Annotated in this window: 137 protein-coding genes and 4 pseudogenes; 76 read left to right on the forward strand and 65 right to left on the reverse strand. The window is 66.8% G+C overall.

The window, feature by feature from the left end; all coding sequences use genetic code 11:
- The 5 genes and pseudogenes from AC2YHT_RS13045 to AC2YHT_RS13065 all read left to right on the forward strand — a co-directional run.
- A pseudogene (locus tag AC2YHT_RS13045) lies at positions 1 to 319 on the forward strand (hypothetical protein); the annotation flags it as partial.
- 1 nt (position 320) lies between these two features.
- Positions 321 to 1,007 (forward strand): conjugal transfer protein TrbF, encoded by a 687-nt coding sequence (gene trbF / locus AC2YHT_RS13050; protein WP_487290221.1) that lies wholly within the window; start codon positions 321 to 323, stop codon positions 1,005 to 1,007.
- Between the two features lie 26 nt (positions 1,008 to 1,033).
- Positions 1,034 to 1,816 carry a P-type conjugative transfer protein TrbG gene (gene trbG, locus AC2YHT_RS13055; protein WP_487290222.1) on the forward strand — a complete coding sequence of 261 codons (783 nt, stop codon included), beginning with the start codon at positions 1,034 to 1,036 and terminating at the stop codon, positions 1,814 to 1,816.
- A complete protein-coding gene (locus AC2YHT_RS13060; RefSeq protein WP_487290223.1) occupies positions 1,813 to 2,997 on the forward strand; it encodes a TraB/TrbI/VirB10 family type IV secretion system protein in 1,185 nt (394 codons plus the stop codon). The genes trbG and AC2YHT_RS13060 overlap by 4 nt, the downstream gene beginning before the upstream one ends.
- Positions 2,994 to 3,221, forward strand: coding sequence for a DUF2274 domain-containing protein (locus tag AC2YHT_RS13065; protein WP_487290224.1), 228 nt, complete (start codon positions 2,994 to 2,996; stop codon positions 3,219 to 3,221). Before AC2YHT_RS13060 ends, AC2YHT_RS13065 begins: the two co-directional genes overlap by 4 nt.
- Here the strand turns inward: AC2YHT_RS13065 and AC2YHT_RS13070 are convergent.
- Entirely contained in the window at positions 3,218 to 3,682 is a 465-nt protein-coding gene (locus AC2YHT_RS13070) for a helix-turn-helix domain-containing protein (RefSeq protein ID WP_487290225.1), read from the reverse strand. The two genes, AC2YHT_RS13065 and AC2YHT_RS13070, sit on opposite strands and share 4 nt — an antisense overlap.
- A gap of 136 nt (positions 3,683 to 3,818) precedes the next feature.
- Here AC2YHT_RS13070 and AC2YHT_RS13075 point away from each other — a divergent pair, with 136 nt between their 5' ends.
- Entirely contained in the window at positions 3,819 to 4,025 is a 207-nt protein-coding gene (locus tag AC2YHT_RS13075; RefSeq protein ID WP_487290226.1) for a hypothetical protein, read from the forward strand.
- On the opposite strand, the gene AC2YHT_RS13080 is transcribed toward AC2YHT_RS13075, so the two are convergent.
- Both AC2YHT_RS13080 and AC2YHT_RS13085 read right to left on the reverse strand, forming a co-directional pair.
- Positions 4,022 to 5,389, reverse strand: coding sequence for a restriction endonuclease (locus AC2YHT_RS13080; protein ID WP_487290227.1), 1,368 nt, complete (start codon positions 5,387 to 5,389; stop codon positions 4,022 to 4,024). The genes AC2YHT_RS13075 and AC2YHT_RS13080 overlap by 4 nt on opposite strands.
- Before the next feature lie 199 nt (positions 5,390 to 5,588).
- Complete coding sequence (locus AC2YHT_RS13085) at positions 5,589 to 5,867, reverse strand: HU family DNA-binding protein (protein WP_487290228.1); 279 nt, start codon at positions 5,865 to 5,867, stop codon at positions 5,589 to 5,591.
- A 200-nt stretch (positions 5,868 to 6,067) separates the two neighbouring features.
- Here AC2YHT_RS13085 and AC2YHT_RS13090 point away from each other — a divergent pair, with 200 nt between their 5' ends.
- Together AC2YHT_RS13090 and AC2YHT_RS13095 are read left to right on the forward strand one after the other, a co-directional pair.
- Positions 6,068 to 6,634, forward strand: a complete 567-nt coding sequence (locus AC2YHT_RS13090) for a hypothetical protein (RefSeq protein WP_487290229.1) — start codon at positions 6,068 to 6,070, stop codon at positions 6,632 to 6,634.
- A gap of 79 nt (positions 6,635 to 6,713) precedes the next feature.
- The gene (locus tag AC2YHT_RS13095) at positions 6,714 to 7,514 is read left to right on the forward strand and encodes a hypothetical protein (RefSeq protein WP_487290230.1); all 801 of its coding nucleotides are present in this window, start codon (positions 6,714 to 6,716) and stop codon (positions 7,512 to 7,514) included.
- A 123-nt stretch (positions 7,515 to 7,637) separates the two neighbouring features.
- Here the strand turns inward: AC2YHT_RS13095 and AC2YHT_RS13100 are convergent, their stop codons facing one another.
- Complete coding sequence (locus AC2YHT_RS13100; protein ID WP_487290231.1) at positions 7,638 to 8,693, reverse strand: restriction endonuclease; 1,056 nt, start codon at positions 8,691 to 8,693, stop codon at positions 7,638 to 7,640.
- 276 nt (positions 8,694 to 8,969) lie between these two features.
- Between AC2YHT_RS13100 and AC2YHT_RS13105 the strand changes: the two genes are divergently transcribed.
- Genes AC2YHT_RS13105 through AC2YHT_RS13115 form a run of 3 tightly spaced genes read left to right on the forward strand, consistent with a single transcriptional unit; the run spans position 8,970 to position 11,968 of the window.
- Positions 8,970 to 9,920, forward strand: coding sequence for a hypothetical protein (locus AC2YHT_RS13105; protein WP_487290232.1), 951 nt, complete (start codon positions 8,970 to 8,972; stop codon positions 9,918 to 9,920).
- Positions 9,917 to 10,900 (forward strand): hypothetical protein, encoded by a 984-nt coding sequence (locus tag AC2YHT_RS13110; RefSeq protein ID WP_487290233.1) that lies wholly within the window; start codon positions 9,917 to 9,919, stop codon positions 10,898 to 10,900. The genes AC2YHT_RS13105 and AC2YHT_RS13110 overlap by 4 nt, the downstream gene beginning before the upstream one ends.
- A gap of 12 nt (positions 10,901 to 10,912) precedes the next feature.
- Positions 10,913 to 11,968: a potassium channel family protein gene (locus tag AC2YHT_RS13115; protein ID WP_487290234.1), complete on the forward strand. Its 1,056-nt coding sequence runs from the start codon at positions 10,913 to 10,915 to the stop codon at positions 11,966 to 11,968.
- A 433-nt stretch (positions 11,969 to 12,401) separates the two neighbouring features.
- Here AC2YHT_RS13115 and AC2YHT_RS13120 read toward each other — a convergent pair whose 3' ends face one another.
- Positions 12,402 to 13,529 carry a hypothetical protein gene (locus AC2YHT_RS13120; RefSeq protein WP_487290235.1) on the reverse strand — a complete coding sequence of 376 codons (1,128 nt, stop codon included), beginning with the start codon at positions 13,527 to 13,529 and terminating at the stop codon, positions 12,402 to 12,404.
- Positions 13,530 to 13,556: 27 nt separating this feature from the next.
- Positions 13,557 to 14,849 (reverse strand): response regulator, encoded by a 1,293-nt coding sequence (locus tag AC2YHT_RS13125; RefSeq protein ID WP_487290236.1) that lies wholly within the window; start codon positions 14,847 to 14,849, stop codon positions 13,557 to 13,559.
- A gap of 150 nt (positions 14,850 to 14,999) precedes the next feature.
- Here AC2YHT_RS13125 and AC2YHT_RS13130 point away from each other — a divergent pair, with 150 nt between their 5' ends.
- Both AC2YHT_RS13130 and AC2YHT_RS13135 read left to right on the forward strand, forming a co-directional pair.
- The gene (locus AC2YHT_RS13130) at positions 15,000 to 15,176 is read left to right on the forward strand and encodes a hypothetical protein (RefSeq protein ID WP_487290237.1); all 177 of its coding nucleotides are present in this window, start codon (positions 15,000 to 15,002) and stop codon (positions 15,174 to 15,176) included.
- Positions 15,177 to 15,421: 245 nt separating this feature from the next.
- On the forward strand, positions 15,422 to 15,952 hold the full coding sequence (locus AC2YHT_RS13135; protein WP_487290238.1) for an antirestriction protein ArdA: 531 nt from the start codon (positions 15,422 to 15,424) through the stop codon (positions 15,950 to 15,952).
- A 10-nt stretch (positions 15,953 to 15,962) separates the two neighbouring features.
- On the opposite strand, the gene AC2YHT_RS13140 is transcribed toward AC2YHT_RS13135, so the two are convergent.
- Both AC2YHT_RS13140 and AC2YHT_RS13145 read right to left on the reverse strand, forming a co-directional pair.
- On the reverse strand, positions 15,963 to 16,088 hold the full coding sequence (locus AC2YHT_RS13140) for a hypothetical protein (RefSeq protein WP_487290239.1): 126 nt from the start codon (positions 16,086 to 16,088) through the stop codon (positions 15,963 to 15,965).
- A 185-nt stretch (positions 16,089 to 16,273) separates the two neighbouring features.
- A complete protein-coding gene (locus AC2YHT_RS13145; RefSeq protein ID WP_487290240.1) occupies positions 16,274 to 16,648 on the reverse strand; it encodes a winged helix-turn-helix transcriptional regulator in 375 nt (124 codons plus the stop codon).
- Positions 16,649 to 16,744: 96 nt separating this feature from the next.
- On the opposite strand from AC2YHT_RS13145, the gene AC2YHT_RS13150 reads away from it, so the two are divergent.
- Positions 16,745 to 17,464: an SDR family NAD(P)-dependent oxidoreductase gene (locus AC2YHT_RS13150; RefSeq protein ID WP_487290241.1), complete on the forward strand. Its 720-nt coding sequence runs from the start codon at positions 16,745 to 16,747 to the stop codon at positions 17,462 to 17,464.
- A 230-nt stretch (positions 17,465 to 17,694) separates the two neighbouring features.
- Here AC2YHT_RS13150 and AC2YHT_RS13155 read toward each other — a convergent pair.
- Positions 17,695 to 17,793 (reverse strand): annotated as a pseudogene (locus AC2YHT_RS13155) (transposase domain-containing protein); the annotation flags it as partial.
- A 182-nt stretch (positions 17,794 to 17,975) separates the two neighbouring features.
- Here AC2YHT_RS13155 and AC2YHT_RS13160 point away from each other — a divergent pair.
- Positions 17,976 to 18,920 carry a LysR family transcriptional regulator gene (locus AC2YHT_RS13160; RefSeq protein WP_487290242.1) on the forward strand — a complete coding sequence of 315 codons (945 nt, stop codon included), beginning with the start codon at positions 17,976 to 17,978 and terminating at the stop codon, positions 18,918 to 18,920.
- Between the two features lie 9 nt (positions 18,921 to 18,929).
- Here the strand turns inward: AC2YHT_RS13160 and AC2YHT_RS13165 are convergent, their stop codons facing one another.
- Positions 18,930 to 21,239 (reverse strand): beta-glucosidase, encoded by a 2,310-nt coding sequence (locus AC2YHT_RS13165; protein ID WP_487290243.1) that lies wholly within the window; start codon positions 21,237 to 21,239, stop codon positions 18,930 to 18,932.
- 308 nt (positions 21,240 to 21,547) lie between these two features.
- On the opposite strand from AC2YHT_RS13165, the gene AC2YHT_RS13170 reads away from it, so the two are divergent.
- From AC2YHT_RS13170 to AC2YHT_RS13180, 3 genes are all read left to right on the forward strand, one after another.
- A complete protein-coding gene (locus tag AC2YHT_RS13170; RefSeq protein ID WP_487290244.1) occupies positions 21,548 to 23,896 on the forward strand; it encodes a TonB-dependent receptor in 2,349 nt (782 codons plus the stop codon).
- Between the two features lie 70 nt (positions 23,897 to 23,966).
- Positions 23,967 to 24,926, forward strand: a complete 960-nt coding sequence (locus AC2YHT_RS13175; RefSeq protein ID WP_487290245.1) for an alpha/beta hydrolase — start codon at positions 23,967 to 23,969, stop codon at positions 24,924 to 24,926.
- A 37-nt stretch (positions 24,927 to 24,963) separates the two neighbouring features.
- Complete coding sequence (locus tag AC2YHT_RS13180; RefSeq protein ID WP_487290246.1) at positions 24,964 to 26,331, forward strand: glycoside hydrolase family 1 protein; 1,368 nt, start codon at positions 24,964 to 24,966, stop codon at positions 26,329 to 26,331.
- Between the two features lie 128 nt (positions 26,332 to 26,459).
- On the opposite strand, the gene AC2YHT_RS13185 is transcribed toward AC2YHT_RS13180, so the two are convergent.
- Entirely contained in the window at positions 26,460 to 27,494 is a 1,035-nt protein-coding gene (locus AC2YHT_RS13185) for a Rieske 2Fe-2S domain-containing protein (RefSeq protein ID WP_487290247.1), read from the reverse strand.
- Positions 27,495 to 27,623: 129 nt separating this feature from the next.
- Between AC2YHT_RS13185 and AC2YHT_RS13190 the strand changes: the two genes are divergently transcribed.
- The 5 genes from AC2YHT_RS13190 to AC2YHT_RS13210 all read left to right on the forward strand — a co-directional run bounded on the left by AC2YHT_RS13190 (position 27,624) and on the right by AC2YHT_RS13210 (position 34,344).
- The gene (locus AC2YHT_RS13190; RefSeq protein ID WP_487290248.1) at positions 27,624 to 28,535 is read left to right on the forward strand and encodes a LysR family transcriptional regulator; all 912 of its coding nucleotides are present in this window, start codon (positions 27,624 to 27,626) and stop codon (positions 28,533 to 28,535) included.
- Positions 28,536 to 29,026: 491 nt separating this feature from the next.
- The gene (locus AC2YHT_RS13195; protein ID WP_487290249.1) at positions 29,027 to 29,719 is read left to right on the forward strand and encodes a FadR/GntR family transcriptional regulator; all 693 of its coding nucleotides are present in this window, start codon (positions 29,027 to 29,029) and stop codon (positions 29,717 to 29,719) included.
- Between the two features lie 834 nt (positions 29,720 to 30,553).
- A complete protein-coding gene (locus AC2YHT_RS13200; protein WP_487290250.1) occupies positions 30,554 to 32,155 on the forward strand; it encodes an FAD-dependent monooxygenase in 1,602 nt (533 codons plus the stop codon).
- The gene (locus tag AC2YHT_RS13205) at positions 32,152 to 33,540 is read left to right on the forward strand and encodes an amidohydrolase family protein (protein ID WP_487290251.1); all 1,389 of its coding nucleotides are present in this window, start codon (positions 32,152 to 32,154) and stop codon (positions 33,538 to 33,540) included. Before AC2YHT_RS13200 ends, AC2YHT_RS13205 begins: the two co-directional genes overlap by 4 nt.
- A gap of 177 nt (positions 33,541 to 33,717) precedes the next feature.
- Complete coding sequence (locus AC2YHT_RS13210) at positions 33,718 to 34,344, forward strand: TetR/AcrR family transcriptional regulator (RefSeq protein WP_487290356.1); 627 nt, start codon at positions 33,718 to 33,720, stop codon at positions 34,342 to 34,344.
- A 188-nt stretch (positions 34,345 to 34,532) separates the two neighbouring features.
- Here AC2YHT_RS13210 and AC2YHT_RS13215 read toward each other — a convergent pair whose 3' ends face one another.
- Entirely contained in the window at positions 34,533 to 34,826 is a 294-nt protein-coding gene (locus AC2YHT_RS13215) for a hypothetical protein (protein WP_487290252.1), read from the reverse strand.
- A gap of 58 nt (positions 34,827 to 34,884) precedes the next feature.
- Positions 34,885 to 35,691, reverse strand: coding sequence for an amidohydrolase family protein (locus AC2YHT_RS13220; RefSeq protein ID WP_487290253.1), 807 nt, complete (start codon positions 35,689 to 35,691; stop codon positions 34,885 to 34,887).
- A 140-nt stretch (positions 35,692 to 35,831) separates the two neighbouring features.
- Here AC2YHT_RS13220 and AC2YHT_RS13225 point away from each other — a divergent pair, with 140 nt between their 5' ends.
- Positions 35,832 to 36,527 (forward strand): FadR/GntR family transcriptional regulator, encoded by a 696-nt coding sequence (locus AC2YHT_RS13225; protein WP_487290254.1) that lies wholly within the window; start codon positions 35,832 to 35,834, stop codon positions 36,525 to 36,527.
- A gap of 65 nt (positions 36,528 to 36,592) precedes the next feature.
- On the opposite strand, the gene AC2YHT_RS13230 is transcribed toward AC2YHT_RS13225, so the two are convergent.
- Both AC2YHT_RS13230 and AC2YHT_RS13235 read right to left on the reverse strand, forming a co-directional pair.
- Positions 36,593 to 36,973, reverse strand: coding sequence for an FAD-dependent monooxygenase (locus AC2YHT_RS13230; protein ID WP_487290255.1), 381 nt, complete (start codon positions 36,971 to 36,973; stop codon positions 36,593 to 36,595).
- Positions 36,970 to 38,124: an alpha/beta hydrolase gene (locus AC2YHT_RS13235; RefSeq protein WP_487290256.1), complete on the reverse strand. Its 1,155-nt coding sequence runs from the start codon at positions 38,122 to 38,124 to the stop codon at positions 36,970 to 36,972. Before AC2YHT_RS13235 ends, AC2YHT_RS13230 begins: the two co-directional genes overlap by 4 nt.
- 596 nt (positions 38,125 to 38,720) lie before the next feature.
- Here AC2YHT_RS13235 and AC2YHT_RS13240 point away from each other — a divergent pair.
- Positions 38,721 to 40,136 carry an MFS transporter gene (locus AC2YHT_RS13240; RefSeq protein WP_487290257.1) on the forward strand — a complete coding sequence of 472 codons (1,416 nt, stop codon included), beginning with the start codon at positions 38,721 to 38,723 and terminating at the stop codon, positions 40,134 to 40,136.
- A 339-nt stretch (positions 40,137 to 40,475) separates the two neighbouring features.
- A complete protein-coding gene (locus tag AC2YHT_RS13245) occupies positions 40,476 to 42,707 on the forward strand; it encodes a TonB-dependent receptor (protein ID WP_487290258.1) in 2,232 nt (743 codons plus the stop codon).
- A gap of 119 nt (positions 42,708 to 42,826) precedes the next feature.
- Here AC2YHT_RS13245 and AC2YHT_RS13250 read toward each other — a convergent pair whose 3' ends face one another.
- From AC2YHT_RS13250 to AC2YHT_RS13280, 7 genes are all read right to left on the reverse strand, one after another.
- Positions 42,827 to 44,971, reverse strand: a complete 2,145-nt coding sequence (locus AC2YHT_RS13250; protein WP_487290259.1) for a malate synthase G — start codon at positions 44,969 to 44,971, stop codon at positions 42,827 to 42,829.
- A complete protein-coding gene (locus AC2YHT_RS13255) occupies positions 44,971 to 45,684 on the reverse strand; it encodes a fumarylacetoacetate hydrolase family protein (RefSeq protein WP_487290260.1) in 714 nt (237 codons plus the stop codon). The genes AC2YHT_RS13250 and AC2YHT_RS13255 overlap by 1 nt, the downstream gene beginning before the upstream one ends.
- Entirely contained in the window at positions 45,681 to 46,580 is a 900-nt protein-coding gene (locus tag AC2YHT_RS13260; RefSeq protein ID WP_487290261.1) for a dihydrodipicolinate synthase family protein, read from the reverse strand. The genes AC2YHT_RS13255 and AC2YHT_RS13260 overlap by 4 nt, the downstream gene beginning before the upstream one ends.
- Before the next feature lie 17 nt (positions 46,581 to 46,597).
- Complete coding sequence (locus AC2YHT_RS13265) at positions 46,598 to 47,068, reverse strand: cupin domain-containing protein (protein ID WP_487290262.1); 471 nt, start codon at positions 47,066 to 47,068, stop codon at positions 46,598 to 46,600.
- Between the two features lie 20 nt (positions 47,069 to 47,088).
- Entirely contained in the window at positions 47,089 to 48,201 is a 1,113-nt protein-coding gene (locus AC2YHT_RS13270) for a zinc-dependent alcohol dehydrogenase (protein ID WP_487290263.1), read from the reverse strand.
- Positions 48,202 to 48,683: 482 nt separating this feature from the next.
- Positions 48,684 to 49,112: a GlcG/HbpS family heme-binding protein gene (locus AC2YHT_RS13275; RefSeq protein WP_487290264.1), complete on the reverse strand. Its 429-nt coding sequence runs from the start codon at positions 49,110 to 49,112 to the stop codon at positions 48,684 to 48,686.
- 264 nt (positions 49,113 to 49,376) lie between these two features.
- Positions 49,377 to 50,276, reverse strand: coding sequence for an SDR family oxidoreductase (locus AC2YHT_RS13280; protein ID WP_487290265.1), 900 nt, complete (start codon positions 50,274 to 50,276; stop codon positions 49,377 to 49,379).
- Between the two features lie 361 nt (positions 50,277 to 50,637).
- On the opposite strand from AC2YHT_RS13280, the gene AC2YHT_RS13285 reads away from it, so the two are divergent.
- Positions 50,638 to 51,084: a DUF2147 domain-containing protein gene (locus tag AC2YHT_RS13285; RefSeq protein WP_487290266.1), complete on the forward strand. Its 447-nt coding sequence runs from the start codon at positions 50,638 to 50,640 to the stop codon at positions 51,082 to 51,084.
- 408 nt (positions 51,085 to 51,492) lie between these two features.
- Here the strand turns inward: AC2YHT_RS13285 and AC2YHT_RS13290 are convergent, their stop codons facing one another.
- Both AC2YHT_RS13290 and AC2YHT_RS13295 read right to left on the reverse strand, forming a co-directional pair.
- A complete protein-coding gene (locus AC2YHT_RS13290) occupies positions 51,493 to 51,852 on the reverse strand; it encodes a hypothetical protein (protein WP_487290267.1) in 360 nt (119 codons plus the stop codon).
- A gap of 213 nt (positions 51,853 to 52,065) precedes the next feature.
- Complete coding sequence (locus AC2YHT_RS13295) at positions 52,066 to 53,532, reverse strand: aldehyde dehydrogenase family protein (protein WP_487290268.1); 1,467 nt, start codon at positions 53,530 to 53,532, stop codon at positions 52,066 to 52,068.
- An 811-nt stretch (positions 53,533 to 54,343) separates the two neighbouring features.
- Between AC2YHT_RS13295 and AC2YHT_RS13300 the strand changes: the two genes are divergently transcribed.
- Entirely contained in the window at positions 54,344 to 54,838 is a 495-nt protein-coding gene (locus tag AC2YHT_RS13300; RefSeq protein WP_487290269.1) for a MerR family transcriptional regulator, read from the forward strand.
- A 102-nt stretch (positions 54,839 to 54,940) separates the two neighbouring features.
- Here the strand turns inward: AC2YHT_RS13300 and AC2YHT_RS13305 are convergent, their stop codons facing one another.
- Positions 54,941 to 56,218, reverse strand: a complete 1,278-nt coding sequence (locus AC2YHT_RS13305; RefSeq protein WP_487290270.1) for a HAMP domain-containing sensor histidine kinase — start codon at positions 56,216 to 56,218, stop codon at positions 54,941 to 54,943.
- Entirely contained in the window at positions 56,215 to 56,925 is a 711-nt protein-coding gene (locus AC2YHT_RS13310; RefSeq protein ID WP_487290271.1) for a response regulator, read from the reverse strand. Before AC2YHT_RS13310 ends, AC2YHT_RS13305 begins: the two co-directional genes overlap by 4 nt.
- Before the next feature lie 152 nt (positions 56,926 to 57,077).
- Between AC2YHT_RS13310 and AC2YHT_RS13315 the strand changes: the two genes are divergently transcribed.
- Genes AC2YHT_RS13315 through AC2YHT_RS13325 form a run of 3 tightly spaced genes read left to right on the forward strand, consistent with a single transcriptional unit; the run spans position 57,078 to position 62,661 of the window.
- Entirely contained in the window at positions 57,078 to 58,490 is a 1,413-nt protein-coding gene (locus tag AC2YHT_RS13315) for an efflux transporter outer membrane subunit (protein WP_487290272.1), read from the forward strand.
- A gap of 26 nt (positions 58,491 to 58,516) precedes the next feature.
- A complete protein-coding gene (locus AC2YHT_RS13320) occupies positions 58,517 to 59,566 on the forward strand; it encodes an efflux RND transporter periplasmic adaptor subunit (RefSeq protein WP_487290273.1) in 1,050 nt (349 codons plus the stop codon).
- Entirely contained in the window at positions 59,563 to 62,661 is a 3,099-nt protein-coding gene (locus AC2YHT_RS13325) for an efflux RND transporter permease subunit (protein WP_487290274.1), read from the forward strand. Before AC2YHT_RS13320 ends, AC2YHT_RS13325 begins: the two co-directional genes overlap by 4 nt.
- On the opposite strand, the gene AC2YHT_RS13330 is transcribed toward AC2YHT_RS13325, so the two are convergent.
- On the reverse strand, positions 62,616 to 64,682 hold the full coding sequence (locus AC2YHT_RS13330) for a putative bifunctional diguanylate cyclase/phosphodiesterase (RefSeq protein ID WP_487290275.1): 2,067 nt from the start codon (positions 64,680 to 64,682) through the stop codon (positions 62,616 to 62,618). The genes AC2YHT_RS13325 and AC2YHT_RS13330 overlap by 46 nt on opposite strands.
- Positions 64,683 to 64,806: 124 nt before the next feature.
- Positions 64,807 to 65,553, reverse strand: a complete 747-nt coding sequence (locus AC2YHT_RS13335) for an NAD(P)-dependent oxidoreductase (protein WP_487290276.1) — start codon at positions 65,551 to 65,553, stop codon at positions 64,807 to 64,809.
- Between the two features lie 474 nt (positions 65,554 to 66,027).
- Here AC2YHT_RS13335 and AC2YHT_RS13340 point away from each other — a divergent pair, with 474 nt between their 5' ends.
- The 6 genes from AC2YHT_RS13340 (at position 66,028) to AC2YHT_RS13365 (ending at position 74,048) form a co-directional block, all read left to right on the forward strand.
- On the forward strand, positions 66,028 to 68,286 hold the full coding sequence (locus AC2YHT_RS13340; RefSeq protein WP_487290277.1) for a TonB-dependent receptor: 2,259 nt from the start codon (positions 66,028 to 66,030) through the stop codon (positions 68,284 to 68,286).
- A gap of 285 nt (positions 68,287 to 68,571) precedes the next feature.
- Positions 68,572 to 69,195 (forward strand): VOC family protein, encoded by a 624-nt coding sequence (locus tag AC2YHT_RS13345; protein ID WP_487290278.1) that lies wholly within the window; start codon positions 68,572 to 68,574, stop codon positions 69,193 to 69,195.
- Positions 69,192 to 70,856 carry an FAD-dependent monooxygenase gene (locus AC2YHT_RS13350; RefSeq protein ID WP_487290279.1) on the forward strand — a complete coding sequence of 555 codons (1,665 nt, stop codon included), beginning with the start codon at positions 69,192 to 69,194 and terminating at the stop codon, positions 70,854 to 70,856. The genes AC2YHT_RS13345 and AC2YHT_RS13350 overlap by 4 nt, the downstream gene beginning before the upstream one ends.
- A gap of 47 nt (positions 70,857 to 70,903) precedes the next feature.
- A complete protein-coding gene (locus AC2YHT_RS13355; protein WP_487290280.1) occupies positions 70,904 to 71,779 on the forward strand; it encodes a fumarylacetoacetate hydrolase family protein in 876 nt (291 codons plus the stop codon).
- Between the two features lie 129 nt (positions 71,780 to 71,908).
- On the forward strand, positions 71,909 to 72,562 hold the full coding sequence (locus AC2YHT_RS13360; protein ID WP_487290281.1) for a glutathione S-transferase family protein: 654 nt from the start codon (positions 71,909 to 71,911) through the stop codon (positions 72,560 to 72,562).
- Positions 72,563 to 72,812: 250 nt separating this feature from the next.
- The gene (locus AC2YHT_RS13365; RefSeq protein WP_487290282.1) at positions 72,813 to 74,048 is read left to right on the forward strand and encodes an MFS transporter; all 1,236 of its coding nucleotides are present in this window, start codon (positions 72,813 to 72,815) and stop codon (positions 74,046 to 74,048) included.
- Positions 74,049 to 74,161: 113 nt separating this feature from the next.
- Here the strand turns inward: AC2YHT_RS13365 and AC2YHT_RS13370 are convergent, their stop codons facing one another.
- Positions 74,162 to 75,124, reverse strand: coding sequence for a PDR/VanB family oxidoreductase (locus AC2YHT_RS13370; RefSeq protein ID WP_487290283.1), 963 nt, complete (start codon positions 75,122 to 75,124; stop codon positions 74,162 to 74,164).
- A gap of 225 nt (positions 75,125 to 75,349) precedes the next feature.
- On the opposite strand from AC2YHT_RS13370, the gene AC2YHT_RS13375 reads away from it, so the two are divergent.
- The 5 genes from AC2YHT_RS13375 to AC2YHT_RS13395 all read left to right on the forward strand — a co-directional run bounded on the left by AC2YHT_RS13375 (position 75,350) and on the right by AC2YHT_RS13395 (position 80,691).
- The gene (locus AC2YHT_RS13375) at positions 75,350 to 76,321 is read left to right on the forward strand and encodes an alpha/beta hydrolase fold domain-containing protein (RefSeq protein WP_487290284.1); all 972 of its coding nucleotides are present in this window, start codon (positions 75,350 to 75,352) and stop codon (positions 76,319 to 76,321) included.
- 3 nt (positions 76,322 to 76,324) lie between these two features.
- The gene (locus tag AC2YHT_RS13380) at positions 76,325 to 77,578 is read left to right on the forward strand and encodes a M24 family metallopeptidase (protein ID WP_487290285.1); all 1,254 of its coding nucleotides are present in this window, start codon (positions 76,325 to 76,327) and stop codon (positions 77,576 to 77,578) included.
- A 75-nt stretch (positions 77,579 to 77,653) separates the two neighbouring features.
- Positions 77,654 to 79,054 carry a Rieske 2Fe-2S domain-containing protein gene (locus AC2YHT_RS13385; protein ID WP_487290286.1) on the forward strand — a complete coding sequence of 467 codons (1,401 nt, stop codon included), beginning with the start codon at positions 77,654 to 77,656 and terminating at the stop codon, positions 79,052 to 79,054.
- Positions 79,055 to 79,147: 93 nt separating this feature from the next.
- Complete coding sequence (locus AC2YHT_RS13390) at positions 79,148 to 80,347, forward strand: aromatic ring-hydroxylating oxygenase subunit alpha (protein ID WP_487290287.1); 1,200 nt, start codon at positions 79,148 to 79,150, stop codon at positions 80,345 to 80,347.
- Positions 80,347 to 80,691, forward strand: a complete 345-nt coding sequence (locus tag AC2YHT_RS13395; RefSeq protein ID WP_487290288.1) for a hypothetical protein — start codon at positions 80,347 to 80,349, stop codon at positions 80,689 to 80,691. Before AC2YHT_RS13390 ends, AC2YHT_RS13395 begins: the two co-directional genes overlap by 1 nt.
- A 492-nt stretch (positions 80,692 to 81,183) precedes the next feature.
- Here AC2YHT_RS13395 and AC2YHT_RS13400 read toward each other — a convergent pair whose 3' ends face one another.
- On the reverse strand, positions 81,184 to 83,826 hold the full coding sequence (locus AC2YHT_RS13400; protein ID WP_487290289.1) for a TonB-dependent receptor: 2,643 nt from the start codon (positions 83,824 to 83,826) through the stop codon (positions 81,184 to 81,186).
- Between the two features lie 301 nt (positions 83,827 to 84,127).
- Here AC2YHT_RS13400 and AC2YHT_RS13405 point away from each other — a divergent pair, with 301 nt between their 5' ends.
- Positions 84,128 to 87,052, forward strand: a complete 2,925-nt coding sequence (locus AC2YHT_RS13405) for a glycosyl hydrolase 115 family protein (RefSeq protein WP_487290290.1) — start codon at positions 84,128 to 84,130, stop codon at positions 87,050 to 87,052.
- Between the two features lie 454 nt (positions 87,053 to 87,506).
- Here AC2YHT_RS13405 and AC2YHT_RS13410 read toward each other — a convergent pair whose 3' ends face one another.
- Positions 87,507 to 87,863, reverse strand: a complete 357-nt coding sequence (locus AC2YHT_RS13410; RefSeq protein ID WP_487290291.1) for a MarR family winged helix-turn-helix transcriptional regulator — start codon at positions 87,861 to 87,863, stop codon at positions 87,507 to 87,509.
- Positions 87,864 to 88,716: 853 nt separating this feature from the next.
- Between AC2YHT_RS13410 and AC2YHT_RS13415 the strand changes: the two genes are divergently transcribed.
- The 3 genes from AC2YHT_RS13415 (at position 88,717) to AC2YHT_RS13425 (ending at position 92,048) form a co-directional block, all read left to right on the forward strand.
- A complete protein-coding gene (locus tag AC2YHT_RS13415) occupies positions 88,717 to 89,817 on the forward strand; it encodes an NAD(P)-dependent alcohol dehydrogenase (RefSeq protein ID WP_487290292.1) in 1,101 nt (366 codons plus the stop codon).
- Between the two features lie 71 nt (positions 89,818 to 89,888).
- On the forward strand, positions 89,889 to 91,109 hold the full coding sequence (locus AC2YHT_RS13420; RefSeq protein WP_487290293.1) for an MFS transporter: 1,221 nt from the start codon (positions 89,889 to 89,891) through the stop codon (positions 91,107 to 91,109).
- Between the two features lie 423 nt (positions 91,110 to 91,532).
- Positions 91,533 to 92,048 carry a MarR family winged helix-turn-helix transcriptional regulator gene (locus tag AC2YHT_RS13425; RefSeq protein WP_487290294.1) on the forward strand — a complete coding sequence of 172 codons (516 nt, stop codon included), beginning with the start codon at positions 91,533 to 91,535 and terminating at the stop codon, positions 92,046 to 92,048.
- A 4-nt stretch (positions 92,049 to 92,052) separates the two neighbouring features.
- On the opposite strand, the gene AC2YHT_RS13430 is transcribed toward AC2YHT_RS13425, so the two are convergent.
- Positions 92,053 to 92,367 carry a hypothetical protein gene (locus tag AC2YHT_RS13430; RefSeq protein WP_487290295.1) on the reverse strand — a complete coding sequence of 105 codons (315 nt, stop codon included), beginning with the start codon at positions 92,365 to 92,367 and terminating at the stop codon, positions 92,053 to 92,055.
- A 282-nt stretch (positions 92,368 to 92,649) separates the two neighbouring features.
- Between AC2YHT_RS13430 and AC2YHT_RS13435 the strand changes: the two genes are divergently transcribed.
- Positions 92,650 to 93,180, forward strand: coding sequence for a MarR family winged helix-turn-helix transcriptional regulator (locus AC2YHT_RS13435; protein ID WP_487290296.1), 531 nt, complete (start codon positions 92,650 to 92,652; stop codon positions 93,178 to 93,180).
- Between the two features lie 68 nt (positions 93,181 to 93,248).
- Here the strand turns inward: AC2YHT_RS13435 and AC2YHT_RS13440 are convergent, their stop codons facing one another.
- Positions 93,249 to 94,613 carry a carotenoid oxygenase family protein gene (locus AC2YHT_RS13440; protein ID WP_487290297.1) on the reverse strand — a complete coding sequence of 455 codons (1,365 nt, stop codon included), beginning with the start codon at positions 94,611 to 94,613 and terminating at the stop codon, positions 93,249 to 93,251.
- A gap of 200 nt (positions 94,614 to 94,813) precedes the next feature.
- Entirely contained in the window at positions 94,814 to 95,413 is a 600-nt protein-coding gene (locus tag AC2YHT_RS13445; RefSeq protein ID WP_487290298.1) for a TetR/AcrR family transcriptional regulator, read from the reverse strand.
- Between the two features lie 313 nt (positions 95,414 to 95,726).
- Here AC2YHT_RS13445 and AC2YHT_RS13450 point away from each other — a divergent pair, with 313 nt between their 5' ends.
- From AC2YHT_RS13450 to AC2YHT_RS13460, 3 genes are read left to right on the forward strand one after another with little or no spacing between them, the layout of a single operon-like run.
- A complete protein-coding gene (locus tag AC2YHT_RS13450) occupies positions 95,727 to 96,584 on the forward strand; it encodes a VOC family protein (protein WP_487290299.1) in 858 nt (285 codons plus the stop codon).
- Between the two features lie 32 nt (positions 96,585 to 96,616).
- Positions 96,617 to 97,465: a fumarylacetoacetate hydrolase family protein gene (locus AC2YHT_RS13455; RefSeq protein WP_487290300.1), complete on the forward strand. Its 849-nt coding sequence runs from the start codon at positions 96,617 to 96,619 to the stop codon at positions 97,463 to 97,465.
- 1 nt (position 97,466) lies between these two features.
- Positions 97,467 to 99,152, forward strand: a complete 1,686-nt coding sequence (locus AC2YHT_RS13460) for a bifunctional 3-(3-hydroxy-phenyl)propionate/3-hydroxycinnamic acid hydroxylase (RefSeq protein ID WP_487290301.1) — start codon at positions 97,467 to 97,469, stop codon at positions 99,150 to 99,152.
- Here the strand turns inward: AC2YHT_RS13460 and AC2YHT_RS13465 are convergent.
- A complete protein-coding gene (locus AC2YHT_RS13465) occupies positions 99,073 to 99,891 on the reverse strand; it encodes an IclR family transcriptional regulator (protein WP_487290302.1) in 819 nt (272 codons plus the stop codon). The two genes, AC2YHT_RS13460 and AC2YHT_RS13465, sit on opposite strands and share 80 nt — an antisense overlap.
- A 311-nt stretch (positions 99,892 to 100,202) precedes the next feature.
- Here AC2YHT_RS13465 and AC2YHT_RS13470 point away from each other — a divergent pair, with 311 nt between their 5' ends.
- Positions 100,203 to 100,442 carry a hypothetical protein gene (locus tag AC2YHT_RS13470; protein WP_487290303.1) on the forward strand — a complete coding sequence of 80 codons (240 nt, stop codon included), beginning with the start codon at positions 100,203 to 100,205 and terminating at the stop codon, positions 100,440 to 100,442.
- A gap of 47 nt (positions 100,443 to 100,489) precedes the next feature.
- On the opposite strand, the gene AC2YHT_RS13475 is transcribed toward AC2YHT_RS13470, so the two are convergent.
- The 4 genes from AC2YHT_RS13475 to AC2YHT_RS13490 form a co-directional block, all read right to left on the reverse strand.
- The gene (locus AC2YHT_RS13475; protein ID WP_487290304.1) at positions 100,490 to 101,884 is read right to left on the reverse strand and encodes a PIN domain-containing protein; all 1,395 of its coding nucleotides are present in this window, start codon (positions 101,882 to 101,884) and stop codon (positions 100,490 to 100,492) included.
- Positions 101,885 to 101,886: 2 nt separating this feature from the next.
- Positions 101,887 to 102,213 carry a hypothetical protein gene (locus tag AC2YHT_RS13480; protein WP_487290305.1) on the reverse strand — a complete coding sequence of 109 codons (327 nt, stop codon included), beginning with the start codon at positions 102,211 to 102,213 and terminating at the stop codon, positions 101,887 to 101,889.
- A 1,020-nt stretch (positions 102,214 to 103,233) separates the two neighbouring features.
- Complete coding sequence (locus AC2YHT_RS13485; protein ID WP_487290306.1) at positions 103,234 to 104,568, reverse strand: HAMP domain-containing sensor histidine kinase; 1,335 nt, start codon at positions 104,566 to 104,568, stop codon at positions 103,234 to 103,236.
- Entirely contained in the window at positions 104,568 to 105,287 is a 720-nt protein-coding gene (locus AC2YHT_RS13490) for a response regulator (RefSeq protein ID WP_487290357.1), read from the reverse strand. The genes AC2YHT_RS13485 and AC2YHT_RS13490 overlap by 1 nt, the downstream gene beginning before the upstream one ends.
- A gap of 155 nt (positions 105,288 to 105,442) precedes the next feature.
- Between AC2YHT_RS13490 and AC2YHT_RS13495 the strand changes: the two genes are divergently transcribed.
- The 3 genes from AC2YHT_RS13495 (at position 105,443) to AC2YHT_RS13505 (ending at position 107,534) form a co-directional block, all read left to right on the forward strand.
- The gene (locus AC2YHT_RS13495; RefSeq protein ID WP_487290307.1) at positions 105,443 to 105,844 is read left to right on the forward strand and encodes a hypothetical protein; all 402 of its coding nucleotides are present in this window, start codon (positions 105,443 to 105,445) and stop codon (positions 105,842 to 105,844) included.
- A gap of 62 nt (positions 105,845 to 105,906) precedes the next feature.
- Positions 105,907 to 106,830 (forward strand): alpha/beta hydrolase, encoded by a 924-nt coding sequence (locus AC2YHT_RS13500; RefSeq protein WP_487290308.1) that lies wholly within the window; start codon positions 105,907 to 105,909, stop codon positions 106,828 to 106,830.
- A 260-nt stretch (positions 106,831 to 107,090) separates the two neighbouring features.
- The gene (locus AC2YHT_RS13505) at positions 107,091 to 107,534 is read left to right on the forward strand and encodes a VOC family protein (RefSeq protein WP_487290309.1); all 444 of its coding nucleotides are present in this window, start codon (positions 107,091 to 107,093) and stop codon (positions 107,532 to 107,534) included.
- A gap of 3 nt (positions 107,535 to 107,537) precedes the next feature.
- Here AC2YHT_RS13505 and AC2YHT_RS13510 read toward each other — a convergent pair whose 3' ends face one another.
- Positions 107,538 to 107,852 (reverse strand): helix-turn-helix domain-containing protein, encoded by a 315-nt coding sequence (locus AC2YHT_RS13510; RefSeq protein ID WP_487290310.1) that lies wholly within the window; start codon positions 107,850 to 107,852, stop codon positions 107,538 to 107,540.
- Positions 107,853 to 107,917: 65 nt separating this feature from the next.
- Here AC2YHT_RS13510 and AC2YHT_RS13515 point away from each other — a divergent pair, with 65 nt between their 5' ends.
- The 3 genes from AC2YHT_RS13515 to nhaA (AC2YHT_RS13525) all read left to right on the forward strand — a co-directional run bounded on the left by AC2YHT_RS13515 (position 107,918) and on the right by nhaA (AC2YHT_RS13525) (position 111,724).
- On the forward strand, positions 107,918 to 108,277 hold the full coding sequence (locus AC2YHT_RS13515) for a VOC family protein (protein WP_487290311.1): 360 nt from the start codon (positions 107,918 to 107,920) through the stop codon (positions 108,275 to 108,277).
- Positions 108,278 to 108,509: 232 nt separating this feature from the next.
- A complete protein-coding gene (locus tag AC2YHT_RS13520; RefSeq protein WP_487290312.1) occupies positions 108,510 to 110,294 on the forward strand; it encodes an SLC13 family permease in 1,785 nt (594 codons plus the stop codon).
- A 221-nt stretch (positions 110,295 to 110,515) separates the two neighbouring features.
- Positions 110,516 to 111,724, forward strand: a complete 1,209-nt coding sequence (gene nhaA / locus AC2YHT_RS13525; RefSeq protein ID WP_487290313.1) for a Na+/H+ antiporter NhaA — start codon at positions 110,516 to 110,518, stop codon at positions 111,722 to 111,724.
- 21 nt (positions 111,725 to 111,745) lie between these two features.
- On the opposite strand, the gene AC2YHT_RS13530 is transcribed toward nhaA (AC2YHT_RS13525), so the two are convergent.
- Positions 111,746 to 112,225 carry a MarR family winged helix-turn-helix transcriptional regulator gene (locus AC2YHT_RS13530; RefSeq protein ID WP_487290314.1) on the reverse strand — a complete coding sequence of 160 codons (480 nt, stop codon included), beginning with the start codon at positions 112,223 to 112,225 and terminating at the stop codon, positions 111,746 to 111,748.
- A gap of 204 nt (positions 112,226 to 112,429) precedes the next feature.
- Here AC2YHT_RS13530 and AC2YHT_RS13535 point away from each other — a divergent pair, with 204 nt between their 5' ends.
- Positions 112,430 to 113,791 (forward strand): chloride channel protein, encoded by a 1,362-nt coding sequence (locus AC2YHT_RS13535; protein WP_487290315.1) that lies wholly within the window; start codon positions 112,430 to 112,432, stop codon positions 113,789 to 113,791.
- Positions 113,788 to 114,030, forward strand: a complete 243-nt coding sequence (locus AC2YHT_RS13540; protein WP_487290316.1) for a hypothetical protein — start codon at positions 113,788 to 113,790, stop codon at positions 114,028 to 114,030. The genes AC2YHT_RS13535 and AC2YHT_RS13540 overlap by 4 nt, the downstream gene beginning before the upstream one ends.
- 158 nt (positions 114,031 to 114,188) lie before the next feature.
- On the opposite strand, the gene AC2YHT_RS13545 is transcribed toward AC2YHT_RS13540, so the two are convergent.
- From AC2YHT_RS13545 to AC2YHT_RS13575, 7 genes are all read right to left on the reverse strand, one after another.
- Complete coding sequence (locus AC2YHT_RS13545; RefSeq protein WP_487290317.1) at positions 114,189 to 114,482, reverse strand: YciI family protein; 294 nt, start codon at positions 114,480 to 114,482, stop codon at positions 114,189 to 114,191.
- An 8-nt stretch (positions 114,483 to 114,490) separates the two neighbouring features.
- Positions 114,491 to 115,087 carry a TetR/AcrR family transcriptional regulator gene (locus AC2YHT_RS13550; protein ID WP_487290318.1) on the reverse strand — a complete coding sequence of 199 codons (597 nt, stop codon included), beginning with the start codon at positions 115,085 to 115,087 and terminating at the stop codon, positions 114,491 to 114,493.
- A 153-nt stretch (positions 115,088 to 115,240) separates the two neighbouring features.
- Positions 115,241 to 116,008: an HvfC/BufC N-terminal domain-containing protein gene (locus tag AC2YHT_RS13555; RefSeq protein WP_487290319.1), complete on the reverse strand. Its 768-nt coding sequence runs from the start codon at positions 116,006 to 116,008 to the stop codon at positions 115,241 to 115,243.
- Positions 116,005 to 116,838 (reverse strand): MNIO family bufferin maturase, encoded by an 834-nt coding sequence (bufB, locus tag AC2YHT_RS13560; RefSeq protein WP_487290320.1) that lies wholly within the window; start codon positions 116,836 to 116,838, stop codon positions 116,005 to 116,007. The genes AC2YHT_RS13555 and bufB overlap by 4 nt, the downstream gene beginning before the upstream one ends.
- Before the next feature lie 57 nt (positions 116,839 to 116,895).
- On the reverse strand, positions 116,896 to 117,165 hold the full coding sequence (gene bufA2 / locus AC2YHT_RS13565; RefSeq protein WP_487290321.1) for a BufA2 family periplasmic bufferin-type metallophore: 270 nt from the start codon (positions 117,163 to 117,165) through the stop codon (positions 116,896 to 116,898).
- A gap of 82 nt (positions 117,166 to 117,247) precedes the next feature.
- Positions 117,248 to 117,889, reverse strand: a complete 642-nt coding sequence (locus AC2YHT_RS13570; RefSeq protein ID WP_487290322.1) for a DUF1109 domain-containing protein — start codon at positions 117,887 to 117,889, stop codon at positions 117,248 to 117,250.
- A complete protein-coding gene (locus AC2YHT_RS13575) occupies positions 117,886 to 118,425 on the reverse strand; it encodes a sigma-70 family RNA polymerase sigma factor (protein WP_487290323.1) in 540 nt (179 codons plus the stop codon). Before AC2YHT_RS13575 ends, AC2YHT_RS13570 begins: the two co-directional genes overlap by 4 nt.
- Before the next feature lie 206 nt (positions 118,426 to 118,631).
- Here AC2YHT_RS13575 and AC2YHT_RS13580 point away from each other — a divergent pair, with 206 nt between their 5' ends.
- Complete coding sequence (locus tag AC2YHT_RS13580) at positions 118,632 to 118,901, forward strand: BufA1 family periplasmic bufferin-type metallophore (protein ID WP_487290324.1); 270 nt, start codon at positions 118,632 to 118,634, stop codon at positions 118,899 to 118,901.
- 81 nt (positions 118,902 to 118,982) lie between these two features.
- The gene (locus AC2YHT_RS13585; protein ID WP_487290325.1) at positions 118,983 to 119,447 is read left to right on the forward strand and encodes a DoxX family protein; all 465 of its coding nucleotides are present in this window, start codon (positions 118,983 to 118,985) and stop codon (positions 119,445 to 119,447) included.
- Positions 119,448 to 119,545: 98 nt separating this feature from the next.
- On the opposite strand, the gene AC2YHT_RS13590 is transcribed toward AC2YHT_RS13585, so the two are convergent.
- From AC2YHT_RS13590 to AC2YHT_RS13600, 3 genes are read right to left on the reverse strand one after another with little or no spacing between them, the layout of a single operon-like run.
- Positions 119,546 to 121,300 (reverse strand): sensor histidine kinase, encoded by a 1,755-nt coding sequence (locus AC2YHT_RS13590; protein ID WP_487290326.1) that lies wholly within the window; start codon positions 121,298 to 121,300, stop codon positions 119,546 to 119,548.
- Positions 121,300 to 122,184, reverse strand: a complete 885-nt coding sequence (locus AC2YHT_RS13595; RefSeq protein ID WP_487290327.1) for a response regulator — start codon at positions 122,182 to 122,184, stop codon at positions 121,300 to 121,302. Before AC2YHT_RS13595 ends, AC2YHT_RS13590 begins: the two co-directional genes overlap by 1 nt.
- 28 nt (positions 122,185 to 122,212) lie before the next feature.
- Positions 122,213 to 123,412, reverse strand: coding sequence for an EAL domain-containing response regulator (locus AC2YHT_RS13600; protein ID WP_487290328.1), 1,200 nt, complete (start codon positions 123,410 to 123,412; stop codon positions 122,213 to 122,215).
- Between the two features lie 153 nt (positions 123,413 to 123,565).
- Between AC2YHT_RS13600 and AC2YHT_RS13605 the strand changes: the two genes are divergently transcribed.
- The 5 genes and pseudogenes from AC2YHT_RS13605 to nhaA (AC2YHT_RS13625) form a co-directional block, all read left to right on the forward strand.
- Positions 123,566 to 124,384 carry a CsgG/HfaB family protein gene (locus AC2YHT_RS13605; protein WP_487290329.1) on the forward strand — a complete coding sequence of 273 codons (819 nt, stop codon included), beginning with the start codon at positions 123,566 to 123,568 and terminating at the stop codon, positions 124,382 to 124,384.
- Complete coding sequence (locus AC2YHT_RS13610; protein WP_487290330.1) at positions 124,381 to 125,223, forward strand: hypothetical protein; 843 nt, start codon at positions 124,381 to 124,383, stop codon at positions 125,221 to 125,223. The genes AC2YHT_RS13605 and AC2YHT_RS13610 overlap by 4 nt, the downstream gene beginning before the upstream one ends.
- Before the next feature lie 61 nt (positions 125,224 to 125,284).
- The gene (locus AC2YHT_RS13615; RefSeq protein ID WP_487290331.1) at positions 125,285 to 125,701 is read left to right on the forward strand and encodes a hypothetical protein; all 417 of its coding nucleotides are present in this window, start codon (positions 125,285 to 125,287) and stop codon (positions 125,699 to 125,701) included.
- Between the two features lie 25 nt (positions 125,702 to 125,726).
- Entirely contained in the window at positions 125,727 to 126,647 is a 921-nt protein-coding gene (locus AC2YHT_RS13620) for a sensor histidine kinase (RefSeq protein ID WP_487290332.1), read from the forward strand.
- A gap of 177 nt (positions 126,648 to 126,824) precedes the next feature.
- Positions 126,825 to 127,514: pseudogene (gene nhaA, locus AC2YHT_RS13625) on the forward strand (Na+/H+ antiporter NhaA); the annotation flags it as partial.
- On the opposite strand, the gene AC2YHT_RS13630 reads toward nhaA (AC2YHT_RS13625), so the two are convergent.
- From AC2YHT_RS13630 to AC2YHT_RS13675, 10 genes are all read right to left on the reverse strand, one after another.
- Positions 127,411 to 129,075 carry a recombinase family protein gene (locus AC2YHT_RS13630; protein ID WP_487290333.1) on the reverse strand — a complete coding sequence of 555 codons (1,665 nt, stop codon included), beginning with the start codon at positions 129,073 to 129,075 and terminating at the stop codon, positions 127,411 to 127,413. The pseudogene nhaA (AC2YHT_RS13625) and the gene AC2YHT_RS13630 overlap by 104 nt on opposite strands.
- Positions 129,076 to 129,567: 492 nt before the next feature.
- Entirely contained in the window at positions 129,568 to 133,038 is a 3,471-nt protein-coding gene (locus AC2YHT_RS13635; protein ID WP_487290334.1) for a TonB-dependent receptor domain-containing protein, read from the reverse strand.
- Between the two features lie 102 nt (positions 133,039 to 133,140).
- Complete coding sequence (locus tag AC2YHT_RS13640) at positions 133,141 to 134,082, reverse strand: FecR family protein (RefSeq protein ID WP_487290335.1); 942 nt, start codon at positions 134,080 to 134,082, stop codon at positions 133,141 to 133,143.
- A gap of 80 nt (positions 134,083 to 134,162) precedes the next feature.
- Positions 134,163 to 134,666 (reverse strand): RNA polymerase sigma factor, encoded by a 504-nt coding sequence (locus AC2YHT_RS13645; protein ID WP_487290336.1) that lies wholly within the window; start codon positions 134,664 to 134,666, stop codon positions 134,163 to 134,165.
- A gap of 106 nt (positions 134,667 to 134,772) precedes the next feature.
- Complete coding sequence (locus AC2YHT_RS13650) at positions 134,773 to 135,534, reverse strand: energy transducer TonB family protein (RefSeq protein WP_487290337.1); 762 nt, start codon at positions 135,532 to 135,534, stop codon at positions 134,773 to 134,775.
- A complete protein-coding gene (locus AC2YHT_RS13655; protein WP_487290338.1) occupies positions 135,531 to 135,941 on the reverse strand; it encodes a YbaN family protein in 411 nt (136 codons plus the stop codon). The genes AC2YHT_RS13650 and AC2YHT_RS13655 overlap by 4 nt, the downstream gene beginning before the upstream one ends.
- The gene (locus AC2YHT_RS13660) at positions 135,925 to 136,521 is read right to left on the reverse strand and encodes a biliverdin-producing heme oxygenase (RefSeq protein WP_487290339.1); all 597 of its coding nucleotides are present in this window, start codon (positions 136,519 to 136,521) and stop codon (positions 135,925 to 135,927) included. Before AC2YHT_RS13660 ends, AC2YHT_RS13655 begins: the two co-directional genes overlap by 17 nt.
- A gap of 212 nt (positions 136,522 to 136,733) precedes the next feature.
- Complete coding sequence (locus AC2YHT_RS13665) at positions 136,734 to 137,363, reverse strand: pyridoxamine 5'-phosphate oxidase family protein (RefSeq protein ID WP_487290340.1); 630 nt, start codon at positions 137,361 to 137,363, stop codon at positions 136,734 to 136,736.
- A gap of 43 nt (positions 137,364 to 137,406) precedes the next feature.
- Complete coding sequence (locus AC2YHT_RS13670) at positions 137,407 to 137,838, reverse strand: OsmC family protein (protein ID WP_487290341.1); 432 nt, start codon at positions 137,836 to 137,838, stop codon at positions 137,407 to 137,409.
- A gap of 75 nt (positions 137,839 to 137,913) precedes the next feature.
- Complete coding sequence (locus tag AC2YHT_RS13675; protein WP_487290342.1) at positions 137,914 to 138,990, reverse strand: AraC-like ligand-binding domain-containing protein; 1,077 nt, start codon at positions 138,988 to 138,990, stop codon at positions 137,914 to 137,916.
- 319 nt (positions 138,991 to 139,309) lie between these two features.
- Between AC2YHT_RS13675 and AC2YHT_RS13680 the strand changes: the two genes are divergently transcribed.
- Both AC2YHT_RS13680 and AC2YHT_RS13685 read left to right on the forward strand, forming a co-directional pair.
- Positions 139,310 to 145,390 (forward strand): putative Ig domain-containing protein, encoded by a 6,081-nt coding sequence (locus AC2YHT_RS13680; protein WP_487290343.1) that lies wholly within the window; start codon positions 139,310 to 139,312, stop codon positions 145,388 to 145,390.
- A 560-nt stretch (positions 145,391 to 145,950) separates the two neighbouring features.
- On the forward strand, positions 145,951 to 150,618 hold the full coding sequence (locus AC2YHT_RS13685; protein ID WP_487290344.1) for an autotransporter domain-containing protein: 4,668 nt from the start codon (positions 145,951 to 145,953) through the stop codon (positions 150,616 to 150,618).
- Positions 150,619 to 150,740: 122 nt separating this feature from the next.
- On the opposite strand, the gene AC2YHT_RS13690 is transcribed toward AC2YHT_RS13685, so the two are convergent.
- Positions 150,741 to 153,530: a TonB-dependent receptor gene (locus AC2YHT_RS13690; protein ID WP_487290345.1), complete on the reverse strand. Its 2,790-nt coding sequence runs from the start codon at positions 153,528 to 153,530 to the stop codon at positions 150,741 to 150,743.
- 337 nt (positions 153,531 to 153,867) lie between these two features.
- Between AC2YHT_RS13690 and AC2YHT_RS13695 the strand changes: the two genes are divergently transcribed.
- Both AC2YHT_RS13695 and AC2YHT_RS13700 read left to right on the forward strand, forming a co-directional pair.
- Positions 153,868 to 155,184 carry an MFS transporter gene (locus AC2YHT_RS13695; RefSeq protein WP_487290346.1) on the forward strand — a complete coding sequence of 439 codons (1,317 nt, stop codon included), beginning with the start codon at positions 153,868 to 153,870 and terminating at the stop codon, positions 155,182 to 155,184.
- Positions 155,185 to 155,187: 3 nt separating this feature from the next.
- Positions 155,188 to 157,035 carry a DUF8034 domain-containing protein gene (locus tag AC2YHT_RS13700; RefSeq protein WP_487290347.1) on the forward strand — a complete coding sequence of 616 codons (1,848 nt, stop codon included), beginning with the start codon at positions 155,188 to 155,190 and terminating at the stop codon, positions 157,033 to 157,035.
- A gap of 21 nt (positions 157,036 to 157,056) precedes the next feature.
- On the opposite strand, the gene AC2YHT_RS13705 is transcribed toward AC2YHT_RS13700, so the two are convergent.
- The 3 genes from AC2YHT_RS13705 to kdgD form a co-directional block, all read right to left on the reverse strand.
- Complete coding sequence (locus AC2YHT_RS13705; protein WP_487290348.1) at positions 157,057 to 158,646, reverse strand: carboxylesterase/lipase family protein; 1,590 nt, start codon at positions 158,644 to 158,646, stop codon at positions 157,057 to 157,059.
- Between the two features lie 60 nt (positions 158,647 to 158,706).
- Complete coding sequence (locus AC2YHT_RS13710) at positions 158,707 to 159,615, reverse strand: LysR substrate-binding domain-containing protein (protein ID WP_487290349.1); 909 nt, start codon at positions 159,613 to 159,615, stop codon at positions 158,707 to 158,709.
- A gap of 123 nt (positions 159,616 to 159,738) precedes the next feature.
- A complete protein-coding gene (gene kdgD / locus AC2YHT_RS13715) occupies positions 159,739 to 160,656 on the reverse strand; it encodes a 5-dehydro-4-deoxyglucarate dehydratase (protein WP_487290350.1) in 918 nt (305 codons plus the stop codon).
- A gap of 276 nt (positions 160,657 to 160,932) precedes the next feature.
- Between kdgD and AC2YHT_RS13720 the strand changes: the two genes are divergently transcribed.
- The 6 genes and pseudogenes from AC2YHT_RS13720 to AC2YHT_RS13745 form a co-directional block, all read left to right on the forward strand.
- On the forward strand, positions 160,933 to 161,478 hold the full coding sequence (locus AC2YHT_RS13720) for an RNA polymerase sigma factor (RefSeq protein ID WP_487290351.1): 546 nt from the start codon (positions 160,933 to 160,935) through the stop codon (positions 161,476 to 161,478).
- 64 nt (positions 161,479 to 161,542) lie between these two features.
- Complete coding sequence (locus AC2YHT_RS13725) at positions 161,543 to 162,520, forward strand: FecR family protein (RefSeq protein WP_487290352.1); 978 nt, start codon at positions 161,543 to 161,545, stop codon at positions 162,518 to 162,520.
- Between the two features lie 138 nt (positions 162,521 to 162,658).
- Positions 162,659 to 165,649: a TonB-dependent receptor gene (locus tag AC2YHT_RS13730; RefSeq protein WP_487290353.1), complete on the forward strand. Its 2,991-nt coding sequence runs from the start codon at positions 162,659 to 162,661 to the stop codon at positions 165,647 to 165,649.
- Between the two features lie 112 nt (positions 165,650 to 165,761).
- Entirely contained in the window at positions 165,762 to 166,529 is a 768-nt protein-coding gene (locus AC2YHT_RS13735) for a Slam-dependent surface lipoprotein (RefSeq protein WP_487290354.1), read from the forward strand.
- 66 nt (positions 166,530 to 166,595) lie between these two features.
- A complete protein-coding gene (locus AC2YHT_RS13740; RefSeq protein WP_487290355.1) occupies positions 166,596 to 168,086 on the forward strand; it encodes a surface lipoprotein assembly modifier in 1,491 nt (496 codons plus the stop codon).
- A pseudogene (locus tag AC2YHT_RS13745) lies at positions 168,086 to 168,479 on the forward strand (hypothetical protein); the annotation flags it as partial. The gene AC2YHT_RS13740 and the pseudogene AC2YHT_RS13745, both read left to right, overlap by 1 nt.

Raw genomic sequence — 168,479 nt, forward strand, 5'->3', positions numbered from 1 at the left:
CTTGCCGCCGCCTTCTGGCCCGCCGAGCCTGCCGCCGTCTGGCGATCATCCCAGGCTCCCGCCGCCCGATGATGGCGGTGGTCCCGGAGGAGCCGGCCTTGGGGGCGGGGGCGCAGCCCTGGGCCAGATGCCGCCACTGAAGACCGACGATGATGACGAGGGCGGCGGTTCGGGCGGCGGCGCCCCGGCCGCCCCGGGCTGGGCGCGGGCGCTGCAAGGCCGCCACGCCCTGACCCGCGGGGCCGAGCTGGCCCTGCACGCCGCTGGCCATGGCGGCGATCCCGACGGCGACGCCGCGCCCAACCTGAAGGAAGATTGAGATGAACCCCTTGAAGGGATCGGCGCGCTTTGGCGCAACGCCGCAGCCCGAAACCCCCTACCAGCGGGCCGGTCAGGCCTGGGACGAGCGGATCGGCTCCGCGCGCGTCCAGGCGTCCAACTGGCGCCTGGCGGCCCTGGGTCTGCTGCTGGCCAATACCGCCCTTTGCGGCAGTCTGGCCTGGCTGGCGACCCGGGGTTCGGTGACGCCCTGGGTTGTCCAGGTCGACCGCCTGGGCGAGCCGCGCGTCGTGGCCCCGGCCGTTCAGGGCGCCCGGCCCACCGACCCGATGATCGCCTGGACCCTGGCGCGGTTCATCAGCGACGTTCGGTCGGTCTCCACCGACCCCGTCGTCATGCGCCAGGCCTGGCTGCGGGCCTACGACTTCACCGACCAGGTCGGGGCGGCGGCCCTGTCGGACTATGCGCGCCGCAACGATCCCTTCGCCCAGGTCGGTCGCGCCCAGGTGGTGGTCACCGTCTCCAGCGTCGTGCGGGCCACGCCATCAAGCTTCCGCGTGGCCTGGACCGAGCAGCGCTACGCCGACGGCCAGCTGGCGGCGACCGAGCGCTGGAGCGCCATCCTCACCCTGACGATCAAGCCGCCGCACACCCCCGAGGGGCTTCGGGCCAACCCTCTGGGCGTCTTCATCACCGGCCTGTCGTGGTCCAAGGAGTTTGGCGCATGACCCGCTTGGGTTTGAGGAGCGGCGGCTTGGCTGTCGCCGTTTGGCTTCCGGCTGTGGCGATGGCCGCGCCGGCCGGGCTGCAGGTTCCGGGCGGCGCCAAGTCCTACGACTATCAGGACGAGGCGGTCTATCCGGTGATCGCCACCCCAGGCCGCATCACCGACATCGTCCTTCAACCCGGCGAAGCCCTGGTCGGCCAGGGGCCGGTGGCGGCCGGCGACACCGCCCGATGGGTGATCGGCGACACCATCAGCGGGGCAGGGCCGGATCGTCGGGTGCATGTGATGGTCAAGCCGACCGCCGCGAACCTGGCCACAAACCTGATCATCAACACCGACCGGCGCACCTATCACCTGGAACTGCGCGCCTCGACACGCACGTGGCTGTCCCAGGTCTCCTGGCGTTACGGGGCAGACCCGATCGCGGCCACGCCGGTGCGGGTCCCGGCGCCATCGGCGCCGAAGTCGGCCGCGAACCCGGTTGAAGCGCGGTCGGCCGCGCCGCCGGTGATCAACCGAGCCTATCGGATCGATGGGCCGCATCCGGCCTGGCGACCGGTCGAGGTCTATGACGATGGCCGCAGGGTCTTCGTGGTGTTCGGCCCGGGGATCGACATGGCCGACCTGCCGCCGCTCTACCGGCTGGGGCCCGACGGCAAGACCGCCGAGCTGATCAACTTCCGCGTCGAGGGCCGGGCGCTGGTCGCCGAGCGCCTGTTCGACCGCGCCGAGCTGCGTCTGGGCGCCAAACGCCGCGCCCAGGCCGTGCGCCTGGTCCGCCTGACCCCGATCGCGGAGGCTGTGCGATGAGCCAGGAACCCGAAGACGTCGAGAAGACTATCGCCAAGACCCTGCGCCTGCGCGGCGCCGCCGCCCCGGTGGCGCGGGTCTCGAGAAAGGCCCTGGTCATCGTCGGGGCGGTCCTGATCACCGGCGTGGCCGGCGCGGTCGGCTGGTCGTTGATGGAAAAGCGCCGGCAAGCGCCGCCCGAGGCCGACGTCAAACCCGCGCCGCCGCCCGAGACCGTCACCGCCCAGCCGCGCGGCTATGTCGGACCGGCCAGCGTCCCGGTCCTGGGGGCCCCGTTGCCGGGAGATCTGGGCCGGCCGATCCTGTCGGCGGCCCGGGCCAAGGCCGGAGAAGGGCTTGCGACCGACGCCGCCCCGGCCCCTGCGGCGAGCGCTGCGCCCGTAGGGACAGGGAGGATCGCCGAGCCTGAGCCCCAGGTCCTGGCCTTGCGCGAGGCGCGGCGGGCGGCCACGGTCAGCGGCCTGTTCGTGGCCGCCTCGTCGCGGCGCGAAACAGCGGCCCCGGGATCCGATCTCGATGCGGCGGGTCCCGTCGCCATGGGCGGGGCCAAGCCAAGCCTGGATCCGCGCGTCACCAGCGTCGAGCGCCTCCAGGCGCCGGTCTCGCCCTACATTCTCCAGGCCGGCGCGGTCATTCCCGCCGCCCTGGTGACGGGCCTGCGCTCCGACGCCCCGGGCCTGGCCGTCGCCATGGTCACCCAGGATGTGTTCGACAGCCTGGGCGGCGGCTATCTCCTCATCCCCAAGGGCTCGCGCCTGGTCGGAGACTACGAGACGGGCGCGCAGAACGGCCAAAGCCGCCTTCGCGTCGCCTGGACGCGCCTGCTGCTGCCGTCGGGAAAATCCATCGTGCTCGACAAGCTGCCCGGCGCCGATGAGCAAGGCATGGCCGGTCTGCAAGACAGCGTCGATCGCCACGGGAGCCGCGTTCTGGCCGCCGCGGGCCTGAGCACGCTCTTGGCCATCGGCGCCGAGGCCGGATCGTCCAGCGATGAATCCGATCTCGTCCGCGCCCTGCGCCGGGGCGGGTCCGATACCGCCAGCAGCGTCGGCCAGCAGATGGTCGGCAAGAGCCTGGACCTGGCGCCGACCCTGACCATCCGTCCCGGCGCGCCGCTGCGGGTGCTTCTGACCCGCGACCTCGTTCTCGAGCCCTATGTCGACGAAAGGAAGGCGCCATGAGCGGCAAGCTGAAACTGGGCGCGCTGGAGGACGAAACGCCGGTCAAGCTGACGCTCGACCTGCCGGCCGCGATCCACCGCGACCTCGTCGCCTATGCCCAGGCCCATGCGGCCGAGAATGGCGGCAAGGCCGCCGAGCCGGCGCGGCTGGTGGCGCCGATGCTGGCCAGGTTCATGGCCACCGACCGGGCCTTTGTCCGCGGACGGCGAGGCAAGGGCGCCTAGCCGACGTCTCGCGTCGCTTCGGGCGGCTCGGCCAGGACGCCCATCAGGTCGAGCACGCCACGCCGGCGTCGCGGCTCCAAGCCCGACAGCCATCGCGCCAGGGCCAGGCCATCGGGCGTCGACAGCAGCGCCTGCACCGCCGCGACCGCATAGACCGCCTCAAGGTCGGTCTTGGTCGCCGCATCCGTCGGCGGCAGGCCTTCGAAGAACCACGCGGTCGGGGTCTGCAACAGCCGCGCCATGGCGTAGAGCGTGGAGGCGCTGATGCGATTGGTCCCGCGCTCGTATTTTTGCACCTGTTGGAACGTCAGGTTCAGGTCGTCCGCGAGCTGCGCCTGACTAAGGCCCAGGAGCTTTCGACGCAGGCGAAGACGGGCGCCGACATGGACATCGACGGGATGAGGCGAACAGGCGGATGGCAAGGCGCTGGCTCCGTGAGCGTTGAGACCTTGCCGAGACACGCCAGCCCGTCAGAACCGGTAGCGACCCCTGGAGATTTTTTCGGCGCTGCCGACGCCTTCGCCAGATCGAGAAATCCCTGGCGGCTGGCGGCAGGCCCCTTTGACGCCACAACGGGCGGATGGGTAGGCTCGCGCCATGGACAGGCCGCGAAAATCACTGGACGAGGTGGACTGGGCCGAGGCCTCGCGGCACCTGATCGGCATGTTTCCGGGCGCGCCCCTGCCGGAAGTCTTGGCGCGCGCCGAGGCCGCGGCGGTCACGCTGGATCTGATGGGCAAGGCTCGCGAGGCGGAGTCGATGCGGCGCGCCGCCCAACACATCCGCACCAAGATGATGAACTAGGCGATGTTGTCCGAGGCCGCCGGCGGTGAGGCGTCGTCCTGTCGCCGCAGCGGGCCGGCGTTGAAGCGCGCGATCTCGGCGGCCTTTTCGGCCAGGCGCACCTTGGCGTCATCGCACCGAAACGCGGAGACCTTGGTCAGCGTCGCCAAGATCTCGCTGACATTATCCAAGGTGATGTCGGCGCCGAACAACGGACAGGTGACCTCGTCGTTCAAGGCGAAGCCGACCTTGCAGGGCGCCCGGGTGTTCTCCAGGTGCAGGTTGGACCTGGGATCCTCAAGGTGTGGCCGCCCCTTGGGCTCGAGCCGCCACCAATAGTTCTCGATCTCGTCGCCATCCTCCGTGCGCAGCGTACGGCGTGTGCTGTAGAAGCGATGGCAGTCGGACGAGCAGACGTCGCGCATCTCGTCCAGGAGCTGGGCGATGATCGGCAGCAGCAACATCTCCCGCACGGTGTCAGGATAGGGATTGTCCGCGTCGCCGCTCGTCAGAAGATGTAGCAGGGCGGCCACCGCGTCGGGCTCATGCGCCTGCAAGATCGCCAACACCAGATAGGCTCTCGCCCGGGTCAGCGACGCCGTGGCCTGGCCGGCCAGCTGGGCGCGGCGCATCAGGTAGGGGATGTTGAGCACCGCCATCTGAAGCGTCTCGCTCAACGCGGCGGTGTCCAGGCCCGCGGCCCAGGGCCGCTCGGCGATCGAGCCGATGGCGAACTCACTGGCGATCAGCGCAAAGCGCGCCAGACCGCCGATCTCGACCTCATCGCGCTTGGCCCAGAACGCCGCGAGCGTCTTGGGGCTGACGAACTCCAGCTTCCCCCAGAAGCGCTCCTCGGCGGCCTTGATCCGGCCTTCCAGACTCAAGGCCTGGGCGAACAGACGCAGCACCACCTGCGGCTGGCGCGACAGCAGGCGTTCCAGAGTCGGCCTGTCCCAGAGCTGCACCTTGGGGCGCGGATGGGTGACCTGCCAGCGGGCGACCCAGTCTCGGGTCGGATTGGTGAAGGTGGTGTTGGTGGCGATGACGATGTGGTCGAGATCAGCCTCGGCCAGGGCGTTGTTCAACGCCGCCTTCACCTGACCGGCTTCCAAGGTCTTGGAGCGGCCCTTGCACTCGACCCACCAGCGTTGGCGCGTCATGTCGCCATCGGCCGAGGGGGCGTAGAACACCGCTTCGAGATCGCGCCCGCCATCGGCCGCGCCGCCGCCCGTGCCGCCGACACGCCACTCCAGATCCTTGGCCCCCATGGCGTCCAGCAGCCAGTAGACGCATTCCTCCAGATCCTTGCCCAGCAAGGTGTCGAAGGGGATTTCCGCCGGAAGCACCCAAGGTGCGCCGTCTTCGGCCGTCGTGGCGTCGGTCATGGCGGGTCTCGCGGCGGGCCGAGCCGTTCTCGGCGGTCGCCTCAGCATGTCGGAGCCGGCGGCGGGCATCAACGCCGCGTTGGCGCCCCCGGCGAACCGGGGAGCCTAGCCCCAGCCTCCGAGTGAGGGGAGGCGCCGGCGCCAAAGGCGATCTGAACAGCCGCCTTCGACCGCCCGCCTCGACGACGGCCTCGCGGGCCTAGCCGTTGACGGCGTCCTTCAGCTGCTTGGCCGGCGAGAAGGCCACCTTCTTGGTCGCGGCGATCTCGATGGCGGCGCCGGTCGAAGGGTTGCGGCCGGTACGGGCCGGCTTGGCCTGAACCTTGAACTTGCCAAAGCCCGGGATCGAGACTTCCTCGCCCTTCACCGCCGCCTCGGTCAGGGCTTTGAAGACGCCGTCGATGATCGACTTGGCCTGGGTCTTGGTCAGCTTGGGCTCGGCCGCCACGGCGGCGTCGACGAGATCCGAAACGTTCATGGCAAAAGCCTCCAGAGGGAATCGAAGGGCCGAGCCTGCGGCGTGCGCGAGGTCTTGTCACCTGATCCCGGCTCGGCGGCGAGGAAGCGGCCCCAGCCAGGCCGCGACTTGACAGGACATCAAACGCTATTCAGACTACGACGTACTGCGACTAAATCGTACTATGAGTACGATCATCCAAGTGATGGAGCTTCAACGTCATGGCGGACAAGACCGTCGTTTCCAGGGTCAAGCGTCAGCGCGAGCTGCGCGTCGCCGAAGGCTGGCAAGAGGTCACGGTCTGGGTTCCGACACGCCAGGACGCCGACGACATCAAAAACCTGGCCAGCGAGCGACGGGCCAAGGCCGAAGCGCTCTACGGCCTCAGCCAAGAGGTCAAATCCGTGTCCCCTTCCACCGAAGCCAGGATCGCCGCGGCGATCGCTGAACGCGGTTCAGCCGCCTATATTCACTACAACGGCCCCGTGCTGGAGCTTCTGAGCGACCTTGCCGGAGAAGACGATCTGGAAGGGTTTTCCCGCGCTTTCGTCATTCTGGCGCGCTCCAGCCCGATGCACGCGCCTTCCGTCGCCAGCTTCGTGCCGGCGAAAATCACCAACTTCCTCGCCAAGCATCGCGGCGTCGACGTCGCTTCGTTCCAGCGATGGACAGAGGCGAACCCGGGCTGGGCCGATGCGCTCCAGGCCGCGGTCCGTCACCCGACGCAATTTGCGCGGCTCGTCGAAACCATGGCCATCGAGATCAAAGGGATGCGGCGCGCGCAATAGAGTCGCCTCTGGGCCAAGCCCAGGCCCGCTGGGCAGCGCGTGTGGCCGCCTAAGCGTTCACGAGATCGTCGGAGACCTCATGGCCGAGCATGATCATCAACCCGCCGCGCCGGGGATCGAGACGTTCGACGCGCTCATCGCAGCGCTGAACGCGCCTGGGCAACGTTTGATCTTTTACGACGACACCAGCCTGCAAGGTCGCGTGTCCGAGCACATGGAGCCCGACATCGAACTGATGTGCGCGGTGTGCCTGCCGTCCGACGCCTATCCGAGCGTGGTGCAGATCCTCGCCAAGCGGTTGGAAGCCCTGGGCGTTGGCGAGTTTCACGCCAAGGAAGTCGTCAACCCCAACAGCTCCAGCGCCTGGGTCAAGGTCTCCCTCCAGGATCGCATCGAAACCTTCAGGTTCATGAGCCAAATGCTCAGGGATCACGTCGATCAAGCCGGCTACCTCTTCATCGCCAAATCGGATTTCGAGCAGATGAAGGTGGTGGCTGGCGGTCCTGTGGCGCTGGGCATTGGCCAGAAGTCCGGCTTGCGGAAGGTGACATTGCGCTGCATCGCAGAGCAGTTGGCCAGCGCCCAGCTTCCGACCCTGCTTGTGGTCGATCAGGCCAAAGCCGCCAGCAAGCCGCAGCTGATCATGCCCCACGCGAGCCTGGTGGGCGGGGGCGCCGTCGTCGCGGACTCAGCCAAGATCGCCGGTCTGCAGCTGGCCGACATGGCGGCCTACTGTATTGGCCGATACCAGCGAAAGCGCGCCGCCCTGCAAGCTGGGCAAGGCGGGCCGTTCGATCAGATCGCCTTGGAAACCATGGCCGATTTTCACGGGCGCCTGCGGTTTCTTCTGGAGCCGGATGGCGCCTCGCTGGCGTCCTAGGGCGAACACGCGGCGCATCGCGCGCCTGGCTTCAGGCAAGGCGACGAGGCGTGGGTGTCGCTCGCGCTCGACGGCGTAAGCCGTAGCTTCTCACGCTTCCGGTTTTAGGGCTGGGCCCAGGTCTCATCGCGCGATGTCCAAGAGCATGTCGTCCAGCCGGTTGGTCAGAAGCCTGGTCGGATCATCGCCCAGCTCCGACTTCCGGAGCAGGTCGGTGAGATCTTCCAGCGACAGACAGAGGATCAGCTTTCCTTGTTCGCGCAGCGCGCCCTTCATGGCGCGCTCGGCGCTGTCGCTCGCGCCGTTTCGCGCCACGATGATCGCGATCGAGCGCAAGGCGGCCGTATAGAGGTATTTCTCGGTCGAATAGATCTGATCCTGAGTGATCGGCGCGGTGTAATTCTTGAACTCGAACACAACGTAGCGGGATCGAAAATCCGTCGCCATCGTCGCCCAGAAGCCGGCCGTCGGCGTCAATCGGGCCACACAGTCGAGGCGATGGAAGCCCTCCTCAATGCGCCATTGAGAGCGCCACCCGCCAAAAGCCTCGCCGTAAAGGTGCTTGATCGCCCGCTCGCACGCCGCCTCGAAGCTGGTCGCGTCCGTCCGGCCTGATTCAAGCCCGGCCAGGACGCGCAAGATCTCCTCGGTCTCCGAGACCGGCGTGGGCGGCGCGAGGGCCTCGAGGAGAGCGGCCAGACCCGGCGGTATGACCCCGCCGCCCAAGGATCCGACCTGGGTTTGGCGCAATAGATCCGCGAGGTCCGCGCTCAGATCGGCGTAGGGGCGTGTTTCCTGGACCAACCGATGGACGTCCCAAATCTCGATCTGATCGGGGAGGGGCATCTGCGCGACGCGCGCGGGCAGCTCGCAAGTGACGACGATGACGCCGCGCTCGGCGTTCGCATGCGTCAACGCCCGGGCGACATAGTCCACCGCGCGACGGAAGAGTTCCGGCGGCGCGTGATCGTAGTCGTAGAGCTTGAGTTCGACGAGAACCTCGCCGGCGCCGCCAGGGCTGTCCAAAAGCAGATCCGGCTCGAACGGGCGGCCCCGGGCCCGCGCGTTTGACGGGTCGACAGGCGCAAACCCCATGCGCTGAAACAGCTCGCCCAGAAACCCGATGAACTCGGATTCGAGATTGAGCCTGTCGATCGCCAGGTCGCCCATCCGGCTCATCGAACCCTCCCTTTGCCGCTTGAAGCGCGACCGTACCGGCTGCTCCGACGGCTGTCAGGCGCGAACGCCGACCAAGTTCCCGGTCTTGCCGATCGTCGACCATCGACGACCTGCCGATCGCCGTGGCCGCGCCGATATAGACCGGTCGGGGCGCGTCCAAGGCCGATCGGGCGCGCCCTAATCTACGCCCGTGTGCCGAAAGCTCAGGCCAAGGCGCCGCTTGTGGTTGAACCGGGCCGCGACCTGGTGAAGGTTGGGGCGAGCGAGGGGACGAACATGCCGACGACGGTGGTCAAGCCGATCCATTTCGAGGACTTCGGCGGCGAGGACTTCGAACGCCTGGTCTTTGCCTATCTGTTGCGGGCTGGCTGGGAAGACCTGGCTTGTTATGGCCAGACCGGCAGTGACCTTGGCCGTGACATCATCGGCCTCCAGCCGATCGAGGGGCGGCCGGCGCGGCGTACGATCGTCCAATGCGTGAACCGGGGCAGCCTCACCAAGGCCAAGGTCGAACGCGACATGGGCCGCGCGGCCCAGGCGCCGTCCGGCAGACCCGATGCGATGCGCTTCATCTGCCGGTCCAAGCTGTCCTCGGACCGTCGTGATCATGTCCTGAAAACCGGCAAGACGCTGGGCATCGCCCATGCCGACGTCTGGTCCGGCGTAGAGTTCGAGGAGCATCTGCGCCGAGACGCGGAGTTGTTGCTGCGCCGGTTCGTCGAAGGCGAGACCTTCCCCGATAGCGTCGAGGGCTTGCGCCGGTTTGTCGATGATTTCCCCAGTCTGAAGGACGAGGACGCGCTGCAATTGATGGCGGCGGTGTTCGATCGTCCCGCCTTCAGCACGCCCTTCCAGGGCGAGAGCCAGCTACCGGCCTTCCAACAGGCGATCGAAGACACGATCAAGGCGCTGAACACCGGGCTGTGGCGCACCAGGGACGACGAAGAGATCCTCCGCATCCCCTCGCGGCATCACCTGCGTTCGCCGTCGGCCAGGGCGGTGCTGGGCAAGGTCGTCGAGCAACTCGACCTCACCCGGGCGATCTTCAAGGCCCGGCTCGCCGATGGCGGCGTGCGCCATTGCCCATGCGGCGAAGCCGACTGCCCGGTGTTCATCGTGACGCCTCAGGCCGCGCAAGAGTTGGATGACGCCCGATCGAGGGCTCTGAGGCTGTTTGGATCGTTGGTCACGGACTTCGGCGTCGGCCTCCGGGAGGCGCTTTCATGAGCCCGTCGCTCTACGCGCGGATGCGCGCGCACGGGACCCTGACCGAGACGTCGCAGGAGATCCCCGACGCGGTCTTCGCTCTGCCATCGACGCTCAACTGGATGAAGGCTGAAGCGATCCTGGTAACGGCGCTCGGTGTCAACTTCCAGAGCGCTCGGGCGTTCTACAAGCGGGTCCAAAAGCGCGACCTGACCGAGCCGCAGGTCAACTCGGTCTGCGAACAGCTGCTGTTCTCCCTCAACCAGATCGCCGCTTTGCGCGGACTGGCGAGCGTTCCCAACAAGGCCGACGTCGCCCGCGTCGGCATCGTGACCTGGTACTACGGCGTCTACGGCGGCGCCTCGGCAATGATCGCCGCCGCCGACGGGTCGTTCCCGGAAACCCACGCCACGACGGCGCTCCAGTGGGACCGGCAGTTCGCCGTCCCCAAACTGGCCATGGATCCGTTCGCCGACCGGATCGGGGCGCTCACCAAGGCCGAGATGGACCTGGCGCTTGAAGCGCCTAGGGCGCGCGGCAAGCATTCGCTGACCTCCACGCCGTCGTCTGTGGAGGAGGCCTGGGGCTGTCACGCCGAATACCTGTCGGGAACCGCGGGATGGGAACGCTGGAACCTCGAGCAACGGGTGCGCGGCTCCTCGGAGTTCAAGGCCCTGGGCGTGGACAGCTTCCGCACCAAGGAGGCGCGGGCGCTGCGCGACGCGGCCTTCGCCAGGAAGAGTCTCGCCTTCCTTCACGAGGCCTCGCGCTATCGCGGCAAGGCCAACTACCGGGACGCCATCTACCTGGCCTACGGCAAAGCCGTGCCCAAGCTGGCTGAAGGCTTCATCGACGATCTGCTTGTCGTCCTGACCGGCTTTTCGGCCATGGCCGGCGCCTACTGTTCGATGCGCATGGGCAAGGACCGCTGGAAGGCCTTCGTCGATGATCTCGAAGCGGGGCGCGCCATTTCGGTCTCGCCGCTCGAAGTTTGGTCGTAGGGGGAGGGCGTGTTGAGCACAGCCGCCGAGCGTCGCTTGCACAAGATCGAGACGTCCGTGCTGACCGCGCTGCAGGACGCGGTTCTAGAAAAGCCGTTCGCGCTGATCGTGCTGGCTTGGCTGCTGATCTATGGGGCGATCGGCGCTGGGTTCTTCGTCTTCTATTTCTTCCTGCCAGGCGGCGTTCAGCTGGGCGACGGCGACAAGCCGCCGTGGGATCAGGTGCTCAGCTTCTCCTTCATCACCCAGGCGACGATCGGCTATGGCGATGTCACGCCGCGCGGCTTGGCCCAGTTGCTGGCTAACCTGCAGGCCGTGATCGGGACGGGGCTAAACGGGGCGGCCATCGGCGTGATCACGTTGCGGATTCTGAAGCGGAAGCCGCCGTTGAGAATTCCGCGGCGGATTTCGTTCTCCCAGGTCGGCGAAGGCGAGTTCGCCTTCAAGTTTCGCTATCTCAATATCGACAGCCGCAACCTCGTCGATACCTATGTCAGCGTCTTCTTCTCAGCAGATGGGGGGCGGTCCAATCGGTTCTACGACTCGGTGGGCGGCGATGTCGGCAGCATGCAGATGGAGACGGTTCCGCCGCTGCTTTTGGTGGCCCTCGTCGTTCCCTCAAAGCCGACTGTCGTTTCCCTCCGCGATCCCAGCAGTCCAGCGATGCTCAACGACGCCAAGATCGCCCTGAACCCGGAGATGTTCGTCACCGCCGACGGCGAAGTCGACCCGTCCGCCAAGCTCCTTCTGCGCATTCGCGGCTTTCATGCCGCGACGGGCGAGCTGTTTTCGCTGTCCCACGAATACCGCGCCGCCGACATCGTCTGCGCGCCGTTCGAAGGGATAGACAACAATCCGCTGCAATACCTGAAGGAAGACCAGCGCAGGGATGCGATCAGCGAGAAATTCGAGCGCTTCAAGGCCCCGGCCCCCTTGCGCTGCCAAGCCTGTCTTAGACTTTCGCGATGCCCGTTCACCGCCGGTCCGCGCCTCGAACCCCAGGCTGGTTCGCCCGTAGCTGACGGATCGAGCGCAGCAGGCGCCGCCGCCGACCTTCCGCGAGCCTGACCGGGCGGCAAGGCCTTTCCACGATCCCGCGTAAAGACCCGCTGAACGGAAGGCGGCCGCAGACGGGCGAGGCCGCTGCGTCGCCAAGCCTGAACCGAACGGGCCCGGTCGATTGTGAAGGCGGCCAATTTTTGCTATAGTCTGGTCAAGCCCGGGAGCGCTGGGCGCCCACTCCTCTTCGGAGGGTCACCTGCCACATGGAGTCTGTTGCTCTTTCACAGCTTAAAACACGGCCTCATCCACACTGTTCTGCATAAACTTCTCAAAGCCGGATGGAGAATGGCCATGAAAGCACTGAAAACCTTCAAACCCCAATTCCGTAGCGCTCGCGAAATCCTCGGAGAGGTGATCCTCTTCACAACGATCTCGGCGGTGACGACCTAGAAAACGGCCTCGGCGAAACGCTGAGGCCGTTTTGCGTTTGAGGGCCTGTCTAGCCCGCCAGCTTTCGGCGGTGACGGGCGAGATCGTCTTCTTCGGCCTGCGAGATGGGGGCCGGCGCCGCTTCGAGCGCCTCGCGGCGCAGAGCATCGAAAATCGACCAGGGCAGCGTCGATAGAATTCCGTCTTCCGTCTCCAGGTGTCGACGGAGCAGGGCCTCTTGCCGGGGTTGGGGGATCGCCTGCCAAACCGACGGACGAATGAACCAATGGTCCGTGCCGTTGATCATCCAGGCCTCGACCTGGTCGAGCAGGGACAACCAGGTTTGGCGCGGGCGCGCATAGGCGTCGAACGCCGCCTGATGCGCTGCCGCGCCCATCATGAAGACCACCGTCTCGCCCGGCTCGGGGATCACGCCCAAAAGGCAATCGACGAAATCATGGTAAAAACCAAAGCCGGCCAGGCCCGACAGCGCCACCGGCAATTCGAACGGTATGCGAAAGGCAAAGCCGCCCAAGGGCGGGCCGCCGGACAGCGCCGCGAAGGCGGGCGCGTAGAGGTCTTCCAACCGCTCCAAGCTCTCGCGGCGCTCGGCCAAGGTGGTCTTCATCAGCCCAAAAATCGTGCCGGGAAGTTCCAGCCCGCTGACATTGAGGCCCAAGGCGCGCGCCTTGGCGCTGACGGCGCCTTCGAGGCGGGCCCAGGTGGCGCGGGTCTTGGCCTCGAAGGTCTCGACCTCATGGCGTTTGCGCACGATCTCGCGGCACAGCGTCCTGAACACCTGCAAGGCAAGAGCCTGGTCGCTCAGGGTCTTGGTGCGCTCGAACGCCCCGAACATCGCTTCGTGCGCCTGGCAGAATCCCGCAAAGGTCGAGGCGTGGCGCAGGCCCTCTCGACGCATATTGAAGACCCCGTCGCGATGGCGCGGCGTCAGCACTTCCCCCGCCTCGGCGATCCGAGCCAGAGGGCCGGCCCTCTGCAGGGTGTGAGACAGCGAGATGCTGGGAGCGTCACATCCGGCGCAGGCGCACGTGCGCGGCGCGGTCCATGCCCGCTGATCGTCGCGCAAACCCTCGAAGAAGATCCGGTTCTGCTCCGCGCGCGAGGCAAAGAGCTTGGATGGCGCGATCACCCGCGCCTGGATGAAATCCATCAGGTCGGCCAGGGCGTCCTCGTTCACCCGGCTTGGCTCTGGCATCAAGCGTTCCTACCCGCCCAGGGCTTCGCCCGTAACCCGGGCGAACTCCGATGCATTTGCCGGCTTGGCCAGGACCGCGAACGCGTCGGAAAATCCCGCCAAGTCGGGGTAGGCCGAAAGGATGGCGATTTTCGTGCTGGGAGAGACGCGCTTGAAGGCGCGCAGAACCTCAAAGCTCATGATGCCGGCCATGTTGATGTCCGCCCAGATCAGATCAATTCGCCAGTTCACCAGAAAGGTGAAGGCTTCAGCGGTGCTGTTGGCCACCAGGATCTTCATGTCGATATCCAGGTCGGACAACATGTCTTCGACCATCAGGGCGACCAGGAGCTCGTCTTCGATGACGAGAACGATCTTTGTTCGCCCCGGTTTTGACGACCAGATACTGTCTGGATGGGGCAGTTGCTTGATTTGCGCGTCGACGTCGACGACGTCGCCATCCACATAATGCCGGTCCGGGACGTAGTTCAGCAGTGTCTTGTGAGCGCGCGACAGCAAGAGCTCGATCACCGGCGTGAGCAGGCCGTACTCGGCGGCGGCCAGATAGTGTTGGGCCTCTTCCAGCAATCCGGACAGATAGCCGACGTCGATGGTCTCGCCGAAGTGTTGGCCGTAGGCTTGCCCATAGGCGATCAAGGCCAAGGCCAAGCGCTCGTGATGGCGCACGGCGGCGGCGAAGGCCGCTTCGCCGGCGGCGCGGGGATCGCGGCGATAGCCCAGATTGCTGCCCAGGCGGTAAAGCGACAGCGCCGACGACCACAGGGTGGCCCGCTCCGATCCGGCTTCCGGGATAAGCCGCTCGATGAGCAGTTTGCGGCCGGTTAGCGTGGCCACGACCACCCGTCGGCGAAAGCTGAACGGCAGGGACGCGAAGTCGCTTGCGAAGATTTGAGGATGATTTCGCAATTCCTCCTGCAAGAATTTCGAAATGTCCTTTTTGCCGATCTTAGACGCGGTCAAATCGATTTCGCATCGCGGGGAGAACTCGATCGAAACGGTCTCTTCGCGAGGCGGCAGCGCTTTCGATCGGGCGTAGGCTTCGCGCAACGCTTGCAACGCCGCGCTCCAGGCTTTGTTGTCGCCGAAGAGAACGCGTTCGATCGCCGCCAGGTCGTTGGGCAGATGCTCGCCGGCGCGCCAACCGCGCACGCTTCGGCCCTCGTCGGTCGCGCCCAACGCCGCGGCGAACGCCTTGTTGGACCATGTGTGACCGGGGCGATCGGGAAGACCTTCGGGGCGGACGCCGCCGATCAGATACCGGCTCAGGAGTTCGCCAAAGCCGGGCAACGCCGCCTCGTTCATTTCCGACCTCTTTCCGCCCGCTCGCTCGCCGGTTTCCGGCCGGTCTCCAAGCCCGCGGTCGGTCAAGCTCCGTTTATCACCGCCAGTGGCGCCTGATCGTCTCTCGGTTCTCGCGTCTCCTCAAGCTCCCAAAGCCGAAGGAGACTAGACATGCTGGATATTCAAACGATCGACAACGTCGAACTCACGCTCAACCTCGTTCTCGCCATGACCTGTATTCTGTCTGCGGTCTTCGTGCGCGCCGCGCACCATTCTCGGCTCACCTTTTGCTATGGAGGGGCCGCTTTCGTTCACCTGCTGATCGCCTTGGTCCACGCGCTGTCGTAACGCGGGCGCCGATTGCGCGGCCGTGCCGCTTTGGTTTTCGTTGGCGACCTCTCTTTTCTGGCGCTCCGCGCCGGGGCTTGGGGCGCCGCCCCCAGCGCGCTTCGAGCCGGCTTCCGCCCAGCTTCGGACGGCCCATGGCCGTCCTGCAGCCGGGTCCCCGCGAAGCCGGCTGCTCCGCTTGCACCCCCGGTCTCGCCGACGGGCAAGGGTTCGATTGATCGAACCCTGCCTTGAGGATGAGGACCATGGGACAAGCCGCTGACGATCTGGAGCCGCGCATCTACGTCGCCTGTCTGGCCGCCTACAACGGCGGGCGCCTGCATGGCGCCTGGATCGAGGTGGAAGACGACGCCGACGCCGTGCGCGAGGCGATCGCCGCGATGTTGCAGGCCTCGCCCGATCCCTTGGCCGAGGAATGGGCGATCCATGACTATGAGGGGTTCGGGGGCGTGGAGATCGCCGAATATGCCGGGATCGACCGGGTGGTGGCGATCGCCGCTTTCCTGCGCGAGCGCGGGCGGCTCGCCGCTCTGGTGCTGGAGTATTTCGGCGGCGATCTTGATCGGGCGCTGGCGGCCTTGGACGAGGGCTATCGCGGGCTCTTCGCCAGCTTGGCGGACTGCATGGAGGCGACGTGCGAGGACTTGCCGGACGTGCCCGAGGCCCTGCGCCGCTATATCGACTGGGAGGCCATGGCCCGTGACGCCGAAATCAATGGCGAGCTCTTCGCCATCGAGACCGCCTGTAACGAGGTTCACGTGTTCTGGACGCGCTAGGGGGGGGGCCTCAGCTCGGGGCGCGCGCCAGCACCGCAGCGGCGGTCGCGCCGCCCGCGACCACGGCCAGGACCAGCAGCCCCACCCAGCCGGCGGGGGTCAACAGACGGGCGGTCGGGCGAAGGCGAGGGGGCATCGGAAGAGATTAAGGCGCCGCTCGCGGCGAGGCTAGGCGTCGTCTTGCTCGGCGTATCCGTTCGCGTAAGGCGTCGTGCGCGAGAGGCAGCGGGTCAGGTCGGGCGCGCCGTCGGGCCACCACACCGGGGCCCGCTCGCCCAGCCCGACCTTGGCGGCTTAGCGGACGTTCTGCGAGGGACGTTTTTACCCTCGGTCGACCTCGGCGTCATAACGAAGACGGGCGCCTTCGATTCTATGGAGGTTGTCGAGAACCCACGCACCAAGCGCCCTGACCGGCACGACCAGTTCCCGGCCGAGGTCAGTCAACGCATATTCGACGCTAGGCGGCTTGGTCGGATGCACAGTGCGCGTGATGAAGCCGTCTCGCTCGAGGTTGCGGAGCGTAAGCGCCAGCATCTTGTGCGAGATTCCACCGATGGCGCGACGCAACTCGCTGAAGCGCCTGGCCTCCGCGTCCAGCTGCATGACGATCAGGACCGACCATTTGTCGCCGACCCGAGCCAGCGCGCCGGTCGCGCGGCGGCAGTCCTCGGTTCCATGAAGGTGACCTTGTTCCAAAAAAGTGCCTCCTTGGCACGTCGCATTGGTCTCCAATATGGAGAAGGTAACCAAAGGGAACCATCTCTTCTTGGAGCAAAGGGCTAAAGCGCGCATATGGAACAGGTGGTCCTCATCACTGGCGGCGCCTCGGGTATTGGCCTGGGCCTGGCCGAAGCCTTCATAAGGCAGGGCGCTTGCGTGGCGGTTTGCGCTCGATCAGAGGCGGCTCTTGAGCGCTTCTCCCGCGCTCATCCGCACGCCTTGGTCATCCAGGCCGACGTAACAAGCGGCGAGGCCAGGCGCGCCATGCTGCAAGCGGTCGCCGATCGGTTCGGCCGGCTCGATATCCTGGTAAACAACGCCGGCCTCTTGGTTGAACGAAATTTCGCGGCGGACGCGGACGCCACGCAGAACCTTGAACAGGAAGTCGCTCTGAATCTGACGGCGCCCATCCAGCTAACGGGTGAAGTGCTCAAGCGCTGGCCTTTGATGACCGCGATCGTTTTTGTCACGTCAGGCTACGCCCTGGTTTCTCCCACCCGCGCGCCGACCTACGGCGCTGTGAAAGCAGGGCTGCACGGCTTTGCCGAAGCGCTGCGCCGGCAGCTTGCTCCCAAAGGGACGCACGTCCTCGAAGTCCTTCCCCCCCTTGTCGATACGCCCGCCACGGCGAAGGAAACGGCGAAAAAGATCTCGCCCGCGGAAGTGGCGGCGGTCACGCTCAAGGCGCTGGCGCTCCGTCGACCGATGGCTCTGCCAGGCCAGACCAGGCTGCTCCCGATCTTGCTGCGGATCGCGCCGAACACCATCAAGCGCATGGTCGCCAAGACCTGACGATCGCGCGTCAGCCAGCTGCCAGGGTTCCAGCCGCAAGTCCCCGTGGCGATGACGACGGCGCGATCCTTTGGCGGCCAATGCGGCGCCCCTCGTGCATTTGCTCGTTTGCCAGAGGGCGCTCGAAGCGGACATTCCCGTCGTCAGCTCAGGGGCGACACGAACCAAGGTCCCCGCCGACATCCAGACCTTCTCTGCGGAGCGTCAGGCCGGCTGCGTCGGTGCGGGCCGGCCCGCCAATTCCACGTTAGGAGCGCGTCGATCCGTTGAGCGCGATGCCCAGCGATGCGCGCGAGGACGTCGGCGAGCCAGGCTTGAGCGGCGACGTCTTGGCGGGGACCTTTAGGCGACCGTTCGCGCCACCGAAGTACTGGATCTTGAAGCTCTCGCGAAAAGAGCCATGGCTCCGGGGGGCGCCGTATATTTAGGCGCTTCGTAGCCGATCGCGATTGATCTTGGGCGCGCGCTTGGTCCCGGCTAAACTGTAGAGAAACCCCGCGATAGGACAACTATGAAGCGCGACGGGCTCGATCTCAATCTCCTAATTGTTCTGGATCACCTGGCGGTCGAGGGAACCGTCAGTCAGGCAGCCGTCAAGCTTGGTGTCACTCAATCGGCCGTGAGCAATGCTCTGCGACGACTACGAACACATTTTGGCGACAGCCTGTTCATCCCCGTGGCCGGGCGCATGGAGCCCACGGCGCTGGCCGCAACTCTTATTGATCGCATACACGCCGTACAGGGCGAGCTCACGGAAATCGCCGAGTTGCGGGCCACCTTTGATCCAGCGCGGTCGGATCGCTCGTTTACCGTGGTGACATCCGACTACGTCTATCTCGTCCTTCTGGCCGAGGCGGTTCGACGGCTGCGAAGGGTCGCGCCGGGCTTGTCGCTGAAGGCGCTCTTGGTCAGCGAGCATACGCCCGAACTCCTGCGGCAGGGCCGGGCGGACTTCGTGATCATGCCTGGCCAGCTCCTCGTCGACGACCATCCCTCCGAGCCTCTGTTCGACGATGGCTACGTCTGTGTCGTCTGGTCGGAAAACAGCAAGGTGGGTGAGGTCCTGTCCCTCGCCGACTACCTGTTGCTTGGTCATGTCGGCTCCTCGATGGGCAACCCGCATTTGGTTCACCTGGGCGAAGAAGTGGTCGAGCGCGCGGGCTTCGAGCGGAAGATCGCCGCCTACGCGCCAACCTTCACCCTTGTGGCGGATACGGTGGTGGGGACGGATCTGGTGGCGACGATGCACAGGCGAGCCGCCGAGATTCAGGCCCAGCGCCTGCCGTTGCGGATCTTGCCCACCCCCACGAAATTCAAGCGCTTCACCGAGATGCTGCAATGGCACCGTCGCAAGAACGATGATCCGGCGATCACTTGGATGCGCGGCTTTCTGCGCGAAACAGCCGCGGCGCTGGATACGCCGCAGCTGTCCCACAGTTCGCCTCAGGAGACCTGAGTTCGTCGATTACGGCTGAAGACGTCGCGCCTCGATCCGTGTTGCGCCGACCAGGCCAAGATCTTCGGATGAGGCGCCGGCGGCGATCTTGTAGACGCCGCCCGGCACCGTCCACCCCCGGGCCTTGGTGTCGTAGTCGGCCAGCAAGCGAGGGTCGACCTTGATCGTCACCGTCTTGGTCTGGCCCGGCGACAATTCGATCTTGGAGAACCCCAGCAGGCGCTTGCGCTTGGGCTGACCCGGCGCGCCGACCAGATAAAGCTGCGCGACCTCCTTGCCGGCGCGGCGCCCGCTGTTCTTGACCGTGAAGGTCGCCGTCACCGTCTTGCCGCCCTGCAGCTTCAGGGCGCCATAGGCGTAGCGGGTGTAGGACAGGCCATAGCCGAACGGGAACAGCGCCTTGGCGTCCGAGCGCGCCAGCCAGCGATAGCCGATATCGGACCCTTCGATATCGTAGTCGATGGTGAACGGCGCCGGCGGCGGGCCGCCAAAGCCCGTCTCCTTGGTCGGGGTGCGCGACATGACTGGGCGCGGCAGCTGCGCCTCCGAGCGCGGGAAGGTGATCGGGGTCTTGCCCGACGGATTGACCTTGCCCGACAGGATGGCGGCGATCGCCGCGCCGCCGCGCTGACCCGGATACCAGGCCTGGACCACGGCGCCGACCTGATCGAGCCAGGGCATGGCGACGGGATTGTCGGTCTGCAAGACCACGATCGTCCCTGGACGCGCCGAAGCGACCGCCGAGATCAACCCGTCCTGGTCGTCGGGGAGGTTCATGGTGTCATGGTCCATTCCCTCGCTGGCGTGACGGACGCCAAACACGATGGCCACGTCCGCGGCCTTGGCGGCGGCGGCGGCGGCGGCGTGATCGGTCCCGTCCAGATAGGTGATCCTCGCCCCTGGCAGGTCCGCGCGCAGCGCCTTGAGCGGCGAGGACGGGTGATAGATCTGGCGATCGATGACGCCGGTCCCGAACACGATCGATCCGCCATAGGGGATCACCTGCGAGGAGCCGCCGCCCGACAACACGCCCACGTCGGCGTGCCCGCCGATCACGACGATCGACTTGGCCGAGGCCTTGAGGGGCAGGGCGCTCTTCTGGTTTCGCAGCAGGACAATGCCTTCCTCGGCGATCCGCTGGGTGGTCTCCGCGTGGGCTTGGCGGTCGATCGCGCCGCCCGGCTGGACCGGATCATCGACCAGACCGTTGGCGAACATCGCGCGGACGATGCGGCGGGCCATGTCGTCGAGACGCGCTTGGGGCACCTGGCCGCGCGCCACGGCGTCCCGCAGGGGCGCGCCGAACCAGTCGCCGCCCTTGTCGAAGGTGTAGGCCGAATCCTGGTCGAGGCCGGCGTTGGCCGACGGCGCGGTGCTGTGAACCGCGCCCCAGTCGGACATGATGAAGCCCTTCCAGCCCCATTCGCCCTTGAGGATCTTGTTCTGCAGCAGGTCGCTTTCGCAGGCCGGCTGACCGTTGACCTTGTTGTAGGCGCACATCACCGAGCCCGGGTCGCCCTGTTCGATGGCGATCTGGAAGGCCAGCAGGTCCGATTCCCGCATGGTCTTCTCGGAGGCCTTGGCGTTCATCGCCTCGGCCGCGTGGCTCTGGTCGTACATCAGGTAGTGCTTGGCGGTGGCGATGATCTTGGCGCTCTGAAGGCCCTTGATCGCCGCGCCCGCCAGCACGCCCGCCAGCCAGGGATCCTCGCCGCCGAGATATTCGAAGTTACGGCCGCTGCGCGGGTCGCGGGCCAGGTTGAAGCCTGGCCCCAGCAAGACGTTGAAGCCGTGAGCGCGGGTCTCCTGGCCCACCAGCGCGCCAGCCGCTTCCACCAGGGCTGGATTCCAGGTCGAGCTCTGGGTCGGGCCGGAGGGGAGGGCGGTGGCCTCGTCTCCGGGGCGGACGGCCAGGCCCGCGAAGCCATTGGTCACGCCGAGGCTGGCGTCGGTCTCATGCAGGTCGGGAATGCCAAGGCGCGGCGCGCCGCGCACGAAGCCCGACGTGCCGCGGAGGAATTCATCGATCTCCGGATCGATCTTCTGATCGCCAAACTGCAGTTCCTTGGGAAGCATGCGCGGGGAGACGCCCGAATAGCCGCGCACCAGCTTCAGCTTTTCGTCCTGCGTCATGGCCTGAACCACCAGGCTCGCGCGCGCGTCAGCGGAAAGCTTGGTGTTCATCCACGGCGCGGCCCCCGAAGCCTCCGCCCCGGGCGCCGCCGCCAGGACCTGTAAGGGCGCGGCGGCCAGGATCATCGGACTGGCCAGCCCCAACAGAATCGTTCGCAGGCATGTCCTCTTGGCGGCCTTTTGCATCTTTCAGATCTCCCTAATGGCGCAGCGTCCAGCGCGGCCGATTGTTCGGCCAGCTTCCGGTCGGCGCGGCCGAAAGCGCGCCGCGCCGATCTACGCCATAGCGGCAAACGGGGCCCTGACCACGGCGTGCGCGGAAATAAGCGCAATTTCGCTCTCAAATAGCCTTTAAAAAACAATGAGTTAGTTGCGCGTCGGTTCTTGGCCTTGCGTTGACCCCGCCCAAGCTCGGCCCCTAAGCACCTCCTCAGGTCCCAGGACCCAAGAATGCAGTCGTAAGCGTCGCAAAGACGCGATCGGGGAGGCTCTACATGTCGTCGAAGTCAAATCTCGTCCTTTGGCTGGCCAGCAGCGCGCTGATCGCCGTGGCCAATCCTGCCGCCGCCCAGACCACGGGCCAGACCCCGGGCCAGAGCACGGGCGCGAGCGCCGCGGCGCCGGCGGACAATGCGGACATGACCGTGGCCGAGGTGGTGGTCACCGCCACCCGCCGCTCCGAACGTCTGCAGGATGTGCCTCTGGCGGTTTCGGTGCTGACCGCCGACAAACTGGCGGCGACGGGCTTCAAGAACCTCAACGACATCCAGTATCAGGCGCCGGGCATCACGATCACCCCAGCCTCATCGACCACCGACAACGGTATCCGTCTACGCGGCGTCGGCACCGCCGCCTCGTTCGCTAGCTCCTCGGAGCAGAATGTCGGCCTCGTCGTGGACAGCGTCGTCGTGCCGTTCGGCAATCCGGTCGGGAGCCTGGGCGATGTGGACCGCATCGAGACGCTCAAAGGCCCCCAAGGCACCCAGTTCGGCAAGAACGCCTCCAGCGGCGTGGTCTCGATCACCACCTCCAAGCCCAAGATCGGCGAGTTCTCCGGCAGCGGTTTTGCCTCCTACGCGTCGCTCAACGAGTACGACGTCAACGGCTCGGTCAATGTCCCGCTCGGCGACACGCTCGCCGCCCAGGTCTTCGCTTTCGAGCGCGGCTATGATGGCCTCATCTACAACAAGGTGCAAAAGCGCGACTGGGGCGGCAACAAGACGTCCGGCGCGCGCGGCAAGCTGCTGTGGAAGCCGACGGATCGGTTCAGCGCCTACTTGATCGCCGACTACACCCACGCCGACACCAAGGGGACCAATCCCTGGACGCTCAACAGCCTGCCGGCCTCGGGCGGTTTCGCCGCCAGCAGCGCGGCGCTGTCGGGCCTGACGCCGGGTCCCGACAATGACGTCTCGATCGAGAACTACGGCGGCGACACCATCACCGCCAACTACGGGGTTTCGCTCGAGCTGAACTACGAACTGGGCGACTACACCCTGACCTCCGTCAGCGCCTGGCGCGAATATCGCGTCAGCGCCTCGGACTACTCGATCGACGCCAGCGATCTCAACACCTTCACCGCCCAGACGGCGGCCAACAAGGACCGGTTCTATTCGCAGGAACTGCGCCTGACCTCGCCATCGGGCGAGCGGTTGCAGTACGTCGCGGGCGTCTTCGCCTCGCGGCTGGAGGTCGGGCTGGGATCGGCGTCCAGCGCCCAATATCGCCCGCTGATCACGGTCTCACCCGACCTCATCGTTTCGATCAGCAACGGCATTGGCTCGGTGGAAACCACCAGCGAGAGCCAGGCGGCGTTCGTCGATGGTTCGTTCCGGCTCAACGACAAACTGCGCCTGTTGGGCGGCCTGCGGGTCAACCATGACAAGGTCAGCGCCTTTTCCTACTCCAAGCTCGATCCGGCCTATCCGGGCGGCGCCAGCGCCGCCGGCTTCGTTGTGCCCTACACGGCCAACGCCCTGGCGTCCTCCACCGTAAGCGGCACGGATTGGTCGGGCCGCACGGGGCTGGAATACAAGCCCACCAGCGACGCGATGATCTACGCGACGGTCGCGCGCGGCTATCTGGGTCCGACGACGACCTTTTCGATCCTGTCGAACACCAAGAGCGAGGTGAAGCCCCAGACCGTCAACGACGTGACGCTCGGCGCCAAGACGCAGTTCTTCGATCGCCGCCTGACCCTGAACGGCAATGTCTTCTATGATAAGTACAAGAACCTGCAGACCTCGGTTTTCAAGAACGCGGAGTTCATCACCGGCAACGCCGGAGGTTTGAAGACGCGCGGCTTCGAGGTCGAGGCCAACCTGCGCGCCACCCGCAATCTCGGCTTCAATCTCGGCTACAGCTACGTCAAGGCGACCTACACCGACTACCTGACCGACTGTCCGATCAGCATCCTGCTGGGCGCGGCGGGCGCTGCCGATCCGCGCTGCACCAAAGGTCCCGCCGGTTCGCAATATCAGGCCAAAGGCGATGATCTGGTCGGCGCGCCGCGCAACACCTTCAACGCCGGCGCCGACTTCCGCCGCCCGATGGGCGGATTCGTGATCGACGGCGCGGTCAGCTACTACTATCGCGACAAAACCTACAGCACCGCCGGCGACGAGGCCACGCGGCTGCCGTCCTACCAGATCGTCAACGTCAATCTCGGCCTCGGCAAGGCCGACGGCGACTGGCGCGCCTCGATCTTCGCCCGCAACCTGTTCGACGAACACTTCAATCTGAGCATGCTCGGCGCGGCGTTCGCGCCGACCGGAACGCTGTTGAACGTGGTCAACCGCGATGGTCGCCGCACGGTCGGCGTCGCGCTGTCGGCGCGGTTCTGACACGGCGCGAGGCGCGGCCCCGGCGCCGCGCCTCGCACTCAAGGGGCGATGGCCTGCGAGGATGACCAAGATGAAGTTGAAGATGCTCGGCCTGGCGTTCGCCGCGATCGCGTTGAGCGCCACCGCCACCGCCCACGCCCAGTCACCGCCTGGGCCGCCGCCAGGTTTCTACATCAAGCCGGTCGCGTCGCGCGAGACCGCCGATGCGCTTGCGCTCTATGCCGGCGTCGCTCCCGGTTCCGAGGGCGTCGTCGTCCAAGAGCAATGGAACGACCTGATGGGCCAGGTGATCGTGCGCAACGTCACGCGTCCGACCCTGACGCCCTACCTGCCAGCCAAGGGCAAGGCCACGGGCGCGGCGGTCATCGTCGCGCCCGGCGGCGCCTATGTCATGCTGTCGATGCAGAACGAGGGCGTCCCGGTCGCTCAGTGGCTCGCCGACCACGGCGTGGCCGCTTTCGTGCTAAAGTATCGCACCGACCTGACGCCGGCCGAGGATCAAGGTTTCGTCGAGGTCATGGGCGCGCGTTTCGGCGCGGCCGCCAAGGCCGGGGCAGGGCGGGCGCCGCCGATATCCCAGCCGCTCGCCGTGGCCGATGGCGCCCAGGCCCTGCGCCTGGTTCGCCAGAACGCCGCCCGATGGGGCGTCGACCCGCATCGCGTCGGCATGGTTGGCTTCTCGGCCGGGGCGATGACGGCGTTGCAGGTCACCTTGAATGATGCGCCTGACGCGCGGCCAGATTTCGTCGGGCTGATCTACGGGCCGATGAACGCTGTGAGCCCGCCGCCGACGCCGCCGCCGCTGTTCGTGGCGCTCGCCGCCGACGACAGCCTGTTTGGCGGGGCCGGATCGGCGATCGTCGACAGTTGGCAGGCGGCCAAGGCGCCCGTGGAGTTCCACCTCTACGAAAAGGGCGGGCATGGCTTTGGGATGCTCGGCCCGCGGGGCACGAGCAAGCACTGGATCGACGAATTCTACTGGTGGCTCGAGGGACGCGGGCTCCTGCAACCGGGCGGCAAGACGCCCTGATCGCCCCGCGCGTCCGCCTTTTTCGATTGGGTATTCCATGATGACGAAATCCAACCCTGGCCTATCGCGCCGTGACCTGATCGCGGTGGCGGGCCTGGCCCCCGCCTCGGCCCTAGCCGCCCCAAAGCACGCCGCCCCAGAGGCCGCTGGTCAAGCCAAGCCCGCCGCCCAAGCCAAGGCGAACGGTGGCCAAGGCGGGTTTCTATGGGGCGTGGCGACCGCGGGCCACCAGGTGGAGGGCGGCAACCTCAACAGCGACATGTGGCTGCTCGAGCACCTGGCTCACAGCCCATTTTCGGAAAAGTCGGGCGATGCGCTGGATCACTACCATCGTTACGCCGAGGACATCGCCCTGGCCGCAAAGCTCGGCTTCAACACCTATCGCTTCTCGATCGAGTGGTCGCGCGTCGAGCCCGAGCCCGGCGAGTTCTCGGCCGCCGAGATCGACCATTATCGGCGCATGTGCGCGGCCTGCCGAGAGCATGGGCTGATCCCGGCCCTGACCTACAATCATTTCAGCGCCCCGCGCTGGTTCGCCGCACAAGGGGGCTGGGAGAATCCCGAGGCGCCGGCGCTGTTTGCGCGCTACTGCGAGAAGGTGACCGCCAGGCTCGGCGAGTTCGCCGGTCTGGCCAGCACGCTGAACGAACCGAACATGGGTCTTCTGCTGCAGTGGATCCTGCCCGCGCCGGTTCTTCAGCAGATGCGCGCAGCGATGGTCGAGGCGGCCAAGGCCGCGGCCTCGGACCGCTTCTCGGCGATTATGTTCGGTCGTCAGGAGCTGATGCTGCCAAACCTCCTGGCCGCTCACCGCCAAGGCTACGCGGCGATCAAGGCTGGTCCGGGCGATTTCCCCGTCGGGGTCAGCTTGTCCTTGATTGACGATCAACCCCTTGGGCCCAACAGCCGCGTCGCCGACAAGCGTCGCCAATGTTACGAGCCTTGGCTGGCGGCCGCGGCCGCCGACGGCGACTTCATCGGCGTGCAGACCTATGGCCGCGCGCGGATCGATGACAAGGGCCAAGTGGAGCCGCCCCCGGGCGCCGAACTCACCCAAATGGGCGAGGAGTTCTACCCGCAGGCGCTTGAGCAGACGATCCGCTACGCCTACGCGGCCACCCAAAAGCCCGTCTATGTGACCGAGAACGGTATCGCCACCGAAGATGACGACCGACGTGTCGTCTACATCAACGAGGCGCTCAAAGGCGTGGGGGCTTGCCTCGCCGACGGCCTGCCGGTTCGCGGTTACATCCACTGGTCGCTGATGGACAATTTCGAATGGGTCTTCGGCTACCGGCCAAAATTTGGCCTCGTGGCCGTCGATCGCGCGACGCAGAAACGAGCCCCGAAGCGCAGCGGCCGCCTCCTGGGCGAGATCGCGAAGTCTGGACGCGCGCCCAGCTGATAGCCTTGGGGGGCTCACGTGACCCCCCCCCCGGAAGGTCTTGACGCCCGATTTGCGAGAAAGCCGGGTAGGCTGACGAGGTCGCTCGACGACACCGCCTTTCGGCTGGCCTACACGGACAACACCGTTCAGGCGGCCGGCGAAGGGTCAACGCGCTCGGACCGCATCAAGGCCTCGAGCTGTCTGCGGGCGATGTTGCCGCCCACGTCCGTGCCGATGTCCACGAGCGGGGCCATCGGGTTCTCGTCGATGCGCAGTTGCTGCTGTTCGAGCACCGCCTGATCCTCCTTGAAGGTTCGGGCCGTCTGCTCGAACACGAGGTCGACGACGCTCGAGGTGAGGATGTTGGTGGCCATCGACCAGAAATAGTGCGTGGTCTTTTCGGTCTCGGGCGTGATCCCGTGGAAGCCGAGCATCGAGAACCCGTGCTCGCGGCGACCTTCGTAGGCGCCCGTTCCGGCATCGCACGCGCCCGTATGGATGCGCAGCATCACCGGCATGAACTCGATCTCCTGCCAGCGATCGACCAGGCCTGTGAAGCCCTTGGCCGCGACATAGGTCGGCGGAGCAGGGGAGCTTGGCATGTGTCGCCGCACGACAACGCCGTTGGCGGAGCGCTCGGCCACCGTCTTGGCGCGGAAATGGGTGTCCGGATCGCCGCCGATCGTGTGGGGGTGGATATAGGGCAGGTGGGACAGGTCCATCAGGTTGTCGATCAGCAACTGCCAGTTGCCGGCCACCATGAAGTGCTCGCTACGCCAGGCCCATGCGGGGTCATTGTGCATGAGGTGGCGGGGAATTTCGGCCGGATCGGCGCGCTCGGCGTCACCCATCCAGATCCAGATCGCCGCGTCCTGCTCTTGGACCGGATAGCTGCGCACACGGGCCTTGGCGGGAATGCGGTCCTGAGAAGGGATGCGTGTGCAGAGCCCCGCGCGATCATATTCCAGCCCATGATAGGCGCACCGGATCCTCTCGCCGGTCAGATGGCCTTGGCTGAGCGGCATGGCGCGATGGCTGCACCGATCTTCCAGCGCGCCTAGGGCGCCGCTCTGAGTTCGGAACAGGACGACCGACTGGCCCAGGAACTTGCGGCCGATCGTCTGGCCAGGCTGCAGCTCGCTCGCCCAGCCGGCGACGTACCATGCGTTGTTCAAGAACATGCCGATCCTCCCGTGCGCCCATCTTGGCGATTGCTGGAAGGCTAACCTTGGCTCCCATCATTGCTGAACGTAATTGGTTGAATTATCACTATTACGATTATGGATTTACGTCGGCTCGATCTGAACCTGTTGCTGGTGCTGGACGCGCTGTTCGACGAGCAGAGCGTCACCGGCGCGGCCCGACGCCTGAAGTTGAGCCAACCCACGGTCAGCGTGTCGCTCGCCAAACTGCGCGTCGCCCTCGACGACGAACTGTTCATTCGCAGCGCCAATGGCATGGCGCCGACGCCCAGGGCCCTTCGCCTGCGCGAGCCGGTGCGGCGCATCATCGAGACGGTCATCGGCGAAATCTTGCCCGCGGAGCGCTTTGATCCGCTGACAGTCCAGAGACCGTTCACGCTCTGCCTCTCCGACATCGGGGAAATGATCTTCCTGCCCAAGCTGATCAACCATCTGCGCCGGGTCAGTCCGCGCGCCCAGGTCGCCTCGGTGTCCCTGCGCCCAGAGGAGCTGGGCCAGGCGCTGGAAGCCGGCCAGGTGGATCTGGCGCTGGGATATTTCCCCGACCTAAAGGCTGGCATCCACCAGCAGGGCCTGTTCGACCACGCCTTCACCTGCCTGGTGCGGCGCGATCATCCGCGCATCCAGGACGGCCGGCTCGATTGGCGGACATTCCTGGGGCTGGACCACATGGTGGTCAGCGCCGAGGGGCGCAGCCAGGAGATTTTCGAGCGGGCCATGCAGGCCCAGAACGCCACGCGCCGCATCGCCTTGCGTACGCCCCATTTCATGAGCGCGCCTCTGATCATCGCCAAGAGCGAGATGGTGATCACCGTGCCCAAGGCCGTCGGCCTGGTCTGGGCTGAACGTGCGGATCTGCAGTTGCTTGAGCCGCCGATAGCGATCCCGTCGATCCCGCTCAAACAGTTCTGGCACCGCCGCTTCAATGAAGACGGCCGCCTGACTTGGCTGCGCGCCGCGATCGCCGAACTCTTCCTGGGCCGCGATCCCTCGACCGAGCCTGGTTTCGCGCGCTTCTGACCTTCGCGCCGCGGTTGGCCCGTAGGCGCCATTTCGACCGCTTCCATGCCCGCGTCCCGCTCCGGGCGAACAGGGGTCTGACGTCCGAGTCGCCGGGTCAAGCGCGCCGAGCAGGCGGTCAGTTGCGCCTCGATATGATCGCCTTGCGGCGCGCTGCAGGCCAGCGCCCTCGGTGCAGCCCTCCCATAGGGGGCTTTGCAGGCCAGGACGTCCCGGTCCGGTAGAAAGCCAAAACCGGCGCGCCTGCGCCGATCGCGAGCAGGCGTGCGAGCGCAACGCCGGCCAAGCGTGGTGATGTCAACACCACGGTCTCTCGACCCTGGGCGCTATGAGATCGTTCGCAGCGGTCAACCAATCTGTAATTGGTCTGCCTTCCCTCTCCGCCTGGCGGCTGAAGAGCCGCTTCGATGCCCGTTCTGGCGGGTTTTCGCCGCGAGCCTTGTGGTCTCTAGGTCAAACCAATATGGTTGGTATCGGTTTTAGGAACGGGCATGAGCGACACGGACAAGCTGCTTGCGACGGTAAAAGCCTGGATGGATGCGGCGCGGCTTGGACCGGACTGGCGCTTGCCGCCAGAGCGGGAGCTGGCAGCGGTCTTTTCGGTGGGACGTAGCGAGCTGCGGCGGGTCCTGGCGGTCTTGGAAGCCGAGGGCGTCATCTGGCGACGCGTCGGCAAGGGAACATTCCTGACGCGCAGCGAGACGGCTCAAGACTTGGCCGTCGAGGGCATCGCCGCCCGCACCAGCCCCATTGCGGCCATGCAGGCCCGCATCGCGGTGGAGCCGGAACTGGCGCGGCTGGCCGCGCTCAACGTCACCTCAGAACAGATCGGCCAGTTGCGCCGACTGTGCGACGAGATGCGTATCGCCGACTCCTGGGACGCCTATGCCGAGCTCGATTGGCGTTTTCACAATCTGATCGCCGAGGCGACGGGCAATGTCCTGCTGGTCCAGATCCAGCGGCTGCTCAACGGCGTGCGGCGGTTCGTGGTCTGGGGCAATCTGATCAAGCGTCCGTTGCGGCCGCCCAACGACTATCACTCGTTCGCCGAACACACCGAGATCATCGACGCCCTGGAGGCGCGTGACGCTGAGCGGGCCGTCTTGGCGATGCGAGGGCATCTGGGCGAAACCAACGCCCACCTGGCGGATCTGCGAGCCGCTCACGGCGCGGCGGGAGTCTGAGGGCCGGCGGCGGGATCGCCACCGAAGCCCGCCTCGGCGCGGGGGCGTCGTCTATGGGCCGCGCCAGCCGATCGGCGACCCAAGCCGCCATGAGATTGCTGCGGTCCTTGGCAGGGTCGTAGACGCCGGGATCGCCGTCGGAAGAGTTCATCCTGCGCGGCCGACTGAAGGCGACCCGTCGAAGAGCGGCGGGACGCTGTCGGTGTTGACCACCGGCTTTGGGCCGCCGCGCAGCCGGGCTGTCGATCCGGACGATGGGCGCCCTCGAACCGGCCGATCCGTGGGTCAGCAGCCGTAAAAGTCGGGATTTTCCGCCCAAAGCTGGATGTATTGGACAAATTCGCGCTTCAGGCGAGTGATGGAGCTGCGGGGCCGAGATCCCTGGGCGTCGTCGCGGCCGGGGCAGCTGTAGCCTCTCCCGGACCGTCTCGCGCCAAGGCTCCTCCTTGGCATGGAAACGGTCGGCGCCAGGGATGCTGGCCCCTCGACGCTGCCTAGGGCGAACGCCGACAAGGCCGCGCACGGTCTTCAACGGGCGCCGACGGTTGGCTGCCATTGCTCCGTCTGGCCGCCGTCTTGGCTGTCGTCTCGGTCGCCGCCAAGACCTCGTCGCCACGCCGACGACCACGCCGCCAGGCGAGCGCCCCGGTCGCACGGGGTCATGGATCAGGCAAGGCCGAAGCGGCCCGGGGAGGGCCCGCCCTCGACGGCTGGGATGCGGCGCGACGCCGCGTCGAAGCCGGGCGTGTTGACTCAAGTTCATTTTGGTTACACCGTATCCGAAATGAACGACGGGTTGGATTTCCAGTCCTGTCGAACGCAAGGGAGCGTCGCGTGAGCGCAGGGATTATCGACGTGCTGATCGTCGGGGCGGGGCCCGTTGGGACCGTCCTGGCGGTGGATCTGGTGCGCCGTGGGCTGACTGTCCGCATCATCGACAAGGCCGGGGCGAGCTTTCCGGGGTCGCGCGCCAAGGGAGTGCAGCCCCGCACGCTCGAGGTCTTTCAGGACCTGGGCGTGGTCGAGGACATTCAGCGGGCGGGCGGGGACTATCCCTTGCTGGGTCTGCACCTGGGAGCGGTGACCCTGCCGTGGCGGATGATGGCCCATCAGAAGCGCACGACCGACGTGCCGTTCCCCAACACCCTGCTTATTCCGCAGTTTCGCACCGATCAGATCCTGCAGGCGCGTCTGGCGGCGCTCGGCGGGGCGGTGGAGCATGGCCGCCAATTCCTCGACCTGACCCAGGACGCCAAGGGCGTGACCGCCCGCGTCTCGGGCCCAGAGGGGCAGGTCGAGACCATCACCGCGCGCTACCTGGTCGGCGCCGACGGCGGGGCCAGCGCCGTGCGTCACACTCTGGGCATCGACTTCATCGGCTCCACCCACGAGGAAGACCGGATGGTCATCGTCGACGCCGTGACCCGCGGCCTGTCGCGCGAGCGCTGGCACGTCTGGCCGGGCAAGGCCGGCCAGTTCATCGCCGCCTGTCCGCTGCCGCACTCCGATCTCTTCCAATGGATGATCCGCCTGGCGCCGGACGAGACGCCGCCGGCCGATCTCGCCGCGATCAACCAGCGCATCCAGAAACGGATTTCAAAGCGCGCCGTGGTCCTGAGCGACGCCCGGTGGACCTCGGTGTTCCGGCCCAATATCCGCCTGGCCAAAACCTATCGCCTGGGTCGGATCTTCCTGGCCGGCGACGCGGCCCACGCCCACACCCCGGCCGGGGCCCAGGGCCTCAACACGGGCGTCCAGGACGCCTACAATCTCGGCTGGAAGCTCGGTCAGGTTCTGGCCGGGGCCGACCCTGGTCTGCTCGACAGCTATCAGGCCGAGCGCCAGCCCATCGCGGCGGCGGTCCTCAATCTGTCGACCCAGAAGTACGAAGGGATCGCCAAGCTTGATCCTTCTTCCATCCGGCGTGGCAAGGACGAGAAGCAACTGGCCCTGAGCTATCAGGACGGGCCGCTGGCCGCCGGTTCGGCCATGACCGGCACGCTGCGGGTCGGCGATCGGGCCCCCGACGCGGAGCTGCGGGCGACCAAGGGCGCGGCCGTTCGGCTGTTCGACCTGTTGGCCGGGCCCCACTTCACCGCCATCGCCTATGGCGATAAGGCCGCCCAGGACCTGGAGCGCCTGAGTTGGCCGGCCGTCGGCGCGCCGTTGCAGCGCGTGGTGATCGACGCCAAGCGTCCGACCGGAGCCCTGCAAGGGTTCAAGGACATCGCCGGATGTTTCCGGCGCGCCTACGGCCTGGCCGGCCCGGCGCTCCTGCTGATCCGGCCCGACGGCTATATCGGCCATATTGCCTCCCAAGACCTGCTGTCCAGCACCCAGGCGGCCCTGGCGAGGTTCGCGCCGGCTCCGGGGCCGGTCTCGGGATCGCCGGGAAGCTCGCCCGACGCCTCGCATACGCTGAGGGCGGTCCAATGAGGCCGGTCCTCCTGCGCGGCGCGACCATCGTGACGATGGCGACCGGCCGTCCCGACGCCGAGCGCGCCGACATCCTGGTCGAGGACGATCGCATCGCCGCGATCGGCCTGGGTCTGGAGCGGCCCGACGCGGAGGTTGTCGACTTCTCCGGGCGCATCCTGATCCCCGGCCTGGTCAACGCCCACATCCACACCTGGCAGACGGGACTTCGCAGCATCGGGGCCGACTGGACGTTGCTGGAATATCTCAGCAAGGTCCATGGGGGGCTGGCCGCGCAGTTCACCGCGGACGATATGGGGATCGCCGCGCTGGCCTGCGCGCTCAATCAGATCAATTGTGGCGTGACCACGATCGGCGACTGGTGTCACAACGCCCGCACGCCCGACCATGCGGACGCGACGATCGAGGGGCTGATGCAGGCGGGCGTTCGCGCCGTCTACCTGCATGGCGGCTCCCACAAGCTGCGCGAAGTCGCCCAGCCCGCGCCCGACATCGACCGTCTCCTGAACGGACCGGCCGCGGGCCACGCCCTGCTGGACGTCGGCATGGCGATCCCCGGACCCCAGTATTCCAGCGCTGAAGTCGCCCTGGCCGATTTCCGCACGGCGCGCGAGCGCGACTTGATCGTCTCGATGCACCAGAGCGGCGGCCGGCCGGGTCCGGCCTGGGAGAAGGTGCGCGACGCCGGCCTCGTCAGTCCGCGAACCAACATCGTCCACGGCAACGACATTCCCGACGACTGGATCAAGACCCTGGTCGACGCCGGCGCCAGCTTCACGTCCACGCCCGAGAACGAGCTGGGTCAGGGCCACGGCGCGCCGATCACCGGGCGCCTGATGCGCCTGGGCGCGGCGCCGTCTCTGGGCACCGATATCGACACCTGCGTGTCCGGCGAGATCCTGATCGCCGCGCGCATCGCCCTGGCGCAACAGCGCGGCCTCGATCATGCCGAGCATCGCCAGCGGACCGGCCTGTTCTCACCGACCCCGACCATCACTAGCAAACAGGCCCTGTCCTGGGCCGGCGTCCAGGGCGCTCGCGCCCTGGGCTTGGCCGACCGCGTCGGGCGACTGGAACCGGGTCTTCAAGCCGACATCGTCGCCATCGACGCGCGGGCCTTGAACCTGTGGCCCGCCCACGATCCGATCGCGGCGGTGCTGCACGCCAGCATCGCCAATATCGAAGCGGTGATGATCGCCGGTCGCTGGCGCAAGCGCGACCATGTCCTTGTCGACGTCAAGCTCGATGAGATCCGGTCGCGGCTGACGGAGTCGGGAAGACGCTTGACCGGCGCCCTGCAGGCCACGGGCCTGGTCGCGCGTCTGCGGCGCAAAGTGGTGCGCCACGTCGTCCACGGCTCGCTGAGGAAGCAGAGTCGGGCTTGAGGCCGGACGTGTTGTGACCCGTACGCGATCCAACTGCGATCCTGTAAAGGTCGGGGATGGTCGGCCTCGCGGCCGAGCGCTCGCTTCGAAACGCCCCGCCTTGCCTTGAGAGAATTCCACGTGCCCGCTAAAGCCGCTCCAGGTCGCCCGCCCGTTCCTTTGGATCGCATCTTGGCCGTGGCGTTGCAGTTGCTCGACGAACAGGGCGCCGAAGCCCTGACCATGCGGCGGCTGGCCGAGGCTTTGAGTTCAGGCACCGCGACCCTCTATCGGCATTTCGCCAGCCGCGAGGATCTCGTGGCCCAGGTCGTCGATCAAGTGTTCGCCGAGATGCGCGAGGGGACCTCCTGCGCGCTGCCCGGCGGCGGCGCGCAGGAGTGGCAAAAAGCCTGCCGGGGACTGGCGCATCACATGTTCCTCGTCCTGGGCCGCCATCCGGGCGCGGCCAGACTGCTGGTTGACGTCCCGCCCATGGGGCCCAACGCCATGAAGCAGCGTGAGCACAGTCTGGCGATCCTGCTGGCCAACGGGTTCGAGCCACGGATGGCGGCCAAGACCTATGCGACCCTGGCCCGCTACGTGCTGGGGTTCGCGATGCAGCTGTCCAGCACGCTGGGCGAGGACCAGCACCTGTTCGTCGGTCTCGATGCGGCGCGCTTGCCAGCCACCCACGCCCTGGCCTCGGTGCTGCCCGTTTCGCTCGAGGAAGAGTTCTTGTTTGGCCTGGAGCTGATGCTCGAGGGCCTGGGGGTCCTGCGGGCTGGGCCGGACTCTGACGCGCCCCACGATCCTTCGCCGCGATAGCGCGAGGATCTGCCTGGCGGCGCTGACGCGCCAGCGCTGATTTACCGCCGCCTCGGGCGACCGGCCGTCATGGCCGTGACCTGCCACGGATCTCGGCGACGCCAATGCCGCCCATGCGGGTGTCAGCATGGCCGACCGGTCCATGAGCATGGCGGGCCGACCTTCGTCGGACCCGCCCGCCCGTCCGTCTAGACGCGTTCGCCAGCGACCTTGGCGTTGCCGAGCATGCCAAGCTTGACCGAGCCGGAAGCCGCGTCGCCGACGAAGGCGACGTCGAACTGCAGCTTCAGAGGCATGGGGGTGGTGATATCGGTGTTCCAGGTCAGGCGCTCGCCCTCGACCTGGCCTTCGACCTCGGCTTCGCCCATCGGTCCGGTGGCTCTTCCGGTGAAGGTCGTGCCATGGGTCACCACCTGCAGCGCCACGTCGCGCGGCCCCATGGGCGTATGAATGACGAGATTCCAGTTTCCGTCGGCGGACATTGATCGCCTCCCTTCGCCGCGCCCAGCGCGCGGTGTTCTTGATTGATGTCGAACGGCGTTACGGCCAGCCGACCCATTGGCTGACGCCGCGGCCCATGACCCACTCCAGGTCCTCGCCCTTGAGCCAGTCGAGTTCTTCGGTGAACTGCCGCACGCACTCGTCCCAGTTGCCGCGCATGCGCGTGAAGTCGGTGCCCCAGAACATCCGCCGCGCGCCGAAGGCGTCGAAGGTGCGCTTGAGGACCGGCTGGACGCTGACGAACGGGAAAGCGTCGGTGGCCATGCTGGGCGTGCCGGTCGCCTTGACCGCGATGTTGGGCAGTCGCGCAAGGGCCATGAACGCGTCCAGCTGGTCGCCGATCTCGGGCAGCTTCTGAAATGGTCCGACGCCGATGTGATCGAGCAGCAGCCGCAGGTCGGGATAGCGTTGGGCGATGTCGGCGACGGCCTGGTATTGCGCGGGTCCGACCATGACCGCGATGGGGCGTCCCAGGCGGCTGGCGCCAGCCCAGATCCATTCGAGCGCCCCGTCAGGCGCCAGGGCCTCGGGACTGGTGAAGGCCAGGACGAAGCGCAAGCCGATCATGCCGGGGCGGGCCAGGAACGTCTCCAGGAAGGCCGGATCGGCCGGCCGATCCAAGTCGAACCAGCCCATGGTCGCGAACCGGTCGGGATGAGCCCGCGCAGCCTCCAGGGCGTAGTCATTGGCGTCCGGGTCCCAGATCGCCGGGCAATTTATGGCGCGGTCGATCCCCGCCATCGTCATATCGCGCAGCGCATCCTCCATCCTGTAGGGCGCGCGCCAATGGTGCGGCGGGGCCTGGGCGCCTTGCCACAGGTGGATTTGAGCATCGATCACGAGCATGGGCAGCAACCTCATCGAGGACAGGGACAAACTGGGGCGAAGGCCTGCCGCGCCGCGGCGGCTCTGGCTTCGTCGCTGGCGCGGTGCTTAAATAAAGACGACAACATCCTCATGGCCGAGTCCGCCGTCCCTTGCCTGACATGACCAGTTCGACCCATCTGATCGCCGCCCTGCGCAAGTGGCTGAGCGCCGCGCGCCTGGACGGCAACGGTCGGCTGCCGGCCGAGCGCGATCTGGCCGAACGGTTCTGCGTCACCCGCGCCGAACTGCGAAAGGCCTTGTCTGTCCTGGAGGACGAAGGCCAGATCGCCCGTCAGGTCGGCCGCGGCACCTTCATCGTCGATGTCGAGGCCGGCGCGGACGCTGGCGACAGCAGCGAAGAACTGGCCGCGCGCACCAGTCCCTTGGCGGCCATGCAGGCCCGCGCCCTGATCGAGCCCGGGCTTTGCAGGCTGGCGGCGCTGAACGCCACCTCGGCCCAGATCGCCGAGATGCGTGGCCTGTGCGCGGGTATGCGCGAGGCCACGACGTGGGAGGCCTATGCCGAGCTGGACTGGCGGTTCCACAATCTGATCGCCGAGGCGACCGGCAACGTCCTGCTCACCGAGGTCCAGGCCCTGGTCAACGGCGTGCGCCGCTATGTCGTCTGGGGAAGCCTGGTCAAGCGGCCGGAGGGGCCGGCCGGCAGCTATCATTCTTTCGACGAGCACGAGGCCATCGTCGAGGCGATCGCCGCGCGCGACGGCGAGGCGGCCATGCGCGCCATGGCCGATCACCTGGGCCAGACCCAGACTCACATCCACCGCGAGCCGGCCACGAGCCACGCCCTGGCCTGAACCCGGCGCTACTCGAGCGCGCCTTGCGCCTGGACCTTCGATCGCGCGGGGAGGGGGAGCGTCGGTCATGCCGCTTGCGCCTCATCGAGCACCTCGGCGAACCATCGCGCCGTTGCGTCGGACGCGGGCTTGGCGTCGTGGATCGCCAGATAGCCGTCAGGCCGCACCAGAACCAAGCCATCGCCTCTGATTCCATAGGCCTGGGCGGCCGGGCCGGCGGCCGGCAAGCGCAGGAAGCGCACGGGAAGGCCGTCCATTCCGACCTGGGCGGGCGCTGCGCCAAACAGCAGCAGCGTGAAATGCGGACCCTTGAAGGCCTCGACGAGGCGGAAGGCGACTCCGCTGCGCGCCAGGTCGCACGCCAGCGTCAGGCCCGCCGGACCCGCGCCGACGATCAGAACGTCGACGTCGACGGCAGCGGCTTCGTCCTCGTGCGCTCCAGTCATCGCCGCGCCAGGCGCGAGACCATCCAGTCTCCGATCAGCGCGTGCTTGTCGTCGGCGTGATTGTAGATGCAGTGATCGCCGTCGGAATAGACGACCAGCTGCTTGTCGGCCGAGGCGGCTTGGCTGAACAGGAAGGCGGCGTCCTCGTTGGTGACCAGCGGATCCAATCCGCCCTGCACCACCAGCAGGGGCGTGTGGATCGGCATGGCCGGATCTACCGGATTGACGCTGCGCCAGACCTCGGCGGCCTCGTCCTCGGTCACCTCGCCCACATGGGCGGTCATCTTCTGGAAGAAGGTCGGGTTGGCGCGCGCCATGAACGGCGCGCTCGTCCCGCCATTGTTGCAGGTGGCGAGGATGCGCGGGTCGCGCGCGGCTAGGTGGATCGCCACCGAGCCGCCCATGCTGTTGCCGATGAAGCCCAGCGGAACGTCGGGCCCCTCCTGCACGATCGCGTCGAACACGTCGCTGTAGGCCCGCTCCCAGCCCAGGCCCAGATAGTGGCCCAGGATCAGGCGGCTGTCGCCCTGGCCTGGCCCATCGAGCACCCAAGCCTCCAGGCCGCGGGCGGCCAGGCTCTCGCCCATTTCGCTGAAGTCCATCGCCCAGCCCTCGATGCCGCCGATCACGACGACGCGGCCCAAGGTTTCGGCGCGGCGGCTGCGATAGCGCCAGGCCAAAAGGGGCCCATTGGCGGTGGGCAGAACGACCTTCTCGCGATCGCCGAGCAGCAAGGCGGCTTCGGCATAGAGCTCGCTGGCGCGTCCATAGATCGCCGAGCGTTCGGGACTGTTGCGCAACATCATCATCTGACTCATGCGGACCAGAGCCGATGCGCGCAGCAGGCGACGGGCCCGACTGGCCGGGGTTTCCATGGCGACGCGGCTTTCCGGCGGATCCAGAGACACCTCGGCCAGATCGGTCGCCACGGCGCGCCAGTCTTCGCCAGACCACACCCGGCCGCGCAGCTCCATGGCGTCGGGATGGTGCACGCCGTAGGCCATCAGGCGTTCCAGAGAAAGCTGGCGCAACGCCGCTTGCGCCAGCTCTCCGCTGGCGTCTTCGGGTGGCGCATAGGACGCGCTGCGCTGACCGGAGAACGCTCGGATCACGGTGCGCGGACCCTGCAAGACCTGGAGCGAAGCGGACATGGCGTTTCCTGATTTTTCGTTGAACCAATATGGTCCATATAGGTTGGCGTTCGGCAATTCAAGTCCGTGTGAACGGTGCTAAGATTACTCGAAAGCCAGGTCTGACTGGGCGTTAGCGCTCAAAATTTGCCATTGCGATTGAAACCAATATGGTCAATCAAACGAGAAATTGGTTTCAAAAAGTGACGTGCTCGGCGAGCGAGCCAGGCGCGACCGGCGCGTTCCGGCAAGCCGCTGCGCGTCCTGGTCGACCGTAGCCGGCGCGGCCGGCTGAGCGGGTCCAAGCAGGGGTAAAACGCATGGCGTCACACACGACACCCGCCAAGGATCGCGTCCGCCGATCAGCGGGGGCGGCCTTCCTTTCGGCGAGCGCGCGCCAGCCCCGTCGAGGGGGTCGCCTCGCGCGAGCCGCGCCATTGCCCCAACGCGCGGGGATCGTCGCGTCGTCAGCCGCCCGGCTTGGCCAGCGCCTTGAGCCCTGAGGCTTGGGGCTTTGCGGACCCGAACGCGTCGCATCCTTCGGGCCGTGACATGCGCAACCTCGCACTTGGCCTTGTAACCCTATTCGCCGGCCCCGCTCCAGCCAGGATTTTCCCGTGAAGCAATCTCCATTCCGCGGTCCTGCCGGCGTCGCCCTGATCGTCGCGGCCGCCCTGTTCATGATCTTTCTCGACGGCACGATCCTGGTGACCTCGTTTCCGCAGATGGCGCGCACGTTCGGCGTCTCCGTGGTGGCCATGAACAGCGCCGTCACCGCTTATCTGCTGGCCGTCGCCGCGTTCATGCCGCTAAGCGGCTGGATCAGCGACCGCTTCGGCGCCAAGCGGGTCTTCGCGGTGGCCGTCGCGCTGTTTACCTTGGCCTCGGTCGGCTGCGCGCTCGCCCCGTCCTTCACCCCTTTCCTGGCCGCCCGGGTCCTTCAGGGCATGGCCGGCGCCCTGATCATGCCGATCGGCAGGGCGATCTCCGTCGACAAGGTCCAGAAGCAGGCCATCATGCAGGCCACGGCGCTGATCACCTGGCCCGCGCTGATCGCGCCCGTTCTCGGACCGGTTCTGGGCGGGGCGATATCGACGTGGTTTGACTGGCGTTGGAACTTCCTGCTCAACGCGCCCATCGGCTTGCTCGGCGTCTTGCTCAGCCTGGCCTTCATTCCCGACAATCATGAGCGCTTGGCCCGCCCGCTCGATATCGTGGGCGGGGTTTTGACCTCGACGGCGCTGATCCTGCTGATCTACGCGTTGGAACGACTCGGCGCGCCGGACCAGGCGGTCCAGTCGGCGGTGCTCCTGACGATCGCCCTGGTCCTGGGGTTCGCCGCCTATGTTTGGCTGCGCCAAGCGTCCCATCCGATCCTGGATCTGAGGCCCTTGCGGCTGACCTCGTTCTGCGTCTCGACAATGGACGCCGGCGCCCTGCAGCGCGTGGCGATCAGCGCAACGCCTTTCCTGCTGCCGCTGATGCTGCAGGAGACCTGGGCGCTCAATCCGTTGCAGGCGGGGCTGGTGCTGCTGGCCTACTTCTGTGGCAACCTCGGCATGAAGAGCGTGACGACGCCTCTGTTGCGCCGGTTCGGCTTCAAAAGCGTCCTGGTGGGCAATGGGCTCGTGGTCGCCGGGTCCGTCGCCGCCTGCGGCCTCCTGGCCGCGCAAACGCCGCTCGCGCTCACCGTGGCGGTGGTTGTCCTGGCGGGGGCCGCGCGCTCGTTGCAGATGACGGCCTTGAACACGCTCGGCTTCGCCGAGGCGCCAGGCGAGCAGCGCGCAGCCGCGGCTCTCCTGTCGACCATCGGCCAGCAAGTCGCGATGGCGCTAGGGGTCGCCGCGGGCGCCCAGCTGTTGCATCTGGCGAACCAGCACGGTCAAGCCAAGCTGAGCGCCGCCGACTTCCGCTTCGCCTTCCTGGCGGTCGCCGTGATCGGCCTCTTGGGCGTGGTCCTGACGCTTCGCTTGCACCCTGACGCGGGGTGGGAGGTCAGCGGCCAGGCCCAAAGACGCCCCGTCAGGCCTTGAATGCCCCTCCGCGCCGACCGCGCCCGTATCATCTCACGCCGGACGGCCCCCTCGGCGGTCCGAACACGCAGCGCCGCTGCGCAAAGGCCGAACCGGCGGCCCTCACGACCGGACGTCAACGCCGCCCAGGTCCCGGTTTGGGTCAGGGCGCGACGGCGTTAAACCAATATGGTTTCAATCGGTCTGGTGGCGGGTCGTTTTTGGATACGTCGCGCCGGTACGCTTCGTCCAAACCTGTGGCCAAATGGACATTAGGCACCGATTGTGCCCGCAACCAAAATGGTATTGAATGGCCAACATTGGTCGAAATATTAAAAAAATGACCACAGGGAGGTACCTATGATCCGCCATACCGCGCTTGCTCGCGCGACGCTCATCGCCGGCTGTTGCCTGTCGCCGCTGGCGGCCGCCGCCCAGACGGGGAACGCCAGTACCGGCGCGACGGCCATCGACGAGGTCGTGGTCACGGCCCGCAAACAGGGCGAGACCCTGCTCGACGCGCCCGCGACGATCAGCGTCCTGCAGACCCAGGCGATCGCCGCGGCCAACATCACCAACGCCACACAGCTGTCGGGCATCGTCCCGGGACTGATCATCATGCAGGGCACGGCCGGCGCGTCGTCGTCGCTGCGCGGCCTGGGCTCGACCTCGGCCGACCCCGGCATGGAAAGCTCCGTGCCCACCTTCGCCGACGGAATCTATCTGGGCCACCCGCGCGACTTCATCCTGCCGGTCTACGACGTGGCGCAGGTGGAATTCATCAAGGGCACCCAATCGACCCTGCTGGGCAAGAACAGCAGCCTCGGCGCGATCAGCATCGCCAGCCGCAAACCGCGCAACGTCTTCGGCTATGACTTGGCCCTGACCCGCAGCGGCGGCATCGATGGCAAGAAGCTCGAGGGCGGGGTGGACCTTCCCCTCGGCGGGGGCTTCGCCGTTCGCCTGTCGGGCGTCTTCAACGACGAGGACGGCTACGTCCACAATCTCAATCTCGGCGACAAGGAGCGCCGCGTGAACGAGACCTCCCAGCGGCTGGTGCTCACCGGTCCGCTCGGCGACACCGGCGACCTGACCGTCCTCTATCAGCACGACAGCCGCCAGACTGACGGCCATTACATGGAACTGCTCAGCGACCCCAACGGCGTGGTCACCCGCCGCGCTCAGGCGCTGGGCCAAAGCAACTTCGACGCCCTGGGCAACGACAAGTCCTTCAGCGGCTCGGACGCCGTGGGCGCCGGCGCCACCGCCGGACCGCTACAATTCGACAACCAGAGCGGCGACCGCCTGACCGCGATTGGAACGCACGATCTGGGCCGCTACGCCCTTACGGCCCAGACCGCCTGGGCGCAGTGGGATTCGCTGCGCGCCACCGACATGGACCTGACCCGGGCCCAGCTGCTTGACCTCTATGATCATGAAAAGAACTGGATCCTGTCACAGGAGGTCCGCCTGGCCTCGCCGGTGGAAGATCGTTTCTCCTGGCTAGTCGGCGCCTTCTACTACAAGAACAACTGGCGTCTGGTGCGTCGCGCCAAGGCCCAGACCGGCGGCGGCGTCTATCCGCTTGCGGGGACCTCGACGGGCGACATCCTGATCAAGACCGAAGCCTTGTCGGTCTTCGGCGCGGCCCACTACGCCCTCAGCGACAAGATCAAGCTCTCGGCCGGCCTTCGCTATACCGATGAAGACAAAACCCCGACCTATGAGCGGGTCTCGACGGGTTTCTTCGCCCTACCCAGCCAGGCCCCGACCCTCCCCAAGACGACCCTGGCGACCAAGACCGCCAAGAAGCTCGACGGCGATTTGGGCCTGCAGTACCGCCCCGGCGACAACACCATGCTCTATGTGAGCTGGGCCAAGGGCAGCAAGAGCGGCGGCTTCCAGTCTTCGCCGGTCTCGCTGGCCGGCGCGGCCTTCGAGGGCGAAACCGCCTACACGCTGGAGGCGGGCGCCAAGTTTGACTTCCGAGGCCGCGGCTATCTGACCGCGGCGTTGTTCGACACACGCGTCGACGGTTTCCAGATCAGTCGCGTCGAGCTCGTCGACGGTGTCGTTCAGTCGGTGATCTCCAATGCCGATGTCGGCGCGCGCGGGGTCGAGGCCGGCGGCTCCTGGCGCGTCGGCGAGGTGACCTTCAACGCCACCGCCGTCTATTCGGACGCCCAATTCCTCAAGGACTTCGGCACCGCCGGCGCCTTGGTGGCCTACAAGGGCATGCCTTTGCCCCGCGCGCCCAAATGGTCCGGATCGCTGGGCGCGCGCTACAGCCACCCCCTGAACGACCGCCTCCAGCTCAAGCTCCAGGGTTCCGCCGCCTATAATGGCGACGCCGACCTGCAGCTGCGTTCGACCGATCCGCTGTCGCCCAAGTCCAAGGCTCATACCTTGCTCGACGGGCAGATCGCGCTCGCAGATACGCAAGGCGGCTGGGAGCTGGCCGTGATCGGCACCAATCTGGCCGACAAGCGTTATACGACCTTCGCCTCGAGCGTGACGGCCGGCGCAAACGCCTACTGGGGCACTCTGAACCGGCCGCGCGTGATCGCCCTTCAATTGAAGTTCACCCGCTAGGCCGAGGGGACGGCAGGGCCAGATCCTGGCCCTGCCATCGTTCCTCAAGCGACTTACACTGAGAAAGCCCCCGTCTGGCGACGGGGGCTTTTGTTCGCCGGCGGGCGAGGTGGCCCGACCTAGGTGGCGGGCGGCGCGGCGCGGCGGCCCAGACGGGCGGCGTGCAGCAGCGGCTCTGTGTAACCGCTCGGCGCTTGAGCGCCTTCGAGGATCAGGGCGCGTGCGGCGCGAAACGCCTGGCTGCGCTCCAGGTCCACGCCCATCGGGCGATAGTCGATATCGGACCGGTTCTGGGCGTCGACGACCTGCGCCATCCGCCGCAGCGACGCCTCCACCGCCTCCAGCTTGATGACGCCATGGGTCAGCCAGTTGGCGAGGATCTGACTGGAGATCCTGCAGGTGGCGCGGTCTTCCATCAGGCCCACGCCGTCCAGGTCGGGCACCTTGGAACAGCCCACGCCCTGGTCCACCCAACGCACGACATAGCCCAGGATGCTCTGGACGTTGCCGTCGATCTCCCGCGCCAGCGCCTGCGGGGTCCACCGCTCGGGACCGGCGATCGGCGCGATCAGCAACTGGCTCTGGTCGGTCTGGCGCCCGGCCAGCTCAGCCTGGCGGGCGGTCACGTCGACCTGATGATAGTGCAGGGCGTGAAGGGTGGCCGCCGTTGGGCTAGGCACCCAGGCGGTGCTGGCGCCCGCGCGGGGATGGACGATCTTCTGGGCCAGCATGTCGGCCATCGCGTCGGGCATGGCCCACATGCCCTTGCCGATCTGGGCCCGTCCGGCCAGGCCGCAGGCCAGGCCCGCGTCGACATTGTTGTCCTCATAGGCCTGCAGCCAGGGCGCGGCGCGCATCTGGGGTTTGGACAGCACCGGACCCAGATGCATGGCGGTGTGAATCTCGTCGCCGGTGCGGTCGAGAAAGCCGGTGTTGATGAAGGCGATGCGCTCGCGAACCGCGGCGATCACAGCCCGCAGATTGACGCTGGTGCGTCGCTCCTCGTCCATCACCCCGACCTTCAGGGTGTTGGGCGCCAGATCCAGGGCCGCCTCGATGGCCGAAAACAGCTGGTCTGTGAACGCCGCCTCGGCCGGCCCGTGCAGCTTGGGCTTGACGATATAGACCGAGCCGGCCGGGCTGTTGCGGCGCGCGCCGCGAAGATCGTGCAGCGCCGTCAGGGCGGTGACCACCCCGTCGACAATGCCCTCCGGAACCGCCTGGCCGTCGAGCGTGGCCAGGGAGGTGGTCATCAGCAGACCGACATTGCGCGCCAGCATCACCGCGCGTCCCCTCAGGACCAACGCGCCGCCATCAGGAGCGGTATAGACGCGATCGGCCGCCAGGCGCCGCTCGATGAGCCGCCCGTCCTTCTTGAAGCTGGCCGCCAGGTCGCCCCGCATCAGGCCCAGCCAGTTGCGGTAGACCGCGATCTTGTCGTCCTCATCGACGGCGGCGACCGAGTCCTCGAAATCCATGATCGCCGAGCCCGCGCTCTCGATCACCAGGTCGGCGACGCCGGCCCGGTCGCGTCGGCCGATGGGGCTTTGCGGCGAGATCACCAGTTCCAGGTGCAGGCCGTGATTGCGCAGCAGGATCTTGTCGGGGCGCTCGGCCGCACCCGCGTAGCCGACAAACTGGGCCGGATCGCGCAAGCCCCCGCTGTCGGTGGCCAGCTGGCCGTTCTCGACCCGGTAGGCGGTGACCGCCGCATGGCTGCCCGCCGCTAGCGGGGCGATCTCGTCGAGACGGGCGCGACACCAGGCCACGACGGCGTCGCCGCGGCCGGTGTCGTATCCGCTAGGCGCGGCCGCGCCGGGCAGAGCGTCGGTGCCGTAGAGCGCGTCATAGAGGCTGCCCCAGCGGGCGTTGGCGGCGTTGAGCGCGTAGCGCGCATTGTCGATTGGCACGACCAGTTGCGGCGCGGCCAGGGTCGACAGCTCCGGATCGACGTTCTGGGTGGCGATCGCAAAGGCGGGCGGCTGGGGCTGCAAGTAGCCGATCTCCCGCAGAAACGCCGCCTCGGCCTGCGGCGACGGCGCCTGGCCCTTCCAAGCGGCGTTGCGGGTGTCGATCAGGCTTTGCAGCCGGTCGCGCTCGGCCAGCAAGGCCGCGTTGACCGGCGCGAACCGGGCGATGATCTCGCCAAAGGCCGTCCAGAACCGCGCGCGATCGAGGTCCAGACCGGCCAGCACTTCGGTCTCGACATAGTCGCGCAGACGCGGGTGGAACCGGACACGGTCAGCGGCGAGCGTTTGCGTCATCAGGAAACCTCGTGTTCGCGCGTCGCGGGACGCGCTAGGTAGGCCGTGCGCAGCGACGGCGCAGCGTCGCTGTGGGCTTCGAGGACGTCGCCAGCGGCGACCGGGCCAACGCCGGCCGGCGTGCCGGTCAGCAGGATGTCGCCCGGCTCCAGCCGCACGAGGCGTGACAGCGCCGAGACGCAGTCCGCCACGGACCAGATCATGTCGACGAACCTGCCGCTCTGGCGAACCTGACCGTTGATCGTCAGACCGATCGTCCCACTCGGCTCCAGACCGCGCGCCGGGCGCACCGCCCCGATCGGGCAGGATTGGTCAAACCCCTTGGCCATGTCCCAGGGCCGGCCGTCGCGCTTGGCCAGGGCCTGTAGATCGCGACGCGTCATGTCCAGCGCCAGCGCGTAGCCGTAAACGCACGCCAAGGCTTGCTGAGCCGTCAGGTCCACGCCGCCACGGTCAAGGGCGACGGCCAGCTCAACCTCGTGATGCAGATCGCTCGTCGCCAGCGGGAAGGGCAGGGCGCCTCCGCCCGGCACGATGGCGTCTGTCGGCTTGGCGAAGAAGAAGGGCGGCTCGCGAACCGGGTCGCCGCCCATTTCAAGCGCGTGATCGGCGTAGTTGCGACCCACGCACCACACCCGCCGCACCGGAAAGGTCAGGGACTCGCCCTCAATGGCGATCGCTGGATGCGGCGCGGGCTGAAAGGCGTAGGTCATGCGACGGGGCTTGGGGCGCAGAGCGCGACGTGACGCGAGACCAGGGTCTGCATCTGTTCGGCCAGCAGCGGCGAGAAGGGCGGCAGGGTCCGGGCATGTTCCAGATCACCCGAGAGGTGGGCGACCATGGCCTTGACGCCGGGGACCAGCGGCAGGCCGTCGAAGATGCCGCGGACGGCCACAGCCCGCGCGAGGGCGGCCTTGTCGCCATGGTGGTAGGCCAAGGCGCAGTCGATCGCGTTGAGATTGGCCGTCGCCGAGATGCAGCCGGCGAACGGGCCCTCGTCGCGGGCCAGCATCAGATTGGCCTCGTTGGATGGGAAGACGTCCAGGTGCGTCGATAGAGCCGCGATCTGGCGCGCATAGGCGATATCGCCCGAAGAGTCCTTGAGGCCCGCGATCAGATCGCCAAAACGCGCGACCAGGGCCGCGACCAGCGCCGGCGTATAGGGCGTGCCCGAGAGCGCCGGGAAATTATAGAGATAGAGCGGCAGCGGCGCGGCCGCCGAACTGTTGGCGACTTCGTCGAAGACCCGCAGGATGCCCGCGTCGGTGACCGGTTGATAGTAGAATGGCGGCAGGAGCAGCGCGCCAGCGAAACCCAGCTCGCCGGCCTCGCGCGTCAGCACCGTCGCATCGCGCACGGCGGCCGCCCCCGTCCCGACCATCATCCGGGCCAGGGGAAGGCCCGACCCGGCCAGGGCGTTCATGACGTCCATGCGTTGGGACACTGACAACGAGGTGGCCTCGCCCGTCGTGCCCAGCACGTTCAGGCCGTCGCAACCGCTGTCCAGGAGCTGGCGGGCCCGCGCGAGGAACCGGTGGATGTCCGGCTCACCGCTCTCGAGAACGGGGGTGGTGATGGCGGCGATCACGCCGCGAAGTCGCTTGGTCATGGTCGTTCCTGAAGGGGCTAGGCGAGCTGCGCCGGCTCGGGCTGCAAGCGCATGGCGTCGGGAATCTCGATCGGCCCATTGGCCGCATTGTCCAGAAACTCGACGGTCACGAAGATCAGGTCGGTCTCGCCCACGTTCTGGATGGCGTGGACGAAGAAATCGCCTTCGCCGTGCTCGAAATGGCGGGTCTCGCCGGCATAGTGGTGAACGTCCATGATCCGGCCGTCCTGGTAGTAGCCGCGCGCCACGCCGGCCGTGGTCGTGGTCCAGAAATAGTCCAACACATGGCGGTGGAAGGTCAGCCAGCCGCCAGGCGGCAGGAACAGGTGCCAGACCCGGACGCGCTCGGTCTCGGAGACCAGGACGCTGCCGACGCCGCCACTGAACTGATTGGCCTCGAACTCTGCGCGCAGCTCCGGCGGCCAGTCGCGCAGCGGGTCTTCGGGCGGACCGGGCGGCGCGATCTCGACGATCTTGTGGGCGCTCATGGTGAGGATCTCCTGCGCGATCAGTCTTGCGGCCGCACGACGACCTTGATCGCGTTGTCGACGCGCTCGCGGGCGTAGCGGAGCGCTTCGGGCAGCGCGCCGAGGCCGAAGGTATGGGTGTGGATGAGGGTGGCGTCGAAGCGCCGCTGGGCCATGAAGGCCATGGCCCGCCGCACGGCGCTCTTTCCCTCGCCGCGGATGCCATAGATGTAGACGTTGTTGCGCACGGCGGTCGGCAGGTCGACGCCCACCGGGGCGTGCGGGAACGCCGCCAGGCAGATCTTCCCGCCGCGATTGATCATGCCGATCGCCTCGTTCACCGAGGCTTCGGTGCCCGCGCAGTCGAGGACGAAATCCACCCCGCCAGGACATAGACGATGGACTGCGGCGACGACGTCCTCCTCGCGGGCGTTGAGGGTCACGTCGGCGCCCAGCTTCTCGCCGATCGCCAGGCGGTCAGGGCGCGTGCCCGTCAGGATCACCGTGGCCGCGCCGAGCGACTTGGCGATCGCCGCCGCCAGGAGGCCGATCGGACCCGGGCCGAGGATGGCGACGCTATCGCCGGCCATCAGGCCGCCCAGTTCGGTGAAGCCATACATCGACGTGCCGGCCGTCACGACCAGCGCGGCCTCCTCGTCGCTCATCGTCTCGGGTACGCGCACCAGGGTGTTGACATGGTTGACCGCGTACTGGGCAAAGCCCCCGTCGGTCGTGAAGCCGTTGGCGCGATGACCCTTGTCGTTCCCCTCGTAGTTGGCCCCGTAGTTCAGGCAAGAGGTGTACATCCCCTCGCGGCAGCGGCGGCAACGGCCGCAGCCGGCGTGGATCTCGACGGTCACGCGATCGCCGATCGCCCAGTCATCGACCCCTTCGCCGAGCGCGGCGATGGTCCCCATGTACTCGTGGCCGGGCGTGAAGTTCTTGTTGAACGGCGCGCCGCCCTGGATGAGCGCGGGCGGGCCGTCGGCGATCACCTCCAGATCGGTGGCGCAGACCGCCACCGCGTCGATGCGCACCAGCACCTCGGCGCGGCCTGGGCGTGGCACGGGCTTTTCGGCCATCTCCAACTGGCCAGGCTCCTTGAGCACCCAGGCGCGCATGGTCTGGGGCGGATCTGTCACGAGCGATTGCATTTTACGGAACCTCGCCGGCGCTCTGCGCCAACCAATTTGACCAATGCTCAACCAATATGGCCGCAGACGATTTCGTTCAAGAGGCAAATCTCTCGAAAGTCTTGACAGACCGTGGGGAGGCGGCGAAATGACCAATCCAGAAAATTGGTTTGACCGGGCCTGGCTGAGCCCGTCCGCAGCCATTTTCGTCGCAATCACCGTGGCGCGGATCGCCCATCGCCCTACCGGCCCATCGCCAAGCCCGTCGCGGCGTCCAACAGGCCGGCGATGCGACGGGTCGCTCGATTTTGGTCGCGATGGGTGGGTTGAACGGGGCGGCGCGAGCCAGGCAGCAGGCGGATACGAAGCGCCGATCAGCCGAGCCAGGTCCCAAACCCCCAGCAGCGCCATCAGCCGCGCGAGGCGATCGACCAGGATGACCCGGTCATGGAATCGACCTTGAAGGCGCCGCAGGATAAGTCGGCCTCAGCCTCAGCCAGGGACTAGAGGGCTAGGCTGGTTAGGAGCTGGCGCAGGCCGGCTTCGGCGCAGGCCATGTCCTGCTCGGGCGAGCCTGACGAGACGCCGATGCCGCCCACGGTAACGCCGGCGACCGAGATCGGCAGACCGCCGCCAACCACGCAGAGGCGCCCGCCGAGCGCGGTGTGGATCCCGAACACCAAGTTCCCCGGCACGCAGGCGGCGTTATAGTCGTGCGTCGCCTTTCGGGCCGACGCAGCCGTGAAGGCCTTGTCGATCGCCACCTGCACCGAGTGGACCTTGCCGCCATCCATGCGCTCGAACGCGATTGGCGTGCCCGACTCGTCGACCACGGCGATGCACATCGGAACGCCGATCGCGGCCGCGTGAGCGCGGGCTCCGGCCAGGGCTTCACGCGCCTCTTCCAGAGACAGTCTTTGGATCTGCAACATGCTTTTCTCTCCAAATCGGCTGGCTTGTATTGGCCGTTGCGGTCAGCAGATACGAACCGTCAGCGGCGCTATAGGCGGTTGCGAAATCGCCGCGCGGCGGGGCGCGGCGGTGCAAGGCTCGTGGGTATCCGGCGCCAACGATGGCGCGTGACCACCGCCGGGGGCGGCGGGATCACAGCCATCGAACCTGTCGGGGCGAGAGCCGTCGTGGGCAGGGCCGCGCGGGGCGCTCTTGGCCGGGTTCCCGGTCTCGACTTCCCCGGCTCAGCGCGGCGTCGCGCGAAAGAGAGCGCGCAGGTGTTCGTCCAGTCCGGTCATGCGAAACCCCGGTGCGGCGACGGCTACGCTTTCACCGCGCGCCACGCAGCCGTGCTTATCCCAATGCGCGACCAACGGGATCAGCGAGGCGAAGCGATGGCGGCGCATGCGAAAGAGCGGCAGCAGCGCCTGGTAGAGGTGATAGGTGGGAAACCGGGGCGTGGCCTTGATCGTTCGACGGGCCGCGGCGCTCAGGGCGTGCTCGATCTGGGCCACCCGATAGCTGCCGGGAGCCACGAAATCGATCGCCCGATTGAGGACCACGTCCTTGCGCAGAAGTTCCTGGGCGATGAAGCGCGAGACGTCCTTCTGATTGACGTAGCAAAATTCCTGGCTCCGACGGACGGGGAGAAGGAACCGGCCCTTGCGCAGCATGTCCAGCCGCACGTCAAACAGGTCCTCCATATACGAGGCGCAGCGCAGGATGCTGTAGGGCAGCCCACTGTCGCGGATCTGGGCTTCGTTGTGGAACTTGGCGTCGAGCACGCCAACGCCGGTCGGGCGGTCGGCGCCAATCGCCGAGGTGTAAATCAGGTGGCGGGGTTTTGCGGTCTTGAGCGCGGCGATCACCAAACGCGCCGCCTCGACTTCGTTGGTCGGGTCGTTGAGCAAGGCCATGGGCGTCATCAGGAAGATCCCGTCCGCGCCTTCAGCGGCCCTGCGAACGTCGGCGGCGACCATCATATTGCCTTGGACAACCTCGGCGTTGGGGTACATCCGCGAAACCGCCTCGGGGCGGCGCGCCAGGATCCGCACCCGCAGGCCCTGGTCCAGGAAGCCCTGGACGAATGGGCGGGCGATGGGACCCGAAGCGCCAATGGCGACGATGAGTTTGCTTTCGAGCATGCCGACCTCCTCACCGCGTTCCTGCGCCTCTGCTTGATGGCCCGAGGTTTTGCGGATGAAATACCAATGACACCAATTTAAACCAATGCAACCCATTTTGGTCGCGGCGGTGACCGTCGACCGTCATGTCGACGTACCAGAGGCCCTAGCCGCTGGAAAAAGCTTAAATTCAGGCGATATTGGCGACGGCCGAGGTCAGTCTAAGTGAGGGGCTACGCCGCCGACAATCGCCGACACGCCAGAACGGCACGCCCCAATTAAGCCATATTTAGACCAAATCTCGCAAGCGTTGAACCAATATGGTTAAATGGTCGAGGGGGGCGGGCGAGCCCCGATCCTTCGCCGAGGCAAGGGCGAAGACATGGTCAATGTAAAGCTACGTTCAGGGGCGCCCGCTTGGGCTCTTGGCCTGCTGGCGCTGGTGTTCGCCACCGGTTCGGCTCAGGCCGCGCCAATCGAGGGCGATTGGCTGACCCAGACGGGCGGCGCCAAGATCCGACTCGCCGCGTGCCGCGATCAGGCTGGAAAGCTATGCGGAACGATCATTTGGATGAGCCAGGCGGCCCGGGGCGATGGGACCGATCGGAACAACCCCGACCCGAGCCTGAGGACACGCAAGCTCGTGGGTACGCTGATGTTGATCGACTTTCGGCCCGATGGCCTCAATCAATGGATTGGCGGGACGATCTACGATCCGCGCACCGGCAAGACCTACGCCAGCAAGATCACCGGGCAGTCCGACGGCACGCTGAAGGTGGAGGGCTGCGTGTCGGTCATCTGTCGCGGTCAAACCTGGCGGCGGCCTTGAACCATGCTGGAGGCGCCTTTGGGTCACGGCGAGGTCGGCGAGGCCTCTGGGGCGCCGACCGTCAGACCTTGAACCGGCCGCGGGTTGTTTGCGCGGCCTATCAGGCCTTGGCGGACCCTGAGCATCATGCCGATGTTCGGGGGGCGAACCGCTCGAATAGGCCGCGCTAGACGTCGCTCGCTATCACGGGCGTCATTCGCAGGCGCGGGCAACGGATCAGACGGGGCGGGCGGTTGCGTCACCCATACAGGCCATCGGCGGCGGCGCGGTTCGGCCTGGAGCGTGCTGCGCCGACGGCGCGATTCGAGGAAGCCCTTGTAGACATTGCGCGGCTAACCGCGTCAGCGCCGAAGGCAAAAAGCCCTCCCATTACGGGAGGGAGTTTTGTGGGAGTCGCTGGAAGCCGCGCTAGAGGCGCGAGCCGTTCACCTTGCCCTTGCCCAGCATGCCGAGCTTGACCTCGCCGGTTGCGGTGTCGCCGCTGAAGGTCACCTCGAATTCGAGCGTGAGGGGCATCGGGGCGGTGAGCTTGGTCGTCCAGGACAGCTGATCGCCTTCCACCTTACCCTCGACCGGATTCTCGCCCATGGCGCCGCGCGCCACGCCGGTGAAGGTCGAGCCGGCGACCGTAATGTCCAGTTCGCCTTCGCGCGGCCCCATCGGAGTCGTCACGATCAGTTTCCATTTGCCGTCTGCGGACATGTCTTGCTCCTTTGGCCGTGCGGGGTGCGTGGCCTTGATGACGTTGGTTGTGTCTTCGGCGTCCATCTGGGCCGGACGCCAATCCCTGCTGATGCATCAGGGGCCTGGTGCTGGCCCTCGAGCGTGACATCTGATTGGAGAGGTCGTGCTGCCAAACGGGTCAGCCTGCACCTCGCCATGGTCGCAAAGGATCGGGCGCCGCCGCCGGAGCCGACAGGTCAGAGGACCCGCGCGGAGCCTGGGTTCTCCAGGCGCCGCGGCAGCTCAAACCTTGCCGTTTTACGGCCCGGGTGGTCGCGGTTCGATATTGAGGGTTTGCGCTTCGAGATAGGCTTCGACGCCCATCGTGCCAAAGCTTCGGCCAAGACCGGACTCCTTCATCCCGCCAAACGGCGCGGCCGGGTCAGGCAAACCATGAGCGTTGACCCACACCGTGCCGACCTCTAGCCTGCGGCTCAGATTGTCGGCCTTGGCCAGGTCTCGGGTCCAGATCGATGCGGACAGCCCGTAGCGTGTCGCATTGGCGCGCGCCACCACATCGTCCTCCGAGGTCCAGGACAACACGGGCAAGGCTGGACCGAACTGTTCTTCGCGGACCAGTCGGACATCCTCGGCAAGTCCGGTGATGATCGTCGGCGGATAGAAGAAGCCAGGACCCTCCAGCGGCTGTCCGCCAACCTCGACCTTGGCGCCGTCCTGCTGTCGCGCCTCGTCGACGAGTTCGCGCACGCGTTCGTACTGAGCCGCGTTCTGAATGGGCCCCATAGCGACCCCGGGCTCGAACCCGTCGCCCACCGGGAAGTGTCGCGCCATCTCCACCAGGCGCGCCACGAGATCGTCATGGATGTCGGCGTGGACGTAGAGGCGCTTGATGGCCATGCAGACCTGTCCGGCATTGTTGAACGCGCCGAAGAAGATGCCGGGCGCGACTTTGTCGAGGTCGGCGTCGGGAAGCACGATGGCGGCGTCGTTGCCGCCCAGTTCCAGGGTCACGCGCTTCATGGTTCGCGACGCGCTCTCGACGACGCGCTTGCCGGTCTCGGTCGAGCCGGTGAAACTGATCTTGTCGATGCCCGGATGCTGGGTCATCGCCTTGCCAAGCTCGTCGCCGCCGCTCACGACGTTGAACACCCCCGGCGGCAGGACGTCGCGGCCGATGGCTCCGGCGATCAAGGTCGTCAACGGCGTGTACGGGGAGGGCTTGAGCACGACGGTGCAGCCCGCGATCAAGGCCTGGGCGACCTTCATCAGGCCAAGGAAAACCGGTACATTCCAGGGCGCGATAGCGCCCACGACGCCGACGGGCCGATGTCGGACCACCAGACTGCCGCTGACGCCGGGCCGGATCACTTGATCCTGGATGTCGATCTGGCTGAATTGATCGATCCAGATCGCGGTGCCGAAAATTTCCATCCGCGCGCTGTTGAGATCCTTGCCTTGTTCAAGCGTCAGAACATGGGCCAAGTCGTTGGCGCGAGCCATCAAGGCGCCAGCATAGGCCTTTAGCATCTCCGCTCTTGCCTGGTGGTCCAGAGCGCTCCAGGCCGGTAACGCCTCGCGCGCGGCGGCCACGGCGCGGTCGAGCGTATCGACGTCGGCGGCCGGCGCCATGCCCGCGAGGGTCGCCGTCGCCGGGTTTTGAACGGCGAACTTCTCACCGGTGGGCGCGGCGACGCCGGCGATCGTGTTCTCCAACTCCGTCGCCGCCACCGCAACGTCGATTGTATCTGGGAAGTTAAGCGGCATGATCTCCCTCGGGACTTTGGCTTGCGGTCGGCTTGGGTCGACGCTGGCGACCCCGGACGGACCCGGGCGTCTGCGCGACGGCCTTCGGCGGGATTTCTCCACGCCCGACCTCGTTTTCTGCGGTTTGCGTCCGACAGCGCGACCCTAGCAGTCGAATTCGGCGTGTCAATAATTAGTATACTTATTTAAAGCGGCCAGCGCATTTGCGCCCGCCACGCCGCTCAGGGCTGAGGCGCGACCTGTCGGTCGGCGCGCAAGTGTCGCTCAATCGAGGCTTGCGTCTCAATCTATAATATGAGTACTTATTATAATCCTATGCCGGTGACGCTCGCCTCATTTAGGCGGGAGAAAAGCGAGCGCTGTGCTTTTGGACGCCATCGGCGCGGGCGGGTCGAGATCGCTCGATCGAGCCGCTCGTCAGGCCCGAACCTCGAAACCCCGGCCGGTCGCTTGAGGGCGAACGGCTCACCACAGCCCCTCAAAGAAACGCTGTCGATCCTGATGCCCAACGCCAACAGCCCAGATTCTCAACCGCTCGTGCTCCTCCAGGCAGGGTTCGACGGCTTGCCGCTTGTCGAAACGCCTTCGCTTTTCTGGCGCATAGGCCGCTGGCTGCGCGAGCAGGGCGGTCGGCGTCCGATGTCGGTTCGGGTGGTGAACGAGGGGACCGCTATCGTCGATGGACGGGTTCTGGCGATCGACCATTTTGGGGCCGTGCGCGAGTTGTCCGGGGGAAGACGGCCACGCCCCTGGGAAGGGCGCGCGCCTAAGACGCTCTTTACTGGACGTGGCGGCTGACGAGCGTACGCCGGTGAGCAAGCAGTCCAGATCGATTGCGCGCGTCGCCGACGGGCCCTTGGATGTCATGGCCCGGCGGGGCGGGATGCGCCGCGAGCCTTTGGGGCAGGGGTCCGCGATGGGCCTGGTCGATATCCAGGCCGCCGCACGCGCCCTGGGCGTCAGCAGCCGAACGCTTCGCCACTACGAGGACAAAGGGCTGGTCCGCTCGCATCGCCTCGTCAGCAATGTCCGCGGTTACGACGCCCCCGCCCTTGAGCGCCTCCAGGCGGTCGTGGAACTGAGGGCCTTAGGGTTGTCGCTGGCGGCCATCGCCGGTTTCCTGACCTTGAGCGACGCCCCGGAAGCTCAGGCCAAGGCTGTACACGCCGCGTTGAGCGAGGCCTTGGTGCGGCAGCAGGCGCGCTTGTCGCGATTGACCGGCGTTCTCCAGTCCATGGGGGAGGGCGAGCGCGGTTTGCCGTTCGCCCTCTCGGGCCTGGGTCAAACGCCGTGCGGGCCGCCCTGACCGAGCGCCGGCATGAAGCCGTTCTGAACAGGTCGCGCAGGGCAGGGACGCGACGAACCTCGAGCGCGATCGCTGGGGCGGGGCGGGATGACGCGCCGTCGCTTACCCGGCTGGCCACGGCGTATCGAGCGGCGCGCCGCGGCGAGGTACGGTCACCACCATCTTCAGACCGCCGCTAAGCGGACCGTCTTCGGCCCGGATGTCGCCGCCGTGCCATAGGACCGCCTCGCGCGCGATCGCCAGACCCAGGCCGAAACCTTCGAGCCTTCGAGCCTCGCCATCGAAGCGCTTGAAGGCGTCGAACATCTCCTCCCTGGCCGCGGTTGGCACGCCTGGGCCCTTGTCGATGACTTCGAGCACCAACCGGTCGTGCTCAATGCCGGCGCGGACAAGCACCGTCTCGCCCGGTGGAGAATATTTCACCGCGTTGCGAATGACGTTTTCGAAAGCGCGGTAGAGAACCTCGCCCTTGGCGAAGGTCACAAACGGCGCCGCACCCTCGAAAGTCACCCGGCAAGCCTTTGTCTGGGCTTCGAAATTGGCGTCATCAATGATCGCGGAAACCAGATCCATCAGGTCGATTTTTTCTTCATGACCCAGGGCATGACCGGCTTTCAGCCGAGCCAGCGTCAAGATTTCGGCCAGCAGGCCTTCCAGACGATCGGCTTCTCTCTCGACGCGGGACACCATGTCCATACGGCCGTCGGGCGACTGCCGCAGAAGGCCGACGGCGACCTGGAGCCGCGCGAGCGGCGAACGAAGTTCGTGCGAAATGTTGTGGAGCAACCGCTGCTGGGCGAGCCACAGCTGCTCCAACTGGGCGGCCATGCCGTCGAATTCGTGCGCCAGATCGGCGATCTCGTCGCGGCGGGCGCCGACCCGAGCGCCCAACCGCGTGCTCAACTGGCCGGCCGAGACCGCGCGAAAACCCGCGCTCAGATGCGCCAGCGGAACGGAGAAATACCAAGCCAGGGCTGCGCTGAACAGGACACTGACAAACCCGCTGACAAGGAGCGGCGGCGCCAAGCTGGACTGAGGGGCGGCGATCGCTAACTGATAGCGCCGACCGTCCGGGGCCAACACCGTCTGGGTCGTGGACCCCAGAGCCACACCCGCGACGCCTGCGATGAATTTTCCCTCCGCGTCGTACAGGGCCATGCGCCCGTTGCGGCGCGCTTGTTGCAGCATAACGGGTTCTGCGGCGACGGGCCCGTCGGCGGCGATCACGTCGGCGACGATCTCTTGGACTTGGGCGACGGCGAGCATCTGGGCCGGACCGTTGCGCAGCACCGACAGCAGGGCCATGCCGATCACCAGCAGGCAGATCGAAGCCAGCCAAAAGGCCAGGAAGAATTTCCAGAATAGGCGGCTGGGCATCATGGACAGACCAACTGGTAGCCTTGACCTCGCACGCTCAGGATCCACGAGCCGCCACCGGGACGCAGACCGAGTTTTTGCCGGATGCTGCTGATGTGCACGTCGATACGGCGATCGTAGGCCGTCAGCGGCCGGCCCAGAGCACTGACCGACAGCTGCTCCTTGCTGACCAACTGTCCTGCGTGCCGCGCCAGTTCCTCAAGAAGGCTGTATTCGGTCCCGGTGAGGTCGAGGAGCGCGCCGGCCCATTCAGCCTTGCGGCTGGCCGGCCACAACCTCAAGGCGCCGCTGGCGATGACGGCGGTCGCGGCGGGCTCGTCACGCGCCACGATACGCCGCAGGATCGCGCGAATGCGCGCAACGAGCTCGCCTGGGGAACACGGCTTGGGAAGGTAGTCGTCCGCGCCCAGATCGAGCCCGGCGATCCGGTCCACCTCGTCGCCCCGCGCTGTCAGCAGCAGGATCGGGATCGTACTGGCGCGGCGGATCCGTCCCAAGACCTCGATGCCCGAGCGCCGCGGCAGCATGACGTCAAGGACGACGAGATCGAAATCGCCCGACAGGGCGGCGGTCTCGCCCTGTTGGCCGTCGTGGGCCGTGCCGACGCCGAAGCCCTCACAGACGAGGAACTCCGAGAGCATGGCGGTCAGCTCATCGTCGTCGTCGATGAGCAAAATCCGGGGCGCGGCTGGGGTTTGGGCTGTGTTCACGAGAACGTCTTTATGCCGGGTTGGTGACCGCTCGCCGCTGGCTTTACAGTTCTTAACACAACTTTTTCCCAACTTTACTTCCGCCGCGCACCGCCTAACACGCTGATCGCCTAAGTCAGACTCTCTGTTGAACCGACCCTTCGGAGAGGCTCTTGGATCGATTTCGAGTTCTGGCGCCGGCGCTGGCCTTGCTGGCGACGGCCTGTACGGTCGGTCCGGACTACCAGCGCCCAGACCCTCAAGTGGCGGCTGAGTGGTCGGCCCCGACCCCGCACGGCGACGCCAACGCCGCCCTGGCCGACTGGTGGGCGCGCTTCGACGACCCCGTCCTCACGGCGTTGCAGGCCCAGGCCCAGCAAAACAGCCCCACGCTCGACCAGGCGCTCGCCCGCATTGATCAGGCGCGCGCCAATCTCAGTACTCAGCGTGCAGCGGGTCTGCCCAGCGCGACGGCCTCGGCCATGCGAACGCGGTCCAAGCAGGTCTTGACGACGGGACAGGACATCGTGGCGACCACGAGCCAGGAGAGCCTCGACGCCAGTTGGGAACTCGATCTGTTCGGCAAGACACGCCGCAATGTCCAGGCCGCCCGAGCGCGCATTCAGGCGCGGGCGGACGATTGGCACGACGCGCGGATCTCTCTGGCCGCGGAAGTGGCGGACGACTACGTGCGCTACCGCGGCTGTGAGCAATTGGCTCAGGTGCTCGTCCAGGAAACGGCTTCGCAAGAGACCTCCGCGCGCCTGACGCGGATCAATGCGAACGCCGGCTTCTCGCCGGCGTCCGACGCGGCCCTGGCGGACGCCGCGGCGGCGAGCACCCGATCTTCGCTTACCGACCAAGAAGGACAGTGCGACCTGCTGGTCAAGAGCCTCGCGTCCCTGACGGGGCGACCGGAGAGCCAGTTACGCGCCAGCATGGCTGCCGGCGACCTCGGTCTGCCCAGGCCCGCGTCGCTTGATGTGACCAGCCTGCCGGCGGACCTGGTTCGACAACGACCCGATGTGGCGTCCAGCGAGCGCGAACTGGCGGCCAGCAACGCCGAAATCGGCGCAGCCGTCGCCAATCGCTATCCCAGCCTGACCTTGTCGGGGTCGATCTCGACGAGCGGGGGCGCTGATCAATGGTCGTTTGGGCCGTCCCTGTCCCTGCCGATCTTCGATGGCGGACAACGTCGCGCCAACGTCAGGTCCGCGCGCGCCAGCTATGCCTATCAATTGGCCGCCTATCGCCAGACCGTCCGCAGCGCGGTTCTCGAGGTCGAGCAAGACTTGGTGCAACTGGACGTCGCGCGCCGCCGACAGGCCGACGCCGACCTCGCGGCCCAAGGCTACCACGCTAGCTTCATGGCCACCGACCAACTTTATCGGGCCGGCAACGCGGCGCTCCTCGACCGCGAGACCGCCCGGCGCACGGCCTTGGACGCACAACAGTCGCTGATCAATCTTCGCGTCACCGAGCTTCGCCAGTGGATAGCGCTCTACAAGGCGCTCGGCGGCGGCTGGGACACGACAAAAGACACCTTGGCCGATTCAAAGCGCTCAGACGGAGTTTCCCCGCCGTGATGTTCCGACCTATCCACGGGGCCCGCATGGGCGCCGTCCTGCTGAGCCTGGCCGCGTTAAACGCCTGCTCACCGAAGACCGGCGGGCCGCCGCCCGCAAGCCTGACCGTAGAATTGGTCAAGCCTGAAACCCTGACATGGCCGCAGCAAATCCGCGCCAGCGGCGGACTGCTGGCTTGGCAGGAGGCGATCATCAGCGCCCAAACGGGGCCGCTGCGCATCGACAATCTGCGCGCCGATGTCGGCGCTCGGGTGCGGCGGGGCCAGGTTATGGCGAACCTGTCCCCCGACACCCTCCTGGCCGATCGCGCCCGCCTGCGGGCGGCGGTGGCCGAGGCGGAGGCCAATCTTGCTCAGGCCGACAGTGATGTCGACCGGGCCAGCCAGGTCGCCTCCAGCGGCGCCTTGTCGGCCCAACAGATCCAGAAATACGCCGTGACCCAGCGCACCGCCCAGGCCGCTCTGGCCCAGCAGCGTGCGCAGCTGCGCAGCACTGAAATCCAGCTGGCTCAGACCCAAGTGACAGCGGTGGACGACGGGGTGGTCTCGTCGCGTTCGGCGTTGCTGGGCAAGGTGGTCAATTCGGGAGAGGAGTTGTTCCGACTGGTGCGCCAGGGGCGCGTTGAGTGGCAGGCGGAGCTGGGCGCCCAGCAACTGTCCAGGGTCAGGGCCGGCCAGCGGGCCGAGGTCCGTCTCCCCGGCGGCGAAGCCGTCACCGGCGCGGTGCGCTTGGTCTCTCCGACCCTGAACACCAGCACGAGTCGCGGCGTCGCCTATGTCAGCCTGCCGCCCGGTTCGCCGGCCCGCGCGGGCATGTACGGCAGCGGGGTGATCGATGTCGGGGCCTCCCAGGTCATGACCCTGCCCGACACCGCCGTGGTGCTGCGTGACGGGCGCGCCTACGTGTTCGTGGTCGGCGCGGACAAGCGTGCGCATCGACGCGCCGTGACGACCGGCGCGCGTCAAGGCGGACGCATTGAGGTCTCCGGGCTGGGCGGCGAGGTGAGCGTGGTCAAGAGCGGCGCGGCCTTCCTCTCCGACGGCGCGAGCGTTCTGGTCACGGGAGCCGTGCGATGAACATCTCCGCCCTGTCGATCAAATATCCGGTGCCGGCCATTCTTCTGTTCGTGCTGTTGACCGCCTTTGGCGTCTACGGATTCCAGCGTCTCGACATCCAGCACTTCCCGGACATGGACCAACCGACCGTCAATATCGCCGCCACGCTGGAGGGCGCTGCGCCCGAGCAGCTGGAAACCGAGGTGGCGCGCAAGATCGAGGACAAGCTGACCTCGCTGCGCAAGCTCGATCACATCACCACGACCATCACCGAGGGCGCGGTGAATATCGCCGTAAGCTTCACGATCGACAAGGATTCCAACGAGGCCGTCCAGGAGGTTCGTAACGCCGTCGACGGCGCCAAGAACGACCTGCCGTCGGCGCTGCAGACCCCCACGGTCTCGAAGGTCACCGCGAACGCATCGGCCATGCTGACCTACGCGATCACCTCGCCCAGCCTAGACGAGGAGGCGCTATCCTGGTTTGTCGACAACGACGTGGCCAAGGCGCTCCAGTCGGTGAAGGGCGTAGCGACCGTGTCGCGCATTGGCGGGGTGACGCGCGAGGCGCACGTGGACCTGGATCCAGCCCTGATGGCCGGCCTCGGCGTCAGTCCCCTGACCGTCAGCAGCAAGCTCAAGGACATGCAGAGCGATAGCTCGGGCGGCCAAGGCGACATCGGTGACCAGCGTCAGTCCTTGCGGACCCTTGGCGCTGTGCACACGCCGCAGGATCTCGCGGCCGTCGCCGTCCCGGCCGCCGCCGGTCAGATGGTTCGCCTCGACCAGATCGCCAGGATCAGCGACTCGCACGCCGAGCGCAGTTCGCGCGCCTTCCGTGATGGTCACGAGGTCATCGCGTTCAACGTCACGCGCTCCTTGGGTTTTGGCGACGTGGCCGTGGCTAAACGGGTGCGCGAGAAGATCAAGGCCTTCGCCGCGGCGCATCCCGAGGTGGTGATCAGCGAGCAGAGCAACACGATCACGCCGATCATCGAAAACTATGACGGCTCCATGCACTTGCTGCTGGAAGGCGCGATCCTGGCCGTTATCGTGGTCTGGCTGTTCTTGCGCGACTGGCGCGCGACGCTGATCTCGGCCACCGCGCTTCCCCTGTCGATCATCCCCACCTTTGGCGTGATCTATCTTTGCGGATTTACGCTGAACCTCGTTACCCTGCTGTCCATCGCCCTGGTGATCGGCATTCTTGTCGACGACGCCATCGTCGAGGTCGAGAACATCGAGCGCCATCTGAGGATGGGCAAGCCTCCCTACCAGGCGGCGATGGAGGCGGCCGACGAGATCGGCCTGGCCGTCGTCGCCACGACCCTGACGATTGTCGCGGTGTTTCTTCCCACCGCCTTCATGGCCGGCATCCCCGGCAAGATCTTTCGGCAGTTTGGCGTCACAGCCGCCGTGGCCGTGGTGATGTCCTTGCTGGTGGCCCGATTGCTGACGCCCATGATGGCCGCATACCTCTTGCGCGCGACGCACGGCGAGGAGCGAGACGGCGCGCTTATGACCCGCTACCTGGGCTGGGTTCGCACCACCTTGCGTCGCCGTAAGACAACGGCGGTCGCCGCGGGGCTTTTTTTCGCAGCCTCCCTGGCCATGATCCCTTTTCTGTCCAGCGCTTTTCTTCCGGCGCAGGACGACGCCCAGGTCACGGTGTCTTTGACCTTGCCGCCGGGGAGCACCCTGGCGCAAACCACGGCCGCTTCCCTCGACGCGGAGCGTCGCATCAGGGCGCTGCCGGAAGTCCGCAAGGTCTTCACCGAAGCCGGCACCGCCACGAGCGGCGGCATGGAAGCCAGCTCCAGCGCCGATCTGACCGCGTCCACCTTGATTGTCGATCTCGCGCCGCGCGGAGAGCGCCGGCTCAAACAATCGGGCGTCGAAGCGAAGATCCGCGAGGCCTTGAGGTCGCTGCCCGGGGTCCGGGTGTCTGTCGGCGGATCGGGCAACGGCGAGGCGCTGCAGATCGTCCTGACCGGCGACGACAGCGATCTGCTCAACCAGACTGCCAACAAGGTCGAACAGGAAATTCGCAACCGCATTTCAGGCATTGGCAACGTGACCTCCAGCGCCGCCCTGCAGCGGCCGGAGATCCAGCTGACGCCGGACTACGCGCGCGCCGCGGCCTTGGGCGTGACCAGCGCCGACCTTGGCCAGGCCATGCGCGTGGCCACGTTCGGCGACTACGCCGCCTCGCTGCCCAAGCTCAATCTGTCCGACCGTCAAGTGGACGTCCGGGTGAGGATGGATCCAGCCTTGCGCACCGACCTGGACTCCATCGGCCAGTTGCGCGTGGCCGGCGGCAACGGGCAAGTCGCGCTCGCCTCGCTGGGCCGCCTGTCCATCGGCAGCGGACCCTCGCAGATCGACCGCCTCGACCGGGCTCGCCAGGTCACCCTGACCGTCGAGCTCAATGGGCGCGTGTCCGGGGAAGTCATGCGCGAGGCCAAACGCCTGCCTACGCTCAGCGCCCCGCCGGCCGGGATTAAGCTGGTCGAGCAAGGCGAGGTTCAACGGACCTCGGAACTGATGAGCAGCTTCGGGCTGGCGATCGGCGTGGGGATCTTCTGCATCTATGCGGTGCTGGTGCTTCTCTTCAACGACTTTCTCCAGCCGGCGACCATTCTGTCGGCCCTGCCGTTGTCGCTCGGCGGAGCGCTGCTGGCGCTGCTGGTGTCGCGCATGAGCTTCTCCCTGCCCGTCCTGATCGGGCTGCTGATGCTGATGGGCATCGTGACGAAGAATTCCATTCTGCTGGTCGAATACGCCATCATGGCCCGCCGCACGAACGGAATGACGCGTCTGGAAGCGGTGTTAGACGCTTGCCATAAGCGCGCGCGCCCGATCCTCATGACCACCATCGCCATGGGGGCGGGGATGCTTCCCAACGCCCTGGGTCTCGGCGCGGACCCGAGTTTTCGACAGCCCATGGCCGTCGTCGTGTTGGGCGGGCTGCTGACCTCCACGGCGCTCAGCCTGCTGGTCGTGCCCGTCGTCTTCACCTTCGTAGACGACGCGGAAATCTGGTTGCGCCGCCAGGCCTCGCGGCTAGGCGGTCACAAGACCGCCTCGTCGAAGTCCGAGGCGGCTGCGCCCAGGTAGCTCGTCGCCTGCTGCGCCGACATCGGCTTGGCGAAGTGAAACCCCTGGGCATGGGAGCAACCCAGATCGCGGACGGCGGCGAGGGCCTCGCCCCCCTCGACGCCGTCGGCGACGACCTGTAGGCCGAGCGCCTGACCGAGCCGTAGGATGGAGCCGATGATCACCGGATCGAAGTCGGACACGAACGCCTTGGAGATCTTCAGCCGATCGACGGGATAGTCGCGCGGGTTGCCCAGCGACCCTTGCCCGGCGCCGAAATTGTCGAGCGTCACCTTGACGCCGCAAGCGGCAAGCCCGCGCACGGCCTCGCTGACGGTGAGGTCGGCGCGACCGCTGCTCATGGTCTCGTTGACTTCGATCGACAGCTTGTCGCCCGGGACCTCCCAACGCGCCAGCCGGCCGCGAAGCTCTTGGATCAACCGGCCATCGCGCAGCTGCGTGGCGGAGACATTGATGGCCACGGGCGGCGGATCCAGACCCGCGTCCATCCATGTCCGCAGTTGTTCAAGAACGCTCTCGAATGCGAACTCGCTGAGCAGCGGCGCGACCTCCGGGTCGTCGAACGCGGTGGCGAACGCGGCCGGGACCAAGACGCCCAAGTCCGGATGGTTCCACCGCACCAAGGCCTCAAGGGTCGCCACCGTGCCGGTGTCGAGCTCGATGATGGGCTGATAGAGCAGGGAGAATTCGCGGTCCGCCAAGCCTCTGCGGACGTCTCGCAGCACCTGCAATCTTTCCTCGACGCGGGTGCGCATCGTGTTTTGAAACAGCACGCTGCGTCCGCGACCGGCCGCCTTGGCCTCGTACATCGCCAGGTCCGCGTTCTTCAGAACCAGCGCCCCGTCCGTCTCGCCCGGACGATGAAACGCCGCGCCGATACTGGTGCTGATCACGAAGTCCTGGCCATTGTATTGCACCGGGTTTCGCAAGAGCGCCTCCAAGGCGGCGATTGGGCGCAGCAGGACTTGCGGATCGCTGACGTCGCGCATCAACACGGCGAACTCGTCGCCGCCGAGGCGGGCGACGGTGTCGCTCTGGCGAAAGGCTCGGCGCAGTTGGCCCGCCAAGGACTTCAGCAAGGCGTCGCCGGCGTCGTGGCCGAACGTGTCGTTGACCTGCTTGAAGTAGTCCATGTCAATCATCACCACGCCCAACCCTTCGGCCCGATCCTGGGCCGCGGCGGTCGCCTCGCTGAACGCGGCCTGGAAGGCGGCGCGATTGGCCAGGCCCGTAAGCCCGTCGCGATAGGCCAGAGCCTCGACACGCTGCTGCTGGTGGTGGCGGTCGGTGACGTCCTTGAAGACGATGATGACCCGATCGGGCGTTCCTGATGAGCTTTCAAACCGTTCGCCGATGGCGTCGATCCAAGTCTCGACCGCATCGTCGCGGTTGAGGCGGTAGGTCAGGTGGAAGGGCGCGCCTTGATGCGCGCAGGCGTCGAAGGCGGTCTTCAACCCTAATTGATGGTCGCGATGGGCGGTGGTCTCGACGCCGCGGCCCAGGAAAAACCGCTCCAGGTCGTTGCACATCGACTGCAGGCACACCTCGCCCGAGCTCAGGCTGGTCTCCATCACCAAGGAGCGGTCGAGCTTGAGCGCCATCGAAAGCCGCTGCTGGGCTTGTAAGGCCGCGAAGGTGGCGCGGACCGTCTCGGTGATCTCGCGCATGTTGAGGACCAGACGGCGCGGCGTCGACATGCTCGGCCAGGGCGACAGGGTCGCCGCCCACCAGCGTTCGTCCCGGCCCTCGACCTGACAGGTCGCCGACTTGCCCTCGGCGCAACGTGTCAGGGCTTCAGCCAGCGCCGGGCCTATGAAGTGGTCGGTGATCGGCGTTGGCGCCAGCGGCAACGACTGGCCCTCATCCAGCCAGCCGCGGCTGAATTGAACCGGACGGTGTTGCAGGTCCAGCACGACCAGCGGAAAAGGCACACGACCAACATGGGCTCGAAACGCGCCCTCATCCTCTCCGTCGCCGAGCCCACTGGCCGGCGTGTCGGTGTTGGCGATGGCCGCTTGCATGAACGTCTCCTCACTAGAGACAGAGCTTTGCGGTCCAGCGGTTTGCCAACCGGTTTATGCGGCTGCGGCATGGCGTCGCGCCCGCAGCAGCGACGAGCCTAGGCGGCGGGAGCGACGTGCGTGGTCATGCGCGATCGGCTCGCGACGGCGTGCTCTTGTGGCGGCGTTCGCCGGCGGGAAGAGCCACCCCGACCCGCGACCGCGAAAGCGGCCCGTTGGTCTGAAGGTGATCCAAGATCACCGAAGCGGCGTCTTCGTAGAAGATCGTCTGGCGCGGGACCGCCAGCCGGAAGGCGACAGACAGAGCCAAGCTGGGCAGCATCCGGGTGATGCTTGGCCTAGGTGTCGGCCATACCTCGCGCGACAAAACCAGATCCTCAGTGGCCCGACCGTCGGGCGCTTCGATCATGGGGCCTGGGCAGAGAACGGACCAATCGAGCTTCGTGCGGGTGATGGCCTGGTAGTTGGTTCGATGGCGCGTGTAGATTTTCGGGACGCCTGGCAGCGTTAGGGTCATCCGCGTCGTTCCCGGAACATCCAAGAGCGCCGCGCCAGCAAACATCCAAAATCGGCCACCAGCGCCGAGCGCCTCCTCGGCCGCGCTGATAATGCGCTGCACGAGCGGATTGAAATCGGCTGTGTCGATATAGCCTGCGGCGTTGATAACGACATCGTGGCCCGCCATGGCTTGGCTCAGCTCGCCCTGGCGGCCGAAATCCACAGGTCTGACCCTGAGCCGCTCGTTCTCGGGCTCGTCGAACCGCCCGGAGTCCCGAACCAGCGCGGTCACGACGTGGCCCTTGTCCAGCCCCTGCCTGACCAAGCAACGCCCGCTCTTGCCCGTCGCGCCAAGAATACAAACCTTCAACATGCCCGTCTCCATTGGGAATGAACAGGATTTACACGGTCGAGATACGGGCCGCGGCCCTTTGATATGGCGCCAATGTTTGCTGCGACAGGTTCACGGATGATCTTCGCCAGCATCATTCCGCGTGATCGCTCGCAGAGGGCAGGTTCAGTTGACCAACTGCGCCTGCGAGCTTGTCAAGCGCTATGGGGGGCTGCGGCGTTCCTAGGCGTTGGCGCGGCGCCTCCGCGGCCTGCCGACGGCTGGCCCCATCGGCGAGGCTGCCACGGTGCTGACGAAGCCCGAGGGGCAGGAGAGGGCGTCGCTCTAACGACCAGCGGTCCGAAGATTTGCCATGAGCCGCATGGGGTGCGTTGAACTCGAATTTAAAATATGCATACATATCTTGGTGGGCCGTGTCCCACAGAGAAAACGAAAGCGGCAAAAGCCGCGGAGCCCGGCAAATGCCGAGGTTCAGAACATCGGGGAGGAGGGATTATGAACGTTAACAAGCTTGCCTACGGCGCATTGCTGGGTGTGATGCTGCAAAGTCCGGCGTGGGCGCAGGACAAGACGACCCCGAACGACGCTTCTGCGTCGTCCGACGTGGTGGTCCCGGAAATCATCGTCACGGCGCAGCGTCGGTCGGAGACGCTGCAGAACGCGCCGATCGCGGTCAGCGCCATCACCGGCAAGAACCTGGCGACGACCGGGGGCTCCAACGTCGCCGACCTGCAGGGTCTGGTTCCGGCCACCCAATTCCAGACCAACCAGAACAACTCGATGAACGTCTCGATCCGGGGCATCACGACCACGAACATCCAGATCGTCGGCGAGGCGCCGATTTCTTACAATGTCGACGGCGTGCCGATCACCCACGCCATCTCGCAACCGGGCGGCCTTTACGATGTCGACCGGATCGAAGTTCTGCGGGGCCCGCAAGGCACGCTGTATGGCCGGAACTCCACGGGCGGCGCTGTCAACATCATCACCAGGAAGCCCGATCCGAGCGGCTTTGACGCCTCTGCCCAAGGCAGCTACGGCAACTATCAGAGCATCAATCTGGCGGCGATGGTCAACGTGCCGCTCAACGAAAACCTCGCCATGCGCGCCAGCGTCGAGCGTGTGGCCCACGACGGCTACACCGACGATGGCTTCAACGATCAGGGCACCACGGCCGCGCGGCTGGGCGTGCTCTACAAGAAGGGCGCCGCCCGCCTTTTCATCGGCGGCGACTACACCAAACAGAAGAACGATGGCGCCAGCTTCTCGCTCTGCCCCCCGGGCTCGGCGGCCTCCGGCCCCGCCCTGGCGTCGCCGGCCGGCGTCATCATTCCCAACTACTGCGCCAACACGCCCTGGCAGCCGAAGGCGGGCGGGCGGCGCGACAGCGAGACCGACCAAAACTTCAACAATGTCGAGAACTATGGCCTGCGCGCCGAGTTGAACGTCGATCTGCCGATCGGCGCTCTGACCTATATTCCCGGCTATCGCCACGTCACCCAGCGCAGCCTGGGCCTAGGATCCACCCCTGATCGGCTCGCCTTGACCGGCGGTGACTATGTGCACGTTGGAATCAAGGTCCTCAACGACACCAACGAGGTCCAGTCCCACGAGCTTCGCCTGGCGTCCAACGACGACTCGAAACTGCGGTGGCTGGTGGGCGGCTTCCTGCTGGACGACAAGGTGCATGACTTCCGAGACTCCGTGACGAACCTGCCGATGTTCGGCGCCGCCACGGATACGGGCATCAGGGTTTTCTCGCGGGAACGCAAAAACCTCAGGACCAAGTCGGCCGCCGCCTTCACGCAGGTGACCTACCCGATCACCGAGGCGGTGCGCTTGACCGGCGGGTTGCGCTATACGCGCGACAAGCAATCGAGCCGCGGCTCGACCAACGTCGTGCAGAGCGACGGCAGCTCGGTGCCGGTGGACGGGGACGGCGACCTGACCTTCAAAAAGGTCACCTGGAAGATCGGCGTCGACGCCGATCTGAGCGACCACTCCCTGCTGTTTGGATCGGTGAGCACCGGCTCGAAGGCCGGCGGCTTCAATCCCGGCGCCCTGGTCAGCACGTTCCCGGCCGAGTCGGTCACGGCCTATGAAGGTGGGATCAAGAACAGCTTCTGGAACCGCCGGCTGAAACTGAACCTGACCGCCTTCCACTACGACTATTCCAACTACCAGTATCAGTTCTTCGGCACCATCTACGTCAACAACCCCGCCGCGCCCGGCACGACGGTTCCGCTGCAACTCAGCGTCACGCGGCCGGCGAAAAAAGTCAGCATCAGCGGGGCCGAATTTGAAACGGGCCTTTATCTGCCCGACGGGACGATCCTGGACGGCAGCGTCAGCTATCTGGACGGCAAGTTCAAAGAGTTCACCAATGACGGGGTGAGCTACTCCGGCAACAGGCTGCCCTATTCGCCCAAGTGGACGGTCACGGCGGGGATAAAGCACAAGTTCGACCTGGGCGATCTTGGCGCTCTGACTCCCGAAGCGCACAGCCAATACTATACGCGTCAGCGCACATACTACTATGACGCGCCTGGATCGATTCAGAAAAGCTACGTTCGGACGGACGTATCGTTAACTTGGGTCGATCCGACCGGCAAGCGCCAAGTCAGTGGATGGGTGCGCAACCTCGAGGACGGCGCGCGTACGACCCAATATCTCACCCAGTCGCTGTTCAACTCGGACGTCGCGCTCCTGGCGCCGCCGCGCACCTACGGGCTCACCGTCAGCCTGAACTATTGATCCCTAAGCGGCGTCACGATCCGCCGCTTACCTCCAGGGGCTCTTCTTACGAAGAGCCCCTTTTTTTGGCCACCGCCACAGGCGCGCGGCCGGGCCTGGCTCCCGGATCGCGCCGCCTTGACCGCTAAGGGTTGGGATGCCGCTCGACACGGTGTGCGGCGGCCGGGTCGGGGCGTCTGAACGCATCTATCGGCTGGCTGGGTGGCGCGCGGCAGCGAACTTTCGCTGGAGTTCGCGTGTATGATATGTACTCTTATTATTGTGGGGCGCTTCGTGAGGCCGAAAATGAACAGCTCGGACAAGCCGCCGCGGCAAGCCTGCTCGCCCCTGAAGATCAGCGAGATCATTCTCAAAACCGCCCGACTGGACGAGATGAAGGCCTGGTATGCTTCGGTCCTGGGCGTCGACCCCTTCTTCGAGCACGCACCCGCGGCGGACGTCCGGCCGGGCGACTATGGCGGTCAGACGCGGGCCTCGGACCTGAGAATGTGCTTTTTCCGGCTATCGGAAGAGTTTCCTAACACCCAGACCATCGGCCTCTTCGAGGAGCCCGGTGTCCAGGCGGCTGTGTTGCAGACATCGCCGGGCCTACACCACATGCAGTTGATGACCGGGAGTCTCGACGGCCTCTGCGAAAAGTACGAGGCGATGAAGAACAACGGCATGCTGCCGCACCGAAGCGCCGATCATGGTCCGATGACGAGCTTCTACTACCGTGATCCGGACAACAACAATGTCGAGATCACCGCTCAGAACTTCGACAGTCTAGAGGAGATGATCGCGTTCATGGCGTCGGCCCAATTCAAGGCCAATCCTTCGGGACGGGAATTGGATCCGGAGACTTACATGGCCGAGCGGCGAGGGCGCGGCTTGGCGGCGAAAGCGCGCCCACGGAGCGCGGGCCTGTGAACGCTGAGACCACACCGGTCCTGATCATTGGGGGCGGACCTGTCGGACTTTGTCTCAGCATCGATCTGAGCTGGCGAGGCATACCAAGCCTGCTCGTCGATCAAGGCGCCAAGGCGCTTCGCGCCGAGCATCCGAGGATGGATCAGGTCAGTATCCGGTCGATGGAACATGCGCGTCGCTGGGGCGTGGTGGCCGACATCGAGGCCGCCGGCTTTCCCAGAACCTTGTCGCGCGACATCGTGTTCACGACCGGCCTGCTCGGACGCGAGCTCGCGCGCGAGCCGGTCGCCTCGGACGCCACGCGCCCACCGCCGCCCTTCAGCCCTCAGAAGCACGAGCTCTGTCCTCAGAACTTCTTCGACCCGGCGCTTCAGACCATCGCGGAGCGGTCGGCGATCGCCGACATTCGTTATGAGCATCGACTGGACAGTCTGTCGGAAGATGCTGACGGGGTGACAGCGCAGATCACCAACCTGGCTAGCGCCGAGACGATGGCCGTACGCGCCCAGTTCGTTGCAGGCTGCGACGGCGCCGGCAGTACGGTGGCGCAGCTGATCGGCGTGGGCGCACCAGGCGCCACCTTGCTGGCGCAGAGCACCAATATCTTTCTGCGCAGTCCTGAGTTGACGGCGCGGGTCGCCGCGCGCCCGGCCTACCGTTACATTCTGGTCGACGAAACCGGCGCGTGGGGATCGATGATCAACATGAGCGGCCGCGACGTCTGGCGCGTCCAGGTCCTGGGCGACCTTGATCGCAAAGCGTGGAACGAGACGCGCGCCCGGCAGATCGTCGACAAGGCGATCGGCGAGCCGATCGCCTACGATTTACTGTCGATCGCACCCTGGCGGCGAAGCGAGCTTGTGGTTGATCGCTTTTCGACGGACCGCTGCTTCCTGGTAGGCGACGCCGCACACCAACTCTCGCCCACCGGCGGCTATGGGATGAACACCGGGATCGGTGAAGCGGTGGACTTGGCTTGGAAGCTGACCGCCGCGATCAAGGGCTGGGCCGGCCCAGGCCTGCTGGCCAGCTACCACGAGGAACGGCGTCCGGTAGCGCTGCGCAACGCCGCCCGTGGCACCATGAACTTTCGTCGGATGCGCACGGTTCCTGGCGATCGGGCCCTTTTCGCGGTCGGCATAGAGGGCGACGCGGCCCGCAAAGCGATTGGCGGCTCGCTCCGCGCCACGATGGCGGCCGAGTGGGACTCCATGGGCATCCACCTTGGCTACAGCTATCAGAACTCGCCCTTGATCATTCCCGACGACGCCGCGCCGATCGAGGACGATCCAGTGAACTATCGCCAATCTTCTCGCCCCGGGGGACGGGCGCCGCACCTGTGGCTGGCGTCCGGTTTCTCGACCTTGGACCTTTTTGGCCGCGGATTTGTGTTGCTGGTCTTCAGTGACGACGCCGATCCCAAGCCCCTGGAACGCGCGGCTCAAGCGCGATCGCTGCCCCTGGAGGTCGTGCGGATTCGGGACGCCGAGGCGGTCAGGCTTTACGAGCGGCCTCTCGTCCTGGTCAGACCCGATGGCCACGTCGCCTGGCGCGGCGCATCGGCCGCTGACGCCCTTGCGATCATCGATGTCGTGCGGGGCGCAGGGCCAGCGAGCCCTTGTGGTCATGGCGACGCCGCGCGCATCAACACGAAGAGCTGAACGCTCGGGCCGAGCCGCCTGACCGCGCCTGACGCAAGGAGGCGACGATGAAGATCGTGAAGTTTGAGTTTGAAGGCGGGACCGGCGCAGGGATCGTCGAGGGCGACGATGTGCGTCTCGTCGGCTTCGAACGTCACAAGCCGGCGGAGACGGCGAGCTTCACGCCACACCGCTGCACGCCCGACGAATTGGAACAGATGGCTCGATCCTGCGGTCGCACCCTGGCATTGAGCCAGGTGAGGCTGGCGGCGCCCTGCGACCCGCTGCGGAAAATCCTCTGCGTCGGCATGAACTATCGCGACCATACTCGCGAGATCGCGGTCGAGCCGCCCGACTACCCCGTCCTGTTCATCCGAAGTTTCGACTCCCTAGTCGCGCACAATCAGCCGGTCGTGCGTCCGTTGGCGTCGTCGACATTCGATTTCGAGGGCGAGATCGCCGTGGTTCTCGGACGTGGCGGGCGTCACATCAAGGCCGTCGACGCGCTCGACCATGTGTTCGGATACAGCTGCTTTCTCGATGGAAGCGTGCGCCAGTACCAGAAGCACTCGCTCACCGCCGGAAAGAACTTCTGGCGCTCGGGCGCCATGGGGCCATGGATCGTCACCCGCGACGAGGTCGACGGCTTGGACTTGCGTCTAACCACCAGGGTGAACGGTCGCCAGGTGCAGGAGGCTCGGGCCAGCGAGATGATCTTCGGCATTGCCGAAATCATCGCCTACTGTTCGCGCTTTGCCCTGTTGCAACCCGGCGACGTCATCGCCACCGGGACGCCTGGGGGCGTCGGCGCCCGCCGCCAGCCGCCCCTCTGGCTCAACGACGGCGACGCGGTCGAGGTCAGCGTCGAAGGCGTCGGTCGACTGTTCAATCCGGTGACCGACGAGCGCTTGGAACGCTACCGTCCAGCCGAAGCCTCAAGCTGAACCTCGCCGCCAGCCAGGCCCAGGACCCACCCAACATGCTCACCCGTCTGGACGCTTGGCGTGGCTATCGCCGCCGCGCCAAGCGCCCGGACCCTAGATCTGCGCCAACGGCGCCCACGGGATCGGACCATGAATATTGTCGTCTATCAGTTTCCGGCCGCCTGTTCGCGGGTGACCATGAACGCCCTCGAAGAGGCGGGCCTGACGTACCAAGACGTCTGCGTCAACATCCGCGCCGGGGCGCAGAAGTCGCCCGATTATTTGGCGATCAATCCCAAGGGCAGGGTGCCCGCCGTACTCTTCGACGGCGAACTCATGACCGAGACCGCCGCGATCTTGTGGACGCTGCACGCCTTGCGTCCCGAGGCGGGGCTGCTTCCCAGCGCGTCCGACCCCGTCAGCGCCCACCAGGCCATGAGTGACTTGGTCTGGTGTTCGTCGACGCTGCATCCTGCGGTGAGGCAGGTGCGCATGCCCATGAAGTGGACGACGGGACCGACCGAAGGTGTGGTCGAAGACGGCGTCAACAAGCTGCTTGTCGAATGCGCGAACATCGCCGACAGGGTGGGGGAGGGGTGGTGGTTCGGCGAGACCTGGTCGATCATCGACACCTATCTATACTGGGTCTACAACACCGCGCAGAAAAGCGGCTTTCCGCTGGAGCGCTTCCCGCGACTGCTGGGCCACGCAGAGCGTGTCCGGGCGAGGCCGGCCTTCAACCGCGTCCTCGCGCGCGAACAGAGCGCGGTCGAGCGCTTCAACCTTTCCGACGTTGTGCTCTAGCGCCGCCAACGTCTCCTCGCGCCGGTCGCGCGCGGCTCGCGCCAACGTATTGCTTGTTGGCTTGACAGCCAGGGCGGGAACCGGCCCGGCGCGACGGTTTGCTCATAGCCTTCGCGGTAAAATGCGATAATAAGTACACATCTTTATAACAGCAACCGACCTCGTCCTTATACGCGCATCCGCCGCGGGGCTTGGGGGGGCGCATAATGGTCAGGGCGGCCTGTTCTCGCTCTGCGCAGGGAGCAAACCTTTGAAGATCTCCACGTCAGTCACGGCGGGTCCATCCTCCCGACCGACCTTCCTCAAGAGCGCCACCCTGCTGGCCCCTATGGCGATGCTGGGCATGGGACCGTCGGCGTTCGGCCCGATCCTCGCGGAGATTCACAAGGAATTCGCGACCAACCCCGGCGCCAACTGGCTGGTGCCCATGGTTCTGACCCTGCCCGCCGTCTGCATCGCGCTGTTCTCGGGGGCGGCCGGGATCTTGGCGGACCGCTTCGGTCGCAAACGTCTTTTGGTGGGCTCTCTTTTGCTGTTCGGCCTGGCCGGCGCTGCGCCGTTCGTCCTCAAGAGCCTGGGGGCGATCCTGGCGAGCCGTTTCCTGGTCGGCGTCGCGGAGGCCGGTCTTGCTATCTCCTCGACCACACTGATCGGCGATGAGTTCGAAGGCGCCGCGCGCGAAAAGATGCTGGCGTCTCAGGTGGTGGTCGCCGCCAGTGCGGCGGTCGTGGTCGCCGTAGCCGCGGGCGGGCTGGGCGCGTTGGGTTGGCGCCACGCGGTTCTGGTCTATTTGCTCGCCTTTCCGCTCTTGGCCTTGGTCGTCTTCGTGGTTCGGGAACCGCGCCGTTCCGAGCGTCGCGTTCGCGAAGACAAGCCCGCCTCTCTGCAGGCGTTTCCTTGGAAGCCAACCTTCGCCGCCTGCGGTCTGATGCTGGTCACCTCGATGTTCTTCTGCGTTCTTCCCGTCGATATGGCTTTTGTAATGTCCGCCATCGGCGTCGGCGACCCCAAGATCATTGGCTTGTCGATGGCCGCCATGGCGGTCGGCATCGGTGTTGGCGCTGGGCTGTTCAAGACGCTTTCGCGGCTTGGAATCCCGCTCGTCCTGACCCTCGGCTATGCCGTCATGGCGGCTGGTTTCCTTGGCATCGCCTTGGCGTCGAATTTGCCCTGGACGATCGCGGCCTGCTTCGTGACCCAGATCGGCGCGGGCCTGGCGCTTCCCGCCGTGCTCGCCGCGGCGCTTAAGCTGTTCTCTTTCGAGTTCCGTGGCTTCGGTACGGGGCTGGTGCAGTGCGCCAATTCCCTAGGTCAGTTCGTCTGCGCCCTTGTCGTCGCCGGCCTGGCGACGATGTTGTCGGGCATTAGCGGCGCGATGACGGTATTGGCCCTTTTGGCGGCGATGGCGGCGACCTGCGCAGGCGTCTTTTATCTGCGCGGTAAACGTCCCGCTTTGGGCGCGCAGGTCGCCGACCCCGCTGAATGAAGCCGGCCTGACCGTCTCGCCTTCGGCCGATCGGCGAGGCCACATGGATGATCGTTGAAGCCCGCGCCGGTTGGCGCGGGCTGAAACCATGCCCTCAGGCTAGGGCTGCTGGCTCAGAGGTCAAGGACGAGCCTGCCGCCGAGCGCGCGCGAACAGCACGGCGTCATGAACTGACTACGCTCCTCTTCGGTGAGGATGAAATCACGGTGGTCTGGGGCGCCGGACAGCACGCGCGTCAGGCACGCGCCGCAGATTCCCTGTCCGCACGAGACCTCAATCGCCACGCCTTGTCGCTCCAAGGCCTCGACGATGGTTTCCTCCTCGCCCACGACAATGACCTGGCCGCTGCTCTTGATCTCGACCTCGAACGCTCCGCCCTCGAGCGCTGGCGGTGAGGGCGGCGCGAAGGCCTCCCAGTGCAGGGCGTGGCTGGGCCATTCCAGATCGCGCGCGGTGGCGAGCACCGCCTCGATCATACCCGCCGGCCCACAGACGTAGAGATGGCGGTCCGGCGCGTTCGTGGCCAGGACTTCCTTGGCGTCGAACCGCTGGCCGGCCGGCCCGTCGTCGAAGTGTGCGCGCACACTGGCGGCCCATGGCGCGGCGGATAGACGGTCCAGGAACGCGGCGGCCTCGCGGCTGCGCGCGCAATAGTGCAGTTCGAAGGACTGTCGATCGCGCCAAAGGCTCTCGGCCATGGCCAGGATCGGCGTGACCCCAATGCCACCAGCCACCAGGATGGTGTGCTCGGCGGGCTGGAGCGGAAACAGATTGCGTGGCGTCGAGATCTGAAGAACCTCGCCCACCGACAGCGCATGCATCGCCATCGACCCGCCTCGCGAGTCCGGGGTCTGCAGGACGGCGATCTGGTAACCCGGCTGCCCGCCAGACCCGCACAGCGAATACTGGCGCACCAGTCCTGCGACATGCACATCTATGTGGGCGCCAGCGTCGTAGGGCGGCAGGGCGCGTCCATCCAAGGCTTCCAGCTCGAAGACGCGAACCCTTTCTCCGTCAGCCGTGATGCTGGCCACGCGGGCCGCGAGGATCGTTGTCGTCTGGGCGTTCATTTCCATCACCACCGTCTTGATCGCGCCTGCGTCGTCCGCGACCCGAGAGTTTCCCAGCCCGCCAGCCGGACAGCGCCAACCGCCCGATGCGCGGCGTTGGCGGCGTCAGTTCGCGGACGCGCCGCTCCCGATCGAACACGGGATCGACGTGGCCCGCGGCGCTTTGCGCTTGCGTTGGAGATAAATAAGAACTCTTATTATGACGCAACAAAATAAATTGGGGAGGACGGTGTGACGCAGGCGCAGCCAAGCCCGGAGATGATCGCTGTCATGCAGCGCGTTCGCGAAATCGGCGAGCGGCTCGGACCGCCGCCCGCGGACATCGCTGCGCTCGGCGCCTATATGAAACGCGCGGGCGCCTGGTGGAACGAAGGCGGGCCCGCAAACGTCAGCGAAGCCGACATCGTGGTGGAAACCGGCGCCGGACCCCTGGAGGGCCGGCTCTATCGACCCGACGGTGCGACCGATCGACCGCTCTGGGTTTACCTGCATGGCGGCGGGTTCAGGTTCGGCGGCGTCGAGAGCAATGCGCGGCAATTGCGGGAGATCGCGGCGCTATGGGGCGGCGCCATTCTATCCCTGAACTATCCCCACCTTCCGCAGGCGCCGTTCCCCAGGGCGGTCGATCAAGTCGCCGACGCCTATCATCGGCTCGTCGGACTTGGCCAAGAACTGGGCTTCGACGGCGATCGGATCGCCTGGGGGGGCAATTCGGCCGGGGCTAGCGTCAGCGCCGGGGCAGCCGTCGTGGCGGGGAGCGGCGGGGCCGACTTTCTCCGCGCCGGCGTCCTGATCTCGCCCGTCGTCAACGGCGCCAGCGACACAGAATCAATGCGCATGTTCGGCGATGGGCCCTGGTTTCCCACGCGCCAGGCCACGGTGGAGACTTGGCGCGACTATATGGCCGACTGGCCCGACGCCCAGGATCCGCGCGCAGACCTTCTGCAGGCTGATCCGCGCCTCTTGACGCCACTGTTCATCGCATCAGCCGAAATCGACGTCTTTGCGAGCGGGGCGAGCCAACTGGCGGAAAGCCTCGGGGCCGCCTGCGTCCCGGTCGTCCATCGGACCTACCTCGGGGCGACGCATCTCTTCTTCAACTACTCGCGGATGCTGCCCGCCGCACAGCGCTGTGTGGCCGACATCGCCGAGTTTCTAAGCGGGGCGCTGCCGGCCGGGCGCGTCCACCAGGCGGGAGTGTAACAAATGTCATCGAAACCGACGTCGGGGAACATCGGTCCCTTGCTCTCGCTCGCCGAGCGCGACCGGCGCTTCGACCGTACCCGTCGACTGTTGGACGAAAAGGGCTTGGACGCGGTGCTGGTTTTCGGCCAACGCGGCCGCGAGCGATATGAGGGCTATCTTTCAAACGAGTCGATCGAAGGCGTGGTGGCGTTCTTCCGTGACGCTGAACCCGTCTATGTGTCCTGGACCCACCATCGCCTGACGCGACGGTTCGCGGCGAACATGAGCGACACCCGCTTCTGGATCGACGATTTGCGCGTGGGCCCGACGGGACCTTTGCTGATCTCGATCCTGACCGAACGGGGCCTCGCCGCCGGACGGATCGGCGTGGTGGGCCTGGACAGCAAGGCGCCGGGCGAAATGCACGGCGTTATTCCCTATCGCACGTGGGAGGCGGTTTTAGGGGGGCTCGCCAAGGCCGAGTTCGTCGACATCTCAATGGAATTTTCCATGATGATGCTGGCCAAGAGCGATGAGGAAATCGCCCTGGTGCGCTATGGCGCGCGGCTTGGCGAAGAGGCGTGCGAGGCCATGTTCGAGACGGTGCGGCCCGGCGTGCGCGAAAGCGATGTCTATGCCGCCATCATGGACGTCATCTACCGCGGCGGCGCTATCTCGGTGCCGCCCCAGCTGATCATCAGCGTCGGCGCTGACGATGTCGGGTGGGCTCCGCCCTTCTGGAATTACGCCGGGGGTGAATCTCGGGTGATCCGCGAGGGCGACCTCGTGCAGGCTGAGATCTTCCCCTGCTATGGCGGGATGGAGACGCAGATGCAGATGTCTGTCGCCCTCGAGCCCGTGCCCGTGGTCGTCCACGAACTGGCCAGCGTCGCGCGGGCCTCTTACGAACGGGGGCTGGAACACGCCCGCGCCGGCGTCGCTTTCCAGGCCTTGGCCACGCAGATGGAGCAGCCCGTGCTGGCCGATCCGGAGCATTGGACCGTGACCCCGCTCGTCCACAGCGTGACCCCCATCGTCGTGGCCAGCCGCATTGGCATAAATATCGAACGCTCGCCGTTCTTCGACCGCATGCCCGGCGCGCGCACCTTGCCGGCGCTCAACGACATCACGCTGGCGCCAAACATGGCGCTGGCCTTCGAGCCCAACGTTTGCCGCGGGTCCTGCCGCGTCAACATCGGCGGCACCGTTCTTATTACCGATGGGGCGGCCGAGGAACTCAACAGCCTGCCGACCCGAATGCAGGTCCGCGGCTAGCGGCGGATCGGCCGCTTTCAGCGCCCACCGCTCTTGTAAAAATACGAGTACATATCTAAACAAATAGAGCCGGTCGTGACCGGCAAGAACGGAAAGGGGAGTCCCGTGGCCTACGGCGTAGATGTACTAACCAAGGTCGGCCCAGGAACGCCGATGGGCGATTTCATGCGGCAGTTCTGGCTGCCGGTCGCCAAGGCCAGCGAAGTCGAAGCCGACGGCGCGCCGCTCCGGCTCATGGTGTTGGGCGAAAAACTCATCGCCTTCCGCGACAGCAGCGGAGCGGTCGGCGTGCTGGACCACCGTTGTCCGCACCGGTGCGCGTCCTTGTTCTTCGGCCTGAACGAAGAGGGCGGACTGCGCTGCAGCTACCACGGCTGGAAGTTCGACGTTGACGGCAATTGCATCGAAATGCCCAACGTCTTGCCGAGCCAGGACTTCTCCAAGCGCGTTAAGGCCAAGGCCTACAAGGCCCGCGAACGCAACGGCATGATCTGGCTCTATATGGGCCCGCGCGAAACCCCGCCGCCGCTGCCTCAGATCGGCATCGTCAACGACGAGCCCCACGACCTCATCATCGACATGACCGCGCGCGACTGCAACTGGCTGCAGGCGCTGGAAGGCGACATCGATCCTTCGCACCTGAGCTTCCTGCACCATGGCAAGCACAGCGTCGAACAGGTGAAAGGCGACTTCGTCGGCGAGTGGATCACCACCGATGCGCGCGTGCGCGATAATGTGGTCGACACCGGCTGGGGCGTCATGGAGGGCCATGTGCGGCCCCACGGCAATGCGCCCAACTACTGGCACTACTCCCAGCAGCTCTTCCCGACCTGGACCATGCCGGGTCAGGACGAGATGCACCGCGAACATCCGGTGGTGCGCTTTTGGCTGCCCATCGACGACGAGCACAGCATGAACATCCAGTTCATGCTGCCCGGCGGCTTCGACCCCTCCGGTCAGCCGCAGTTCTTCGCCAAGAAACTGGCCCAGTTGCCCGGCGTGCGCAAACGCTCGCGCGATTTCCTGACGCCAAACACGACCGACTGGTACGGGCGCTGGAACATCTCGCCGGCCCTGGAGAACGACTTCTTCATGGACCGCGACGTGCAGCGCCATGAAAGCTTCACCGGGATCGAAGGCGTCCAGGTGCAGGACAAGGCGATTACCGAGAGCATGGGCGCCATCGTTGACCGGACCTTTGAAACCCTCAGCCCCGCCGACCTGATGATCGCCACGGTGCGACGCCGCCTGATCGAAGCGGTGACCAAGCTGGAAGCCGGCGAAACGCCCGAAATCGTCGACAAGCCTGAACTCTATCTGGGCGCGTTCGCCGGCGGCGTGCGGGGCGGCGATACCGACGATTGGGTCGCGCTTTATCGCAAGACCATCGCCGAGCTGGGCCTGCCCGAACCCGCGATCGGTGATCGCCGGATGGGACCGGACGCGCGGGTGGCGAACCTCGAAACCTCCGCCTGATCCGCTCGCGTCGACGCCCTCTCGCCTCGATCGCTGCGACCACTCCGTCAGCCTTGCGCGCGCTCTGCGCCCGCCTTCAGAGAATTTTCAACCATGACAGAACCCCAGACAAAGTTTTCCGGTGGCGTTGGCGGCCTGAAGGACATCATCTCGGTTCCCGACAAGCTCAGTCAGGAATACCACGACCAGGTCATCGACAAGATTTTCCGCAAGACCTGGTTTATGCTCGCCAATGTCAACGACATCCCCATCGATGGGTACATCGCCTACGACGTCCCCACCTTCAAGACTTCGGTGGTGATGACGCGCAACAAAGAGGGCGTGGTTCGCGCATTCCACAATGTCTGTCGCCACCGCGGCAAGAAGGTCGTCAGCACCAAGTGCGGCTTCGGGTCGGGCCAAGGCTCGCGACTGACCTGCTGGTTCCACGGTTGGAGCTATGGCCAGGACGGCGGCCTGCTGGTGGTGCCCGACGAGCGCGCCTTCGCCAATCTCGACAAGGACGCGATGGGCCTGGTGCCGGTTCGCAGCGAGGTCTGGTCAAACCTGATCTTCGTCAACTTTGACGACGAGGAGCCCCAGCCGCTGCGTGAATGGCTCGGCGAGCTTTCCGAGGGCTTCGACAACTACTACTCGGAGATGGAGAAGATCAGCACCATCGTCTCCGAGGTCGACGCCAACTGGAACTTCGCCATGGACGGGTTCTCGGAAGGCTATCACACCGTCTTCCTGCATCGGAACACCCAGCCGGAGCTCGCCGGCAAGGACAATCCCATGCGCCACCAGCCGGCGGTGGACATCTATGAAAAGCATGTCCGGTCCAGCAACGCGGCCAATCCGGACTACAAAGGCCCCCCCGCCGAGCGTCTGCTCTACGCTCAGGGCCGCAAACTGTCTCCGGCCGTTGAAACCGACATGTCGTCGCTGCCGCCGGGGGTGAACCACACGCGAAGCCAGCCGTGGTTCTTCGACGTTGTCTGGCTCTTCCCCAGCATGGCGATTTTGAACGGTCCGCACTGGGTCACCGTGCTGACCATCTGGCCCATCTCCAAGGATCGCACGCGCCTGGTTTCCGACAACTACGCCAAGAAGGCTCGTCACGCCGGCGATCGCCTCGCCCAGGCCTACATGCGCGGCCTGCTCGTCAGCGTGATGCGCGAGGATCTCGCGGCGTTGGAAGAGGTCCAAGCCGGCCTGGAGTCCGGCGCGGTCGAAAACCTCTATGTCTCGCGCCAGGAATTCGTCCTGCAAAAGCGATACGCGCTGATCAACGCCATTCTGGAGCAAGCCTGATGACCACCCAAGCCCTTCCCGAGGCGTTCAGCGACCTGCAGCCGTTCGTGGCTGATTGGGCCCGGCGTGGCCAGACGGCGCGTTATAATCAGATGCTCGACGCAGGCATCGAGAAGCTTCGGGTGTTCTACAACGCCATGATGCCCCGTATGGACGCCATCATCGCGCACCTGAACACCTTCCCGCTCGACGCTATGCCGCCGGCGGAACAGGCCCTGTTCGATATGGCGCTGACCTTCGCCGAGACCGCCCACCCGGTCGATTTCAAGTGGAAGGCCGTGCAGTTCGACGACGTCTACCCGATCGACAAGATCAAGCTGATCAGCACTTCCGAAGCTTGGTGATCGGCCTTGGGACCGGCCCGCAAGGGCCGGTCCACTTTCTGCCGGTCTCTTCCGCCTCCAGCCTTGGATTAGCCAAGCCGAAGAGCCCCAAAATCAAAGCAACTAGAACGCAATTGCGCTGCCGGGCCTCACGAGACGCCTTTTGAACAGCGCAGTTGAGGATGCTGCGCAGATCCCATGACTGGCCGCTAGCCATTTCGCGGCCGGACCCAGCTCTGGTGGAGTTGCTCTGGCGAGCCCTCGACTACGAGCGCGTCATAACTGAACCGCCCTTTCAGACGGAGCTGAGCTGCAACGCCGATGGCTTGCGCTGATTGGATGTCGGTCCGCCATGCGCCCTTATAGACCAGCCCAGCGTGTCCTGGTTTCGTTTCGCCCCCCCATCGGCGACCATTAAAGCCAGCTGAAGCGGCCACTGTCGGAGGAGGTCGCGCGCCGGACTTTTCGACCAGCGCGCGCAAGCGTTGCAAGTAAACCGCCAACGCCTGATTTTTAGAACCGCATCCTCATGCCGAGTTCGAAGGTCCGATCGTACTGGTTGAACGACTTGGGCAAGATCGGCGAGCCGTAATAGTCTTCCAAGGCGTTGCGCGTAAGGTTCGTGGCGTCCAGCGAGATCGAGAGACGATCGGACAGCTCATAGCTGATCGAGGCGTCGAGCTGGCCCTGGGCTTTGACAATCAGAGGTCTCTGAGCCGCGTCACCGGTGGTGGCCGACACGTACTTGTCGCGCCAGTTATAGGCCAGGCGGACTGAGGCGGGGCCCTTCTCATAGATGCCGACCAAGTTGTAGCTATTGCGCGACAGGTTTTCGAGCGGCACCGTTTGCCCAATGATCGGGCTAGGCGCAGCGCTGTCGACGAAGGTGTAGTTGGCTTGAAGCCCCAAGCCGTCAAACGGCGCTGGTAGGAAGTCGAAAAAGACCTGTCCGCCGACCTCCAAGCCCTTGACCTTGCCGCTAGCGCCATTGCGCGGCGAAGTGATCAGGAACGTGACGCCATCGATCACCTGATTGGCGCTAAGGTTCTGCACGAAGCCATCGACCTTCTTGCTGAAGGCCGCCAGGTACAAGTTGGATGTGGAATTTGGATACCACTCCAGCGACAAATCATATTGGTCAGCGCGAAGCGGCTGCAAGCGCGGGTTTCCGCCGCTGCCGGTATTGAACAGGAAGTTGAGCGTGGTCGCGGGCGTCAGCTGAGCAAAGCTCGGCCGGGTGACGACTTTCGACGCGGCTGCCCGCAGGAAGATCGTCGACGTCAGCTTGGCGCGAGCGTTGAAGCTCGGCAGCCAGTCCCCGTAGGCGTTGTCGACATCAATCTGACTGAAGCCGCCGCCCTGCGCCGACTGAAAGCCCGTCAGGCCGACCTTGGTGCGGACGTAACGGACCCCAGCGTTACCGTCGATGTCCACGCCGGCGGCGATGAAAGCAAAGTTAGCCTTCACGAAGCCGGCGCTCGTCTTCTCGCTAATGTCGTAGAACTGACGCGGATCATCGGCCGGCCCGCTCGCGGCAAGCCCGAAGAGCTGACGGGCCTTACCAGGGTCGTTCAAAAAGTCGATCGACGGGGTCGCCCATTGCGTGACGCCCAATCCGCCGCGCCCCCGGAAAAGATCATTGCGCGTCAGCACCAGCAGCCCGTCGATGCTGGCCGGCCGCGCGAGGTTGTTGGCGGCGGTGAAGCTATAACTGGCGTTGTAGCCGGCCCGGCGCGCGCCACGATTGGCAAAACGCACGCCTGCCTGGATCGACTGGACAATGCCGTCCAGGCGATAGTTCAGATCAAGCTTTCCGGCGATCTCATCGCCCTTGTTACGGTTGCCGCTGTCGGCGAAACGATCGAACTCATAGACGCCAGGGTCGCTCAGGTTCACACCGCCGAAGGTCGGATTGATGAAGCCCAGCAGATCGACCGTGTAGTTGGGGGCGTTCGTCTTCGTGCCGATCTCGGTGAAACGGTCCGAGCCGGCGCTCCGAGTATATCCCACCTCGGCCGTCGCCGTGAGACGCTCGCCTGTCCACGTGCCGCCAAACACGCCTTGCCAGGTCTCATAGGTCGACGGCGCCACATAGGTGCTGGGCGTCGTTTTGACATCGGCGTAGCGACCGCTCTGGAAGATGTTCGTGCCAGGTCGGAAAGTGAACGGCGCGATGGCCGTCGCCGCCGAGGCTCGGATCCCGCTCGTACCGGTGCGCCCATAGATGAGTTGATCGAGTTCCTTATTGTCGGTGGTGTTGAAAAGCCCGTCGAAATAGAACTCGACGCCCTGGGTCGGTCGCCACTGCAGTGAGGCGTTGACCCCGACACGTTCGCGGCTGCCAACCGTATAGCGGGTGCCCACGTCCGTCGTGGTTTCGATGGCGTCGCCGGCGTCGTTGGGAAAGATCCCGTCGCCGTCGAGATCGTACTGGTCGGTGCGGGGGGCGAAGGCGCCCACCGCGCTGCGATAGCTGCCAAACGAGCGCTTCTGATAGACCGCGCTGATCAGCGCGCCGATCTCACCCACGCCCGTGTCCCATCGCTTGCTCGCCAAAATAGACAAGCGCGGATCGACCTTGTCGGCGATGTCGCCATAGAACCCACGCGCAGTGGCCACGACCTCGTTGTCCTTCAAGTCAAAAGGCCTGCGCAGTCGGATGTTGACCACCCCGCCCAAGCCGCCTTCGATCTGGTCGGCGGCAGACGTCTTATAGACGTCAAGTCCGGCAAGGAGTTCGGCCGGAATATCAGCGAACGCCACACCCCGCCCGGAGGTGGTAAACAGGTTGCGACCGTTGAGGAGGGTCTGGACCTGCGACAGGCCGCGGATGGCGATCCCTGAGCCTTCGCCTTGGCTCCGCGAGATTTGCACGCCGGTGATCCGTTGCAAGGCTTCGGCCACGTTGTTGTCCGGCAGCTTGCCGATGTCTTCGGCAACGATCGAGTCAACGATTTGCGATGAATCGCGCTTGATCGCCTGGGCTGACTTGAGGCTGGCGCGCACGCCGGTGACGACGACGGTTTCGACGACGTCCGTGTCGGCGTTGTTCTGAGGCAAGGCCTGCTGACGCGCGGCAGCCGTTTGCGCTGTCAGCAAGAGCGACAGGACCGCAACCGAGGCGCTGAAGGCCAGTCGGTGATAAGATTTTCCCATTTTGCTTCTCCCAATGCGTAGGTCGGCCCTGCGGGCTCTTTCATATTGTCTGACGAATGAACGGACTCAATTGGCCTGACAAGCGGTAAATTGCGGTCTGACCTCTTACGTCGAAGGTCCGAAGCGGTCCCGTGAAAACCCCTTGGTATGTAAGTCTTTATTTTTTATATGCATTCATATTTTACGACATCGAGTCCCGTAGTTTTGCTAGAGAAAATTAAATTGGTCAGATCTATGGCTGGACAGGGGGCTTGATTATGTAGGACAAAATACCCGCGTATCTCGCGTTGGAGGCAGCCCAATGATCACCGCCCGCTCCGCCGTCGCCGCCTTGGCTCTGCTCACCGCTGCGACACCCGTCTGGGCGCAAGCTGAGCGGACCTCGATCTCGAAGACCTCGCCTGAATTTCGGCTTGCCGACCGATCGCAGGTTGCGTCGCTGGTGGTTGAGCCCGACGAGGCCGAGGTGGTCCGCATCGCCGCCAATCTCCTGGCGGGCGATGTCGCGGCCGTGACGGGCGCCAAGCCTTCGCTGAGCGACAAGCGCCCGGTGGCCGGACGCGTGGTGCTGGTGGGCACGCTCGACGGCTCGCCAATGATCAAGGCGCTGGCCGACAAGGGCCTGATCGATCCCAAGGGCGTCGCCGGGGTCTGGGAGGCCTATCGGCTGTTTCGCGTAGCCAATCCGTGGCCCGGCGTCCCCGAAGCGCTCGTGGTGCTTGGGGCCGACCGCCGAGGCGCGGCCTACGGCGCGCTGTCGATTTCGCGGCAGCTAGGGGTGTCGCCGTGGCAATGGTGGGCTGATGTCGCGCCGGCCAAGCGCGAGACCGCCACGATCACCCTCGACACCGAGCCGGTGGCGCCAGCGGTCCGCTATCGCGGCGTTTTCATCAACGACGAGGATTGGTCGCTACGGCCGTGGGCCGAGGAGACTTTCGAACCAGAGACTGGGAACATCGGACCTAAGACCTACGCCAAGGTCTTCGAACTGATGCTGCGTCTGCGCTCCAACCTCCTTTGGCCAGCCATGCATCCGGGCTCGGTGGCGTTTAACCAGGATCCGCGCAACGCCGAGACCGCCGAGCGTTACGGGATCGTCATGGGCGCCTCGCATGCAGAGCCGATGCTCCGCAACAATGTGGCGGAATGGGATCGGGCACGCTGGGGCGAATTCAACTTCGAGACCAACGCGGCGGCTGTCACGCGGTACTGGGACGAGCGCGTGAAGGCCAACGGCCGCTTTGAGAACCTGTACACCGTCGGGATGCGCGGCATCCATGACACGCCCGTTGTCGCCGGAAGCAAGGTTGATCGCGTTAAGCTCCTCGAGGACATCGTCGACACCCAGCGCGGGCTGCTTAAGCAGGACACAGGCAAGGATCCGACAACCATCCCGCAGGTCTTCGTGCCCTACAAGGAAGTGCTGGAGACGTACCGCAAGGGCATGCGCCTGCCTGACGATGTCACCCTAGGATGGGTGGACGACAACTTCGGCTACATCCGCCAACTCTCCACGCCGGCCGAGCAAGCACGACCCGGGGGCGGGGGCGTCTACTACCACGTGAGTTATTGGGGCTGGCCTACAAGCTATCTCTGGTTGGCCACGACCCCGCCCGCTCTGATCGCTTCGGAGATGGGACGCGCATGGAACACCAACTCCAAGACGATGTGGATCGTTAATATTGGCGACATCAAGCCCAGTGAGATCGACGCGGAATACTTCCTGGATCTAGCTTGGGATTATGGGAATATCTCCCAACTAGACCAAAAAACGTATCTCACCCGATGGGCGGCGCGCACGTTCGACAAGCGTCAAGCGGACGCGATCGGGGGCGTGCTGGACGATTATTATCGCCTGGCGTTCATCCGAAAGCCCGAGCATATGAACTTCAGCTTCGATGACGTCGGTGTTCAGCCTACGGATTTTTCGCCGGTCTCCTACGGTGACGAAGCCTCGCGCCATCTGTCCGAATACGCCGACCTCTTAGCCCGCGCCGAAGCGATCGCCAAGACCTTGCCCGCTACGCAACGTGACGCCTATTTCGAACTCGTCCTCTACCCGGTCCTGGGCGCGCACTGGACCGCGGTCAAGGCGCTGTCGGCCGATCGAAGCTACCTGGCGGCCTGGCAAGGACGCGCCAGCGCCAACCTCTACGCAGATCGCTCCAGCGCCGCCCAAGCCAGGATCAAGGACGCGACGGCTCGGTATGATGGCCTGGCCAACGGCAAATGGCGGCGCTTCATGAACGATGACCCTCGCGATCAGGCCTCGTTCGCGGGCTATCCCACCGCGCGGGTCGAACCAACCCAACGCGCAAGTCTCGGCGTGGCCATTGAGGGGGCGGTGGACGCGCTGGTCGACACGCCGGCGCGCGCCCGCGCCGACTATAGTCGACAGGTGGAGATTTGGAGGACGGCCGGGGTCAAGAAGGACGTCCTGCCCGCGATCGATCAGGCAACCCGCCCTTCACGCTTCATCGACCTCTTCAACACCGGAGGCCGATCCCTGACCTACCGCATATCGGCCGATGCGCCCTGGGTCGTGATAGACCGGCCGTCGGGCGAGGTCGCCTCAGATCAACGCGTCTGGATCTCGGTCGATTGGAGCAAGGTCCCCGAAAAGGCGACGAACGCACGTCTGACGATCGTCGCTGGCGCGGATCGATATTTCGTCACCCTGCCGCTAGAGCACACTGCCGCGCCGGCCGCTAAGGGCGTTATCGTGGCCGTCGATGGCGTCGTTGCGATCGAAGCGGAAAACTTCGTGTCCAAGGGCGACGTCGGGGCTTCGGCTTGGCGCGTGCGCCCGCGGCTGGGGCGACTTGGCGCGGCGATCGAGGCCGACGCGGCCGTTGGTTCCTCAAAGGATGTGCGCGGCGCTCCGAGCGTCGACTATCAGTTCATCGCCATGGGGGGCGGACAGGCCACCCTGAAGGTGATCGGTCCACCGACCTTCCCGCTCGATCGGGACCGAAAACTTCGCTACGCGGTATCAATCGATGGCGCTGAGCCACAGGTGGTCGATATCGACGCCGAAAAGGACTGGCAGGTCCACGTCGTCCGCAATGCTCGCATCACGGAAACCCGTTGGACTCTCAAGTCCGGGGCGCGGCACACCATTCGACTTTGGGCGCTGGATCCGGCTCTGGTGGTCGACAGGTTGGTGGTCGACCTTGGCGGCGAACGCAAAGCCTATCTGGGGCCGCCGGAGACGCGGGCGCGATAGAGCCTATCAGTCGGCGCCGCCACCCTCGGGATTATCGTGGGCGTGCTGATCTTCCTGTGCTTGTCCCCATGGGCGGCCGCCAAGCGGCTAACCGTGGCCAGTACGATCAACGCCATGGCTTCGTCGGCCTAGCGCTCGCCACACCTATTGCCAGTGTGGCCTTGCAGATGGGCGGCGACACTGTCTTGCCGACTTTGGACGCGACCATCGGGGCGCCACCGTTCGAGATTCACGGGCGGTGAGGGGGCCTATTTCAGGCGAGCTTCGTCGCCGGCCAATGCGTCTGCGGCAGGGGATGTCGAACGCTCTACGTCGGCTTCATGTTCTGCGCCTTCGCGGCGCGATCACGGTGACCGCGATCACGTCGGTCCTAGGCTAACACCCGGCGGCCCCCCCGTCCAAGGTGACCGACCCTCCTGGCCGGCGGCGCCTGCATCGGGCTCGAGCGGCCGACCTAACCATTATAGCTGTTGCCGATCCTGACCAACTTGCTGAGGAGGCGCAGGAAGACCAGCCGCTCATCGGGTTCGAGCGGCGACAGGACTTCGTTCTGGAGAACGTCGAGGATCGCGATGCGCTCTTCGATCACGGCATGGCCCTTTGGCGTTGCTTCGACGATCCACCCTCGGCGTGAGCGCCGACTGCGCTCGCGACGAACCAGTCCGCGGGCCTCCAGTTTGCTGATCACCACGCCTGCGGTTGCGGGATCATAGCTGCCAAGCTGAGCGATCTCAGCCTGCTCCATTCCCGGGGCTAGCGCAGCGACGATCAGAAGAACAAACTGAGTTCTCGTCAGGCGCTCCCCGGTCATTTTGCCCTCAAAGCGAAGGCTGACCTGTTGGTCCAGGCGACGCGTCAGGTGCCCCACGGAATCATAGAGCGGCCGCATTTGACGTAGGACAGCGGCGTGCCCGACCGGCGGTGAGGCGCCAGGTTCGCGCGTTTGTGATGATTGTGCGTTAGGCTTTGAAACTTTCGGCGTGGCGGATCTTGTCATCGTCCTGGCCGACGGCCGTTCCCCTTGTCGCTCACGGTTGCGATGCATTTTTCAATCTAAGGACGTGACAGGGTCGCCACAAGCATAAAACGTACGCTTACTATTGCTGTACCGAGCGGACCCAGTCACACCTAGCCTGGGCTCGAACGGCATATGCCACGCCACAACACGGGCCATCCCGCCGGTTCCAATTCCGGCGTTAGAAGCGGACCGGCTCCTCGATGCAACGCCTCCGCCACGCGTAGAGCTCTTGCGCCTCGATCATCGGACGACCGTCCTGAAAGCCTAGTGAGCCTTGATCGCTCCCGGACTGGCTACGGCGCGTGCGCCAAATCATCCTCCCGCATTTCTCTTGGGAAGAACTACAATACGCATACATATCAATCCAGGGTTTTTGACCCCACATCGCCGCATGCAACTTGAGGCTCCAAGAGCGACGCCGCCGCGATCAGAAGGACAGGAAATATCGACTGGCGCATATTGATATGTATGCATACTATGGTGGTTCTGGCGGTGGATGAAATGGGAGCTCCGGTTCACTTCGGGGGCAAGGGAAAGGCCAAGCCCAGCTCGAGAACCAGGCGGCCAGCCTGACCCGCCGCTACCTGCTAAACCGCACGGCGCATTGCGACACGCGCGGCCAAAAACTCGATAGGGAAGATAATCGGTGCGTGAACCCTGGAACGCGGTGGCGGCGATCGCCACCGACCAGAGCCAGCAGTTCGAGTTCGGCGATGTGGTCGCCGGACCGCTGCGTGACGACGAAGTCCTCGTGGCGGTAAAGGCCGCCGGCGTGTGCCACACCGACATTGTCGCGCGCGACGGTTTCCTACCCGTTCCCAAGCCGATCATCCTTGGACACGAGGGCGCCGGGATCGTCCAGGCGGTCGGGCCGTCGGTCCGCGCCTTGGTTCCAGGCGATCGCGTGGTCATGTCGTACCTGTCATGCGGGGAGTGCCGCGAGTGTCGCAACGGCTTTCCCGCCAGTTGCGCGCGGCTGCCTGAACATTGCTTCTCGGGCGGCCGCCCAGACGGCACACATGCCGTGCATCGCAGGGAGGGCGGCCCTCTGCACGATCGCTTCTTCGGCCAGAGCGCGTTTGCCACGCTCGCCGTCGCGAACGAGCGAAACGTTTTCCCCATCCCGGCCGACCTGCCGTTCGAACTGGCCGCGCCCCTCGGCTGCGGCGTGATGACGGGCGCCGGCGCCGTTTGGAACGAACTTGAAGTTCAGCCGGGCGCAAGCGTGGCCGTATTCGGCGTTGGCGCTGTAGGACTGGCTGCCGTCATGGCCGCCGCCGCAGCCGGCGCGACGCGGATCGTTGCCGTGGACCGCCTGCCGGCCCGCACCGCCCTGGCTCTGGAACTGGGCGCCACCGACGCGGTCGATGCATCACAGTTTGGGAGCGGAGCCGTCACGTCTCTCGTCGATCACGCCATCGACACCACCGGGAATGCGGAGGTGATCGGACATGCGTTCGCCTCGCTTGGGCAGCGGGGCCAATTGGCGCTGGTCGCGCCGCCGCCTCCGCATCAGCCATTGAACGTGAACGCGGCGGCGCTGATCCTTGGCAGCCGGCGCCTGATGGGCGTCATCGAGGGCGGCGGATCGGCGGGCGTCACGATCGCTCGGATCGTGGATCTCCACGCCCAGGGCCTGTTTCCGCTTGAGCGCATTGTCCGCTGCTACGACTTCGCGTCGATTAATCAGGCGATGCGCGACGCCGAGCAAGGCGAGGCCATAAAGGCCGTCGTGCGCATGCCCTGAACGCCATCGCCAAATCAACCCGCGCTTTTGCAGCCGTCAACGGCTGAGCATCCGATACCGAGGAGTCCTTCGTGAAGTCTAATCCCGCGCGTGCAGGGCAGTCCCAGTCTGGCCTGCTCAAACGCCTCGTCTTGTTGTCGCCAATGCTCCTCCTTGGAATGGCGCCCGCGGCCCTTGGTCCGGTCCTGCCCGAGGTGCAGCGGGAATTCGCCAGCTTCCCCGGCGCCAGCTTTCTCGTGGTCATGGTGCTGACCTTGCCGTCGGTCTGCATCGCGCTGCTGTCAGGGCTGGCGGGCGTGATCGTTGATCGCGTCGGGCGCAAGGCGGTGCTTGTCTTCGGCCTCTTTCTATACGGCATTGCCGGGGTCGCGCCATTCTTCCTGACCAACCTGCCCGCAATCCTCGCCAGCCGGCTCTTCGTTGGCGTTGCCGAAGCGTGTGCGATGATCGCAGCCACGACCCTGATCGGCGACGAGTACGAGGGCCAAGAGCGCGAGCGCATGTTGGCCTACCAGGTCGCGGTCGCTGCTCTGTCCGCGGTCGTCATCGCAATGGCAGCGGGGGCCCTGGGATCATTTGGATGGCGCTATGCGGTTTTGCCGCATTCGATTTCCCTCGCGATTTGTGTCCTGGCGATCGCCAAGATCCGCGAACCGCAACGCCCGCAAAAGCTGAGCGTCAAGGTCGAGCTTCTGGCGACCGAACCCTTTCCCTGGAAGAGGACGTTGCTGGCATGTTGCCTGATGCTGATGACCTCGATGTTCTTCTTCATCATGCCTGTGGAGCTCGCCTTCATCCTCACGAACATCGGGGTCACATCCCCGAAAGTGATTGGGATGACGCTGGCGGGGGTCACGACCGGGCTCGCGGTCGGTGCGATGGTCTACAGGGCGCTGTCGCGCGCGGATACGCGTGTGCATCTTGCTCTGGGCTTTGCGATCATGGCCGTCGGGCTGGCCGGGGTTGCAGGTTCGCGCGCTCATGCGATGCTGACCGGGTTCGCCTTTCTTTCGGTCGTCGGCGCAGGGATGATGGTGCCATCGCTCTTGGCCGCCGCGCTCAAACTCTTTCCGTTCGAGCATCGCGGTCTTGGAACCGGCCTCATCCAGTCAAGCAACTCGCTGGGCCAGTTCATCTGCGGACTGGTGGTGACCGGCCTTGCCGCGGCGACCGCCAGCTTGACGACCGCAATATGGATCTTGGCGGGGTGGGCGGCGGGCGTGTCCCTGGTGGCCGCGATCGGATCATTCCGGAGGCCTACGGTGGACGCGCCAAACGTGCTGGGAAACTAAGGCCACGTCGCCGCGGCCTACACGGACAAGCCCGCGACTCGACACCCAGGGGGCCGGCTGGGGTGCTGTCCTAGATGAGCGCGGCCTGCAGCGCGCCGACAGCGACGTCCCGGACACGTTGGTCTTAGACGGGCCGGGTGGCCCCGCAAGGCCAAACCCAGCCACTGGCTCACTGGCCCGGTCAAGCTCGGCCTGCCGGTGGGCCGGACCGGGCGGGCTCGGCCCCACCGGCAGGACCCGTCGGCAATGCACGGCGCGGTTCGGCGCCGGGTCGGTAAGTCTGACGTCTAAAGCTCGCCCAAACTGCGATCCAGCCGGCCGGACGGAGCCGGGACTTGCATCTGTATAGCTATTGCGCGGCTACTGAGCCGGCGCATACATGTGCCCCGATGCAGACGACTGCAGTCACAAGGGCGGAATCGAATGGGCAGGAAGAAAGGTGTCGACACGCCGCTGGAAAGCGCCCCGTCGCCGCTGAGCAAGGATATGGTGCGCCGTCGATTGATGCCCATCTATAATTCGATCGGGTATTTGACCCGTCGCCTCGAGCAGCGCGTCACGCGCGAGTTCGAGATCGATACCGGGGAATCGAAACTGACCCGCGCGCAATTCGTCGTCCTGACCGTCGCGGTTCTTGTGCCCGAGCTGGAGCAGGCCGAACTGGCCGAGATTCTGGGGTTTGACCGCGCGACCGCGGGTGTCGTGATCGGCAAGCTGGAAGAGAACGGACTGATATCTCGTGTGCGCAGCGGCCGCTCGCGGCGAGGCTTCCTGGTGACCGCAACTCCACGGGGTGAGAAATTAGCTGAGGAACAGTTGGTCCTCCTCGAGGGTCTGCAGTCCAGGATTATGGGCGCTCTCGACGAGAGCGAGCGCCTAACCTTTCTCAGGCTGCTCAGCAAGCTGCTCGATATTCGAAACAGCTACACGATGATCTAGGCGCCTATAGCGAGGGTTTGACGAGGTTCGAGCTCGCGCGGATATGCCCGCCGACGCAAACACCGCCCAAGCCATCAGCAGCGCGCAATCGCCGCGAGAGGTCATTCGGCCACGGCCGGCCCAAGTGGATCAGGCCAGGGGCGGTCCCTGGAGTTTGCCGGCGGCGCAATTTGGGTTCGCCTGGTGGGCTCAGCGCCTCGACGCCGCCCTGATATTCGGCCTTGCCGGTCTTGCTGTCGACTTTAGCCATATCGCCTGGCTCGGCGGCGATGTCGTCGGAAATCGCGACTCCTCGCGCGGCAGGGGGTCGTTTGGCCAAGCCTGATCCGCTTTTGCCATCTCAGTTGCTACGCGATGACGCGCGGAGTCACTGAGGGTTTTCCCGCGAGCGGTTATTGGTATGTTCTCTTATCTAATGGTGCGATATCGCACGCCTTGGTCGCCATCGGCTCGCAAGGGGGGGAGCCAGACGCTCTCGTGTGGCGTGCTGCGTTTTGATCGAGGCGCACTCCCGAAGACATCGCGGGGCGCGGACGGTCAGTTTGAATGCGCGTGAGCCGGCGGCGTAAATCCGCGGCTGAATTGAAGAGGGTTTTGCGACTTGGAAGAGAAGAGCGGCGCAGGCCCTAAGCGGCGGCGCGACAAGCCTGCAGAAGCCAGCGGGCCGCCCCGCGCGGACGTGGTGCGCAGGCATATGATGCCGATCTACAACGCCCTAGGCTATCTCACTCGCCGCCTGGAGCAGCGCATCACCCAGGAATACGATGTGCATGGCGACAAGCCCAAGCTCACGCGCGCGCAGTTCGTCGTGCTTTCAACCGCGGTCCTCATACCGGAGATGGAGCAGGCCGAACTGGCCCTGGTCGTGGGCTACGATCGAGCGACAACCGGCGTCGTCGTGGCGAAGCTGGAGAGCCTGGGCCTGATCGGCCGCGCCCGCAGCGATCGATCGCGGCGCGGCTGGCTGGTCAAGGCCACGCCGGCGGGCGAGAAGATCATCGAGGGACAATTGGGAAAGCTCGAGGCGATTCAAAGCGCCATCCTGGCGCCGCTCGAGGAGTCCGAGCGCCTGACGCTGCTGCATCTGCTGAGCAAGCTCCTGGGCGTTCGCAACAGCTACAATATTGGCTGAGGCCAACCGCTGACGCGCCCGGACAGGGTAGGGCGGACGGCGGGGAACACCCCGCCGTCCTGGCCGCTTTACGACTGGGCGGGCCACCAGTTGCCGTGGAAGCCCAGGGGCACCCGCTGACCCAGTTCGACGCGCGCCAGAGGAGGGGCGTCGAAGTTTCTGGCATCCGCGATCAGCAGCTCGCTTTGATCCTTCTTGGGGTTCCACCAGATGCTGAGGATGTAGCCATCGTCCTCCGCAACGCTGCCGGCCCGCGGCACGAACACCGCCTCGCCCGGGCTGGTCAGATCGTCGGCTCCGCCGTTGAACACAGCCTCGCCGGTCGAGGAGTCGATCCTGACGAGGTGGTCAAACAAGAAGTCCTCGCAGAACTCGCCCGTCTTGGTGGCCGCGTAGTAGCCATAACGATGCTTTTTGCCCGTAAGGCGCTCGTCGAACCGCGCGAATTCGGAGTTGATCGGCGCGATCTCAACGCCTTTGACCGCGCCGGCGGCGAGATCGATCGTCCAGCGCCACGGGGTCGCCACGCTGAAGGGATTGCGTTCTTCGATCCGCGCGCCGAAATCGGGGGCGCAACTGCAGTCGACCACCACCTTTCCATCCTCCTCGAACGCGTTGAGGAAGTGGGTCAGGGCGAAGGGGCGGGGCGAGTCGAACCAGCGCATTTCACCCGTCGCGATCTCCAGCAAGCCGAACTTCGTGGTGACGCTGGGGTCCCAAATGGTGCTCGGCTTGCCTTCGACGACATACTCGATGTTGGTCAGCGCCGGGCACGAGACAAAGACGGCGTAATTCTCCGTCAGGGCGAAGTCGTGGAGGAACGATGGCGCGTCCTGCGTGAAGGTGTGTTTGGCGAACACCTTGCCATCGGCGGTGGCGCGATAGAAATTGACCACCGTGCCCATCGCGCCGAAGAAAACGAACTCGCCGTCGTCGCGGATCTTGAAGTGTGCGGTGACGGGACCCTCGACGCCGCCAAAGTCGAACATGCCCGTGGTTTCCAACGTCTTCGGATCGAGGCGATGAGGGATCTGGCCCTCGCAGAAGACCAGGACGTCATCCCCAAGCCGCAGCACATTGGTGTTGGCCGGGTTCTTCAGGAAAGGCTGCGAGCCGTCCAACACCAACGGCACCCCGCCATGCATGAAGCTGCCATAGAGGCGGTGACCGACCTGTTGTTCGGCCTTCAAGCCCTCCGTGGCGACGTATCGATTGGCGATCGACACGGTGTCATCCTCGATGGTGATGGCATGGACCATGCCATCGCCGTCGAACCAGTGATAGTTCTCGGGCGCCTCGAAAAACGGGTTCGAGCCCACGCGAAAAAGCGTGCCGCGAAGGTCGTCGGGAATCGTGCCACGGACGGTCAGATCGCTGAGCCGACTTTCCTGTTGCTGGGGCCTAAACGGTCCAGCCAAAAACATGTTGTTCATCTGTCGACCCTGCGTTGACCGACGGCCGCGGCCGTCAAAATACGTAATCTTATTTATGGCTCCCCCCCGCGCTGTCAAGCGCAGGCACACGGCGCTGTGGACCGGGACGGGGGCGAACATCAAGGAATCCAGGCGCTCCAAAGAACCACGCTCTAGGGCCTGCGGCCTTTAGGCGCGGGCCGCGACCGGCCGGCCCGTTCCTAGGCGGCGAGTTGAGCCGCCAATTGCCTGACGCGCTCACGAACCAGGCTCAGGTTGCTGGGGGGGTGGACGGCCCAGACCTGCATGCCCTCGATCAGCAGATGCAGCAGTTCCGCACGGCTCTCGAGATCGGCGGGCGTTCGCGCCGCGCCGCCGGCGTCGCTGAGCAGCTTGACGGTTCGAGCGACCTCCGCGGCGCGAGCGTCCCGAACGATCGCCGCGACCCTTGGATTACGGGCCGCCTCGGCCCAGATTTCCAGGCTGAGCGCAGCGGCCTCGGGGGTGAAGCACTCCTCCGGTTGCCCTACCAGGTCCGCCCCGCTGCTGGGCTCGGCGCCGATCGGCGGCCCGCCCAGCCAGGCGGCGATCAGATCGGCGCAAGGCCAGCGCTCGGCGACGACGGCGGCGATGACCGCCTCCTTGCTATCGAAATATCGGTAGATCTGGCCGACGCTCAGGCCGGCGGCCTTTGCGATCTGCGCCACGCTGGTGGCGTGGAATCCGAAACGACTGGCGCACGCCTTGGCCGCGCTCAGGATCTTTTGCCGCCTTATCTCGATCGCATCCGCCCGGCCGGCGCGTTCGCGCTTCCTGATCATGGTTCCCCCTTTGATCTTGCCGTCACGGAAATCCCTCTCGTCGGGAACAAAACCGAATTGACGACAGAATTCTCATAATATAAAAATTTAGTCGCTGATAGTCTCGGCAGCTGGGCAGTGCCTTTGGGGGTCTCCCGGTCGCGGCGCGAGCGCGCATCGCTTTGGAAGGGGGTCTTCCGTGAGCGATCCAGCGCGTTCGCGCCGCCTCAGCGTTCCGTGGCCGGGATCTAGGCCGACGGACAGGCCCCACGGCCTTGGCGCAGGCGCGAGGATTGTCCACTCGCCGGCTCACTATCGAATTCGAGGTCAACCGATGTCCGAAGCTTCAGTCGCTCCCATCCGCGCAACCCTGCATCATCTGGCCCTGACCTCTTCGGATCCGGGCGCATTGGCCGATTTCTACGGTCGCGCGCTGGGCCTGCGGGTGGAGCGCGATGGCGAGGACTATCTCGGGTCCGCGCGGCAAAGGCGGCTGATCTTCAAGCGCGGAGCGGACAAGGGTCTTGCCTTCGCCGCCTATGCGGTCGAATCCGCCAGCGAGTTGGACGCTTTGCAAGCCCGCGCTCGTCGCGCCGACGTGGTGGTCGAACCTTCGCCCAGTCCGCTCTTCGGCCCCGAGGCGATCAGTCTGCGTGACCCGGATGGCAACCGTTTCGTTTTCGGCCTGGCGGCTCAGAGCGACGCAGAGACGCTCTTCGACGGCGACGCGCGACGGGAAGCGCGGCTGCAGCATGTGGTTCTGGCGAGCCCGCGGGCGGCGGTTCTGTCAGGGTTCTACGAGACGGTTTTCGGGTTCACCCTGTCAGACGTGGTGGTCGACGAGGCTGGCGGCGTTCGCACCTCGTTTCTGCGCTGCAGCTCGGAACATCACAATCTGGCGGTCTTCCAGGCCGCCGAGAGCCGTCTGGACCACCACTGTTACGAGGCCGGCGACTGGGGGCTGATCCGCGATTGGGGTGACCATATGGCGAAACAGCAAATCCCGCTCGCATGGGGACCGGGCCGGCATGGTCCGGGAAACAACCTTTTCATGTTCGTCCACGACGTCGACGGAAACTGGGTCGAGATCTCGGCCGAATTGGAGAGCGTTTCCGCCGATCGCCCGGTCGGCTCCTGGCCGCACGAACAGCGCACGCTCAACACTTGGGGGCAGGGGCTGCTGCGCAGCTAGCCCCCTCATCAAGCTTTCCGGAGAACTAAAAAATGAAAATCGCGAGCTACGAAGCCGCGGGCGCCGCCTCATGGGGTCTTGTCCAGGACGGGCAGGTCATCGATGTCGGGGCGGTCCTTGGAGACACCTACGCGGATTTGGATGACGCCCTGGCAGCCGGCGCCCTCGGACAGATCAAGGCCGCGGTCTCCCACGCTCCAGTCCTGGACCTGTCGCAGGTCAGGTTCGCGCCCGTCGTGAAGCGGCCTGGCAAGATTTTCTGCGTGGGCCACAACTATGAAAGCCACCGTCAGGAGACCGGCCGCGACAAAGTTGGCCATCCCTCGATCTTCCTGCGCTTCGCCGACACGCTCACGGGTCATGCCACGCCGATCCTCTGTCCGCGTGAGTCCGAAAGCTTCGACTACGAGGGGGAGTTGGCGGTGATCATCGGCCGCGGCGGTCGCCGGATCGCCGAGGCGGTCGCCATGGATCACGTGGCGGGTTTCGCGCCCGCCAACGACGCATCGGTGCGTGACTGGCAATGGCACACCCAGCAGTTCACGCCTGGCAAGAATTTTCCCGACACCTGCGCGCTCGGCCCCTGGATGGTCACCCCCGACGAGATCGAGGATCTCGGTGCGGTGACCGTCACCACGCGCCTCAATGGCGAGGTGATGCAGAGCCAACCGGTGTCGGACATGCTGTTCCCGATCCCGCGGATCATCGCCTACCTGTCGACCTTCACGGCTCTTTCGGCCGGCGACGTGATCCTGACCGGCACGCCCGGCGGCGTTGGCGCCAAGCGCCAGCCGCCAGTCTGGATGAAGGCGGGGGACACCGTCGAGGTCGACATTTCGGGTGTCGGCCGTCTCGTCAACACCGTGGCGAAGGAAGCCTAAGATGGTCCAGGCGAGCCGCTCGGGCGCCAAGGGCCGCCCGAGCCGACCCGAGCACTATCCGGTCGTGATTATCGGGGCCGGCCCGACGGGCCTGACCATCGCCAATCTGCTGGGCGTCTATGGCGTGCGCGCCCTCGTCGTTGAGCGCAACGCCAGCACCGTTTCTGAACCGCGGGCGGTGTCCATTGACGATGAGTCCCTGCGGACGATGCAGGCGGCGGGACTCATCGACACCATCCTGCCCACGGTGGTGCCGGGCTACGGATCGGAGTACCGCACGCCCGGCGGCCGTTGCTTCTTGAAGGTCAATCCCACGGGCAGTCCCTATGGGTACCCGCGGCGCAACGCTTTCCGTCAGCCGACCTTGGAGGCGCAGTTACGCGTGGGCCTGGCGCGCTTCGCGCACGTCGAGACCCGGTTCAACACGGCGTTGGAAGACTTCTCCCAAGACAACACAGGTGTGGCTCTAAGTTTGCGCACCGCGGACGGCGAACGCTGCGAGGTGACAACCGACTTTCTCGTCGGGGCCGACGGGGCCAGCAGCCTGGTGCGTGGAAAGCTTGGGCTGCAGTTGGAGGGAGAGACGTTCGCCGAGAAATGGCTGATCGTCGATCTCGAACAGTCGCCCTGCTTAAGCCGCGAGACGCAGGTCTACTGCGATGTCCGCCGCCCTTGCATCGCCCTGCCAGGACCAGACCTGACCCGGCGCTATGAGTTCAAATTGCTTCCGGGCGAGACGAGCGAGCAGGTCTTGGATCCCGCCAGGATACAAAAGCTTCTGCATGACTACGGCGCCCATCCTAAGAGCGTGATCAAGCGCAAGACCGTCTACACCTTCCACGCCCGGTTGGCGCCGCAATGGTCGCGCGGACGCGTCTTCCTGGCCGGAGACGCCTGCCATCTGACGCCGCCATTCGCGGGTCAGGGCATGAACAGCGGTATTCGCGATGCGCATAATCTGGCTTGGAAGCTGGCCTGGGTGGTGTTGGGCCGCGCCCAGCCGGGACTGTTGGACAGCTATGAGCGCGAACGACGAGATCATGTCGGCGCGATGATCCAGCTGGCCTTGCGCATGGGTCGGATCATGGGGCCCAAAACCCAGTGGCACGGACGGGCGACACAGGCGGCCTTTACCGCCTTAAGTCTGTGGCCCGCCGCCCGCGACTACTTTGCTCAGATGAAGTACAAACCCAAGCCGCGCTTCAGCGCCGGCTTTGTCGTGCCTGACGATCAAGCGACCAAGGAAACGCCGGTCGGACGCCTTCTGCCACAGCCGCTGGTCGTCGACGAGGCCGGGCGCCGAATGCTTCTGGACACTTGGTTGGGCGATGGCTTCGCCCTCGTCGGGGTGAACGTGGAGCCTCGCGTCCTGGAGGCCATAGCCGCCCTCCCGGCGATCGAACAGTTGTCTCCCAAATTGATCCACCTGGGGCCCAGGTCCGACACGGCCGGCTGGCAGGGCGTCAAGGAGCTGGAGGCCAAGCCCGATAGCCTGGGCCGCCTGTGCGAGGGGCGGGTGCTGCTGATCCGACCGGACCGCTACGTCGCCGGTGCGTTCCGCCCTGACGAAGCTTTGGGCTTTGCCGAACGTCTTCAAGCGTTGACCGCTACGCCATCACCGAGTCCGCCGGCGAAGCCTGGTCGCTCGCGGGGTTTGAGACCGACGGCGGCGAGGCATGCTGTTTGAGGGTCTGGGTCACGGTCCGGCCAGCGCGCCGGACCTTCTCGACCCAATCGCCTTGCGCTGTGCTGTCAATCTCGGCGCGCACCAGCACCACGCCGATGCTGGCCAGAATGTCGCCGTCAGGCCCGAACACCGGGGCGGAAATCCCCAGCAGGCCCTCGTCCAACTCGCCCTCCGTCACACAGACCTCAGCCTTGCGAAGGGCCCGCGTCTTGACCTTGAACGCCTCCCAGTCCGCTCCCATTCCGGCGGAGCTGGCCGCCTCGACCTCGTCCTCGAAATAGGGCCGGACGGCGCGCGCGCTCAAGTGGGCGGCTATCACCTTTGAGGCTGCGCCCCGGAAAAGAGGCATGGGTCGCCCGCGCTCATAACTGATCGCCAACCCTTTGCCTGGGCGGTCGGCCTGATCGACGCAGATCACGGTCCGGCGATAAATGCGGCACAGCAGACTGACGCCCGAAATAGTCGGGTCATCGATCAGCGCGCGCATGCTGGGCTGAGCCGCGCGGATCAGGGGGTCGAAATGGCGCGCCTGGCGGTCAAGCTCGATGATCGCTGGCCCGATGACATAGCGGCCAGCCGTGAAGTTCACGATCAGACCCGCCTCGGTCAGGCTGCGAAAGTAGCGATAGGCCGTACTTGTCGGGATTTGCAGACGCAAAGCGGCGGCTTCGACCGTCCAGTCAGGCTCGGTCATGGTGAAAAGCTGCAGCACGGAAAGCACGCGATCGGCGGTCGTCAATTGGCCTGTCTCCTCCCTTCAGCCCTTAGCATAGTTGGCCGACCCTGGGAGGAGTCGCAAAGGCGTTGGGCCATCACCGGCTCGACCAGTAGGCCTGCGCCGCGCGCCTGGGCGTTGATCCTGGACCACCACGCTCAGGAGCGCCTCGGTGACCAGGGGGCTACCGGCCGAGCCTACAAAGCCCTCGATGGCATCGACGGTCCCGGGCAGCCGACGCCGGCCGGGTCCGTCGGCGAGAAGACGCTGGCCATGGGCGGGTTGCGCGGCTAGATCGCGGCGGCGGCCGATGACCAAGCTGTACGGATTTCCACGTGTTCAAGACCACCCACGCCGAGGCCCTGACAACGGCCCGTCGCCTGTTGCGAGGCTATGCCGGCGCCCCAGAACCACGTCGCCAGATCCAGCAGTTCTACAGCGCCTTGGTTCATGCCGAAGGCTGGACGAAGGCGCAGGAGCAACTGATCCTGACCTTCGGCGCCTGGTTGCAGGACCATCCGGCGCTCGGCGAGCTCAAGCCCAAGGCCGAAGCCTTGCTACAAAAGCTGGCCTGAGCTGGGGCGGGCATTCGTATCCTGCCTTTGCGTCGGCTCGGGCAGGCTCAATTGTGCATCAGGATGTCCGCGATCGCTTCGGGAAGCGTCGCCAGGACACGCGGGTCCGTCCACGTGACTTCGACCACCTTCACCGTGATCAACGTCTGCGCGGTGATCGCGCCGGGCAAGTTGGTGGCGCTGACCTCGACCCGCAGATCCCCGGTCGCGCTGTCGTCCGCGATGCCCATCCACACGTTCTGCTGGAACGTCCTCAGCGCTCGAAATTCCTCGCAGAGGCGTGAGGCGGTCGCCTGCTTCCCGTCAGGCCGATCCTGCCAATAGAACGCCACCGGATCGCGTGGGCCGTGATGGATTTGCGGGATGACAGCGCGTCGGTTGGCCGCCATGCCGGCGCCCAGACCAAACAGGGATCCCGGTTCGGGCGGGCGTGGCGCCTTGGGCTGCTCGAAACGGCCCATCTTCAGATCGAGCGGGGTGTCGCCATAGAACACGATCCCTTCGGGCGCATGAAGCGAAACCAACACCCGGGCCGCTGTCAGGGTCGAGGTGTTGTGCAGATCAAGTTCGATTTGCCGTAGGCGCGAGCGCGCTGCGACCCAGCGGTGTAGGCGCTCGAAGTAGGTGAGGGCCGCGCGCTCATAGGCCGCGTAGCTGGCGTCGTACTCATTGCGTTGGCCCTGGGTGTAGCGCTGGCGGGCCAAGGGCAGGGTGTAGACTGACGAGGGCAGTTCCGCCAAGGCGTCCTTGGGGTGGCGGGCGGTCAGGACCTCTGCCAACCAGGCGCACTGTTGCGCATCCAGGGGCGGAGGCGAAAGCACGTCCCAATCGATCGTCTTCGCACCGCCAGCGACGCCCAGGACCAATGTCGGCCACTGGGCTTTGGCCTCGACCAGGGCGCGCTCGAGCCGGGCGATCTCCTTGTCGCGCTCATCGGCCTGACGCGGCAGCAGCCAGTCCTCGGGCGGCTTGCGGCAGGGAAGGCCCAACATCCGCCCCCGGATAAGTGGGGCGTGATCATAGGTCAGCAGCAGCTTGTCGCCAGCCACGTCCTCGGTCTTGGCGCTCAAGACGATCTGGTCGTCGGCGCTGGATGGGTCGAGTTCCGGATGATCCTCCCAGGCCAATCGCCCGCCGACCCCGGCCCGAAGGGTCACCCGCGGCGCGGCATCTCGCAAGACGGTGACGAAGCTATCGTCGTGGCCGGCCGCCGCGATGACCTTCAGCGCCTTTCGGGCACGGTCGCTGCGACGTCGATTGGGGCTGTCCTTGAAGGTGTCGAGCTCGCGGATCACCGGGAACGATACAGCGACTTGCACATGCTGGACGCCGGGCGCGACCGTCCGCCAGTCGACGTCGGAAAGCTCCCGCAGCTGCAAAAAGCAGTTGGTGTCGACATAGACAGTGAGGTCGATCGGCGCGGCTTCGTCGGAATGCGCCATGGCTAGTAAGCGCAATCCGGGCCTGGACGGCGCACGCCCTCGACCGCTAGGCGGCCCAACGCGACATCCCCGCCACGCGCCGTTAGGGACACCACGCGCAGCGCCTTCTCGTAGCGAATGGTGATCAGGCCCAGTCGCTCCAGATCATCGAGACGGTCGCGCAGGGTTTGCCGATCAGCCGTAAGTCCCACAGCCTCCAGGTACAGACCTGCCAGTTCCTCATTGCCGATATAGGCGCTTGACCCTTCAAGCCAGCGAACCAGCGCGAGGTTTTGTTCGGCCGCGCGAAGGGCCTCGATCGAAATGACGCTGTTGGGCAGGGCGGACATGACGGAACTCCGAGAACCGCAGCATGCGCCGAGTCGAGCCGCGGCCCAGCCGCTACTGGGTCCAACAGGCCAGCCCTCTGGAAGCGAAAAACTAGAATGGGATTCGTGCTATCGTTTTGGACGTTTCTTGCCCTTGTCGCGCCTTGGCGTACGAACGGGGGGAATATCGTAGGAATAGTTCTCACGCATCTCCAACAGAGGGCGCCAACATTTTCCGAGAACTGTTTTCTTTTTAAAATCAATGGCTTGAAGTATTTTCGTTTCAATTGAAACGGCTTTGCGACCCGCCGTTGCCTTCATAAGTATCTGTTTTCATTGGCCATATTGTGGTTCGAGTCCAGCAGGGTGGTAAGGCGCTTATGACCTGGTCCTGACGTATCTACCCACCCGCAAATGCGACATTCTGGGACAGAAGAAGAGGGCGGTCCTCCTCACCGAGTTCGTCGCGTTGGGCTCGCCGTGGACCGCTTCGGGACCTCCAACGCGACCAAAAACCGGTACCGGTCACCGTCTCTCCAGTAAGTACGCCCCGAGCCGAACGAGAGCGCCTTCCAAGCTTGTCCCTCGACGGCCTTTCGCCACCGGCCAAGCGCCGAAGGGCCGGAAAATCCAAGCTCGCGCGCCAGGTCGCCAGCGCTCGCCTTCGCTCCAACACCTTGCTGGACAAGCGACTCCCGCCGCACCTGGGTGAGCAAGGCGGAATAGCTGCCGCCCTCGATCATCAGCCTCCGATGAAGCGTCCGCCGATCTATTGATAGGCGAGCCGCGACGGCTTCCGCGGAGCAAAGCCCCTTCGGAAGAAACTCACGGATGAGCGACACCACGGTCGGGCCCAATGCTGGGCGGCCAGTTTTGACGCGAGATTTCGTCATCGCGACGATCCCTGAGGCGCTCCCCAAAATGTCCCAAATTGTTCGCTCCAATGTCCCAAAGCGTCAATTGGCCAGATCGGACCCCGGGAGGGGGGCTCGACAGCCAACGTCGATCCCTGGCGTTGGATCGACAGCCTGGTCTCGTGATCTATGCCGTCGGCAACACCACCGTCGCCGACAGCCCGCCACCGTTGCGGTTGGCTAGGACAAGTCGGCCGCCATGCGCCTTGGCCAAGGCCTGGACGATCGACAGACCCAAGCCCGCCCCGCCGGTGTCCCGGTTGCGCGAAGCCTCGCCGCGCTCGAACGGGGCGGCGATGCGGGCCAGCGCCGCGTCGGGCAGGCCGGGGCCGCGGTCCAGCACCGCGACGCGCGCCTCGCCATCGACGAGTTCAGCCATGAGCGTCACCGCTCCGCCGTAGGCGACGGCGTTGTCCACGAGGTTGTTAAGCATCCGCCGCAGCGCGACCGGCGAGACCTGGGCGGTCATCGGCGCACCGGGCGACAGCGTCAGATCCTGGCCCATCTCGGCACGCAGGGCCACCAGGGTCTCCAGCTCGCGGCGCACCTCCACGGGCCGCGCGCCTCCGCCGCGTCCGGCCTCCTGGCGCGCGAACAATAGGGTGTCGTCGAGGAGCTGGGACATCTCGAAGAGGTCCTTGACCGCCCTGGTCCGCTGCTCGGGATCGGCGATGAACTCGGCCCGCAGGGTCAGGCGGGTCAGGTAGGTGCGCAGGTCGTGGGCGATGGCGGCAAGCATGCGCGTGCGCTCGTCGACCAGGCCGCGGATGCGCCCGCGCATGGTGTTGAAGGCGCCCGATAGCTCGCGGATCTCGCGCGGCCCGCTTTGGGGCAGCGGCGCGGCGTCCAGGTCATCGCCAAACCGCGCCACGGCCTGGGCCAGGCTCGCGACCGGTCGTGTCGTTTGGTGCACGGCCATCATGATCATCATCAGGGTCACCGCCAGCAGGGCGGCGCAGGCCAGGGTGATGCGGCCCAGATAGCGCCGCGCCGCCTCGGGCGCGCGGCGACGCAGGGTCAGGACCGATCCATCCTCCAGCCGCACCGACAGGCGCAGGGCTGCACGGCCGGGCATGTATCCGTCGCGCAAGCGTCCGCCGCGCCGCACCTCGATGCGCCAGTCACGCTCTCCCAGAGCTAGGGCGTAGGCGGCATAGCCCGGATCGTGGGCGTCTGCCGGGCGGGCCCGGCGCAGGGGGGCGGGGAAGTCCGCGGCGAGGCTGGCCCGGATCACCCCGGTGTCCAGCGCCTTCATCACGGCCGGGCGAGCTGACGGCGGCGAGGCGTCCAGGGCCTCAACCATGGCCATCGCCTCGGCCGGCTGCGGCAGCTGGTAGAAGCGCACACCGCCGCCGTTGTCCGAAGGCCAGATCAGCAGGACCGCGCCCAGAACCAGCAGGACCGTCAGTCCCGTCAGCAGGATGGCGGCGATGCGCCAGGAGAGGTTGTCGAGCAGCGCCATCAGAGACGCTCGACCGGCGCACTGAACAGATAACCGCCGCCGCGCACCGTCTTGATCAGCCCTTCGCCGCCGGCGCCTGAGGCCAGCTTGCGACGCAGGCGCCCCAGCAGGACGTCGATCGAACGGTCGAAAGGACTGGCGCTGCGACCGCGCGTCCAGTCGAGCAGTTGATCGCGGCTCAGCACCCGCTGGGCATGGCGCAAGAAGGCCATCAGGAGGTCGTGCTCGCCGCCCGTCAGGGCCACCGGCTGGCCCCGCGCATCGACGAGATCGCGGCTCGCCGAGTCCAGCCGCCAGCCGGCGAAGCCGTAGACCTCGCCCGGCGGTGCGGCGGCCACGTGATGGACCTGGCGCGTGCGCCGCAGAATGGCGCGGACGCGCGCCAGGAGCTCGCGCGGATTGTAGGGCTTTGCCAGGTAGTCATCGGCGCCGATCTCCAGGCCGATGACCCGGTCGATGTCGTCGCCCTTGGCCGTGACCATCAAGATCGCCACGTCGCCCACGGCCCGCAGGCGGCGGCACAATGACAGGCCGTCCTCGCCGGGCATCATGATGTCCAGCAGCACCAGGTCGACCCGGCGGCGGGCGGCCAGGCGGTCAAAGGCGGCGGCGTCCTCGCAGCCCACGGCCTCCCAGCCCTCGCGGCGCAAGAGGCCCAACGTCAGGTCGCGGATCTCGGCGTCGTCCTCGACGACCGCGATCAGGGTGTTGTCGATCATGTCGAAAGCCTTGCCCGAGGCGGGCGGCGCGGAAAAGGCCGCGTGGGCCACGATTACATTTCGATACGTTTCGTCGACGGCGAAACATCAAGGAGAACCCTGTCACGTGGTTTCTGTCGGGCGACGAGGGACGTCACTCCACCGACGGAGACACTATGCGTAAGTCCGTTCTTGCCGCCGGCCTGTCCGCCGCGGCCCTGTTCATCTCAATCGCCCCCGCCGCGGAGGCTGGCCAGCACGGTCGCACCGTGCGCGTCCAAGGCGCCTCTGGTCGCGGCTATGTCCACGACCGCAACGTCAATCGCCAGCCGGGCGCTGTCTCGGTGTCGCGCGGGACCCAGACCAACAGCGGCTACGGTTTGGCCAGCCAGCGCAGCGCCAACTGGGGCGACGGCGCGTATTCGGGCGGGGCCAGCCGCACGTTCAACAACGGCGCCTCGGCCAGCCGAGCGACCAGCGTCGTCAACAACGGCGACGGCTCGTACAGCTACAACGCTAGCCGCACCGGCTATGACGGCGACATCCGTTCGGTCAGCGGCACGGTCAGCCGTCCCTGATCGCAACCAGGGCCGGCGTGAGCCCCCGCGCCGGCCCGCCTTCCCCTTCGAAGAGATCGCCCGTGAAGAAGGCCCATCTGCTCACCATGAGCCTGGCCGCCGCCCTTGCCATGACCAGCGCCGCCGACGCCCAGATCGGACTGCGCGGCAAGATGCGCGAGCTTATGATGCAGCGCCTGCAGGCGAAAAAAGCCGAGGAGGAGCGTCCGATCGACCTCCAGGCCATCCTGCCCGGCGCCCGCAAGCTGACGGCGTCCTACGGCGCCGACCCGGCCCAGGCTGTGGACGTCTACGTCCCGCCGGGCGCTTTGCGCGACGCGCCCGTGATCGTCATGGTCCACGGCGGAGCCTGGAAGATCGGCGATAAGGCCAATACCGGCTCGGTCGAGAACAAGCTGCGGCGCTGGCTGCCCCGCGGTTATGTTTTTGTCAGCGTCAACTATCGCATGCTGCCCCAGGCCATGGCCTATGCGCAGGCTCAGGACGTCGCCGCCGCCCTGCGCTGGACCCAGGCTCACGCCGCTGATTGGGGAGGTAGCGACCGCAAGCTGATCCTGATGGGCCATTCGGCCGGAGCGCATATCGTCGCGCTCCTGTCGTCCAAGCCCGAAATGGTCGGCGGGCCCTGGGCGGGAACGGTGGTGCTGGACTCCGCGGCGATGAAGATCTCCAAGACCATGGCCGGCCGCCATCCCAAGTTCTACGACGAGGCTTTCGGCGATGATCCCGCCAGCTGGGCGCAGGCTTCGCCTATGGACCAGTGGACGCCCTCGGCCGTGCCGATGATGCTGGTCTGCTCGACCAAGCGTCCCGACAAGCCCTGCGACGACGCCCGCACCTTCCAGGCCCTGGCCAAGCGCGCGGGCGTGCCGATGCCGGTCCTGCCCCAGCCCCTTACCCACGCGAACATCAACCGCACCCTGGGCCTGCCCGGCGACTACACCGACGCTGTGGACGGGTTCATCCAAGAGCGGCTAGGCCGCTGAGGCTGGTCGGCTTGTGGAGAGAGAGCGGCCGACTGCCCGTGCAGCGTCGAAATTCCGCTTTCCGGCAATGGGCTAACGTCGGCTAATTGGCGCGGGCCAGCCGATCCGCGTCCTGGCCTATAGCAGCTCATCTTGATGCGAAGCCATCGCTCATCAACGGTTACTATAGCAGTTGTTGCGCTAGTGGGCGCTTTGGTCTGCCCGATCTACAACCGTCGGGTAGGCGGAAACCCGCGGCGAACCTGAGGGGAGCGGCATGTATGAAAGTGCTATTGAGACTACTTTTTCCGATCGCCATTGCGCTTGCCTGGCAGGGGACGGTCATGGCTGAGCCGGTCGGCCGTGTCACCGGCATTGGTGGCGTGTTCGTCAAGAGCAAGAATCCCAAAGCTCTGGCCAGCTGGTATCGCGATGTCCTTGGTTTGGATGTCGCCGCCTGGGGCGGTGCGGCGCTCCCATACGATGCGCCTGGCCACCCTCCCAAGATCTCATGGATGGCCTTCCCACAGAGCTCTGATCACATGGCGCCGTCAACGCGCGAGTTCATGGTCAACTTCGCCGTGGATGACATGGATGCGATCATCGCTCGGCTGCGAGCGCTGAACGTCACTATTTTGAAGCGCGACGACGACAACGCCTTCGGCCGGTTCGCCTGGGTGCAGGACCCAGACGGCACGCTGGTTGAGTTGTGGCAGCCAAATTGAGCCTCACGAGCAGGGTGCGCGCTCGGCTGCACGCCGCCAGGGGGACAAAACCTCATAGCGCGTCACCTCGGTCGCGCCGGATCGGATGGGGCGTATCAATTCTCGTCCCGCAAGATGGATCAACGCGGCCTGTACACTGCGCTTTGACAGGCCGGTCCGTTCCGCCAACTGGGCATGACTGAGGCGGGGACGGCTGTCGCCGAGGGCCGCCAAGGCTAGGTAGACCAAAAATGCGGAGGCCCGGTGATCGTGACCCACCAGGTCGCGCATGAGGGTGTCGAGGACGTATGCGTCCAGCGTGTACTGCTTGTCGCTCATCGCACCAGCCAGTACCACGCCGGTTTGTGGTCGCAAGTTGACGGCCCGTGGCGCGGAACCGGCTCGTGATCAAGAAACTCAACTATGTTGGAATTCCGACCAGAGATCAGGAGCGAGCCCTAGCCTTTTGGACCGGCGTGATGGGGTTCATCATCACCACCGATCGCCCGCTGGGTGACAGACGCTGGATCGAACTCTCCATTCCGGGCGCGCAAACCGGGATCTTGCTGTTTACGCCGGAAGGTCACGAAGACAGAGTTGGCACCTTTTTTAACGGCTCCTTTGGCTGTGACAGCGTGCAGTACGCGTACGAGCGCCTACTTGAAAAGGGCGTAACCTTTTTAGGCCCGCCTGAATTAAAGCCGTTCCCTCATGTCTATTTTCAGGATCCCGATGGGAATACGTTCTTTCTATCAAGCCGATGATGGATCGTCGTTGGAATAGGGAAGCCTTAGCCTGAGGTACCCGCTTCTCGCCTGGAAGTTGCGCTCGTTTGGCGCCGAATGACCCAAGGTCCGCAACCGGCGCGACCTGGTCAAAAACTTGAGCGGGCTGAGACGTGGGCGGGTGCGACCGTGAACAGCTGTTGAACAGAACGGTGGCTGCCCCGTTTTAGCCCTGGGTCAGGCTTGCGGCCTGGGTTTGGGGCGACGACGCGTGACCGTGCAACAGGGACTGTCCTTTGGCCTGATCGGCGCGACCGTGCTGTGCTTCATCTGGGGACGGTGGCGCTACGACCTGATCGCCCTGGGCGCGCTCGCCGTCGGCGTGGTGTCCGGACTGATCCCGATCAAGTCGGCCTTCGACGGCTTTTCCAACGACATCGTGGTGATCATCGCCAGCGCCCTGGTTCTGAGCGCCGCCATCGCGCGTTCGGGCCTGGTCGACACCCTGATGGCGCCGCTGCTGCCGCACCTGAAGGACGAGCGCAGCCAGGTCCCGGTGCTGGCGTCGGTCACCACGGTGCTGTCGATGGCCACCAAGAACGTCGGAGCCCTGGCCCTGATGATGCCCTCGGCCCTGCGCATCGCCCGAAACACCGGCGTATCTCCGGGCCGCCTGCTGATGCCGATGTCGTTCGGCTCGCTGGTCGGGGGCCTCGCCGTTCTGGTCGGCACCTCGCCCAACATCATCGTCTCTGAGGTGCGGCAGGAGGCGCTGGGCAAGCCGTTCAGGATGTTCGACTTCATGCCTGTGGGCGGGACCCTGGCGGTTCTGGCCATTGTCTATCTGGCCTTCGCTTATCGCCTGCTGCCCAAGGGACGGACCGCGGCCATCGACATCGACGCGGCCCTGGCCGCCAACGCCTATGTCACCGAGGTGGAAATCCCTGAAGGCTGGAGCTTCGAGCGCTCGCGGGTGGGCGACCTGCAGAGGGCGGCGGGGGAGGCGGTCGTCGTCGTGGCCCTGCTTCGCGGCCGCAAACGCATTGCATCTCCCCATCCCAATCGCAAAGTCTTGCCCGGCGATGTGTTGTTGCTGGAGGGTCAGCAACAGGCGCTGAACGAACTGATCGTCAAGGCCAGGCTCAAGCTCAGCGACGCCGACCGCCCGGTCGTCATGGACGAGCCCACCGACGAGGTTCGAGTGGTCGAGGCGGTCATCGGGGCGGAGTCCGATCTGATCGGCCAGAGCGCCCGGGGACTGACCCTCAACGACACCTATGGCGTGAACCTGCTCGGCGTCAGCCGGGCGGGCTATCGCATGGCCGGGCGCCTGGCGACTGTGAAGATGAAGGCCGGCGACATCCTGGTGCTGCAGGGCGCCGAACAGCTGCTGCCGACGGCCTTGCAGGCGCTGGGCTGCTTGCCCCTGGCCGAACGCGAGGTCCGCCTGGGCGGCTTTCGCCACGCCCTGTTGCCGACCGCCATCCTGACCGTGGCCATGCTGCTGGTGGCGTTTGGCGTCCTGCCGGTGGCCGGCGGCTTCTTCGCCGCCGCCGTGCTGGTGGTCGCCACCGGCGCGCTGCGGATGCGCGAGGCCTATGCGGCTCTGGATGCGCCGGTGCTGGTGCTGGTCGCCGCCCTGATCCCGGTCAGCGACACCGTGCAGGCCAGCGGCGGCACTGACCTGATCGCCGGCTGGCTGTCGGGCGCGTTCCACGGTCTTCCGCCGCTTCTCACCTTGACAGCGATGATGGCGGTGGCCATGGCCGCTACACCGTTCCTGAACAATGCCGCCACCGTGCTGATTGTCGCGCCGATCGGCCTGGGCCTGGCTAAGCACCTGGGCCTCAGCCCCGATCCCTTCCTGATGGCCGTGGCGGTGGGGGCCGGCTGTGATTTCCTCACGCCCGTCGGCCATCAGTGCAACACCCTGGTGCTGGGTCCGGGCGGCTATCGGTTCGGCGACTACGCCAGGCTCGGCGCGCCGCTGACCGTCCTGATCCTGCTGGCGGCGCCCAGCCTCATCGCCTGGGTGTGGCCGTTCGTGGGGCGATGAGGTCTTCGCGTCCCGAGACGGGCGAGGGGTTTGTCTTGGTCCGAGGTTTTGCTATCTCGAAGGCAGAGATCGGGCCGCGCCGCGGCCGGGCTGGCGCCGTCGGGCGAACCCAGTCAGGCGTCCGTCGATAACCGGACGCCGCGTCGCAACCCCCGAGGGGCGCGGCGGATCTCGGTCGACGACATCCGCCATGCCTGGCTCGGCCGTCACGAGGACTGGCCATGATCCACAAGTTCGCCCGACGTTCGCTCACCGGTTTCAAGGCGTTCATCGCCAATGAGGCCGCCGGCGGGTATGTACTGATGGCCGCCGCGGCCCTGGCCCTGGTCGTGGCCAACTCGCCGCTGGCTGGCGGCTATTTCCGCGCGCTCGACCTGCACCTGGGCTTCGGCCTTGGCCCCGTGCGTCTGGAGGAGAGCCTCCTGCACTGGATCAACGACGGCCTTATGGCCCTGTTCTTCCTGCTCGTCGGGCTGGAGATCAAGCGTGAGGTCCTCGATGGGCAGTTGTCGCGTCCCGCCGATGTGCTCTTGCCGGGCGCCGCCGCCCTGGGCGGCGTCGTCTTGCCGGCCGCGATCTATCTGGCCTTCAATTTCAAGCACCCCGCCAGCGCTGCCGGATGGGCCATTCCGTCGGCCACGGACATCGCCTTCGCCCTCGGGGTTCTTGCCCTGCTGGGGCCGCGTGTCCCCACTTCGCTGAAGATCTTCCTGACCGCCATTGCCATCATGGACGATCTAGCGGCCATCGTGATCATCGCCCTGTTCTACACCGCCCAACTGCACCTGCTGGCCCTGGCCGGGGCGGGCGGCGTCCTGGTGGCGCTGATCGGGCTCAACCGCTTGAAGGTGATGAGCCTTTGGCCCTACCTGCTGCTGGGCGCGGTCCTCTGGTTCCTGGTGCTCAAGTCGGGAATCCACGCCACCCTGGCTGGCGTCGCCCTGGCCCTGACCCTGCCGCTGCGCGGCGGCAAGGCTTCGCCGCTGCACCGGCTGGAGCACGCCCTGCACAAGCCCGTCGCCTTCGGCGTCACGCCGATCTTCGGCTTCGCCAACGCCGGCCTGTCGTTCGCCGGGGTCGGACTTGCAGCTCTGCTCGATCCCGTGCCGCTGGGCGTGGCCCTGGGCCTCTTCGTCGGCAAGCAGCTGGGCGTGTTCGGTGTCGCCTTCGGCCTGATCAAGCTGGGCTGGGCCCGCCTGCCACGTGGCGCCTCGCTGGCCCAGCTCTACGGCGTGGCGGTGCTCTGCGGCGTCGGGTTCACCATGAGCCTGTTCATCGGCGGCCTGGCGTTCCAGGATCTGCGTCTGGTCGATGAGACCAAGATCGGCGTGCTTGCCGGATCACTGGCCTCGTCCCTGGCGGGAATGGCCATCCTGACCTGGGTCGCCCGGCGTCGGTCCGCCGCATCGGCCCGATCGGACGGCCAATAAAGTGTCGGATAGCTCGAGCTGTCAGGCCGGGCGGGCGCCGGCTCGTCGCGCCGTGGCGATGATCTCGGCCAGGATGTCGGCCCCGTCGTCGAGCCGGGCCAGATTGCGCCGCGAAATGGTTTCCAGGATCTGCGCGCCGCGGGGCCGCAGTTCCAGCACCACGCGGCGACGATCGGCCTCGGCGCTACGCCGCGCCACGAGGTCTTGCTCGACCAGCCGGGCCACGAGCTCGACCGTGCTGTGGTTCTTGATCAACAGGCTCTGAGCCAACTGCCCGATCGAGATCGGCTCCGGACCTGGGTGGGCCTTGATCGCCAGCAGGGCCTGATGCTGCTGGCTCGACAGGCCGTGGGCTCGCGCGCCGTCCTCGCTGAACGCCAGGAACTGCCGGATAGCCTGGCGAAACTCCGCCAGGGCGCGATAGTCCTGCGGCTGCAGGGCCGCCTCGTTTGCAATGGAGGCGGCAAGGGCTTCAGCGTGGGGCAGAGGGGATGCGGGCAAGGCGTACGATCCGGCGCCGCGCGGCTTGCGGCCTAGCCATGCTAGCACGCGAGCCCCGGGATCGACGCGATCAACGTCGGACCGGGGGAGGCGGCGCCTGACGCTTGACCAACCGGCGGCCGATCCGGTAGGCGAATATACATCGTGACACGATGTAATTTGAACCTTCGCTTCAGTTCGCGCCCGCCGACGGAACGCCTGTCCATGTCCTCGCCGCTGGAACGTCTCGAGCGCCAACGCAAGCTGGTGCGTCTGCGCGCCCGCCGCTCGCTGCGCACCGGCGCGGTCGTCGCCGCCGCCGTCGTCGCCGGCGGCGCGGCGGTGGGATTCGCCAAGCTTTGCGACGAGGCGATGGACGTCCATGCGCGGCTGATCGCCGGCCGGGCCTGGCTGGGGCCGGTCCTGCTCGTCGTCGGCTTGCCGCTGTGCGTGGCGTTGATGCGCCGTCTGGCGCCGGCGGCGGCCGGCAGCGGCATCCCGCAGGTGATCGCGGCCGGCGAGATCGGGCGCGGCCGAGGCCTGGACGGCGAGAAGATCCACGACGCCCGGGTCTCGCTTCGCACCGCCTTGGTCAAGATCGCCCTGGCCGCCCTGCTGCTGGTTTGCGGCGGCTCGATCGGCCGCGAGGGCCCCACCGTGCAGGTGGTCGCCGCGGTGATGGTGTTCCTGACCGGATGGCTGCGGGGCGGGCCGGGGCGGCGTACCCTTCTGATCGCCGGCGGCGCGGCGGGCGTCTCGGCCGCCTTCAACACCCCCATCGCCGGCATCGTCTTCGCCGTCGAGGAACTGGCGCGCGGGTTCGACAAGCGCGCCAACACCGTCGTCATCCTGGCCGTGGTCTCCGCGGGCGTGGCCGCCTTCGCCTTGGGGGGAAACTATGCCTATTTCGGCAATATGTCGGGTTCGGCAGGCTGGAACGCGTGGATCAGCGCGGCTCTGATCGGCGTGGCCTCGGGCCTGGTGGGCGGCCTTTTTTCCCGGCTGATGGCCGCCGTGCTGGTCGGAGACAATCCGGTACGACGCTGGAAGGATGCGAGGCCTGTCGGTTTCGCCGCGCTTTGCGGCTTGGCGGCGGTGGGGGCGGCCTTGGCCAGCGGCGGGGCGACCTATGGCGCGGGGTACAGTGAGGCCAAGTCGCTGCTGTTTGGCGGGTTTGCGTCCGGCGGGACCCTCGCGGCGGGCAAGTGGGTGGCGACCCTGGCCGCCGCGGCCAGTGGCGCGCCGGGCGGGATCTTCGCGCCGTCTCTGGCGACCGGCGCGGGCCTGGGCGCGCTTTTTGCGCACCTGGCGCCGTGGGCGGGCGGCCGCGAGGCCGTCACCCTGGGCATGGCCGGCTATCTGGCCGGCGTGGTTCAGGCGCCTTTGACCAGCGCGGTGATCCTGATGGAGATGACACGTGATCCGGGCCTAGTCGGCCCGCTGCTGCTTTGCACCCTCGTCGCACGCCGATGCTCGGAGGCGATTTCACCAACGCCGCTCTATCACGCCCTGGCCAGGGCCTGGACCCGTCCGCGCCGGCGCGCAGGGGCGCAACCAACGCCCGAGGTTCCGGGGCCCGGACGGTGAGGATCCTCGACCTGGCGCGCCGCCTGCTGTCGGTCAGCGCGCTGCTCGTGATCGGCGGACTCGCCGTCAGCGTCCTCACACATGACGCCTGGCTCATCGTCGGGCACGCCGCGGGCGCGCTCAGCGGGGTGATCGCCCTGATCGCTGTCGCCTTGCTGCTGACGGCCGGCTATCGCCGTTTAAAGGCGAAAGGCAAAACACGCGGGCAGGCCGCACCGGCTCCGCCGTGCGAGCCGTAGCTTACGGGGCTGAGGCAGGCGACAGATCCTTGCCTGAGCGTGGCTTGGGATGATCCTTCAGATCACCGACCAGCGCCTTCATCCGCGAAATCTCGCGGACCTGGGTGGTGAGGATGCCGCCATGAACAACATCATTGTGGCGACCAAACCGAAGCGTCTCAGCCAGGCGGTGATTTCAGGAAAGTCAGGCGCTCGTCCGTCCTGGCCGGGACGACCTCCACGACCTCCGCGGTCACGACGCCTTCCACGACGAACGGGTCCTCCTGGACGCGCCTATCGACCTCATCCCGCGTCGCGCCATGGGCGAGGATCATGCCACCGACGCCGGCCTGCAGGCTTCCGACCAGCACGAAAACTCCATCTTCGAAGCCCTGCCTGATCCAGGCGTTATGACTATCCATCAGAGATGGCGCGCAGCTTTTGTCGGCGAAACGCAGAGTGATCACGAACATCGTGTTTCCTACACGCAAAGGGAAGGAGGTTGGACGGGGGCGGAAATCCGCGCGTCGAGCCAGGCGTTCAGATTGGCGACCTCGAGGCGGATGAGGGCCTCGTCCTTGAAGGCCGTGGCGAGCGTGGCCACGCCTTGGCTGCGCATCAGCACGTGCATGGCCAGCGCGTCCGCCTCTTGCGCTTGTCCGAGGGCTTCAAACTGCAGCTTCAGCCAATCCCGAAAGAGTCTGAAGAGGCCCGCGCTAGCCGGCAGGGCCGAGTGATCCAGCTTGGAAAGCTCAACGCAAAGCGCACCGACGGGACAACCGTGCGCCATGATCTTGGTCTGGTTGACGACGAGGATCGCAATGAAGCTTCGGATACGATCGGCGGGGTGCGCACTTTGGCCTTCCCAGGCCTGGAGCATTGCCGAGGTGTTGATCAAGCGTAGCGCGATCACCGCATCGAGGATCTCGTCCTTGGTTCTGAAGTGATAATAGAAATTGCCTCTCGAAAGGCCTGTGGCGGATGCAATGTCGCCAAACGAGGTGGCTTCAAAACCGCGCTCGTAAAACAAGCGATCGGCCGCCTCCACAATCTGTTTGCGCGTATCAGCGGCCGACATCCGAGCCTCCATCATCAAACGTCACCATAGGTCAAGCGACCTAGATGTCTAGGGCAATCGTCCTAGGGCGCCTATGCGACAGGCATAGAAATTGTCAGCGGCGGTTTCCGCTGCTCCCGGGCAGGCCAGCAAGATTCATCGCGAGTAGCGCCGTCAGGCATCATGCCGGACGTTGGTCGCTGTCACGCCGACGATCAGGCCGTCGCGGATCCATGCGCCCAGCCAGCCTCCGACGCGGTTGACGCCGTCGTCTCCGAAGCGGGCCTCTGCCTCCTGGCACAGCGCTGCGAAGGTCACGCCCGAACGGGCGGCGGCCAGGGCATGCTGCTCGTGCCGGTCGATCGTCCGCATGCGTGGGACCTCGCCCTGTCGCCAGATCAGGATCGCGTCGGCCTCGACCACGCGTTCGACCGCCGGCGGCTCGGCCTGGTCGGCCAGGGCCGACCAGATCGCTGCGGCATTGGTCGTCGGGCAGGCCATATCCAGGCTGGGAGTCAGGCGCAGCACGACGCGGTCCCAATCGATGTCGGTCAGATCCGTCGCGGACAGCGCGGCCCTGTCGGGCGCGATGAAGGCGCGGTCAAGGGCCTGTTCGATCCAGGCCAACTCCGCAACCTCGGGTTCATCGGGTAAGAGGGCGGCCAGGGTCTGCGGGAAGTCCTGTCCATAGGCGTCGAGGGTCCAGCTCAAGGGCGGGACGCGCTCGACATGGGTCGCCGCCGCGGCCGTGAACGCCTCGGCTCCGATCCAGGCGAGGGTGTGGACGAAGGTCGTTTCCAGGCATGCCAGCAGTTGGCTGCGATAGTTGTTCTGATAAACCTGCAGGCCTCGTACGGCCTCCTGGCCGATCCGGCCGGCGGCCGTTTCGTCGTCGGACGCGAGCCAGGCGCGCATGTCGCGCTGAAGGGCCAGGAGGCTCATGCGGCCCTCACGATCTCGCCCGCGGCGATCGCCCGCGCGGTTTCCACCTCGGCCAGCAGCTCGGCGAGCGGGGGGATGTCGTCGTCGCGCTCGATCATGGTCGCCACCGGACCAAGCTTGCGCGCCACATGCGCGTAGAGCCGCCACACCGAGTCCGGCACCGGCTGGTCGTGGGTGTCGATCAGCATCGCCTGGCCGCGGCTATGGCCGGCCAGGTGGATCTGGCGGACCCTGTCGAGCGGCAGTCCGTCGAGATAGGCGATCGGATCGAAGCCGTGGTTGCTGGCGCTGACGAACACGTTGTTGACGTCGAGCAGCAGCTGGCAGCCGCAGCGGGCGCAGATCGCCTCCAGGAACTGCCACTCGGTCATGTCGGCCGGCTGCAGGTCGACATAGGTCGACGGGTTTTCGATCAGCAGGGCGCGGCCCAGAACCGCCTGGGCGTGATCGATGTTGGCGCAGACGATGTCGAGCGCCTCGCGCGTATAGGGCAGGGGCAGAAGGTCGTGGGAATTGAATCCCTCGATACGCGACCAGCTCAGGTGATCGGAAACGAACAGCGGATCGATCTCGTCGATCAGGGCGCGCAGCCGTTCCAGGTAGCGCGGGTCCAGTCCGTCGGCCGATCCGAGCGACATCGACACGCCGTGCAGCGCCACCGGATAGCGGGCGCGTACCTGGCGCAGGATCCGCTTGGGGCACCCGCCCTCGACCATGAAGTTCTCCGAGATCACCTCGACGAAGTCGACGGGGACCTGGCGCTCCAGGAACTCGGCATAGTGCGGCTTGCGCAGGCCAAGCCCGAAGCCGGCGAACGGAACAACAGACATCAGGGCGCTCTCCGGAAAGAAGAACGGCCCGGCGACGGCGCGCCGGGCCGGGGGCGATCACTTCGGTTCGGTGGTGTCGCCGCCCGCCGCCTTGCAGGCCTTGAGCGTCATGGCCTTGAAGCCCTGGCCCTTGCAGTCGTTCTTGCCCTTGCAGTCGTTCTTGGCTGTCTTGCAGTCGGACGTGCCCTTGCAGCTGTTGATGCCGTAGCAGTGCACGACTTCGGCCTTGGCGCCCGCCTCGGTGGCGAAGACGGGGGTCGAGGCGGCGGCGACGGCCACCACGGCAGCAGCGGCGGCAAGGCTCAGGCCGGTGTAGGCGATGGTCATGTGAGGTCTCCGATTGAGGGTTCAGCCAGGCTGGCCCTATCCATTCGGCGCAGCGGGAGCGTCGGTTACAGGACGCTCGAAATTACCAGCGCAGCAGGCGCGGCCCCAGGACGGCGCCTGCGAGCGTCGTCAGCAGGATGCCAAGCGAGTACCAGGTCAGCACGAAGATCGCCGAGGTTTCGGGGCAGTGCAGGCAGTAGACGGTGGCGGCGAAGGCGCCGGCCGAAAGCCCGGCCGCCGCGCCCGCCGCGCGCAGCCGCGTCGGCGCCAGGCGCCGGAACGACCAAAGCAGGCCCGCGAAGATCGGCGCGGACAGCGCCAGGACACGCCAAGGGCAACTCTTCCAACTGTGGCCCAGCCACATGGCCAGCCAATCGCCGGGTGGCGTGCGCAGCATGTCGAAGGCGCTTACGCCCGCCAACAGCAGCACCGGGATCGCCAGCAGCCAAAGTCCGCGCAGCCTGACGCTGTCGGGGCGGGCCAGCTGCGCCGTCAGCACCAGAGCCGCCGCCGACAGCGACAGCGTGTAGCCCCACTTCATCCAGAACGTGAAGCCGCCCATCGCCGCGCCAAGGTCGGGGCGCAGGCCGCTCCAGATCGCCAGCAGGCCGCCCGAAACCAGCGCGCCCAGGACAAGCCCGATCAGAAGGCGGCGACCGACGGCGCCAGGGCGGACGGGGCGCACGTCTCCGGAGAGGCTGTTGATGAGGTCGTCGGTCTTCATCGCGCATCTCCGACGATGCGCACCATCAGGGCCTTCAGGCCCCGGTGCACCGACACCTTGGCGTCGGACTCGCCGATGCCGTCGGCCGCGGCCGCCTCAGCGATGCTGAGCCCGTCGATGCGCGTGGCGCGGATCATGCGCGCCTGCTTGGGCGGCAGCAACGCGAGCAGGCGTTCGATGTCCAATTGGGCGTTCACGCCGTCCTCGCTGTCTTCGGCCAGCAGCGTCTCTTCCAGGCCCTCGATCGGCCGCAGTCGGCCGGCGCGCCGGAAATGATCGATCATCTTGTAGCGTGCGATGGCGAACAGCCACGCGGTGAAGGGCCGGTTGCGATCGTAGCTGGCTCGCCGCGTGTGCGTCGCGATCAGGGTTTCCTGCACAAGGTCCTCGATATCGTCTTCGGATCCGCGAGCGCGGCGCCGATAGAAGCCTCGCAGCAGAGGAACGAGCAGGCGCAGCAGCGCGGCGTGGGCGGCGGCGTCGCCGTCCAACCCATCGATCATCAGGCTGCGCAAAACGTCCTCGTCCGCCCGCATTCATGCTCCTCGACAAGGGTTCGGCGAAGCTGGTCGGAAAGTTACAGCGGCATGATCCTATATTTTACGATCGCTGTAACGCGACGGCCGGTTCCTTCGAACTGACGATGAGACCCGGGCTTCTCCAGCCTCGTTCCGGGTCGGCGCAGGCCCCAACGCTTTTCCGTGGAGGTGATGCGCCGAGGCCCATTCGCAAGGAAAGACCGATGCGCACCACCCCTGCGGTCCTGGCCGCCACCCTCGCCCTCGCCGCCGCCGTGTCTCAGGCTGCCGCGACCGACGCAAAGCCCGCGATGGAGAAGTGCTACGGCGTGGCGCTGGCGGGCAAGAACGACTGCAAGGCCGGCGCTGGCACCAGCTGTGCGGGCACCGCCAAGGCCAACTACCAGGGCGACGCCTGGAAGCTGGTGAAGGCGGGAACCTGCACCAAGATCAAGACGCCCAAAGGCGCCGGCTCCCTGACGCCCAAGGTTTGATCCCGCAAGCCTTACCCTAGGGCTCGATCTGCGGCGGCCGGAGCCTGCGGGCTCCGGTCGCGCCACTTTCGGAGATTCTCGATGGTTTCTCTAATCGCGGTCCATGACCGTCTGGCGCGCGCCGCCGCCAGGCTGGCGCCCGACGCCTTGCTCCTGCTGCTCGCCCGCCTGGGCGCAGCCGCCGTCTTCTTCACCTCGGGCCGCACCAAGGTCGACGGGATCTTCCACATCACCGACGGGACGTACGCGCTCTTCCAGACCGAATACGCACTGCCGCTGGTTCCTCCCGCCGTGGCCGCCGTGGCGGCGACCGTGTCCGAACACGTCTTTTCGCTGCTGCTGGTCGCGGGGCTGTTCACTCGCCTGTCCGCTGCGGCTCTGCTCGGCATGACCCTGGTCATCGAGATCTTCGTCTATCCCGACGCCTGGCCCACCCATCTCAGCTGGGCGGCGATCCTCGTGCCTCTCATCGCCCGCGGAGGCGGTGACTGGTCTTTGGACGCGTTGATCGGTCGGGCGCACGCCAAAAGCGCTATCTCGTCGTAGTCACGCCAGAATACTGGGCGGTCAAAAATTAGCAGTCCGGCGCTTGAGGTCGTCTTTCTGCATACGCGCCAAACTCCGCTGCTAGCGCTCTTCGATCTTCAAGACGTGCGTTGGGCGGATCTCGCGCAGGCCAACGCAAGGTTAAAGTGGAAAGCCGCGCCCTCGGCGGTGTTGAGGACCGCCAAGCGCCCCTTCATGTCCGCGATGATGCCGTAGCTGATCGACAGGCCAAGACCGGTGCCTTCGCGGTCGGCCTTGGTCGTGAAGAACGGTTCGAAAATCTGGGGCAGGATGGCTTCGGGCACGCCGCCGGCGTTGTCGGCGATTTCGACATGGGCTCGCCCGCCGCGCGAAGCCACGGTCACGGTGACACGCGGCGTGGCGGGCGTGGTCGAGTTCAGGGCCGCGAAGGCGTTGGACAGGATGTTGGCGACGACCTGTTCGATCAGGATCGGATGGCCTTCGACCATCAATCCTTCCTCGACCGAAAGCTCCAGCTGATAACCCTTGATCCGCGCCGTTTCGCCGAAGAACTCGGAGGCGGACCGGACTGCGTCTCCCAGGTCGAACAGGCGGGCCTCGTCCTCCGGCTTGCGTCCGAAGATGCGCATGTGATCGATGATCCTGGCTGCGCGCTCGGTCTGGGCGGCGATCCGCCCAAGCTTCTCGCCCAGATATTCAGGAGTCGCCGTTCCTGCGTCCAGGCGCGCCGCGGCGTTCTCGGAGGTCAGGCGGATGACGTTGAGCGGCTGGTTCAGTTCGTGAGCTGCGGCGGTGGCCAGGCGGCCCAGCGTGGTCAGCTTCGCCGCGTGCAGCAGGCGGCGTTCGTCCTGGCGCTGGCGAGTCACGTCTTCATGGATGCCGATGAAGCCGCCGTCCGGCAGCCGGGTCCGCTGGACGGCGACGACCCTGTCGTCCGCCAGCGGGATTTCGAAAGCCAATGAAGGGCCTGGCCAATCGCGGCTCCGGCAGAGCGCTTCAAGACGCAGGCTATCAGGGGACGCCTCGGCCTGGGCGCCCACGTGCAGATCGACGAGCTCGTCCAGGGTGACGCCTTGAGTGACCGCTTCAGGGGGGAGGCCGACGAGGCTCGGGAAGGCATTGTTGGCCTCGACCAGTCGCCCCTCCGCATCGAAGATCACCACCCCCTGACCCATGTGATGGAAGGTCGAGGCCAGGGCCCTGCGTCGTTCGGCCAGATCGCGGTCGAGGCGGGCGTAGAGTTCGCCAAGGTGGGCGGCCATCGCGTTCATCGCTCGCGCCGCCGCGGCCAGCTCTGGCGGCCCGTCTTCTGGCAGCCGCTGCTCGAAGGCGCCCCGCGCCACGGCGTCCGCCGTGCGCCGCAGGGCGCTCAGACGACGGGTCAGCAGGCTTCCGAGCCACCACGACGCCGCAGCGGACAACGCGAGCAGACCGCATGCCGCCAGGGTCAGTCTAAGCCGAGCGCCAATGAGGATCTGTTCCAGGAAATCGCCCGAGGCCTGCACGGTCACCACGCCGACGGTGCGGCCCCGGTCGACGATCCGTGCGCTGGCGAGGATCGGTCGATGGGGGAGGTGCGCTGAGGTGGAAGCTTCGGCGAGCACGACCCCATCGGCGCGCGTCACCTTCAGGCGCAGGATGTCTCCCGAGCCCGCCAGGTCGCGCGTGAGAGCCTGGATCGTTTGGTTGTCGCCGGCCGCGACCGGCGCCTTCAGAGCTATCGCCGCCAGCCTGGCCTTGGCGTCGAATTCGGCGTGCATGCGCTCCTGGGCGGCCTGTTCGCCAAAGGTCAGCAGGATCGCCGCCAAAGCCGCCAACAACAGCGCCTCGATGGCCGCGACGCTCAGGATGAGGCGCGCCCGGAACGTCATCAGGAGCGCCCCGCCATGATCGCGGTGACCGCGCGGCCGGCCAGATCGCGACCGTCCTCGGTCAACTGCAGCATCGTCCGACGGCCATCCTCCGGGTCTTCGCGCCGCATGAGCAGGCCGCGCTCCTCCAGGGCGGCGATCCGGCGTAGTCCGGCGGACGTACTTGCGCCGGAGTCGAGCGCTACGCCGGTAGCGGCGGCCTCGCCCAAGCCCAGGTCCGCTTCGGCCATGGTCAGCAGGATCCGCCACTCGACGCCGTCCAGGCCAAGCTGGGACAGGATCCGATCCATTTGGCGCGCCTCCCGCAGAAGGCGGCGCACATTGACCGTCCGCCAGGCGCGATCCACGCCGGGCGAGGCGATTTCCTCGATGGACGAAGGCGTTGGCGTGGGCAGGTCCAGAAGGCAGGCTACCTGGCGGGCGGCGTTGGTGAACCCGTCCTCAAGCTTGCGAAACTGATCCAGCAGCGCGGCCCTGGAACCTCGATCGGCTTCGAGGTCGCGATAGCGCCGGGCGGCGTCCGTCATCGCGTTGAGCAGCTTGGCGCGCTCAATCGGCTTGGGCAGGTAGGCCGACACACCGTCTCGCATCGCCGCGTCCAGATCGTTGGACGCCGCCGCGCCCGAACAGAGCAGCGCCTGGACCGAGGCGGAGCGCTCGCCCGCGACCGTACGCAGCTCTCGCAGGAGCCTGAGGCCATCCATCTCGGGCAGATGAAGGTCGAGCACCAACACGGCGATCGCCGGCTCACGGCCCATGACCTCCAGGGCTTGGCCTGGGCTGGCGGCGTGGGTGATCCGGTAGCCGGAGTCGGCGAGGATTTCGCCGATGGCCTCGGCGCAGTCCGGATCATCCTCAACGATGAGCGCATTGAGCAATGTCATGGTCGGAGCTTGGCTATTGCTAGGTATGCTATTGATAAACATTGGATTTGGTGCGGCCATATGGCGCAGCTTGCATGAAGGCGACGCAGTCGGCTGCTGACAGCGGCGGGCTGAAGCGCCAGCCTTGACCCATCTCACATCCGCTACTCGCGAACGCTTCCTGGGTGGCTTGGTCCTCGACGCCCTCGGCAACGCAGCGCATGCCCAGCGATCGAGTCAGCGCCAGGACGCCGTCGATCACCCGCCTTCCATGTGGCTTGCCGATCAACTGAGCGAACCGCTTGTCCAGCTTGACCTCGGTCAGCGGCAGGCCGAGCAAGCGCTCGAACCGGTTCTCGCCGGCGCCGAAGTCGTCGAGCGAGAGGCCGAAGCCGGCCAGTCGCAGGCGCGCGGCGTTCTCGAGCGCCTTGCCGCGCATGGGTTCAGCCGCCGTTTCGGTCAGTTCCAGGATGACTTGCTGGGGCGTCACCCCGTGGCGGGCGATCATCACCCGCAGCCATTCGACCAGACCGTCGCTGGCCATCACCCGCCCCGAGACATTGAACGCCAGCGACGTGACGAGACCGTCGCCGCGCCAGCGTGCCAGCATTTCCAGGCCCTGGTCGAAGACGGCCTGGGTTAGGGAGAAGATGGCTTCTGAAGTTTCGGCGACAGGAATGAACCGGTCCGGAGCGATGTTTCCAAGGCGCGGCGATGTCCAGCGGGCCAGAACCTCGAAGCCGACACAGGCGCCGTCCGTCAGGCTCACCTTGGGCTGGAACACGACCCGGATCTCGCCGTTGGCGAGCCCTTCGCGCAGATTCTCCAAGTCGATGGGACCGGGCGCGTTCAGCGGACGGGTGGGCGAGGGCGCCTCCGCCAGGGCCACGGCCTTGGCCAGCGCCACGATGGACAGCGGCTTGGACATCGCGGCGACGACGACATAGCCCAGATCTTCGGCCGAGCGCGAAGCAGCGGCCAGGACCGTGGGGTCGTGGCCGCTGACCATCAGGATCGTCGGACGTGACCTGACCAGGCGCATGCGGCGGAGAATTTGCGGACCGTCTCGCTCGCCGCCCAGTTCCAGGTCGGTGATCACCACCTCGGCCCACAGCCAGTCGGCCGTCGACAGGAGGTCGGGATCACTGACGGCGCGGCAGGTATGACCGCGGTCCTGCAGGCCCTCGGTCATGACCTGGGCGAAGTCGGGGTCGTCATCGACGATCAGGATCCTGCGAGTGTTCGGCATGGGCTTAGCTCCGGTGTTCGGGATCTTTCCGATACGGGCCAGAGACGCAGCGCAGGGCGGTTTCGCCACCGATCCGGAGTGGTCGGCGTGAGATCACGCCGGATCGGCGCGGTCTCGCTGCCGGTGCTCCGATCCGACCGCTAGACCAGCGGCATGATCGATGTCCGCCATCCCTCCCGTCGCCGCCAGGTCGCCTTGTTGGCATGCCTCTTTGCCGCCTGCGCCTCGCCCGTCCTCGCCGACGCCTATCCGGTGACGGGCAACGACACGCCCTATTCGCGATGCCTGACGGCCCTGGCTGATGCGCCGGGCGACAATCTGCCTGTGATCGCGGTTGGAGAGGTCGCCGACAGGACCGGACAGTTCAGCGTCAACGACCATGGCTACGCCTTGAGCCAGGGCTCGGCCGAGATGCTGGTCAGCGCGCTCTACAAGACCCGCAAGGTCAGGCTGCTGGAACGCGCCGACCTTCGGCTCGTCAACCAAGAGACCAACCTCCGCAAGGCCGGGATGGTCGCCGCCGCGCCGAAGGGCGAGGCGCCGCGCACCATCGACTTTATTATCTCCGGCGCCCTGACCGAACTCAACTACAACATCGTCAGCGACGGTGTCGGTCTTTGGGTCAAGGGCGTCGGGGCAGGCGGCCGCAGGGCCGTGGTCAATGTGGCGCTGGACCTGCGCCTGATCGACGCCCGCTCGATGGAGATCGTCTACGTCTCCAGCCTGCAGAAGCGGATCGTAGGGCGCGAGGTCGAGGCCAACGTCTTCCGGTTCTTCAACACCAGCCTCATCGAATTGGACGCCGGGCGCATCCGGAACGAGCCGTTGCAGCTCGGCGTCCGGTCCGTCGTCGAGATGGCCGCTCACCAGATCATGACGGACTACCTGGGCCTGCCCCAGACCACGGAATGCCGCCTCGTCGAGGATGGCGCGACGGCTCTGCCCCTCCCGAAAAAAGGAAAGACCCGATGACCCCCAAAATCCTGTTGCGGTCCACCGCCCCGCTGGCGCTCGGCATCGCCGTCGTGCTGCAGACCGCTCCGGCCATGGCGTTCGACACGGTGAACTGGACCTGGACGCTCAGCCGCACCAACACGGGCACGCACACCGCCACCTCGACCCTGACGGCGATGCCGACGGGCGACATGGCGGTCCAGGCTCGCCAGATCTATCTGGGCGACGTCCATTCCGAGTCCGACAGCCGGGCCACGGTCCTGCCGGCGGTGAGCCCGCTGGACGGCGCTAGCGACGTCGGCCTTGTCGAGTCCAACGCCTCGTCCTACGCCAACGTTTATTCCGCCGGCTCCGAGGTCCCGCTGTCGGTGTCCATCGGCCAGTTTCATCTGGGCCATGTCGATCCGGCCTCGGGCGCGACCCCGACGGTGGCCGACCCGACCGCGACCAATCCCAACTATGCCTATGCCGACGCGGCGATTAGTGATCTCGGCTCGGGCTTCTACACCGCGCACAACACCACGGCGACGGCCACGGCGGTCGATGTCATGGATGCAGCCGCCGCTTCCGAGGCCCGAGCGGTCAGCAACACCGCGACCTTCGACGTCGCCGCGCCGCCTGCCGAGATGGTGGGCATGGATCCCAGCGGCGGCTACGTCACCAACGCCTTGATGTCGGCCGACCTGACCCAACTGAGCGCGGGCGTCGTCGATGCGCGCGCCACCACGGCCGTGACCATGAACAGCGCCAGCAATCTCGGCGCTTTCGATGGCGCTATCGCCAGCGCGACCGCTACCGCCATCGGCAATCTGGGCTCGGCCACGGTCCGGGTCGGCACGCTGCCGTCGGCGCTCTAGGCCACAAGTCCCTGGCCTCGGCGAGGCCGAGGCCAGGGCGCTCACAGAAGGAGTCCTTACAATGCGCTTGGGTTTCATCCTCCTGGCATCGACCGTCATGCTGTCGGCGACGGCGGCCTCGGCCGACGACCGGCTCAACAGCCATCCATGGTCCTATCGCGTGCGCGGCGGCTCGGTCGCCCTGACCCGCGCCATGGCCATGTGGCAGATCAAGAAAACCGAGGAGGCGTCCTCCGCCGGCGCCAGCGCCATCAACGCCGCCGGAGGAGGCGGCTTCGCCGGCCTGCCCGGCATCGGATCGATCGCCAATCTCAACATCGTGACCGTGGTGGTTGGCGAAGGTGGTGTGGCGGACGTAGCGGTTGAGGCGGAACAGCAGAACTCCGGCCCGATCGACGCGACGGCGGTCACCGCCGAGACGGGCGTTCTGAACCTGAACGGTGCGAGCGTGGGCTCCGCCGCCATTCCTCGCCCCTGAAGTTGGATTTCCCTGGGAGAAGATCATGACGACCCCCGTGCTCGGTGTCTGGGACTATCAGCCCGCGAGCGACCGGTTCGCCTGGGCGGCGCTGAACGACCAAAGTCTCGCGCCCTTGGCCGCCGATGTCCGCTTCCTCGACGCCGTCCGCGCGAGCGTTCGTGGGGCGGGGTCCTCGCCCTGCGAGGAGCATCGGCTCGACAGCGGGGCGCCGCGCTGGATCGGCGTTTTCGGCGGCGCGCGGGGCCCGGACGAAAACCGCATCCTAGGGGTGGCGGTCGATCTCAGCGAGCAGCACCGGCGTCAGGAGGAGGCCGAACTCCTGGTCGCCGAGATGGACCATCGTCTGAAGAACATGCTCGCCGTGGTCCAGGCGATCGCCTCTCGCACGCTGCGCACCGCCGCGTCCCTGCCGGAAGCCCAAGCCATCCTGGCGACCCGGTTGTCGACCCTGGCCCAGGCTCAGCCCTGGCTGCGCACGGGCCAGGGGCAGGGCGCCGATCTGGAGACCCTACTTCGTCGCACCCTGGCGGGTTTTGGCCGGGAGGATCAGGTCAGCATGCGGGGGCCTCAAATCACGATCGGCGCCAAGGCCGCGTTCGGCCTTTCTCTGGTTCTGCATGAGTTGACCACCAACGCCATCAAGTACGGCGCGCTCAGCGGCGGACAGGGGGGCGTCGCCATCTCCTGGCGTAAAGTCGATGAAACGGCTGTGCGTTTCAGCTGGAGAGAACGCGGCGGGCCGCGGGTCGTCCCGCCGGCGAGGACCGGGTTTGGTTCCCGGATGATCGCACGCGCCCTGCCGGACGGCGCGCCGCCGCGCCTGCGATTTGCGCCGGAGGGCGTGCGCCTGTCCATCGACAGGTTGCCCCTTGACCAGGCCGCGATCGATCATGCGGAGCTGGGGGCGCCTGACGATCTTGTTCGAAAGCGCTCCGTCGGCTAGCAACGCCCTCAGAGATCGGGTCGCTCAAGCGATCGGGCTGGCGCTTTCAAGCGAACCCAGTCAGGCGTCCGTCGATAACCGGACGCCGCGACGCAACACCCATGGGGATGCGGGCGCGGCCTGATCGTGAGCTTCTCCACGCCTGGGATCGCGCCGCCCTCCAAAAAGAGACAGCGCATGATCGGCACGCTCACTCGCAAGGCGAAACACGCCTTCAAGACATTCATTCACGACGAAGCTTCTGGCGGCCATGTGTTGATGGTCGCGGCGGCCCTGGCCCTGGCCCTGGTCGTCGCCAATTCGCCGCTCGCCGAGACCTATTTTCATATCCTGCATGCGGCGGTTGGACCGATGGGCGTGCAGCACTGGATCAACGATGGGCTGATGGCCTTGTTCTTCCTGTTGGTCGGACTTGAGATCAAGCGCGAGGTCCTTGAGGGCCAACTCTCGCGTCGCGCTGACGTGCTGTTGCCTGGCGCGGCGGCCTTAGGCGGGGTGCTGATTCCGGCGCTGATCTATCTCGTCTTTAACGCCAGGCGTCCGGAAACCGTCGCCGGCTGGGCCATTCCTTCAGCCACCGACATCGCCTTCGCACTGGGTGTTCTGGCCTTGCTGGGATCGAAGGTTCCTGCGTCGCTGAAGGTGTTTCTGACCGCCATCGCCATCATGGACGACCTGGCGGCGATCGTGATCATCGCCTTGTTCTATACAGCCCAGCTGAACCTGCCGGCCCTGGCTGGCGCGGGCGGCGTGCTGACGGTTCTCATCGCTCTGAACCGGCTGAAGGTGTTGAAGCTCTGGCCCTATCTGCTGCTCGGCGCGGCGCTCTGGGGGCTGGTGCTGAAGTCCGGGATCCACGCCACCCTGCCGACCCCAACGAGTTCGAGACCGCGCTGATCAATCTGGCGGTAAATGCGCGCGACGCCATGGACGGCGAGGGCGTCTTGACCATCACCAACTCACGGCGAAAGCCGCTATCGTCGGCGCGTAAGGCCTGGCGAACCACCAGCGCTACCGCTTCCAGGGATCTCGGCGTCATCGGGACGGGCAACGCGGGGTCTTGGAGGGTTTGATGTCGCGCCTTGTCACGGCGATGTTTGAGATCTGCGATCCGGTCCTTGAGCTGAGGATCGTCGGCATCGAGGACGCCAGCCTCAACGGCGGCATAGAGGCGGGCGAGGCGGAGTTCGGCGTTTTCCATGCGCTTGCGCAGGTCGAGCTCTCGTCGGCGATGTTGCTTGGCGCCTTGGTCGGTGTGATCGACCAGGTCGGCCATGAGCTCGGTCAGCAAGGGCGGACAAAGCAGTTGCGTCTCGAGAAAAGTGATGACTGCGGCGTCGACGACTTCCATCCGGACGCGGACCTGCCCGCAGCTTGCCGGCCCATCTAACGCGCGCGAGAGGCAGGCGTAATAGCGATACCGGCCGTCCTTGCCCGAGGCGAGATGCATTGGGCCTCCGCAGAGGCCGCAGTATGCGACGCCGCTGAGGAGGACCGATCCCGAGACGATCCTGTCCGCCCTGGACTTGGGATGCCGTCGCTTCAGAAGCGATTGCAGCTCTTCGAACGTCGCCCGCTCTATGATCGGCGGCACCACGCCGATCGCATGTTCGTCTGGAGCCTTGCGTTCGCCTGTCTTGAAGCTGCGGACGTTGAAGTGGTGTTCGCCCATGTAGGTCGGGCAGGTCAGGATGTGGTGGATGTTTCCGTTGCCCCAGCGACCGCCGTCACGGGTGGCGACGCCGCGGTCGTTGAGATAGGCGGCGATGGCTTTGACGCCCATCGGTCCGAGAGACCCGTCGCCTCGCAGGGCCAGGCGGAAGATCAGGCGGACGGCCTCGGCCTGTTCGGGGTCGATTTCGAGCCTTCGCTTCATCTTTTCGCCGCGTCTGCCGGCGTCGACGATGCGGTAGCCGAAGGGCGGACGTGAGCCGTTCCAGAAGCCCTGTCGGGCGTTCTCCTTCATGGCCCGCAAGGTGTGTTTGGCGTTCTCCCGCGACTGGTATTCGTCGAAGAGCGCCATGATCTGCCGCATCATCAGGCTCATCGGATCATCGCCCAGCTCTTGGGTGATCGAGATTAGTCGGACGTGGTTGCGGTCCAGCTTACGGACGTAGAATTCGAACTGGAACTGGTCGCGAAAGAACCGCGAGAACGAGTGGACCAGGATCTTGTCGAATGGCGGCGGCTTGGTCAGGCCGGCCTCGATCATGGCCTGGAAGGCCGGTCGCTTCTCATCGGTCGCGGTGACGCCCAACTCGACGAATTCGTCCGTCACCGTCCAGCCCTTTGCCAGGGCATAGACCGTCATCTGCCGCCGCTGGTCCGGGATGGATAGGTCGCTCTCGGCCTGCCGGTCCGTGGAGACCCTGAGATAGAGCGCCACGCGCGGGGCAGGGGGCGTGGAGGCTTGCGAACTTCCGGCCATGTGACGACTTCCAGAAACAAGGCGTCAGACGATGGAAGGGAGGGTTCTCCAAGTCGGGGGAGGACGCAATCTCCTGAAGCCGTCCGCTGTGTCCCGCATGGTGAGGAGGCTGATTTCGACGCGATGGGTGTCCTATGCCTGTCCCATTTTGTACATTTGGAACGAAACGTAGGGCGCGAACAGGTGTCCGAGATTATTCTTCTCAAACGGCGAAAACGTGAGAGGAAGGGGCGTCGGAGGAGGGCGATTTCGATCCAAAACCCCCATGCCCTTAAGGCTTCGGCCGTTTCTTGCCCTTATCGCGCCGTGGCGTACGAACGGCGGGAATATCGTAGAAGTAGTTCTCACGCATGCCCAATAGAGGGCGCCAAGCCTACGCTAGACTACGACGCACTACGCCAGAGCCGCCGAGGGCTACGATCCCTTACTCCGCAGGGCGTAGAGCGGCCGACCAGGAGGCACGCTCAAGCCTGCCTCCTGGTGGTCATGTGATCAGAAGCTGTAGTTCAGCCCGATGCGCAGGCTGTGGGTCTCCAGCCGGTTCCTGGCGTCACGACCCACCGCGACATCGACGCCGCCCGGCGTCGTCACCCCGCCGCTGGTGTAGCTGCGATTGACGTTCTGGCTGGCGCGGTCGAAGCGGAAGCTCGTCTCCGGATAGTAGCCGTAGAGGTATTCGCCGCGCAGCGAGACGCGGTTGCTGAAAGCCAGCTCCGCGCCGCCGCCGAGCACCAGGCCGGCGCGGGTCTTGTCCGCCGTCTCGGTGAAGTAGGGGCGGGTGGTGAAGCCGAACGGATAGGCGGCGCTGGCCGAGGTCGAGCGGAACTGGGTCCGGGTCTGTTCCTCGCGGGTCACGGTCAGGCCGCCCGTGCCGTAATACAGCGCCCGGCCCACCGCCTGGCCGACGCGCAGGCGCGCCGAGGCCCCGCCGTCGTAGCGATAGGCGTATTCCGCCTGGAGGATCTCGTTGCGGTCATAGCGGCCAGTGTCGAGTTCCTTGGAGACGAAGCCCTTCTTGCCGCGGCCCCGGGCCAGCTCGCCCTCGACCTCGACGCCGACCACCAGGCCCGACGGAAGCTGGCGGTTGTAGCCGAAGTGCAGCCCGGCCAGGGGCGTCTCGACCTGGCGGTCGGTGCGTTCCGACGCGGCTGCGGCGCTGGTCGCGCCGTTGGCGTTGCGGGTCTCGCCCTTGGCCCGCATGAACTTCCAGCCCCAGTCGGCGCCGGCGTAGAAGCCGCTCCAGTCGCCGTCGAAGTCTTGCAAGGGCGACTGGACCAGCGCGCCGGCGGCGTAGCCCCGCACCCGGTCGAGCGCCGAAGAGGGAGCGGGCCGTTGGCCGTCGCCGAACCGGCTGACCAGGCCGACGCGCACCGTGCGCCCCGGCGCGGGCAGGATGCCGGCGCCTTCGCCCAGGGTCAGGGCGTCGACGTAGTAGCGGTCGAACACGTTGTCGACGGTGAGGGTGAAGGTCGCCTTGTCGCTGAAGCGGTAGCTGCCGAACAGGTCGACGGTCTCGTAGGCCGGCTGGCGCTCGACCTTCACGTAGCGCGCGCCCAGCTGAAGGTTCTCGTCCATCAGGCGGGTCCCGACCGTCGCCGACATCGTGCGCTTGGGAGGCACGTGGTTGACGAACCAGGACTGGCTGGTCTGGGGCATGCCGTCGTAGCAGCGCACGTTCTGGGTCGGCGTCTGGCGATAGCAGCTGGTGACCTCGGTGTACTCGGTTCCGGCCAGCTCGACATAGGCCAGGCCCATGTCGTAGCGCGCCGACAGCTCGAGCCCCTGGGTCGTGACGCGCGGGATGTTCGTGCGCACCAGAATGTCGGTGTAGTTGCCGTTCGGGGCGGTGAGGGTCTCGCTGCCCAGGGTGATGTAATCGGTGACGTCGTTGCGGAACCAGCCGGCCTTCACCTGCAGCAAGTCGTCGCCGGTGAACAGGCCCAGCCGCTGATAGTTCACGCCGACCTCGGTGTTGTGGGCGTGCTCGGGGCGCAGGCTGCTGTAGGGATTGGTCGAGCCGGAGAAGCCTTCGGCGCCCTCGAACGGGCTGGGCGAGCGGAACGCCTCGGCGTAGCGGGCGTAGGTCTGCAGGCCGGGGATCGGCTCGACGACGACAGAGATGATCGGCGCCACGCCCGAGGCCTTGTCGCGGTTCTGCAGGCCGCCCTGCACCCAGCTGGTCCCGGTCTTGTGGTCCTGGACGACGGTTTCGACGTAGCGGGCCGCGGCGCTGAAGGTCGCCCAGGGGGCCGGCTTGTACTCGCCGCTCACGAAGGCGCTGTATTGCCGGCGCCAGCCGTCGAGCGTGGTGTCCCAGGCAGCCCCCGGATAGCGGGCGTTCAGTTCGTCCCAGTCCTTGGACTTGCCGAAGTCCTCGTGGTCGTAGGCCGCGCCATAGGCGAGGGCCAGGGCGCCGGCGGTTCCCGAGAACCGCGAAGTGTTCGACACGGTAAGGCCGTGGCGGTTGGACAGCGTCGCGGCGAACTTGTCGGAATTGTAGATGTCGCCGCCGCCGAAGTTGAAGCGCACCGGATCGATGACGAAGCTGTCGACGCGCGAGGCCCAGAGGTCGGCGCGGAAATCGACGAGGGCGCCCTCGGGCTTGTAGCGATAGCGGGCGGTGTAGGTGTCTACCTTCACGTCCGAGTTCGTCTGGTAGGGCGTGTCGCCGTACATTAGCTGCGAGGGCTTCATCTCGCCAAACTTGGTCTCGTAGCGCATGTACGACAGGTCGATGGTGTGGGCGGTGGTCGGCCGGAACACCCCGCGCAGCAGATAGGATGTGTTGTCCTGCGAGGAGTTGATGACCTGCTCCTCATAGCCGAACCGGTTGGCGCCGCCCTTCCAGGCGTCGGGCGAGATGCCTTGCGAGCCCGAATAGTAGTTGCCGTTCTTGCGTGTGGCGTAGGCGGCCACGAGGTCGAACCGGTCGGCGCGGTAGGCGCCGGCGATCGAGGCGTTGCGGCCGTTGAACGCAAGGGTGTCGGGGCGATCGAACTTGCGGACGGCCGGCTCGGAACCGCCGACGGTGACCTTGGTCGGGGGCGTGCCGTTGTTGCCACTGAGGCCGCCGCGCACCACCAGGCCCCACGATCCGCCCGGCGCGACGATGTCGCCAGCGTTGAGGGTGCGTGCGCGCAGCAGGCCGCCGGTCGCGCCCGTGCCGTCGGCCGCCGCCGTGGGTCCTTTTTCGATCGTGACGCCGCCGATCAGGGCCGGATCCAGATAGGTCCGGCCCGCCATGCCGGCATAGCCCCGATAGACGGTCGATTCCTGCATCGCGCCGTCGATCACCACCGGCACGCGGCCCTGGCCCTGCATGCCGCGGATGTTGACGTCGAGGGCGCCAGAGTTGCGGTTCTCGGCGTTGAGCACGCCCGGCACGCCGCTCAGGAAGTCGCCCGTGGACGAGCCCCGAAACCGTTCGATCTTGTCCTGCGACAGGTAGGCCGAGGTCCCCGCGCCGCGATAGGTCGCTGCCTCCAGGACCGCGTCGCTCGCCGCGCCGTCGCCTGCCTCGCCAAGGCCCTGCGCGCCGCTGGCCTCGCCGTCGCCGGTCGATCCGCTCGCGCCTTCCACCCGCAGGGCGCCCAGCTGCACGGCGCCCGCCGCGTCGGGGGCCTTGTCGATGATGACGGTGGTGGGTGAGGTGAAGCGATAGTCGAGGCCCGTGCCGGCCAGCAGTTGGCTGAGCGCCTGGGCGGGGGTATGGGCGCCCTTGACCGCCGAGCCGCGCGCATCGGCGCGCACGCCCTTGGCGTAGCCGACCTGGATGCGCGATTGCTCGGCGAACCTTTGCAGGCCACGCCGCAGGGGCTGGGCGGCGATGTCGAAGTCGATCGTCCCCGCGCGCTGGGCCGTCGGCGACTGGGCGAAGGCCGCGCCGGCGGGGAGGGCGATCAGGATCGCGGCCGTGGCGAGCAGGCAGGCCCGCAGCGGACGGGACGAGGTACGAGAGGGCATGGAGGCTCCAGGCGGTAGGGCGATCGTTATGCGACTACTCCGCATTCGCATTTCAAAACCTTGACGTTCGCCGCGTCGCTTCACCCAACGGCAGGGTGAGATTTATTTGGCCAGCACGACCGCGCCGCCGGGCAGGCGGATCAGGCGCAGGCCGGCCATGTCGGCCAGCACCTTCAGGGCGTCGTCCGGCGCCTGGGTCAGGAAGATGCCGCTGACCGGCGTCCTGGCCGCCTGACCCGGCTGCACCAGCACCGGAGCCGAGCGGTATCGGGCCACGGACCGGACCGCATCGGCCAAAGTCGCGTCCTCAACGACGATATAGCCGCGTCGCCAGGCCGCGATGACCTCCTCGTCGGCGTCGTCCAACCGCTGGAGGCCGGCGTCCGCGCCGAAGCGCGCGCGTTGCCGGCGCTGAAGCACCAGTTTGCGGTCGCCGTGCCCGGTCTCCACCCGGACGGAGCCGTCGGTCACGGAAACCTGGGCGGCCCGCCCGTCGCGCGCCACTTCGAAGGCGGTGCCGATGTCCTCGACGATCCCGTCGGCGGTCGCGACCCTGAAGGGGCGGGCGTCATCGTGCTTTACCTCGACCCAGACGCGTCCTCGCAGCAGATCGACGCGTCTTTCGCCGTCGTCGTAGCGCACGGCGATGGCGCTGCCGGTGTCCAGCACTGCGTGGGTGCCATCCGGCAGCACCAGGCTGCGCACCTCGCCTGCCGAGGTGGCGTCGGTGGCCAGGAGCCGTTGGCCGACCTGAGGCGCGGCGACCGCCAGGGCCAGGCAGGCCGCGACGGCGCCGCCCCAGGCGGCGGGCGAACGGACCAGCGGCCGGCGGCGGCGCAGCGCCACCACCCGGCCGCCGCGATCTTCCAGACTGCGCCAAAGGGCCCGCGTGTTCTCGAAGGCGGCCCGGTTCTCGGCGTCGGCGGCCAGCCAGGCCTCGAAGCTCGTCATCTCGTCGGCCGTCATCGAGCCGGACGCGAGGCGCACGATCCAGTATTCGGACTGCTCGATCGCGTCGGAGGGAGGCGTCGCGCCGCCGGCCATGGATGGTTCTCGTTCCAGAAGTGCACTCTCGTCTTAGACGTTTGCGGTCGGCGTCGTCCCAAGCCGGCGACGATGTTTTCTCATCCGCTTTCGCGCGCGACCCGCAGGCGGGCCAGCACGCGGCGAAGGTGGTTTTCCACGGTGGTGGTCGAAACGCCGTAGAGGGCGGCGATGTCGACGATGCGGCGGTCCTCGAAACGATTGAGCCGGAACATTGTCCTGCCAGGGTCGGGCAGCGCCTCCAGCGCCTCGAGCACCCGGGCGAGCGCCTGACGGTCGATGACGCTGGCTTCGGCCGAGGCCGAGGCGGTTGGTCCCCACAGATAGGTCTCCGCCTTGGCCTGGATCCGCTGGCGGGCCGCCTCGGCGCGCCGATGGTCGATGGCCAGGTTCGAGGCCAGCCTGAAAAGGTAGGCGCGAGGGTTGCGAACGGCGACGTCCTCGATCTGCTGCACCTTCAGCCACAGGCGCTGCAGCACATCCTCGGCGGCCGGCACGCTGCCGACGATGCGCGTCGTGCGTCGCAGCAGGGCCGCATGCTCCGACACGAGCAGCGCCGTAAGGGATTGGGCGAGGGAGGGCATGACCGGGGGGAATCAGTGAAGGCGGTCTAGTTAGATCAGTTGAGAATCATTCTCAATATTTCGATCAGTCACGGCCTAGGCGCACGCCGTCACGGGGCGCAGCCCATCACGGCGCGCCGATGAAGAATTCCACGGGCACGACCAGCTCCAGCTGATCGGGACGGTCGTTCGGGATCGGGGGCAGGGGCTGGGCCCGCTTGGGCGCTTCCACGGCGGCGCGATCGAGTTCGACGAACCCCGAAGAGCGCTCCAGGCGCGCCCACAGCACCTTGCCGCCGCGCTCCATGCGGAAGCGGACATGGGCCACGCCCTGCTGGCGGCGCAGCTGGGCGGCGGGCGGATAGCGCCGCTTCTTCTCTAGCGCCGCCAGGACCTGGCCCTCCCAGGTGGCGACGGCGTTGCTGGCGGCGCGAGGCGCGATCGGGGCGGCCTGCACCGGCGGCGCGGTCGTCTCGGGCGCGGCCGGGCCTGGGTCGGTCGGGGCGTTCGGGCGCGGCGGGGTGAAGAACACCGGATCGGGCGCGTTTGGCGCGGGCTTGACCGGCGGCGGATCCGGCGGCGTGGGCCGCGAGGTCTGGCGTTCGACCTGTTCGGGACCGGGAGGAACCTCGCGCGGCGGGGCCGGGGGCGAGGTCGTCTCCAGTTCGACCACCATCGGCGCGACTGGGGGCGGCGCGACGAAGTCAGGATGAAAGCCGCCGAACAGCAGGGCGCCGGCCAGGGCGGCGTGCAGGCCGACCGACACCGTCAGGCCAGCGGCCGCACGAGAACCGCGCCGGGGCGAGGCGGCGGACGAGATCGGGGCGACTGTGGTCGGGGCCGGCCAGGGCAGGGGCGTCTCGCCGTCAAGCAGTTCGATCGGCCTCATTCTGGCGCGCCCCGCGACGGGCGTGAGACCACATAGGCCGCACACAGGCCGACGATCGCCGCCACCACCAGCAGCAGCGGCGGCTTCGGGTGGGCCGCCCACCAGAAGATCGCCATGCCCAGCGCCATGCCGCCGCAAGCCATGAGCTTGGCGGCCGGCGGGATGGCCCGGTCGCGCCGCCAGGCTCGCAGCGTCGGGCCAAAGCGCGGATGATCGAGCAACCATGCCTCGAGCCTCGGCGACGAGCGGGCGAAGCAGGCGGCGGCCATGATCAGGAACACCGTCGTCGGCATCAGCGGCACGAAGGCGCCGATGAAGCCGAGCGCGACGCAGGTGAGGCCCAAGACCAGCCAGATCCAGCGGACCAGGCGCGGACGCGCGGGGAGGGGATCAGGCGAAGGCGTCATCGACCAGTCCCCGCACGCGGCGGAAGGCCGCCGCCGCTCCATCGACCGCGCGGGTCTCCTCTACGTCGCCGAAGACCAGGCCGTCGAGGGCCGCGACGAAGCCGCGCCAGTGGCGACCTCGGCCGCCCGGATGCGGGGCGAGGTGGCGGGCGCCGAAGGTCTCGTCCAGGCCGAGGGGCGCCGCGGCCTTCAGCAGGAAGGCCGCGCCGAGGTTGGAGCCCTCCGCCACATAGAGCCAGCCGAAGGCCTCGGCGACATCGACCGGTCCCGCGCCGAATACCGGCGGGCCGTCGGCCCTCGGCGCCGGCTGGCCCAGGTCGCGGATGTCCTGGGCGATAAGCTCCAGCCGCCGGCGTTCCGGCAGGTCGGGGACCAGGGCTGCCAGTTCGGGATGGGCGTAGAGGGCGTCGATCTCGTGGTGGAAACCCCACTGGGCTCTCAGAAAGCGGCCGTAGCGGACGCGGTCGCGGAACGGCTCCAGCGACATGATCCGGCTGTCGAGCTGCTCGTGGGTGGTGTGGGTCCGAGCCTTCAGCCGCTTGGCGCGGGACGGGTCGTGGATCGAGACGTGGGCGTTCATGGGGCCTTCCGGAGCGTGGGGAGCTTCGGGGCGCGCCCGCGATCGCATCGCAGTCGCGCCTCATGGGTATGACGAATCCCAAGCGGGGTTTCCCAACCAGAATCTGCTGGATGGGCGTTTGAAGGCGCCGCGCCGCCCAGAGCGACAAGCCATCTTTGGCTTCTACGGCGAAGGGCGGCCCGCCGTCCCGCCGGTGGATTTGCTGCGCGCGCCTAGCGCTCGGCCCGCTCCAGGCGCTCGCGCAGGGCGCGGTTCTCGGCCTCCAGCGCCTCCAGCTGCTCGCGAAGCGGCTGGATCGCGCGGGAAATCTCGGCCTCGGTGAAGCGCGGGACGATGTGCTGGGGGCAGTTCCAGTCGAACGCCGCCAGCCGCAGCCGGAAAATGCGCTCCGGCTTGGCGCGGTAGCCGGGGTCGGACACGCGCGCCAGCAGCGCCGGATCGGCGTCGAGCGCCAGGCGCTCGGCGTGGGCCAGGATCTTCAATCTGGCGCGCCGGGGATAGTCGACCAAGATCAGGGCCACGCGGTCGTCGGCGTCCAGATTGCCGACGCTGATGTACTGGCGATTGCCGCGGTAGTCGGCGAACGCCAGCGTGGTCTCGTCTATGACCTTCAGGAAGCCGGGCGGCCCGCCGCGGTGCTGCACGTAGGGCCAGCCGGTTTCCGACACGCTGGCCATGTAGAAGCTGTCGCGCTCGGCGATGAAGGCCTCTTCGTTGGCGGTGAACGCCTCGAACTGTCGATCGACCTGCCCAGGCGTCCAGAGATGGTCGACGCCCATCTCGGCCTGTGCGGATCTCACGCTCGCCGAGCTGGCGAGGTCCAGGAAGCTGTATCGGCTCACGAAGAGTCCCTCATCGCGCTGGGCCTGGGCGCGGCCGGCGGGTCTAGTCGACCAGCGCCGCGTCCAGGGTGATCTCGGCCTTCAGAAGCTTAGAGACCGGGCAGTTGGCCTTGGCGCCGGCCGCCAGCTTCTCGAAGGTCTCCTGATCGGCGCCGGGGATCCTGGCCTTCAAGGTCAGGTGCGAGGCGGTGATCGCGTAGCCGCCGTCGACCTGCTCCAGCGTGACTTTGGCCGAGGTGTCCAGCTGGTCGGCCCGCAGCCCAGCCTCGCCCAGCACCAGGGACAGGGCCATGGTGAAGCAGGCCGAATGGGCGGCGGCGATCAGTTCCTCGGGGTTGGAGCCGGGCTGGCCCTCGAACCGGCTGGCGAAGCCATAGGGGTAGTCCTGCAGGGCGCCGCTCTCGGTCGAGATCGAGCCCTTGCCGTCCTTGATGCCGCCGCTCCATGCGGCCGATCCTGTCCTGACGATTTTCATCGCATTCTCCTTGCGCCTTGAAGCCGTGTCGACAGAGCCATGATCAGCGCCTCCCGGCTTGAACGAAAGCGATATTCAGGCGCTCGACCCGGCGGCGCTCTGGAACGCCCTGATGTTCGCCGGCATCTCGGGCGGGATGTCGAAGGCCGCCTCGCCGGCCAGACTGCCGGTTCTGTGGAGGTCCAGCGCCTGGGACCGGCATCTTGACGGCGTGACGCCGTAGGCGGCGCGAAAGGCGCGTCCGGCGGCCGTATGGCTTTCGAACCCCCAGCGGTTCAGCACCGTGGCGATCCGCTCGCGCGCCTGGGACGGGTCCGACAGGTCGCGGAACACGCCGGTCAGCCGGCGCCCGAGGATGTATTTTCCGATGCCGCTGTGCGGTTCGAACATGCGGTAGAGGGTCGGGCGCGTCACGAAGAACTGGGCGGCCAGGGCGGCCGGGCCGAGGCCGGGGTCGCCGATATCCCGGTCGATGCGCCGGCAGATGGCCCGGAACTGGCTCTTGCGCATCTCGGCGCGGGTCGCCGCGCGGCTCTGGCTGTTGGCCCGTACGACGCCGGCCAGCAGGGCCGCCGTGGCGCGGCTCCACTCCAGTCCCTGCGCGACGGTCAGGTTTGAGCCCTGCCGCCACATCTCTTCCAGATGTTCGCGGACGGCGACGCCGGTCTCGCTGTCGCGGCGCAGGATCAGCCCGTGAACATCGCCCGCGTCCGCCAGCAGGGGCAGGAGCAGGTCGCGGGAGACGATGACCGACAGGTTGTCGATCCCGTCGGTGCGCAAGGCGGACGGGCGGGACAGGTCGAGCATGCAGATGTCGCCCGGCCTGACCTCCTGCTCGGCGCCGTCCAGCGTCAGGATGAAGCCCTGGGTCCGGTAGAACTGGACATGGAAGTGATCAACGCCAGTCCGGGCGATGAGCTGGGGCGTGCGGATCATGATCGAGGCCGGGGCCTGCGACATGCCCAGCTTGATCGGGCCGTAGTCGTAGAGGGCAAAGTCCATGACGTAGCTTGCGCGCACCTCGGGCGAGGGCGCTTCCAGTTCGAACATCGTCGCCAGCAGTTCGCGGCAGGCGGCGAAGCTGTCGGCGTAGTCGGCGCCGATGCAGGCCGCCAGATGCGGCAGACGATCCTCCTGGACGCCGTTCGTCATGCGTCGAATCTCCTCGTGGCCGGACTATCGGCCCCAGGCCCCTTTAGCGCGGTCTGACCCCCGTTTTTTCGACCAGGCGTCTCAAACTGCACAGCTTGGGCCGAGCGCGTCTTGCAGCGCAACCCGGAGACGAGACTAAGCAGTCCTGCGCACGGGGGGAACCGCCGCGCATCGTGATGCAGCGTTGGCGTCGGGGGACTAGGGTATGGCTTGTCGGGAATGCGCGACGGATGTCGCGCGCGGAGGTGATCTTCAGATCATCGACGGGCTGCGGGCCGTTCTGGCTCCGGTCGTCGGCGCGGGACGCCGGGCGCGAGCTTTGATCCTGCAGCTGATGATGGCTCTGGCGCTCGTCGTCGGCGCCGTGGCGATCGGCTCGCCAGCCCAGGCCCGGACGGAGACGTTTTCGGCGACCAGCGAAACCGTCGCCTATTCCGATCAGGGCTACTACAGCGACCCGAGCGCCCTGGAGATATACTACTACACCTATACGAAATTCGGCGTGTTCTACAGCGCCATCACGATACCGGCTGGCAAGGTCTATTCTTCCGCCAGCGTGAACTACAACTATACGAACAATAACCAGATAGCCACTGTCAGCATCGTGCTGCTGTCCGGTGCGCCCCCGGTCAGCGCCGCGGGCCTGGACCAGGTCCGAGCGGGAACCTCGGTCGGCAGCTTGGGCATCACCACCACCGGCAGCGGCGCCGTCAGCCTGTCCTCTACGGCGGTCGCCGAGATGAACCGCCTGTCGGCCGCCGGCGGCGGCACGCTCTATCTGGGGGCCTATGTTTCCGACCGCCGCTACAGCGGCGCCATTCCCGTGGCGACGTTCAGCCAGTTTCAGCTGACAGCCGAGCTTGTTCCGGTTCCGACGATTTCGACGATCTCGCCGAACATTGGGGCCAGGACCGGAGGAACCTCCGTCACCATCAGCGGGACCGGTCTGGCCGGCGCCACGAGCGTGACTTTCGGCGGCGCGCCGGCGACGATCGTCGGCACGCCCACCGCAACGGCGATCACCGTGACCACGCCGAGCCATGCCGAAGGGCTCGTGGACGTCGTCGTCACCACGTCCGGCGGAACCGCCACCAGGAGCGGCGGCTTCAGTTATGTGCCGCCGGCGCCTACGATTTCAAATATATCGCCGAACACCGGATCCACGGCCGGGGGGACTCAAGTCTTCCTCACGGGAACGGATCTGCGTAGCTATTCTGGCGTGACCTTCGGCGGCCAGTCGGGGGTCATCAACGTGGCCCCTATCGACGGCCTTACAGCCCTCGTGACCGCGCCGGCCCATGTGGCCGGGACCGTGGACGTGGTCTACACCACGAACTACGGAAGCGTCACCGTGACTGGCGGCTACACCTACCTGCCGCCGGCACCGGTGGCGTCGAACGCGACCGCGTCGGCGGTCGCCTACAATACTGGCTCGGCCGCGGCGGCGACGTTCAGCCTCGCCGCCTACGCCACCAACAGCCCGACCGGCTATGCGGTGGGGTCCTCCACCACGGCCAACGGCGGCTCTGTCAGCATCGACAATGCGGGCCTGGTTTCCTACACGCCGCCCGCTGGCTTCCGCGGCAATGACAGCTTCACCTTCACGGCCAGCAACCCGGGCGGAACCTCCAGCTCGGCCACGGTCACCGTGCCGGTCGCCAATCCGGTCTTCACCGTGACCCTGCCCGAGACCACGGGCCAGATCGGCGTCGCCTACAACACGTCCGGCGCGCCGGTGACCATCTCCGGCGGCAAGGCGCCCTATGCCGTCACCGCCGTGACGGGCTATTCCCGCGCCCTGAGCTTCGACGCCGCCAGCCAGGTGCTTTCCGGGCGGGTCACCGAGGACGGAAACTGGACGGTGGTCTTCACCATCACCGACAGCTCCACGGGGACGGGTCCCTATACGTCCAGCGCCTCGGCGAGCCTGGTCACCGTCTATCCGGATCTACCGACGGCGACCTCGTTCACCGCCTCGGCCTTGGCCTACAATAGCGGGTCGGCGCCGGCGACGAGCATCGACGTGGCGGCCCACGCGGGCGGCGTCATCAACGGCTTCTACCTGAACAACGGCGCCAATCAGGGGAGGTCGTCGATCACCACCACGCAAGGGGGATCGGCGAGCATCGATACGGCCGGCATGGTCAGCTATACGCCGCCGGTCGGGTTCCGCGGCAATGACAGCTTCCAGTTCATCGTCGCCAACGCCCGTGGCAACTCGTCCTGGGAGACGGTGACGGTTCCGGTTGGCGATCCCGTGCTGACGGTGACGCTGCCGCAGGCCGCGGGTGTGGCCGGCCAAGCCTACAACAGCGGCAGCGCGGCCGTGACCGTCACCGGCGGCAAGGCGCCTTACTCCAATTTCTCGGCGACCGGGCTTCCGGCGGGCCTGACCATGAGCAGCGCCGGGGTGATCTCGGGCGCGCCGACGACGGCGACCAACGCAACGGTGGTCGTCACCCTGACCGACAGTTCGACGGGCGCGGCCTATACCGGCTCAGCCTCGGCGAGCCTGACCATCGCCGCGCCGACCATCACCCTGTCTCCGGCGGCGGGCGCGCTGCCCGGCGCCACGGCCGGCGTAAGCTACGGCCAGACCATCACCAGCACGGGCGGCTACGCGCCGATCAGCTATTCGGCCACCACTGGCGCGCCGCCGCCTGGAATGACGCTGTCCGGCGACGGCGCTCTTTCCGGAGCGCCAAACCAGACCGGCACGTTCAACTTCATCGTCACCGCCCAGGACGGCAACGGCTACACCGGCCAGGCCAGCTACAGCCTGACGGTGGCCGCCCCGACGATCACGCTGTCGACGACCCTGCCGGCGGCGATCATCGGCGCTGGCTACAGCCACGGCCTGACGGCCAGTGGCGGCACGGCGAACTACAGTTTCTCGCTGGACGGCGGGACGCTGCCCCGGGGCATAAGCCTCGCGACCGACGGCGTCATTTCGGGCGCGCCGACGGAAGGCGGCTCGTTCCCGATCACGATCCGAGCCACCGACTCCACGACGGGCGGGACCTATTCCGGCGTCCAGTCCTACGTCCTGGTGGTCGGCGCGCCGACCCTGACCATGAGCCCCGGCGCGGGCGCGCTGCCGCAGGCGACCCAGTACGCCGCCTACAGCCAGGCGATCACGGCTGCCGGCGGAACCGCGGGCTACGCCTTCGCCTTGTCGACCGGCGCCTTGCCGGACGGCCTCAGCCTCTCCAGCGGCGGTGTTCTCTCGGGCGCGCCGACCCAGGTGGGGACCTTCAGCTTCGCCGTCCGCGCGACCGACAGCTCGACCGGCGACGGACCGTTCACCATCGACACGGCCTACAGCCTGGTGGTGGGCGTTCCGCTCCCGCCGACCGCAGGTGATGTGGCCAAGACCGTCGCGGCCAACAGCGGCGCGAGCACCGTTGCCCTGAGCCTGAGCGGCGTTCCGGCCGACAGCGTCGCGATCACCGCCGGACCCGCCCACGGAACGGCGAGCGTCAGCGGTTTCAGCATCCTCTATACCCCCACGGCCGGCTATTCCGGGACCGACAGCCTCAGCTACGTCGCCAGGAACCTGGGCGGGGACTCCGCGCCGGCGACGGTGACGATCACGGTGACGCCGCCCACCCTGGCGCTGGGCGACCTGCCGGCCACCGGCCAGGCCCTGACGACCTACAGCGGCGCGGTGACAGCTTCGCTGGGAACGGCGCCCTACAGCTTCACCCGCACCGGCGGAACCTTGCCGGCCGGCCTGACCCTGGCCGCGAACGGCGTGCTCTCGGGCGAGCCGACCGAGGCGGGCGCCTTCGCCTTCACGATCGAGGCGACCGACGCCTACGGCGCGACGGGGACCCGCGACTACACCCTGGTTCTGGCCGCTCCGATCCTGATGGTGGGGCCTGCGAGCCTGCCGGACGGCGTCTCGGCGGTCGCCTACAGTCGGGCCGTCACGGCTTCGGGCGGAGCGTCGCCTTACAGCTACGCCGTCACGGCGGGCGGAACGCCCATGGGCCTGACCTTGTCGCCCGCCGGCGTCCTGTCGGGCGTCGCGGGGGCCGCGGGGACCTTCAGTTTCACGGTCACCGCGACCGACAGTCACGGCTTCACCGGCTCGCGCGCCTACAGCATGACCGTGAGCGACCCGGTGATCGCCATCACCGGCCCCGCGTCCGGCGCTCTGCCCGACGGCGTGGGCGGCGTCGCCTACAGCCGCGCCTTCACCGCTATGGGAGGGCAGGGGAGCCATAGCTTCGCCCTGGCCGGCGGTTCGCTGCCTCCGGGCCTGACCCTGTCGTCGGCCGGTGTACTTTCGGGGACGCCGACGCAGGTCGGTTCGTTCAGCTTCACGGTGGCCGCGACCGACGCCAGCCCGGCGCCGGGACCGTTCGTCAGCGCCAGCGCCGCCTACACGCTGGAGATCGTCGCGCCGACCATCACCCTGACGCCCGCCGCCGGCGCCCTGCCGGGCGGTCTGCGGACGACGGCCTACAGCCAGGCGATCACCGCCTCCGGCGGCGTGGCGCCCTATGCCTACGCGGTCACGGCGGGCGCCCTGCCGGACGGCCTGGCCCTGGCGTCGGACGGCGCGCTTTCGGGAACCCCGACCACGTCCGGAAGCAACAGCTTCACGGTCACGGCCACCGACGCCTACGGCTTCAACCGCTCGGCCGCCTACACCCTTGAGGTGGGCACGCCCGTCGCTGTGGTGCAGTCCAGGACGGTGGTCGTCATTGGCGGCCAGAGCGTGGTCATCGACGCCTCGCAAGGCGCGGCCGGGCTGGACCTGATCGCGGCCCAGATCGTCACGGCCCCGGCCCATGGCGCAACCACGATCGACGGCCTGCGGATCACCTACACGGCCGACGGGACCTATTCGGGTTCAGACAGCTTCACCTATGCGGTCAGCAACCCCGGCGGCCTGTCGGCGCCGGCGACGGTGACGATCACGGTCAATGCCGCGGTGCGTCCCGGACCGGACAAGACGGCGACCATCCTAGCCGGCCAGACGGCGGTGGTGGAACTGACCGAGGGCGCCTTCGGCTCGCCGTTCACCGGCGCGGCGGTGGCGTCGATCTCGCCCTCGAACGCGGGCGCCGCCACGATCGCGGGCCGCACCGGTTCGGACGGCAAGCAGCTCTACGACCTCAGTTTCAAGCCGGACAACGCCTTCACCGGCGTGGCGGTGGTCAGCTACACGCTCAGCAACGCCTTCGCGACCTCGGCTCCAGGCACGGTGACGATCACGGTTGAGGCGCGTCCCGACCCGACGCAGGACCCGGAAGTCACTGGCCTGATCTCGGCGCAGGGCGAGGCCGCGCGCCGCTTCGCGACGGCGCAGATCTCCAACGTCAACCGGCGCATGGAGCAGCTTCACGACGGTCGGGGCGGCGGCGGCTTTTCGAGCGGCTTCAGCCTGTCCGGCGGTGGCGCGATCAGTGATCCCTGGGAGCCGCGTCGCAAGCAGGAAGGACTAGGCGGCCTCATGGGCGCCCTGGCGAGCGAGGCCAGCGAGGCCCCGGGTCTGGACGACGGCGTCGGCTCCGGCGCCTGCGCGCCGGGCTGCGAGGGCGCTGAACGCGGCCCGGGCCGCTTCGGGGTCTGGGTGTCGGGCGCGGCCACGTTCGGCCAGGCCGACGCTCGTCGTGACCGCAAGGGCTTCAAGTTCAGCACCGACGGCCTGACCATCGGCGTCGACGAACGGCTGGGCGAGACGCTCGTGCTGGGCGGAGCCGTGGGCTGGGCGACGGATGCGAGCCGCATCGGCGACAACGGCACCCGTAGCGAGGCCGACGCCTGGAGCGCCAGCCTGTACGGCAGCTGGCAGCCGGCGCGGCAGGCCTATCTCGACGTCGTCCTGGGCTACGGCAAGCTGGACTTCGACTCCCGTCGGTACGTTACCGCCAGCGGCGACTTCGCCTACGGGCGGCGTGACGGCGACCAGTGGTTCGGCGCTGTGACGGCGGGCTGGGACTTCCGCTACCCGCGGGGCGTCCGCCTGACGCCCTACGGCCGGATGGAGGTCACCCGGTCGGTGCTGGGATCGTTTACGGAGGAGGGCGGCGGGGCCTACGCCCTGGCCTATGACCGGCAGGCGGCCCGCACGCTCACGGGCGCCTTCGGCCTGCGGGGCGACTATGCCGTCAAGACCCGCCTGGGGCAGGCGCAGCCGAGCTTCCGGATCGAGTACAGCTACGATCTGCAAGGCTCCGGCTCGCAGCTGATCCGCTATGCGGACTGGCTGGACGGCGCCGTCTACAGCCTCGACGCCAGTCCGCTCGACCGCAACCGCATCCTCTACGGCCTGGACATCGACCTGCTGCGCCGCAGCGGCATGCGCCTGGGTCTGGGCTACGAGGGTTCGTTCTCCGACGACCAGACCAGCGGCTCCATCAGGGCCAAGCTGCAGACGCCATTTTGATGCGGTCTACCAGCCACGCCCTCAAATGGCCCCGAGACATGGAGTTTCCGCTTACGCCGCCACTGTGATTTTTTTGGACGGAGACGCCCTTTGTCACTCCTGGGGATCTTCTGGAGTGCAACGCCGTACTTGTAGTTATCAGTTTCATCCGACAACGGGCGCCACGGTTTTTCGCTTTCCCGGACGTTCGCGCACGTTCCCATAGCTTCCCTTTCCATGCCAAAGGCGATGGGAAAATCCGGACAAGAACGTCTTGCTCCAAAGCTATCGGCGTCGCTTTTCCCTTCGAAAATCCGTGGCGCCCTTGCGACGGTTGCATGCGGCGTCGCTCTGCGTTTCCGGCCTGAACCGCTCCGCGCGCCTTGTCGCTGATCGCCCAGAAGTCGCGTGCAATGGACGTACGGGGGGCGTTGGTCCGTTCATTTCGGCAGTCATTACTCATCTTGCGGTGATGAAACGAAAAGCGCTCGACGCTCGCGTGAGGCAAAGCTACACGACCTAAAGTAAAGTGTTCCCGGGGGAATTGTATGCTTTGGTCCAAGCGGCCGGCTTGCCGGTCCATGCGTTCGCGTCTTCTCGGTTGCAGCTTGGCCGCCTTGGCCGCCGGCGTCGGAAGCGCCGCCTGGGCCGACTGTCTTCCCCTTACCCCGGTCTACAGCGGAACCACCACCTGCTCGGGCACGACGAACGCCGGACTGACGATCGGCGTCGTGCAGACCACCAACATCGCCGCAGGCGCCGTGCTCAACGCCGGCGCGGGGGACGCCGCCGCCTTCACGGCGACGACGGACGCCAGCGTCTATTACGGCGTCACCCAGACGCTCAACGTCGCGGGCGCCGTCGAGGGTGGATCGGCCGCAGGCGTTCTGGTCCTCAGCGACCCGCAGCCCTACTACAGCCTCGACGCCACGACGCTCAGCATCGTCGTCGCCGCCACCGGCGTCATCGAGGGCGAAACGGCCATCAAGCTGGCCACGCGGGCGGGCACGACCACCGGGCTTTCGTACGCTTCGGTGGACAATGACGGCGTCATCCGCTCGACCACCGGGCCGGCCATCGTCGCCACGGACGCCCAGCGCACCGGACTCTATTTCATCAACAATCGGGCCAATGGCTTCATCGGCGGCATCTCCTCGTCTGCGAACGCCCTGTACAACGCCGGCACGATCGACGGCGGCGCCGCGAGCGCCTTCGCCGCGCTTTCCGGTCCCCCTGGCATCTCCCTGCAGACCCTGACCAACAGCGGCGCGATGCTGTCGAACGGCACGGCGGCGACCGTCAGCGCGACCAGCGCGTTCCTGACCCTCGTCAACAGCGGCCGGATCTCCAATCTCGGCTCGGGCCTGGCCCTGGACATCGGCGGCACGACCCAATCCTTCACCAACGCGGCCGGCGGCGTAATCGCCAGCGCCGGCCCGACCGCCGTGCGGCTGGAAAACGTCACCACCTTCGTCAATCGCGGGGTGATCACCGGTTCGGTCGTCAGCACCGGCTCAGGCTACGGCGTTTCCACCTGGGATCTGGCCGGCGGAACGATCAACGGCGACCTGCTGCTCGGCGCCGTCAGCGACACCCTGATCGCCCGGCTCGACGTCGCAACGGGACGCATCCTCGGCGTCAGCGGCCAGATCGACGGCGGCGGCGGCCAGAACCTGCTGCTGGTGGAATTCGCCTCGGACACCGTCCTCGACGGCGTGCTCGACCGCGTCGTGCTGCCGACCAACTTCCAGACTTTCCAGGTGCAACTCAGGCAGAACGCCGCGGTGACGCTGAACGGCGATGCGCCGGACGGCCTGACCTTCCGCGGGATCGGGTCGCTGAAGACGACCGGCGTCATGACCTCGAACGGCCAGGCCCTGCAGCTCTTCGACAACAGCGAAACCAGCATCAGCTACGCCAACAGCGGCGCCATAACCTCGACCTACGGCGCGCCGGTGTCGGTGGATCCGCTCTATACGGAGTTGAACCAGTACGCGGTGGCCGCAGGCGGCGCGTCGGCGTTCTCCAACAGCGGCTCGATCACCTCGATCAACGGCCACGGGGTCTTGGTCTCCAACGACGCGGGTGTGGCCGGCTTCAGCAACAGCGGCACGATCACGGCCTACGGCGTCGCGCTCAACGCCAGCGGCGGTTTCGTCAACAGCGGCGCGCTCAAATCGACCAACGCCTTCGGCGCCAGCGTCTACAACTATTACAACGGCGTCTTCACCAACACCGGGTCGATCGAAGGCAAGACGGCGGGCGTGCTGCTGTCGAGCGGGACCCTCGTCAACAGCGGCACGATCACGGCGACCGACGGCGTGGGCGTGTCGCTCACCTACGATGGCGTGATCGAGAACAGCGCTGGAGGCGTGATCACCGGCGCGATAGCCATCAAGCCGCGCTTCAGCTTCGGGGGCGGGAAGATCACCAACGCCGGGACGATCAATGGCGACATCGATTTCCGCAGCGATCCCTCTTCGTTCACCTTCGGCGTCGTCACCTACATCGACGCGGGCGGCAAGCTGAACGGCAACCTCCTGCTCGGCGGCGGCAACGACACCTTCGTCGCCGATCTCTCCACGATGCGGGACGGCAAGTTCACCTCGATCAGCGGCGTGGTCGACGCCGGGGGCGGGCGCGACCGCCTCGTTCTGGGCGTGGGCCAGGACGCCACCGCCTCCCTCGATCCGGCCGCGACCTTCGAGGTCGTAGCGATCGAGATGCGCGACGGCGCCAAGGCGACGCTGACCTCATCCAAGACCCTGACCAACACCCTCGAGATCATCGGCCAGGGCACGGTCGACCTGACCGCCGACATCACCACCAACTGGGACGAGGCGATCCATACCTACGGCGACTGGGCCCCTTATGGCGGCGCGGATTTCGATCTTTCGATCATCAGCCGCGGGGCCATCACCTATACCCAGATCCAGCCGAGCTCGCCGACGACCAACAGCGTCATAGCGCTGCGGCCCGGCGTGGACTTCGAGAACGCCGGCAGCATCAGCGCCGCGAGCAACGCCTCCCCCTACGCCACGGCGGTGACCGTCATCCAGGGCGGCGACCTGATCGTGAACTCCGGGGCGATCACGCTGGATGGCGTCACCGGCGTCGCCAACAGCGCCGAGTTCGTCAACAGCGGCGTCCTGCAGCAGGGCCAGGGCGCCAGAAGCTCGGTCGGCGTGAGCAACGTACTCGAGATCACCAACAGCGGAACGATCTCGACCGGCGGCTACGCCATCGCCATCGCTGGCTACAACGCCTCGAACACGCCGACCACGATCACCAACAGCGGTCTGATCCAGAGCACGGCGAGCGACGTGATCCATCAGACCTACGGCTCGGCGGTGAGGATCGACAATCAGGCCGGCGGCCGGATCGTCAGCACCACCGGCAAGGCTATCACGACGTTCTGGAACGCCGACACGGTGCGCAACGACGGCGTGATCATCGGCGACATCAGCCTGGCCGGCGGCGACGACCTCATCGAAAACTACGGCTCGATCACCGGCGATATCGATCTGGGCGACGGCGACGACACCCTGCGCCTGACCACCGGCGGCGTCTTCACCGGCTCGGCCGTTGGCGGGACGGGGTCCGATCGTCTGGAGCTGGCGCTGGGCGGCACGGACGCCACGCCGATCGCCCTGGGCGGCGCGGTCTTCACCGGCTTCGAGACCCTCAGCCTGCAATCGGGCGTGGTCAGCTTTTCCGGCGACTACGGCTTCGACACCATCCAGATCAGCAACGGGCGCCTGATCGGCCTGGCCGGATCGCAGCTGCGGGGCGCCGTCACCGTCGCCCAGGGCGCGACCTTCGGCTCCGCGGGAACCGTGACCGGCGACATCATCGTGTCCGGCACGCTCAGCCCCGGCGCCTCGCCCGGCACGATGACCGTGAACGGTAATGTGTCGCTGGCGACGGGTTCCACGGCCCTGTTTGAGCTGAGCTCCACCCTAAGCGACAAACTGATGGTCTCCGGCAAACTGACAATCGCCCAGGGCGCGGTCCTCAAGCTCGTCGGCGGCGCGTCGCTGACGCCGGGCCGTACGCTCGACCTGATCGTCGCCAGCGGCGGCATCAGCGGCGCGTTCTCGACCGTCGACGGCGCAAGCGACCTGCACCTGCGCCAGTCGGCGACCCGCCTCCAGGCGGTGGGTCTGTTCAGCACCGACACTGCCTATTCGGCCCAGGTCTCCAGCACCATCGCCACGCTGAACGCCGCCTTCGTCGCCGACACGGCGAGCGCGGACCTGGTCGCGGCCATGCCGGCGCTCATCGACTCCACGACGGGCAAGAGCGCGCCAAGAGCCCTGGCCCGGCTCGCGCCCCAGCCCTACGCTTCTGCCTTGCAACTGGCTACCGAGGACGCCTTGTCGATCGTCGACGCCTCGCGCAGCCAGTCGCGGTTCGCCCCGGATTCGCCCGGCCTGTTCGGTTTCGGCCAGGCGGTCGGCGGTCGGCGCACGCTCGATGGCGACGCCGCCGCCGGCGTGGCCTCGGGCAAGATCACCAGCAGCGGGGCCCTGGCGGGCGTCGGCTACGGCGTGAAGTCGGCTTGGCTCGGCGGCTTCGTCGGCTATCTGAGCGGCCGTCAGAGCATCGGCGACCTCGACGCGCGGACCGCCACCGACAGCTTCGTGGTCGGCGCCCAGGGGCAAGCGCGCTTCGGCGGCTTCCAACTGGACCTGATGGCGGCGCGCGACGCGGCCGACGCCGACACCCAGCGCGCCGCCCCCGGCGGCGCCACGGCCACCGGCAGCTACGAGCTGGAGAGCTGGGTCGGCGACCTGGCCCTCTCCTACAGCGCCAAGCTGAACGCCGACTGGCGGGTGCGCCCGCGCCTGGGCGCGAGCTATGTCCGCACAACGCGGGACGGCTTCGTCGAAAAGGGCGGCGGCGCCTTCGCCCTGACCCTCCAGAGCGACAAGGCCTCGGCCTGGTTCGTCGACGCCCAGCTGGAGGTCCTCGGCGGCCAGGCCGCGGGCCAGCGCCTGCACCCGCACGCCTCGGTCGGCGCGCGCACGCGCGGCGGCGACGACACGGTCTCCGCCTCGGCCACCCTGGCTGGTCTGGAGACCCCGCTGACGGCCGCCGGCCTGGAGCGCGCCAAGACCCTGGCCACGGGCGGCGCCGGCTTCCGCTACGACGTTTCGCCCAGCCTAGCGGTTTCGGCCGACTATCTGGGTGAGTTCGGCGACGGCGGCCGCCAGGCGGCTCTGGTCGGCTTGCGCCTGGTCTTCTGACCACGACCCTGACGATCCGTCGCTCTTGGGCGGCGCTGCCTTCTTTCCCGAAAAGAAAGCCCGCGCCGCCCTGGAAGGAGAGCGACGCGGGCTGCCTAGGCGCCGGGGGAGGTAGGTCGCGCCTAGAAGTTGTACCGCAGGCCCACCAGGAACTGGCGGCCGCTGTGGGTGTAGACGTTCAGCCGGTTGCTATCGCCGACGTACTGGTCGTTGAACTCGTCGGTCAGGTTCACGCCTTCGAGCGAGAGCTTGAGGTTGTCGCGGATGTTCCAGCTGGCCTGGAGGTCGACATTGAGGGTCTCGTTGGTGCCCTGGACGGTGTTGCCGTCGCTGCCGGGCACCTGGGTCAGGTAGCCGTCGCGATAGGCCAGCGAGCCGCGCACGCTCCACTTCTCGGTCTCGTAGTAGAGGGTCAGGTTGGCGGCGTTCTTCGACAGGCCCACCAGGGTGGCGTTGACGGTCGGGGCGCCGGGCGTGGTCGAGGTCAGGTACTCGATCTGGGAGTCGACATAGGTGTAGTTGGCCACCACGCCGAAGTGCCGCCAGAAGCCGGGCAGGAAGGTGAAGGGCTGCTGGAGATTGATCTCGAAGCCCTTCAGGTCGCCGCCGTCGCTGTTCACCGGCTGGGTGACCTGGAACACTTCCGAAGAGGTCGCGCCGGTGCCGGTCAGCAGCGAGTCCGGCAGGCCCAGGGTGTTGTAGACGGCCTCGCGACGCAGGGTGGCCACGAAGGTGTCGATGCGCTTGTAGAACAGGCCCACCGCCAGCATCGCCCCCTGCGAGGGGTACCATTCCAGCGAGAAGTCCAGATTGTCCGACTTGGTCGGGGTCAGGTACGGGTTGCCCGAGCTGTAGGTGCGGTTGGCGCCCTGCACGGCCACGTCGCCGCCGGGCGACAGCGAGCCGATGCCCGGGCGGGCGATGGTCTGGGCGGCGCTGACGCGGGCCACGATGGTGTCGCTGACGTCGGCGGCAAGGTTGAACGAAGGCAGGGTCAGGTCGTAGTCGCGCTTGACCTCGACGCGCTGGATCGCGCCGCTGACCGCCGCATAGCCGGCCGACTCCTGCTGGGTGTGCACCCGCCGCACGCCGGCGTCGCCGCGGAACGGCAGGCCAAAGGCGTTGAACTTGAACTCGGCCTGGACGTAGGCGCCGGTGTCCTGCTCCTCGACCGCGCCGTACTGGCCCCGGGCCGAGCTGTTGTTGGTGTCGGTCAGGGCGTAGATGCCGCTGTTGCTGTAGATGTTCAGCAGGGCGGCGTACTTGTCGATGTCGGGCACCAGCCAGCTGGTGAAGTTGCCGGCCGGCAGGTCCATGTTGCGGCCAAAACCGCTGAACACCTTCGACACGGAGGCCAGCTGGGCCGGGGTCAGGGTCTGGACCACGGTCTCGCTGGTCCGGTACTGGCCGTAGCTGTCGTATTCGAACTTGCGCCAGTCGACGCCGGCCTTAAGGCGCAGATTGTCGTTGAGGTCCCACTCGCCATAGACCTTGGCGGTCGAGAACTGGTTCTCGACGAACTGCGGGCGGATGCGCACTTCCGAGGTGCCGTTGGTCGAGGCCCAGCTGGTCGGGTCGGTCGGGTCGAAGCCCAGCAGGATCTGCGGAGCCCGGCCCTTTCGGAAGTCGTAGACGTAGTTCTGGCTGTTGGCCCGGTCGAAGGTGACGATGGTCGAGACCGGCTGGGTGAAGGTCGAGTCCGAATAGCCGGCCAGGCCGCCGATCCGCAGGCGCTCGTTGAAGTCGTGGGTGGCCGACAGGGTGAACTGCTTGAACTCGGTGTTCAGCTCGTCATAGGCCGACTGGGTGCGCAGATCGACATTGTCCATCCGGGCGTAGACGAGGTTGCCGTTCTCGACGACGCCGTCGCGGATGATGGTCTGCGGCTTGCCGGTGTTGGCCCGCGACAGGCCGATCGCCTGAAGCTGGGCCTCCTTCCGCGTGCCGGCCAGGTAGGCGTAGAGGGCGTCGAGCGTGACCTGGGTGTCGGAGGTCGGTTTGTACTGCAGCGAGCCGGCCACGCCGAGCCGCTTGGACTCGATGTCGTAGCTGACATAGGCCGGGATGCGCGGGGCGAAGAGGTTGGCGCTGTTGATCTGGGCGATGGTATAGCCCGGCACGGTCGAGGCGCTGTTGAAGCCGCCGTTGCTGGCGCCGGTGGCCCAGCGGGTGATGTTGGCGCCTTCTTCCTTCAGATGGCGCTCTTCGTAGGCGACCGAGATCAGGGCGCCGACCTTGCCGTCGAAGAAGGTGTTGCTGGCCAGGACCGAGACGCGGGGCGTCGTCTTCTCCGACAGGTCGTTGTAACTGGCGCCGGCCGACAGCACGAGCTGGGGCTTGCGGCTGTCGAAGGCGCGGGCCGTGGTCAGGTCGACCGTGGCCCCCAGCGAGCCTTCCTCGACGTCGGCCGAGGCGGTCTTGCGCACGGCGATGCTGTTGAAGAGGTCCGAGGCGAAGACGTTGAAGTCGAAGCCGCGACCGCGGTTGGTGCCGCCGCTGTTGGCCGTGCCGCCGGTGGTGGAGATGGCCTCCATGCCGTTGATGCGCACTCGGGTGTATTCCGAGCCCAGGCCCCGCACAGTGATCTGGCGGCCCTCGCCGTTGATGCGCGAGATCGACACGCCCGGGATGCGCTGCAGCGACTCGGCCAGGTTCAGGTCGGGGAACTGGGCGATGTCCTCGGCCTTGATGGCGTCGACGACGCCGCTTTCGTTGCGCTTGAGATTGATGGCGCTCTGCAGGCTGGCGCGGAAGCCGGTGACGACGATGGCCTCGACCTCGTCGGAGGCCGGCTGGGCCGGAGCCGGGGCGGGGGCTTCCTGGGCGGCGGCCTGAGCGGCGGCCAGCAGCGTGAAGGCCGAAGCGCTGGCGCCGAGCACGGCGCGAAGGCGCGGATTCCTGTTGGACGTCATGGTCCCTCCCGATGCCCGTCTTCGCGGGTCGCTTTGGGGAGCGGCGGACCGCTCCTTCGTTGGCTGAACCATAGGGACGGGTTCGAGCAGAGGGCCAATCCCAATCGGGTATGAACCTATGCGCGTTCGGCACAGATCGGCGGGGTTCCCCAAGGGCGCTCGGCGAGACCCGCACGGGCGGCCTGTTGATTCCCTTGGGTTTCGATGCGTACCGCGGTTCGATCCATGTCGCCCGTGGATCGGTCCATAGGCGAATTGACTTAGACCTGCGCCGCGACGCCCTCTAGCCTTCCCTGAACGATGCCGACGACAGATCGGCGACCCAGGGAGAGCGTCCATGACCGAATCCACCAGGCGCACGCGCGTGCGCTGGCTGATCATCGCGACGCTCTTCATCATCACGACGATCAACTACGCCGACCGCGCCACCTTCTCGATCGCCGGTCAGTCGGCGTCGAAGGAGTTGGGTCTCGACGCCGTGGCCATGGGCTACATCATGTCGGCCTTCGCCTGGGCCTACGTCCTGGGCCAGATCCCCGGCGGGGCGCTGCTGGACCGGTTCGGCTCGAAGAAGATCTACACCGCCGCCCTCGTGCTCTGGTCGTTCTTCACCCTGCTGCAGGGTTTCGCCGGGATCTTCACCGGCTTCGCGGCCGCGGCGGCTCTGTTCGCCATGCGCTTCCTGGTCGGGCTGGCGGAGTCGCCGTCCTTCCCGGCCAACGCCCGCATCGTCGCCGCCTGGTTCCCGGGCTCCGAGCGCGGCACGGCCTCGGCGATCTTCAACTCGGCGCAGTACTTCTCGCTGGTCGCGTTCGCCCCGCTGATGGGCTGGCTGGCCCACAGCTTCGGCTGGCGCTCGGTGTTCCTGGTCATGGGCGCGGTTGGCATCGTCGCGGCCTTCTTCTTCGTCAAGCTGATCCACAGCCCAGTCGAGCACCCGACGATCAACAAGGCCGAGTTCGACTACATCGAAGCTGGCGGCGGCCTGGTGCGGATGGAGGACAGGACCGCGGGCGCCGGCGCGGCCTTCACCTGGGCCAACGTCAAGCAGGTGCTGACCAGCCGCATGCTGCTGGGCGTCTATGTGGGCCAGTACTGCATCAACGTGCTGACCTACTTCTTCGTCACCTGGTTTCCGATCTACCTGGTCAAGGCGCGGGGGCTGTCGATCCTGCAGGCCGGGTTCACCGCCGCTCTGCCGGCCCTGTGCGGCTTCGCAGGGGGGCTGCTGGGCGGGATGATCTCGGACCACCTGCTCAAGCGCACCGGCAATCTCGACATCGCCCGCAAGACGCCGCTGCTGCTGGGGATGATCCTCGCCACCTGCATCGTCATCTGCAACTACGTCGAGCAGGAGTGGCTGGTCATCGTGATCATGGCCGCGGCCTTCTTCGGCAAGGGCGTAGCGTCGCTGGGCTGGGCGGTGGTGTCGGACACCTCGCCCAAGGAGATGGCCGGCGTCACCGGCGGGGTGTTCAACACCTTCGGTAATGCGGCCGGCATCGTGACCCCGATCGTCATCGGCTACATCGTCCAGGCCACGGGCTCGTTCGACGGCGCCTTGATTTTCGTCGGCGCCCACTGCCTGATCGCCGTGCTGGCCTACTTCCTGATCGTCGGCAAGATCCAGCGCCTGCAACTGAAGGCGGCCTGATCGATGCTTTCACGACGCCATGTCCTGGCCGGCGCCTCGGCCCTTGCCTTCGCCGGCCCGGCTCGCGCCGCCGCCGCTCCGACCGCGCTCGAGGTCGCGACGCCGATGGCCGCGCCCGAATGGGCCCTGCTGCAACGCGAACTGCTGAAGGCCAACGAAGAGGCCTGCGAGGCCTTTTTCGCCCGCTATTTCGACGACCGCGGCTACCTGCTCGCCTATGAGCGCTGGGGCGCCAATGACGGCCCCGACGACGCCATCGAGAACGTCAACGACTGGCCGACCCTACACGCCCTGGGCGCCGGCGACCGCGTGCTGGAGCTGGCCCAGAAGGCCTTCGAGGGCAATATCCGCCAGTACACGGCGGCCAGGACCAAGGACGTGCCGTTCGCCCGCGAGGGCATGTACTACAAGGAATTCCCGGTCATGAGCGACTGGCAGCACCTTTCCGAGGGGCTGTCGGTGTTCAACCTGCTGGGGCTGTCGGCGCCCAACGATCCGCGCTTCCGCGAGCGGGCCAGGCGGTTCTCGGGCTTCTATACCGGCGAGGATCCAACCACGCCGAACTACGACCCAAAGCTCAACATCATCCGCAGCATGATCACCGGCAGCCGGGGTCCGATGCTACGCCAGGCCACGCCGCTCGACTGGGCCGGCGATCCCTTCGACGTGACGCACTTCTACATGGAGCACGGCGAGCGCTCCTACGAGGAGACCCTGCGCCACTACGACGAATATGGCGACGTGGTCGGCGACAGCCCGCTGAACCTGCAGGCCACCAGCCTGGTGATGAACGCCTACATGCTCGATCACGAGCCCCGGTATCGCGACTGGATCCTGACCTATGTCGACGGCTGGATCGCGCGAGCGCGGGCCAATGGCGACGTCATCCCCAGCAAGGTCGGCCTCGACGGCAGGATTGGCGGTCCGAAGGGCCAATGGTGGAGCGGGGTCTATGGCTGGGGTTTCAGCCCCGTCGTGCCCCAGACCGGCAAGCGAGAGGATCGCAACCGCACGCCCCGCGCCGTCGTCGGTTTCATGAACGCCTATCTGTTGACCGGCGACGACAAGTATCTCGACGTCTGGCGGCGGCAGACCGACGTCATCAACGCCCAGAAGAAGGTGGTGGACGGCAAGGTCTCGACCCCGCGCATGCACGGCCCCAAGGGCTGGTACGCCTACGCGCCCGGCGAGCACCAGTTGAACGGGCTGGAGATCTGGTACCTGTCGATGAAGGGCTCGGATCGCGCCCGCGCGGCGGCCCATCCCTGGCCCGACTGGCTGGACGGCAAGGACCCTTCATATCCCGCCAAAACCCTGCGCGCCGACCTCGAACGGGTGCGGGCCCGCGCCCAGGCCCGGCGGGACGACACGTCCACCCCCGACACCCGCCTGGCCGACGCGACGCTCGACATCAACCCGGCCAGCGTCACGGCCCTGATCCATCTGATGGAGGGCGGGATCCACATCGCCCGGCCGCCCTGGTCGAAGACCTCGCCGGCCCAGGGCGGGGCGCTGCACTACGTTCGCCTGCGCTACTTCGACCCCGACCGTCGCCGGGCCGGCGTTCCCGAGGACGTCGCGGCCCTGGTGGAGAAACTGACCGACGACGAGACGGTGGTCACCCTGGTGAACCTGAACCAGGTCTCCGGCCGCCGCGTCACCGTGCAGGGCGGCGCCTATGGCGAGCACCAGATCGTCAGCGCCGCGGTCGGCGAGACCTCCGCCGCGCCGGTCGAGGCCTCGGCCTTCACGCTGCGCCTGGCGCCGGGCGCCGGGGCGCGCCTGACCCTGAAGATGCGGCGGCACGTGAACCCGCCGACGCTGAGCTTTCCGTGGGACCGCAAGGCCTGAGCCCCGCCCGAAGGAGGGGCCTTACGTCCCTTCCTTCATGAACGGCGCGACGGCGAAGATCTCCCGCTCTTCGCGGCGAGGATCGTCGACCATCGCCGAGGTCTCGTTGACCACCAGGGTCGCCCGTTTGGGCAGGGTGTAGGGCGCCCAGGCCGGGATCGCCGCGCAGTTGGGATCGCCCGTCCGCGCGAAGGCGGCGAAGGCGGCGCTCATCTGGTCGCGGACCTTGATCGCCGCGGGCCCCGTGCCCGTCATCGAACCCCGCGCATCCAGCGTGCCGAAGACCAGCGCGATGTCGTAGCTGTGATAGGCGCCCATCTTCGGGTCGGTCTGGGCGCCGAAGTCCAGCTGGTACATCCAGGCCGGCGCGCCGATCCTGGCCCGCTGCTCGGCCTGGATCAGGTGCCCCGGCCACGAGCGTCCGGCCGTGGTGATGGCGAAGAACAGGTCCGAGGAGCTGGCGGCCGGATAGAGCGCCCGATAGCGGCCGACCAAGTATTCGGGCGACATGTCGAGCACCAGCTCGTTCTCCAGCTTGCCCGGCAGTTCGTCCCAGGTCAGGGCGAAGTTCTTGGGATCGCCGCCGAGGAAGGCCTTGGTCTCGTCGTGGGTGTTGCCGATGATCATCGGGATGTGGCTGCTCTCGCGCGGCGCGTCCGGATAGAACGGATGGCGCGGCAGGACGCCGTGATCCAGCACCGACCAGAAGACGATCGATCCCTTGCGCTCCAACGGATCGCGCATCTTCAGCGCCTCGACCAACTGGCCGGCGGGCAGGGTCTTGAGCTTGTCGATTTCGTCCGGTTTGAGGCCCAGCTTCTCCATGAAGGCCCGGGCCCTGATCGTGGCGTGGATCGGCCCCATGGCGGTGACGTGCTGGCCGCTCATGGTCGCGACCTTGTGGTAGAGGCCCGCCGCCTTCGGCATGGCCATCAGGGTGACGCACTTGGCCCCGCCGCCCGACTGGCCGAACATCATGACGGCGCCAGGGTCTCCGCCGAAGGCGGCTATGTTGTCGCGCACCCATTGCAGGGCCAGGATCAGGTCGAGGTTGCCGACATTGCCGCTGTCGGCCAATTCGGTCCCTCCCAAGCGCGCGAGGTAGGCGTAGCCGAAGGCGTTGAGGCGATGATTCACCGTGACCACGACGACGTCATAGGTCCTGGCCAGCCAGGTCCCGTCATAGAGCGGGCTGGAGCCGGAACCGTTGGCGTGGGCGCCGCCGTGGACATAGACCATCACCGGCCGCTTGCGGCCGTCGGCCAGCCCCGGCGTCCAGACATTGAGGAACAGGCAGTCCTCCGAGGTCGGCTCGTCCGCCTTCAACTGCGGCGAGGCCGGACCGTAGGCCAGGGCGTCGGCGATCCCCTTCCAGGGCTGGGCGGCCAGCGCCGGCTGGAAGCGGCGCGGCGCGGTGTCGGCGCCGTAGCGCACGCCCTTGAACACCTTGATCCCATCGACCTCGACGCCCCGCACCCGCCCAGCTGTGGTCGCCGCCACCGGCGCCGCGCGGCCGGCGGCGTTGACCTTCAGGGGAGCGGCCAGGGGCGCAGCCAATGGGGCGGCAAGCGCGGCGGCTGCGCCCAGCACGGCGCGGCGGTCGAGGGTCATGGGTATTTTCTCCCGTCTTTTGTCGTTGGGCCGTGCGCCCGCGACGGGAGGGACGGCGCCTCAGCGCTCGCCCGTCTCCGCCGGCGAGGCCTCGGCTAGGCAGAGGTCGATGAAGGTCTGCAGGATCGGGCTCTCGTTGTCCTTGCGCCAGGCCATGTAGAGCTCGACCGGCCGGTCGGGCGTGGTCTCGACGGGGCGGAACTGCACGTCGTCGAAGTGCAGGCTCATGGCCGACTCCGGCACGATCGCCGCCCCCAGGCCCGCATGGACCAGGGCCAGCATCGAGTGGATCTGGGTGACGTGCTGCACATAGTTCGGGGCCACGCCGTGCGCGTCGAACAGGGTGGTCAGCATGTTGTAGAAATAGCCCGCGCCTTCGGGCGAATACATGATCAGCGGGCCGGCGTCGAAGTCGGCCAGGGTCAGGCCGGCCTTGGCAAGGCGGGGGTCGCCGTTGGGGAGGGCGGCGACCAGCGGTTCACTGAGCACCCGGGCGGTGGCGAACTCGGCGCGGTCCATCGGCGGGCGCACCAGGCCGATGTCGATGCGGCCGGTCAGCAGGGCCTCGACCTGCTCGCGGGTAACCATCTCGCGCAGGGTCAGGTCGGCGTTGGGCAGGCGGGCGTTGGACAGGATCACCAGGCGCGGCAGGAAGCTGTAGCCGGAGACCGCTGTGAAGCCGATGGCGATCTGGCCGGCGTCGCCGCTGGCGATGCGGCGCGTGGCCAGGGCCGCGCTCTCGGCCAGGCGCAGGATGCGGCGCGCCTCCAGCAGGAAGGCGCGCCCGGCCGGGGTCAGCCGCACCGAGCGGCTGGTGCGGTCCAGCAGGGTGACGCCGAGGATCCGCTCCAGCAGTTGCACCTGCCGGCTCAGCGGCGGCTGGGTCATGTTCAGCCGCTGGGCGGCGCGACCGAAATGCAGCTCTTCGGCGGTAGCGACGAAGCAGCGAAGCTGGCTCAGTTCGAACATCGGAAAGCGCCCGTCGACAACACCCTGGAGTCGCGAGGCTAGACGTTCGTTGGGGCCGATCGCCAGCGCCTTCTTCCCGGGAAGAAGGGCCGGCGGCCGGAGCGGAGTGAGCGCGTTCAGGACCTAGCCCCGGACGCGGGCGATCAGGGCTTCGAGCTCGGCTAACTCAGCGTCGGTCAGGTCGGTCAGGGGCTGGCGCACCGGACCGGCGTCGCGGCCGACGGCCTTCATGCCCGCCTTGACGATCGAGACCGCGTAGCCCTTCCCGCGATTGCGCAGGGCGATGTAGGGCAGGACGAAGTCGCGCAGGCCGGTCATCACCGTCTCGCGGTCGCGGGCGCGCACGGCCTTGTAGAAGGCCAGTGCCCAGTCCGGCAGGAAGTTGAAGATGGCCGAGGAGTAGGTCGTCACCCCCATCTCCAGATAGGGCAGGGCGAAGGTCTCGGCCGTCGGCAGGCCGCCGATATAGGTCAGGCGGTCGCCCATCCGGGCGTAGACCCGCATCATCAGCTCCAGGTCGCCGACCCCGTCCTTGAAGCCGACGAGGTTGGGGTTGCGGTCGCACAACTTCTCGAGGGTGTCCTCATTGATGATGGCGTTGTCGCGGTTATAGACGATGACGCCCAGGTCCGTGGCCTTGCAGACCGCCTCGATGTGGGCGGCCAGGCCGTCCTGCGTGGCGTTGGTCAGATAGGGCGGCAGCAGCAGCAGGCCGTCCGCGCCGGCCGCCTGCGCATCGCGCGCCAGGTCGACGGCGATCGCCGTGCCGTAGCCGCAGCCGGCGATGACCGGGATCTTGCCGGCGGTCTCGGCGACCGCCGCGCGCACCACCTGGCCCACCTCGTCCGGACGCAGCGAGAAGAACTCGCCCGTGCCGCCGGCGGCGAACAGGCCGGCCAGCTCGTGGTCCAGCATCCAGGCGCAGTGCTCGCGATAGGGCGCTTCCAGGAACCGGTGCTGGTCGTCGAAATGCGTGACGGGAAACGACAGCAGGCCGCCGCCGAGCTGGCGGGCCACGTCCGTCGGCGACATCTGGCTCATGAAATCCTCTCCGAGCGACGGCCTGGTCCCGCACGCCGGGAGGCCGTTTCTTGAGGGTGACGGTAGTGAGCCGCCATGTCGGGGTCTAAGCCAAAGGCGCTATCGACCAATACCGGAATTGGCTTGATGGGAATCCGTAGCGAGGCGGGCTTTCGGCGCGGGCGCCCGCGTTGCTCGCCCTACGGGGAACGATGGCCTTTGACGTGCTGCGCGGCCCCCGCTAAACCGTCGAAAGTTTCTGAGAATCATTCTCATTGATTTCGGGTGCGTGGGGCCATGCTGACGGGCGAGCGGGGAACGACGCCTGACCTGCCGGGGCTGCTGGAAGTCCACTACGACGAGCTTCGGCGCTTCGCCCTTCGCAAGACGCGGTCGGCCAGCCTGGCCGACGACGTCATGCAGGACGCCTGGCTCAAGCTCTTCTACCTCGTTCGTTCGCCGGACTTCGACGGCCGCGCGGTGCGCAATCCGCTCAGCTATCTGCGCCGGATCATCGCCAACCTCGTCGTCGACCGGCAGCGGCAGGCCTCGGCCCAGGCTCGCCGCGTCACGCCCGGCGACCTGCCGGCGGACGCCCGCAGCGAGGCTCCGTCAGCCTTCCAGGTGGTGGCGGGCCGCCAGGAGATCGCCATCGTCCAGGCCGCCATCGCCGAACTGCCCGACAAGTGCCGCCAGGTGATCCTGCTCTATCGCGGCCAGGACCTGACCATGCAGCAGGTGGGCGACCGCCTGGGGATCTCGCCGCGCACGGTCGAGAACCATCTGGCCAAGGCCATGAGCCACTGCCGGCGTCGCCTGAAGGAAGCCCGCGGCGATGCATGAGCACGAGACTAGGGGAAGGGCGCTCGCCGGTTCGTCCTGTGATCGGGAGGACCCGAAAGTCCACATGAACGACACGGTCAAAGGCGGGGGCGAAGGCGAGGACGAGGCGCTGTTCGACGCGGCGGCGCACTGGACGCTGCGGTTGCGCGACGGCGCGGGCGAGGCCGGGCGAGCCGAGCACGCCGCCTGGCTGGCGGACGGTCCGGGCCGCGCCGAAGCCATGGACGAGGCCGATCGGATCCTGGGCCTGATGGCGCTCGCCGCCACGCCGCCCGCGAGTTCGCCGCGCCGTCGGCTATCGGGATCTGCGCCGGCGGGTCCGCGCCGCCGCACCTGGTCGGTCACCACGGCGATCGTCGCCTGCCTGGTGCTGGCCGTCGCAAGCGGCGTGGCCGTCAGGACGATCGCGCCGCCGAACCCCGATCATCTGACCGCGCCGATCGGCGAGGTGCGCCGCCATGTGCTCGCCGACGGCAGCGCGGTGACCCTGAACACCGGCGCGGTGCTCGACGTCCGTTATGGTCCGGAGGGGCGCAGGGTGCGGCTGGTGAAAGGCGAGGCCTTCTTCGACGTCGTCCATGATCCGACCCGGCCGTTCGTGGTCGAGAGCCGGGCTGGCAGCGCCCGGGTGCTGGGCACGGCCTTCGACGTGCGGCTGAACGGCGACAAGGCTCGGGTCAGCGTGCTGCGCGGAGCCGTGCGGGTTCAGCCGGCGCGCGGCGGCGGCGCGGCCGTGGTGCGGGCCGGGCAGGGGGCCTGGCTCGACGGCGCCGCGCCTCAGGCTCTGGCCTTGGAAGATCCAGCGGCGGTCGACGCTTGGCGGCAGGGTCGTCTGATCGTTTATCACCGCCCGCTGTCCGAGGTGGTCAACGAGATCGGCAGGTATCGCCGGGGCAAGGTGTTTGTGCGTGGCCAAGCTCTGGCGGCCAAGCCGGTGTCGGGCGTCTTCGATGTCGCCGAACCGGACGACGCCATCGACGCCCTGGCGGCGTCGCTGGGCCTGCGCACGGCCCGACTGGGCGATTTCGTCCTGCTCTACTGAAACGGTTTCGGCGTTCCGCAAAAAAGTGCGCGCGGACGCTAGGGGATCTCGCGGCCCGGTTTCGTCTCATCAACATTGAGATGCAATTGAGTGTCGCTCGCAACAATGGGCGGCCGCCAGACGAGATCCGCCCACGACATGACGACGCCTGTTTTCCGCCCCGGCCTGTTCCCTCGCTTGCGCCGACTGTCGTTGTGCCTCGCCCTGGCCTCGGTCAGTCCTCTGGCCTTGGCCGCGCTTCCCGCCGCGGCCCAGGAAGCCGCTGTCTACGAGGTGGACATTCCGGCCCAGCCGCTGCCCCAGGCGCTGGCCCAGTTCTCGCTGCAGACCAAGGTGCAGATCGTCTACGCCGTCGAAGCGCCGTATGGCCGCCGCTCGCCCGCCGTGCGCGGCCGCTTCAGCCAGGGCGAGATCCTGTCGCGCCTGCTGGCCGGCAGCGGCGTCGCCTGGCGCGAGGCGAGACCCGGCGTCGTCACCCTGGACGCGGCGCCGACCGTCCAGGGCGCGTCCAAGAGCGCTGTCGTCACCGACGCCCTGCAGGTCGAAGGCGCCGTAGGGCAAGGCGAGACGCTGAGCGCCCGCGACGCCCTCGGCTATGACGGAATCTACGACCTCGACGGCTCGTCCGCCTATGCCGGCCGGGCGGTGGTCGAGCGCTACAAGGGCGTCAGTCCCGCCGACGTGCTCAAGGGCATGGTCAACGTCTTCAGCGGCGACGCCCGCAACAGTGGGGCGCTCGATCCCAGCGTCCGCGGTATCGAAGGGCCTGGCCGCGTTCCGGTGATCATCGACGGCGGCGAGCAGGCCCTGACCGTCTGGCGCGGCTACAACGGCGCCAACAACCGCAGCTACATCGACCCCAGCCTGATCGGCGGCGTGCAGGTGCTGAAAGGCCCGTCCCTGACGGCTGGCGTCCACACCTCGACGGGCGGGGCGGTTGTCATCAGCACCCTGTCGCCGAGCGATATCCTGCGCGAGGGCGAGCGCTACGGCGCCGAGGTGCGCATCGAGGGCGGCGGCAACTCGGTCAAGCCGCGCCTGCCGACCCCGCTGACCGGCCAGGATTATCGCGACGTGCCCGGGTTTCCCGGCTCGACCGGAACCGCCGGCTATCCTAGCAGCCCGTACGCCGATCCCTCCCTGCGGGTGACGCCCAGAACCTCGGACGACAACGACCTCGTGTCGCTGGGTGATCGCGCCGCTCGCATGGCCGTGGCCGGCCGCACCGACGACGTCGAATGGCTGGTCGCCTACGCCTGGCGCGAGCGCGGCAACTACTACGCCGGCGAGACCGTGCCCGGCTATTACAGCCAGACCAACCTGCCCACGCCGTCAGGCCCGCAGGACCTGATCAAGCGCCTGGCCTTCAACTACGAGCCCGGCAACGAGGTGCCCAACACCTCCAGCGAGATGAGCTCGTGGCTGGGCAAGCTGGCCTGGAAGATCAGCGACGACCAGACCCTGGAGTTCGGGGTGCGCGACAGCGTCTCGACCTATGGCGAGATCATGCCCTCGCGCATCGTCTCGTCCGGCGAGAACGGCATGGGCAAGGTGCAGTGGCCGCTCAGCGAGGTCCACGCCACGGCCTACAATCTCGACTACCGCTACAAGCCCGGCGGCCGGTGGATCGACCTGAAGAGCACGCTCTGGCTGACCCGCACCAACAGCCACACCTATTCGGCCGGCGGCTTTCCCAACTGGGCGCAGAGCGCGGCCAGCCCGATCCTTAAGAACACCGCACTGGCCAACGCCAAGAACGACCGCTACGGCCTGAGCCTCAGCAACAAGACGCGGCTGACCCAGAGCCTCGACCTCGTCCTGGCCGGCGACTGGCAGCACGAGAAGCTGACCTCGCCCGACGTCTGGGCCGGCACGTTCGACGGCTGGCGGCAGTACCCCCGCGCCGGCCGCCGCGAGGAGTACAATCTCCACGCCCGGGTCGAGTGGCGGCCGGTCAGCGAGATCACCCTGTCGGCCGGCCTGCGTTACTCGCACTTCTGGGCGGTCGACGACTTCCTGGCCGAGCAGATCGGCAAGGGCGTGGTGTTCACCAACTACGTCTTCACCGACGGCTCGGTGCTGTATCGCACCCTGGTCAACGGCCGCACGGTCAACAACACCATCGCCTGGCTGCCCGACAGCGAGGGTCGCTACACCCGCGCCACCAACCCTTGCGTCAACGGCTTCCTGACCAGCGTCGCCAACGCCACGGGCTACTGCGTGGCCTCGCGCAACCAGGAAGCGGTCAACCTGACCGCCGAGACCAAGCGCGGCGACGGCCTGACCCCGGTGGTCTCGGCGACCTTCAACTTCACGCCCAATGCGCGGGCCTATGTCCGCTACGCCGAGGCCTACCGTTTCCCCAGCATGTTCGAGAGCACGATCGGCTTCTCGGCCTCGACCGACCCGACCCGCCCGCTGAAGCCCGAACACGCCCGCACCTGGGAGGCGGCCTATGTGCATGACCTCTCGGCCCTGCTCGACCTGCCCGACGGCCAGCGCGCCGACTTCAAGCTGACCTGGTTCCGAAGCGACACCCGCAACGTCATCGAGCGCGGCTCGCAGCTGCTGCTGACCAATATCGACAAGCAGCTGATCGAGGGGATCGAGCTGCAGGCCCGCTACGACAACGGCCGGTTCTTCGCCGACCTCGGCGCCTCGCACATGATCAAGAACAAGGTCTGCGATCCCGAAGCGGCGATCATGAAGGCCACGAGCACCGGCATCGTGCCCGACTGCGTCAACTACGGCTTCGTCGGCGGCTATCTGCTGACCCAGGCGACGCCGACCGACACGGTCAATCTCAACCTCGGCGCCCGCTTCCTGCAGCGTCGTCTCGAGGTGGGGGTGAGGGGCGTCTACTACAGCGCCTACGACAATCCCGAGCTTGATCGTTTCATCGGCGGCGCGCGGGCCACCCGCGTCGACGGCTGGGGCCTGAACACGCCCTACCTGTGGGGCGAGATCGTCACCATCGACGCCTACGCCAACTTCAAGCTCAACGAGAAGATCCGCTTCGAGCTGACCGGCACGAACCTCAACGACCGCTACTACACCGACCCGCTGACCCGCACGGCCCAGCCGGCCCCCGGGCGCACGCTGAAGCTCAGCATGACCGCCCGCTACTGATCCCCCCAATTCACGGTCTTCGGCGCGTCGGGATCCCCACCGGCGCGGCGGCGGCCGCTGGATGCCCCGGTCTCACCAACGAGACCATCAACCAAGCATCGGAGAAGACGAGATGTCCCGTTCGACCTTCAAGGCGCTGATCCTGGCCCCAATCGCCGCCGTCGCCCTGGCCGGCGTCGCCCAGGCCGCCATCGTGGGCCAGTCGACCGACACCAGCCAGCTGCGCGTTGGCGCCAGCACGATCAATGCCGGTCCGCACACCTCGGGCAAGCCGGGCGTGGCCGTGGCGGCCATCGGCCTGAGCAGCTATGTCGACTTCGCCGGCCTGCAGGCCTCGGTGCCGCCGGTCAACGGCGTGACCACCATCAACAACCCCTCGACCGCGCCGGGCAGCCACAATGGCATGGGCGTGTTCAACTTCGCCAAGGTCAGCAACGCCGACCTCTATTTCGGCGAATGGTCCGACACGGCCGACGTCGCTGACGGCACCCACACCGTCTACTACGTGGGCGACAACACCGGCACGACCGTCCCGACCACCGGCACGGCCACCTATGCGGTGAAGGGCATCAGCGGCTACAGCAGCAACGGCATCCTGGCCGGTACGTTCAGCGCCAACTTCGGGACGGGCACGCTGAGCGGCAGCGTCACCAGCGCCTCGACCGGCTACACGGTCGATATCGGCTCGGTGGGCATCTCGGGCGTCAACATCGCCAGCACCACGGCCGACGCCACGGCCACGCAAGGGACCTCCACCCTGGCCTCGGGCGGCTCGGTCAGCGGCCAGTTCTTCGGCGCCAGCGCCGCGGCGCTCGCCGGCCTGGTCACCTTCGGCGGCAACAGCCAGTACGACACCGCCTTCGGCGGCACGAAGAACTAAGGCGCGTAACCGTCGCGCGGGGCGGGGACTTCGGTCCCCGTCCCAAGCGCGCTCGAAGGCATTCGCATGATCCGCAGGTCCGCAAGGCATCTTTCCATCCGCGTCGCCGCCGGCTGCGCGGCTTTCGCCGTTCTGGCGCTGGCTGGCGCCGCCCTAGCCCAGGTCGATGACGACATCCGCCTGCGTCTCGACCAGGATCTGGCCCGCAAGGCCGCCGAGCGCGAAGCCAAGACGCTGGAGGACGCCTCGCCCTCGGTGCTGGTCATCGACGGTCAGGCCTATACGGTCGGGCCCGGCGCCGACGACGTCGGCAAGGCGCTCTACCTGTCGGTCGGGCGTCGCCAGTGGGCCGACGCGCGCCGGTTCCTGAAGGCCTATCTGGCTCTGCCGGACCACGATCCGATGCTGGCCCTCTACGCTCAGGGCATGTTGGCGCGGCAGGACGGCGACCTGCGCGCCGCCGAGCGGGCTTTCCGAGATCTGCTCTCCAAGCAGCCGGACTTCATGCCGGGCAGGGTCGAACTGGCGCGGGTATTGTTCGAGAACCAGCGCGACCGCGAGGCGCGCTCGGCGTTCCAGGCGATCCTGGCCGACCTGCCGCCGGGCGATCCGCGCGCGGCCGGCGTGCGACGGACGGTCGAAGGCTTTGTCACCGCCCTCGATCAGCGCCGGGCCTGGCGCGGCTCGCTGGCCCTGGGCCCCGGCTACAACAGCAACATCAACCAGGCCTCGGGCAGCTATGCCTGCCTGATCCCTGGCCCGGAGGGGATCTGCTTCTTCGATCGCAAGACGCCGCAGGCCCTGGGCGCGGCGACGGCCAATTTCGAGGGGACCCTGACCCGTCGCCTGCCGCTGCGCGGTTCGGCGGGCCTTTCGCTGCGGGCGATCTCCTACGGTGAGTTCTATCCGGAGGAGCCGCGCTACAATCAGGCCACCCTGGTCGGCCAGGTCGGGTTCGACTATCGCACCGCCCGCTACGCCTTCGGGATCGCGCCGTCCTTCGATGTCTCGACCTTCGGCCCTAGGCGCCTCTACGACGCGCCCGGCGTTCACGCCGAGGCGACCCGAGCGCTGGGCGCCCGGACGCTGGTCAAGCTGGAGGCCGACTACAAGGACATGCGCTATCGCCAGACCGACTTCGCGCCGCTGGACGGCCGGTTGGTCTCGGTGTTCCTCACCGCCTGGCGCGGACTGCCGGGAGGCTGGACCGTGTTCGGCGGGGCCGACCTTGCCGACAAGGACGCCGACCTGCCGACCAACGCCTACGGTCAGGTCGGCCTGCGCCTCGGCGCGGCCAGCCCGACGAGGAAGGGCCTTAACGGCAGCCTGTTCGCCTCGGCTCGCCGCAAACGCTGGGACGCCATCAACGAGGCCCTTGAGGTGCGTCGCCGCGACGACGAGCAGAGCATCACCGCCATCCTCCGCGCGCCGGGCCTGGCGCGGGCCGGCCTGACGCCCAGCCTGACCCTGCAGTACGCCAGGACCGCCAGCAGCATCGACTGGCTGTTCTCCTATGAGAAGGTCGCGGCCAGCCTGAAGCTGGAGCGGGTGTTCTGATGCTGCAGTCGGTGCTCCCGTCTCCGGCCGTGCTGGAGATCCCCTATGACGGATCCACGATCGCCGGCGGCAGGCGGCGGTGGTCGGCGGCGCTCGCGGGGGCGGTGGCGCTGCATGTCGCCCTGGCGCTCGGCGCCTACATCCGCCTGACCTCGCCGACCGAACTGCCGCCCGCCGCGCCGATCGAGGCGATCGCGGTCGAATTCGCCGTCGCCCCGATCGCGCCGCCCAAGCCCAAGGACGAGCGAGCGCCGGGACCGGAAGCCAAGGCCAGTCCCGCCGCCGCGGCGGCTCCTGATCCGCCACAGATCAAGACGCGCCAGCCCGACCCGCGCGGCGTGCTGCCGACGTCTCCGCAGCGCTCGGCGCCGTCCGAGGACGAGGGCGCGGCCA

The organism is Caulobacter sp. SRI_008 (assembly GCF_057586355.1).

Coding starts and splice junctions, on each gene's coding strand:
- trbF (WP_487290221.1), top strand. CDS start 321: ATGAACCCCTTGAAGGGATCGGCGCGCTTTGGCGCAACGCCGCAGCCC.
- AC2YHT_RS13060 (WP_487290223.1), top strand. CDS start 1,813: ATGAGCCAGGAACCCGAAGACGTCGAGAAGACTATCGCCAAGACCCTG.
- AC2YHT_RS13065 (WP_487290224.1), top strand. CDS start 2,994: ATGAGCGGCAAGCTGAAACTGGGCGCGCTGGAGGACGAAACGCCGGTC.
- AC2YHT_RS13075 (WP_487290226.1), top strand. CDS start 3,819: ATGGACAGGCCGCGAAAATCACTGGACGAGGTGGACTGGGCCGAGGCC.
- AC2YHT_RS13080 (WP_487290227.1), bottom strand. CDS start 5,389: ATGACCGACGCCACGACGGCCGAAGACGGCGCACCTTGGGTGCTTCCG.
- AC2YHT_RS13085 (WP_487290228.1), bottom strand. CDS start 5,867: ATGAACGTTTCGGATCTCGTCGACGCCGCCGTGGCGGCCGAGCCCAAG.
- AC2YHT_RS13090 (WP_487290229.1), top strand. CDS start 6,068: ATGGCGGACAAGACCGTCGTTTCCAGGGTCAAGCGTCAGCGCGAGCTG.
- AC2YHT_RS13095 (WP_487290230.1), top strand. CDS start 6,714: ATGGCCGAGCATGATCATCAACCCGCCGCGCCGGGGATCGAGACGTTC.
- AC2YHT_RS13100 (WP_487290231.1), bottom strand. CDS start 8,693: ATGAGCCGGATGGGCGACCTGGCGATCGACAGGCTCAATCTCGAATCC.
- AC2YHT_RS13105 (WP_487290232.1), top strand. CDS start 8,970: ATGCCGACGACGGTGGTCAAGCCGATCCATTTCGAGGACTTCGGCGGC.
- AC2YHT_RS13110 (WP_487290233.1), top strand. CDS start 9,917: ATGAGCCCGTCGCTCTACGCGCGGATGCGCGCGCACGGGACCCTGACC.
- AC2YHT_RS13125 (WP_487290236.1), bottom strand. CDS start 14,849: ATGAACGAGGCGGCGTTGCCCGGCTTTGGCGAACTCCTGAGCCGGTAT.
- AC2YHT_RS13130 (WP_487290237.1), top strand. CDS start 15,000: ATGCTGGATATTCAAACGATCGACAACGTCGAACTCACGCTCAACCTC.
- AC2YHT_RS13135 (WP_487290238.1), top strand. CDS start 15,422: ATGGGACAAGCCGCTGACGATCTGGAGCCGCGCATCTACGTCGCCTGT.
- AC2YHT_RS13140 (WP_487290239.1), bottom strand. CDS start 16,088: ATGCCCCCTCGCCTTCGCCCGACCGCCCGTCTGTTGACCCCCGCCGGC.
- AC2YHT_RS13150 (WP_487290241.1), top strand. CDS start 16,745: ATGGAACAGGTGGTCCTCATCACTGGCGGCGCCTCGGGTATTGGCCTG.
- AC2YHT_RS13160 (WP_487290242.1), top strand. CDS start 17,976: ATGAAGCGCGACGGGCTCGATCTCAATCTCCTAATTGTTCTGGATCAC.
- AC2YHT_RS13165 (WP_487290243.1), bottom strand. CDS start 21,239: ATGCAAAAGGCCGCCAAGAGGACATGCCTGCGAACGATTCTGTTGGGG.
- AC2YHT_RS13170 (WP_487290244.1), top strand. CDS start 21,548: ATGTCGTCGAAGTCAAATCTCGTCCTTTGGCTGGCCAGCAGCGCGCTG.
- AC2YHT_RS13175 (WP_487290245.1), top strand. CDS start 23,967: ATGAAGTTGAAGATGCTCGGCCTGGCGTTCGCCGCGATCGCGTTGAGC.
- AC2YHT_RS13180 (WP_487290246.1), top strand. CDS start 24,964: ATGATGACGAAATCCAACCCTGGCCTATCGCGCCGTGACCTGATCGCG.
- AC2YHT_RS13185 (WP_487290247.1), bottom strand. CDS start 27,494: ATGTTCTTGAACAACGCATGGTACGTCGCCGGCTGGGCGAGCGAGCTG.
- AC2YHT_RS13195 (WP_487290249.1), top strand. CDS start 29,027: ATGAGCGACACGGACAAGCTGCTTGCGACGGTAAAAGCCTGGATGGAT.
- AC2YHT_RS13205 (WP_487290251.1), top strand. CDS start 32,152: ATGAGGCCGGTCCTCCTGCGCGGCGCGACCATCGTGACGATGGCGACC.
- AC2YHT_RS13215 (WP_487290252.1), bottom strand. CDS start 34,826: ATGTCCGCCGACGGAAACTGGAATCTCGTCATTCATACGCCCATGGGG.
- AC2YHT_RS13220 (WP_487290253.1), bottom strand. CDS start 35,691: ATGCTCGTGATCGATGCTCAAATCCACCTGTGGCAAGGCGCCCAGGCC.
- AC2YHT_RS13225 (WP_487290254.1), top strand. CDS start 35,832: ATGACCAGTTCGACCCATCTGATCGCCGCCCTGCGCAAGTGGCTGAGC.
- AC2YHT_RS13230 (WP_487290255.1), bottom strand. CDS start 36,973: ATGACTGGAGCGCACGAGGACGAAGCCGCTGCCGTCGACGTCGACGTT.
- AC2YHT_RS13235 (WP_487290256.1), bottom strand. CDS start 38,124: ATGTCCGCTTCGCTCCAGGTCTTGCAGGGTCCGCGCACCGTGATCCGA.
- AC2YHT_RS13245 (WP_487290258.1), top strand. CDS start 40,476: ATGATCCGCCATACCGCGCTTGCTCGCGCGACGCTCATCGCCGGCTGT.
- AC2YHT_RS13250 (WP_487290259.1), bottom strand. CDS start 44,971: ATGACGCAAACGCTCGCCGCTGACCGTGTCCGGTTCCACCCGCGTCTG.
- AC2YHT_RS13255 (WP_487290260.1), bottom strand. CDS start 45,684: ATGACCTACGCCTTTCAGCCCGCGCCGCATCCAGCGATCGCCATTGAG.
- AC2YHT_RS13260 (WP_487290261.1), bottom strand. CDS start 46,580: ATGACCAAGCGACTTCGCGGCGTGATCGCCGCCATCACCACCCCCGTT.
- AC2YHT_RS13265 (WP_487290262.1), bottom strand. CDS start 47,068: ATGAGCGCCCACAAGATCGTCGAGATCGCGCCGCCCGGTCCGCCCGAA.
- AC2YHT_RS13270 (WP_487290263.1), bottom strand. CDS start 48,201: ATGCAATCGCTCGTGACAGATCCGCCCCAGACCATGCGCGCCTGGGTG.
- AC2YHT_RS13275 (WP_487290264.1), bottom strand. CDS start 49,112: ATGTTGCAGATCCAAAGACTGTCTCTGGAAGAGGCGCGTGAAGCCCTG.
- AC2YHT_RS13280 (WP_487290265.1), bottom strand. CDS start 50,276: ATGCTCGAAAGCAAACTCATCGTCGCCATTGGCGCTTCGGGTCCCATC.
- AC2YHT_RS13285 (WP_487290266.1), top strand. CDS start 50,638: ATGGTCAATGTAAAGCTACGTTCAGGGGCGCCCGCTTGGGCTCTTGGC.
- AC2YHT_RS13290 (WP_487290267.1), bottom strand. CDS start 51,852: ATGGACGCCGAAGACACAACCAACGTCATCAAGGCCACGCACCCCGCA.
- AC2YHT_RS13295 (WP_487290268.1), bottom strand. CDS start 53,532: ATGCCGCTTAACTTCCCAGATACAATCGACGTTGCGGTGGCGGCGACG.
- AC2YHT_RS13305 (WP_487290270.1), bottom strand. CDS start 56,218: ATGATGCCCAGCCGCCTATTCTGGAAATTCTTCCTGGCCTTTTGGCTG.
- AC2YHT_RS13320 (WP_487290273.1), top strand. CDS start 58,517: ATGGGCGCCGTCCTGCTGAGCCTGGCCGCGTTAAACGCCTGCTCACCG.
- AC2YHT_RS13325 (WP_487290274.1), top strand. CDS start 59,563: ATGAACATCTCCGCCCTGTCGATCAAATATCCGGTGCCGGCCATTCTT.
- AC2YHT_RS13330 (WP_487290275.1), bottom strand. CDS start 64,682: ATGCAAGCGGCCATCGCCAACACCGACACGCCGGCCAGTGGGCTCGGC.
- AC2YHT_RS13335 (WP_487290276.1), bottom strand. CDS start 65,553: ATGTTGAAGGTTTGTATTCTTGGCGCGACGGGCAAGAGCGGGCGTTGC.
- AC2YHT_RS13340 (WP_487290277.1), top strand. CDS start 66,028: ATGAACGTTAACAAGCTTGCCTACGGCGCATTGCTGGGTGTGATGCTG.
- AC2YHT_RS13345 (WP_487290278.1), top strand. CDS start 68,572: ATGAACAGCTCGGACAAGCCGCCGCGGCAAGCCTGCTCGCCCCTGAAG.
- AC2YHT_RS13355 (WP_487290280.1), top strand. CDS start 70,904: ATGAAGATCGTGAAGTTTGAGTTTGAAGGCGGGACCGGCGCAGGGATC.
- AC2YHT_RS13360 (WP_487290281.1), top strand. CDS start 71,909: ATGAATATTGTCGTCTATCAGTTTCCGGCCGCCTGTTCGCGGGTGACC.
- AC2YHT_RS13370 (WP_487290283.1), bottom strand. CDS start 75,124: ATGGAAATGAACGCCCAGACGACAACGATCCTCGCGGCCCGCGTGGCC.
- AC2YHT_RS13380 (WP_487290285.1), top strand. CDS start 76,325: ATGTCATCGAAACCGACGTCGGGGAACATCGGTCCCTTGCTCTCGCTC.
- AC2YHT_RS13390 (WP_487290287.1), top strand. CDS start 79,148: ATGACAGAACCCCAGACAAAGTTTTCCGGTGGCGTTGGCGGCCTGAAG.
- AC2YHT_RS13395 (WP_487290288.1), top strand. CDS start 80,347: ATGACCACCCAAGCCCTTCCCGAGGCGTTCAGCGACCTGCAGCCGTTC.
- AC2YHT_RS13400 (WP_487290289.1), bottom strand. CDS start 83,826: ATGGGAAAATCTTATCACCGACTGGCCTTCAGCGCCTCGGTTGCGGTC.
- AC2YHT_RS13405 (WP_487290290.1), top strand. CDS start 84,128: ATGATCACCGCCCGCTCCGCCGTCGCCGCCTTGGCTCTGCTCACCGCT.
- AC2YHT_RS13410 (WP_487290291.1), bottom strand. CDS start 87,863: ATGACCGGGGAGCGCCTGACGAGAACTCAGTTTGTTCTTCTGATCGTC.
- AC2YHT_RS13425 (WP_487290294.1), top strand. CDS start 91,533: ATGGGCAGGAAGAAAGGTGTCGACACGCCGCTGGAAAGCGCCCCGTCG.
- AC2YHT_RS13440 (WP_487290297.1), bottom strand. CDS start 94,613: ATGAACAACATGTTTTTGGCTGGACCGTTTAGGCCCCAGCAACAGGAA.
- AC2YHT_RS13445 (WP_487290298.1), bottom strand. CDS start 95,413: ATGATCAGGAAGCGCGAACGCGCCGGCCGGGCGGATGCGATCGAGATA.
- AC2YHT_RS13450 (WP_487290299.1), top strand. CDS start 95,727: ATGTCCGAAGCTTCAGTCGCTCCCATCCGCGCAACCCTGCATCATCTG.
- AC2YHT_RS13455 (WP_487290300.1), top strand. CDS start 96,617: ATGAAAATCGCGAGCTACGAAGCCGCGGGCGCCGCCTCATGGGGTCTT.
- AC2YHT_RS13460 (WP_487290301.1), top strand. CDS start 97,467: ATGGTCCAGGCGAGCCGCTCGGGCGCCAAGGGCCGCCCGAGCCGACCC.
- AC2YHT_RS13475 (WP_487290304.1), bottom strand. CDS start 101,884: ATGGCGCATTCCGACGAAGCCGCGCCGATCGACCTCACTGTCTATGTC.
- AC2YHT_RS13480 (WP_487290305.1), bottom strand. CDS start 102,213: ATGTCCGCCCTGCCCAACAGCGTCATTTCGATCGAGGCCCTTCGCGCG.
- AC2YHT_RS13485 (WP_487290306.1), bottom strand. CDS start 104,568: ATGGCGCTGCTCGACAACCTCTCCTGGCGCATCGCCGCCATCCTGCTG.
- AC2YHT_RS13490 (WP_487290357.1), bottom strand. CDS start 105,287: ATGATCGACAACACCCTGATCGCGGTCGTCGAGGACGACGCCGAGATC.
- AC2YHT_RS13495 (WP_487290307.1), top strand. CDS start 105,443: ATGCGTAAGTCCGTTCTTGCCGCCGGCCTGTCCGCCGCGGCCCTGTTC.
- AC2YHT_RS13505 (WP_487290309.1), top strand. CDS start 107,091: ATGAAAGTGCTATTGAGACTACTTTTTCCGATCGCCATTGCGCTTGCC.
- AC2YHT_RS13510 (WP_487290310.1), bottom strand. CDS start 107,852: ATGAGCGACAAGCAGTACACGCTGGACGCATACGTCCTCGACACCCTC.
- nhaA (WP_487290313.1), top strand. CDS start 110,516: ATGATCCACAAGTTCGCCCGACGTTCGCTCACCGGTTTCAAGGCGTTC.
- AC2YHT_RS13535 (WP_487290315.1), top strand. CDS start 112,430: ATGTCCTCGCCGCTGGAACGTCTCGAGCGCCAACGCAAGCTGGTGCGT.
- AC2YHT_RS13545 (WP_487290317.1), bottom strand. CDS start 114,482: ATGTTCGTGATCACTCTGCGTTTCGCCGACAAAAGCTGCGCGCCATCT.
- AC2YHT_RS13550 (WP_487290318.1), bottom strand. CDS start 115,087: ATGTCGGCCGCTGATACGCGCAAACAGATTGTGGAGGCGGCCGATCGC.
- AC2YHT_RS13555 (WP_487290319.1), bottom strand. CDS start 116,008: ATGAGCCTCCTGGCCCTTCAGCGCGACATGCGCGCCTGGCTCGCGTCC.
- bufB (WP_487290320.1), bottom strand. CDS start 116,838: ATGTCTGTTGTTCCGTTCGCCGGCTTCGGGCTTGGCCTGCGCAAGCCG.
- bufA2 (WP_487290321.1), bottom strand. CDS start 117,165: ATGACCATCGCCTACACCGGCCTGAGCCTTGCCGCCGCTGCTGCCGTG.
- AC2YHT_RS13570 (WP_487290322.1), bottom strand. CDS start 117,889: ATGAAGACCGACGACCTCATCAACAGCCTCTCCGGAGACGTGCGCCCC.
- AC2YHT_RS13575 (WP_487290323.1), bottom strand. CDS start 118,425: ATGCGGGCGGACGAGGACGTTTTGCGCAGCCTGATGATCGATGGGTTG.
- AC2YHT_RS13580 (WP_487290324.1), top strand. CDS start 118,632: ATGCGCACCACCCCTGCGGTCCTGGCCGCCACCCTCGCCCTCGCCGCC.
- AC2YHT_RS13585 (WP_487290325.1), top strand. CDS start 118,983: ATGGTTTCTCTAATCGCGGTCCATGACCGTCTGGCGCGCGCCGCCGCC.
- AC2YHT_RS13590 (WP_487290326.1), bottom strand. CDS start 121,300: ATGACGTTCCGGGCGCGCCTCATCCTGAGCGTCGCGGCCATCGAGGCG.
- AC2YHT_RS13595 (WP_487290327.1), bottom strand. CDS start 122,184: ATGACATTGCTCAATGCGCTCATCGTTGAGGATGATCCGGACTGCGCC.
- AC2YHT_RS13600 (WP_487290328.1), bottom strand. CDS start 123,412: ATGCCGAACACTCGCAGGATCCTGATCGTCGATGACGACCCCGACTTC.
- AC2YHT_RS13605 (WP_487290329.1), top strand. CDS start 123,566: ATGATCGATGTCCGCCATCCCTCCCGTCGCCGCCAGGTCGCCTTGTTG.
- AC2YHT_RS13610 (WP_487290330.1), top strand. CDS start 124,381: ATGACCCCCAAAATCCTGTTGCGGTCCACCGCCCCGCTGGCGCTCGGC.
- AC2YHT_RS13615 (WP_487290331.1), top strand. CDS start 125,285: ATGCGCTTGGGTTTCATCCTCCTGGCATCGACCGTCATGCTGTCGGCG.
- AC2YHT_RS13620 (WP_487290332.1), top strand. CDS start 125,727: ATGACGACCCCCGTGCTCGGTGTCTGGGACTATCAGCCCGCGAGCGAC.
- AC2YHT_RS13630 (WP_487290333.1), bottom strand. CDS start 129,075: ATGGCCGGAAGTTCGCAAGCCTCCACGCCCCCTGCCCCGCGCGTGGCG.
- AC2YHT_RS13635 (WP_487290334.1), bottom strand. CDS start 133,038: ATGCCCTCTCGTACCTCGTCCCGTCCGCTGCGGGCCTGCCTGCTCGCC.
- AC2YHT_RS13640 (WP_487290335.1), bottom strand. CDS start 134,082: ATGGCCGGCGGCGCGACGCCTCCCTCCGACGCGATCGAGCAGTCCGAA.
- AC2YHT_RS13645 (WP_487290336.1), bottom strand. CDS start 134,666: ATGCCCTCCCTCGCCCAATCCCTTACGGCGCTGCTCGTGTCGGAGCAT.
- AC2YHT_RS13650 (WP_487290337.1), bottom strand. CDS start 135,534: ATGAGGCCGATCGAACTGCTTGACGGCGAGACGCCCCTGCCCTGGCCG.
- AC2YHT_RS13655 (WP_487290338.1), bottom strand. CDS start 135,941: ATGACGCCTTCGCCTGATCCCCTCCCCGCGCGTCCGCGCCTGGTCCGC.
- AC2YHT_RS13660 (WP_487290339.1), bottom strand. CDS start 136,521: ATGAACGCCCACGTCTCGATCCACGACCCGTCCCGCGCCAAGCGGCTG.
- AC2YHT_RS13670 (WP_487290341.1), bottom strand. CDS start 137,838: ATGAAAATCGTCAGGACAGGATCGGCCGCATGGAGCGGCGGCATCAAG.
- AC2YHT_RS13675 (WP_487290342.1), bottom strand. CDS start 138,990: ATGACGAACGGCGTCCAGGAGGATCGTCTGCCGCATCTGGCGGCCTGC.
- AC2YHT_RS13685 (WP_487290344.1), top strand. CDS start 145,951: ATGCGTTCGCGTCTTCTCGGTTGCAGCTTGGCCGCCTTGGCCGCCGGC.
- AC2YHT_RS13690 (WP_487290345.1), bottom strand. CDS start 153,530: ATGACGTCCAACAGGAATCCGCGCCTTCGCGCCGTGCTCGGCGCCAGC.
- AC2YHT_RS13695 (WP_487290346.1), top strand. CDS start 153,868: ATGACCGAATCCACCAGGCGCACGCGCGTGCGCTGGCTGATCATCGCG.
- AC2YHT_RS13700 (WP_487290347.1), top strand. CDS start 155,188: ATGCTTTCACGACGCCATGTCCTGGCCGGCGCCTCGGCCCTTGCCTTC.
- AC2YHT_RS13705 (WP_487290348.1), bottom strand. CDS start 158,646: ATGACCCTCGACCGCCGCGCCGTGCTGGGCGCAGCCGCCGCGCTTGCC.
- AC2YHT_RS13710 (WP_487290349.1), bottom strand. CDS start 159,615: ATGTTCGAACTGAGCCAGCTTCGCTGCTTCGTCGCTACCGCCGAAGAG.
- kdgD (WP_487290350.1), bottom strand. CDS start 160,656: ATGAGCCAGATGTCGCCGACGGACGTGGCCCGCCAGCTCGGCGGCGGC.
- AC2YHT_RS13720 (WP_487290351.1), top strand. CDS start 160,933: ATGCTGACGGGCGAGCGGGGAACGACGCCTGACCTGCCGGGGCTGCTG.
- AC2YHT_RS13725 (WP_487290352.1), top strand. CDS start 161,543: ATGAACGACACGGTCAAAGGCGGGGGCGAAGGCGAGGACGAGGCGCTG.
- AC2YHT_RS13730 (WP_487290353.1), top strand. CDS start 162,659: ATGACGACGCCTGTTTTCCGCCCCGGCCTGTTCCCTCGCTTGCGCCGA.
- AC2YHT_RS13735 (WP_487290354.1), top strand. CDS start 165,762: ATGTCCCGTTCGACCTTCAAGGCGCTGATCCTGGCCCCAATCGCCGCC.
- AC2YHT_RS13740 (WP_487290355.1), top strand. CDS start 166,596: ATGATCCGCAGGTCCGCAAGGCATCTTTCCATCCGCGTCGCCGCCGGC.